General features: G+C 45.2%; 231 protein-coding genes, 1 other RNA gene, 20 pseudogenes and 2 other annotated features (2 of these 254 cut by a window edge). Of the genes and pseudogenes, 191 read left to right on the top strand and 61 right to left on the bottom strand.

What is annotated here, in order from left to right; all coding sequences use genetic code 11:
• The 8 genes from AB447_RS05775 to pheA all read left to right on the top strand — a co-directional run.
• Positions 1–842: the 3' portion of a M50 family metallopeptidase gene (locus tag AB447_RS05775; protein WP_048353524.1), read on the top strand. It extends 25 nt beyond the left edge of the window; 842 of the gene's 867 nt are visible here — the last part of the coding sequence; its start codon lies beyond the left edge, outside the window; it ends in the stop codon at positions 840–842.
• Positions 843–901: 59 nt separating this feature from the next.
• Positions 902–978 (top strand) — a sequence feature (ribosomal protein L21 leader region).
• A gap of 12 nt (positions 979–990) precedes the next feature.
• Positions 991–1,299 carry a 50S ribosomal protein L21 gene (rplU, locus tag AB447_RS05770; RefSeq protein ID WP_006637846.1) on the top strand — a complete coding sequence of 103 codons (309 nt, stop codon included), beginning with the start codon at positions 991–993 and terminating at the stop codon, positions 1,297–1,299.
• A 12-nt stretch (positions 1,300–1,311) separates the two neighbouring features.
• The gene (locus tag AB447_RS05765) at positions 1,312–1,653 is read left to right on the top strand and encodes a ribosomal-processing cysteine protease Prp (protein ID WP_048353525.1); all 342 of its coding nucleotides are present in this window, start codon (positions 1,312–1,314) and stop codon (positions 1,651–1,653) included.
• A 12-nt stretch (positions 1,654–1,665) separates the two neighbouring features.
• Positions 1,666–1,947 (top strand): 50S ribosomal protein L27, encoded by a 282-nt coding sequence (gene rpmA / locus AB447_RS05760; RefSeq protein ID WP_006637844.1) that lies wholly within the window; start codon positions 1,666–1,668, stop codon positions 1,945–1,947.
• Positions 1,948–2,148: 201 nt separating this feature from the next.
• The gene (locus tag AB447_RS05755; RefSeq protein WP_048353526.1) at positions 2,149–2,727 is read left to right on the top strand and encodes a sporulation initiation phosphotransferase B; all 579 of its coding nucleotides are present in this window, start codon (positions 2,149–2,151) and stop codon (positions 2,725–2,727) included.
• A gap of 33 nt (positions 2,728–2,760) precedes the next feature.
• Positions 2,761–4,047, top strand: coding sequence for a GTPase ObgE (obgE, locus tag AB447_RS05750; protein WP_048353527.1), 1,287 nt, complete (start codon positions 2,761–2,763; stop codon positions 4,045–4,047).
• 78 nt (positions 4,048–4,125) lie between these two features.
• Complete coding sequence (locus AB447_RS05745) at positions 4,126–4,569, top strand: ACT domain-containing protein (protein ID WP_048353528.1); 444 nt, start codon at positions 4,126–4,128, stop codon at positions 4,567–4,569.
• Between the two features lie 26 nt (positions 4,570–4,595).
• Positions 4,596–5,447: a prephenate dehydratase gene (pheA, locus tag AB447_RS05740; protein WP_048353596.1), complete on the top strand. Its 852-nt coding sequence runs from the start codon at positions 4,596–4,598 to the stop codon at positions 5,445–5,447.
• A gap of 41 nt (positions 5,448–5,488) precedes the next feature.
• Here the strand turns inward: pheA and AB447_RS05735 are convergent, their stop codons facing one another.
• Together AB447_RS05735 and AB447_RS05730 are read right to left on the bottom strand one after the other, a co-directional pair.
• Complete coding sequence (locus AB447_RS05735; RefSeq protein WP_048353597.1) at positions 5,489–6,031, bottom strand: transcription repressor NadR; 543 nt, start codon at positions 6,029–6,031, stop codon at positions 5,489–5,491.
• Positions 6,000–7,179: pseudogene (locus AB447_RS05730) on the bottom strand (IscS subfamily cysteine desulfurase). The gene AB447_RS05735 and the pseudogene AB447_RS05730 overlap by 32 nt, the downstream one beginning before the upstream one ends.
• Positions 7,180–7,274: 95 nt before the next feature.
• Here AB447_RS05730 and nadB point away from each other — a divergent pair.
• The 7 genes from nadB to AB447_RS05695 all read left to right on the top strand — a co-directional run bounded on the left by nadB (position 7,275) and on the right by AB447_RS05695 (position 14,157).
• Positions 7,275–8,849, top strand: a complete 1,575-nt coding sequence (gene nadB, locus AB447_RS05725; protein WP_048353529.1) for an L-aspartate oxidase — start codon at positions 7,275–7,277, stop codon at positions 8,847–8,849.
• The gene (gene nadC, locus AB447_RS05720; protein WP_048353530.1) at positions 8,830–9,696 is read left to right on the top strand and encodes a carboxylating nicotinate-nucleotide diphosphorylase; all 867 of its coding nucleotides are present in this window, start codon (positions 8,830–8,832) and stop codon (positions 9,694–9,696) included. The genes nadB and nadC overlap by 20 nt, the downstream gene beginning before the upstream one ends.
• Positions 9,684–10,787: a quinolinate synthase NadA gene (nadA, locus tag AB447_RS05715; RefSeq protein WP_057957466.1), complete on the top strand. Its 1,104-nt coding sequence runs from the start codon at positions 9,684–9,686 to the stop codon at positions 10,785–10,787. The genes nadC and nadA overlap by 13 nt, the downstream gene beginning before the upstream one ends.
• Before the next feature lie 113 nt (positions 10,788–10,900).
• On the top strand, positions 10,901–12,055 hold the full coding sequence (gene safA / locus AB447_RS05710) for a SafA/ExsA family spore coat assembly protein (protein ID WP_048353531.1): 1,155 nt from the start codon (positions 10,901–10,903) through the stop codon (positions 12,053–12,055).
• A gap of 176 nt (positions 12,056–12,231) precedes the next feature.
• Positions 12,232–12,855, top strand: a complete 624-nt coding sequence (locus AB447_RS05705; RefSeq protein ID WP_048353532.1) for a YhcN/YlaJ family sporulation lipoprotein — start codon at positions 12,232–12,234, stop codon at positions 12,853–12,855.
• 115 nt (positions 12,856–12,970) lie between these two features.
• Positions 12,971–13,693 carry a YebC/PmpR family DNA-binding transcriptional regulator gene (locus AB447_RS05700; RefSeq protein ID WP_048353533.1) on the top strand — a complete coding sequence of 241 codons (723 nt, stop codon included), beginning with the start codon at positions 12,971–12,973 and terminating at the stop codon, positions 13,691–13,693.
• A 146-nt stretch (positions 13,694–13,839) separates the two neighbouring features.
• Entirely contained in the window at positions 13,840–14,157 is a 318-nt protein-coding gene (locus AB447_RS05695; protein ID WP_048353534.1) for a hypothetical protein, read from the top strand.
• A 96-nt stretch (positions 14,158–14,253) separates the two neighbouring features.
• On the opposite strand, the gene AB447_RS25060 is transcribed toward AB447_RS05695, so the two are convergent.
• Positions 14,254–14,433 (bottom strand): DUF8096 family protein, encoded by a 180-nt coding sequence (locus AB447_RS25060; RefSeq protein WP_096892173.1) that lies wholly within the window; start codon positions 14,431–14,433, stop codon positions 14,254–14,256.
• 417 nt (positions 14,434–14,850) lie between these two features.
• Between AB447_RS25060 and AB447_RS05690 the strand changes: the two genes are divergently transcribed.
• The 3 genes from AB447_RS05690 (at position 14,851) to AB447_RS05680 (ending at position 16,369) form a co-directional block, all read left to right on the top strand.
• Positions 14,851–15,561 carry a poly-gamma-glutamate hydrolase family protein gene (locus AB447_RS05690; RefSeq protein ID WP_048353535.1) on the top strand — a complete coding sequence of 237 codons (711 nt, stop codon included), beginning with the start codon at positions 14,851–14,853 and terminating at the stop codon, positions 15,559–15,561.
• An 80-nt stretch (positions 15,562–15,641) separates the two neighbouring features.
• Positions 15,642–16,106: a DinB family protein gene (locus tag AB447_RS05685; protein WP_048353536.1), complete on the top strand. Its 465-nt coding sequence runs from the start codon at positions 15,642–15,644 to the stop codon at positions 16,104–16,106.
• Positions 16,107–16,189: 83 nt separating this feature from the next.
• Positions 16,190–16,369: a small acid-soluble spore protein H gene (locus tag AB447_RS05680; protein ID WP_046132089.1), complete on the top strand. Its 180-nt coding sequence runs from the start codon at positions 16,190–16,192 to the stop codon at positions 16,367–16,369.
• 177 nt (positions 16,370–16,546) lie between these two features.
• On the opposite strand, the gene AB447_RS27205 is transcribed toward AB447_RS05680, so the two are convergent.
• Together AB447_RS27205 and AB447_RS05675 are read right to left on the bottom strand one after the other, a co-directional pair.
• The gene (locus AB447_RS27205; protein WP_269769341.1) at positions 16,547–16,675 is read right to left on the bottom strand and encodes a hypothetical protein; all 129 of its coding nucleotides are present in this window, start codon (positions 16,673–16,675) and stop codon (positions 16,547–16,549) included.
• Positions 16,676–16,740: 65 nt separating this feature from the next.
• On the bottom strand, positions 16,741–17,388 hold the full coding sequence (locus AB447_RS05675; protein WP_048353537.1) for a phosphotransferase: 648 nt from the start codon (positions 17,386–17,388) through the stop codon (positions 16,741–16,743).
• Positions 17,389–17,645: 257 nt separating this feature from the next.
• On the opposite strand from AB447_RS05675, the gene AB447_RS05670 reads away from it, so the two are divergent.
• The 7 genes from AB447_RS05670 to yajC all read left to right on the top strand — a co-directional run bounded on the left by AB447_RS05670 (position 17,646) and on the right by yajC (position 22,674).
• On the top strand, positions 17,646–18,182 hold the full coding sequence (locus tag AB447_RS05670; RefSeq protein ID WP_048353538.1) for a BofC C-terminal domain-containing protein: 537 nt from the start codon (positions 17,646–17,648) through the stop codon (positions 18,180–18,182).
• Between the two features lie 133 nt (positions 18,183–18,315).
• Entirely contained in the window at positions 18,316–18,921 is a 606-nt protein-coding gene (ruvA, locus tag AB447_RS05665) for a Holliday junction branch migration protein RuvA (protein ID WP_048353539.1), read from the top strand.
• Between the two features lie 10 nt (positions 18,922–18,931).
• Positions 18,932–19,936, top strand: coding sequence for a Holliday junction branch migration DNA helicase RuvB (gene ruvB / locus AB447_RS05660; protein WP_048353540.1), 1,005 nt, complete (start codon positions 18,932–18,934; stop codon positions 19,934–19,936).
• Positions 19,929–20,129 carry a DUF2905 domain-containing protein gene (locus tag AB447_RS05655; protein ID WP_048353541.1) on the top strand — a complete coding sequence of 67 codons (201 nt, stop codon included), beginning with the start codon at positions 19,929–19,931 and terminating at the stop codon, positions 20,127–20,129. Before ruvB ends, AB447_RS05655 begins: the two co-directional genes overlap by 8 nt.
• 32 nt (positions 20,130–20,161) lie before the next feature.
• Positions 20,162–21,190: a tRNA preQ1(34) S-adenosylmethionine ribosyltransferase-isomerase QueA gene (queA, locus tag AB447_RS05650; protein ID WP_048353542.1), complete on the top strand. Its 1,029-nt coding sequence runs from the start codon at positions 20,162–20,164 to the stop codon at positions 21,188–21,190.
• A 27-nt stretch (positions 21,191–21,217) separates the two neighbouring features.
• Positions 21,218–22,363: a tRNA guanosine(34) transglycosylase Tgt gene (tgt, locus tag AB447_RS05645; protein ID WP_046132096.1), complete on the top strand. Its 1,146-nt coding sequence runs from the start codon at positions 21,218–21,220 to the stop codon at positions 22,361–22,363.
• A 50-nt stretch (positions 22,364–22,413) separates the two neighbouring features.
• Complete coding sequence (gene yajC / locus AB447_RS05640; RefSeq protein ID WP_048353543.1) at positions 22,414–22,674, top strand: preprotein translocase subunit YajC; 261 nt, start codon at positions 22,414–22,416, stop codon at positions 22,672–22,674.
• Between the two features lie 78 nt (positions 22,675–22,752).
• Here the strand turns inward: yajC and AB447_RS05635 are convergent, their stop codons facing one another.
• Positions 22,753–23,136 (bottom strand): TIGR04086 family membrane protein, encoded by a 384-nt coding sequence (locus AB447_RS05635; RefSeq protein ID WP_046132098.1) that lies wholly within the window; start codon positions 23,134–23,136, stop codon positions 22,753–22,755.
• Between the two features lie 155 nt (positions 23,137–23,291).
• Between AB447_RS05635 and AB447_RS05630 the strand changes: the two genes are divergently transcribed.
• On the top strand, positions 23,292–23,942 hold the full coding sequence (locus AB447_RS05630) for a DUF421 domain-containing protein (protein WP_048353544.1): 651 nt from the start codon (positions 23,292–23,294) through the stop codon (positions 23,940–23,942).
• A 4-nt stretch (positions 23,943–23,946) separates the two neighbouring features.
• On the opposite strand, the gene spoVB is transcribed toward AB447_RS05630, so the two are convergent.
• On the bottom strand, positions 23,947–25,500 hold the full coding sequence (spoVB, locus tag AB447_RS05625; RefSeq protein ID WP_048353545.1) for a stage V sporulation protein B: 1,554 nt from the start codon (positions 25,498–25,500) through the stop codon (positions 23,947–23,949).
• A gap of 115 nt (positions 25,501–25,615) precedes the next feature.
• On the opposite strand from spoVB, the gene AB447_RS05620 reads away from it, so the two are divergent.
• The 8 genes from AB447_RS05620 to dtd all read left to right on the top strand — a co-directional run bounded on the left by AB447_RS05620 (position 25,616) and on the right by dtd (position 34,967).
• Entirely contained in the window at positions 25,616–25,912 is a 297-nt protein-coding gene (locus AB447_RS05620) for a post-transcriptional regulator (RefSeq protein ID WP_048353546.1), read from the top strand.
• A gap of 39 nt (positions 25,913–25,951) precedes the next feature.
• Positions 25,952–28,177 carry a protein translocase subunit SecDF gene (secDF, locus tag AB447_RS05615; RefSeq protein WP_048353547.1) on the top strand — a complete coding sequence of 742 codons (2,226 nt, stop codon included), beginning with the start codon at positions 25,952–25,954 and terminating at the stop codon, positions 28,175–28,177.
• A gap of 142 nt (positions 28,178–28,319) precedes the next feature.
• A complete protein-coding gene (locus AB447_RS05610; protein WP_048353548.1) occupies positions 28,320–28,814 on the top strand; it encodes a cation:proton antiporter regulatory subunit in 495 nt (164 codons plus the stop codon).
• 86 nt (positions 28,815–28,900) lie between these two features.
• Positions 28,901–29,194: a LapA family protein gene (locus AB447_RS05605; protein WP_048353599.1), complete on the top strand. Its 294-nt coding sequence runs from the start codon at positions 28,901–28,903 to the stop codon at positions 29,192–29,194.
• A 69-nt stretch (positions 29,195–29,263) separates the two neighbouring features.
• The gene (recJ, locus tag AB447_RS05600; protein ID WP_057957465.1) at positions 29,264–31,612 is read left to right on the top strand and encodes a single-stranded-DNA-specific exonuclease RecJ; all 2,349 of its coding nucleotides are present in this window, start codon (positions 29,264–29,266) and stop codon (positions 31,610–31,612) included.
• Between the two features lie 17 nt (positions 31,613–31,629).
• Positions 31,630–32,142: an adenine phosphoribosyltransferase gene (locus AB447_RS05595; protein ID WP_046132106.1), complete on the top strand. Its 513-nt coding sequence runs from the start codon at positions 31,630–31,632 to the stop codon at positions 32,140–32,142.
• A gap of 167 nt (positions 32,143–32,309) precedes the next feature.
• On the top strand, positions 32,310–34,511 hold the full coding sequence (locus AB447_RS05590; RefSeq protein WP_048353549.1) for a RelA/SpoT family protein: 2,202 nt from the start codon (positions 32,310–32,312) through the stop codon (positions 34,509–34,511).
• A gap of 12 nt (positions 34,512–34,523) precedes the next feature.
• Positions 34,524–34,967 (top strand): D-aminoacyl-tRNA deacylase, encoded by a 444-nt coding sequence (dtd, locus tag AB447_RS05585; protein ID WP_048353550.1) that lies wholly within the window; start codon positions 34,524–34,526, stop codon positions 34,965–34,967.
• A 187-nt stretch (positions 34,968–35,154) separates the two neighbouring features.
• Here dtd and AB447_RS05580 read toward each other — a convergent pair whose 3' ends face one another.
• On the bottom strand, positions 35,155–36,726 hold the full coding sequence (locus AB447_RS05580; RefSeq protein ID WP_048353551.1) for an N-acetylmuramoyl-L-alanine amidase family protein: 1,572 nt from the start codon (positions 36,724–36,726) through the stop codon (positions 35,155–35,157).
• A gap of 143 nt (positions 36,727–36,869) precedes the next feature.
• Here AB447_RS05580 and AB447_RS26150 point away from each other — a divergent pair, with 143 nt between their 5' ends.
• From AB447_RS26150 to AB447_RS05560, 6 genes are all read left to right on the top strand, one after another.
• Positions 36,870–37,034 carry a YrzK family protein gene (locus AB447_RS26150; protein WP_096891867.1) on the top strand — a complete coding sequence of 55 codons (165 nt, stop codon included), beginning with the start codon at positions 36,870–36,872 and terminating at the stop codon, positions 37,032–37,034.
• 55 nt (positions 37,035–37,089) lie between these two features.
• Positions 37,090–37,326 (top strand) — a binding site (T-box leader).
• Positions 37,327–37,405: 79 nt separating this feature from the next.
• A complete protein-coding gene (gene hisS, locus AB447_RS05575) occupies positions 37,406–38,680 on the top strand; it encodes a histidine--tRNA ligase (RefSeq protein WP_048353552.1) in 1,275 nt (424 codons plus the stop codon).
• A gap of 15 nt (positions 38,681–38,695) precedes the next feature.
• Positions 38,696–40,474, top strand: a complete 1,779-nt coding sequence (gene aspS / locus AB447_RS05570; RefSeq protein WP_048353553.1) for an aspartate--tRNA ligase — start codon at positions 38,696–38,698, stop codon at positions 40,472–40,474.
• A 68-nt stretch (positions 40,475–40,542) separates the two neighbouring features.
• Positions 40,543–40,737, top strand: a non-coding RNA gene (gene ssrS / locus AB447_RS25055) — 6S RNA.
• 147 nt (positions 40,738–40,884) lie between these two features.
• On the top strand, positions 40,885–41,649 hold the full coding sequence (locus AB447_RS05565; protein ID WP_048353554.1) for a tRNA threonylcarbamoyladenosine dehydratase: 765 nt from the start codon (positions 40,885–40,887) through the stop codon (positions 41,647–41,649).
• Between the two features lie 60 nt (positions 41,650–41,709).
• Positions 41,710–42,231, top strand: coding sequence for an SF0329 family protein (locus AB447_RS05560; protein WP_048353555.1), 522 nt, complete (start codon positions 41,710–41,712; stop codon positions 42,229–42,231).
• A gap of 20 nt (positions 42,232–42,251) precedes the next feature.
• On the opposite strand, the gene AB447_RS05555 is transcribed toward AB447_RS05560, so the two are convergent.
• Positions 42,252–43,517, bottom strand: a complete 1,266-nt coding sequence (locus AB447_RS05555) for a replication-associated recombination protein A (RefSeq protein WP_048353556.1) — start codon at positions 43,515–43,517, stop codon at positions 42,252–42,254.
• A 332-nt stretch (positions 43,518–43,849) separates the two neighbouring features.
• On the opposite strand from AB447_RS05555, the gene cymR reads away from it, so the two are divergent.
• The 8 genes from cymR to AB447_RS25050 all read left to right on the top strand — a co-directional run bounded on the left by cymR (position 43,850) and on the right by AB447_RS25050 (position 50,704).
• Positions 43,850–44,266 carry a cysteine metabolism transcriptional regulator CymR gene (cymR, locus tag AB447_RS05550; protein ID WP_046132114.1) on the top strand — a complete coding sequence of 139 codons (417 nt, stop codon included), beginning with the start codon at positions 43,850–43,852 and terminating at the stop codon, positions 44,264–44,266.
• Positions 44,267–44,285: 19 nt separating this feature from the next.
• Positions 44,286–45,425 (top strand): cysteine desulfurase family protein, encoded by a 1,140-nt coding sequence (locus AB447_RS05545; protein ID WP_048353557.1) that lies wholly within the window; start codon positions 44,286–44,288, stop codon positions 45,423–45,425.
• A gap of 84 nt (positions 45,426–45,509) precedes the next feature.
• Entirely contained in the window at positions 45,510–46,628 is a 1,119-nt protein-coding gene (gene mnmA, locus AB447_RS05540; RefSeq protein ID WP_048406389.1) for a tRNA 2-thiouridine(34) synthase MnmA, read from the top strand.
• Between the two features lie 87 nt (positions 46,629–46,715).
• Positions 46,716–47,366 (top strand): tetratricopeptide repeat protein, encoded by a 651-nt coding sequence (locus AB447_RS05535; RefSeq protein WP_048353558.1) that lies wholly within the window; start codon positions 46,716–46,718, stop codon positions 47,364–47,366.
• A 57-nt stretch (positions 47,367–47,423) separates the two neighbouring features.
• Entirely contained in the window at positions 47,424–49,796 is a 2,373-nt protein-coding gene (gene recD2 / locus AB447_RS05530; protein WP_048406433.1) for an SF1B family DNA helicase RecD2, read from the top strand.
• A gap of 88 nt (positions 49,797–49,884) precedes the next feature.
• On the top strand, positions 49,885–50,346 hold the full coding sequence (locus AB447_RS05525) for a PRC-barrel domain-containing protein (RefSeq protein ID WP_048353559.1): 462 nt from the start codon (positions 49,885–49,887) through the stop codon (positions 50,344–50,346).
• Between the two features lie 19 nt (positions 50,347–50,365).
• The gene (locus AB447_RS05520) at positions 50,366–50,557 is read left to right on the top strand and encodes a hypothetical protein (RefSeq protein ID WP_046132119.1); all 192 of its coding nucleotides are present in this window, start codon (positions 50,366–50,368) and stop codon (positions 50,555–50,557) included.
• Between the two features lie 15 nt (positions 50,558–50,572).
• Positions 50,573–50,704 carry a YrzQ family protein gene (locus AB447_RS25050; protein ID WP_082142468.1) on the top strand — a complete coding sequence of 44 codons (132 nt, stop codon included), beginning with the start codon at positions 50,573–50,575 and terminating at the stop codon, positions 50,702–50,704.
• 35 nt (positions 50,705–50,739) lie between these two features.
• Here AB447_RS25050 and AB447_RS05515 read toward each other — a convergent pair whose 3' ends face one another.
• Genes AB447_RS05515 through AB447_RS05500 form a run of 4 tightly spaced genes read right to left on the bottom strand, consistent with a single transcriptional unit; the run spans position 50,740 to position 53,660 of the window.
• On the bottom strand, positions 50,740–51,390 hold the full coding sequence (locus AB447_RS05515; protein ID WP_048353560.1) for an amino acid ABC transporter permease: 651 nt from the start codon (positions 51,388–51,390) through the stop codon (positions 50,740–50,742).
• A gap of 21 nt (positions 51,391–51,411) precedes the next feature.
• The gene (locus tag AB447_RS05510; protein ID WP_048353561.1) at positions 51,412–52,062 is read right to left on the bottom strand and encodes an amino acid ABC transporter permease; all 651 of its coding nucleotides are present in this window, start codon (positions 52,060–52,062) and stop codon (positions 51,412–51,414) included.
• Positions 52,063–52,101: 39 nt separating this feature from the next.
• Complete coding sequence (locus tag AB447_RS05505) at positions 52,102–52,911, bottom strand: ABC transporter substrate-binding protein (protein ID WP_048353562.1); 810 nt, start codon at positions 52,909–52,911, stop codon at positions 52,102–52,104.
• Positions 52,912–52,931: 20 nt separating this feature from the next.
• Positions 52,932–53,660, bottom strand: a complete 729-nt coding sequence (locus AB447_RS05500) for an amino acid ABC transporter ATP-binding protein (protein WP_048353563.1) — start codon at positions 53,658–53,660, stop codon at positions 52,932–52,934.
• Between the two features lie 236 nt (positions 53,661–53,896).
• Here AB447_RS05500 and AB447_RS05495 point away from each other — a divergent pair, with 236 nt between their 5' ends.
• From AB447_RS05495 to AB447_RS05435, 13 genes are all read left to right on the top strand, one after another.
• Positions 53,897–54,955 carry an AI-2E family transporter gene (locus tag AB447_RS05495; RefSeq protein ID WP_048353565.1) on the top strand — a complete coding sequence of 353 codons (1,059 nt, stop codon included), beginning with the start codon at positions 53,897–53,899 and terminating at the stop codon, positions 54,953–54,955.
• A gap of 341 nt (positions 54,956–55,296) precedes the next feature.
• The gene (alaS, locus tag AB447_RS05490; RefSeq protein ID WP_048353566.1) at positions 55,297–57,933 is read left to right on the top strand and encodes an alanine--tRNA ligase; all 2,637 of its coding nucleotides are present in this window, start codon (positions 55,297–55,299) and stop codon (positions 57,931–57,933) included.
• 85 nt (positions 57,934–58,018) lie between these two features.
• Positions 58,019–58,285: an IreB family regulatory phosphoprotein gene (locus AB447_RS05485; protein ID WP_046132126.1), complete on the top strand. Its 267-nt coding sequence runs from the start codon at positions 58,019–58,021 to the stop codon at positions 58,283–58,285.
• A gap of 6 nt (positions 58,286–58,291) precedes the next feature.
• On the top strand, positions 58,292–58,711 hold the full coding sequence (gene ruvX / locus AB447_RS05480; protein WP_048353567.1) for a Holliday junction resolvase RuvX: 420 nt from the start codon (positions 58,292–58,294) through the stop codon (positions 58,709–58,711).
• A gap of 9 nt (positions 58,712–58,720) precedes the next feature.
• On the top strand, positions 58,721–59,005 hold the full coding sequence (locus tag AB447_RS05475) for a DUF1292 domain-containing protein (RefSeq protein WP_048353568.1): 285 nt from the start codon (positions 58,721–58,723) through the stop codon (positions 59,003–59,005).
• A gap of 108 nt (positions 59,006–59,113) precedes the next feature.
• The gene (gene mltG / locus AB447_RS05470; protein WP_048353569.1) at positions 59,114–60,211 is read left to right on the top strand and encodes an endolytic transglycosylase MltG; all 1,098 of its coding nucleotides are present in this window, start codon (positions 59,114–59,116) and stop codon (positions 60,209–60,211) included.
• 160 nt (positions 60,212–60,371) lie between these two features.
• Complete coding sequence (locus AB447_RS05465) at positions 60,372–61,034, top strand: O-methyltransferase (RefSeq protein ID WP_048406393.1); 663 nt, start codon at positions 60,372–60,374, stop codon at positions 61,032–61,034.
• Positions 61,031–61,960: a peptidase U32 family protein gene (locus tag AB447_RS05460; protein ID WP_048353570.1), complete on the top strand. Its 930-nt coding sequence runs from the start codon at positions 61,031–61,033 to the stop codon at positions 61,958–61,960. The genes AB447_RS05465 and AB447_RS05460 overlap by 4 nt, the downstream gene beginning before the upstream one ends.
• A gap of 11 nt (positions 61,961–61,971) precedes the next feature.
• Positions 61,972–63,240, top strand: coding sequence for a peptidase U32 family protein (locus AB447_RS05455; protein ID WP_048353571.1), 1,269 nt, complete (start codon positions 61,972–61,974; stop codon positions 63,238–63,240).
• 5 nt (positions 63,241–63,245) lie between these two features.
• On the top strand, positions 63,246–63,881 hold the full coding sequence (gene udk, locus AB447_RS05450) for a uridine kinase (protein WP_048353572.1): 636 nt from the start codon (positions 63,246–63,248) through the stop codon (positions 63,879–63,881).
• A gap of 244 nt (positions 63,882–64,125) precedes the next feature.
• Positions 64,126–64,602: a transcription elongation factor GreA gene (gene greA, locus AB447_RS05445; RefSeq protein WP_046131490.1), complete on the top strand. Its 477-nt coding sequence runs from the start codon at positions 64,126–64,128 to the stop codon at positions 64,600–64,602.
• A 54-nt stretch (positions 64,603–64,656) separates the two neighbouring features.
• A complete protein-coding gene (locus AB447_RS05440) occupies positions 64,657–66,411 on the top strand; it encodes a peptidoglycan D,D-transpeptidase FtsI family protein (RefSeq protein WP_057957464.1) in 1,755 nt (584 codons plus the stop codon).
• A gap of 58 nt (positions 66,412–66,469) precedes the next feature.
• The gene (locus AB447_RS05435; protein ID WP_048353573.1) at positions 66,470–67,147 is read left to right on the top strand and encodes a YrrS family protein; all 678 of its coding nucleotides are present in this window, start codon (positions 66,470–66,472) and stop codon (positions 67,145–67,147) included.
• Positions 67,148–67,193: 46 nt separating this feature from the next.
• Here AB447_RS05435 and AB447_RS05430 read toward each other — a convergent pair whose 3' ends face one another.
• A complete protein-coding gene (locus AB447_RS05430) occupies positions 67,194–67,397 on the bottom strand; it encodes a YrzA family protein (protein ID WP_048353574.1) in 204 nt (67 codons plus the stop codon).
• A 188-nt stretch (positions 67,398–67,585) separates the two neighbouring features.
• Here AB447_RS05430 and AB447_RS05425 point away from each other — a divergent pair, with 188 nt between their 5' ends.
• The 7 genes from AB447_RS05425 to AB447_RS26145 all read left to right on the top strand — a co-directional run bounded on the left by AB447_RS05425 (position 67,586) and on the right by AB447_RS26145 (position 72,248).
• Positions 67,586–68,227 carry a class I SAM-dependent methyltransferase gene (locus AB447_RS05425; protein WP_048406395.1) on the top strand — a complete coding sequence of 214 codons (642 nt, stop codon included), beginning with the start codon at positions 67,586–67,588 and terminating at the stop codon, positions 68,225–68,227.
• Between the two features lie 20 nt (positions 68,228–68,247).
• Positions 68,248–68,943: a 5'-methylthioadenosine/S-adenosylhomocysteine nucleosidase gene (gene mtnN / locus AB447_RS05420; RefSeq protein WP_048353575.1), complete on the top strand. Its 696-nt coding sequence runs from the start codon at positions 68,248–68,250 to the stop codon at positions 68,941–68,943.
• A 54-nt stretch (positions 68,944–68,997) separates the two neighbouring features.
• Positions 68,998–69,921 carry a PLP-dependent cysteine synthase family protein gene (locus AB447_RS05415; protein ID WP_048353576.1) on the top strand — a complete coding sequence of 308 codons (924 nt, stop codon included), beginning with the start codon at positions 68,998–69,000 and terminating at the stop codon, positions 69,919–69,921.
• 1 nt (position 69,922) lies between these two features.
• Positions 69,923–71,065: a bifunctional cystathionine gamma-lyase/homocysteine desulfhydrase gene (locus tag AB447_RS05410; protein ID WP_048353577.1), complete on the top strand. Its 1,143-nt coding sequence runs from the start codon at positions 69,923–69,925 to the stop codon at positions 71,063–71,065.
• An 87-nt stretch (positions 71,066–71,152) separates the two neighbouring features.
• Entirely contained in the window at positions 71,153–71,386 is a 234-nt protein-coding gene (locus AB447_RS05405; protein WP_048353578.1) for a YrhC family protein, read from the top strand.
• Positions 71,387–71,781: 395 nt separating this feature from the next.
• The gene (locus AB447_RS25040; protein WP_082142462.1) at positions 71,782–71,931 is read left to right on the top strand and encodes a YrzI family small protein; all 150 of its coding nucleotides are present in this window, start codon (positions 71,782–71,784) and stop codon (positions 71,929–71,931) included.
• 164 nt (positions 71,932–72,095) lie between these two features.
• The gene (locus AB447_RS26145) at positions 72,096–72,248 is read left to right on the top strand and encodes a hypothetical protein (RefSeq protein WP_164918165.1); all 153 of its coding nucleotides are present in this window, start codon (positions 72,096–72,098) and stop codon (positions 72,246–72,248) included.
• A 91-nt stretch (positions 72,249–72,339) separates the two neighbouring features.
• Here the strand turns inward: AB447_RS26145 and AB447_RS25035 are convergent, their stop codons facing one another.
• Positions 72,340–72,504 carry a YjcZ family sporulation protein gene (locus tag AB447_RS25035; protein WP_082142463.1) on the bottom strand — a complete coding sequence of 55 codons (165 nt, stop codon included), beginning with the start codon at positions 72,502–72,504 and terminating at the stop codon, positions 72,340–72,342.
• Between the two features lie 317 nt (positions 72,505–72,821).
• Here AB447_RS25035 and AB447_RS05395 point away from each other — a divergent pair, with 317 nt between their 5' ends.
• The 5 genes from AB447_RS05395 (at position 72,822) to AB447_RS05375 (ending at position 80,989) form a co-directional block, all read left to right on the top strand.
• Entirely contained in the window at positions 72,822–73,424 is a 603-nt protein-coding gene (locus AB447_RS05395; protein ID WP_048353600.1) for a class I SAM-dependent methyltransferase, read from the top strand.
• A 171-nt stretch (positions 73,425–73,595) separates the two neighbouring features.
• Positions 73,596–76,484, top strand: a complete 2,889-nt coding sequence (locus AB447_RS05390) for a S8 family peptidase (protein ID WP_048353580.1) — start codon at positions 73,596–73,598, stop codon at positions 76,482–76,484.
• Positions 76,485–76,578: 94 nt separating this feature from the next.
• Positions 76,579–76,944 carry a hypothetical protein gene (locus tag AB447_RS05385; RefSeq protein WP_053071235.1) on the top strand — a complete coding sequence of 122 codons (366 nt, stop codon included), beginning with the start codon at positions 76,579–76,581 and terminating at the stop codon, positions 76,942–76,944.
• A 223-nt stretch (positions 76,945–77,167) separates the two neighbouring features.
• Positions 77,168–77,740 (top strand): TetR/AcrR family transcriptional regulator, encoded by a 573-nt coding sequence (locus AB447_RS05380; RefSeq protein ID WP_048353581.1) that lies wholly within the window; start codon positions 77,168–77,170, stop codon positions 77,738–77,740.
• Between the two features lie 33 nt (positions 77,741–77,773).
• A complete protein-coding gene (locus AB447_RS05375) occupies positions 77,774–80,989 on the top strand; it encodes a bifunctional cytochrome P450/NADPH--P450 reductase (protein WP_057957462.1) in 3,216 nt (1,071 codons plus the stop codon).
• 35 nt (positions 80,990–81,024) lie between these two features.
• On the opposite strand, the gene AB447_RS05370 is transcribed toward AB447_RS05375, so the two are convergent.
• Together AB447_RS05370 and AB447_RS05365 are read right to left on the bottom strand one after the other, a co-directional pair.
• Entirely contained in the window at positions 81,025–81,390 is a 366-nt protein-coding gene (locus AB447_RS05370; protein WP_048353582.1) for a YoqO family protein, read from the bottom strand.
• Positions 81,391–81,507: 117 nt separating this feature from the next.
• Positions 81,508–82,740: pseudogene (locus AB447_RS05365) on the bottom strand (MFS transporter).
• A 119-nt stretch (positions 82,741–82,859) separates the two neighbouring features.
• On the opposite strand from AB447_RS05365, the gene AB447_RS05360 reads away from it, so the two are divergent.
• Positions 82,860–83,750: a LysR family transcriptional regulator gene (locus tag AB447_RS05360; protein ID WP_048353583.1), complete on the top strand. Its 891-nt coding sequence runs from the start codon at positions 82,860–82,862 to the stop codon at positions 83,748–83,750.
• A 49-nt stretch (positions 83,751–83,799) separates the two neighbouring features.
• Here AB447_RS05360 and AB447_RS05355 read toward each other — a convergent pair whose 3' ends face one another.
• Positions 83,800–84,744, bottom strand: coding sequence for a cupin domain-containing protein (locus AB447_RS05355; protein WP_048353584.1), 945 nt, complete (start codon positions 84,742–84,744; stop codon positions 83,800–83,802).
• A gap of 94 nt (positions 84,745–84,838) precedes the next feature.
• Here AB447_RS05355 and AB447_RS05350 point away from each other — a divergent pair, with 94 nt between their 5' ends.
• A complete protein-coding gene (locus tag AB447_RS05350; RefSeq protein WP_048353585.1) occupies positions 84,839–85,642 on the top strand; it encodes a uroporphyrinogen-III synthase in 804 nt (267 codons plus the stop codon).
• A 46-nt stretch (positions 85,643–85,688) separates the two neighbouring features.
• On the opposite strand, the gene AB447_RS05345 is transcribed toward AB447_RS05350, so the two are convergent.
• Positions 85,689–86,060: a winged helix-turn-helix transcriptional regulator gene (locus AB447_RS05345; RefSeq protein WP_048353586.1), complete on the bottom strand. Its 372-nt coding sequence runs from the start codon at positions 86,058–86,060 to the stop codon at positions 85,689–85,691.
• Between the two features lie 154 nt (positions 86,061–86,214).
• On the opposite strand from AB447_RS05345, the pseudogene AB447_RS05340 reads away from it, so the two are divergent.
• Positions 86,215–87,396: pseudogene (locus AB447_RS05340) on the top strand (MFS transporter); the annotation flags it as partial.
• A gap of 69 nt (positions 87,397–87,465) precedes the next feature.
• Positions 87,466–88,315 (top strand): annotated as a pseudogene (locus AB447_RS05335) (aldo/keto reductase).
• A 42-nt stretch (positions 88,316–88,357) separates the two neighbouring features.
• On the opposite strand, the gene AB447_RS05330 reads toward AB447_RS05335, so the two are convergent.
• Together AB447_RS05330 and AB447_RS05325 are read right to left on the bottom strand one after the other, a co-directional pair.
• Positions 88,358–88,864 (bottom strand): methylated-DNA--[protein]-cysteine S-methyltransferase, encoded by a 507-nt coding sequence (locus tag AB447_RS05330; protein ID WP_048406397.1) that lies wholly within the window; start codon positions 88,862–88,864, stop codon positions 88,358–88,360.
• Complete coding sequence (locus AB447_RS05325; protein WP_048353587.1) at positions 88,861–89,430, bottom strand: bifunctional transcriptional activator/DNA repair enzyme AdaA; 570 nt, start codon at positions 89,428–89,430, stop codon at positions 88,861–88,863. The genes AB447_RS05330 and AB447_RS05325 overlap by 4 nt, the downstream gene beginning before the upstream one ends.
• 208 nt (positions 89,431–89,638) lie before the next feature.
• Between AB447_RS05325 and AB447_RS05320 the strand changes: the two are divergent.
• Positions 89,639–90,278: pseudogene (locus tag AB447_RS05320) on the top strand (CatA-like O-acetyltransferase).
• A gap of 47 nt (positions 90,279–90,325) precedes the next feature.
• Here the strand turns inward: AB447_RS05320 and AB447_RS05315 are convergent.
• A complete protein-coding gene (locus tag AB447_RS05315; protein ID WP_048353603.1) occupies positions 90,326–90,565 on the bottom strand; it encodes a YciI family protein in 240 nt (79 codons plus the stop codon).
• 438 nt (positions 90,566–91,003) lie between these two features.
• Between AB447_RS05315 and AB447_RS05305 the strand changes: the two genes are divergently transcribed.
• The 3 genes from AB447_RS05305 (at position 91,004) to AB447_RS05295 (ending at position 93,560) form a co-directional block, all read left to right on the top strand.
• A complete protein-coding gene (locus tag AB447_RS05305; RefSeq protein WP_048353589.1) occupies positions 91,004–92,206 on the top strand; it encodes an MFS transporter in 1,203 nt (400 codons plus the stop codon).
• Positions 92,207–92,212: 6 nt separating this feature from the next.
• A complete protein-coding gene (locus tag AB447_RS05300; protein ID WP_411801449.1) occupies positions 92,213–92,623 on the top strand; it encodes a carboxymuconolactone decarboxylase family protein in 411 nt (136 codons plus the stop codon).
• An 82-nt stretch (positions 92,624–92,705) separates the two neighbouring features.
• Positions 92,706–93,560 (top strand): helix-turn-helix transcriptional regulator, encoded by an 855-nt coding sequence (locus AB447_RS05295; RefSeq protein WP_048353591.1) that lies wholly within the window; start codon positions 92,706–92,708, stop codon positions 93,558–93,560.
• Positions 93,561–93,689: 129 nt separating this feature from the next.
• Here AB447_RS05295 and AB447_RS05290 read toward each other — a convergent pair whose 3' ends face one another.
• Together AB447_RS05290 and AB447_RS26140 are read right to left on the bottom strand one after the other, a co-directional pair.
• Complete coding sequence (locus AB447_RS05290) at positions 93,690–94,472, bottom strand: thermonuclease family protein (protein ID WP_048353592.1); 783 nt, start codon at positions 94,470–94,472, stop codon at positions 93,690–93,692.
• A 98-nt stretch (positions 94,473–94,570) separates the two neighbouring features.
• Positions 94,571–94,747: a hypothetical protein gene (locus AB447_RS26140; protein WP_172796316.1), complete on the bottom strand. Its 177-nt coding sequence runs from the start codon at positions 94,745–94,747 to the stop codon at positions 94,571–94,573.
• 499 nt (positions 94,748–95,246) lie between these two features.
• Between AB447_RS26140 and AB447_RS05280 the strand changes: the two genes are divergently transcribed.
• Positions 95,247–95,660, top strand: a complete 414-nt coding sequence (locus AB447_RS05280; RefSeq protein ID WP_048353594.1) for a YjdF family protein — start codon at positions 95,247–95,249, stop codon at positions 95,658–95,660.
• 122 nt (positions 95,661–95,782) lie between these two features.
• On the opposite strand, the gene AB447_RS05275 is transcribed toward AB447_RS05280, so the two are convergent.
• Together AB447_RS05275 and AB447_RS05270 are read right to left on the bottom strand one after the other, a co-directional pair.
• Positions 95,783–97,165 (bottom strand): amino acid permease, encoded by a 1,383-nt coding sequence (locus tag AB447_RS05275; RefSeq protein WP_156415967.1) that lies wholly within the window; start codon positions 97,163–97,165, stop codon positions 95,783–95,785.
• A 684-nt stretch (positions 97,166–97,849) separates the two neighbouring features.
• Positions 97,850–99,145: an aminotransferase class I/II-fold pyridoxal phosphate-dependent enzyme gene (locus tag AB447_RS05270; protein ID WP_048352954.1), complete on the bottom strand. Its 1,296-nt coding sequence runs from the start codon at positions 99,143–99,145 to the stop codon at positions 97,850–97,852.
• A 127-nt stretch (positions 99,146–99,272) separates the two neighbouring features.
• Between AB447_RS05270 and AB447_RS05265 the strand changes: the two genes are divergently transcribed.
• From AB447_RS05265 to AB447_RS05220, 10 genes are all read left to right on the top strand, one after another.
• Positions 99,273–101,018 (top strand): hypothetical protein, encoded by a 1,746-nt coding sequence (locus AB447_RS05265; protein ID WP_057957461.1) that lies wholly within the window; start codon positions 99,273–99,275, stop codon positions 101,016–101,018.
• Between the two features lie 19 nt (positions 101,019–101,037).
• Positions 101,038–102,294, top strand: a complete 1,257-nt coding sequence (locus tag AB447_RS05260; RefSeq protein WP_048352957.1) for an ATP-grasp domain-containing protein — start codon at positions 101,038–101,040, stop codon at positions 102,292–102,294.
• Between the two features lie 4 nt (positions 102,295–102,298).
• A complete protein-coding gene (locus AB447_RS05255; protein ID WP_048352958.1) occupies positions 102,299–103,489 on the top strand; it encodes an ATP-grasp domain-containing protein in 1,191 nt (396 codons plus the stop codon).
• A 1-nt stretch (position 103,490) separates the two neighbouring features.
• Positions 103,491–104,750, top strand: coding sequence for an MFS transporter (locus AB447_RS05250; RefSeq protein ID WP_057957460.1), 1,260 nt, complete (start codon positions 103,491–103,493; stop codon positions 104,748–104,750).
• 1,102 nt (positions 104,751–105,852) lie between these two features.
• Positions 105,853–108,660: a sigma-54-dependent transcriptional regulator gene (locus AB447_RS05245; protein WP_057957474.1), complete on the top strand. Its 2,808-nt coding sequence runs from the start codon at positions 105,853–105,855 to the stop codon at positions 108,658–108,660.
• A 180-nt stretch (positions 108,661–108,840) separates the two neighbouring features.
• Positions 108,841–109,272: a PTS fructose transporter subunit IIA gene (gene levD / locus AB447_RS05240; RefSeq protein WP_048352961.1), complete on the top strand. Its 432-nt coding sequence runs from the start codon at positions 108,841–108,843 to the stop codon at positions 109,270–109,272.
• A complete protein-coding gene (locus tag AB447_RS05235) occupies positions 109,272–109,760 on the top strand; it encodes a PTS sugar transporter subunit IIB (RefSeq protein WP_048352962.1) in 489 nt (162 codons plus the stop codon). Before levD ends, AB447_RS05235 begins: the two co-directional genes overlap by 1 nt.
• A gap of 19 nt (positions 109,761–109,779) precedes the next feature.
• Complete coding sequence (locus tag AB447_RS05230; protein WP_057957459.1) at positions 109,780–110,580, top strand: PTS mannose/fructose/sorbose transporter subunit IIC; 801 nt, start codon at positions 109,780–109,782, stop codon at positions 110,578–110,580.
• A gap of 23 nt (positions 110,581–110,603) precedes the next feature.
• Complete coding sequence (gene levG / locus AB447_RS05225; RefSeq protein ID WP_046131522.1) at positions 110,604–111,431, top strand: PTS fructose transporter subunit IID; 828 nt, start codon at positions 110,604–110,606, stop codon at positions 111,429–111,431.
• A gap of 129 nt (positions 111,432–111,560) precedes the next feature.
• Positions 111,561–113,591 carry a glycoside hydrolase family 32 protein gene (locus tag AB447_RS05220; RefSeq protein ID WP_048353009.1) on the top strand — a complete coding sequence of 677 codons (2,031 nt, stop codon included), beginning with the start codon at positions 111,561–111,563 and terminating at the stop codon, positions 113,589–113,591.
• A gap of 114 nt (positions 113,592–113,705) precedes the next feature.
• Here the strand turns inward: AB447_RS05220 and AB447_RS05215 are convergent.
• Positions 113,706–114,556, bottom strand: a pseudogene (locus AB447_RS05215) (Gfo/Idh/MocA family oxidoreductase).
• The gene (locus tag AB447_RS05210; RefSeq protein ID WP_231592147.1) at positions 114,519–114,920 is read right to left on the bottom strand and encodes an AraC family ligand binding domain-containing protein; all 402 of its coding nucleotides are present in this window, start codon (positions 114,918–114,920) and stop codon (positions 114,519–114,521) included. The pseudogene AB447_RS05215 and the gene AB447_RS05210 overlap by 38 nt, the downstream one beginning before the upstream one ends.
• A 561-nt stretch (positions 114,921–115,481) precedes the next feature.
• Here AB447_RS05210 and AB447_RS05205 point away from each other — a divergent pair.
• The 9 genes and pseudogenes from AB447_RS05205 to AB447_RS05165 all read left to right on the top strand — a co-directional run.
• Positions 115,482–116,866 (top strand): annotated as a pseudogene (locus AB447_RS05205) (MFS transporter); the annotation flags it as partial.
• Positions 116,867–116,918: 52 nt separating this feature from the next.
• Positions 116,919–118,520 carry a xylan 1,4-beta-xylosidase gene (gene xynB, locus AB447_RS05200; RefSeq protein WP_048352964.1) on the top strand — a complete coding sequence of 534 codons (1,602 nt, stop codon included), beginning with the start codon at positions 116,919–116,921 and terminating at the stop codon, positions 118,518–118,520.
• A 214-nt stretch (positions 118,521–118,734) separates the two neighbouring features.
• Positions 118,735–118,908 (top strand): annotated as a pseudogene (locus AB447_RS25710) (amidohydrolase); the annotation flags it as partial.
• 252 nt (positions 118,909–119,160) lie between these two features.
• On the top strand, positions 119,161–119,346 hold the full coding sequence (locus tag AB447_RS05190) for a YezD family protein (RefSeq protein WP_048352966.1): 186 nt from the start codon (positions 119,161–119,163) through the stop codon (positions 119,344–119,346).
• A gap of 123 nt (positions 119,347–119,469) precedes the next feature.
• Positions 119,470–119,703 (top strand): annotated as a pseudogene (locus AB447_RS26680) (thioredoxin); the annotation flags it as partial.
• A gap of 48 nt (positions 119,704–119,751) precedes the next feature.
• On the top strand, positions 119,752–120,639 hold the full coding sequence (locus tag AB447_RS05185) for a TauD/TfdA dioxygenase family protein (protein WP_231592149.1): 888 nt from the start codon (positions 119,752–119,754) through the stop codon (positions 120,637–120,639).
• A 300-nt stretch (positions 120,640–120,939) separates the two neighbouring features.
• Positions 120,940–122,199 carry a Glu/Leu/Phe/Val family dehydrogenase gene (locus AB447_RS05180; protein ID WP_082634622.1) on the top strand — a complete coding sequence of 420 codons (1,260 nt, stop codon included), beginning with the start codon at positions 120,940–120,942 and terminating at the stop codon, positions 122,197–122,199.
• Between the two features lie 265 nt (positions 122,200–122,464).
• Positions 122,465–124,153, top strand: a complete 1,689-nt coding sequence (locus AB447_RS05170) for a M20/M25/M40 family metallo-hydrolase (protein ID WP_057957457.1) — start codon at positions 122,465–122,467, stop codon at positions 124,151–124,153.
• On the top strand, positions 124,150–125,517 hold the full coding sequence (locus AB447_RS05165) for an amino acid permease (protein ID WP_048352969.1): 1,368 nt from the start codon (positions 124,150–124,152) through the stop codon (positions 125,515–125,517). Before AB447_RS05170 ends, AB447_RS05165 begins: the two co-directional genes overlap by 4 nt.
• Positions 125,518–125,626: 109 nt before the next feature.
• Here the strand turns inward: AB447_RS05165 and AB447_RS05160 are convergent, their stop codons facing one another.
• Entirely contained in the window at positions 125,627–125,968 is a 342-nt protein-coding gene (locus AB447_RS05160; protein WP_048352970.1) for a DUF4064 domain-containing protein, read from the bottom strand.
• Between the two features lie 701 nt (positions 125,969–126,669).
• Entirely contained in the window at positions 126,670–128,127 is a 1,458-nt protein-coding gene (gene hpaB / locus AB447_RS05155; RefSeq protein WP_048352971.1) for a 4-hydroxyphenylacetate 3-monooxygenase, oxygenase component, read from the bottom strand.
• A 214-nt stretch (positions 128,128–128,341) separates the two neighbouring features.
• Between hpaB and AB447_RS05150 the strand changes: the two genes are divergently transcribed.
• From AB447_RS05150 to AB447_RS05140, 4 genes are all read left to right on the top strand, one after another.
• Entirely contained in the window at positions 128,342–129,559 is a 1,218-nt protein-coding gene (locus AB447_RS05150; RefSeq protein WP_048352972.1) for a cytochrome P450 family protein, read from the top strand.
• 202 nt (positions 129,560–129,761) lie between these two features.
• Positions 129,762–129,896: a rhodanese-like domain-containing protein gene (locus AB447_RS27200; protein WP_269769340.1), complete on the top strand. Its 135-nt coding sequence runs from the start codon at positions 129,762–129,764 to the stop codon at positions 129,894–129,896.
• Positions 129,897–130,493: 597 nt separating this feature from the next.
• Positions 130,494–131,252, top strand: a complete 759-nt coding sequence (locus tag AB447_RS05145; RefSeq protein ID WP_048352973.1) for a metal-binding protein ZinT — start codon at positions 130,494–130,496, stop codon at positions 131,250–131,252.
• A 24-nt stretch (positions 131,253–131,276) separates the two neighbouring features.
• Positions 131,277–131,552: a YrpD family protein gene (locus AB447_RS05140; RefSeq protein WP_269769339.1), complete on the top strand. Its 276-nt coding sequence runs from the start codon at positions 131,277–131,279 to the stop codon at positions 131,550–131,552.
• A gap of 108 nt (positions 131,553–131,660) precedes the next feature.
• Here AB447_RS05140 and AB447_RS05135 read toward each other — a convergent pair whose 3' ends face one another.
• On the bottom strand, positions 131,661–132,284 hold the full coding sequence (locus AB447_RS05135) for a hypothetical protein (protein ID WP_048352975.1): 624 nt from the start codon (positions 132,282–132,284) through the stop codon (positions 131,661–131,663).
• A 541-nt stretch (positions 132,285–132,825) separates the two neighbouring features.
• On the opposite strand from AB447_RS05135, the gene AB447_RS05130 reads away from it, so the two are divergent.
• Positions 132,826–133,215, top strand: a complete 390-nt coding sequence (locus AB447_RS05130) for a tautomerase family protein (RefSeq protein WP_048352976.1) — start codon at positions 132,826–132,828, stop codon at positions 133,213–133,215.
• 331 nt (positions 133,216–133,546) lie between these two features.
• Positions 133,547–133,711, top strand: a complete 165-nt coding sequence (locus tag AB447_RS25705; protein ID WP_156415966.1) for a hypothetical protein — start codon at positions 133,547–133,549, stop codon at positions 133,709–133,711.
• Here the strand turns inward: AB447_RS25705 and AB447_RS05120 are convergent.
• Together AB447_RS05120 and AB447_RS05115 are read right to left on the bottom strand one after the other, a co-directional pair.
• Complete coding sequence (locus tag AB447_RS05120) at positions 133,701–134,495, bottom strand: SDR family NAD(P)-dependent oxidoreductase (protein WP_048352978.1); 795 nt, start codon at positions 134,493–134,495, stop codon at positions 133,701–133,703. The genes AB447_RS25705 and AB447_RS05120 overlap by 11 nt on opposite strands.
• 37 nt (positions 134,496–134,532) lie before the next feature.
• Positions 134,533–135,558: a helix-turn-helix transcriptional regulator gene (locus AB447_RS05115; protein WP_048352979.1), complete on the bottom strand. Its 1,026-nt coding sequence runs from the start codon at positions 135,556–135,558 to the stop codon at positions 134,533–134,535.
• 737 nt (positions 135,559–136,295) lie between these two features.
• Here AB447_RS05115 and AB447_RS05110 point away from each other — a divergent pair.
• Positions 136,296–137,345 (top strand): NAD(P)/FAD-dependent oxidoreductase, encoded by a 1,050-nt coding sequence (locus tag AB447_RS05110; protein WP_048352980.1) that lies wholly within the window; start codon positions 136,296–136,298, stop codon positions 137,343–137,345.
• A gap of 218 nt (positions 137,346–137,563) precedes the next feature.
• Here the strand turns inward: AB447_RS05110 and AB447_RS27465 are convergent.
• Positions 137,564–137,802, bottom strand: a pseudogene (locus AB447_RS27465) (hypothetical protein); the annotation flags it as partial.
• A 162-nt stretch (positions 137,803–137,964) separates the two neighbouring features.
• On the opposite strand from AB447_RS27465, the gene csn reads away from it, so the two are divergent.
• Positions 137,965–138,801, top strand: a complete 837-nt coding sequence (gene csn / locus AB447_RS05105; RefSeq protein ID WP_048352981.1) for a chitosanase — start codon at positions 137,965–137,967, stop codon at positions 138,799–138,801.
• A 290-nt stretch (positions 138,802–139,091) separates the two neighbouring features.
• On the opposite strand, the pseudogene AB447_RS27460 reads toward csn, so the two are convergent.
• Positions 139,092–139,483: pseudogene (locus AB447_RS27460) on the bottom strand (CDI toxin immunity protein).
• A gap of 105 nt (positions 139,484–139,588) precedes the next feature.
• Positions 139,589–139,684, bottom strand: a pseudogene (locus AB447_RS26675) (RNA polymerase subunit sigma-70); the annotation flags it as partial.
• A 205-nt stretch (positions 139,685–139,889) separates the two neighbouring features.
• Between AB447_RS26675 and AB447_RS05095 the strand changes: the two are divergent.
• Positions 139,890–140,543, top strand: coding sequence for a hypothetical protein (locus tag AB447_RS05095; RefSeq protein WP_048352982.1), 654 nt, complete (start codon positions 139,890–139,892; stop codon positions 140,541–140,543).
• Positions 140,544–141,034: 491 nt separating this feature from the next.
• Here the strand turns inward: AB447_RS05095 and AB447_RS05085 are convergent, their stop codons facing one another.
• Positions 141,035–141,850 (bottom strand): Cof-type HAD-IIB family hydrolase, encoded by an 816-nt coding sequence (locus AB447_RS05085; protein ID WP_048352984.1) that lies wholly within the window; start codon positions 141,848–141,850, stop codon positions 141,035–141,037.
• 252 nt (positions 141,851–142,102) lie between these two features.
• The gene (locus AB447_RS05080; protein WP_048352985.1) at positions 142,103–143,431 is read right to left on the bottom strand and encodes a 6-phospho-beta-glucosidase; all 1,329 of its coding nucleotides are present in this window, start codon (positions 143,429–143,431) and stop codon (positions 142,103–142,105) included.
• 210 nt (positions 143,432–143,641) lie between these two features.
• On the opposite strand from AB447_RS05080, the gene AB447_RS05075 reads away from it, so the two are divergent.
• Positions 143,642–144,373 carry a MurR/RpiR family transcriptional regulator gene (locus tag AB447_RS05075; RefSeq protein WP_048352986.1) on the top strand — a complete coding sequence of 244 codons (732 nt, stop codon included), beginning with the start codon at positions 143,642–143,644 and terminating at the stop codon, positions 144,371–144,373.
• A gap of 56 nt (positions 144,374–144,429) precedes the next feature.
• A complete protein-coding gene (locus AB447_RS05070; RefSeq protein WP_057957456.1) occupies positions 144,430–144,942 on the top strand; it encodes an SPL family radical SAM protein in 513 nt (170 codons plus the stop codon).
• A 229-nt stretch (positions 144,943–145,171) separates the two neighbouring features.
• Here the strand turns inward: AB447_RS05070 and AB447_RS05065 are convergent.
• A pseudogene (locus AB447_RS05065) lies at positions 145,172–145,992 on the bottom strand (alpha/beta fold hydrolase).
• A gap of 64 nt (positions 145,993–146,056) precedes the next feature.
• Positions 146,057–146,470, bottom strand: coding sequence for an Lrp/AsnC family transcriptional regulator (locus tag AB447_RS05060; RefSeq protein ID WP_048352987.1), 414 nt, complete (start codon positions 146,468–146,470; stop codon positions 146,057–146,059).
• A 241-nt stretch (positions 146,471–146,711) separates the two neighbouring features.
• On the opposite strand from AB447_RS05060, the gene AB447_RS05055 reads away from it, so the two are divergent.
• The 18 genes and pseudogenes from AB447_RS05055 (at position 146,712) to hxlB (ending at position 158,479) form a co-directional block, all read left to right on the top strand.
• A complete protein-coding gene (locus tag AB447_RS05055; protein ID WP_048352988.1) occupies positions 146,712–147,473 on the top strand; it encodes an MBL fold metallo-hydrolase in 762 nt (253 codons plus the stop codon).
• A gap of 21 nt (positions 147,474–147,494) precedes the next feature.
• Positions 147,495–147,647, top strand: a complete 153-nt coding sequence (locus tag AB447_RS25695; protein WP_156415965.1) for a nuclear transport factor 2-like protein — start codon at positions 147,495–147,497, stop codon at positions 147,645–147,647.
• 40 nt (positions 147,648–147,687) lie between these two features.
• Positions 147,688–147,804, top strand: a complete 117-nt coding sequence (locus tag AB447_RS26670; RefSeq protein ID WP_326076453.1) for a nuclear transport factor 2 family protein — start codon at positions 147,688–147,690, stop codon at positions 147,802–147,804.
• 10 nt (positions 147,805–147,814) lie between these two features.
• Complete coding sequence (locus tag AB447_RS26665; protein WP_232517699.1) at positions 147,815–147,904, top strand: ester cyclase; 90 nt, start codon at positions 147,815–147,817, stop codon at positions 147,902–147,904.
• Positions 147,905–148,010: 106 nt separating this feature from the next.
• Positions 148,011–148,355 carry an OsmC family protein gene (locus AB447_RS05045; protein WP_157769093.1) on the top strand — a complete coding sequence of 115 codons (345 nt, stop codon included), beginning with the start codon at positions 148,011–148,013 and terminating at the stop codon, positions 148,353–148,355.
• A 259-nt stretch (positions 148,356–148,614) separates the two neighbouring features.
• Positions 148,615–148,884, top strand: a pseudogene (locus tag AB447_RS27385) (rhodanese-like domain-containing protein).
• Positions 148,884–149,144 carry a metal-sensitive transcriptional regulator gene (locus AB447_RS05035; RefSeq protein WP_048352990.1) on the top strand — a complete coding sequence of 87 codons (261 nt, stop codon included), beginning with the start codon at positions 148,884–148,886 and terminating at the stop codon, positions 149,142–149,144. Before AB447_RS27385 ends, AB447_RS05035 begins: the two are co-directional and overlap by 1 nt.
• Positions 149,145–149,308: 164 nt before the next feature.
• A complete protein-coding gene (locus AB447_RS05030; protein ID WP_048352991.1) occupies positions 149,309–149,791 on the top strand; it encodes a DsrE/DsrF/DrsH-like family protein in 483 nt (160 codons plus the stop codon).
• Positions 149,792–149,885: 94 nt separating this feature from the next.
• Positions 149,886–150,458: a sulfurtransferase TusA family protein gene (locus AB447_RS05025; RefSeq protein ID WP_057957455.1), complete on the top strand. Its 573-nt coding sequence runs from the start codon at positions 149,886–149,888 to the stop codon at positions 150,456–150,458.
• Between the two features lie 136 nt (positions 150,459–150,594).
• A complete protein-coding gene (locus tag AB447_RS05020) occupies positions 150,595–151,374 on the top strand; it encodes a sulfite exporter TauE/SafE family protein (RefSeq protein WP_048352992.1) in 780 nt (259 codons plus the stop codon).
• Between the two features lie 43 nt (positions 151,375–151,417).
• A complete protein-coding gene (locus AB447_RS05015) occupies positions 151,418–151,753 on the top strand; it encodes a thioredoxin family protein (protein ID WP_048352993.1) in 336 nt (111 codons plus the stop codon).
• 18 nt (positions 151,754–151,771) lie between these two features.
• Complete coding sequence (locus AB447_RS05010) at positions 151,772–152,863, top strand: PAS domain-containing sensor histidine kinase (protein ID WP_048352994.1); 1,092 nt, start codon at positions 151,772–151,774, stop codon at positions 152,861–152,863.
• On the top strand, positions 152,838–153,482 hold the full coding sequence (locus tag AB447_RS05005) for a response regulator (RefSeq protein ID WP_048352995.1): 645 nt from the start codon (positions 152,838–152,840) through the stop codon (positions 153,480–153,482). Before AB447_RS05010 ends, AB447_RS05005 begins: the two co-directional genes overlap by 26 nt.
• A 153-nt stretch (positions 153,483–153,635) precedes the next feature.
• Complete coding sequence (locus AB447_RS05000) at positions 153,636–154,835, top strand: FAD/NAD(P)-binding oxidoreductase (protein ID WP_048352996.1); 1,200 nt, start codon at positions 153,636–153,638, stop codon at positions 154,833–154,835.
• A 107-nt stretch (positions 154,836–154,942) separates the two neighbouring features.
• The gene (locus tag AB447_RS04995; RefSeq protein ID WP_048352997.1) at positions 154,943–156,355 is read left to right on the top strand and encodes an MBL fold metallo-hydrolase; all 1,413 of its coding nucleotides are present in this window, start codon (positions 154,943–154,945) and stop codon (positions 156,353–156,355) included.
• A gap of 410 nt (positions 156,356–156,765) precedes the next feature.
• Positions 156,766–157,111 (top strand): annotated as a pseudogene (locus AB447_RS04990) (winged helix-turn-helix transcriptional regulator).
• A gap of 194 nt (positions 157,112–157,305) precedes the next feature.
• Positions 157,306–157,925 (top strand): annotated as a pseudogene (hxlA, locus tag AB447_RS04985) (3-hexulose-6-phosphate synthase).
• On the top strand, positions 157,922–158,479 hold the full coding sequence (gene hxlB / locus AB447_RS04980; protein ID WP_048352998.1) for a 6-phospho-3-hexuloisomerase: 558 nt from the start codon (positions 157,922–157,924) through the stop codon (positions 158,477–158,479). Before hxlA ends, hxlB begins: the two are co-directional and overlap by 4 nt.
• 473 nt (positions 158,480–158,952) lie before the next feature.
• On the opposite strand, the gene AB447_RS04975 is transcribed toward hxlB, so the two are convergent.
• Positions 158,953–159,978: a YdcF family protein gene (locus AB447_RS04975; protein ID WP_048352999.1), complete on the bottom strand. Its 1,026-nt coding sequence runs from the start codon at positions 159,976–159,978 to the stop codon at positions 158,953–158,955.
• Between the two features lie 677 nt (positions 159,979–160,655).
• Between AB447_RS04975 and AB447_RS25690 the strand changes: the two genes are divergently transcribed.
• The 5 genes from AB447_RS25690 to AB447_RS04955 all read left to right on the top strand — a co-directional run bounded on the left by AB447_RS25690 (position 160,656) and on the right by AB447_RS04955 (position 165,883).
• A complete protein-coding gene (locus tag AB447_RS25690; protein WP_156415963.1) occupies positions 160,656–160,808 on the top strand; it encodes a hypothetical protein in 153 nt (50 codons plus the stop codon).
• A gap of 107 nt (positions 160,809–160,915) precedes the next feature.
• The gene (locus AB447_RS04970; protein ID WP_053071225.1) at positions 160,916–161,167 is read left to right on the top strand and encodes a hypothetical protein; all 252 of its coding nucleotides are present in this window, start codon (positions 160,916–160,918) and stop codon (positions 161,165–161,167) included.
• Between the two features lie 484 nt (positions 161,168–161,651).
• On the top strand, positions 161,652–162,863 hold the full coding sequence (locus AB447_RS04965) for a sensor histidine kinase (RefSeq protein ID WP_053075366.1): 1,212 nt from the start codon (positions 161,652–161,654) through the stop codon (positions 162,861–162,863).
• A 2-nt stretch (positions 162,864–162,865) separates the two neighbouring features.
• Complete coding sequence (locus AB447_RS04960; protein ID WP_048353001.1) at positions 162,866–163,513, top strand: response regulator; 648 nt, start codon at positions 162,866–162,868, stop codon at positions 163,511–163,513.
• Positions 163,514–163,681: 168 nt separating this feature from the next.
• The gene (locus AB447_RS04955) at positions 163,682–165,883 is read left to right on the top strand and encodes an MMPL family transporter (protein WP_048353002.1); all 2,202 of its coding nucleotides are present in this window, start codon (positions 163,682–163,684) and stop codon (positions 165,881–165,883) included.
• Between the two features lie 1,073 nt (positions 165,884–166,956).
• Here the strand turns inward: AB447_RS04955 and AB447_RS04950 are convergent.
• The 3 genes from AB447_RS04950 to AB447_RS04940 are packed head-to-tail and all read right to left on the bottom strand — an operon-like array spanning position 166,957 to position 167,929.
• Positions 166,957–167,385: an Hsp20/alpha crystallin family protein gene (locus AB447_RS04950; RefSeq protein ID WP_048353003.1), complete on the bottom strand. Its 429-nt coding sequence runs from the start codon at positions 167,383–167,385 to the stop codon at positions 166,957–166,959.
• Positions 167,386–167,397: 12 nt separating this feature from the next.
• Positions 167,398–167,640, bottom strand: a complete 243-nt coding sequence (locus tag AB447_RS04945) for a spore germination protein (protein ID WP_048353004.1) — start codon at positions 167,638–167,640, stop codon at positions 167,398–167,400.
• A 13-nt stretch (positions 167,641–167,653) separates the two neighbouring features.
• Complete coding sequence (locus tag AB447_RS04940) at positions 167,654–167,929, bottom strand: spore germination protein (RefSeq protein ID WP_048353012.1); 276 nt, start codon at positions 167,927–167,929, stop codon at positions 167,654–167,656.
• A 324-nt stretch (positions 167,930–168,253) separates the two neighbouring features.
• Between AB447_RS04940 and AB447_RS27455 the strand changes: the two are divergent.
• Positions 168,254–168,341: pseudogene (locus tag AB447_RS27455) on the top strand (hypothetical protein); the annotation flags it as partial.
• Positions 168,342–168,839 carry an SMI1/KNR4 family protein gene (locus AB447_RS04935; RefSeq protein ID WP_048353005.1) on the top strand — a complete coding sequence of 166 codons (498 nt, stop codon included), beginning with the start codon at positions 168,342–168,344 and terminating at the stop codon, positions 168,837–168,839.
• Between the two features lie 395 nt (positions 168,840–169,234).
• Here AB447_RS04935 and AB447_RS04930 read toward each other — a convergent pair whose 3' ends face one another.
• Both AB447_RS04930 and AB447_RS04925 read right to left on the bottom strand, forming a co-directional pair.
• Positions 169,235–169,522, bottom strand: coding sequence for a hypothetical protein (locus AB447_RS04930; RefSeq protein WP_048353013.1), 288 nt, complete (start codon positions 169,520–169,522; stop codon positions 169,235–169,237).
• Positions 169,523–169,783: 261 nt separating this feature from the next.
• Complete coding sequence (locus AB447_RS04925; RefSeq protein WP_048353006.1) at positions 169,784–170,116, bottom strand: hypothetical protein; 333 nt, start codon at positions 170,114–170,116, stop codon at positions 169,784–169,786.
• 480 nt (positions 170,117–170,596) lie between these two features.
• On the opposite strand from AB447_RS04925, the gene AB447_RS04920 reads away from it, so the two are divergent.
• Entirely contained in the window at positions 170,597–170,947 is a 351-nt protein-coding gene (locus tag AB447_RS04920) for a DUF2200 domain-containing protein (protein WP_048353007.1), read from the top strand.
• Between the two features lie 646 nt (positions 170,948–171,593).
• On the opposite strand, the pseudogene AB447_RS25005 reads toward AB447_RS04920, so the two are convergent.
• Positions 171,594–171,868, bottom strand: a pseudogene (locus AB447_RS25005) (hypothetical protein); the annotation flags it as partial.
• A gap of 803 nt (positions 171,869–172,671) precedes the next feature.
• On the opposite strand from AB447_RS25005, the gene AB447_RS04915 reads away from it, so the two are divergent.
• From AB447_RS04915 to AB447_RS04910, 3 genes are all read left to right on the top strand, one after another.
• Entirely contained in the window at positions 172,672–173,517 is an 846-nt protein-coding gene (locus AB447_RS04915; protein WP_048355449.1) for a MerR family transcriptional regulator, read from the top strand.
• A gap of 79 nt (positions 173,518–173,596) precedes the next feature.
• A complete protein-coding gene (locus AB447_RS25685; protein WP_096891862.1) occupies positions 173,597–173,767 on the top strand; it encodes an arginase in 171 nt (56 codons plus the stop codon).
• Positions 173,768–173,792: 25 nt separating this feature from the next.
• On the top strand, positions 173,793–174,362 hold the full coding sequence (locus AB447_RS04910; RefSeq protein ID WP_048355450.1) for a flavin reductase family protein: 570 nt from the start codon (positions 173,793–173,795) through the stop codon (positions 174,360–174,362).
• A gap of 285 nt (positions 174,363–174,647) precedes the next feature.
• Here the strand turns inward: AB447_RS04910 and AB447_RS25000 are convergent.
• The 3 genes and pseudogenes from AB447_RS25000 to murI all read right to left on the bottom strand — a co-directional run.
• A pseudogene (locus tag AB447_RS25000) lies at positions 174,648–174,880 on the bottom strand (hypothetical protein); the annotation flags it as partial.
• A gap of 354 nt (positions 174,881–175,234) precedes the next feature.
• Positions 175,235–176,239 (bottom strand): NADPH:quinone oxidoreductase family protein, encoded by a 1,005-nt coding sequence (locus AB447_RS04905; protein ID WP_096891861.1) that lies wholly within the window; start codon positions 176,237–176,239, stop codon positions 175,235–175,237.
• The gene (gene murI / locus AB447_RS04900) at positions 176,236–177,024 is read right to left on the bottom strand and encodes a glutamate racemase (RefSeq protein WP_048355452.1); all 789 of its coding nucleotides are present in this window, start codon (positions 177,022–177,024) and stop codon (positions 176,236–176,238) included. The genes AB447_RS04905 and murI overlap by 4 nt, the downstream gene beginning before the upstream one ends.
• A 216-nt stretch (positions 177,025–177,240) precedes the next feature.
• On the opposite strand from murI, the pseudogene AB447_RS27450 reads away from it, so the two are divergent.
• A pseudogene (locus AB447_RS27450) lies at positions 177,241–177,843 on the top strand (molybdopterin-dependent oxidoreductase); the annotation flags it as partial.
• Positions 177,826–178,284: a molybdopterin-binding protein gene (locus AB447_RS27445; protein ID WP_411801418.1), complete on the top strand. Its 459-nt coding sequence runs from the start codon at positions 177,826–177,828 to the stop codon at positions 178,282–178,284. The pseudogene AB447_RS27450 and the gene AB447_RS27445, both read left to right, overlap by 18 nt.
• Positions 178,285–178,387: 103 nt before the next feature.
• Here the strand turns inward: AB447_RS27445 and AB447_RS04890 are convergent, their stop codons facing one another.
• Complete coding sequence (locus AB447_RS04890) at positions 178,388–179,431, bottom strand: nitronate monooxygenase (RefSeq protein ID WP_048355453.1); 1,044 nt, start codon at positions 179,429–179,431, stop codon at positions 178,388–178,390.
• An 83-nt stretch (positions 179,432–179,514) separates the two neighbouring features.
• Complete coding sequence (locus tag AB447_RS04885; RefSeq protein ID WP_048355454.1) at positions 179,515–180,414, bottom strand: LysR family transcriptional regulator; 900 nt, start codon at positions 180,412–180,414, stop codon at positions 179,515–179,517.
• A gap of 151 nt (positions 180,415–180,565) precedes the next feature.
• Here AB447_RS04885 and AB447_RS04880 point away from each other — a divergent pair, with 151 nt between their 5' ends.
• Both AB447_RS04880 and AB447_RS04875 read left to right on the top strand, forming a co-directional pair.
• Positions 180,566–181,420, top strand: a complete 855-nt coding sequence (locus AB447_RS04880) for an alpha/beta fold hydrolase (RefSeq protein ID WP_057957454.1) — start codon at positions 180,566–180,568, stop codon at positions 181,418–181,420.
• 58 nt (positions 181,421–181,478) lie between these two features.
• The gene (locus AB447_RS04875) at positions 181,479–182,387 is read left to right on the top strand and encodes a DMT family transporter (RefSeq protein ID WP_048355456.1); all 909 of its coding nucleotides are present in this window, start codon (positions 181,479–181,481) and stop codon (positions 182,385–182,387) included.
• A gap of 187 nt (positions 182,388–182,574) precedes the next feature.
• Here the strand turns inward: AB447_RS04875 and sigK are convergent, their stop codons facing one another.
• Entirely contained in the window at positions 182,575–183,300 is a 726-nt protein-coding gene (gene sigK, locus AB447_RS04870) for an RNA polymerase sporulation sigma factor SigK (RefSeq protein WP_048355457.1), read from the bottom strand.
• Between the two features lie 153 nt (positions 183,301–183,453).
• Here sigK and AB447_RS04865 point away from each other — a divergent pair, with 153 nt between their 5' ends.
• Positions 183,454–183,735: a hypothetical protein gene (locus tag AB447_RS04865; RefSeq protein ID WP_232517698.1), complete on the top strand. Its 282-nt coding sequence runs from the start codon at positions 183,454–183,456 to the stop codon at positions 183,733–183,735.
• Positions 183,736–183,771: 36 nt separating this feature from the next.
• Here the strand turns inward: AB447_RS04865 and AB447_RS04860 are convergent, their stop codons facing one another.
• Together AB447_RS04860 and fdhF are read right to left on the bottom strand one after the other, a co-directional pair.
• A complete protein-coding gene (locus tag AB447_RS04860; RefSeq protein ID WP_048406313.1) occupies positions 183,772–184,251 on the bottom strand; it encodes a helical membrane plugin domain-containing protein in 480 nt (159 codons plus the stop codon).
• A gap of 19 nt (positions 184,252–184,270) precedes the next feature.
• Positions 184,271–187,210 carry a formate dehydrogenase subunit alpha gene (fdhF, locus tag AB447_RS04855; protein ID WP_057957473.1) on the bottom strand — a complete coding sequence of 980 codons (2,940 nt, stop codon included), beginning with the start codon at positions 187,208–187,210 and terminating at the stop codon, positions 184,271–184,273.
• Positions 187,211–187,520: 310 nt separating this feature from the next.
• Between fdhF and AB447_RS04850 the strand changes: the two genes are divergently transcribed.
• The 4 genes from AB447_RS04850 to AB447_RS26135 all read left to right on the top strand — a co-directional run bounded on the left by AB447_RS04850 (position 187,521) and on the right by AB447_RS26135 (position 189,805).
• Positions 187,521–187,889 (top strand): Na-translocating system protein MpsC family protein, encoded by a 369-nt coding sequence (locus tag AB447_RS04850; protein ID WP_048355458.1) that lies wholly within the window; start codon positions 187,521–187,523, stop codon positions 187,887–187,889.
• A gap of 45 nt (positions 187,890–187,934) precedes the next feature.
• Positions 187,935–188,702: a GNAT family N-acetyltransferase gene (locus tag AB447_RS04845; protein ID WP_048355459.1), complete on the top strand. Its 768-nt coding sequence runs from the start codon at positions 187,935–187,937 to the stop codon at positions 188,700–188,702.
• A gap of 127 nt (positions 188,703–188,829) precedes the next feature.
• Positions 188,830–189,561: an SGNH/GDSL hydrolase family protein gene (locus AB447_RS04840; RefSeq protein ID WP_048355460.1), complete on the top strand. Its 732-nt coding sequence runs from the start codon at positions 188,830–188,832 to the stop codon at positions 189,559–189,561.
• An 82-nt stretch (positions 189,562–189,643) separates the two neighbouring features.
• Positions 189,644–189,805, top strand: a complete 162-nt coding sequence (locus tag AB447_RS26135; RefSeq protein WP_172796314.1) for a hypothetical protein — start codon at positions 189,644–189,646, stop codon at positions 189,803–189,805.
• Between the two features lie 110 nt (positions 189,806–189,915).
• Here AB447_RS26135 and AB447_RS04835 read toward each other — a convergent pair whose 3' ends face one another.
• Positions 189,916–190,056: a sporulation histidine kinase inhibitor Sda gene (locus tag AB447_RS04835; RefSeq protein WP_046131754.1), complete on the bottom strand. Its 141-nt coding sequence runs from the start codon at positions 190,054–190,056 to the stop codon at positions 189,916–189,918.
• Positions 190,057–190,422: 366 nt separating this feature from the next.
• On the opposite strand from AB447_RS04835, the gene AB447_RS04830 reads away from it, so the two are divergent.
• The 8 genes from AB447_RS04830 to AB447_RS04795 are packed head-to-tail and all read left to right on the top strand — an operon-like array spanning position 190,423 to position 195,442.
• Entirely contained in the window at positions 190,423–190,941 is a 519-nt protein-coding gene (locus tag AB447_RS04830; protein WP_046131755.1) for a YqeG family HAD IIIA-type phosphatase, read from the top strand.
• A gap of 3 nt (positions 190,942–190,944) precedes the next feature.
• On the top strand, positions 190,945–192,045 hold the full coding sequence (yqeH, locus tag AB447_RS04825; protein WP_048355461.1) for a ribosome biogenesis GTPase YqeH: 1,101 nt from the start codon (positions 190,945–190,947) through the stop codon (positions 192,043–192,045).
• Positions 192,046–192,061: 16 nt separating this feature from the next.
• Positions 192,062–192,895, top strand: a complete 834-nt coding sequence (gene aroE, locus AB447_RS04820; protein ID WP_048355462.1) for a shikimate dehydrogenase — start codon at positions 192,062–192,064, stop codon at positions 192,893–192,895.
• On the top strand, positions 192,889–193,179 hold the full coding sequence (gene yhbY / locus AB447_RS04815) for a ribosome assembly RNA-binding protein YhbY (RefSeq protein ID WP_048355463.1): 291 nt from the start codon (positions 192,889–192,891) through the stop codon (positions 193,177–193,179). Before aroE ends, yhbY begins: the two co-directional genes overlap by 7 nt.
• An 18-nt stretch (positions 193,180–193,197) precedes the next feature.
• Positions 193,198–193,767, top strand: coding sequence for a nicotinate-nucleotide adenylyltransferase (locus tag AB447_RS04810; protein WP_048355464.1), 570 nt, complete (start codon positions 193,198–193,200; stop codon positions 193,765–193,767).
• Positions 193,757–194,320 carry a bis(5'-nucleosyl)-tetraphosphatase (symmetrical) YqeK gene (gene yqeK / locus AB447_RS04805; protein WP_048355465.1) on the top strand — a complete coding sequence of 188 codons (564 nt, stop codon included), beginning with the start codon at positions 193,757–193,759 and terminating at the stop codon, positions 194,318–194,320. The genes AB447_RS04810 and yqeK overlap by 11 nt, the downstream gene beginning before the upstream one ends.
• A 13-nt stretch (positions 194,321–194,333) precedes the next feature.
• Positions 194,334–194,687: a ribosome silencing factor gene (gene rsfS, locus AB447_RS04800; RefSeq protein WP_048355466.1), complete on the top strand. Its 354-nt coding sequence runs from the start codon at positions 194,334–194,336 to the stop codon at positions 194,685–194,687.
• Positions 194,687–195,442 carry a class I SAM-dependent DNA methyltransferase gene (locus AB447_RS04795; protein ID WP_048355467.1) on the top strand — a complete coding sequence of 252 codons (756 nt, stop codon included), beginning with the start codon at positions 194,687–194,689 and terminating at the stop codon, positions 195,440–195,442. The genes rsfS and AB447_RS04795 overlap by 1 nt, the downstream gene beginning before the upstream one ends.
• Positions 195,443–195,509: 67 nt before the next feature.
• On the opposite strand, the gene comER is transcribed toward AB447_RS04795, so the two are convergent.
• On the bottom strand, positions 195,510–196,331 hold the full coding sequence (comER, locus tag AB447_RS04790) for a late competence protein ComER (protein WP_048355468.1): 822 nt from the start codon (positions 196,329–196,331) through the stop codon (positions 195,510–195,512).
• An 84-nt stretch (positions 196,332–196,415) separates the two neighbouring features.
• Between comER and AB447_RS04785 the strand changes: the two genes are divergently transcribed.
• The 3 genes from AB447_RS04785 (at position 196,416) to AB447_RS04775 (ending at position 199,984) form a co-directional block, all read left to right on the top strand.
• Positions 196,416–197,012 (top strand): helix-hairpin-helix domain-containing protein, encoded by a 597-nt coding sequence (locus tag AB447_RS04785; protein WP_048355469.1) that lies wholly within the window; start codon positions 196,416–196,418, stop codon positions 197,010–197,012.
• Positions 197,013–197,080: 68 nt separating this feature from the next.
• Entirely contained in the window at positions 197,081–197,650 is a 570-nt protein-coding gene (locus AB447_RS04780) for a ComE operon protein 2 (protein WP_048355470.1), read from the top strand.
• A 6-nt stretch (positions 197,651–197,656) separates the two neighbouring features.
• On the top strand, positions 197,657–199,984 hold the full coding sequence (locus tag AB447_RS04775; protein WP_048355471.1) for a DNA internalization-related competence protein ComEC/Rec2: 2,328 nt from the start codon (positions 197,657–197,659) through the stop codon (positions 199,982–199,984).
• 88 nt (positions 199,985–200,072) lie between these two features.
• Here the strand turns inward: AB447_RS04775 and AB447_RS24995 are convergent, their stop codons facing one another.
• The gene (locus AB447_RS24995; protein WP_048355472.1) at positions 200,073–200,204 is read right to left on the bottom strand and encodes a YqzM family protein; all 132 of its coding nucleotides are present in this window, start codon (positions 200,202–200,204) and stop codon (positions 200,073–200,075) included.
• Positions 200,205–200,436: 232 nt separating this feature from the next.
• On the opposite strand from AB447_RS24995, the gene holA reads away from it, so the two are divergent.
• Entirely contained in the window at positions 200,437–201,477 is a 1,041-nt protein-coding gene (holA, locus tag AB447_RS04770; protein ID WP_048355500.1) for a DNA polymerase III subunit delta, read from the top strand.
• Between the two features lie 55 nt (positions 201,478–201,532).
• Here the strand turns inward: holA and rpsT are convergent, their stop codons facing one another.
• Entirely contained in the window at positions 201,533–201,799 is a 267-nt protein-coding gene (rpsT, locus tag AB447_RS04765; protein WP_048355473.1) for a 30S ribosomal protein S20, read from the bottom strand.
• Positions 201,800–202,003: 204 nt separating this feature from the next.
• On the opposite strand from rpsT, the gene gpr reads away from it, so the two are divergent.
• From gpr to mtaB, 12 genes are all read left to right on the top strand, one after another.
• Positions 202,004–203,110: a GPR endopeptidase gene (gpr, locus tag AB447_RS04760; protein ID WP_048355474.1), complete on the top strand. Its 1,107-nt coding sequence runs from the start codon at positions 202,004–202,006 to the stop codon at positions 203,108–203,110.
• A 101-nt stretch (positions 203,111–203,211) separates the two neighbouring features.
• Positions 203,212–204,414 carry a stage II sporulation protein P gene (spoIIP, locus tag AB447_RS04755; RefSeq protein ID WP_048355475.1) on the top strand — a complete coding sequence of 401 codons (1,203 nt, stop codon included), beginning with the start codon at positions 203,212–203,214 and terminating at the stop codon, positions 204,412–204,414.
• A gap of 15 nt (positions 204,415–204,429) precedes the next feature.
• On the top strand, positions 204,430–204,753 hold the full coding sequence (locus tag AB447_RS04750; protein ID WP_048406543.1) for a YqxA family protein: 324 nt from the start codon (positions 204,430–204,432) through the stop codon (positions 204,751–204,753).
• Between the two features lie 141 nt (positions 204,754–204,894).
• Positions 204,895–206,733: a translation elongation factor 4 gene (lepA, locus tag AB447_RS04745; RefSeq protein WP_048355476.1), complete on the top strand. Its 1,839-nt coding sequence runs from the start codon at positions 204,895–204,897 to the stop codon at positions 206,731–206,733.
• A gap of 60 nt (positions 206,734–206,793) precedes the next feature.
• Complete coding sequence (hemW, locus tag AB447_RS04740; protein ID WP_048355477.1) at positions 206,794–207,933, top strand: radical SAM family heme chaperone HemW; 1,140 nt, start codon at positions 206,794–206,796, stop codon at positions 207,931–207,933.
• 80 nt (positions 207,934–208,013) lie between these two features.
• On the top strand, positions 208,014–209,045 hold the full coding sequence (hrcA, locus tag AB447_RS04735; RefSeq protein ID WP_046131775.1) for a heat-inducible transcriptional repressor HrcA: 1,032 nt from the start codon (positions 208,014–208,016) through the stop codon (positions 209,043–209,045).
• A gap of 77 nt (positions 209,046–209,122) precedes the next feature.
• Positions 209,123–209,713 (top strand): nucleotide exchange factor GrpE, encoded by a 591-nt coding sequence (gene grpE / locus AB447_RS04730; protein ID WP_046131776.1) that lies wholly within the window; start codon positions 209,123–209,125, stop codon positions 209,711–209,713.
• 23 nt (positions 209,714–209,736) lie between these two features.
• Positions 209,737–211,569, top strand: coding sequence for a molecular chaperone DnaK (gene dnaK / locus AB447_RS04725; RefSeq protein ID WP_046131777.1), 1,833 nt, complete (start codon positions 209,737–209,739; stop codon positions 211,567–211,569).
• 174 nt (positions 211,570–211,743) lie between these two features.
• Positions 211,744–212,871 (top strand): molecular chaperone DnaJ, encoded by a 1,128-nt coding sequence (gene dnaJ, locus AB447_RS04720; protein WP_046131778.1) that lies wholly within the window; start codon positions 211,744–211,746, stop codon positions 212,869–212,871.
• Positions 212,872–212,894: 23 nt separating this feature from the next.
• Positions 212,895–213,830 carry a 50S ribosomal protein L11 methyltransferase gene (gene prmA, locus AB447_RS04715; protein ID WP_046131779.1) on the top strand — a complete coding sequence of 312 codons (936 nt, stop codon included), beginning with the start codon at positions 212,895–212,897 and terminating at the stop codon, positions 213,828–213,830.
• Between the two features lie 24 nt (positions 213,831–213,854).
• Complete coding sequence (locus AB447_RS04710; RefSeq protein ID WP_046131780.1) at positions 213,855–214,622, top strand: 16S rRNA (uracil(1498)-N(3))-methyltransferase; 768 nt, start codon at positions 213,855–213,857, stop codon at positions 214,620–214,622.
• Between the two features lie 2 nt (positions 214,623–214,624).
• Positions 214,625–215,980: a tRNA (N(6)-L-threonylcarbamoyladenosine(37)-C(2))-methylthiotransferase MtaB gene (mtaB, locus tag AB447_RS04705; RefSeq protein ID WP_046131781.1), complete on the top strand. Its 1,356-nt coding sequence runs from the start codon at positions 214,625–214,627 to the stop codon at positions 215,978–215,980.
• Between the two features lie 55 nt (positions 215,981–216,035).
• Here mtaB and AB447_RS04700 read toward each other — a convergent pair whose 3' ends face one another.
• Complete coding sequence (locus AB447_RS04700; RefSeq protein ID WP_048355478.1) at positions 216,036–216,575, bottom strand: GNAT family N-acetyltransferase; 540 nt, start codon at positions 216,573–216,575, stop codon at positions 216,036–216,038.
• 36 nt (positions 216,576–216,611) lie between these two features.
• Complete coding sequence (locus AB447_RS04695) at positions 216,612–217,541, bottom strand: Na/Pi symporter (protein ID WP_057957453.1); 930 nt, start codon at positions 217,539–217,541, stop codon at positions 216,612–216,614.
• 184 nt (positions 217,542–217,725) lie between these two features.
• Here AB447_RS04695 and rpsU point away from each other — a divergent pair, with 184 nt between their 5' ends.
• The 17 genes from rpsU to glyS form a co-directional block, all read left to right on the top strand.
• Positions 217,726–217,899 (top strand): 30S ribosomal protein S21, encoded by a 174-nt coding sequence (gene rpsU / locus AB447_RS04690; protein WP_003183654.1) that lies wholly within the window; start codon positions 217,726–217,728, stop codon positions 217,897–217,899.
• A gap of 14 nt (positions 217,900–217,913) precedes the next feature.
• Positions 217,914–218,360 (top strand): GatB/YqeY domain-containing protein, encoded by a 447-nt coding sequence (locus AB447_RS04685; protein WP_048355479.1) that lies wholly within the window; start codon positions 217,914–217,916, stop codon positions 218,358–218,360.
• 139 nt (positions 218,361–218,499) lie between these two features.
• A complete protein-coding gene (locus AB447_RS04680) occupies positions 218,500–219,819 on the top strand; it encodes an NfeD family protein (protein ID WP_048406551.1) in 1,320 nt (439 codons plus the stop codon).
• A 25-nt stretch (positions 219,820–219,844) separates the two neighbouring features.
• Positions 219,845–220,837 (top strand): flotillin-like protein FloA, encoded by a 993-nt coding sequence (floA, locus tag AB447_RS04675; protein WP_048355480.1) that lies wholly within the window; start codon positions 219,845–219,847, stop codon positions 220,835–220,837.
• Positions 220,838–220,878: 41 nt separating this feature from the next.
• Positions 220,879–221,316, top strand: coding sequence for a hypothetical protein (locus AB447_RS04670; RefSeq protein WP_057957472.1), 438 nt, complete (start codon positions 220,879–220,881; stop codon positions 221,314–221,316).
• 63 nt (positions 221,317–221,379) lie between these two features.
• Complete coding sequence (yqfC, locus tag AB447_RS04665) at positions 221,380–221,661, top strand: sporulation protein YqfC (RefSeq protein ID WP_046130036.1); 282 nt, start codon at positions 221,380–221,382, stop codon at positions 221,659–221,661.
• 16 nt (positions 221,662–221,677) lie between these two features.
• The gene (gene yqfD, locus AB447_RS04660) at positions 221,678–222,874 is read left to right on the top strand and encodes a sporulation protein YqfD (RefSeq protein WP_048355481.1); all 1,197 of its coding nucleotides are present in this window, start codon (positions 221,678–221,680) and stop codon (positions 222,872–222,874) included.
• On the top strand, positions 222,871–223,830 hold the full coding sequence (locus AB447_RS04655; protein WP_046130034.1) for a PhoH family protein: 960 nt from the start codon (positions 222,871–222,873) through the stop codon (positions 223,828–223,830). Before yqfD ends, AB447_RS04655 begins: the two co-directional genes overlap by 4 nt.
• 163 nt (positions 223,831–223,993) lie before the next feature.
• A complete protein-coding gene (locus AB447_RS04650) occupies positions 223,994–226,045 on the top strand; it encodes an HD family phosphohydrolase (RefSeq protein ID WP_232517720.1) in 2,052 nt (683 codons plus the stop codon).
• The gene (ybeY, locus tag AB447_RS04645; RefSeq protein WP_048355483.1) at positions 226,045–226,521 is read left to right on the top strand and encodes an rRNA maturation RNase YbeY; all 477 of its coding nucleotides are present in this window, start codon (positions 226,045–226,047) and stop codon (positions 226,519–226,521) included. The genes AB447_RS04650 and ybeY overlap by 1 nt, the downstream gene beginning before the upstream one ends.
• A complete protein-coding gene (locus AB447_RS04640) occupies positions 226,499–226,879 on the top strand; it encodes a diacylglycerol kinase family protein (protein ID WP_048355484.1) in 381 nt (126 codons plus the stop codon). Before ybeY ends, AB447_RS04640 begins: the two co-directional genes overlap by 23 nt.
• A 137-nt stretch (positions 226,880–227,016) precedes the next feature.
• Entirely contained in the window at positions 227,017–227,427 is a 411-nt protein-coding gene (locus AB447_RS04635; RefSeq protein WP_046130030.1) for a cytidine deaminase, read from the top strand.
• Complete coding sequence (gene era, locus AB447_RS04630) at positions 227,408–228,313, top strand: GTPase Era (protein ID WP_048355485.1); 906 nt, start codon at positions 227,408–227,410, stop codon at positions 228,311–228,313. The genes AB447_RS04635 and era overlap by 20 nt, the downstream gene beginning before the upstream one ends.
• A gap of 161 nt (positions 228,314–228,474) precedes the next feature.
• Positions 228,475–228,618 carry a YqzL family protein gene (locus AB447_RS04625; protein WP_065894752.1) on the top strand — a complete coding sequence of 48 codons (144 nt, stop codon included), beginning with the start codon at positions 228,475–228,477 and terminating at the stop codon, positions 228,616–228,618.
• Between the two features lie 40 nt (positions 228,619–228,658).
• Positions 228,659–229,429, top strand: coding sequence for a DNA repair protein RecO (gene recO / locus AB447_RS04620; RefSeq protein ID WP_048355486.1), 771 nt, complete (start codon positions 228,659–228,661; stop codon positions 229,427–229,429).
• A gap of 355 nt (positions 229,430–229,784) precedes the next feature.
• Positions 229,785–230,672 carry a glycine--tRNA ligase subunit alpha gene (gene glyQ, locus AB447_RS04615; protein ID WP_006637598.1) on the top strand — a complete coding sequence of 296 codons (888 nt, stop codon included), beginning with the start codon at positions 229,785–229,787 and terminating at the stop codon, positions 230,670–230,672.
• Positions 230,665–230,686, top strand: the beginning of a protein-coding gene (glyS, locus tag AB447_RS04610) for a glycine--tRNA ligase subunit beta (RefSeq protein ID WP_048355487.1). The gene runs 2,018 nt beyond the window's last position; the window shows 22 of its 2,040 coding nt (coding positions 1–22); the start codon lies at positions 230,665–230,667; its stop codon lies off the right edge, out of view. The genes glyQ and glyS overlap by 8 nt, the downstream gene beginning before the upstream one ends.

The raw sequence follows: 230,686 nt of genomic DNA, 5'->3' as shown, positions 1-230,686 counted from the left end.
CAAAGCTTCATATCCATCCCCTGCTCTGGCTTGTGATGGCGCTCGCTTTAATGACCGGGCATATTAAAGCGTTATTTTGCTTAATGATCGTCATTTTGATTCATGAACTTGGCCATGCCGCCGCCGCTGTCTATTTTTCCTGGAGGATCAAACGGATTTTTCTGCTTCCTTTCGGGGGAGCCCTTGAGGTTGACGAGCATGGAAACAGGCCGTTAAAAGAAGAACTTGCCGTCGTTTGCGCGGGTCCGGTACAGCACATATGGCTTCAGTCAGCCGCTTGGCTGATGTCTGTCAATTCGCTTCTCGAACCGAAAATGTTTGATATGTTTACATTTTACAACTTGACGATCCTGCTGATGAATCTGTTTCCCGTTTGGCCGCTGGACGGGGGTAAGCTGTTGTTTCTGCTTTTTTCGAAATATTTGCCGTATCAAAAGGCGCAGCAAATGATCCTGTCCGTATCGTGTGTTGGCTGTGCGCTGTTCATGATAGCGGTTTTGGCGGTTTCTCCAATGCAGCTGAGCGCCTGGGTGCTGCTCGTATTTCTGTCCGTCTCCCTTTACAGGGAATACAGAAGCAGGCATTACGCCCATATCCGTTTTCTGCTTGAACGCTATTACGGAAAAGAGCGGGAAGTCCGCCGGCTTGCACCGCTCACCGTTTGCGCGGATGAGCGCATATACAACGTCATGCTGATGTTCAGGAGAGGCTGCAAGCATCCGATTATCATTGAAAAAGACGGAGAAAAGCTGAGCCAGCTCGATGAAAATGAGGTTCTTCACGCCTATTTTGCCGATAAACGAACGACGTCCTCAATGGAAGAGCTTCTGTTGGTTTATTGAAAACTGTATTGACAATCGTCTGTGATTCTGGTATATTTTTTAATGTTATGGATGTAGCACCCGTGCTACAACCGCTCAGCGCAGGTGTTAAGTGCTTGATAAAGCCCCCTGCTGACTGGCGAGTCTTAGTTTATTAGGAGGTGCAGAGATGTACGCAATTATTCAAACAGGCGGAAAACAAATCAAAGTTGAAGAAGGTCAAACTGTATACGTTGAAAAGCTTGCTGCTGAAGCTGGCGAAACGGTTACTTTTGACAACGTATTGTTTGTCGGCGGTGAAAACGTTAAAGTTGGAAACCCTACGGTTGAAGGTGCTACGGTAACAGGCAAGGTTGAGAAACAAGGCCGCGCTAAAAAAATTACCGTATTTAAGTACAAGCCGAAGAAAAACCAACATAAAAAACAAGGTCATCGTCAGCCTTACACAAAAGTCGTAATTGAAAAAATTAACGCTTAAGGCGTGTAGGATATGATTCAGGCAACAATTACAAGATCCCGGCTGGACGGGGACATTTTGTCCTTTGAAATGACGGGGCATGCGAATTTTGCTGAACATGGACACGATCTCGTTTGTGCGGGGGCATCTGCCGTTGCTTTCGGAGCCGTCAATGCTGTCATCGCACTGACCGGCATTGATCCGATTCTCGATCTTGGGGAAGACGGGGGATATTTGTCTTTCCGGTTCCCTGATGAGACAGATCAGGAAGCGCGGAGCAAAGCTGAGCTGCTTCTTGAAGGCATGATCGTTTCCCTGCAAACGATCGAACGGGATTACAAAGGTTACTTACGAGTAACAGAGAACAAAATATAGGAGGTGAGCTACATGCTAAGACTAGATCTTCAGTTTTTCGCTTCTAAAAAAGGAGTAGGTTCAACGAAAAACGGACGTGACTCTGAGGCTAAACGTTTAGGTGCTAAACGTGCTGACGGTCAATTCGTAACAGGCGGTTCCATCCTTTACCGTCAACGCGGAACAAAAATTTACCCAGGTGAAAACGTGGGCCGCGGCGGAGATGACACTCTATTTGCGAAAATCGACGGAACTGTTAAATTCGAACGTTTCGGCCGTGACCGCAAAAAAGTGAGCGTATATCCTGTAGCCTAACCTTTAAACGAAACTCCGGTCGTTCTGACCGGAGTTTTTTACATATCAATTTCAATCCCGGGCACGCTATCCGGCAAATGCCGGGATTCCGCTGGAGATTCCGCATAAACGTGTTTCATTTATACTGTCTTCTCTGTTATAATTCAAAGTACAAACCGGATCAGACTCCTAAAAAGAGACCGAACGATTGGGAGTGCCAAAATGGAAGAAATATCGAAAAAACGAGAAAAGAATATCGATGATACGGCTTTGACTCATGAGCTTATCCATCTGCTCAGCCACTCAAGGCACGACTGGATGAATAAACTTCAATTGATTAAAGGAAACCTAACATTAAAGAAATATGACCGCGTGTTTGAAATCATTGATGAAGTGGTCATTGAGGCTCAGCATGAATCAAAGCTTTCAAACCTGAAAATACCGCGGTTTGCTTACGATTTGCTCACGTTTAACTGGACGGCTCATTCGCTGACGCTTGAATATGAGGTGATCGGAGAAGTCAGGGATCTCTCGGCTTATGACGAAAAGCTGGTGATTCTCATCAGAAAGCTGTTTCGGATTTTTGACGACTGCGTATCAAAAGAGAGCGAAAACCATTTGACCGTCACGCTGCAAACGGACGGACCCGAAGGCAGCCTCGTCATTTATCTCGACTTTCACGGCGTCTTGACAGAGCTTATCGGCTTTGAAGAATTTCATAAATCACCTGAAGATTTTTATGAAATCAGGCGGCTCGATGTTTCAGAACGTGAATGTCTTGCTGAAATCCACGTCAAGTAAACGCGGTTTTAAAGGAATAGAACGGAGGACATTATGTTTGTTGATCAGGTAAAAGTATATGTTAAAGGCGGGGACGGAGGCAACGGAATGGTTGCGTTCCGCCGCGAAAAATATGTGCCGAAAGGTGGCCCTGCGGGGGGAGACGGCGGAAAAGGCGGAGACGTCGTGTTTAAAGTCGACGAAGGCCTCAGCACGCTGATGGATTTTCGCTATCAGAGGCATTTCAAGGCTGCCCGCGGAGAGCATGGCATGTCCAAAAACCAGCACGGCAGAAATGCGGAGGATATGGTTATCAAAGTTCCGCCGGGCACCGTTGTCATTGATGATGATACGAAACAGGTGATCGCCGATTTGACGGAACACGGACAGGAGGCCGTCATTGCCAAAGGCGGACGCGGAGGCCGCGGCAACACCCGGTTTGCGACACCCGCAAATCCGGCGCCGCAGCTTTCGGAAAACGGCGAACCGGGCAAAGAGCGCTACATCGTTCTTGAATTAAAGGTGTTGGCCGATGTCGGGCTTGTCGGCTTTCCGAGCGTCGGAAAGTCAACGCTTTTGTCTGTCGTTTCTTCAGCCAAGCCGAAAATCGCCGATTATCACTTTACCACGCTTGCTCCGAACCTCGGCATGGTGGAAACCGATGACGGCCGCAGCTTTGTGATGGCTGACCTTCCGGGGCTGATTGAAGGCGCTCATGAAGGAGTCGGCCTTGGCCATCAGTTCTTGAGACATATCGAGAGAACGCGTGTTATCGTTCATGTGATTGACATGTCAGGTCTTGAAGGACGCGATCCTTACGAGGATTATGTGACAATCAACAAGGAGCTTGAGCAGTACAATCTCAGGCTGACAGAACGGCCGCAGATTATCGTCGCCAATAAGATGGATATGCCTGAGGCAGAAGAAAACCTGAAGGCGTTTAAAGAAAAACTCACAGACGATCATCCCGTTTTCCCGATCAGCGCCGTCACAAGACAGGGGTTGAGAGATCTGCTGTTTGAGATCGCCAATCGTTTGGAAACGACGACTGAATTCCCGCTGTATGACGAGGAAGAACTGACAGAAAACAGGGTCATGTACAAATTGGAAGACGAAGAGGCGCCGTTTGAAATTACCCGTGACTCTGACGGAACCTTCGTCCTGAGCGGAGCCAAGCTCGAACGCTTATTTAAAATGACGGATTTTTCAAGGGACGAGTCCGTCAAGCGGTTTGCGAGACAGCTTCGCGGCATGGGCGTTGATGATGCATTGCGCGCGCGAGGGGCAAAAGACGGGGATACGATACGTTTGCTTGAATTTGAATTTGAATTCATTGATTGATCGTGCCGGAGAGTTTGCGATGCAAACTCTCCGACATTCATTAGGGATACAGGGTTTTTTAAAAGGAGAGAAGAACCATTGAAAGAGAAGACCTTTTATCTTGTCAGGGAAGACGTGCTGCCCGAAGCCATGCGGAAAACGCTTGAGGTCAAAAAGCTGATCGAACGGAAGAAAGCCGAATCTGTAGCAGAAGCCGTCCAAAAAGTCGATTTAAGCAGGAGCGCTTTTTACAAGTACAGAGATGCGGTGTTTCCTTTTTATACAATGGTCAAAGAACAAATCATCACGCTTTTTTTCCATTTGGAAGACCGTTCGGGAACATTATCGCACCTGCTGCAGGTTGTGGCTGATTCAGGGTGCAACGTGCTGTCGATTCACCAGACGATCCCCCTTCAAGGAAGAGCCAATGTCACATTATCACTCAGCACGAGGGGAATGGCTGAAAATGTTGATATGCTTATGAACAAATTAAGAAAGCTGGAATTCGTAGAAAAGGTCGAAATACTAGGTTCGGGCGCTTAAGGGAGAGAAGTGTATATACCATGAACATGAAAGTCGGTTATTTAGGTCCAGAAGCAACATTTACCCATTTGGCCGTGTGCTCTTGTTTTGCAGAGGCCAAACAGCAAGCATATAATACGATACCTGCCTGTATGGACGCAGCCATGAGCGGTGAAATCGATCTTGCCGTTGTTCCGCTGGAAAACGCGATCGAAGGATCGGTGAACATGACGATCGATTATTTAATCCATGAACAGCCTCTTTATATTGTCGGGGAAATCACAGCGCCGATCCGCCAGCATTTGCTGGTGCACCCTTCAAGAAAAGAAGAATGGACGAACATTGAGAAAATCTATTCCCACTCACACGCGATTGCGCAATGCCACAAGTTTTTGCACCGCCAGTTTGATTCGGTTCCGTTTGAATACGCGACTTCGACGGGAGCGGCGGCAAAATACGTGAGCGAGAACCCGGACAAAAACATCGCGGTGATCGCCAATGAAATGGCGGCGAAAACGTACCGATTAGACATTGTAAAGCGGGACATTCACGACTACGAATATAATCATACGAGATTTGTCATGCTCCATCCGGATCAGCATGCTTCCGTTCAAGTGAATCCGGAATTATCATCAAGGCCGAAGACGACTTTGATGGTGACCCTTCCTTCGGATAGATCCGGGGCGCTTCATCAAGTGCTGTCCGCTTTCGCCTGGAGAAATTTGAATCTTTCTAAAATTGAATCCAGGCCGACAAAAACGGGGTTGGGAAATTACTTTTTTATCATTGATATCGAAATGGCGTTAGACGACGTCCTTATCCCAGGTGCTGCGGCAGAGCTTGAAGCATTGGGCTGCAAAGTGAAGGTGCTCGGGACGTACAATGCCTATGTCTTATAACGAAAAGGTCCTTATGCCATTAGGCAAAAGGACCTTTTCGTTTATTCTTGAATTAAGATGCCGGCTTTCTTCAGCGCATCGCAAGCCTGTTCGATTTTCTCTTCATCGTCTGCCTCCAGCGTGTGAAGGTGTATGCCGTTTGTCAGCTGTGACAAGTATGCGGCGTTTGTCGAAGAAATTTTTTTCACGAAATCTGCGACTTCCTTTCTCGTGCTGACTCTGATGGATGCTGTCAGATCGCCGTACACGGGATGCTCGATCGTAACATCCTTTACCGTCACCCCAAAATCGACGATCATGTTCAGTTCTTCTTCCGTTTTGCCGGGATCGTGGTCGCAGGCGATGATACGTTTGACCGGCTGTTTGTCAGAGGCTTGCGTCCGCAAATACATATATCCCTGACTCGTTGCAATAATCGGTTCATTTTTTGCTTTTAATAAGGATATATCCTGTACGATCACCTGTCTTGAAACAGAAGCTTTTTTCGCCAGCTCGCTGCCCGTCAGAGGTTTCTCAGATTCTTTAAGCCATGCGAGCAGGTGTTTTCGCCGCTCAGCTCCCGTAAGTTTTAATCCGTCTGTCAATCCGATGGTCTCCTTTCTCATGTTTTCATCTTTTCAAATACGTCCAGCAGTTTATCTACGTGCTCTTTTGTCGTCTTATATCCGAACGAAATTCGGATGAAGCGAAGAGCCTGCTCCATTGGAACGCGGAGAGCTTTCATCGTGTTTGACGGCTCTTGATGGCCCGCGGAACACGCGCTTCCCGTTGAAATGCAAATACCGCGCCTGTTACATTCCAGCATAACATATTGTCCTTCAAAGGAATGAAAAAAACAACCCAAAATATGCGGAAGCACTTTGTGACCGGCCGAATCGGAGACGGCGAGGGAGACGGGAAGGCTCCGTTCCTGCAAGCGCCGCAAAAAATAGCCGCGAAGCTTTTGGTGTTTTTCAAAAACGGCGTCCATCCTGCCGGCCGTCTTGTCAGCCGCCGTAATAAATGCGCCGATTCCGGGCACATTGACGGTGCCGCTGCGAAAACCGTTCTCATGCAGAGTTCCGGGATAAACCGGCTTCCAGTCTACGCCCGGCCGAATATAAACAGCGCCTATGCCTTTCGGACCGTATACTTTATGGCTTGAAACGGATAAAGCGTCGACGCCGAGTTCTTCAACGTTTACCGGGATTTTGGCAAACGTTTGAACGGCATCGCTGTGCAGGAGAACGCCCCGTTCATGCAAAAAGGAGGACAATTCAGCGAGCGGCTGGATGATTCCTGTTTCTGAATTGGCATGCTGGATCGAGACAAGCCCTGTGTCAGGACGGAGGTGCCGTTCTAATATATCGGCCGTGATCACCCCGTTTGCGTCAGGCTTCATCGTGCTGACTTCGGATCCGAGCGCGATCAGTTGCCGCTTTAAAATATGCATGGACTGATGCTCCATTTCCGTCATGATAAAATGGCGCTTTCCTGAAGGCAGACCGTTCAATATCGAATGGACGGCCAACATATTCGATTCGGTCCCGCCGCTCGTAAAATAAATGCCTTCAGCCTCGCCTGAGATGATCTCTGCCAGCTTAGCACGGCAGTAATGCAAAACGCTCTCCGCTTTTCCGCCGGCGTCATGAAGGCTGCTTGAATTTCCGTAAACCTCTTTGCTCAATTGTTCAAACGCTTGCAGGGCATCGCTTAAGACAGGGGTTGTCGCTGCATAGTCAAGATATATCACGATCATCGTCTCCATTATAAAAAATGCTTGAGTTTATTTTATCTATATGTAAATATATGTGTCAAGACACATGTAAATTTACAGGAGGAATCATCATGTCTTCTCAGACCATTGTTGTGGTCGGCGCCGGAGCGGCTGCGCTGTCTTTTGCTGCCGCGATGCCCCCTTCATATGAAGTCATCGTCATCACCAAAAGCTCGGTGCATGACAGCAATTCGATGCTCGCGCAAGGCGGTATTGCCGCCTCTGTACAGCCGCAGGATTCAAGTGCGGCGCACGCTGAGGACACATTATACGCCGGAGGCGGCCACAATCATATCGAAACAGTCAATGATGCTGTTGTAGACGGACGCAGAATCGTGATGGAGCTGATCAGCCAATCCTTCCCTTTTGACAAGGACCGAAATGGACGGCTTCAGCTCGGAAAGGAGGGGGCCCACTCGGCCAACCGGATTTTGCATGCCGGCGGAGACGCGACGGGCCGGATGCTTGTCAGGCATCTCATCAGCCGGCTTCATTCGAATGTCATCCTGAGGGAATACGAAGCCGCTTGTGAGCTATGGATCGATAACGGCCGCTGTGCAGGCGTCTGGACAAAAGATCAGGCGGGCTCGGTGCGTCTCAGGAAGGCGGATTATGTGGTGTTGGCGGCCGGAGGGTGCGGAAACCTTTTTCAAATGCACACGAACAACCGCTCAGTGACAAGCGACGGCCTTTCATTGGCATACCGGGCCGGAGCCTGCCTGACCGATTTGGAATTCGTTCAATTTCACCCTACGCTGCTCGCGAAAAACGGGCGGGCGTGCGGACTGGTTTCAGAGGCCGTCCGCGGAGAGGGAGCCGTCCTGATTGATGAAAACGGGCGCAGGATCATGGAAGGAGTTCATCCGTTAAAGGATTTGGCGCCCCGCGACATCGTAGCACGGGCGATTCATGATCATCAGAAGCAGGGAAGCCGCGTATTTTTGGATATCAGCGAGATTCCGGACTTTTATCAGCGGTTTCCGACAGTCTCTACTCTTTGTGAACAAGCGGGAATCTCAATTGAAAAAGGGAGGCTTCCCGTATCGCCCGGCATGCACTTTTTAATGGGCGGCATATCTGTGAACAGGTGGGGGGAAACGTCAGTGCCGCACCTTTATGCCATCGGAGAAGCGGCGTGTACCGGTTTTCACGGTGCCAACCGGCTGGCGAGCAATTCTCTTCTGGAATGTCTCGTTTACGGAAAAAGAGCGGCAAAACGGATCCAAACCGCCACGAACAGGATGTCTCTCAGCGCAAAACGGCCAAGCTTGGAAGAGATTACATTTGCCGTGCCTGAATGCAGCCTCGAAGACATCCGCAAAAACATGACCGATCATGTTTCGATCATCAGAACGGCGGACGAACTGAAGAAGGTGAAAAAATGGTTTGAACAGATGCCGGTTCAGATTATAAATGTGAAAGAAATCACAAATGAAGCGCTTGAATTGGCTCATTTGTGGCAGACGGCCACATTGATGACAGATTCCGCCTTGCTGCGGAAGGAAAGCAGAGGTGGGCATTTTCGCTCTGATTTTCCTTTTCGGGATGATGCGGGATGGAAAGGCAAACAGATTGTTCATTCAAAAGGAAGCATAACGATTAGACAAAACGAAGGGATTGTAAACAATGCAGCAGCTCACGCTTAAGCGCATGCTCGAACAATTTTTCAAAGAAGACATCGGCTGGGGAGATCTCACGTCCCAAGCCATTTTTGCCGAAGAGCAGGAATGCGAGGCTTTCATTTCTGCGAAGGAAAACGGCTTGTTTGCAGGTGCGATGGTTGTAAAGGAAGGATTTGGGCTGATCGATAGCAAAATCGCCGTCGACATCGATAAAAATGACGGTGAGCCCGTTGAAAAAGGGGAAGTAATCGCCAGGCTCAAAGGACCGGCAGCCTCGCTTTTGACAGGTGAGCGGGTCGTTTTAAACCTCATTCAGCGAATGTCAGGCATCGCCACGCTGACAAAGCAGTCGGTCTTGCGTTTAAATGACCCTGAGATCAGAATATGTGACACGAGAAAGACGACTCCCGGGCTCCGCATGCTTGAAAAACACGCCGTCAAAACGGGCGGCGGCGCAAATCACCGCTTTGGACTCGACGGAGGGGTCATGATCAAAGACAACCATATTGCCGCCTGCGGCTCGATCCGAAAAGCTGTTGAAAAAGCGCGGGCAGCCTGCGGGCACATGATCAAGATCGAAGTGGAGATCGAATCAGAGACAGAGCTCGCCGAGGCGATCGAAGCTGAAGCGGACATCATTATGTTTGACAACTGTTCTCCGGAGACGGTTCGGAAATTTGCGGACATGACGCCCCCGGGCATTATAACGGAAGCATCGGGCGGCATTACGTTCGAAAATTTGCCGTTATACAGGGGGACAGGTGTTGACTACATTTCACTGGGTTATTTGACGCATTCGGCGAAAGCCCTCGATATCAGCATGAATGTCAATTTGAAGAAAATGGGAGAGATAACAAAATGTCGATTTTAAACATGATGAACAAAAAGATGATGATGCCCGACTCTTATAAAGAGCTGCCTGATGAAGAAATGAAGAAGAGAATTTTGCATATCAAAAAGAAATACGGAGAAAAGCTGTTTATCCCAGGCCATCACTATCAAAAAGATGAAGTCATCCAATTTGCGGACGCCACAGGGGATTCATTGCAGCTCGCCCAAGTGGCGCAGCAAAACAACAAAGCGGAATATATTGCGTTTTGCGGGGTGCATTTTATGGCAGAAACCGCAGATATGCTGACGGAAAACGATCAGGTCGTCGTTTTGCCTGATATGAGAGCCGGCTGCTCAATGGCTGATATGGCCAACATGCAGCAAACAAACAAGGCGTGGGAAAAGCTGACGGACATATTCGGAGAGACGATCATTCCGCTCACATATGTGAATTCGACGGCTGAAATTAAAGCTTTTACCGGAAGAAACGGAGGAGCTGCAGTCACATCATCGAACGCGAAACATATACTGAGATGGGCGCTTACACAAAAGAAGCGGATTTTATTTCTTCCGGATCAGCATCTGGGACGCAATACGGCATATGATCTCGGCATTCCCCTCAACCGGATGGCAGTTTGGGATCCTATTGAAGAAAAGCTGCTGTACGATGGGGATGTGCAGGAGATAAAGGTCATTTTGTGGAGGGGGCATTGTTCAGTTCACGAAAAATTTACCGTGAACAATATCAAAAGCATAAAAGAACGCGATCCCGCCATCAATGTCATTGTTCATCCCGAATGTACACACGAAGTCGTGATGCAGAGCGATTTCAGCGGTTCTACGAAATACATCATCGACACCATCAACAAGGCTGAACCGGGGAGCAAATGGGCGATTGGAACAGAGATGAACCTTGTACAGAGAATCATCAACGAGCATCCTGACAAACAAATCGAATCTCTCAATCCGGACATGTGCCCGTGCCTGACGATGAACAGAATCGACATGCCTCATTTGCTGTGGTCATTAGAGCAAATCGATAAAGGCGAACCGGCCGGCGTCATAAAGGTTGAAGAATACATCACAAAAGATGCCATCAGCGCTCTCAATAGGATGTTAAGCATCAGCTGACGCCGAAGAACAAGTTTTTATCATAACCCCGTCTATTTCCGCATAAATTTGTGAGGAAACATATTTGTTATTCTAATGCGTTCGTTCACGTTTTTGCATAGGAGGGGAAAACGTTGAAAATTCATATTGTCCAAAAGGGCGACTCTCTGGAAAAAATTGCAGAAAGATACGAAGTAGACTTTCAGGAATTGAAGAAATTAAATTCTCAGCTGAGCAACCCGGATCTGATCATGCCCGGAATGAAAATAAAAGTACCGTCTGGAGGAGTGCCGGTCAAAAAAGAAGAAGAACAGCTCAATATGCGGAAGGAATTACCTAAAAAGAAGGGATTGCCTAAAAAGGAACTTCCCAAAAAGGAACTTCCAAAAATGGAGCACCCATTTGCACAAGAAAAGCCTAAAGAAAAAGTGGAAATCGAAGACGTAAAGATGAAAGAAAAGCCTTCGATCCCGTATGTTCCGCCTGTTCCAAATCTGGGGCAGCCAGGTTTGCCGGAAGGCGATATTTCCAATCTTTATCAAAATGTAAATCAGCTTCATCAGCCGTTTGTACCTCCAAAACCTTATGAACATCAAGAGAAAGAGTCAAACATGTATTTTCCATGGACAAATGAGGAGGAGAGTAAAATGGAAAACGTCAACTATCCAAACGTTCCGAACCCTCAGCATGCAGGCGCAGCAGCTGAGGAACCCCCTGCCTACCACGGGATGCCGAACGTAGCAGCAGCCGGATATTATCATCATCCGCACTACTTTCATCACTATCCGTATTATCCGGGTTGCTTGATTCCGGTTTCGCCGGTATTGCCGGGTTCTGGTTTGTGCCATCCGTGGCACCACTATCCTGCCCACATGCATTATATGCCTTATGCGCATCATGGCTATGTATCTCCGGCAGAATATGAAGGCGGGGAAAACGCCGGACACGACAATGCCGGCCATCATCACACCCACCATCATCAGCCCATGACGGCTCCGGCCTACATGCTGTCTTTCGGAGCTTATCCGAGTCAAACGTACCCTTCATTTGCGCCGCCGAATGTCGGACACACGGGTGACCCGAACATCGCGCACGCCGGTGAAGAAGACTGCGGATGCGGACCGGCGCAATATTCGGGAGGCTATCCGACAGGCTACCCCGGCGGCATGCCATACGGACAAATGCCCGGACAAATGCCGCAAATGGGTGCACCTTACGAGACAGGCGCATACGGACAGCAGCCGGCTGCAGGGCAAATGTTTAGCAGACCGGAAGAGGATGAAGACTGATTTCATTCGGGACGATGATATATCGTTCCTTTTTTAATGTCATCTTTCCTTAAGCGCTTCATACCAAAGAGAGCGTATTGTCTATAACTGTCAAGGGTAACTCCCGGCATCCCGCACATCCTAAAAATGAGCGTCATGCTCAAACATTAAAGCGGTTTTCACGGGGGGTTCAACCATTGGATAAGAAGCTGAAAGTGTTCTCTAGTGTCTTGCTTTTAACGGCGGGTCTTTCAGCATGCGGTTATAACAATGCCATGGATACGAGAAACAATACGCGTCCGGTCGGATATTATTCAAACGATCCGGAGCGTGATGCCGGTTTCGATCAAGACGGTCCTGTAACCGACATGATGGAAAATATGAACGGCCGAAACGGCACAACGAACGTATCGAATGACAATCGCATTCCGACCGGGGATGGAACGTACAGCAGGGGAGACATGAATTATCACAACCATTTGGTAAATGCGGCCAACACCGGATATAACACGCCGCAAAACCGCAACATCTCACGGAACATCACCGAACGAGTCAATAAAATGGACGATATTAACGAAAGCCAGGCGGTTGTAACAGACCAAACGGTCATCATCGCCGTGCGTGCCGACAAAAGGCTGACGAATGATGATAAAAATCAAATCAGAAAAACGGCCAAAGACTTTGCCGGCAATCGTACCGTTCAAATCACAGCCGACAATGGCGCATTCACCAGACTTCGGGAAATGAATAACAATTTCCAAAACGTATGGGATCGCGGGGACACCACGAACGAGCATTTGAACCGCCTGCGGAACCAGTGACAAGCAAAGTGCCGGGCCCGAACGCCCGGCATTTTCCCGTTTTCTTTACAAAACCGGGCAAAAACGTTTAAAGTGATACATAGAGACGACTCAATTTGTTTGGAGGTAGAAAGTCATGGCTGGCCATTCTAAATGGAAAAACATTCAGAAACGAAAAAATGCCCAAGATGCAAAGCGGGGCAAAATTTTCATGAAGCTTGCCAAAGAAATCTATGTTGCGGCAAGAGGGGGCGGACCTGATCCGGAAACCAACGCAAGCCTGCGTCTCGCAATCGATAAAGCCAAAGGGGCAAACATGCCGAATGATAACATTGACCGTGCGATCAAAAAGGCGGCCGGAAATCAGGACGGCAGCCACTATGAGGAAATTACCTATGAAGGGTACGGCCCTTCCGGTGTCGCTGTAATGGTCAAATGTTTAACAGATAACAAAAACCGGACGGCGACAAACGTCAGAACCGCTTTCAGCAAAAACGGCGGCAGCCTCGGAGAGACAGGCTGCGTTTCTTACATGTTCAACCGGAAGGGATATATTGCCATCGAACGTGAGGAACTTGAGACAGATGAAGATGAATTCATGCTCGAAGTCATTGATATAGGCGCTGATGAGCTTGAAACGAGCGATGAACTGTTTGAATTATATACAGAACCGGAGCAATTTGAGGAGATCAAAAAGGAATTGGAGAACCGCGGGTATCAGCCTGCGACCGCTGAAATCACAATGGTCCCTGAGACGTATGCCGAAATTGATGAACCGGTTCAGGAAAAAATCGAAAAACTCGTTGATGCGCTTGAAGATGATGATGATGTCCAGGAAGTGTATACCAACGTTCATTAAATAAAAAGGACGCTTTAACGAAAGGGCGTCCTTTTCCTATGTCTTTAACCATTTCAAAACCGCTCCCGAACAGCAGCGGAGACAAGATTGGTTTTGGATCATATATTATGAGGGAGATTGGCATAAAGGGAAAGGAGGGTGTATAAATGGCTGAAAATTTCCAAAATGACATCCCGGCTGTTAATGCAGAGGAATTAAATGCACAAACGGCCCAAATCCTTGAGCAGGTCAACAATATGATCTCTGGCTTTGGCCAGTCCATTTCTGACTTGGTTCAGCAGAACGGCAATGTCGATTTAAGCAATGCCGACTGGACAAACAATCAAAACTTAGAGCTGAACCAATCCATTCAAAACCTTGTCAACGATTATATCCAAAGTATCAACAGTCTGAATTCCCAGCTGAACGGAACGCTCGGTCAGACCGTTGACGGAACGATTGTGCAGAAAAATAACGACGAATAGGATATCGTTGGCTTGGTTTGTCGGCAAAGCTGATTTTAGCATTGCCGGCATTTTTTATAGATACACGGCTGCGGAGGCTTCCGCAGCTTTTTTGTATCAAATGCTTTTTTTCATGCCGCATTGCCGGCATTCCCGCAAGAATTGCCCGTTTTTTACAGAGCTTTTGAAGAGCGTGTAATCACAATTGTCACAGCGGCCGTGACGGACATCAGGATACTGATTATAGTCGTAAACTATTGTCAAATCATACCCTTTTGTTTCATATTCTGATTCTATCATATTTTTCACCTGCGCTTTTATCATCAGCTAATAGGATAACAGAAGGAGATGAAAAATGAAATATACTTTGCAGTTATACATGAACACGATTCGTTTCTTTTTTATCAAACCGTATACCCCGTTTGCATAAATCGCGCTCAGGTTCACAGAGAATGCGGCCTCAGAAAAAACGGCTTTGGCCGGGATACTTTCTTATCAGATTTTCCTCATAACAATTATCAATCTTTCAAACTACTGAAAAAGTATTGTTTTAATAAAAATATTTATTTTTTATCGAACTTATTCATAATTGAATGCGCAATATGTAAAGCGTAAAATAACTGTGTCACAAAAAAGTCGAAAAAACATATAACAGGCAGGCATGGAGGACATGCCCTTATACTTGTAAGATAAGCTGTAAAAGGGGAAGAAAACATGAAGAAGAAAGTGTTCATCTATTTGGCGATCGCTGCTGTGATGATAAATGGTGTCTGCAGATGGGCGGAGAAAACGTCCAGAGAGGAATTTCAGCGCCAGGCAGGCGACAGATATGCCAATTTCGAGGAACTAAAAGCGCATGAAAAAAACAATTATAGCATCGACTATCATGAAGAAGCCGGAAGCGACTGTCTCATTTTTTCTCCCCACGGAGGAAGAATTGAAGGCGGGGTCAGCGAGCTTGTCCGCGCGTTTAACGACGATTTCTCAACATATTTATTTGAAGGAAAAAAAGATGAGAACAATTCAAATTTGCACCTGACGAGCACAAATTTTGATGAGCCGCTGGCCATGCAAAAAATAAAAGAATATCACTACACGATCGCGTTTCACGGATATTCGGGAGACCAGCCGCATACTTTGGTCGGGGGCACGGACAGAAGGCTGGCGAAAGCCATCGTCAGATCGCTCGAAAAATCAGATTTTTCTGCCGAACTGGTGAAAAAGGACGGGAAATTCGCCGGAACGAATCCTGAGAACATCAACAACGAAAGCCAAAGCGGGTTAAGCGTACAGCTGGAAATCAGCACCGCGCAACGAAAAGAATTTTTTGAGGATTTTTCCTATAAAAAAAGAGCCGAAACAAAAACGCGGACGTTTTATCGGTATGTCCGTGCGGTTCGAAAAGTATTGGAAGACAAATGTTAAGGCGCAAGCTTAATTTTATCATTCTTGAGGAAAAACATGTTATTCTATGATCTGCCACATCAAAAAGGGGGAATTCGAAAATGGCGCGCAAAAACAGCATCATTCAGGAATTTTTATCACACCGCACAGTGACGGAAGAATTGATTCAAAAAATCGACGAAAAACATCTGGACTACAAACCGACTGAAACATCAATGTCTGCGAAAGAATTGGCTGTTCATATTCTCGACTCTTTTTATAAGTTTGCTTTGACGGCTAAGGAAGGGAACCCGGCCGCATTTAAACAGAAGGCGGAAGAGACGGACGGAAGCCTTGCTGAGCTTGCGAAAACGTATACCGAGAAAACGAACAAGCTGCTCGAATCTTTTACTGATGAGGACTTGGACCGCGAAATCGATCTGACGACGACATTCGGCATGAAAGTGACAGCTGAACAGCTTATTCAATTTGCGATCGGCCATGAGATTCACCACAAAGGCAGCCTGTTCGTCTATGTCCGTGAAATGGGACATACCGATCTGCCGTTATACGTCAAAATCCGCTGATCTCTCAAAAAAACGCAGTCATAAAGAATACGATAGCGGCGCGGTGAGCACATTATGGATAAAACCTAAAGGAGGATGCCATGATGAATACACAGCGCGCCCAGGAAATCGTCGAATCGCCGGTGATGGTCGACGTCACCTACAACGGCCGGCCGATTTATATTCAGCATGTCGATCAGCAGAATGAAACCGCGAGAATTTATCCGCTCGGCCAGCCTGAAAATGAACAGGAAGTGCCGCTGGCCAGCCTAAAAGAGCAGTAAAAGAAATCCACTTTTTTCCGAAGGGGATTTCTTTGCCGTTTGGGAAACCTGGACGGAGATGAAGGAAATGCCTGGTCCGTGTGCATTACCTGAGATTCTCAATAAGGAAATTCAGTCTGTTTTAGCTTTAGACTGAGCCAAACGAAAAAACACTCGAATAGCGCGAGTGTTTTTTCGTTAATTGATGATTTTGATGATCCCTTTGAAAGCCCACCTCAGCAAATAAAACAAAGGCTCGACCAGGTCTGCGAAAGGGGAAAAATCCCACTTATTATGCTTTCGTCTGCTTTCTTTCATATTCTCCAATCTCGCCTCTCCTTTCATAAAAGGCATACGGCTGGAGCGCCGGCCGGGTTTCATTTTCTTTTGCTTTATGAAAGAAATTTATTTTTTCTGGCGGCCCATTGTTTTTGCAGCCAGCTTCGTTTGTAAAGAAAAGAGATCAATTCCATCCAACATTTTGGGAGCTTTTGCGGGAATCCGTTTTTTTTATAAAAGATTTGATAAGCTGTTTTTAAGTCATCCCACTGTGTGCATTGTTTCGTTTGCGTAAATCTGGCGACATCGATGACTTTTACTCGTCCTGACGGTGTCAAGATCAGATTGCGGAGGTGAATGTCAGACGGATTTAATCCGGCCAGCCGCGCATCGTGTAGAGCCCGGTCGACTTCCATCACCATTTCATCATCGATAGGAATGCCTTGATGTAAACACTCATAAAACGTATGGCCCTTAATATACTCCATTAAAATATATGAGCGACCCGTTTCATAAATATCCGGATAATAGGAAGACCCTGACAGCCTTTTGTATATCTCCGCTTCTTTTTCGGCGGTTTTTTGAAATTCGGGGAAAAAGACCTTCAGCGCCATCTCTTTTCCCTGATCGTTCAGTTTGAAAACATAAGCGCTTCTTCCTTTCCCGATTAATTTTATTTCATCAGGTTTTTGGACAAGCTTGTTAAATTTTTTTTTCGTGTCATATACGACGGCTTCTGCAAAGGTTTGCGCTTTCGTCACGTTACGTTCACCTTCTTTTTTAGGGGCTCAAAAAAGAAAACTCTATATTGTTGTTTATACATGAGAATGGGCGACTTTGCATCCTAAATGCTTGGAATCAAGATGATTCACTGGAAAAGTAACAATTGTAAACAGCCTGTAAAATAATTCTCCGCTCCCTCATGCGCATTTTCTTATAAACAGCAGGAAGCGGTTAAATTCCAAACGCGTTGGTCAAACTATGGGTAAAATCGTGAAGGCAAAAAGAAGGTGATGTAATGAACAGCCGGAAAACGCGGAAGAAAATCGGTTTTATGCTAGGAGGTTTGTCTCTTGCTATCGTTTTTATCTTTCAGCAAAAGGCTTCGGCAAACGATCCGGCCGCAGATCAAAAAGTTCACATCCAGTTTGAAAAAGTGTATTTGGACGGCGATGTAGGCATCGAAAATCGAGAAGAAACCATCGGCAAAGCGGAGGATGTGAAAGCTGCATACAAAGGATGGCGGCTTGTTGATCAAAAAAAGGGCTTTATCCTGCTTCGCAAGCAAGTCGATGACATCTCACCGCTCAGCAAAACGAACGGTTATATCGGCGTGACAGAAGAAGGCGTCATTTCAACGTTTCACGGACGTCCTGACGTTTTATCAGAGCCGATACAATCCTTTTTTCAGATTGATATAAAACGGCTTGAAAGCCGCATGGCCGAGGATCTTCAAAAAGGCATTCCATATCGGACGAAAAAGGAATTTGAACACGTCATTGAGGCTGTGAAATCGTCCGGAAGCAAGCATCATGTAAAGGATATGAAGACATGACACCGTTATGTCTTTTTTTAAGTGATTAGCGTAACCGTACTTCTTCCGTCTCGGCGAACATATGTTAACTTTTTCATTCTAGCTTTGCCTGTTTTATGTTACAATGAAGAGCAGTCAAAGAGGTGAATGAACGTTGATCGAATTTGTCAAGGGGACCATTGCATATGTATCGCCCCAATATATCGTTATTGAAAACGGCGGAATCGGATACCAGATCTTTACGCCGAATCCGTTTATTTATAAAGAAAACAACGAAGAAACGATTTATACATATCATTACATCAGGGAAGACGCGTCTTCTCTGTACGGGTTTTCAACAAGGGAAGAAAGAATGCTGTTTGCAAAGCTGCTTGATGTAACGGGAATCGGCCCTAAAGGAGCGCTTGCTATCCTTGCTTCCGGCGATCCCGGGGCCGTCATTGAAGCGATTGAAAATGAGGACGAAGCGTTTCTCGTCAAATTCCCCGGTGTTGGAAAGAAAACAGCGAGACAGATCATTCTCGATCTAAAAGGGAAATTGGCGGACGTCGCCCCGGCGATGGCGGCAAGCCTGTTCAATCATGAGGAGCGTGAACAGGCGCATGAAGCGGCAACCGCCCTTGAAGAAGCGCTCGAAGCGTTAAGCGCGCTCGGCTACTCCGAGCGCGAGATTAAAAAAGTGCAGCCTCACCTGAAAAAAGAAGAGGCGCTTTCGACAGATCAATATGTCAAAAAAGCACTGCAAAAACTATTAAAGTAAGGTGATGTTCATGGATGAGCGGCTCGTATCAAGTGAACTAGACAACCATGAATCAGCGATTGAGCTAAGTTTGAGGCCGCAAAAACTGGCTCAGTACATCGGCCAGGAAAAGGTCAAAGATAATCTCAGAATCTTCATCGAAGCTGCGAAAATGAGGGAGGAGACGCTGGACCATGTCCTGCTGTACGGACCTCCAGGACTGGGAAAAACGACGCTTGCCGCAATCATCGCAAACGAAATGGGAGTGAACATCCGCACGACATCAGGACCTGCGATCGAACGCCCCGGCGATTTGGCGGCGATCCTGACGGCGCTTGAACCTGGCGATGTTTTATTCATTGACGAAATCCACCGGCTGCATCGTTCGATAGAAGAGGTACTGTATCCGGCAATGGAAGATTTCTGTCTTGATATCGTCATCGGAAAAGGGCCGTCCGCCCGTTCCGTCAGGCTCGACCTTCCGCCTTTTACGCTCGTCGGCGCGACCACAAGGGTAGGGCTATTGACAGCGCCACTCAGAGACAGGTTCGGCGTTTTGTCAAGGCTTGAGTACTATACGCAAGACGAGCTGTCAGACATCGTCGAGAGAACGGCGGAACTGTTCGGAGTCGACATCGACCCCCTCTCCGCCCGGGAGATTGCAAGGCGGTCAAGGGGGACGCCGCGGATTGCCAACAGGCTCTTAAGAAGGGTCAGAGATTTTGCCCAGGTTCTCGGCAACAGCTCCATAACGGAAGAGGTGGCGGTTGACGCGCTTGAGCGCCTTCAAGTTGACAGGCTCGGGCTCGACCACATCGACCGCAAGCTTTTAATGGGCATGATCGAAAAATTTGGCGGCGGCCCTGTAGGCATCGATACGATCTCAGCCACGATCGGAGAGGAATCCCATACGATTGAAGATGTGTATGAGCCGTATCTTCTTCAAATCGGATTCATCCAAAGGACTCCGCGGGGACGCATCGTGACGCCTGATGTTTACACCCATTTTAAAATGGAGGTTCCAAGACATGACTGACTTTCCAAAAATGCTGATGCTGCTTGGCGCTGTCATTTTTGCCGTCGGTTTATTCATGCAAATCATCGGCAAGCTGCCGGGGGATATTTTTGTAAAAAAAGGGAATGTGACATTTTTCTTTCCCGTTGTCACGTGTATTGTCATCAGCATCATCCTGTCCGTGTTGTTCTCGATCTTCGGACGGATGAAGTGAGGCATAAGTACAGATAGAATAAGGTGAAAAAAATGAAAGTGGATTTGTTTGATTTTGATCTGCCGGAGCGTCTCATCGCCCAGGTTCCATTAAAAGAGCGGGACGCTTCGCGGCTGATGGTGCTTGACAAAAAAACGGGGGACATTACCCACAGTTCTTTTAAGCACATCATCGATTTTTTGAACCCGGGCGATTTACTCGTGCTGAACGATACGAGGGTTCTGCCTGCGCGCCTGTTCGGCATCAAAGAAGAAACGGGTGCCAAGGTTGAAGTCCTGCTGTTAAAGCAGGAGGAAGGCGACGTGTGGGAGACGCTTGTCAAACCCGCCAAGCGGGTCAAAAAGGGCACAGTCCTGACGTTCGGCGACGGCCGCCTGACGGCGGTCTGCAAGGAAGAGCTCGATCACGGAGGAAGAAAAATCGAGTTCCGCTATGAAGGGATTTTTTACGAAGTGCTTGATTCGCTCGGCGAAATGCCGCTTCCTCCTTACATTAAAGAACAGCTCGATGATAAGGAGCGCTACCAAACGGTGTACTCCAAGAAACAAGGTTCTGCTGCTGCGCCGACGGCCGGGCTGCATTTTACGGAAGAGATTTTAAAAGAGCTCGAGGAAAAAGGCGTGCAGATTGCATTTATCACGCTTCACGTAGGACTCGGAACGTTCAGGCCCGTCAGTGCGGACAATGTCGAAGAGCATGACATGCATGCTGAGTTTTATGAAATGACGGAAGAAACAGCCGCGATCTTAAACCGTGTCAAAGAGGACGGGGGACGGATTATTTCCGTCGGTACGACATCGACGAGAACCCTTGAAACGATCGCATCTGAGAATGACGGGCGCTTCAAGGAAGCAAGAGGCTGGACGTCTATCTTTATTTATCCGGGATATACGTTTAAGGCTATAGACGGGATGATTACGAACTTCCATCTCCCAAAATCGTCACTTATCATGCTTGTCAGCGCGCTTGCGGGCAGGGAGCACATCCTTTCCGCATACAGAACAGCCGTTGAACACGAATACCGCTTCTTCAGCTTTGGAGATGCCATGTTGATTCAATAAATTTCAAAAGATTGGAGGGCTCATATTTTGTCGCAGCAACCGATACGCTATGAGTTCATAAAAGCATGCAAACAAACAGGAGCCAGGCTGGGGAAAGTGCATACCCCCCACGGCTCATTCGAAACGCCGGCATTCATGCCGGTAGGAACGCTTGCCACCGTGAAAACGATGTCGCCCGAAGAACTGAAAGAAATGGGCGCCGGCATCATTTTAAGCAACACGTACCACCTGTGGCTGAGACCGGGACATGAGATCGTCAAAGAAGCGGGCGGCCTTCACAAGTTTATGAATTGGGACCGCGCCATTCTGACCGATTCCGGGGGCTTTCAGGTGTTTTCATTGAGCGAATTCCGCAAAATTGAAGAGGAAGGCGTTCATTTCCGCAATCATTTAAACGGGGATAAGCTGTTTTTATCTCCTGAGAAAGCGATGGAGATTCAGAACGCCCTCGGCTCCGATATCATGATGGCTTTTGACGAATGCCCGCCTTATCCGGCAGAATACGATTATATGAAAAAGTCGGTTGAACGGACGAGCCGCTGGGCGGAGCGGTGCCTTGCCGCTCATAAACGGCCTGGCGACCAAGGGCTGTTCGGAATCGTTCAGGGCGGCGAATATGAAAATTTAAGAAAACAAAGTGCAAAAGACTTGATTTCCCTTGATTTCCCGGGCTATGCTATAGGGGGACTATCCGTCGGCGAACCAAAGGATGTCATGAACCGTGTATTGGAGTTTACGACGCCTTTGCTTCCTGCGGACAAACCGCGGTATTTAATGGGAGTAGGCTCGCCTGATTCTCTTATTGACGGCGCCATACGCGGCGTTGATATGTTTGACTGCGTGCTGCCGACCAGAATCGCGCGCAACGGAACGCTCATGACGAGCGAAGGGCGGCTCGTCGTCAAAAATGCCAAGTATGAAAGGGATTTCAGACCGATTGACGAACATTGCGACTGCTATACGTGCCGCAATTATTCGCGGGCGTACATCAGGCATTTAATCCGCTGCAATGAAACGTTTGGAATTCGTTTAACTTCTTATCATAATCTTTATTTTCTGTTAAAATTAATGGGGCAAGTGAGAGATGCCATTCGTGAAGATCGTTTAGGTGATTTCCGGGAAGAGTTCTTTGAGCGGTACGGATTTAATAAACCGAATGCTAAAAGTTTCTAGCCGCATAAACGAGGTAAGCGATAAAACCAATTGAAAGGGGTGAAAAAATAATGGAGATGCTTGGAACATTACTTCCGATTATTTTAATGTTTGCGGTTCTTTATTTCCTGTTGATCCGCCCTCAGCAAAAGCAGCAGAAAGCTGTCCGTCAAATGCAGGAGGAGCTGAAAAAAGGGGATAAGGTCGTAACGATCGGCGGCCTGCACGGTATCGTCGATTCGATTGACGAAGAGAAAGTTGTGATCAAAACCGGCGATGGTACACGTCTGACATTCGACCGCCGCGCAATCAGAGAGGCGGCAGCCGAATAGGGAACGATAAGCATGCTTATACATAAGCAAATGTGAGGGAGCGGAGTTCATCCGCTCCCTCGCTTTTTCTCGGTCTCCCTAGGCGCGGCTCCCGTGAAGATTGACCCCGAATATCCCGCCCAGCGCGCTGACGCCCATGAACCCTGCATGGTACAGCACCTGCTTGACATTGAAAGCCTCGCCGAAGCCCAGATATTGAAACAAGAGCACCGTAAGCGAGAAGCAAAGGGCTGTCAAGGCCCCGATCAGCCATCCTTTTTCCTTTGCTTTCCCTCCCGAAATAAAGCCGCCGATGAACAACGTAATAAAAGATATGGCGGTAATGAACCAGCTGAATGAGCTTTCCGTTAATGATGTTAATGTTAGTAAAAGAGACACCACAAGGCTTCCCGCAAACATGAGCGCAAACATCACGACCAAGCTGTACAGGATCCCTTTGCCTACTTGTTTTGGCTCGTTCATCACATACCTCCTTTCTGGAAATGGATGGGCTCGTCTTTTTAAATGTATTCGGGCCGGTCCCGAAATAGACTAAGCCCTTCCCTGCTTTTTGTACATAAAAGCACGTTTTTAACAAACGCTATGACAAAAAGGTTCAGAAAAAGGAGGCGGCCGTTTTGGAAGAGGTCCTCACTCTTGTATTTCGGACGATCTTTTTGTATGTCCTCATTCTCGTCCTGTTCCGTTTAATGGGAAAACGAGAAATAGGAGAGCTGAGCATACTGGATCTCGTCGTATTCATTATGATGGCCGAAATTGCTGTTCTGGCCATTGAAAAAATCGACGACAACATTTTTCATACGATCGTGCCGATCCTTGTATTGACATTGATCCAAGTATTTTTTGCATACTTGTCGCTGAAAAGCCAAAAAATCCGCCATCTTCTCGATGGAAAACCGACGATTATCATCGACCGCGGAAAGATTGACGAACGGGCGATGAGAAGCCAGCGCTATAACTTCGACGACCTCTTAACACAGCTGAGAGAAAAGAACATCGAGCGGATTGCGGATGTATCATATGCGATACTGGAGCCGACCGGCGAGCTTTCGGTGTTTACAAAAGACCGTACAGACAGCCGGATTGAACTGCCGCTTATTGTTGACGGAATCATTCAACATGAACATTTAGAACAGATTGGAAAAGATCGTAAATGGCTTGAGCGAATGCTCGAAAAAAAGGGGTACCTCAGCCTTTCCGGCATTTCTTTCTGCACGTATCACAACGGCTCTTTTTTTATTGACCTTAAAGATGAACACAAACCGTAACAAGCTACGAAATCCAGCGGCCGAACGGAGGAAACCGCTGGATTTCCTCTTTTTTGATAAGCCTGAACGCGATCAATAGGAACATATACAGAAAGCTCGAAAGCATGACGCAAAAGAGGAGGCGCACCGGTTCGGACTGCTCAAGGAAAAGGTGCTGTTTCATCCACAAGCTCATCCAGCCGGATATGAAAATGACGGCAAACGACAGCATGTATTCCTTCAGATTGATGCTGATGGGGAGGACTTTGCTGACCGTCGCCGCATGCAGAAGCGTAACAAGGATCATGCCGGTGACGATTGCCAGTGCAGCCCCCATGATGCCGAGCGAAGGCCGTGAAGCGAGCACGAAAATCAGCCCCGTTTTGACGACCGCTCCGACCAGGCTGTTCATCATCGCCGCACCGGCCAAATTTAATGCCTGCAAAACGGCCTGAAGTGGCCCCTGGAAGTAATAAAATAAAAAGAGCGGAGCCATGACTTTGACATAGATGGAAGCGTTTGTCGATCCGTACATCACGCTGACAAGCTCATCCGCATATGAAAACAGGATCACAACCGAAATTCCCCCGCTTAACAGGCAAAGCCTCATCGCCTGTTCGAGCCGGTATTCGACGATGTGCATTTTTTTCTGTTCAATCCCTTCGCTGATGGCGGGAACGAGCGCCGTTGACAACGAATACGTAATAAAGCTCGGAAGGGTGAGCAGCGTCAAGGCGAATCCCGTCAGCTCCCCGTACTGGCTGGTTGCCGCTGAAGCGGCGATGCCTGCAATTGCGAGGCTCTGAGCGACAACGATCGGTTCAAAGAACCAGGACAAGTTCCCGATAAACCGGCTGCCGGTCGTCGGAAGCGAGACGCTCATCAGCTCAAAAAACGTGCTCCGCCCCGATTTCAATGACTGGAAAAACCGTTTTCGAATTCTGATTTTCTTTTTATATTTAAAAGCGATAAACAAATAAAGCAGGGAAGCGAGTTCGCCGAAGACGGAAGACAGCATCGCCCCGGCTGCCGCAAATTCGATGCCGAACGGCAGAAATGCCGTTGTGCAGACGGCCACAAGCGAGATGCGGACGATCTGTTCAAGGACTTGGGAAACGGCAAGCGGCCTCATATTCTGCTTTCCTTGAAAATAGCCTCTCAGCACGCTGGAAACTGCGATAATGGGGACGACCGGCGTGACAGCCAAAAGCGGATAAAGCGTTCTTTCATCCGTAAAAAGCGTTTCGGCCATCAGCGGCGCATAAATAAGGAACACCGGGGTAATGAGCGCGCTGAGCACGCCCGTAATCGCCAGCGACATGACTAAAATCTGTTTCGTCTTCCTGTGGTCGCCCCTGGCTTCAGCTTCCGCCACGAGCTTGCTGATGGCGACGGGGAGGCCGAATTGGGTAAGGGTCACCGCAAGGAAAAACGTCGGTGCCGCCATCATGTAAAGGCCTACGCCTTCCTCGCCGATGAATCTTGCGATCACGATCCGGTTGATAAAGCCGAGCATTCTCGTAATCAAACCTGCTGCTATTAAAATGAGCGTGCCTTTTAAAAACGTTTGCTTGGTCATTTCTTAGTCCCCTGCCTTCTCAAACAACCTTTAATCATATACAATAAGATATGCGCATACATCGTCCAAGCATGACAAGTCTCTCTGAAAAAATATGAAAGGAGCGTGGCTTTGCATGGACAAACATCCGGCTGATATGTATAAAGACCACTTAAAGCCTTTTCTTCTCAGCAAGCTGGAAGAATTTATGATCCTGGGTTATGATGATATTGAAATAAAGGAATTGTGGTCATACTTATTGAATAAGAAATGGAAGAATCATAAGGATGTCCAAATTCATCAGCTGGCTGGCGATATTTTATCAGTGAAAATTGGCGAATTTATGAACTATGCAACCGTAGAATCGTTTAAAACGTCTAATTTACTCGACAGCAAAGAAGGGCAGGACATGCTCGACGAGCTGCTGAAATGACCGTCGATTTTTTGGGTTGATTTAAGGAGGAAATACATAATGAAAAAAGGACGCTTGATTGCGTTTTTCCTTACCGTTCTATTGATCGGTACTGGACTTGGAATTTTGACGAAGCCGGCTGCCGAAAACATAAGTCTCGGCCTTGACCTTCAAGGCGGCTTTGAAGTTTTGTATGAAGTTCACCCTGCCAAAAAAGGCGATAAGATCAACAGGGACGTCCTCGTCAGCACGGTTGAGGCGCTGAACAGAAGGGCGAACGTGCTGGGCGTAAGCGAACCGAACATCCAAATTGAAGGAAACAACCGGATCAGGGTTCAGCTTGCGGGCGTCCACAATCAGAACAGGGCGCGGGAAATTTTATCAACACAGGCCGAGCTTACCTTCAGGGATACGAATGACAAGGAGCTTCTGAACGGTTCGGATCTCGTCGAAAACGGCGCAAAGCAGTCGTTTAAGCCGGATACGAATGAACCGATCGTTACGATCAAGCTGAAGGATGCGGACAAGTTCGGCGAAGTGACGAAGAAAGTCCTCGCCATGCAGCCGAATAACCAGCTTGTCATCTGGCTTGACTACAAAAAAGGCGATTCATTTAAGAAAGAATCGCAAAAGGCGGATCACAAATATATTTCTGCGCCAAACGTAAGCCAGGTGCTGAATACCTCAGACGTTATGATCGAAGGGAAGTTCACGATTCAGGAAGCTAAAGACATGGCGAGCATTTTGAACGCCGGAGCCCTTCCCGTCAAATTGACGGAGAAGTACTCGACATCAGTCGGTGCGCAGTTTGGGGAACAGGCTTTACACGATACTGTGTTTGCCGGAGCTGTAGGTATCGCTATTATTTTCTTATTCATGCTTTTTTATTACCGTCTGCCTGGATTGATTGCAGTCATTACGCTGTCCGTCTACATCTACATCACCCTGCAGATCTTTGACTGGATGAACGCCGTTCTCACGCTTCCGGGGATCGCGGCGCTTATCCTCGGGGTCGGTATGGCTGTTGACGCCAACATTATTACCTATGAGCGGATCAAAGAGGAGATCAAGCTCGGAAAATCGGTTCGCTCCGCTTTCAGGGCAGGAAACAGACGGTCGTTCGCGACGATTTTTGACGCAAACATTACGACGATACTGGCCGGAGCCGTTTTGTTCGCCTTCGGGACAAGCTCTGTCAAAGGGTTTGCGACGATGCTCGTTCTGTCGATTTTGACAAGCTTTGTCACGGCCGTTTTCCTATCGAGATTTTTGCTCGGCCTGCTCGTTGAAAGCCGCTGGCTCGACAGGAAAAAAGGCTGGTTCGGCGTCCGGAAAAAGGATATTCTGGATATCGCGAAAACAGATGAAAATACAGAGCCGCCGACACCGTTTGACAAATGGGATTTTGTCAGCAAACGCAAATGGTTCTTCGCGTTTTCCGGCGTACTCCTTGCCGCGGGAATCGTCGTTCTGCTTATATTCAGGCTGAACCTCGGCATCGATTTCTCCAGCGGTGCGAGAATCGAAGTTCAAAGCGGCCATAAGCTGTCAACCGAACAGCTTGAAAGCGATTTTGAACATCTCGGGCTTAAACCCGATTCGATCGTCCTTTCAGGAGAAAAAGAGAATCATGGTGTCGCAAGATTTGTAGGCGTACCGAATCAAAAGAAAATTGCCGAAGTGAAAAACTATTTTAAAGACAAATACGGCAGCGAGCCGAACGTAAGCACCGTATCGCCGACCGTCGGCAAGGAGCTGGCGAGAAACGCGCTTTATGCGGTGATCATCGCCTCGATCGGGATCATTTTGTACGTATCGATCCGCTTCGAATACAAGATGGCGATCGCGGCCATTGCTTCATTGCTGTATGACGCATTTTTCATCATCGCCGTCTTCAGCCTCACGAGGCTCGAGGTTGATGTTACGTTCATTGCGGCGGTGCTGACCATTATCGGTTATTCGATCAACGATACGATCGTTACATTTGACAGAATCAGGGAGCATGTGAAGAAACGCAAGCCGAAAACGTTCAGCGATCTGTCGCATATCGTGAACTTAAGCTTGCAGCAAACATTCACGCGTTCGGTGAATACGGTGCTGACCGTCGTCATCGTTGTCATTACGCTTCTCATTTTTGGCGCTCCGTCGATTCGAAACTTCTCGATCGCGCTCTTGATCGGTCTTTTAAGCGGCGTGTATTCATCGCTGTACATCGCAGCCCAAATCTGGCTTGTCTGGAAAGGCCGGGAATTAAAGAAACCGAAACAAAAAACGAAGGAAGACTAAACATCGGGACTGTCCATGCTCTGGACAGTCCTTTTTAACTGTTTATTGGCCTGATTGATCTTAAAAATGACTTTTGCTATAATGACTAGACTCCGAATATGCACGTGTTTAAGGACATATGAACACAGAAGAGGTGGACGTTATGAGAATGCGCGAATCTGATCTGCCGGGCATCGGCAGAAAAGTAGAAATATTTACGCGCGACGCGGAAAAGATAACGATTATTCTTCATGAAAACGGAATGAGAGAGCTGTATCACTTTCATGAACATGATGATGAAGAATGCGTGTCATCCATGTGCTTTGATGATGATGAAGCAAGGCAAATATCGGCGATCCTCGGGGGAGTCGCGTACAAGCCAAAGGCAATCGAAACGGTCGAAGCTGCCATTGATGAGCTGACAATCGAATGGTTTAAAATAGAAGCGGGATCAGCGGCCGCACAGCAAACGATCAGTTGCCTCGGCATCGGTGAACACTACGGCGTCACCGTGATAGGCGTCGTCAAAAAAGACGGTGACAAAATTCTAAACCCGGTTTCAGAAACGATGATGAATGAAGGTGATACGCTGGTGATTTCCGGAGAAAGAAAAGAATTAAGACGCCTCATTCAGGAAAAGCTGACCGCGTCAGAGTAATTTGTATGTAAGCGTGTTCTTATAAGGGTGCGCCTTGTTTTCTTGTTTACAAATGAAGCATTGCTACGTGAATGGGGTGATATATGATGAACAAACAATGGACATTAATTGCTGCACTTATATTTACACTGGTCGTCGCGATTTTTGCGGTTATCAATGTAGAGCCTGTAAAGGTCGATTTTCTGTTTGCCACAGCCGAATGGCCTTTGATTCTCGTTATTTTGGTTTCGGTGCTGATGGGTGCCCTCATCATCGGCTCTGCCGGCGCTTTTCAGTTGATGAGGCTGAAGAGGGAGCTCAGGGCGCTCAGAAAAGAAGAACGGGCAAAAAAACCGGAAGCTGAGGCAGAGCCGCACGCATCCGCTGATTCGAACGATTGAAGAATGTACGAAAAAAATTGAATCCCCTCAGCCGACTCTAGTATAATAGGGTGGTTGAGGGGTGAATTTATGTTAGCGTCAAAAATGCGTTGGGACGTGCAAACGCCCGACAAAGAAAAGGTGGAGTCGCTCTCCGGAGAATTGGGCATCACTCCCCTTGCCGCCTCATTGCTTGTCATGAGAGGCTATGATACAGCCGATAAAGCAGCTTCGTTTTTATATGGCAAGGATGCTGTCTTTCATGATCCCTATCTGCTAAAAGATATGGAAAAAGCTGTACGGCGAATCAAGCAGGCAATTTCGGAACACGAACAGATCATGATTTATGGAGATTACGATGCGGACGGTGTGACAAGCACGACCGTCCTTTTGCAGGCTTTGAAAACATTTGGAGCAAACGTCGATTTTTATATACCGGACCGTTTTAAAGAAGGCTACGGTCCCAATGAAGCCGCTTTCCGCCAGATCAAAGAACAGGGCTGTTCTTTAATCATCACGGTGGACACAGGGATTGCCGGCGTTCATGAAGCGGATGTCGCCAAAGAACTCGGCATCGATCTGATTATCACCGACCACCACGAACCGGGACCGGTTTTACCTGATGCATATGCGATCGTCCATCCGAAGCAGCCCGGCTGCAGCTATCCGTTTAAAGAGCTTGCCGGCGTTGGGGTGGCATTCAAGCTTGCCCACGCGCTTCTCGGAGAGGTTCCCGAAGAGCTGCTCGACCTGTGTGCCATCGGGACGATTGCCGACCTCGTGCCGCTTCATGATGAGAACAGGCACATCGCCAAGCTTGGCATCTCACAGTTTAAGAAAACGAAGCGGCCCGGTTTAAAAGCGCTGACGAAGATCGCGGGAGCGGAGATTCAGCAGGCGAATGAAGAAACGATCGGTTTTCAAATCGCGCCCCGCATCAACGCCGTCGGCAGAATTGAGCAGGCTGATCCGGCCGTTCACCTTTTGAACACAGAGGATGAAACAGAAGCGGAAGAGCTCGCCGCAGAAATTGACAGCTTGAATAAAGAGCGGCAAAAAATCGTCAATCAGATCACCGATGAAGCGGTTCACATGATAGAGGAGCAAGGTCTTGACCAATCAGTTATCGTCGCGGCGCGGCCCGGCTGGAATCCCGGTGTGGTCGGGATCGTCGCTTCAAAGCTTGTCGAACGGTTTTACCGGCCGGCCATCGTGCTCGGAATCGATGAAGAAAAAGGCATCGCCAAAGGATCTGCGCGCAGCATCAAAGGCTTTGATCTGTTTCAAAACCTCTCGGAATGCCGGGACATCCTTCCGCATTTCGGCGGCCATCCGATGGCGGCAGGGATGACGCTCGATCAAGAAGACGTCGAGGTACTGAGGGAAAGGATCAATCGCCAGGCCGAAGCCGTCTTGACGGAGGAAGATTTCATTCCTGTGCAGGAAGTCGATCTTTGCTGCCGCTTGGAGGATATCACGGTTGACAGCATCGCTGAAATGAACATGCTCGCTCCATTCGGCACGGGAAACCCGAAGCCTTTCGTACTCGTTGAAGAGGCCGAAATCGAAGAAGCGAGAAAAATCGGCGCCAATCAAAATCACTTGAAGCTCCTGCTCGCCGATGGACAGGCAAAGCTGGACTGCGTCGGTTTTTATAAAGGGGAAATCGAGGAAAACGTCGTTCCCGGAGCGAAGATTTCTCTCGTCGGCGAACTGTCGATCAACGAATGGAACAACAGAAAAAAACCGCAATTAATGATAAAAGATGCAGCCATAAAAGAATGGCAGCTTTTTGATTTAAGAGGAAAGCGGTCATGGGAAGAAAAAATTCTGAAATTGGACCCCGAAAAGCGTACATTCATTTGTTTTCGGGAGGAAACAAAAACAAAACTGGCGGAAACCGGCCTGCGTGATGAGCTGATTGTGATCAGAGGCGAAGAAGAGGCAATGGAGCTCGATCTACATAATCGCTATGCCGTTTTCATCGATACGCCGCAATCGATTGATATATTTGACCATGCTGTAAAAGAAAAACGGCTGGAGCGGATGTATTTAATTTTCAACCAATCTGATGATCACTTTTTTTCCACATTTCCGACAAGGGATTATTTTAAATGGTATTATGCTTTTCTTCTGAAAAGAGGCTCTTTTGACCTGGCGAAATACGGCGGAGAGCTGGCCAGGCATAAAGGCTGGACAAAAGATACAATCGATTTTATGACAAAGGTGTTTTTTGAGCTCGGTTTTGTTACAATAGAGAATGGTGTTTTATCTGTTGTATATGGTGCGGCAAAACGGGATTTAACAGATTCTGAAACGTACCGGAAAAAACAGCGCCTGATTGAATTGGAGCAAAAGCTCGTCTATTCTTCGGCGGATGAGCTTAAACAGTGGCTGAATAAGCGGATGAATGAGAATTCTGAAGCTTTGAAAGTATGAGGAGGACATGAAAACAGATGGATTTGAAGAAATATGTAACAATTGTACCGGATTACCCGAAGGAAGGCGTACAATTTAAAGATATTACAACATTGATGGATAAAGGAGAAGTCTATCGCTACGCGACTGATCAAATTGTCACCTATGCGAAAGAAAAACAAATTGATCTTGTCGTCGGTCCTGAGGCGAGGGGCTTTATCATCGGCTGCCCGGTCGCGTACGCTCTCGGAGTAGGTTTTGCGCCCGTCCGCAAAGAAGGAAAACTGCCCCGTGAAGTGATCAAAGTCGACTACGGCTTGGAATATGGAAAAGATGTACTGACCATCCATAAAGATGCCATTAAACCGGGACAGCGCGTTTTAATCACGGACGACCTTCTCGCAACAGGGGGAACGATCGATGCAACGATCAAGCTTGTCGAAGAGCTCGGCGGCATTGTGGCAGGAATCGCATTTTTGATCGAGCTGACGTATCTGGAAGGAAGAAGCAAACTTGACGGATACGATATTTTAACCTTGATGCAATACTAAACAAATTTTATACTATAAAAAGCACTCATAAAAAGCGGGTGCTTTTTTCCTATTCCAAAAAATGTTGCATGCCGGTGTGTTCTTTTTTATTTCTTCTCTTTACATCTGTGACATTTTTCTTGATAATAATTACAATACAGTTTTTCAATTATAAAAAAGGTGATTCCATGGCGAACGAACAAGTATTAACTGCTGAGCAAGTCATCGAAAAGGCGAAATCTTACCTTTCCGATGAACATGTTGCTTTTATAAAAAAGGCTTATCAGTATGCGGAAGACGCACATCGCGAACAGTACCGCAAATCGGGTGAGCCGTACATTATCCATCCGATCCAGGTGGCGGGCATTCTGGTCGATTTGGAAATGGACCCTGCAACGATAGCGGGCGGATTTCTCCACGATGTTGTTGAAGATACGAGCGTCACGCTCGAAGATTTAAAAGAAGCATTTAACGAAGAAGTCGCAATGCTCGTCGACGGCGTCACAAAGCTGGGGAAAATTAAATATAAATCACAGGAAGAACAGCAGGCGGAAAATCACCGGAAAATGTTTGTGGCTATGGCTCAGGATATCCGCGTCATTTTGATTAAGCTGGCTGACCGCCTTCACAACATGAGAACGCTGAAGCACCTGCCGCAGGAAAAACAGCGGAGAATCTCGAATGAGACGCTGGAAATTTTTGCTCCGCTGGCGCATCGCCTTGGGATTTCAAAAATAAAATGGGAACTTGAGGACACAGCTTTGCGGTATTTAAACCCGCAGCAGTATTATCGAATTGTCAATTTAATGAAGAAAAAGCGGGCCGAGAGGGAATTGTACGTCGAAGAAGTCGTAAACGAAGTGAAAAAGCGCGTCGAAGAAGTCAACATTAAAGCGGAGTTCTCAGGTCGTCCAAAGCATATATACAGCATCTACAGAAAGATGGCCATGCAAAATAAGCAATTCAACGAAATCTATGACTTGCTCGCAGTGCGCATTTTAGTCAACAGCATCAAAGACTGCTACGCTGTTCTAGGCATTATTCATACGTGCTGGAAGCCGATGCCGGGACGGTTCAAGGATTACATCGCAATGCCGAAGCCGAACATGTACCAGTCACTGCATACGACCGTCATCGGTCCGAAGGGCGATCCGCTCGAAGTGCAGATCAGGACATTCGAAATGCACGATATCGCCGAGTACGGGATTGCCGCGCACTGGGCGTATAAAGAAGGCAAGAGCGTCAATGATGATGCAAGCTTTGAGAAAAAATTGTCCTGGTTCCGCGAGATTTTGGAATTTCAAAACGAGTCAAGCGATGCCGAAGAGTTTATGGAATCACTTAAAATCGATTTGTTTTCCGATATGGTGTTCGTATTTACGCCGAAAGGCGACGTCATCGAGCTTCCGTCAGGCTCCGTGCCGATCGATTTTTCATACAGAATTCATTCGGAAATCGGAAATAAAACGATCGGGGCCAAGGTGAACGGCAAAATGGTCACGCTGGATTACAAGCTGCGTACCGGGGACATCGTTGAAATTTTGACGTCCAAGCATTCCTACGGTCCGAGCCAGGACTGGATCAACCTTGCCCAGACGTCCCAGGCGAAGCATAAGATCCGCCAGTTCTTTAAGAAACAGCGCAGGGAAGAAAACGTTGAAAAAGGGCGGGAGCTCGTTGAAAAAGAGATTAAAAACCTCGATTTTGATGTGAAAGACGTGCTGACTCCCGAGAACCTGCAAAAAGTGGCCGATAAGTTTAACTTCTCTAATGAAGAGGATATGTATGCGGCTGTCGGCTATAACGGCATTACGGCAGCTCAGGTCGCCAACCGCCTGACGGAAAAAGAACGGAAAATGCGCGACCAGGAAGAGCAGGTGAAAACCGTTCAGGAAGTGACGGTTGAAACGAAGCCTTATCAAGGGAAAAAACGCGAAGCCGGTGTTCGCGTAAAAGGCGTTGACAACCTTCTCATCCGCCTTTCTAAATGCTGCAATCCCGTTCCGGGCGATCCGATCGTCGGATTCATTACGAAGGGACGGGGCGTGTCCGTGCATCGTGAAGACTGCCCGAATGTTTTGACAAATGAAGCGCTTGACCGGCTTATTCAGGTCGAGTGGGAGCATGAGCCGCAAACGCAGCGAAGAAAAGAATACAATGTCGAAATTGAAATTTTGGGATATGATCGCCGCGGCTTGCTGAACGAAGTACTTCAAGCCGTCAATGAAACGAAAACGAATATTTCATCCGTCTCCGGCAAATCGGACCGCAACAAAGTGGCCACGATCCATATGGCCATTTTCATCCAAAATATAAACCATTTGCACAAAGTGGTCGAACGGATTAAGCAAATTAAGGATATTTATTCAGTGCGCCGGGTGATGAATTAGGGGGAAATCGTCATGAAATTAGTTGTTCAGCGCGTCACAGATGCGAGCGTCACAGTCGGCGGCGAGATTGTCGGCAAGATCGGACTCGGATTGCTCGTGCTTGTCGGCGTGACTCACGATGATACGAGGGAGGATGCCGAATATTTAGCTGAAAAGCTCGTTAACCTCAGAATTTTTGAAGACGAAGCCGAAAAAATGAACCTTTCCCTGTTGGATACAGGAGGTTCTATTCTGTCAGTATCTCAATTTACATTGTACGGAGATACGAAAAAGGGGCGCCGGCCGAATTTCACAAAAGCGGCCAGACCGGATGCAGCGCGTAAGCTTTACGAGGAATGGAACACCCTTCTCCGGGAAAAAGGGGTGCCTGTCGAAACGGGCAGGTTCGGCGAGATGATGGATGTCAAATTGACAAATTCCGGACCCGTTACTTTTATCATGGATTCAAAAGCGTAAAAAAGCCGCCTTATGGCGGCTTTTTTATGTCGAATTTTGCAGGAAAGAAGCTGTCCGTGCGCGAATTTCCCGCGGAAGGCTATGATGCTTCCTGTTGGAACAGATTAGTAAATCTGTTCCAACAGGTTTTTGATATAGGGAATTGCATAGACTATAACGATAAAAGCAGGCGGAGCCGCCTGCTTTTTTAATTAAAATAATTTTCAAGACCGTTTCTGATTCCGTCTGTCACTCTTTCGCGATAACCGTTTGTGCTCACGATCGCTTCATCCTGGGGATGGCTTAAGTAGCCGAGCTCAAACAGAGCGGCAGGGCGGTTGTTTTCCCTTAATACGAAATAATCCCCGAATAAGACGCCGCGGCTTGGCAGAGGCGACTGTTTTTCGATTTCGGACTGAACGTCCGCGGCCAGCCCCTTGTCTTTAGACGGGCTGTAATAATAGGCCGTGTTTCCTCTTACAGAGGCATTTGCAAAACTGTCGAAGTGAATGCTGATAAAAGCGTCGGCATTGCGGTAATGAGAGGTCGCAACACGCGACTGCAGACTGACGAAAGAATCGTCATTGCGTGTCATATAGACGTTGACTCCGTCTGCTTTGAGCTTTGCTGCAAGAAGCTTCGCCGTTTTGATGGTCAGCCTTTTCTCGAGCGTTCCCCGCGTACCGATTGTCCCGCTGTCATGTCCGCCATGACCCGCATCAATGACAATCGTTTTGTTTTTGATCGATCCGCTTGAGCCGGACGGCTTTGATAAAGCAGGCTCTGAATCGCCTGAATCTCCGGAAGGTCCTGATTGATCAGACGTCTGAACGACCCAGTTTGCAATGTACGCCGAATTTCCGTTCGGCAGGGCAATTTCATACCAGTCGCTCTTCTTCCCGGTAATCGGGTAAGATTCGCCTTTTCCGGCGCGTTTAACGACAGATGATGAAGTCGACGGCTCGCTTCTGATATTCGTACCGTCGTACACGATGGTCGCATTCTCGCCTGAGCTGGATGCGCTGCCGGCGCTTTCGGAACCGGAATCCTTTTCATCGTCCGTCAAAATATAGTGGCTTGCGACCCAGCCTTTTTGTCCGTTGAACTCGATTTCATACCACCCGTGCTGTTCATTCAAAATCGTCACAGCCGTATTTCGTTTCAGCGAGGCGATGATTCCAGCCTGATGGGAGGCCGAGCTTCTGACATTCAGGGACGAGACGCCGACAGTTCCTGATTTTTGAGAAGCGCCGCTTGAGGACGATTCCTTCGCAGAAGCACCGCCGGAGACATAGTCGGAGTGAACCCAGCCCGTTACATTTTGATAGGAGATCTTGACCCAGCTTCCGTCCGTTTTTAGGAGTGCGGCCTTTTCCCCTTTAGGGAACGTGCCGCCCACTTCGTATGAAGTGCCGGGCCCTTTTCTGATTCTTAAATCAGTAGCGGTGGATGTTACTTGTCCGCTTTTTGCTTCAGAGGATACAGATCCGCCTGATGCCTGTCCTTTTTTCTTAATGAGCCAAGAGACGACCCAGCCCTTTTGTCCGCCGGAAAGCCGGATTTGAACCCAGTCTCCTTTTTCCTCCACAATCGGATACGTTTCATCCCGCTTGACGACGCTGACGATGTCATGGCTCAGTCCGGGTCCACTTCTGACGTTGATTTTATCAGTGACGACCACGGCTTCCCCTATGGCCGCAGAAGCTGTATTGGGTGATGTATACAAGGCCGCTTGAGCGATCAGGATTATCGAGAGGATCAAGATTGCACTCTTTCGCATAATAATTCTTCATCTCCTCCTTTCTTAGAAAACTTGAAAACAGTACTTCTTCCTTTATATCGTATAATCCTTGCTGTTTTTTTAATAAAATGAAAATGATTTGTTTATACTATAGAAAAAAGCGATCTAAAGGATGTTGCGAGATGAGGTATGATCATCGTATGGGAAAAGCGATTCATGAACAAGAGGCGAATTTGCATCTTAAGGATCATGTGGATCCTGAGCATATCGGCTATCTGGAAGAAACGGCGACAGAGCTCGGTCTGACGTCAAAAGAATCGATCAAGAATAAAAAGAACCGCATTTAGGGTTGACACACAAACGTAACACCCGTATTATAATATAAATTAGTGTACATATAAGTTAGAACTGAAGATGGAGAATAGTAGGTAAGAGTACGTGAAAAGAGAGGAACCGCCTTGGGCTGAAAGCGGTCTGCACGGTATCTTATCCGAATGAACACTCCGAAGGTTTCCCGCTGAAAGCTTATTTTCGGAGCAATTAGGCGGCGGACGTGAACCTGCGTTAAAGGAATGAAAGCGGGAACTGCCAGGCAGTTCCAACTAGGGTGGCACCACGGGTATAACTCTCGTCCCTACTATTGGTTTTATAGTAGGCTCGGGGGTTTTTTCTATTTTTCAGAAGAGAAAACAGGTATGAAAAAGAGGAGGCTTTACAAATGGCATTTAACATTCCAAGGGGAACACAGGACATCCTCCCCGGAGAATCAGAGCGCTGGCAATATGTCGAGAACATTGCGAGAGAGACGTGTCATGCATATCACTATAAAGAAATCAGGACGCCGATTTTTGAACATACGGAATTATTCTCACGGGGTGTAGGAGAATCGACGGATATCGTTCAAAAAGAGATGTATACATTCGCAGATAAAAAAGGGAGAAGCCTCACGCTTCGTCCTGAAGGTACGGCTTCTGCGGTACGCTCGTTTGTTGAAAATAAACTATTTGCGAATCCGACGCAGCCGACAAAGCTGTATTATATCGGACCGATGTTCCGCTATGAACGGCCTCAAACCGGGCGCTACCGCCAATTCTATCAATTCGGCGTCGAAGCGATCGGTTCGAGCGATCCGGCGATTGATGCGGAAGTCATTGCTCTGGCGATGAGCGTATACCGAAAAGCCGGGCTGCAAAATGTGAAGCTCGTCATTAACAGCCTTGGCGATAAAACGAGCCGCATTGCGCACAGGGAAGCGCTGATCCGCCACTTTGAGCCGCGCATTGAGGAGTTTTGCGGAGACTGTCAAAAGCGCCTCAAACAAAACCCGCTCAGGATTTTGGATTGCAAAAAGGACAGAGAGCATGAGCTTTTGAAAACGGCTCCTTCGATTCTTGATTATTTAAATGACGAATCGAAAGCATACTTTGAAAAGGTTCAGCAATATTTAACAGACATCGGCATTTCGTTTGAAGTGGATCCGAACCTTGTCAGGGGGCTGGACTACTACAACCATACGGCTTTTGAAATCATGAGTGATGCAGAAGGCTTCGGCGCCATCACAACTCTCGCAGGAGGGGGCCGCTATGACGGCCTTACCGAGGAAATCGGCGGACCGAAAGCGCCGGGCATCGGCTTTGCGATGAGCATCGAGCGCCTGCTTGCCGCAATTGACGCCGAAAATGTGAAGCTTGCTGTCGATGAAGGGCTCGACTGCTATATCGTGACGCTGGGGGAAAAAGCGAAGGACTATTCCGTATCCCTTCTCTACAAGCTGAGGGAGGAAGGAATCTCCGGCGACATCGATTACGAATTTAAAAAAATGAAAGGCCAGTTTAAAGCAGCCGACCGCCTCAACGCAAAATATATCGCGATTTTAGGCGAAGATGAACTCAAGGACAACAAAATCAATGTCAAAGATGCAAAAACGGGAGAACAACAGGAAATCAAGCTGGACGAATTCATCCGTTTTATGAAAGCAAACACTGAAAGGTAAAAGGAGAGGAACGCTTTGTTTGGACGAACGTATTATTGTGGCGAAATCACGGAGAAGGCGATTGGAGAAACCGTTGTACTAAAAGGGTGGGTTCAAAAAAGACGCGACCTCGGAGGTCTGATTTTCATCGATTTAAGAGATCGCTCCGGCATCGTTCAGGTTGTCTTTAATCCCGATCTTTCCGCAGATGCGCTCAAAACGGCGGAAACGATCCGCAGCGAATACGTGCTTGACATCACGGGCAAAGTCGTCGCGCGCGAAGAAGCCACGGTCAATCCCAACCTGAAAACCGGAAAAATTGAAATCCAGGCTGAATCGGTCACCGTGCTGAGCGCGGCAAAAACGCCTCCTTTCGCGATCAGTGACCAGGCCTCCGAAGTGTCTGAAGACGTCAGATTGAAGCACAGGTATCTCGACTTGCGCCGGCCGGAGATGTACAGCACGTTGAAAATGCGGCATAACGTCACGAAAGCCGTCCGCAGCTTCCTTGACGACAACGGCTTTATCGATATTGAAACGCCGGTATTGACAAGAAAAACGCCTGAAGGAGCGCGCGACTATCTCGTACCGAGCCGCGTCCATGAAGGCGAATTTTACGCGCTGCCGCAGTCCCCGCAGCTTTTCAAGCAGCTATTGATGGTGTCCGGCTTTGACCGCTACTATCAAATCGCCCGCTGCTTCAGGGATGAAGATTTGCGCGCCGACCGCCAGCCGGAATTTACGCAGATCGATATCGAAATGTCATTTATGAGCCAGGAAGACATCATGAAGCTTGCTGAAGAGATGATGGCGAAAGTCATGCTTGAAACGCACGGCATAGACATCTCCCTGCCGCTGCCGAGAATGTCTTATCAAGATGCGATGAACCTTTACGGATCCGACAAACCGGATACTCGCTTCGAGATGCTGTTAACCGATGTATCAGAAACCGTAAAGGACTCTGATTTTAAAGTATTTGCGTCAGCCGTGGCAAATGGAGGCGCGGTCAAAGCGATAAACGTAAAAGGGGCCGCATCCAAATATTCGCGGAAAGACATCGATGCGCTCGGCGAATTCGCCGCAAACTACGGGGCGAAAGGGCTGGCATGGCTGAAAGCCGAAGCGGACGGTTTAAAAGGGCCGATTGCAAAGTTCTTCCAGAATGAAAAAGGAAAGGCGCTCGCTGAAGCGCTGGACGCGGCGGAAGGGGACCTTATCCTCTTTGTCGCAGACCGGCTGGAAGTCGCCAATGACGCTCTCGGCGCACTGCGCTTAAAGCTCGGAAAAGAACTGAACCTGATCGATGAAAGCTTGTTCAACTTTTTATGGGTTGTGGATTGGCCGCTTCTTGAGTACGACTCAGAAGAAGGACGCTTCTATGCGGCGCACCACCCGTTCACGATGCCTGTCCGGGAAGACCTTGAACTGGTTGACACGAATCCGGAGGACATGAAAGCTCAAGCCTATGACCTCGTCTTAAACGGCTATGAGCTGGGCGGCGGATCGATCCGTATTTTTGAAAAAGACGTTCAGGAGAAAATGTTTGCGCTTCTCGGTTTATCTGAGGAAGAGGCGAAAGAACAGTTCGGCTTCCTGCTTGAGGCGTTTGAATACGGGGCTCCACCGCACGGCGGAATCGCGCTCGGCCTTGACCGGCTTGTGATGCTGCTTGGCGGCCGCACCAATTTGAGAGATACGATCGCTTTCCCGAAAACAGCAAGCGCAAGCTGTCTGTTGATGGAAGCTCCTAGTGAAGTTGACAGCGCCCAGCTCGATGAGCTGCACCTGTCAATCAACCGCAAAGTTCGACAGTAAATTGTAAAATATACGGCTGTTCATCCCATTGAAAATCAAGGGGACGTATGATATCATTTTTAACAAATAAAGTCCTGATGTGTTTGTTGTACACCTAGTTTTGACCGAACATTTCTTTATTTGGGAGTTCGTTGTTTTCAAACGGAGTAAATGCCTCTTTTCATTCGAAGCTTGGAGGACTTGCAAAGTTTGGAACAGAACACCCACCTGCCGAGAGCGGGATCAAAACGAAGGAATGCGGCAACGGCACAATCGGGACTTTTTTGTGATTTAAAAATTTTGGCCATACTTGGAAAAGTGTATGAGACAAAACTAAAAATATGAATAAAAAATTGCACAGACAGCTTGTTTAATGACCCGATTATGATAAGATACTATCGGTAACTGTATATAAAGATGGAGTGAGATTCTTGTTACATCAGTTTTCACGCAATGAATTAGCGATTGGCAAAGAAGGATTGAATATTCTAAAAAACAGCACGGTTGCCGTTCTGGGAATCGGCGGCGTCGGTTCGTTCGCGGCAGAAGCGCTCGCCCGCTCCGGAGTCGGCAGAATCGTGATGGTCGATAAAGACGACGTTGACATCACGAACGTCAACCGTCAGCTTCCCGCGCTGCTTTCGACGGTCGGCCAGCCCAAGGTTGACCTGATGAAGGCAAGGATCGCCGATATCAACCCGGAATGCGATTGCATCGCCTTAAAGATGTTTTATACGGAAGAAACGTATGGGCAGTTTTTTGACTATGAACCTGATTATGTGATCGACGCCTCGGATACGATTCATTATAAGATCCATTTAATGAAGGAGTGCCTTAAGCGGAACATCAAGATCATTTCAAGCATGGGCGCGGCCAATAAGACGGACCCGACAAGGTTTAAAGTCGCCGATATTTCAAAAACGCACACAGATCCGATTGCAAAAGTGGTTCGGGCGAAACTGCGCAAAGAAGGCATTACAAAAGGCATTAAAGTCGTCTTTTCCGACGAAAGCCCGATCGTGATCCGCGAAGACGTCCGCAAAGTCGTCGGAAATGATGAGGCGAAAATCCGCAAGGCGCAGATGCCGCCGTCATCAAACGCCTTTGTTCCGTCAGTCGCCGGCTTAATCATGGGCGGCCATGTGGTCATGGAGCTATTGAAAGATATTCCGATCAAAAGGGTGAAAGATAAATAATGCAAAAGGATAGCAAGGGAATGCCGACTGCTATCCTTTTTGCCGTTTTGGAGGGTGTTCATGAGAAGATGGAGCAAAGATAAACAGCAATTGGAAGGTTTGATGTGCGAAAGTCTCAAACAGCGGGTGAACTTTCACGTTACAGCATATCGAAAAGCTCATGATCAAATGGGAAGGGCTTTCATTACTGTGGACGGGAAAGATATATTCAGCATGTGTACGCTTACAGCGATAAACAAAGCGGCCGAAATCGAGTCCCGGTCCGAAAGAGTAAGAAATGTTGATGATGTGACGGAAAACGTGCGGATTTACGATGAAGCCCTGCATCAGGCAAATGCGGACGGATATTTTTATCAATACCAATTTTTTGATGCGCTTGACGAGTATTTCACAAACAGTATTGATCAAACGTTGTCGTCTGAACAAGTTCTCGTCAGAATGCTCGGGATGATCGACAGAAGGACGGGCAGGCGCCGGCTGTTAAACTTGGAACCGGTCATTGATCGCGAACACGAAATCGTCAAGTATTTTTACAAGCTCAGAATGGAAGCGGAACGAAAAACGGCCCGTCTCCCCGGATAAAAGAGGGGACAGGCCGTTTCTCATTTTGTCTTCATCAGCTTGTCATATACCTGTTTGAGCGCCAGTTCAAATTTTCCCGTCTGCTTCGGTTCGTAATACACTTTGTTTTTCAACGGATCAGGCAGGTATTGCTGCTTGACCCAGCCGTTTTCGTAGTCGTGCGGGTATTTGTAATCAACGCCTCTGCCGAGCTCGGCCGCCCCTTTATAATGGGCGTCTTTTAAGTGTTTCGGCACATCGCCGATTTTTCCCGAACGGACGTCTGCCAAAGCCTTGTCAACCGCGAGTATGGCCGAGTTTGATTTAGGCGACAGGCAAAGCTCGATTACAGCGTTTGCCAGAGGAATGCGCGCTTCGGGGAATCCGATCCGTTCCGCCGTTTGAATCGCTTGGAGCGTTCTCCCGCCGGCCTGCGGGTTTGCAAGTCCGATATCCTCATAAGCGATGACGAGAAGCCTTCGTGCAAGGCTTTCCAAATCCCCGCCTTCCATCAGCCGCGCCAAATAATGGAGGGCCGCATTCACGTCAGATCCCCTGATCGATTTTTGAAAGGCGGAGATCACGTCATAATGAGCGTCACCGTCTTTGTCATGTGCGAAGCTTTTTTTCTGGAGGCATTCTTCCGCCGTTTCCGGCGTAATATGAATGATTCCTTCTTCATTTTCTTTTGTCGACAGGACGGCAAGCTCCACTGCATTCAGTGCCGAACGGACGTCTCCGCCGCAGCCTGCCGCGAAATGGTCGAGCGCCTCCTCATCAATTTCAACCTGATATGAGCCTAAACCTCTGTGCTCGTCATGCAGAGCCCGTTCGATGGCCGCTTTGATTTGATCCGGGCTTAAAGGGTGAAGCTCGAAAATTTGCGTTCTGCTTCTGATCGCCGGATTAATCGCGTGATAAGGATTGGCCGTCGTCGCACCGATCATGATGATCATTCCGTTTTCCAAATACGGCAGAAGGAAGTCCTGTTTGCCTTTATCCAGCCGGTGCACCTCGTCCAATATTAATATCACCTGACCGGACATTTTCGCTTCAGCGGCAACTGCTTCCATGTCCTTTTTGTTGTTGATTACCGCGTTCAGCTTCCGGAAGGCGATGCTTGTGCTCCCGGCAATGGCCGTTGCGATCGATGTTTTTCCGATGCCGGGCGGCCCGTACAGGATCATGGACGAAAGGTGCTTTGCCTGCACCATCCGCTGAATGATCTTGCCTTCTCCTACGAGATGATCCTGGCCGAGAACCTCTTCAATTTTTGTCGGACGCATTCGAAATGCTAATGGTTTCATGATCAATCTCTCCTGAATGTATTCTTTTTATAGAGTAACGGAAAAAAGACGATTAGAAAAGAAATCAATATGGCAACACTGATTATATAGCGGAAAATGAAAGTTTATATAAAGTGTGCTATAATTACCTGTAATCTATCAGACGGACAAGCAAAATGCTTGCCGGCATATAGCGGCTTGTACACGCAGACGAAATACCCGGACGGCCAACAGCAGGGCGGGGATATTTATCTCCGTAATGAAATGCAGCTTACGGCTTTTGCATCCTGTGAAACGGCCTGAGTACCTTCGTCCTGAAGGCATGATTTTGTTATAGGTTAGAGGTGTTTATTTTGAAAATATCAACTAAAGGCAGATACGGGCTGACGATTATGATTGAGCTTGCCAAGAAGCATGGCGAAGGCCCGACTTCTTTGAAAAGCATTGCCCAGACAAACGATTTATCTGAACATTATTTGGAACAGCTTGTATCCCCGTTGCGGAATGCCGGGCTTGTCAAAAGCATCCGCGGCGCATACGGCGGCTATATTCTTGGTGATGACCCCGCGTCCATTACGGCGGGCGACATTATCCGCGTGCTGGAAGGCCCGATCAGCCCCGTTGAAGTGCTTGAAAATGAGGAGCCTGCCAAACGCGAGCTGTGGATCAAGATCCGCGACGCCGTCAAGGAAGTGCTTGACTCCACGACGCTCGAAGACTTGGCAAGCTATACGGAAGGCGATCAGGAAGCCTATATGTTTTACATTTAAGACTTGAGGTGTAATGAGGATGGAACGGATTTATTTAGATCATGCAGCAACTTCTCCGACCGATCCGCGCGTAGTAGAAAAAATGATGCCTTATTTTACGGAAAACTTCGGCAATCCTTCAAGCATTCATTCCTTCGGCAGAGAGGGCCGGAAATGGATTGATGATGCAAGGGCGATGATCGCCGGGGAAATCGGAGCGCGTGAGAATGAAATCGTTTTTACGAGCGGCGGCACGGAAGCCGACAATATGGCGATTTTGGGAAGCGCGCAGGCGAATAAGGATAAAGGAAGGCACATCATCACGACCAAGATCGAGCATCACGCAGTGCTGCATACATGCAACAGGCTGGAGGAAATGGGTTTTGATGTAACATACCTTGACGTTGACAAAAGCGGCCGGATTTCCGCCCGGCAAGTCGAGGATGCGCTGCGCGATGATACCATCCTTGTCACGGTGATGTACGGAAATAATGAAGTGGGGACGCTTCAGCCGATTGACGAAATCGGAGCGCTTGTAAAAGACCATCAGGCACTGTTCCACACGGATGCCGTTCAGGCGTTCGGTTTCTTGCCGATTGATGTAAAAGACAGCCATATCGACATGATGTCTGTTTCCGGGCATAAACTGAATGGACCGAAGGGGACAGGCTTTTTGTATGTCAATGAAAAAGCGAAGCTCACGCAGATTCTTTTCGGAGGCGAACAGGAACGCAAACGCCGGGCCGGAACGGAAAACGTGCCAGGGATCGTGGGGCTGAGCGAAGCCGTTATACTCACAAAACAGGAAAGAGAAGAAAAAACGGCTCTTTACCGCCGCTTCAAAGACATCATCACCAAAACGCTTGAACGTGAAGGTGTCCGATTTGAAGTGAACGGAAGTCTTGAAGACAGTCTTCCCCATATTTTGAACTTGTACTTCCCGGAGGTTTCGGTCGAGGCGCTGCTCGTTAACTTGGATATGGCCGGCATTGCGGTATCGAGCGGATCGGCCTGCACCGCCGGATCGGTTCTGCCTTCCCATGTTCTCTCCGCGATGTTCGGCGAACATGCAGATCAGCTCACTTCATCAATACGGATCAGCTTCGGCTTTGGCAATACCGAAGAGCAAATAAAGCGCGCAGCAGAAGAGCTCGCAAAGGTCGTTGATCGTCTGGCGTGAGCTAAAGATTCGCATCGCGCTTGATAATGATGATATGATCTGTGAAGGATAAGTTAATGAATTGATTTATTGGAGTTGATGAAAATGACGAAGCGGCCTGAAGATACACGGGTAGTCGTCGGAATGTCCGGTGGCGTTGATTCTTCTGTCGCAGCCCTGCTTTTGAAAGAGCAAGGCTACGATGTCATCGGGATTTTTATGAAAAACTGGGATGACACCGATGAAAACGGGTTTTGCACCGCTACTGAAGATTATGAAGATGTCATTAAAGTGTGTAACCAAATCGGCATCCCGTATTATGCGGTTAATTTTGAAAAGCAATACTGGGAAAAGGTGTTCCAATATTTTCTCGATGAATATAAAGCGGGCAGAACGCCGAATCCCGATGTCATGTGCAATAAAGAAATTAAATTTAAAGCCTTTTTGGAACATGCTTTGTCGCTTGGCGCAGACTACCTTGCCACAGGCCATTATGCGAGGGTCGACCGTACGGAAGGCCGGGTTAAAATGCTGAGGGGACTTGACGAAAATAAAGACCAGACGTATTTCCTGAACCAGCTGACAGAAGAACAGCTTGATAAAGTGCTGTTCCCGATCGGCGAGCTGCAAAAAAGCCGCGTCCGCGAAATCGCAAAAGAAGCGGGCCTTGCGACGGCTGCGAAAAAAGACAGCACGGGAATCTGCTTTATCGGTGAACGGAATTTCAAAACCTTCCTCAGCCAATATCTGCCGGCGCAGCCGGGAGAGATGCGGACGATGGAAGGCGAAGTCAAAGGCAGCCACGACGGTTTGATGTATTACACGATCGGGCAAAGGCACGGCCTTGGCATCGGCGGAAGCGGAGAGCCGTGGTTTGTCGTCGGAAAAGACCTCGAAAAAAATATTTTGTATGTTGATCAAGGCTTTGACAACCCGCTCTTGTATTCAGACAAGATCACGGCGACAAACGTGAGCTTTGTGCACAGCGGCATCTTCAGCGATGGGTCTGAGCTTTCCTGCACGGCTAAGTTCCGCTATCGCCAAGCTGATCATGAGGTCACCGTCAAAATGACCGGAACCGATGAAGCGGAAGTCATCTTTAATGAGCCTGTCCGCGCCGTAACGCCTGGACAAGCTGTCGTCTTTTACAGAGGCGAAGAATGCCTTGGCGGCGGAACGATCGATGATGTATATAAAGACGGGCAAAAGCTCTGGTACGTATAATAAACAAAGCCCCGGAAGCCTGGGGCTTGACGGCTGTCGACTTCGTCGACGGCCTTTTTAAAATCGAGCACGAAAGGGAGAAGGCTTTTGGACTACAACCAAATCGGAATTGATGCTATGCAAAAGGGAGATTTCGAAAAAGCGGCCGAAGCATTTACAAAAGCAATCGATAAAAACAGCGGCGATGCCGTTCCATACATCAACTTTGCAAACCTGCTGTCGGCACTCGGCGAATTGGACAGGGCGCTCGCCTTTTATGAAAGGGCGGTAAGCCTTGATGAAAAAGCCGGAGCGGCTTACTATGGAGCCGGAAATGTCTATGTCATGAAAGAGCGCTACCAAGAGGCAAAGGACATGTTTGAAAAAGCATACCGGACGGGCATGGAAAACAGCGACTTGTTTTATATGCTCGGAACCGTGCTCGTAAAACTTGAGCAGCCGAAGCTCGCTTTGCCGTATTTGCAGAGGGCGGCCGAACTGAATGATGCGGATCACGAAGCCCGCTTTCAATACGGGCTGTGCCTCGCCAACGAAGGCCTGCTGGACGAAGCGATCGCCCAGTTTTCCATAGTGACGGATCTCGATCCTGCACATGCCGATGCTTATTATAATTTAGGCGTTGCATACGCCTTTCAGGAAAACCGGGAAAAAGCGCTTGCCATGCTGAACAAAGCGATCGACATACAGCCTGACCATTTCTTGAGCATTCAGGCCAAGCAATTGCTCGAAGAAGCATGATGCCGAGAGAGCTGTAAAGGAGGGAGGAGCACAGTGAAACACCAAAATCCGGACCAAATGCAAATGGATGAAGCGTCCTTTCTAAAGGGAACGGTAACAACCGTCATCTATCACAACGAAACAAATCTTTATACCGTACTGAAAGTAAAAGTCCAGGAAACATCTGAATCGTTTGATGAGAAAACCGTTTCTGTCACTGGTTACTTTCCGGCGATCTTTGAAGATGAAACGTATACGTTTTACGGAAAAAAAGCCTCCCATCCGAAATTCGGCCTCCAATTTCAGACGGATCATTTTAAAAAAGAAGTCCCCACGACAAAAGAGGGCGTCATTCAATATTTGTCGAGCGATTTGTTTGAAGGCATCGGCAAAAAAACGGCCGAAGAAATCGTCAATAAGCTCGGGGAAGGCGCGATTAACAGAATTCTGGGAGACGCTTCAGTGCTTTACGACGTCCCGAAGCTGTCAAAGAAAAAAGCGGATAAACTTGCCGCCGCGCTTCAGCAGCATCAGGGGCTCGAGCAGATCATGATTTCGTTAAGCGAGTTCGGCTTTGGACCCCAGCTTTCGATGAAAATTTATCAGGCATATGAATCGGAAACGCTTGATAAAATCCGCGAAAATCCGTACCAGCTCGTGAAGGACGTCGAAGGGATCGGCTTCGTGAAAGCGGATGAACTGGGCGGCAGAATGGGGATTTCGGGCAGGCATCCAGAACGGGTCAAAGCGGCGATTTTATTTACGATTGAAGCGGCATGCCTGCAGGAAGGGCATACTTACATCGAAACAAAACAGCTCATCATCGAGACGCAAAAGCTGCTGAACCAGTCGTCAGGAGAAGAAAAGGTGACCGAAATGGACGTGGCAGATTCGATCATTTCGCTCGGCGAACAGAAGGAATTGTTCATAGAAGATGACAGGTGCTACTATCCTTCGCTGTACTATGCTGAACAAAGCTTTGCCAAAAGGGTGCTGACGATCGCGGAACAAACCGAATATGACGATCAGTTCCCCGAATCGGAATTTTTGCTTGCTTTAGGGGAGCTTGAGGAACGGATGCAGGTTCAGTACGCGCCAAGCCAAAAAGAAGCGATTCAAAAAGCGCTGATGTCTCCGATGCTCCTTTTAACCGGAGGACCGGGCACTGGGAAAACGACGGTCATCAGGGGAATTGTCGAATTGTACAGCGAGCTTCACGGTTTGAGCTTGAATCCGGCTGATTATAAAAAAGACGAGGCGTTTCCGTTTGTCCTGGCTGCACCGACAGGCAGAGCGGCCAAACGGATGAGCGAGTCTACGGGACTTCCGGCCGTGACGATCCACAGGCTCCTCGGCTGGAACGGTTCCGAAGGGTTTACACATGACGAGGACAACCCGATCGAAGGCCGTCTGGTGATTATCGACGAGACGAGCATGCTCGATATATGGCTTGCCAATCAATTGTTCAAAGCGATACCCAACCGGATACAGGTCATCATGGTCGGAGACGAAGATCAGCTTCCGTCCGTCGGACCGGGACAGGTGCTCAGGGATCTTTTAGCCTCGAATGTCATTGCTTCTGTCAGATTAACCGATATTTACCGGCAGGCTGAAGGCTCGTCAATCGTGGAACTTGCGCATGATATGAAAAAGGGCCGGCTGCCGCAAAATTTGACAGCACCGACAAAGGACCGTTCATTTATCAGGTGCCGTCAGCAGCAAATGAAAGAGGTCGTGGAAAAAGTCGTCCAAAACGCATTACAAAAAGGGTATTCCGCTCGGGACATCCAAGTACTCGCTCCGATGTACAGAGGACCGGCGGGAATCAATGAATTAAACGCGCTTTTGCAAAACATCCTCAATCCGCCGAAGCAAAAAGGCAGGGAATTAAAGTACGGGGATGTCGTCTACAGGACGGGAGATAAAGTTCTCCAGCTCGTCAACCAGCCGGAGCACAATGTGTTTAACGGAGATATGGGCGAAATCGTCTCCATCTTTTATGCAAAGGAAAATACGGAAAAAGAAGACATGGCCGTCGTCTCCTTCGACGGCAATGAAATCACATTCACAAAAAAGGATTTTAATCAGTTTACGCATGCTTACTGCTGTTCGATTCATAAATCGCAGGGCAGCGAATTTCCGATCGTCATCCTTCCTGTCGTCAAAAGCTATTACCGGATGCTGAGAAGAAATTTGCTTTATACGGCAATTACAAGAAGCAAAAAATTTCTCATTTTGTGCGGCGAAGAGGAAGCGCTCCAATGGGGCATCAAAAACAAAGATTCCTCTGAAAGGCAGACTTCGCTCAAGAGAAGGCTTCAGCAGGCAGCGCACGAAGAAGACGAAGAGCTCGCCGCGCTCCAAAAAGAGCTGCCGTTTAGCGTATATGACGCCAATATCGGCATGGAGGGCATCACACCGTTTGACTTTATGGAAAAAGAGGCGGAATAAAGCTTTTTCATGGAATCCATTTCATCGTATGAGTCCCGTTCAAACGGCAGAACCTAAGACTGTTCTGAAAAAGGTGGTTGATCACACTTTGAGAACATGCAATGAGCTGGAAGGGCTCAATGTCTACGACAGGCAGTCGTCTCTTTTGCTTGGAGTGGTGACAGATATTTGTTTTTCCCAGGAAGGGACATGCCTCGGATTTGTCATGGAAGAGAAGCGGCGTATTTACAACCATCGCTCGCTCCTTCCGCTTCCCTCCGTCACCGAGATTAATCATGACGGGATATTCGTTGATTTCACCGTATTTAAGCCGATGCAAATCCCAAAGCAGAGCTTTTCCTATGACCAGCTTAAACAAAAAATGGTCAAAAACGGGAGCGGCGATACGCTGGGAATACTGGAAGATGTATACTTTTCTTCCGACTCGGGCATAATCGTATCATACGAACTTTCAGACGGTTTTTTTGCCGACTTGTCAGGCGACAAAAAGCACATCCAGCCATCAGGCGAACCGCTTCAAGTAGGCAGAAGCACAATCGTCCTGAATTAAATAAGAGGTGTGTATACGAATGCTGATCTGCCCGAATTGCAAAGGCAAAGACATCGGAAAAATCGGTGTGAATCAATACTATTGCTGGGGATGCTTCATAGAGCTGACCCTTTCGAAAGGAAAAATTTCAACCCATCAGGTGGAAGAAGACGGAACATTGAGCAGTCTTGACGATCTGTTTACGGATGACGAACGTACGATTAACCTTTGAATGGAGGTTAGAATGTTGAATCGGACAATGACTTCTCTCATTTCGTTAGGTGCCGGGGCGTTGATGTATTACATGGCGTCGCAAAGCGACATGATGAATAAACGGAACATGAGAAAGCTTAGAAGGCGCGTTATGAAAATGTTTTAAGGGGAGGGGATACCCGTTTCTTCGGGTATCCTCTCTTACGTTTCCCTTGCTTCCAAACGTCTTGCCGCAAGCGAAAGACAGTAATTCACCGTAAAATACATCAGGGCAACCAACAGGAAGATAGGGATGAGATAGCTGCCTTTTTGTCCGTTGATCACCTGTGCATTATGGGTCAGTTCCGGCAGGGCGATCACTACGGCCAGCGATGTATCCTTCAAAAGCGAGATGAATTGGCTGACGATCGGCGGGACCATTCTTCTGAGCGCCTGGGGCATAATGATCGTCATTAATGTCTGAATGTACGTCAAGCCGGAAGAACGGGCCGCTTCAATCTGGCCTTTATCGATCGACTGTAATCCGCTTCTGATGATTTCTGAAAGCATCGCCGACTCAAACACGGTTAATGCTGCAATCGCTGAAGCCGTGATGCCCAGTTTAATGCCGACTTCAGGCAAAGCAAAATAAGTAAAGAAGATAATTAACAGAAGCGGCAGATTTCGAATCGTCTCCACGACAACGGCCAGTATCGTTGAGACGACGGTAATATTTGCAAAACGCAGCGTCCCGATAACACCGCCGATGATAAAGCTGAGAATAATGGAAATAAACGCAACCTTCAACGTGACATAAAAACCGTTTAACAAAAATAGAAGATGGTCTGGTGTATAAGCGCCGGAAAAATCCATAACATGTAATCCTCCTGCCTGTTAATTGCTTTTGGCCAGCTTTTTTTCCAATTGTCCGACTCCAATGCTGAGCGGTATCGTTAACAGCAGATAGAACAGCCCCACAAAAATATAGACGTCAAAGGTGACCAGGGTGCTGGAAGAAATCAGATCCCCTTGATACATTAAATCCATTCCTGCGACAACGCCGAGAATAGAAGAATTTTTGACTAAATTAATAAACTGATTTCCCAGCGGAGGAATCACGATTTTAATCGCCTGCGGCAATATAATGTATCTCATCGTTTGGTTGTAGGTTAAACCGGACGATCTTGCCGCTTCCATTTGTCCTTTTGGAACCGATTGGATTCCCGCGCGTATCGCTTCTGCGATAAATGCCGCCGTATATATCGTTAACGCGATTGTTCCGGCGGTAAAGCCGTCTATGACCATTCCGGCAGACGGAAGGCCATAGAAGAAAACGAACGTAATCAATAAAAGCGGGATATTGCGGACGAACTCAACATAGGCGGTACCCAGCCAATGTAAAGGTTGCAGCGGCGCAATTCTCATGACAGCAATGATTGTCCCCAGCAAAAAGCTGCAGATTAAAGCGATGACGCTTGCTAAAATGGTCGTTTTAAAACCTTCCAAATACATTTCCCAATTTTCGGTGAGTATCGAGAAGTTCAATACGCTTCACACTCCTTTAACGAAAGCCGGTTGCTGTCGTCATCCTTCCTTGATCCATTTTTTGTAGACCTTGTCGTATTCGCCGCTTGATTTCAGCTCTTTTAACGCTTTGTTGATTTCCTTTACCAGCTCTTTTTGTCCTTTTTTCACGGCAATTCCGTACGGCTCTTCGGTAAACGTACCGCCGACTAAGTGGAAGGAAGAATCCTCATCGGCCATTCCGTACAGGATTGCATTATCTGTCGTTAAAGCGTCGCCCTGTCCTGATTTTAAAGCGGTAAAGGCTTCTGCATAATTTTCGAATTCAAGAACGGAGGCTTCAGGAACTTCTTTACGGATATTTTGTGATGATGTCGATCCTTTTACCGCCAAAACTTTTGTTCCTTTGCCAAGGTCGGACGTGCTTTTGATCGCGCTGTCTTTTTTGACGAGGAGCGATTGGCCTGCTTCAAAGTACACATCTGAGAAATCGACTTCTTTTTTGCGTTCTTCCGTAATGGTCATGGTAGCGATAATGGCGTCAATCTCGTTATTTTGCAGCATAGGAATCCTTGTTTTGGATGTGACTTCTTTAAACTCGGCTTTGTTTTCGTCGCCGAGGATTTGTTTGGCAAGCTGTTTGGCGATATCGATATCAAAGCCTTCGATTTCGCCTGACTTCGGATCTTTCAGACCGAACAGCCGCGTGTCATTTTTCACGCCGAATACGATTTTGTCCCGCTTTTTAATTGTTTCAAGCGTATTTCCGCTGTCAGATCCTCCGGTTTCCTTTCCTCCGCAGGCGGCAAGCAGCATGATCGCTAAGAGAGCAGTAAATCCGAATGCCAGGCTTTTTTTTATAAGAGACATACATATTCCTCCAATTCTGATTAATGGTTTAAGATACGGCTTAAGAACAGGCGCGCCCTTTCTTCGCGGGGATTCGCATAGAACTCAGCCGGTATTGCTTCCTCTAAAATATTTCCTTGGTCGATAAATACGATGCGGTCGGCTACTTCTTTGGCAAACCCCATTTCATGGGTGACGACGACCATTGTCATGCCTTCATTGGCCAGGGTTTTCATTACGTCCAATACCTCTCCGATCATTTCGGGATCAAGAGCGGACGTTGGTTCGTCAAACAGCATGATGTCCGGCTTCATAGCCAGGCCTCTCGCGATTGCGACCCTTTGCTGCTGACCGCCGGAAAGCTGGGACGGGTAGGAATTGGCTTTGTCGGGAATACCGACTTTTTGCAGATAATATTCGGCTGTTTCCTGTGCTTCTTTTGCGGATTGTTTTAATACTTTTACAGGGGCTAGCATGATGTTTTGCAGAACTGTTTTGTGCGGGTAGAGATGAAAGTGCTGGAATACCATTCCGATATTTTGGCGAACTTTATTGATGTCCGTTTTTTTATCGTTCATCACCGTGCCGTTTACCGTTAATGTTCCTTGGTCAATCGTTTCCAGCCGGTTGATGCAGCGGAGCAGGGTGCTTTTTCCCGAACCGGAGGGGCCGATGATGACGACGACTTCACCTTTTTTGATATGTAAGTTGATGTCTTTCAAAACATGAAAGTTTCCATAGTGCTTATTTACCTGGTCAAATACAATCATTTTATTCCCCCTTATGTGTGTTACATAATATAACAAATAATTCTATCGGCAGGGATATTATACATTTTTACCATTAAAATAGTCAAATAGTTTTGTTAATTCTGAAAAATGAAACCGATTTATCCGGCTGTCTGGTTTTCCGGGTATAGTCCATTTTATTCTTATGTTTCAGAAAAAATCCGTTTATAGAATAATTTTTAAATATCATCGAAAGGATAACAGAAGAGGTGAAAAACATGCTGAAAAAACCGCTGCAGCTTTTAATGTGGATCTCGATTTTCATGCTCTTTTTCCTGACCGTTTATATCTTTTTGCAGCTCCGAACGATATGGGAGCCGGTTTCTCTCCTCTTGAAGTCGATTCTGATCCCTTTAGCGATTGCGGTTTTTATCACTTATCTGCTTCTGCCCATCGTTGAAAAGATACATCAGGCGGGCGTGCCGAGAACCTTGAGCATTCTGATCATTTATCTCCTCTTCTTTGGAGGGCTCGGCTACGGATTTTACAAAGGCGTTCCGATCTTTATCAAGCAGTTGACAGAGCTGTCTGAGGGTATTCCGGTTCTGGCTGAGTCATACGAAAGCATGCTCGATAAGCTGCATGATCATACAGACGCCTGGCCCGACGGGATGCATGACAGAATCGACAAGTTTGTCAATCAGGCTGAAGCGTTTGCAGGAAGCTGGGCGGAACGGACGATTACGAGCATCCGTTTTGTTTTTGACTACATGCTGGTTGCAGCGATTATTCCTTTCCTTGTATTTTATATGGTGAAAGATATCGACACGATGAAAAAAGCGGTTTGGTACGTAACGCCGGCTTCATGGAGAAAAAGAGGCAGCGCGTTCATCCGGGATGTCGACGATTCGCTCGGCGATTACATCAGGGGACAATTGTTCGTATGTCTTGTCGTCGGGCTGGGAGCCGGCCTGTCATTTTGGTTTTTCGGCCTGCCGTATCCGCTGATACTCGGCCTCATGGTCGGGGCGACAAACGTCATTCCCTATTTCGGACCCATCATCGGGGCGGTCCCGGCTCTTATGATTGCAGCGGCTTTGTCGACTAAACTTATCATCGTCGTGATCGCGACGATTTTGACTCTGCAGTTTATTGAAAGCAATATTCTCGGGCCGCTCGTTGTCGGAAAAAGCCTGCACATGCATCCCGTCGTCATCATGCTCGGCCTCCTTGCCGGCGGCGAATTGGCCGGCATCATCGGGATGATTCTCGCGGTTCCGGTGATGGCCGTGTTAAAGGTCATGTTCGCCCATTTTTTGGCGGCGAGGAAAGCCTGACCCCAGGGAGAATTGACATTCACTGCATCGTTGTCTATAATTTCGAGATAGACATACATACGAATCTCGACTGACGGATCCGAGTATACTGAAGCCCTGTTTACAGAGAAAAGCTCCTTTAGGCTGAAAGAGCTTTAGCAGAAGATCAGTAGAAGCTAATCCTGAGTGCAGGCAAAAACCTGCCGTCTTTATCCGGCGTTATACGGATATCAAGGTGATGGACGAATCTGTCCATAATCAGGGTGGTACCGCGAGAGGAGCTCTCGTCCCTGTGCAGCTGCAAAGTTTGCATGGGACGGGGGCTTTTTATATTGCATGTATCAATTAAAGGAGGAATCACAGTGAAGACTTTAACATCCGCAGAAGTGCGTCAAATGTTTTTAGATTTTTTTAAAGAAAAAGGCCATTCCGTTGAACCAAGTGCCTCTCTCATTCCGCACGAGGATCCATCCTTGCTCTGGATCAACAGCGGAGTCGCGACGCTGAAAAAGTACTTTGACGGACGGGTGGTACCTGAAAATCCGCGCATTTGCAACGCCCAAAAATCGATCCGGACGAACGACATTGAAAACGTCGGAAAAACGGCCCGGCATCACACGTTCTTTGAAATGCTCGGAAACTTTTCGATCGGCGATTATTTTAAAGAAGAAGCGATCGAATGGGCATGGGAATTTTTAACCGACAAAAAATGGATCGGCTTTGATCCTGAACGCTTATCTGTTACCGTTCACCCGGAAGATGAAGATGCGTACGAATTGTGGGCAAAAAAAATCGGCATTCCGGAAGAGCGGATCATCAGACTGGAAGGGAACTTTTGGGACATCGGCGAAGGACCGAGCGGACCGAATACAGAAATTTTCTACGACCGCGGCGAAGCATACGGAAACGATCCTGAAGATCCGGAACTGTATCCCGGCGGAGAAAACGAGCGCTATCTTGAAATCTGGAATCTCGTGTTTTCCGAATTCAACCACAATCCGGACGGAACGTACACGCCGCTTCCGAAGAAAAACATTGATACGGGAATGGGGCTTGAGCGGATGGTATCCGTTATTCAAGACGCCAAAACAAACTATGATACAGACCTGTTTATGCCAATCATCAAAGCAACTGAAGCCATTTCAGGCGAAGCATACGGAACATCGAAAGAAAAGGATACCGCCTTTAAGGTGATCGCCGACCATATCCGGACGGTTGCATTTGCGGTAGGCGACGGAGCTCTTCCGTCAAACGAAGGCCGCGGCTATGTCATCAGAAGGCTGCTTCGCCGCGCCGTGCGCTATGCAAAGGCGATCAATATCAACCGGCCGTTTATGTATGAGCTTGTGCCTGTCGTAGCTGACATCATGGCCGCTTTCTACTCAGAGGTAAAAGAGAAAGCCGAATTTATCGCCAAAGTGATCAAAACGGAGGAAGAACGCTTCCATGAAACGCTGAACGAGGGGCTCGCGATCCTCTCAGAAGTCATCGGAAAAGAGAAGAAAAAAGGAAACGGCGTTATTTCAGGCGAAGATGTCTTCAAGCTTTACGATACGTACGGATTCCCTGTGGAACTGACCGAAGAGTACGCTGAAGACGAAGGCATGAAGGTCGATCATGAAGGCTTTGAACGCGAAATGAACAAGCAGCGCGAACGCGCGCGCCAGGCCCGACAGGATGTCGGAAGCATGCAGGTTCAAGGAGGTGCACTCCGCGATATCATGACAGAAAGCAAGTTCGTCGGCTATTCTGTGCTGAAAAACGACACGAAAATCACAGAGCTTCTTCAGGAAGGCGAGCTTGCCGATCTTGTGCACGAAGGAAGCAAAGTTCAAATCATGCTGGAAGAAACGCCGTTCTATGCCGAAAGCGGCGGTCAAATCGGCGACAAAGGCTGGCTGAGAAGCGAAGAAGCGGCAGTCCGCATCACAGATGTCAAAAAAGCGCCGAACGGTCAGCACCTGCACGAGGGAATCGTTGAAAGCGGAACGGTTCAAAAAGGCATGAGCGTCTCCGCTGAAGTCACAGAGCGCCTCAGAAAAGACATCGTCAAAAACCACACGGCGACACACCTGCTTCATCAGGCGTTAAAAGACGTGCTCGGAAAACATGTCAACCAGGCCGGATCGCTTGTGAACGGCAGCCGTCTGCGCTTTGACTTCTCCCACTTCGGACAGGTCACAAAAGAAGAACTCGCGCAAATCGAGGCAAAAGTGAACGAGAAAATTTGGGATTCGATTCCTGTTGAAATCGATCTGAAACCGATTGATGAAGCAAAGGCAATGGGTGCCATGGCATTGTTTGGGGAAAAATACGGTGACATCGTCCGCGTCGTCAAAGTCGGCGATTACAGCATCGAGCTGTGCGGAGGCTGCCACGTGAAAAACACCGCTGAAATCGGCCTCTTTAAAATCGTTTCCGAATCCGGAATCGGCGCCGGAACGCGCCGGATCGAAGCGGTAACAGGCAAGGGCGCATATCAGGAGATGAATGCTAAGCTTGAATTGCTTGAGCTTGCGGCAGATGCGCTCAAAACAAACGTAAAAGAAGTGCCGAAACGGATCGAATCGCTTCAAGCCGATTTAAAAGCGGTTCAGAGGGAAAACGAATCCCTGCTCGCCAAGATCGGCAACAAAGAAGCGGGAGAGATTTTGGAAAAAGTGAAAGAAATCGGCGGAATCAAACTGCTCGCCGAGAAAGTAAACGCGAAAGACATGAATCACCTCAGGACGATGGTCGACGAACTGAAAGCGAAATTAGGCTCAGGTGTCATCGTACTTGGTGCAATACAAAACGAAAAAGTGAATATTTCTGCCGGAGTTACAAAAGATTTAATAGAGCGTGGTTTTCACGCCGGCAAACTCGTCAAACAAGTCGCTGAAGCGTGCGGAGGCGGCGGAGGCGGCCGTCCTGACATGGCCCAGGCCGGGGGAAAACAACCCGAAAAATTGGAAGAAGCTTTATCTTCTGCAGAAGAATGGGTGAAATCCGTTTTATAAAAAGCCGATGTAGTGTAGAATGGTGATAGAAGGTATTCAGGCTAAACACTTTGGCCTTTCGAATTTGGGAAAGAGGTGCAAAACGGTGAGCTCATTTGATAAGACGATGAAATTTAACTTTTCCGACGATTCAATGGAAACCAATGTGAATGAAGTGCTGATAACCGTCCATGATGCGCTTCAGGAAAAAGGCTACAACCCGATCAACCAAATTGTCGGATATTTGCTATCAGGTGATCCCGCTTATATTCCAAGGCATCGCGATGCGCGCAATTTGATTCGGAAAATCGAAAGAGACGAGATAATCGAGGAATTGGTTAAATCGTATATAGAAAAGCATAAAGAGGCGTAAAAAAGAATGCGAATATTAGGTCTTGATTTAGGTTCAAAAACGCTTGGCGTCGCGCTGAGCGATGAAATGGGCTGGACGGCTCAAGGAATAGAAACGATCAAAATCGACGAAGCGGGCGGCGATTTTGGGCTTGACCGCTTGGCTGAGTTAACGAAAGACTATACACTGGATAAAATTGTCCTCGGATTTCCCAAAAATATGAACGGTACCGTCGGGCCAAGGGGAGAAGCCAGCCAGAAATTTGCGGAAGTCCTTGAAGACGCGTTCCATGTCCCCGTCGTGCTCTGGGACGAGCGGCTCTCGACGATGGCGGCTGAAAAGATGCTGATTTCAGCGGATGTCAGCAGGCAAAAACGAAAAAAAGTAATCGATAAAATGGCGGCGGTGATGATCCTTCAAGGGTATCTCGACAGCCTAAATACATGAGGTGATCAAATGGAACACGGAGAAAAAAACATTACGATCGTAGACGATAAAGGAAATGAACAGCTTTGTGAAGTGTTATTCACATTTGACAGCGATAAATTTGATAAATCGTATGTCCTGTATTATCCGATTGAAGCTCAGGATGATGAGGAAATCGAAATCCATGCATCAAGCTTCATTCCGAACGAAAACGGTGAAGACGGCGAGCTGATGCCGATCGAAACAGATGAAGAATGGGATATGATCGAAGAGACGCTGAACACGTTTTTAGCCGACGAAGAGGAAGAAGAATAAAAAAAGCTGCCGCACGGCGGCTTTTTTTTTATGACAAAAGTTTTGTAATAAATTGCCGAATATCAACGAATCATGTAGTATATACCATGGGAGGAGAGGAGGACATAAATGTTTGAAGACCAGACTAAGAAATCGTTCATAAAAAAACTCCTTGATCATAAAATTAAATTTTGGCTGACCGTGGCGGCAGTGCTGATTATTCTCATTGCAGGCGGTGTATCGCTCTACGTGAAATCCGCTCTTGAGCCGGTCGATAAAAACAACGAAAAAGCGGTCAATGTATACATCCCGAAAGGCTCGACCGTTTCAACGATCGCCGCAAAGCTGAAAAAACAAGAGTTAATTAAAAATGAAAAAGTGTTTATCACCTATGTCAAATTCAAGCATGCATCAGGATTTCAAGCCGGAAACTTTCAGCTCAGCCAATCGATGAGCCCTGCTGAATTGATCGATAAGCTGACAAGTGCATCGCATGTTCCAGCCTTTAAGATCGTCGTTCCGGAGGGCCGGCAGCTCACTGAAATCGCCGGCATGATCGCGGACCAAACCAATTATTCCGAAAAAGACATTATGAACAAGCTTGATGACAAAAGCTTTATTAACAAATTGAAAAAGAAGTACCCGAATTTAATCAAAGATGATGTCTTGGACAAAAACATCAAGCATCCGCTGGAGGGGTATCTCTACCCTGCGACATACCCGTTTTACGATCCGGAAACAAAGCTGGAAGCCATTATCGAAGCTATGATCAAACAAACTGATAAAACGGCCGGAAAATACCGGACGCAGATGAAAGACAAAAAAATGTCCGTTCACAAAACGCTCACAATGGCATCATTAATAGAAGAAGAAGCGACTGAAAAAGCAGACCGCCATAAAATATCGAGCGTATTCTATAATCGCCTGGACAAAAAGATGCCGCTGCAGACGGATCCGACCGTGCTCTATGCGCTCGGAAAGCATAAAAACCGGGTCGTTTATAAGGATCTTGGAGTCAAATCCCCTTATAATACGTACAATCATACCGGACTTCCGCCAGGGCCGATTGCAAATGCAGGGGAATCATCCTGGGAAGCGGCATTAAACCCGGATAAAACAGATTATGTCTATTTCCTTGCCAAGAAAAACGGAGAAGTCGTTTTTACAAAAACGCTAAAAGAGCATAATAAAGCAAAATCGAAATATATCACAAATCAAAGCGAGTAAACCTTAAAGGAGAGTAAAAAATGACTCTCCTTTTATTCGCAAAAGAAAAGGTTTTATGGTAAAATATATCGGGTTGTTTATTAGAGAAAAGACATTCATTGCTTTAGGAGAGTTCTTACATCTGACCTAAAGCTCTTTTTATGAAAGGGAGGCTCTTCCCGTGAAGATCGGACACCAGGAACTGACCGGCTATCTGGAAAGGCTGCAAAAGCCTCGGCCGGCAGACATTATGAAGCTTGAGGCTTATGCCGAAGAGCACGGCGTACCCATTATGGAACCGACCGGAATCGACGCGCTGCTTCGGCTTTTGTCGCTCAAAAATCCGAAAAAAATTCTTGAAATCGGCACGGCCATCGGATACTCGGCGATTCGGATGGCGCTTGAACTTCCTGAAGCCGAAATTTTTACGATCGAGCGCGACGAACAAAGGTATCACGAAGCCATTCGAAACATTCAATCCTTCCAGCTGGAAAACAGAATTCACGTGTTCTTCGGCGATGCGCTCAGCGAGTCGGCCGCCGTTCAGTCGATGGCGCCTTATGACGCGCTGTTTATCGATGCCGCAAAAGGACAATATCAAAAATTTTTCAGCTTGTACGAACAGATGCTGGCAGACGACGGCATCATTTTTACGGACAACGTCCTGTTCAAAGGGCTTGTCGCGGGAGATTACGATCAAATCGAAAACAAACGGATCAAAAAGCTTGTATCAAAAATAGATCATTTTAATCATTGGCTAATGGAGCACCCGGAATATCGTACAACGATTTTGCCGGTCGGAGACGGCTTGGCCGTTAGCCAAAAAGAGGTGAAACGGATATGAAAAAACCTGAACTGCTAGTGACACCGATATCGGTTGGCGATATTAAGCCTTTGGCCAGTGCCGGGGCTGACGCGTTTATCATCGGTGAACAAAGGTACGGACTGCGCCTGGCCGGGGAATTTTCAAGAGCTGATATTCGAGAGGCGGTTATTCAGGCTCATGAAGCCGGCGCAAAAGTGTATGTCGCGATGAATGCGATTTTTCATAACGATAAAGTGCCCGAATTGAACGATTATCTTTCCTTTTTGGAAGAGGCCGGGGCTGATGCCGTCGTATTCGGCGACCCGGCGGTGTTGATGGCTGCGAGAGAATCCGCGCCGAACATGCCGCTTCACTGGAGTACGGAAACAACCGCAACCAATCACCATTCGTGCAATTATTGGGGGCGCAAGGGAGCGAAGCGCGCGGTATTGGCGAGAGAGCTGAACATGGACAGCATCATCGAGATTAAAGAAAAAGCTGAAGTCGAGATCGAAATTCAGGTTCACGGGATGACATGCATGTTCCAGTCCAAGCGATCATTGATCGGCAACTATTTTGAATACCAGGGCAAAGTCATGGATATCGAAGGCAAGAAAAAAGAAAAAGGCATGTATCTTCATGACAAAGAGCGCGGCAATAAATATCCGATTTTCGAAGACGAAAACGGCACGCACATCATGAGCCCGAACGATGTATGCATCATTGACGAGCTCGAGGATTTAATAGACGCCGGAGTCGATTCATTCAAAATTGACGGGATCTTAAAATCGGCGGACTATCTTGCACAGGTGACGGCGATGTACCGCGAGGCCATCGATCTTTGCATGACGGACAGAGAAGCATACGAAAATAAAAAAGAACAATGGATTGAGCGGATCGAAGACCTGCAGCCTGTAAACCGCAGCATCGATACCGGATTCTTCTTCAAAGAAACAGTATATTAAGGAGGGAAACCATGTCTGCAGTTCAAGATAAAATTTCCAAAATCGTCAATGGAAAACGCGTCATTACGAAAAAACCGGAACTTCTCGCCCCGGCGGGAAATCTGGAAAAACTGAAAATCGCCGTCCACTACGGGGCAGACGCTGTATTTATCGGCGGGCGCGAATATGGACTCCGCTCCAATGCGGATAATTTTTCAATCGAAGAAATGGCCGAAGGCGTTGAATTTGCCAAACGATACGGAGCGAAAATCTACGTCACAACCAATATTTTCGCACACGAAGAAAATATCGACGGCCTTGATGAATACTTAACGGATCTGCAGGGGGCGGGCGTATCCGGAATCATCGTCGCCGACCCGCTGATCATTGAAACGTGCCGGAGGGTTGCTCCAAAGCTGGAAGTGCACTTGAGTACCCAGCAATCATTGTCAAACTGGAAAGCCGTTCAATTCTGGAAGGAAGAAGGTTTGGAACGGGTCGTGCTTGCGCGCGAAACGAGCGCCCTTGAAATCAGGGAAATGAAAGAAAAAGTGGATATCGAAATCGAAACCTTCATTCACGGCGCGATGTGCATCGCATACTCCGGACGCTGCGTGCTGAGCAATCACATGACGGCAAGGGATTCAAACCGCGGCGGCTGCTGCCAGTCATGCCGCTGGGATTATGACTTGTATCAGACAGACGGTGCGAACGCGCTGCCGCTTTATGAAGAAAGCGACGCTCCGTTTGCGATGAGCCCTAAAGACCTGAAACTGATCGAATCGATTCCGCAAATGATTGAAATGGGAATCGACAGCTTGAAAATCGAAGGACGGATGAAATCGATCCACTATATCGCAACGGTCGTCAGCGTTTACCGAAAAGTGATTGACGCCTATTGTGCAGATCCCGACGGATTTACCATTAAGGAAGAATGGCTGAAGGAGCTTGACAAATGTGCAAACAGGGATACGGCTCCTGCATTCTTTGAAGGAACGCCGGGATACGAAGAGCAAATGTTCGGCGAGCACGGGAAAAAGACGACATACGATTTTGTCGGGCTTGTGCTCGATTATGATGAAGAGACGCAAATCGTTACGCTCCAGCAGCGCAACTTTTTCAAAACAGGAGACGAAGTCGAATTTTTCGGCCCGGAAATTGATAATTTCACATACAAGATTGATACGATTTGGGACGAAAAAGGCAATGTGCTTGATGCAGCCCGCCATCCCCTGCAAATCGTCAAATTTAAAGTGGACAAGAAGATTTATCCTAGCAACATGATGAGAAAGGGGCAGTAAACGGCATGGGAAAGAAACCGGTAGTCATTGGAATAGCGGGGGGCTCCGGGTCAGGCAAGACAAGCGTGACCAGGTCGATTTATGAGCAGTTCAAGGGTCACTCTATTTTAATGCTTGAGCAGGATTTGTATTACAAAGATCAAAGCCATCTGCCCTTTGAAGAAAGGCTGAACACGAACTACGACCATCCGCTTGCATTTGACAATGACTATTTGATTGAGCATCTACAAGAATTGCTGGAATACAGGCCGATTAAAAAACCGATTTACGATTACAAGATGCATACGCGTTCGGAAGAAGTCGTGCATGTCGAGCCGAAAGATGTTATTATTTTGGAAGGAATCCTTGTTCTCGAGGATGAAAGGCTCCGCGATTTGATGGACATCAAACTGTATGTCGATACGGATGCAGATCTTCGCATCATCAGAAGGATGCTCCGTGACATTAAGGAGAGAGGCCGCTCGATCGAATCCGTTATCGAGCAGTACATTTCCGTCGTCAGACCGATGCACAATCAATTTGTCGAACCGACAAAACGCTATGCTGATATCATTATTCCGGAAGGCGGCCAAAATCGCGTTGCAATTGATTTGATGGTTACCAAAATACAAACTATTCTTGAACAAAACGCGATTTTATAATAACATAGCATAGACAAAGACGACTCTGACCATATTATGTATAGAAATTGAAGGGACCTCTTTAGATATGAGCCCTTCTTTAACTGTATAAGCACGATTTACCGGAGCCTTCCATCCGGTTTACATCATACTTTACAAATATGGGAGAGAAGAAGGGGACAAGGGTTGTCCTCATTCTTGTATATTCAAGTCTATACTCTCACATACAAGTGATGAGGGACCAACTAGAAGGAGTGAAGGAACAATGGCACAAGAGAAAGTTTTTCCTATGACAGAGACAGGAAAGAAAAAATTAGAAGAAGAACTTGAGTATTTGAAAACGGTTAAACGCAAAGAGGTTGTTGAGCGCATCAAAGTCGCCAGAAGCTTCGGCGATCTCTCGGAAAACTCTGAGTATGATTCAGCCAAAGAAGAGCAGGCCTTTGTAGAGGGGCGCATCACAACGCTTGACAATATGATTCGAAACGCGAAAATCATCGAGGATGATGGTGAAAACTCAAACATCGTCAGCCTGGGAAAAACGGTCACATTCACAGAGCTTCCGGACGGAGAAGAAGAATCTTATACGATCGTGGGAAGCGCTGAAGCAGATCCGTTTGAAGGGAAAATCTCCAACGATTCTCCAATCGCCAAAAGCCTTCTCGGCAAGCAGGTCGGAGATGAAGTGACCGTGCAGACGCCGGGCGGAGAAATGCTTGTAAAAATTGTGAAAATTTCATAAAGTTTGTTTAGCAGACGAACGCCTCGTCCACAATGTGGATGAGGTGTTTTTATTATGAAATTACGCAAGCGCATGAAATGGATTGCGATGTTGATGTCGGCGGCACTTTTGTTTTTGCTGATGAGACTGGCGGAAATCCAGCTGTTTTTCACCGAATCCTTTTCCAAATGGAATGTGAACTTAATTCAGGAAAGCGTGAAACAGCGCACGGAAGAGGTTCAGATTTCAGACGGAAGAGGATCTTTTTTAGATCGCAGCGGTAAGCCGCTCACCGTCAGCCGAAAGCCGGCAATTGTGCTGTTTCCGTTTTTGAAGTCACAATCATGGCCGATTGACGAAGCGGCCGCCATTTTAAACATATCGGAAGAAGAGCTGGACGAGAAGCTTGATAACGCAAAAAAACCCGTCATTCTCACCAAAAACGGAGAGGGCTCAATTTCAAAAACAGCACTCGAAAAAATCAACAAACTGAAATATCCGGGAATATACGGCGTATACATAGAAGAAACAGAAAAAAACAGGCTGGCCTCACACACCATCGGCATGACAAATCAGGACCCGGAGCTGCTTCGCAAAAAATACCCGCACAAAGACGGCCTGTCGATCAGCACGAAAATCGGCACCTTCGGCCTGGAGCGGACATTTGACGAATTCCTGCTTCCCGAACAAGATACAAAATTGTTATACCATGTGGACGGATTGGGAAACCCTTTGTTCGGCATTGACGTCAAATATACGGCAGATGCGAATCCGTTCTATCCGCTGCAGATCAAAACAACGATCGATAAGACGATGCAGCAGGAGCTTGAAGACATTTTGGATGACCATCGTGTGAAAAAAGGCGGGGCGGTTCTCCTCGACATCGAAAACAGCAGCGTGCTTGCGATTTCCAGCAAGCCTGACGTAAACATGGCTTCCCAAAAAACGAGGCAAAACTATATGCTCACCCCCATGTATCCGGGATCTGTTTTTAAAACGGTGATCGCGGCGGCGGCGATAGAAAACGGCTTGGATCATCCGTCGAAAACGTTCAACTGCAACTTGAATCTTTACGGAGAACCGGGCGATGACAAGGGGAAGCTGAACATGGAAGAAGGCTTTGCCGAAAGCTGCAATTATACATTTACGAGCCTCGCGGATGAGCTGATCAAAAAAAACGGCTCGGTCATCGAAGATACTGCTAAAAAGCTCGGGCTTACCGGACGGGTCGGCTGGGAAGGCCGCCTATACCGCGAGCGGGATTTCAAGCAGTTTTACCATGAGGGATCGGGTTCGGTCTGGGGGGACGAACGGGATAAAAAAGTGAAAAAAGCGGTTGCGCAAACCGCGATCGGCCAAAAAAACGTCAAGCTGACTCCGCTTGAAATCGCCAATATGATGGCGACCATAGCGCGGGGCGGCGAGAAAAAGCAAGTCCAAATCGCAAGCGGGATCGAATACAAAAACGGCACATTGATGGCTTCGTTTAAAGACCATGAGCTGCCGGGGGATACGATCGATCATTATACCGCGCAAAAGCTGCAAAAACTGCTCAGAAACGTCGTCACATCTGAAAAAGGGACAGGCAGGCGCTTCCGCGACCTTCCGTATGACGTATCGGGGAAATCGGGAACGGCGCAGACGGGCCGGCTGACAAAAGACAAAAAAACCCTCTATCATAAATGGTTTGCCGGCTATTTTCCGGCAGACAAGCCAAAATACGCGCTCGCCGTCGTTCATATGGACACACCGGAAGATCAGGCTGCGACAAATGCCGCATTTTATGATATTGTTAAAAAAGTATATGAAATTGAAAAGAACCAGACATAGAAGAATGCCTTACGTGATGATAAAATAGGATGCGAGGCAAGAGGGAAAAAGGAGTGCAATGAATTTGAGCAAAACAAGGGAATCTCGATTTGAAAACCGTGATAAGCGCAGGAAAGCGAATCTTGTGCTTAACATTTTAATAGGTATTGTATTGGTTTTAATCGTTGTGGTTGCCAGCAGTCTGATGATGAACAGTCCGAAGGAGCAAACGCAGCAGGACGTCTCCAAAAACGATAAAACGACAGAAGCCCCTGCTTCCGACAATAAAAAACAGACTTCTGACGAAGATGTAAAGGACAAAGAAAAAGCAGATTCAGACAAAAAAGATAAGAGCGATTCAGATTCGGACAAAGACAAAGATACAGCTTCTGACGAGGAGAAATCGACAGACGATCCGTTTAAGGGAGCAAAAGTTACAGAAGGAGGCTCCAGCGCAAACGTTGAAAAAACGATCGTCAATCCGAACTGGAAGCCTGTCGGTACAAAGCAAAGCGGAGAGCATACAGCAACGTACGATTCTTCATCCCAAGACTGGGCGGAAATGCTTGAAGCCCTCTCTTACGCAACAGGCGTCTCCGAAGACAACATGACGGTCGTCTGGCTCGGAAACAACGGCAGCCCTCAAGATGCAAAAGGAACGATTCGGGCGAAGGACAGCGGCGATAAATATTCGGTCGCCATTACGTGGGTGGACGGAAAAGGCTGGAAACCGACAAAAGTTGAAAAGCTAAAATAAAAAGAAAAAGCGGAAAGCGGCGGTGAATAAAACCGGCCGCTTTTTTTTATGATTCGGCTTTAAAATGAATGACGGCGCTGTACATGATCCGCCCGTCGATAACCGCAGTCTGATGGGACACCGATCCGACCCTGAGCAGAAGAGCCTGATTGTTTTCGATCTGCTGATTGATTTTCTTTTCAAGCTCCTCCAAGGTCGGGGCTTCAAAAAACTCGATTTTATCCTTGATAAGATCAAGCTCGAATTTCATAGACAAATCCTCCATTCGTTCAGAGTCAATCATTATTAAAGCAGAGAAGCCGCATCATGACAAGGGAAATATCACCAAGCTGTTTTTGTACCCAAACTTGCGAAATTATGTTAGGATAAGAACTAATCACGAATTAAAAACATACTATACTGATAGGGATTGTAAAAATAAATGGAGTGTGACGATAAATGGGGAGAGAGTTCATTTCGATATTTGAGAATTGGGCGAATTCTTATGATGATACAGTAGTCGGGCATGACCTTCAATATAAAGAAGTGTTTCGAAACTATGACGGCATTTTGGACGATGTTGTGAAGCGGTCGGGCAGCAAGGTGGTCGAGTTCGGCGTCGGCACGGGCAACCTGACCGCAAAACTAATCGCTGCCGGAAAAAACGTGTACGGCATTGAGCCTTCAAAATCGATGAGAGACATCGCCGTAAGCAAGCTGCCTAAAGGGACTTTGGTGTCTGACGGGGATTTTCTCGATTTTCCGGCTCCGCCGTTTTCGCCAGATACAATCGTCAGCTCATATGCCTTTCACCATTTGACGAACGATGAAAAACGCGAGGCGGTAAGGCGATATGGAAAAATGCTTGCAAAGCATGGTAAAATAGTGTTTGCTGACACCGTATTCAAGGATCGCGATTCGTACATTTCCGCCATTCAAGACGCAAAAAACAGAGGGTATTACCAGTTGGCGGAAGATCTTGAAACGGAACATTATCCGACGATTTCCGAGATGGAAACGATCTTTACCTCAGAACAGTTCAGTATCGCCTTTCAAAAGCATAATGATTTTGTCTGGGTAATGGAAGCGGCAAAATTGTAAATGTGAAGGGAAGTTATCATATGAAGATAGCAGTTATCGGAGCAATGGAAGAAGAAGTCACAATCCTGCGCAGCAAATTGGAACAGACGAAACAGGAAATCATCGCAAACTGTGAATTTACAAGCGGAATCTATGAAGGCAAAGATGTCGTGCTTTTAAGATCCGGCATCGGTAAAGTGAATGCAGCCATGAGCACGACGATCCTGCTCGACCGCTTTAAACCTGATGTTGTAATCAACACCGGTTCAGCCGGGGGCTTCCATCATTCTCTCAATGTCGGCGACATTGTTATCTCCACCGAAGTCCGCCACCATGATGTCGATGTCACGGCTTTCGATTATGAGTATGGACAGGTTCCAAACCTTCCGGCGGCTTTTCCTGCCGACAGCGCATTGGTGAAGACGGCGGAAGATGAAGCGTCTGAACTCGGGTCTTTTCAGGTAGTCAAAGGAACGATTGCGACCGGAGATTCCTTTATGAGCGACCCTGAACGGGTGGCATTCATCCGCGGCAAATTTAAAGATCTCTATGCGGTTGAAATGGAAGCGGCGGCCGTCGCCCAGGTTTGCTATCAGTTTGATGTACCTTTCGTTGTCATCAGAGCGCTTTCCGATATCGCGGGAAAAGAATCTGAAGTGTCTTTTGACAAGTTTTTGGAGCAGGCTGCGAAACATTCGACAGAGCTTGTCCTCCGCATGATCAAACAAATCGAATAAAACAGGGGGGATGCCCCCTCTGTTTTATACCTCTTAAAGGAGGAAGGAAAAAACGTGAATGTGATTACGGATATCACGCAGTTAATCGGAAAAACGCCTCTTTTGAAGCTGCAGAAGTTTCAAACGCCTAGAGGGGTTAACATATACGCAAAGCTTGAAATGATGAATCCGGGCGGGAGCATTAAAGACCGGCTTGGAGAAATGCTGATTGACGAAGCGCTCAGCTCGGGAAAGCTGAAACCCGGAGGTACGGTGATTGAAGCGACGGCCGGCAATACGGGAATCGGCCTGGCGCTTAGTGCGAGAAAGTACGGCATTACAGCTGTTTTTTGTGTACCGGAGCACTTCAGCATGGAAAAACAGGCGATTATGAAGGCGCTTGGCGCAAAAATTGTCCAGACACCGAGAAGTAAAGGAATGAAAGGTGCGATCCAAAAAGCGCGTGAACTGGAGAAGGAGATCGACGGCTCTTATTGCGTTTTGCAGTTTGAAAACCGAGTAAATCCATTGGTTTACTACAAAACACTCGGTCCGGAAATTTGGAGCGATCTTGACGGACAGGTTGACGTGTTTATCGCCGGGGCCGGATCAGGAGGCACCTTTGCAGGGACTGCCCGATTTTTGAAGGAAAAAAATCCGTCTATCAAAACGGTCATTGTCGAACCGGAAGGCTCCATTTTAAACGGGGGAGAAGCGCACGCCCATAAAACCGAGGGAATCGGAATGGAATTCATCCCCGAATACATGGACCAAAGCCATTTCGATGAGATCTACACCGTGCTGGACGATGATGCATTCCGGCTCGTAAAGGAAGCCGCGGAGAAGGAAGGCCTTTTGATCGGAAGCTCATCCGGGGCCGCTTTGTTTGCCGCATTGAAAGAAGCTGAGAAAGCTGAGGAAGGCGCAAACATTGTGACCGTTTTTCCTGACGGGAGCGACCGTTATGTCAGCAAAAACATATACGAAGGAGGAATATAATATGAAGCAAAAAACGAAAATGATCCACGGCGGCATTACAGGTGACGAAAAAACAGGCGCAGTCTCAGTTCCGATTTACCAGGTGAGCACATACAAGCAGCCGCGGGCCGGACAGCATACGGGATACGAATATTCACGAACGGCCAACCCGACGAGAACGGCTCTTGAAGCCTTGATCGCAGATCTTGAAGGAGGAGCGGCAGGCTATGCCTTCGGTTCAGGAATGGCGGCCATCACCGCGGTTATGATGCTGTTTAAAAGCGGCGACCATATCATTTTGACGGATGATGTATACGGCGGCACGTACCGCGTGATGACAAAGGTGCTGAACCGCATCGGCATTGAGGCTACTTTCAGCGACACAAGCAGCACGAGCAATATCGAAAAAGCCATCAAGCCGAACACGAAAGCGATTTACGTCGAAACCCCGACAAATCCGCTGTTAAAAATCACCGATTTGCAAAAGGTTGCTGAAACGGCGAAAAAGCACGGCCTGTTACTGATCGTGGATAACACATTTTATACGCCGTATTTTCAAAATCCGCTTTCATTCGGAGCTGATATTGTGCTCCACAGCGCGACAAAGTATTTGGGAGGACACAGCGATGTCGTCGGCGGACTTGTCGTGACTGCGACGAAAGAACTCGGTGAGGAGATTCACTTCATTCAAAATTCCACAGGAGGTATCCTCGGTCCTCAGGACTCCTGGCTATTGATGAGAGGCATGAAAACGCTCGGCCTGAGAATGGAAGCCCATGAGCAAAACGCCAGAAAAATAGCTCAGTTTTTGGAAAACCATGATGCCGTTAAAAAAGTGTATTATCCGGGTTCTGCCTCCCACCCCGGCTATGAGCTTGCCAAGCGGCAAAGCACGGGATTCGGCGGGATGATCTCCTTTGATATCGGAGACGAGGAAAATGTCGACCTTGTGTTGGGAAGGCTGAAGCTGTTTACCATCGCTGAAAGCCTGGGGGCTGTCGAAAGCCTCATTTCAGTGCCTGCCCGGATGACCCACGCATCGATTCCGCGCGACCGCAGACTCGAGCTGGGCATTACAGATGGATTGATCCGGATTTCCGTCGGAATCGAGGATATTGACGATCTATTGGATGATTTGAAACAAGCGCTTGAACCGCTCGCTTAAATTGGCTGAATTTACATGTCTGGTCAACTGTCAATCTATGTTACTCTAATTCATATTGATTATGAATCAAGGCAGGTGACCAAAGACATGCATAAGAAAAAAGTCAAATCTTTAATGGATGACTATAAACAATTTGCTTTTACACTGCTCAGTGTCAGCACATTTATATATATCGGCTCCGTCATCCCGAACCAGGGTCTCGGAACGGGCCAAAAAACGGTGATGATGCTCGCGACATGCGCACTTTTAGCAGGAGCCTTCTTTTGTGTGAAATGCTCGCTCAAATATAAAAAACAACTGGATGAAATGGAAGAATCGTAAACAGAGAACCGGGACGCGCGGTTCTCTGTTTTTTTTCATGGTGGAAAAAGGGCGTCCATTTTTCCGAAAAACAGTTTACAAACAGGAATTTGATGGATATACTTACAAAGTAAACAAAAAGCAAAGGAGGTTGATGAACATGAAAAACGCGATGACTACATACACTAGACTCTGTGAATACCATGATTCATTCAGCCTGTGGGAGAAATTGTGCTCTTCCTTAACCGATGCTTTTCCAGCACACTGACGTTAGGAAGGAAAAACAATACGCTGCTCCTCCCGCAAGATAAAGACGCGTCCGTTTTTGTCTGGCGGTTTTTGTTTGCGCCCGCAGGTTTGTCAAATGATCTGCGGGCTTATTTTTGTAAAAGCGAACTTGAAAGGAGGTGAGCGACATGACGATTAATTTATTCTTCTTAACATTGACCATTCAAAAAAGATTTAAGAGTCCTGAAGAATACGAACGAGAATACGAGATCGAACAGTTGTACAACGAAATGAAAGACCGTCAGCTAAAGTATCTCTATACGAACAGCCAGCGCTAATCAAAGCGGACAATCAAATAAAAGGAGGAGATGATGATGATGTACAGAAGGGAATTGTTGGCACATTATACAATGGAGAAGGACCAGGTTTAGCCGGGCCTTTTTGGGTCCGAATCGCAGACTGCCTGCATAGAATAAAGCAAATGTAAATGCAGGTGATGAATATGCACAAAGATGGCAGAATGCCTTTTATCGGTCATGGCTATACATCAATGCCTCATTCTTTTAAGCACGGCTACGGGAATCCGTACCGCCGCCGAAGAATGGAAGAAAGAGCGCGCCGGTTCGGCTATTGGCCGCCTTACTGGTATTATTAGAAGCAGAAAACGGCTCGTTTTCTGCTTTTTTTAAATAGATGGATACCTTAAATAGGACAGGAGGGCTTAAAAAGCCCTCCATCCAGCTGTTCTAGCAAATGAAGCTAGTGCCTACGATAATCAACAGAATGAAAAGCACGACAATAAGCGCAAAGCCGGCACCGTATCCGTAACCGCCGTATCCGTAACCACCGTAGCAAGAGCCACAAGAGCCGCAACAACGGCCGTAACCGCCAAAACCGTATCCAAAGCCCATAATTTAGCACCACCTTTTAGTGAAAGTTCCATACATCCTATGCATTTATATGAGGAATTGAAAGGGCGGATAGATCATTTATTTCATCAAGAGCTTTTTAGACATAATGCCTCTTTGATTCGAATTGTTCCTGCGTTTTTGGAGAAACATTTTCAAAGATGAATCCGTCTAGTTATGGAATGCAGGAAAAGATTCAAGTATTTTCGCGGGTTTTCTTTTCATTTCTGGGCGGCCGATATGATTTGGGAAAGAGCCCGTTTTGTCCTTTGATGCAGGATAAAAAATGGCCTAATAAGAATCAAAGCAGGTGTTTTGACGTGTTTGAACAATGGCTTGGAAAACAATTGCGGAGTCCGAGAGGCATTTTATCAAAATGGATTGCTTCTTATATGGAAACCGGAAATCATGATATAAACGAATGGTCGATTCAGTTATTGGATGTTCAGCCCTATGACCGCATCCTTGAAATCGGAACGGGAGGCGGAGCTGCTCTCAGCCGGATCGCGGAAAAGCTTGAAACCGGAAAGGCTTGCGGAATCGATTCATCCAAAAGCATGGTAAAGCGAAGTCTGCGCCGGACCAGGTATCTAAGAGAAGAGGGAAAAGCGGAGATCAAGCACGGATATGCCGAAAACATTCCGTTTGAAGACCGTGTCTTTCATAAAGTATTTTCAGTGCATACGCTGTATTTTTGGACGGATCCCGATCAGGCGCTAAAAGAAATTTACCGCGTGCTGCAAATCGACGGCACGGTGTTTCTCGCCGTCCATCTCAAAGAACAAATGAAAAAATCAAAAAAAACGGATGATTTTACGTTGTATTCGGAAGAGCAGATCAGGCATCTGCTTGAAAAACATCATTTTAGGGAAATCAACGTACATATGTACAAAAATTATTGCTGCGTGACGGCGGCAAAATGACGATCATCCCCTAAAAGCCGGCCCTCTTACCACCGAGAGGGCTTTTCATATGCCGTGAATTTGGTTCCATAATATCATATTTTTGTTTTTGAAAGAAATGTATTCCAATAAATTGATAAACATGGTTTAATAGCGAGGTGAACGACTTTACTATATTCTGCGGAGGTACTTATGGAAAAAAGGAAAATTAGCGGTTCGATTGTTTTCATTCTTATGTTTGCCCTGATTTTTGGCCAGCTTCCGATTGGAAAGGCGGCGGCCGATGGACCTGTTGATGAGACGGTGCTTGCGATCGCAGACCCCGTAAAAGCGGGATTTAAAGAAAGCGATCAAGCACACTGGTATAAAATCGACCCTTCCGAAAAAGATGTCGCGGATTTCACGCATTTTCGAATCAAGCTTCAATCCGATCAGGAACTGAATATCTCCGTTTATTCCAGCCTGGAAAATGCTACGGATGGTCAGACTTTTGATCGATACAACGGCTTTTCGTATGCAAAAAACCCGGCCGCAATCGACTTTCCGATCGCCTGGAAAGGCCCGTACTACGTAAAAGTCGAAAACCATAATGAAGAAACCGAAGCCGATTCAAATACAGACATTTCTTACACCATCAGCTATGAGGGCGTCACCCTTCCTCCGTCAGATCAGATTGCCGAAGAAGAGTGCCCGGCAGAATTAAGCACATCAGAAAGGGAACACGGCAAAAGCATTCTGCAAGATTTAAGAACGATCAGAGATGGCGTGCTGCAAAAAACGGAAAAAGGGAAAGACCTGTCATCTCTATACTATAAAACCGCTCCTTTCATTAGCGCAAAAATGATGTTTGACAAATCGCTGCGGGACGGTGTATACCGCGATCTTGTCCAATTGAAAAAACTGTTCGGCGATGTCGCCGAAAACGGAGCGTCAAGCACATATACGGTCACGAAAGAAGATCAAAAAGCCATCCTCAGCCTTTATTCGGCGGCACGCGATGCGGTGCCTGAGTCTTTAAAAAAGCAGCTCGATCAAATAGCTGAAGACATCGACATCGCAAATCTGACAGGCAGCAAAGTATCAACGATTTTGGCAAAAGCCGGGCTTGCGGATTCAGCTGCAGCGAGTACACCTGAAAACCGCTACATCGTGAAATTAAAAGACGGCAAAAATGCGAGCTCATTTTCATCCAAAGCAAAAGCATACGGAGCGGACTCCGTTGATTCCTTCAAAAAAAGCAAAACGGCCTTTAAAAACATGTACGTCGTCGAACTGGAGCAAAACGATTCAGACGGATACAAAGCAGCCGCGAAGAAATATCAGACAGCAGCGGCCAAGCTGTCAAAACTGCCTGAAGTGGAATTCGTCGAGCAGGTTCACGAGTATCACGCTTTATCGGCTGACACCCAGTACTCCTACCAATGGTCGCTCAAAAATAACGGCAAAGACCGCGCTGCGAACGCTGACATTCAATTCGAAAAGCTTCAAAAACTGCTGAATGGAAAAGCGTTAAACGAAACGGTCATTGCCGTCGTCGATACAGGTGTCGATCATACGCTCGCAGACTTAAGCGGCGCTGTCAAAAACGACGAAGGGTACAACTACATCGGCCGCAATACGAATGCGTTGGACGATAACGGACACGGCACTCACGTTTCAGGCATTATCGCAGCAGCGGCTGATAATTACTACTCAATGGCAGGGATCAACGCACACGCGAAAATACTCCCTGTAAAGGTCTTGGATTCATCAGGAAGCGGGGACACGGAGCAGATCGCATACGGGATCATATACGCTGTTGACCACGGGGCAAAAGTGATCAATCTGAGCCTTGGCGGACCGTACAGCCGTGTGCTGGAATACGCCCTGCAATATGCGGCCGAAAAGAATGTGACGGTGGTGGCGGCAAGCGGCAATGACGGCTCTTCAGACATTTCGTATCCGGCGTCATCGAGATACGCGATATCCGTCGGCGCGACCAATCACCTCGATCTTGTCTCCGACTATTCCAATTATGGAAAAGGGCTGGATATGGTAGCTCCGGGAACAGACATCCCGAGCCTCGTTCCCGACGGTAATGTAACGTATATGAGCGGAACATCGATGGCTTCGCCGCACGTTGCGGCTGTTGCCGGACTCCTTTTGTCAGAGAAACCGTCTTTGCAACCGAAGCAAGTCGAAAAGCTTCTGACGGAAACCGCAGCTGACGTCGCATTTGCCGAACAGGACAATCCGGGTTCGGATTTTGATGACGGATTTGAGGAGCCTGAACTTCCGGCTCCGGGATATGACTTTGTTTCCGGATGGGGAAGGCTGAATGCCTACCATGCCGTGAGCGTTTTGGAACTGAACATGAAGGTGAATCCGGTATTGGACCATTACAAATCCGTAACAGGGACAGCGAAAAGCGGATCAGCGGTCAAAGTGCTGAGCGGAGGCAAGGTGCTCGGAACGGGAACGGCAGGGAAATCAGGAACCTTTACGGTGAAAATTCCGGCTCAGGCCGCCGATCAAGTTCTCCGTGTCGTAGCAACGGGCCATCAGGCTGAGGCAAGCTTAAGGACCGTCGTAGAAAAAGCGCCGAAAAAACCGTCTGTCAAGCGCGTCACCAACAATGACGCATATGTGACCGGGAAAGCGCCGTCGGGCTATACAGTCAACATTAAAAATGCGTCAAAGAAGATCATCGGATCAGCGAAGGCAGATGCTTCCGGAACATTCAAAGCCAAAATCGGCAAACAAAAAGAATATTCCGTTTTATATGTCTCCGCATCGAAGGATGCCTACAGGGAAAGCGCCGAAGTCAAAGTGACGGTAGCTGACGTCATTCCGCCGAACCCGCCAAAAATCAATCCGGTCTCTGACAAAAGTACAGAAATAAAAGGCAAAACCGAAGCAAATGCCGCAATCACCGTCAAAGCCGGCAAAAAAACGATCGGTACCGGCAATGCAAATAAAAAGGGCGAGTTCTCCATTAAAATAAAAAAACAAAAAGCGAATACCGTATTAGCAGTTACAGCGAAAGACAAAGCAGGAAACACGAGCAAAGCGAGAAAAACAACCGTGAAGAAAGCAAAATAGTTGTGTACACCGGGAGCTGATGTTCAATCAGCTCCTTTTTCGGGTTTATGTCCCGTCTGAAATGGTTCAAACTGCAAATAAGGAGGGATTGACGATGAAATGGCTGCTTATGCCGGTTTTATTATGTTCACTTGCATCATCCGCTTTTTTAGAAACAAAAGAACTGCCGACAAAGCAAAAGCTCGACGATGATTTGAAAAAGCATGCTGTTCAGGCGGACTTTTTCAAAATGAAGAAAGGCGAAGTCGAAAAAGAAACGAAAGTATACGCAGAAGGCGCCGCGGCATCTGTGGATCAGGAAGGAATATTTGCTTTATCCGTCAAAGAGGGAACCATATATGTTGAAAATCTCACCGGCCTCCGTATGCAGCCGGGGGACAATGTGAGGGTATACGGAATGTACCAAGGATTGCGAAACGGACATCCGCTTATTGCCGCAGTTCTGATAGAAAAGTTATAAAAATAATATATAAGAATACTAATCGATCGTATTGCCAAACTGGCGGGATCTTTTGTGGATTTGTGTATTTAGAACCGGTGAGCAAAATGGGTAGATTTTACCCATTTTGTTTTTTATTTAAAATTTTTTATATTAAAAAAGGAATTTTACGAATACCTGTCTAATTTGAACAAATGACGGTTGCGGAATGAACGTTCATTCCGCGATGTGGAGGTGAATACAGGTGGAACAAGAAAGCAAATACGAGAAGATCATCAAGGCTTCCCACGTTCTTTTCGCAGACCGGGGATTCGATGCCACAACGATTCCGATGATCGCAGAGAAGGCAAACGTCGGAGCAGGGACGATTTACCGGTACTTTGACAGCAAGGAGGCGCTTGTCAATGTTCTGTTTCAAAACAGTGTAAGGCGCTTTACAGAAAAGATTAAAGACGGCTACCCCGAACATTTGAGCGTGCGCAGTCAATTTCACCACATCTTTCGCTGCCTCTACGAGTTTGCGCGTGAAAACGTCTATGCGCTTTACTTTTTGGAAATTGACAAAACTTCGCATTACTTAACCGAAACAAGCCGGAGCGTCCTGAACGACCTTTTGGATTTCGTCTATTTGTTTTTTGAAAAAGGCAAAGAGGCAAACATGATTCATCCGCTGCCTCCGCATATTTTAACCGCGATGGTATTCGGAGCGTTTGTCCACATTCAAAAACTGGTGAAAGCCGGAGAAATAGAAGATCCTTCAGGCTTAATCGAAGAAATTGAACAATGTTCCTGGCATGCGATTAAACGTCACGATTGATAAGGCTTTTCTCAAAAAGAAAGGATGATCCTGATGAACAAGCTAAGCACGATTCCAATCCCGAAAACATACGGCCCGCTCGGCAACCTTCCGTTGCTGGACAAAACCAAGGTGTCCCAATCTCTGTGGAAAATCGCGGATGAACTGGGCCCTATTTTTCAATTTCAGTTTGCGGATAGGGTCGGCATCTTTGTTTCAAACCATGAGCTCGTTTCAGAGGTCTGTGACGAGTCAAGGTTTGATAAAAACATGGGGAAGGGGCTTTTGAAGGTCCGCGAATTCAGCGGAGACGGATTGTTTACAAGTTGGACGCATGAACCGAATTGGCGGAAAGCACACAACATTCTCCTGCCGAGCTTCAGTCAGAAAGCGATGAAGGGCTACCACTCCATGATGCAAGATATCGCACTGCAGCTTATTCAAAAATGGTCCCGTCTGAATCAGAATGAGAGCATCGATGTTCCGGATGATATGACGCGTCTGACGTTGGATACGATCGGCTTATGCGGCTTTAATTACCGTTTTAACAGTTTCTACCGCGAAGGACAGCACCCGTTTATCGAAAGCTTGAGTCGCGGTTTGAATGAAGCGATGAGTCAGACGAAGCGTCTCGAATGGCAGGATAAGCTGATGGTGAAGACAAGGCGGCAGTTTAACCGTGACGTTGAATCGATGTTTTCGCTCGTCGACCGGATCATCGCTGAACGAAGACAGACCGGGGGCGGGAGCGGAAACGACCTGCTGTCTCTCATGCTTCATGCGAAGGATCCTGAAACAGGCGAAAGGCTCGATGATGAAAACATCCGCTATCAAATCATCACCTTTTTGATTGCGGGGCACGAGACGACGAGCGGCTTATTGTCATTCGCGCTTTATCTGCTCCTTCAGCATCCCGAGCAGCTTAAAAAGGCATACGAAGAAGCGGACCGGGTGCTCACAGATCCGGTGCCTTCTTACAAACAAGTTCAGCAGCTGAAGTATATTCGTATGATATTGAACGAGTCGTTGCGGCTTTATCCGACTGCTCCTGCGTTTGCATTATACGCCAAGGAAGAAACGGTGATCGGCGGCAAATATTTGATTCCGAAGGGTCAGAGCGTAACCGTGTTAATTCCGAAACTGCACAGGGATCAAAGCGTCTGGGGAAAAGACGCCGAAGAATTCCGGCCTGAGCGGTTTGAACGGATGAACAGCATTCCGAAAAACGCGTACAAACCGTTCGGAAACGGCCAGCGCGCCTGCATCGGCATGCAGTTCGCACTTCATGAAGCCACGCTGGTACTGGGGATGATTCTTCAGTATTTTGAACTGGAAGACCACACGAATTATCGCTTAACAATAAAAGAGTCGCTTACTATTAAACCGGACGGCTTTACGATGCGGGTCAAGCCGAGAAGAGAGATAGCACTGATGACAACAGCGGCCCATCAGGAAAAGCAAGCCGCTTTTCGAACAGACATTCACTCACAGACGGCGGCAGATGCCCACGGTACTCCGCTGCTTGTACTGTACGGCTCAAATCTCGGATCAGCCGAAGACGCCGCAAGAGAACTCGCAGACGAGGCGCGTTTGCAAGGCTGGGAAAGCAGAACAGCCGAGCTTGATCAATATAAGGGCACGATCCCGAAGGAGGGAGCGGTGCTTGTCGTAACCGCTTCGTACAACGGACACCCGCCCGATAATGCGAAGGAATTCGTTAATTGGCTTGAACAAGATCCCGAAAAAGACTTACAAGGTGTCAAATATGCCGTGTTCGGATGCGGAAACACCAGCTGGGCCAACACGTATCAGAGGATTCCCCGCCTGATCGACGGCGCATTTGAAAAAAAAGGAGCGACCAGGCTGCATACGCGTGGAGAAGGGGATGCCAACGATGATTTTGAAGGAAGCTTTGAAGCTTGGAAAAACGGTCTTTGGCCTAATTTGAGAAAAGCATTTTCCATAACGGAGCATAAGCAGCAGGCAGACAGACAAGAGCTGTCCGTCGAATTCATCAGCGCACCGGCCGGCTCGCCTCTTGTGAAAACGTATCAGGCGTTTACGGCACAAGTGTTAACGAACCGCGAACTTCAGAGCCCAGACAGCGGAAGAAGTACGCGACATATCGAAATCTCTCTGCCGGAAGGAACTGCATATGTGGAGGGGGATCAACTCGGGGTGCTGCCGCAAAACAGCAATGCGCTCGTCGACAGGGTGCTTCAGCGGTTTGGATTAAGCGGAGATGAACACGTTTTGATCAGCGGAGAGCGCCGCGTCTCCCATTTGCCTTTCGATCGCCCGGTTAATGTCACAGCACTGTTTCAAAACAGCGTTGAACTGCAGGAGCCGGCCACAAGAGCCCAGATCCGCGAGCTGGCTGCGCATACCGTTTGTCCGCCGCATCAACGGGAGCTTGCCGCGCTTTTGGAGGATGAGGCCTACAAAGCGCAGGTCTTGCAGAAGCGTTTGACGATGCTTGATCTTCTTGAACAGTATCCGGCATGCGAGTTGCCGCTCGCCCGCTTTTTGGCGCTTCTGCCTTCATTAAAACCGAGGTACTATTCCATTTCCAGCTCGCCCCGGGAACATGCCCGGAACACGAGCATCACCGTCGCCGTTGTAAGCGGACCGGCGCTGAGCGGCCGGGGGCAGTACCGCGGTGTAGCATCAAACTATCTGGCAGAACTCGCCCCGGGGGACAGCATATCGTGTTTTGTCCGGGAGCCTTCGTCCGGCTTCAGGCTGCCTGATGATCCCGAAACGCCGCTCATCATGGTCGGACCGGGAACGGGAATCGCGCCTTTCCGCGGCTTTCTTCAGGCGCGCCGCATTGCAAAAGAAGCGGGAGCAGCACTCGGCGAAGCCCATTTGTATTTCGGCTGCCGCCATCCGGAACACGATTATCTGTACCGCGACGAATTGGAAAGAGCAGAACAGGACGGGCTCGTACACCTGCATACTGCTTTTTCGCGGCTTGAAGACAGCCCGAAAACGTATGTGCAGGATCTGATTAAAGAGGACGCGGAAAGGCTGATTCATCTGCTGAACAGCGGCTGCCGGCTGTACGTTTGCGGAGACGGCGCAAAAATGGCCCCGGCCGTTGAAGATGCTTTATGCGAAGCGTACGAACACATAATGCAGGCAAGCAAGGAAGAAGCGCAAAGCTGGATCTCTAAACTGCAGGAAGAAGGACGCTACGCAAAAGACGTCTGGTCCGGCGCAGGAATTGCCGGAGGAACTGCGCCAGTGCCCGCACAGCCGCAAGTCTAAAAAAAGAGGCATCCGGATGTCCGGATGCCTCTTTATTACGGCCTGGAGCTGATGTTATGTATGAATGTCATGAGGACTGATGCTACAAGCAATACCAATAAGATACACCCGACTTTAGCAGCTGTTTCCCAGCCGTTGAAAAAAGCCAGGCTGTTGATTGATTCCTGGCCCTTGAAGATCATATACACCGATAAAGGCGTTAAGATGACCACGCCTGTCCCCTTTAATAAAAGGGCTTTACGGCTTTCCTTTTTCGATTCATCCCACGAGTACATCAGGATGAACACAAAGCCGCACAAAGCGATGATATCTATCAACACCCCGCTGTCATTCATGATCCATCTCAAATAGCTTCCAAAAACAACGGATGCAATCAATCCGTAAAACCCTATTTTCTTCATGCCAAAACCCCCTCATCCAATTATAGCGGATATAAGGTAAGGAGAAAGCCTGACGGGATGCATTTACCTTTCTAAAAACGGCTGATCTTCAAAAGGAATTGCCATGCCGGCTTTTCCTTATATATCGGCATTCTTTGAAAAAGGCTTAAGCTGTTTCTTTGCTTCGGCTTCCCTTGCACCTTTTCCGGCAAAGAAGATAACCGGATAGGCAATTAAAAGCAGTCCTGCAATAAAAGAGATGATTCCCGGCCACTCAAAGTGAGTCCAGAAAAAACCGCCGAATGAACCGGCTAAGCTTGAACCGAGATAATAGCTCAGCAAATAAAGAGATGAAGCTTGAACACGCTGTTCACCCGCCTGCTGGCCGACCCAGGAGCTGGCGATCGAATGCGCTCCGAAAAATCCGAACGTAAAAACGGCGATACCGGCAATTTTCAGCGGCAGCCAGGTGAAAAGCGTGATCAAGGCGCCTGAAGCCATGATGGCGATTGCGATCTTGATCATGAATGAAGTGCCGTAGCTGTCGGCTTTCTTTCCCATGTAAACCGAGCTGAGCGTTCCTGCCAATTAGACGATAAAGATCAAACCGATAATCGTTTGCGACAGCCGGTAAGGAGGGCCCATCAATTGAAATCCGATATAGTTGAACATCGTGACAAAGCTGCCCATTAAGATGAAGCCGAGGGAAATGAGCAGCATGAGCCGTCCGTTCACAAAGACAGTCCGGTAGGCCAGGCGTGTTTTTTTAAGATTGGTTTGTTTTCTTGCAGAGTGCCGCGGCTGCGGCAGGAAAACCCAAAACAGATAGCTTAGTACGAAACAAATGATGCCGATGATGGCGAGCGCATCCCTCCAGCCGAAAAGGTCTGTCAAAAGGCCGGTCAACAGCCTGCCGCTCATGCCGCCAAGGCTCGTGCCGCTTATGTAGAGTCCCATCATTTTGCCGAGCCCCTTCGGATCGAATTCTTCGCCGACATACGTCATAGCGATGGCTGGAACGCCTGCAAGGAAAAAACCAAGAAGCCCCCTCATTACAAGCAGGGTGGCAAAATTCGGACTGAACGCTGTTAAAAGCCCGAGGACAGATGTTGCAAAAAGCGAAATCGTCATGATGTTCCTGAGGCCAAACCCGTCCGCCAATGCGGCCGCAGCTAGCAAAGCAAACGCCAGTATGCCGGTTGAGATGGATAATGTTAGGCTTGCCGACGCGGCTGATATGCCGAATTCCTTCGCAAATACCGGCATTAGCGGCTGTGTGGTGTACAATGTCGCAAATATGACAAAACCGCTGATAAATAATGCAATGCTTGCTTTTTGATAAACCTTTGTATGCGGCTGAATGTAATTCATGCTGGTCCCTCATTTCGAAAATCTGCTCTATGATCCATCCTACGCTTTCGTTTGCAATGTGTCTAATTTATAATAACTATGATTATGATGCATCTTGATTATGATGAGGAGGTGAGACAGTGGAACTCCATCAAATTGACAACTTTATTGCCGTCAGCAAGCATCGCCACTTTACGAAAGCTGCTATGGAGCAGTGCATTTCCCAGCCGGCTTTGAGCCGGTCCGTCAAAAAGCTTGAAGAAGAATTGGGCGTTCCTTTGTTTATTCGCGGATCAAAGTCCGTCCGGCTCACAAAGTACGGCAAACAGTTTCTCGTCAATGCAAAAAAAGCCCGCCATGCGCTCGATGAAGGCGTCCGGCAGGTCATAAAAAGCGCAGATCCCGACTATGGAGAAATATCGGTGTCTTTTTTGCATACGCTCGGCTCCCGGCTTATGCCGCAGCTGATCGCCGGTTTTAAAAAACGGCACCCGCATGTGGAGTTCAGGCTTTATCAAGGGGCGAATGAAGTACTTCAGCACATGGTCGAAACAGGAGAGGCTGATATTTGCCTGAGCTCTCCTCCCCTGCCGAACGACCTGCTTGAGTGGACCATCCTTGATAAAGAACCGCTTTATTTGGTGCTGCCCGCCGATCATCCGCTGGCAGGCCAAAACGAAATTGAGATGAAAGCCATTGCGGGGGAAGATTTTGTCGGCTTTAAACAGGGGTATGGACTTCGCTATGTGTTTGATCAAATGTGCCGGGATTTAGAGATCAGCCCGAAGCTTGCGTTTGAAGGAGAAGAGGTTTCGACCATTTTGGGGCTCGTGTCAGCCGGGCTTGGTGCGGCGATTTTGCCGAAAACGGCTGAACATGTCCATTTTCCCGTCGTATTCTGCCGTGTTGCAGATTACCGCTCAGAACGGAAGATCGGTCTTGCCGTCTTAAAAGACCATTATTTATCGCCTGCAGCCTTCAACTTTAAGCAGTTTGTTATTGAATACTATCAAAGGAACGACCGCCCGTAGGCCCGTCTGCCAAAAGAGGGGCGGCAAAAGCCGCACCCCTTAAAAAATGTTATTTTTCATAATGCTGAAACTGAATATCCAATGTGCGAAGATACGTTTGCAATCCTGCGTCTTGTATCGGAATGATGTAGGCTGCCTCATTTGATTCATTATGGTGGGAATGCCATAGCCCCGGCGGTGTGATGAAAGATTTTCCGGTGACCCATTCCACTTTGACCGGATCAATGATTTCCTTTGTCTCGGGATCGATTTTGTTCCCGACTAATGTATACGTCCCCGGCGCCGCATAGGCAACAAAGTCGAGGGCGACCGATTTATGGCTGTGAGGCGCTTGGCTTGAACCCGGAGGGACGATGCCGAACATGGCCCACAGCACATGCGTGATGGTTAACGTCTGATCGAATATGTCATTGTTTAAGAGAATGGAAATGCGGTTGCGAAAACGGGCGTCAGGGGCATTGGCGGCTTCGGCTAATTTTGCTTTTGCCTGTTCAGCGGTGTACAGGGTCGGTTTGAAGCGCGCTTCAGCGGCATTCACGCCTAAATAGCGAAGAAGCGGCGAATCTGTAATATAATAGATGGATGCGTCTTCAAAAGCCGTATGGCGGCTGATTGAACCGGCAGGCAGCGTGAAAAAATCGCCTTTATGCCACTCAATCGTTTCTCCGCAGGAAACGGTTGTACCGGCGCCTTCAATCACGTAATATAATTCGCTTGTTGCATTCGGTTTGGTATTGATCGTATCACCCGTGCGAATCTTGATAAAATGCGCGAGAAGGGATGGGCTTGATGCAGGATAATCCGTTTTAAGCTCGTTTGAAATGTCCAAAGGAATGATCTGCGTTTCTCCGGAACGGTACAGTTCCGGACCGAACTCTTTAATCGGGACCGGGCTGATGATTTCGCTTCCAATCGGATCGGAAGCAGTGGTATACTCAAAAAAACGGGCATGCTTCGTCAACTGTTCGGCATGGGTTTCAGAATGGGTAGACATAAGAAAACCTCCTGTTATTTTTTGATAATTCTATCATATTTGACATGGAAGATGTTAGTAAACGAATAAAAAGATAAAGAAAGAGGGATTGGTTGTGGCAAAAGGATTGAACGGCAAACGAATTGCCATCGGAGGCTCGCGAAAAATAGACGAAATCAGCACGCTCATCGAAAAACAAGGCGGAATTCCCGTCGTCCGCTCTCTTCAGGGAACCGTTTTTTTGGCGGAAAAAGAGGTCGAGCCTGATTTGAAAGCATTTGTTGAAACTGGTGCCGATTGGGTGATATTTACGACCGGGATCGGCACTGAAACGCTTGTCAATGTAGCTGAAAAACTTGGAATCTGCGGACGCTTTTTGCAGGCGATCCGCAGGGCAAAAGCGGCATCAAGGGGCTACAAAACGATCGCTGCCTTGAAAAAGCTCGGCATTACCCCTGAAGCTTCCGATGAAGACGGAACGACGGGAGGACTGATTCGCGCGCTGGAGCCTTACGATTTGACCGGACAACGGGTCATGGTGCAGCTTCATGGAGAAAATGCGCCGTCACTCATGAAGTTTCTGGAGGAGAAAGGGGCGTCCGTATGTCCAATTCTGCCTTACCGGCATATCGCTCCGAAAGAGGAAACCGTTGCTTTGTTGTGCCGGGAAATCGCAAGCCGCGAGGTCGATGCGGTTTGTTTCACGACGGCCGTTCAAGTCCGTTCGCTATTTAATTATGCGAGAGAAAAGGGTGTCGCCGAAGACATCGTCAAAGCTTTTGGGGAATCCGTTTTAGCGGCAGCCGTCGGGAAGGTGACGGCGGAAGCGCTGAAGGAGGAAGGCGTAGAGCGGCTGCTTGCCCCTGAGCTGGAACGGATGGGGGCGATGATCGTTGAGCTGTCCCGTCATTATTCATAGCGCAAAACAAAAACGACATTCCAAAACAAAGGAATGTCGTTTTCTGCTACTTCAATTTATCATTCAGCACGCTGTCCTCCAAGACCGCGAATTTGTCTCCGTAAACTTTCGTAATGTGCTTTGCTCCCCAATCGCACAGGGAATCCAATATGTCTTTTAACGTCCAGCCGTATTCGCTGAGCTCATATTCGACTTTCGGCGGAACCTGCTGGTACACGATCCGGTTAATGACGCCGTCATCTTCTAATTCGCGCAATTGCTGGGTCAGCATTTTTTGCGTAATGTTCGGCATGAGGCGTTTCAATTCGCTCGTCCGCTTTTTGCCGTGCGTTAAATGGCAAAGAATGACGCACTTCCACTTTCCGCCGATGACTTCAAGGGTTGCTTCGACCGAGATATTGTATTTTTTCTGCTTCATCTTCATCCTCCGATCGATAGGTACTTAAAAGTACCTATCATACTTTTTGGTTCCTATGATACTTAAAAGTACGTACTTTTTTTCATCACTGATATGTACCATAATATCATTTGCCGGCGATCATTTGCTATACAAAAAATCAAGGAGGAATGATATGTCTTCTTTTCATAAAAAACGAAGCATACCGGCGCTTTTGGCTTTAGCCGTCAGCGCATTTGCGATCGGTACGACGGAATTTATCAGCGTCGGCCTGCTGCCGCTTATTGCGGACGATCTGCATATTTCGGTCACGACAGCAGGGCTGACTGTTTCTTTATATGCCTTGGGCGTAACATTCGGGGCACCCGTTTTAACATCGGTAACGTCCCTTATGTCGAGGAAAACATTGCTGCTTTTGATTATGCTTGTTTTCATGATCGGAAACAGCATCGCCGCGTGTGCCGGGAGCATCGGCATCCTCTTAGCAGCGCGCGTTCTTTCGGCATTTTCGCACGGGGTATTTATGTCAATCGGCTCAACGATTGCTGCAAGCCTTGTGCCGGAAAATAAAAGGGCGGGCGCGATTTCCATCATGTTTACGGGACTCACCGTGGCGACGATTACTGGTGTTCCGATCGGAACCTTTATCGGGCAGCAATTCGGCTGGAGGCTTGCTTTTACGGCCATCGTTGCCGTCGGTGCGGTTGCTTTTATCGCAAACAGCATCCTTGTGCCGTCCAATTTGCCAAAAGGCGCCCGGACGACGATCCGAAGTCAGTTTAAGCTTGTGACCAATGTCCGCTTATTGCTTTTATTTATCATTACGGCTTTGGGGTACGGCGGCACGTTTGTCGTCTTCACTTATTTAACCCCGCTCCTTCAGCATGTCACAGGTTTTAAACAAGAGGCCGTCGCACTTATTTTGCTCGTGTACGGAATTGCGATCGCAATCGGCAACATCATCGGCGGAAAAGCTGCAAACAAAAAGCCGCTTGCTGCATTGTTTTATATGTTCATCGCCCAGGCGGCCGTGCTTTTCGCCTTGACGTTTACAGCGCCTTTTAAGGTTGCGGGCTTAATTACGATCATGTTAATGGGCTTGCTGGCTTTTATGAATGTTCCGGGGCTGCAAGTCTATGTCGTCATGCTTGCCGAACGGTTCGTACCGGGTGCGGTGGATGTTGCATCCGCCGTCAATATCGCAGCATTTAACGCAGGCATTGCCATCGGCTCTTATTTAGGGGGCATCATAACGGAGTCGATCGGGATCATTCACGCCCCATGGACCGGGGGAGTCATGGTGCTCGGTGCTGTTCTGCTTACAGGCGTGAGCCTCATGCTCGAACGAAAAGAAAAAAACAGGGACCGGTACTGCAAGGGTCTCTGCGGGACTGCATGTAAAAAAATTAACGAACACAGGAGGTCAATGATGACTGCAAAACATTTACAGGATCGAACAGAATTGCATAATGGAGTGAAAATGCCCTGGTTTGGCATCGGCGTATTTAAAGTAGAAGAAGGTCCGGAGCTGGTAAATGCCGTGAAGACGGCGATAAATCACGGCTACCCGGAGCATTGACACAGCGGCGATATACGGAAATGAAGAGGGAGTCGGAGAAGGCATCCGCCAAGGTTTGCAGGAGGCGGGCATTTCGCGTGAGGACCTGTTTGTAACATCAAAGGTCTGGAATGAGGATTTGGGCTATGAAGAGACAATCGCAGCCTATGAGAAGAGCCTCAGCAAGCTCGGGCTTGATGATTTGGATTTATATTTGATCCACTGGCCTGTTGAAGGCCGCTATAAAGAAGCGTGGAGAGCGCTGGAGGCCCTTTACAAAGCGGGACGCGTCAAAGCGATCGGGGTCAGCAATTTTCAAATCCATCATCTTGAAGACTTGATGAAAGACGCTGAAATCAAGCCGATGGTCAACCAGGTGGAGTATCATCCGCGCCTGACCCAAAAAGAGCTGCATTCATTTTGCACGGAGCACGGCATTCAGCTTGAGGCATGGTCTCCATTAATGCAGGGGCAACTGCTCGGTCATCCTCTTCTTAAAGAAATCGCGGAAACGCACGGCAAAACCGCAGCCCAGGTCATTTTGCGCTGGGACCTGCAAAACGGCGTCATTACGATTCCAAAATCGACTAAAGCGCATCGCATTGCCGAAAACGCGGATATTTTCGATTTTGAGCTGACCAAGGAAGAGATGGCGAGAATCGATGCTTTAAACGAGAACACCCGGGTCGGTCCTGATCCGGATAACTTCGATTTTTAAATGAAGACAACACCGTTCGATATGCGAACGGTGTTTGTTTTATCATCTGAGTTCATATCCTTTTTCCAGCGCGAGCAGTCGTTTTTTCATTTCCAAGCCGCCCCTGTACCCTGTCAGTTTCCCGTTCTTTCCGATGACCCGGTGACAGGGAACCGCGATTAACAGCGGATTGGCGCCGATCGCCGCTCCCACGGCACGGACGGCCTCCGGCTTTTCGATCCTTTCGGCGATGTCCGAATATGAGCAAGTTTCTCCATAAGGAATGTCTTGCAATGCTCGCCAGACGGACAATTGAAAGGGGGTTCCGCAAAGGTCGACAGGGAAGCCGAAAACTTTCCGTCCGCCGTTCACATACGCGGCCAGTTGATCCGCATAAGGCCGCAATGCTTCATCATCGCGCACTGCACAATCGGCAAGGCCCCGCTTGGCAAACCAGGCAGCCAGTTCATCATATGAGCCTGTAAAACAGAGGCCCGCAGCTGTCGCCGCCATATACAGATTCCATTCGCCAGCTTTCAGCTTGCTCCAATATACGATTTGACCGGTCATTGCTCCACCTCCCGCTTCATTTGCCGAAACGACGTCGGCGTTTGCCCTGTTTTCTTTTTAAAGAGGGCGGAAAAGTAATCCGCATTCGCGATGCCGACTTTGGCGGCGATTTGTGCGATCGTTTCGTCTGAAGCGGCAAGAAGCTTGCCCGCTTCACATATTCTTTTTTGGCTGATGTATTCAAGCGGAGAAACGCCTTTGATCCGTTTGAACGTCCGCTGAAGTTGAAAAGGGCTGGCATGGCACATCTCAGCCAATACAGAGAGCGTCAGCGGCTCGTGATAGCGTTCGCCGATGATCAGAGCGGTCCGCTCGCACAGCTCCTCATCTGGCAAAAGCGGTCCGTCCGGATTGCATCGCTTGCAGGGGCGGTACCCTTCTGATAAAGCTTTTTGCGCATTCGGGAAAGTGCGTACATTGTCAATATGAGGGACCCTCGATTTGCAGGAAGGACGGCAAAATACACCTGTCGTGTTGACCGCATAATAAAACACTCCGTCGTATGATGAATCGTTTTCAACAATAGCCCGCCACTTTTCAGGCGTGAGGCCGGATTTGTCATTCATGTGATCACCCCCGATGTATGTCAGTATAACCTGAAAGCGGGCCGATGCGGTAACTTTGGGAATGGAAGAGCAAGATGACAAAGGTCATCTTCTCCGAAGCCCTGTATAGTGTTACAGTGAAAGAAGACTTGAAGAGGTGAGGGTATTGGTAAAAGCAGTGGATCACGCCTCCTGAAATAAAAAAACATTCTATTTTAGGAGGCTAACCATGAATTTTCAAAGAATTGATCTTGAACATTGGCACAGAAAACCTTATTTTGAGCATTACATGAACGCCGGAAAATGCTCATTCAGCATTACGGCAAATATTCGCATCACCGAATTGCTCGACAGGCTGCGTGACAAAAATATGAAGCTTTATCCCGCATTTATTTACATGGTGTCAAAAGTTGTCAACGCCTACCCTGAATTTAGAACGGCATTCAATGACAAAGGGGAATTGGGATATTGGGAACGGCTGAACCCGTGCTATACGATCTTTCATCAAGAGGATAAGACCTTTTCCGCCGTATGGTCGGAATACTCGGAAGACTTCCCGCGTTTTTATCAGACGTATCTTGGAGATACCCGAGCGGTGTGGAGACAAAAATGGCTGTGGGCAAAAAAAGATGTGCCTGCCAATTCATTTTCGGTCTCTTCGATTCCGTGGACCAGTTTTACAAGCTTTGATCTTCATCTTGCAAATACAGAGCACCTGCTCCCGATTATTACGAACGGAAAATACTTTTCTCAAGGGAATGATACCTATTTACCAAGTCCACCATGCCGTGTGTGACGGCTATCATGCCGGCGTTTTTATGAATGATGTAGAGCGTCTGGCCGATTGCTGCGGGGAATGGCTCCTTTAGATGCTAAAAAAAGTCCTTCTCAACCTGAGAGGGACTTTTTTTAGAAGCTATTCTTTCGTCAGCCATTCTTTCACGACTAAAGCGGAAGAGCCGCTTTCAATGAGCGGATCGGACTGTCCGATTTGTTTTGCTTCTTCAAGTGAATGGGCGCGGATGAGGTATGCACCGCCTGTTTCATCGCTGAAAGGGCCGTACATTTCTAAACGGTTTTCCGCTTTCAGCCGATCTAAAAAGTCGTAATGATCAGGTACATATGCAGTGTTAAAGTTTTCTGTCCGGGTTGTCATCAATAAATATCTTTTCACGATAAGTTCCTCCCTCAAAAGAGTGCTTCTATTTTAGCACATAACCAATCACCCGAGGTTTCTGTTTCAGATGCTTTCGGTAATGAGCATCATGAAGCAAACGGATCACCGGCCTGATGAAAAGCTGAAATCCGATTGCAAAAAGCCAAGCCCCCGCTTCCTTTCATTGATCAGAAAAAAAGAAAGAGCTTCCGGCAAAAATCGTTCAATGTGTAAAGCACTTATACCTTTTCTTGCTCGTATCGATCGCTTTTTTCCTTTATCTCATGTGCCGCGGCGATTTCCCTTCACCTACCCTCCAGGAAAGCTTCTGATAAACGAGGATGACTGGTATTCCTAATACTATGATAAATAGACTGCTGTTTTCCGGTGTTTCCGGTGCATTATAATTCGAATATCGCTTAGGGGAGGTGAGACAAGATGGAAAAAGACAACCGAACAAAGGCATCCGGCATCTCCCGCGGTCTCGTGTTTCTCATGGCGATCGCTTCAGGGATCACCGTTGCCAATATTTATTTGAATCAAACGCTATTGGTCAGCATGGGGCAAACGTTTCACGTTACTGCTGCACAAGCGGGGATGATCGCTACAATCACCCAGGCGGGCTATGCACTGGGGAATTTCATGCTGGTTCCTCTTGGCGACATTTTTGAAAGACGGCGTCTGATTGTTGCTTTGCTGGTCCTCGTATGTCTATGTTCTGTAGCTTCAGCGTTTGCCCAAAATTTTCTCTGGCTCGCGGCCGCACAGCTCTTGTTGGGGGTTTTTACTATTATTCCGCAAATTATCGTTCCCTTTGCAGCCGATCTGGCAGATGAAAACGAGAGAGGAAAAGTGCTCGGAAATGTTGCGATTGGCTTGGTATGCGGAATATTGGGGGCCAGGCTGATCAGCGGAATCATCGATTCGCATGCCGGCTGGAGGACGGTGTACTGGATAACGTGCGGGTCAACGCTTATCATCATGTTGCTGATTCGCTTGTTTATGCCGAAAAGTAAGGCTTCACACACGATTAATTACGGAAAACTCCTTGCGTCTCTGGGACCTTTGCTCCTCAGGGAAAACACGTTAAGGAAAGCATGTCTGAGCCAGGGGCTTATGTTCGGCGCCTTTAGTTTATTTTGGACGACTCTCGTCTTCCTGCTGAATGACCCGCCTTATTCTTACGGAAGCCAGGCTACCGGCATGATCGGACTCGTCGGAATCGGCGGGGCCTTTGCCGCGCCTGTGATCGGACGGGTTATTGACAAGAGGGGCGCGATTTTTGCCAATGTGCTTTGCATGTCAATCTCGCTGCTTGCTTTTATGCTGCTTTTTTCAGGAAAACAATCTTTAATCGCCATTATTATTGGAGCATTATTCGTAACAATGGGGACACAAGCCAATCAGGTTGTATGCCAGGTCATGATTTTTCAATTGGCGGCTGATATGAGAAGCCGCCTTAACGGCATGCTGATGGTCATGATTTTTCTGGGCGGCGCGTTGGGCTCATATGCGGGTGTTTTGGCCTGGACCGGATTTCATTGGACCGGCGTCTGCCTGCTCGGAATGTTCATGATCGGCATTGCCTTCACTTCGCTTTTGATTCCCGACCGGTCAATCCAAGAAATAGGGGAGGAATAATGAATGATGCAAACGAACGAACAATATCATAAAGGGCTCAAAGTTTTAGAACAAATCGATAAAGATCACTATAAGGCGATCGTAGAAAGCTTCAAAGAATCGGTTGCCCCCGATCTTGGAAGGCTGGCCGTGGAGTTTAATTACGGACGGATTTTTTCGAGACCGGGCCTTGACTTGAAATCCCGCTTGTTGGCTTCGGTAGCCGGGCTGACGGCGCTCGGAAACACAGAACAGCTGCCGTTCTATATCAACGGTGCATTAAATACCGGGTGGACACAGGAAGAAATCGTCGAAGTCATGATGCAGATGATCATATATTCGGGCTTTCCTAACGGGCTGAATACGATATTAACGGCTGCTTCTGAAGTGTTTGCAGAAAGAAACCGGCATGCGAAAAGTTCCAGCCAATCAGAATAAGCGCGTTTCATATTCTTTTGCTCCCGATTCATGTAGAATCATATATTAAGATGATTCCCGCATGCAGGAGGAGTGAGTGTCTTTGAGTGGGATAAAAGGAAAAAGGAAAGAGCTCGGCGATTTTTTGAAGTTAAAAAGGTCGACAGTATCACCTGAAGAATACGGGTTGCCGATAGGTCCCAGAAGAAAAACGAAAGGGCTCAGAAGAGAGGAGCTGGCACAACTCTCCGGAATAGGAGTGACATGGTATACGTGGCTCGAGCAGGGGAGGGATATCCAAGTATCGACACAGGTGTTGGAAAGCATCTCAAGAGTGCTCAAATTAAACTATGAGGAAAAAAAGCATGTCTTTCTTTTGGCCGGACAGCAAATCCCGATGTATGACCAGCAAAGCTCCAGCCGGCATTTGAGCCCGGTCGTCCAGAACCTTATCCAGCACAATTTAAAGGGTTGCCCCGTTTACATCACAGACGAAAAATGGGACGTGATTGCCTGGAATGAAGCTGCTTGCGCGGTGTTCGGCGATTTTAACCGCATGAGCAAAAAAGAAAAGAACGCGATCTGGCGCTGTTTTTGTTCCGAGGAATATCAAAGCCTTCTCGCAGATTGGGAAAGCCATGCAAAAAGACTGCTGGCGCAGTTTCGGGCCACGGCGTCAAGATTTATCGGAGAGGAATGGATCAAGGAGCTGACAGATGAACTGTCTGAAAAAAGCCCCGAATTTCATAGGTGGTGGAATCATCACGAAGTGCTCGGAACGCCCCCCGGTGAAAAAGAGATACGCCACCCCCTTGCCGGCGTCATGTTTATGGAGCATGTCACCCTGCAAATATACGATTCCCCCGATTTGAAGCTGACGGTCTACAGACCCCTGGAAAAGGAGGACACGACCGCAAAGCTCAATCGTTTGCTATCTGCCCGATCCGCCAGCTCATAAAAGAGGCCGTGTTTTCTTGCGGCCTCTTTTTTAAGGGAGGATTTCTCAGTTATTTAGATGGCGCGCATGATCCAGGCTGAAGACGGAAATAACAAAAATAGCCCGGACATCGGGCTATTTTGCATTGTGCTACCGCTCGCAGGCATAATGGTCATGATCGCGGTCCATTTTAGCCTGATACGCGGGATGGGAGCTTGGCACACCGTTTGGATATTTCTTTCTCAACTCGGTGCAATTGGCAAACGTTTCTTTGCCGCCTGATGCCGGAGCGGAAGAATTTGAGTCTTTGCTTGCTGCAGCAGATTTTGGCACGGAGTCTGACTTTAGCGCTGTCTTTGTTTTTCCAACGACACATCCGTTGAACCCTTTGTCTGTCGCATAGCCGGACTTGCTCCAAATCGCAATGTGCTTTTTCTTAGCGGCGTTTTCAACCTTTTGATATTCATCTACGTACTTTGTATTTGGCGGATATATGTAGGCTACCCTGGCAAGGCCGTCCTTTAAAAGCTGTTCCTGAACCGACTTTCCGTCAGCGTATACATAGGCCAGCAATCTTCCATACTTGTCGGTGCGGCCGCCTTTGTCAAATTCCAATTCCAGCTTGCCGCTCTCAACGAGTTTTTTGTTTTCTTCAGAAGCGTCTTTTCCGTATGGCTGAACGCATGAATTCGGTTTTTTTGTTTCAGGCGTATCGACGAGCAAATAGCGGACTGTTTTTACTTCCCCATTATATTTAACTTTAATCGTGTCGCCGTCGACAGCACGGACAAGGGTGACAGCCGTGCGATCTGTGCGACCGTCATCTGCTGCACCGGATCGTTCTGATTTTGAGCCGGAAACGGCATTGGAGTTGCAAGCTGTCAAAGAAAAACTGAACACGAGTGCAGCGATTGCCAAAAAACATTTTTTCAAAGCAAAATCCCCCTAAGCTGTAAGTTGAACAAACTATATCATCAGCCAAAAAAGTAAAATTTTCAAGGGGGAATTTATTTTCAGAGCCGTTTTTCTTATCATTCCTTTGCTTTATCTGCTCCTCCCAAAATATCAGGATTGCTCATTGACAAATTCGTGCCAATCAAATTGCTGACGGTAATATAAATAAAAAATCCAAACATCATGACATCAACAAGCAAACTAATTCTGCGATGTTGTTTAAAATATGCTCTTACGTTCCTAATCTTGTTCATTATGCACCTCTGGATGAAATATTATATGGAAAATAATACCATTTTAATAGAGTAACACGCAAATTACATTCGGTGGCCGGACCTATGAACTCAATGCAGAAAAATGGCTGATGACATATTGCCTGAACGTTTCAGCCACCGGTGATAAATACCTTCCTTGCTGTTTTATTAAACATGTTCGAACATTTGCGGAACAGCCGGCAGCTTGTTTTGGTCTGATTTTGGCTGGCTGGGCGTTGCCGACATGATTACGGTCATGCATTTCTGTCTGCATTGCTGGCAAAAAAGGTTGAAGCGAGCTTAACAAAAAAGAGCTGTCATCAGACGGCTCTTTTTCATTTAGTCTTTTGGAATCGCATAAAGTCTGGTACATTAATAGTGAAGAATGAAAAAACACGATCCGGTTGGTAGTCCGGATGCATGTTCATCATGTCAGTAACCTTCCCCTCCTCGGGATGTCCGTCGTTCTTCTGTCACATTAATAGAGGAGGGAATCGTTATGAAATTAACGATTTACTATGACGGCCAGTTTTGGGTTGGAATCGTTGAGATTGTACAAGAGGGGAAATTAAAAGCATTCCGCCATTTGTTCGGCAAAGAGCCGAAGGATTCGGAAGTGCTGCATTTTGTTTACCATCAGCTTACCGGTTTGATTTCTCAAGCCGAAAAGGAAGGACTCAGCGTAAAAGCTGAAGCGAACAAGAGGATCAACCCGAAAAGATTGCAGCGGCTCGTTTCCAAAGAAATGAAGACAGCCGGTATGTCAACGAAAGCCCAGCAAGCGATCAAACAGGAGCTTGACGCAAAAAAAGCGATGAAAAAGCGCTTGAATAAACAGCAGCGCGACATCGAAAAGGAGCAAAAGTACCTGCTGAGAAAGCAAAAAGCGAAAGAAAAGCACAGGGGAAAGTAGCGGATCCAGCTCATGTTTAACATTTCCGTTTTTCCATCCATGAACATAGCTGTCTATTAGAACTGAGAAAGCCCTCTAATATTAGAGGGCTTTCGAATGTTTAATACGGCACGCTTTTTCCTTTATTCAGCCTGATGAGCCTTCGCTTTTCGCATTTTATAAATCGCAATCAGCAAGATAAACCAGGCAGGAGTTACAAACAAGGAAACGCGGGTATCTTCCGCAAGTGCGAGAACGACGAGAATAAACGCCAGGAAGGCGAGAATCAAGTAATTGGAAAGCGGATAAAGCGGCATTTTAAATTTGTTTTCTTTAGCCAAATCCGGTTTAGTTTTTCGGTATTTCATATGGCAGATGACGGTGATTCCCCAAATAAAGATAAAACATACGGTGGAAATGCTTGTAATCAGCGTAAATACGCCTTCGGGCATGATATAGTTCAGCGTAACACCGATTAAAATAACGATCGTTGAAAAGAACAGCGCATTGTTCGGTACTTTACGGGAAGTCAATTTTGCCAATGAAGAAGGTGCATTGTTTTCTTTGGCAAGCGAGTATACCATCCGGCTTGTGCTGAATACCGCGCTGTTGCATGCAGAAGCCGCGGATGTGAGCACAACAAAATTGATAATGCTCGCCGCCGCCACGATTCCGATCGCTGCGAAGACTTGAACGAACGGGCTTTCGCTCGGATTAATGGCCTTCCAAGGATAGATGCTCATAATAACTAGCAGAGCGCCGATATAGAAAAGGAGAACCCTGATCGGAATATTGTTGATCGCTTTTGGAATGACTTTTTCCGGGTCTTTTGTTTCGCCCGCCGTAAGCCCCACAAGCTCAATCCCTACAAACGCAAAGACAACCATCTGGAACGAGAGGATAAAGCCGTTAAACCCATTCGGGAACATGCCGCCGTGGCTCCAAAGATTCGTAAAGCTTGCTGCGCCGGAATGCGTGGTAAAGCCTGTGAAAATCATAAAGAGACCGATGACGATCAGCGCCAGGATGGCAATGACTTTAATCAATGCAAACCAGAATTCCATTTCTCCAAAAAGCTTGACTGTTGCAAGGTTCATAATGAGCAAGATAATAAGCGCGATTAACCCTGGCACCCACTGCGGAACACCGGGCAGCCAATACTGAGTGTAGAGGCCGACTGCCGTTAAATCGGCCATCGCGATTGAAATCCAGCAAAACCAGTAGGTCCAGCCGGTGATAAACGCTGCCATGTTTCCTAAATAGTCTTGTACGAAATCAACGAACGAGTGATACTCCAAATTCGATAAGAGCAGCTCTCCCAAGGAGCGCATAATCAAAAAGCAGATGATCCCTGTGATCAAGTAAGCAAATAAAATCGAAGGTCCTGCAAAATGGATCGATTTACCCGACCCGAGAAACAAGCCTGTTCCAATGGCCCCGCCGATCGCGATTAATTGGACGTGCCTGTTTTTTAAACCCCTCTCTAATTTTTGTTTATGTATTTCCTTATTTATATTGTCTGTCACTTTTTTTATCCCCCACTTGAAAATTTGTTTTGTTGTATCAACCCTCGTTATTTATTAGTATTGATTATACACCAAAATTGCATATTTATAATAGATGAATCTTTATCCTCTTGTAAAACAATTCGGACCTCCAATCGTCAGATTAGAATGAACAGTCTAACAATATATTAGACGGTTTGGAATACCAGATCAACATTTAAAAAATGAGAGATGGATTCAAAAGGGGTGGGGGGCTTTTATATCCGCGGCAGTACCGGGGCACTCAGTTAGCTCAAGAGCTTTGCAAGAAGAGCAGGGGAATGTAAAAAGATGTAAGACGAAATGATGCGTTAAGCAATCCTGTTTATAAGGAACAATAAAATCAAGAGTTGAAGAGAAAGTCCGCAAGCCCGCGGGATCGTATTCTTCGGATTGCAGATGACCGGGAAGCGAGGTTGCAGTTTGGCTGCTTGAGGGGGAAAGTTATGTTTTAGCGTATGGAGCTTATTCACGGTCAACACTGCCCAATGAACGGCTAAAATAAAAAATAGGGCGGGACCGGGGGAAGTAAGTTCCCCGTATCTCCACCCAGCAAACTATCATGATCCATAGCTCTATACCAGCACACCATTTTATTTAGAGGAAAGCTTACTGATGGGCTTTGGCGTTTACTAGTGAGATCGTGCATAAATGTGAAGTTGTATTTCACTTATTAGATAGTTCGGCAGCTGCTTTATAAATTGTCTCAAATAAGACTTCAATGTCCGCTTCTTCAATACAAGAAAAAGCAATTCTTAAGTCGGTGTCATTAATAGAAATCGTCCCTATACCATATTCATCCAGCAAGTAGTTTCGCAACTTTTCTGCGTTGATGTTATTTAATTTTAAACACATAAAATAACCTGAATTAAAAGGGTAGTAACTCCAATATTCATTATATTTTTTATTGTTGTCGAGCACTTCTTTTACTTTCTTTGCTCTATTAAGCAGTATATTGAATTTTTCTTGTTTTTCTTTTTGGAAAAACTCATTTCTTAGAGCGTTTAAAACCAAGGTTTGAGAAGGGTGTGATCCGCTTGAAATTGTAGATCTGATGGATCCCCATACCTTTTTCTCAAGCGCTTCATTAACATCTTTACCCAAGTTGGGAAATGTTAAAAAGCCTACGCGCAATCCCCAAACAAATTCTTCTTTAGTAGCTCCGTCCAATTTAATTGCCAAGATATTTGGATGAATGTTAATGAGTTTAGAAAAAATCGATTCTTGAATAGAATCTTCATAGAACAGCCCAAAATAGGCATCGTCAGTAATTACAAGGAATTTTTTTCTTGAATCGGCCTGTGCTTTTAAAACTTTCACAATATTGTCGACTTCTGCCTCCGTTGGAGTGTAGCCGGTCGGATTGTTAGGGAAATTCAGCAGGACAATCAATTTTTCTTCACTGGCTTGTTCAATGCATTCAGCGAAGCCATCTATATTAAACTGATTATTTTCGTCGAAAAATGGAAAGTGAGAAAACTTCGCTTTTCTTCTTGTCTCGAATGTTAATTTATAATTTCCCCATAGTTTATCAGGGAGAATGATTCTGTCATTGCGATCGCAAAATAGGTCGGCGACGATGCTCAATCCATGAGTAATCGCATTCGTAACGATCGGAAGGTGAATATCTTGTTCTTGCAGAGAATCGTTATCTTCGATTAATTTCTTTTTCCATTCTTGTCTCAAGCTTACTTTTCCGCCGGGCGGTGCATACGGAAAAACATCTTCGGGATTTAATCCGTTAAGCTGTTCACTTACGGATTTAAGGTGCATAGGTTCGTCATGCTCCGTAGCAATCCCGATCGTGGCATTGATTCTGAAGGCCTTCTTTTTTGCTTCTGCGGCTTGCGTGAGGATTCCTTTAGGGTAAAAAAGTTCTTTTCCCAGGTCTGAAAGTAAGTCGAATACCAGCGGATTCTGCTCTTGAATGGATTTGTTTAATTCTTCGGCGAATTTGTTCATCACAAACCTCCTCAAAAATTTCCTTTTTAAAATATTTACATTAATGGAATGTAATGGTATATTCTTGTTACGTCAGAATTGTACAGACGATTTTCAAACATCTTAACATGGAAAGGATGATTTTTCTATGCCAACTTTGACTCAAAAAAGCAATGGGTTTAAAGACTTGTTAAAAGATGTTGTTCTTAAGATCGCCAATGATAGCAACAGCGAATTGCTTAATAAGCTGATCACCTTTGACAATAAACTTGAAAAAGATTTGGCTTTGCGATCGCTGACGTTTACACAGCAAGTCATATTTCAGGAGGTATGCGAAGGGGCCTTACCGGTTCAGCTGGCTCAAGACATACCCCAAAATTCCGATTATGTAGCGGTAGGCTATAAAAGCATCGGCAAGCCGATCATTGATATCAATTATCAAAAAGCAGAACTTGATTTTATAGCCGGTTATTCCCCTCTTAGATTGTCCTCGATTGAACGAATCCAAACCAAGGCAGCTGAATTAAAAAAACGCGAAGCTTTATATGAAATGGAGATTTCCGAGTTTTTTAATGAAGCAAGTGAACAAGAAATAAGAGAAATGGTCGATACCGTTTATTTTAATATATACCACATGGCTCCGGGATTTATTTATATTGAAAATGACATTTTTTCAAATTTTTATGAATTCAATAATACAATAAAGGCGTTAAGAGGAAAATCGGACATATTCATTTTAGATGAGCTAAAAACAAAAGCTTTAAATGAATGGACTTTTGTTGAAAAAAAATATATTTATAACCTGTATTGGCTGATCAGGTCCGGGGGTCCTACCAGAGTTGAAGAATTCAATGCATTCCAGCTGTATTGCACAACTTTGCATCAATATCTAAATGAAAAAATATCAGAGTATCTTAAAGAGTTGGATGAAGATGCTGAAGCTGTTCCAATGAGCATATCTGAAAAAGCTCTTTACACTGCGAAATTAAGAAAAAAAATGCAGGCCGATTTTCTTTTCATAAGAGAAATTAATGGACTTACCGTCCACAAAAAAGAACGATTTTTCAGCTTTTCTGAAGTGCCTGTTTTGACGATCCATAACTTTCCTACCAGTTTAGAAGAATATATCTCCAAAAAATACAACCTTACCTTTTCAGATAATTCCGGGCCTTATGATTTATTTTACAAAATAGTGAAAGCTGGATTTGAAAATGAAATTTTTGTCGATAATGAAGGGAAATTTGACTTTATTGAAGAATTGATTAATGAAACGATTTCTTTGGCTGTTGAAGCAACCGAAGCAGATATGGGGATGAGCAGAAGTTTTAGAAATTTCAAAGAGTTTATCGAAGCAATTGATCATGGCGATGCGGCCCGTGCTTGCAATTGGAAACAGCCTGATTATTTTTGCTGTGTAACACCGAGCGATCAGTTCATGAACAGATTGATTCATAAAGGACCGCTGCTGGCAAACATTTTGCTGGCGATCAGTACAAGAATGCAGTACAACAGCTGGCATTACATGCCCGGCCATTTTCCTTTTGAAGAAGTGCCTGATAACAGACATTTTTACTTCCCTCCCGTGATGGCTGATACCGCAGTATGGAGCAACCAACACCACAAAGGCCACTTAAATGCTCAAGTAAAATACAGTATACGTTCACCGCAGGCCATTATTTACAACAAGAAAACATTCAATGCTTTTTTTGATCTGAGACTGATGAAGCAAGAGGGTGATCCGTTCTCTCAACATGATTTAAAGACAGCGCTTTATTATACATCCGTACTGCAAAATTTATACCAGGCTTTGATGGATTATATTGCGGAAACCAGAATTGATTATTGCATTAACTCTTTTACTAAGAGCTGGTTCAAAAAACATTACACAATTTGATCAAAGGGGTTAAAATTTTATGAATAATAAAAATAAAACAATATTATACATCAATCTAAGATCACATCCAGTTGAAAGAGTTGAACCGCTTAAACAAGCCAGAAAAATGGGACTGAGAGTCGCGTTATTGACTGATAAAAAACCTGATATAGATCTTTCATTGGTCGATGACATCTTAATGTCGAACACTTACTGCAAGGAAACAGCGCTGAAAGATGTTTTGAAGTATCAGGAAAAACACCCGATTTCGGGTGTGCTGACATGGTCTGACAAGGATGTAGAGCTCGTTTCTTATATAGCAAATAAACTGGGGCTGCCTGGCCCCAGTGCGGCTGCAGCTAAAAACGCGAGAAGCAAATATCTCATGAGAAAATCGTGGGAATCTGTACCCGGTCTCTCCCCGAAATTTAATCGGGTTACATCTCTTGAAGATTTGAAAAGCGCTGCAGAGAAGCTGACATTTCCGCTGATATTCAAGCCGGTCGGGGCTTCGGGCAGCAAATCAATCTTGCTGATTGAATCTGAGGATGATCTGGAGGATGCATATCAGCGTATGACCGATTATACATCCCCGGATAAAGATAAAATATATTCATATTTTCCGAATGAATACATAGCGGAGGAGTATTTGGACGGACCGGAGGTGACCGTAGACGGTCTGGTTCAGGACGGAAAAGTTTACATTGCGGGAGTCATTGATAAACATATCACTCCACAATACTCTATGGAGTATTTTGCAGAGTTTCCTTCTTCCAAATCAGAGGAGACGATTAAAGAAATCGAGGAGAAGGCTGAACAAGCCGTAAAGTCATTGGGGCTGAACAATAGCGCCTTCCATCTGGAGTGCAGAGTAACATCGTACGGAGTAAGAATGATAGAATGTGCTGCCCGTCCCGGAGGCGGCTTTATTGCATCGCATTTGATTAAGATGGCCACAGACCACGCTTTTATGGAAGAAGTGATCAAAATGGCCATCGGCGAACAGGTGAATTTTGAAAAATTAAGAGATTATAAAAGATATGCAGGGATGATCATTCTTCTGCCTGAAGAAAAAGGCTATATCAAGAGGATTGAGGGCGTCGTACAGGCTCTTGAAATCGACTGTATTAAAAAGTTTATCCCCGCCAAACAAGTGGGGGATAAAGTAAATATCCCGCCGGAAGATTTTTCAGCTTATTACGGCGTATTCATCGGCCAATCCGATGATTATAAAGAGTTGGAGGATGCTTTATTTAAAGCTAAAGATACAATCCGTTTTACAGTGAAAGAGGGGTGATAACATGAGAATCCTGCTTATTGCGGCGAGGCACAATATCGTTGAGGCTGCGAAAAAATTAGATTATGAAGTCGTTTTGTTTGAAAATAAACACAGATTATTAAAAGAAACTTTGGAAATAGCAGACGAGACTCATGTTGTGGATTGGGAAAACCATGACGAAGTCGTGCATCTGGCAGCTTCCATTCATAAAATGAAACCCTTTCAAGCTGTGTTTGCATTTGGAGAAAAGGGAGTTCTCCCTGCCGCTTTAATAAAAGAAAAGCTGAATATTTTAGGAAACCCTCTGAAACCTGTAGAGCTCTCCAAAGACAAGGGGAAGATGAGAAAGCTGCTTAATGAGAGGGGGATATCGCTCGTTCGGTACGCCGTATCCCACAGCACAGCAGATCTTAAGGAAGCCGTTGGCAGGATCGGTTTGCCATGTATCATAAAGCCGGTTGCCGGCACTGCAAGTTCAGGTGTTTTCAAGATCAATACTTCTTCAGAACTTGATCGATTATTCAAGCAAGAATATTTGCAAGATGAAGAAAAAATGGAAGTCATCGTTGAGGAATACTTAAACGGTGCGGAGTACAGTGTTGAATCGATTTCTTTTAACGGCACTCATCATATCATAGGGATCACTGAAAAATTCACGACAGGAGAGCCTTCATTTATAGAAACCGGTCATTTCTTTCCGGCTGTTTCACTTCAACAGAACACAGCAAACGATGTGAAAGATTTAACACTGAAGGTGTTACATGCGATCGAACATGAAATAGGTCCTGCTCATACAGAAATTAAAATAACAGCAGACGGCCCTAAAGTAATAGAGACTCATACAAGGCCAGGCGGGGATAAAATAACTGAGCTGATGAAGCTGAGCTTCGGTGTCGATGTTTTCTATGAAACGTTAAAAAGTTTAAAAGGAATGGAAACTCAATTCAATCCTGCTTTACTGCAATATTCAGGCATTCATTTCAACCTCTTTCAAGAAGGGATTGTCACCGGAATTAGCGGGCTGAAGGATTTGCAAAAACATCCTAACATTGTGGAAGCAGAGCTTTATTTAGAGCCGGGAAACGAAATTAAACCGGTAAAAGATTCTTTAACCAGACATGGATATACTGTTTTTACAGCTTATTCGCCAGACAAATTAACGGCAATGAAGCAATATATTGAAAATACATTAAAGGTATATGTAAAGAGCTAAGATGAATAAAGAGTTTTTGATTAGTAGATTTACACTGTTTGTTTTAGGGACGTTTATACCTAAAATAGCTGATAAAGTATATCTTGTCGCAATGCCGTGGTTGATTTACGAGCTTACCCATTCCTCATTTTATATGGGGGTCATGTTTCTCATTGAAACAATCCCCTTTATCCTTATATCGCCGATTTCAGGAGTTATAGCAGATAAATTTAGTTACTATAAAATTTTAATGATTACTTTGGCGATTCAATTTACAGGGTTGCTTACTATTGCAGCATTCCTTATCACATCGGTTCCACCAATATGGGTGCTGTTTTTGTTGGGTTTTACGATCTGCGGAGCCGGAGCTTGTTATTGGGTCGTTTATAATACTGCCATTCCTGTTATTTTTAAAAAGGAAGAACTGGTAAAAGCAAACTCATTGTTCCAGTTTTCAGATACATTGACGGTGATTATCGGCGCCTCAATAGCCGCTTTTTTAATAAAGTCTATTGGAATCAATTATCTATTTTTAGTAATCGCTTTTAGCTTTTTCATTACTTTGTTTATTATCATTCCGTTTAAATCTTCGTTAAGCCATCTTAATAAAAATTTATTAAAGAAGAAAGAAGGCTTAAAGTCAGAGTTTTATCAAGGCTTAATCTATGTTTATTATCATAAGCCGCTTTTTTATATTACCATTATTGCTTTAATTGGAAACATCGGCAATGGAGTATTAGTTTCCATGCTGGTTTATTTAATTAGAAACGATCTCGGGCTCGGTGCTTTAGAGTTAAACTACATATATGTTGCCGGAGGTTTGGCTGAATTTATTGCGTTGATTATCGTTTCTAGATTATTGAATAAATTTACATCTGTCAGATTAATGCTGATTAGCCAAGTGTTTTGCGGAATAGGCATCTTAATCATGGGGCTTTTCACTAATCTCATGATCCTCATGATCGGTTTTGCCATCCAAAATGCAGCGGTTGTAGCATATAACATTACCAATAGAACTTTTAGACAGAAGATAGTTCCTCAAGAATTGCTTGGAAGGGTCAATGGATTTAATCAAATGTTAGTAAGATCAGCCTTTCCATTTTCGGGATTTGTGGCGGGGATTTTAGTATCAATGATCACGGTCGGGAATTTATACACCATCACTGCGATATTAAGCATTATAGCCGTAATCCCCTTTTACCTTTCAAGTTTTAAAAACATTAGTGATGAAGAGGCCCAAACGATCAGCAATAAAATTATTGAGGATAAAGTTACAATGTAACCCGTATGGCAAATCTCTTCATCATAAACGAATAGGCAAGACGATGAAGGGGCCGAATTTTATCATTCGGCCTCTTTTGTTATCAGGAACGAGCAGCTGTTAAAAGAATAGTTATGCATATTCCTGATAAACAGGAAGTGGCTTCGGAATTTTGATGAGCCATTTACTTTGCTGTCAGGTGTTTTTTTGAATGGTGCGTGCTGTTTCCCGGTTATCTATGTTATTAGAATGCTGAACTCTGTTGATGGGGATCTAAAAGAGATTGAGCTTTCACGGTGAAATGTGTGAAATTGACAAAATCGAAGAAAATGCGCCCGTGTAGGGCCTAGAGACGCGAATACCGCCCATGAGGATGGTATTTAATCAGCAGTGGGCGGGGGAAGAAAGGCTCACCTTCAAAACATGCACATCATCCGCCCGGCAATTAAATCAGCTATGTTTTTTCTTTACCAGCAAGGCCAAAGCGGCCGACGGTAACCGCTTGTTTTCTGACGGCGGCTGACGCCTTCGAAGGACATCGAGGAAGCTGATTTTGTTGCTAAGCAACGTCTGTTATCTTCTGATGCAGTCAGGAATTGTGAACGGCATCATGTGTTATCCTAATCTATTTTTCATTGATATCAGGATTTTTCACCAATATATTAGCGAAGGTGGTACACTATTTACAGGTTGTTACTTTAGAAGGGGTATATAAATGAATATATATGAAACAAAAAACACTAATATTGGAAAATGAGGACTTTCAAATGAATACAAAAGCATGAGTGAACAGTTTGTCAATCTGCAAAAGACCTTTTTGCGTGAAGCAGACTTGGATGAGGAGAGATGTCGCTGGGCATTTTAGTCTGATAAAAGCTGTGATCCGGAGTGTTTTTTTAGATAGGGTTCAGTCGGTTGAAGTGCAATCAGCATAGACTGTTGGAAACAATTCTGAGCGTTTTCATACAATTTTAAGAGCATTTTTCGCTTTCTGTTGCTAAGCAAGAAGGTTTTAAAATGAAACGCAGCGAGCAGGAGAAAATGAGAATGAAGACGGATGTGGCTATTGATGACTAGTTTGAATCGTGATCGGTTTATCTAAAGGGGACAAAGGATGACAGCCATGAAAAGAATTGATAAAATTTACCGCCGATTGTTACATAATTTTCGTGAAGTTACCTTAAATCAGCTTTTAAAAATCCAAGGAAATTCGGCGAAGGAAATCGCTGAACAATTGAAAATGGAGCGTTCCAACGTCAGCTTTGAATTAAACAACCTCGTCCGCTCTAAAAAAGCGATAAAGGTGAAGACGTTCCCCGTCCGTTACGTTCCGGTGGAAGTCGTTGAAAGAACATTCAACATGAAATGGAATACAGAAAAGATGGAAGTAGACGAACTTCATCAGTGTTCCGGCAATCAAAAAAGGGTACCCCGGAAAATTTCCACCAATCCTTTGGAATTGATGATCGGAGCAAAAGGCAGCTTAAAGAAAGCGATCTCCCAGGCGAAAGCAGCCGTCTTTTATCCTCCGCACGGTCTGCATATGCTGCTTTTAGGGCCGACAGGTTCCGGCAAATCCCTTTTTGCGAACCGGATTTATCAATTTGCGATTTACTCTGACATTCTCAAACCCGGTTCTCCTTTTATTACATTTAACTGTGCGGATTACTATAACAATCCTCAATTATTGCTCTCTCAATTATTCGGGCATAAAAAAGGATCGTTTACAGGCGCTGACGAAGACAAAGCCGGTTTAGTCGAACAGGCCGACGGAGGCATTCTGTTTATGGATGAAATTCACCGCCTTCCTCCCGAGGGTCAGGAAATGCTGTTTTATTTTATTGACAGCGGCGCTTATAACAGGCTTGGCGAAACGGAGCACAGGCGTACATCGAAAGTATTGTTTATTTGCGCTACGACAGAAAACCCGGGTTCTGCATTGTTGAAAACATTTTTGCGAAGAATTCCGATGACCATACATATCCCTTCGCTTGAAGAACGGTCTCTTAAAGAAAGAGTTGAGCTGACAACGTTTTTATTGGGAAAAGAAGCGGAACGGATCAAGAAAAATCTGAATGTGCACATCGATGTATATAATGCCCTTATTCATTCCGCCACATTCGGGAATGTCGGGCAGCTGAAATCAAATGTGCAGCTCGTTTGTGCTCACGGTTTTTTGCATCATCTTGACAGGGATGATGTTGTCGAACTGACCGTACGGGATCTGCCTGATGACATCAAACAGGACTGGATTTCAAGCAGCAAAAATATCGAGAGAAGCAAAATGATTTCCGAATATGTAAATATCACCACCATCATATCGCCGATTGTGGAAGACGAAACAACCAAAATCGATGATGATCTTTCATTTAATTTGTATGATTTGATTGAGGAAAAGGTCAACATTTTAAACAAAGAAGGCTTATCAAAAAAAGAAATTAATCAATATATTTTGACTGACCTTCATTTGCATGTCAGAAGTTTTTTTCATCAGCGAACGTTTCAAAACTACAACTTACTGAAATTTGCCGACGATGAAGTGATTCGCCTTACGAAAGAGCTGAAAGAAGTTGCCGAACATGAGCTGAATTGCAAATTTGACCGCAAATTCATCTATTTTTTGAGCATGCATATTGATGCATTTTTAAAGCGGGGCAAGCAAACTGATGTCTTAAATGCACAGGAGACTGACGAAATCCGCGATACCTATGTGAAGGAATATCAAGTTGCACTGATATTTAAAGATAAAATTCAAGAGTATTGTAGAGTCGTCGTTCCGGAAATAGAAGTGATCTATTTAACGATGCTGATTCAGTCGATCAAATCGTTGGAGGCGAACAAAAGAGTGGGGATTGTCGTCGCCGCGCACGGAAACAGCATGGCAAGCTCCATGGTGGACGTAGCGATTGAACTTTTAGGCAGCACTCCGATTGCGGCGGTCGACATGCCTCTTTCAGTTTCCCCGTCGCAAATCATGGAGCGCCTGGAAGCGAAAATTAAACAAGTGGATGAAGGAGAAGGAGTATTGATGCTTGTCGACATGGGATCGCTTGCGATGCTGGGAACGAAGCTCGAAGAAAAAACGGGCATCAATATTAAAACGATCAGCAATGTCACGACATCAATGGTGCTCGATGCCGTCAGAAAGGTTAATTATCTGAATTTAAATTTGCATGCCATATATGAATCGGTTACAAAGGATTTTACCGAGCTGTGGGGCCGCACACCTCAGTCGCCCGGCAAACAGAAGGCGTTGGTCTCCATTTGTACGACCGGGAGCGGAACGGCAAAAAAACTCGAAGAGATCTTAACAACAATCGTCAATCAGGCCGCTGACGACCCGATCAAAATCCTGACCGTTTCGTCTATTAAATTAGCAAACAGCATAAAAGAAATCGAAAAAGAGTATGAGATCCTTGCCACAGTGGGAACGAAAAATCCGAAGATCAATGCTCCCCATGTATCTCTGGAAGTGTTAATAGAAGGGGAGGGCGAGCGGATGATCCACCAGGCGATTACAAAAGGCACCGTCCCTCCGGGTGATGGACTGGCCGGTACAAACATCATGGTACGGGAGCTTTGCGAGGATAGTTTGAAAAAATATCTCGTTTTCTTAAATCCCTATCATATTATTGACATTTTATTAGAGTGGCTGCAAACGATTCAAGATGAATTAGGCATCATGCTAAACAATGCGGTGATGATCAAAGTCATTATGCACACCGCTTTTGCTTTCGAAAGGGTGATTAAAGATCATCCGATTGCTTTTTCAGAAGAGGATGCAATTGACGATCAGCTGAAAAAGGTCTACCACATAACAGAGCGGACGTTAAAGCCTTATGAACAGAAGCTTGGGCTTGCAATCAGCGAAGATGAAAAATTATTTATAGCCGCCATCTTTGCCGAAGAGCTGCATGGCCAGATGTTTTAAAAGCTGTTTTTTTACTTGAACCTGTATTAAATGGACCTGCATTTTAATACAGGTTTATTTTTTGTTTTGAATGTGTTTCAAAAACAAAAAAGAGATTCATTGAAAACGCTTAATAAATTTGTGTTGGCACGATACTTGCATCATTAAAGAGCGAACGCCAAAAGAAAGGAGCAAACATCAATGATTTCAGTTATTATCAGCGGTCATGGAGATTTTCCCATAGCACTGAAAGAGTCGTCAAACATGATTTTCGGCGAAGAAGACCATCTGACGGCGGTGCCGTTTTTGAAAGGAGAAGGCATCCAAACATTGCAGAAAAAATATCAGCAGACGCTAAAGCGCATTCCAAAGGAACATGAGGTGCTGTTTTTAGTGGATATATTTGGCGGAACGCCATACAACGCGGCTGCTCCTTACATCGTGAAGGATCAAAGAATGGATATGGCGGCCGGAGTGAACCTGCCGATACTTCTGGAGGTATTGAGCCTAAGGGGGCATATACCGCTTAAAGAACTGCTGAACAGGCTGAAAACAATGAGTCAGGAAAGCTTCCAGGTGTGCAGCGAACATTTAGAAAATGCGAAAAGAATCGAAAGAGAGGATGAATTGTGATGAACATTGTATTAGCAAGGATTGATGACCGCTTTATTCACGGCCAGGTGCTGACCAGATGGATTAAAATCCATGCGGCTGACCGCATCATCGTTGTCTCAGATGATGTGGCGGCAGATGACATGAGAAAAACGCTGATTCTTTCTGTTGCCCCTTCAAATGTTAAAGCGAGCGCCGTTTCTATTTCAAAAATGGCAAAAGCGTTTCACAGTCCGCGGTATGAGGAGACAACAGCGATGCTGCTATTTGAAAAACCGGGCGATATTGTATCCCTGATTGAAGCAGGGGTCCCTATTACAACGGTAAATGTCGGCGGCATGCGTTTCGAGCATAACCGCAGGCAGATCACAAAATCAGTCAGCGTGACAGAACAAGATATAGAGGCGTTTGAACAACTGAACGAATTGGGGGTGAAGCTGGAATTGAGGCAGCTCCCTTCAGATCCCAGCGAAGACTTTATGCAGATTTTGAGAAACGTCGCAAAATAGAAAAGGGGGATATGAGAAGATGTCTTCAATACAAATTATATTGCTGTTGATCATTGCAGGTATTACCGGTATCGCAAGCGTATTGGACGAGGGACAGACGCACCGTCCGCTGATTGCCTGTACATTGGTCGGGTTGGTGCTCGGAGACCTGAAAACCGGCATCATTTTGGGCGGAACCCTTGAACTGATGGCCTTGGGCTGGATGAATGTCGGGCTCGCCATGGCGCCGGATACGGCCATCGCTTCTGTGATCTCAACCATTTTGGTGATTACCGCCGATCAGGGAATCGGCGAAGGAATTGCCGTCGCAGTAGCATTGGCAGCGGCAGGGCAGGCGCTGACGATTTTTGTCCGTACGATTACCGTCTTTTTAATCCACCGCGCTGACAAATACGCCAAGGACGGGAATATGAAAGGAATCGAAATCATGCATATTACCGCCATGGTGTTCCAGGCGCTCAGGGTCATGATCCCGACGTTGATTGTGGCGCTGATCAGCGTCAGCGCTGTTCAGGCTTTCTTAGGGAATATTCCCGAAGTTATTACAAAAGGTCTCCAGGTAGGCGGAGGAATAATCGTTGTCGTCGGGTATGCGATGGTCATCAATATGATGAACATTCCTTACTTGAAGCCATTTTTCTACATCGGCTTTTTGTTGGCAGCGTTTACCGACTTCAATCTGGTCGGGTTCGGCGCTCTCGGGCTGTGCCTTGCCCTTCTGTATCAGCAGGTCATGCAAAAAAACAGCACACAGGGTGCGGTCGCCGCAGCCGCAAACAGCAGCCCGGCTGCTTACGATGATGATGATCTTGATGCCTAATCAATGAGGAGGGGACTGAAAAGATGGAGACAGAAAAAAGGTTAACAAAGAGAGAAATTTTCAGCATGTTTATTCGTTCGAATTTTTTGCTCGGATCTTTTAACTTTGAGCGTGTGCAGGCGATGGGCTATTGCTATGTGATGATTCCGGCGATTAAAAAACTGTACGGTCCAGGAGCAAAAAGAAACGAAGCATTGCAGCGCCACCTCGAATGGTTCAATACACATCCGTGGCTGACAGCGCCGATATTCGGCGTGACGGCCGCCATGGAAGAAGAGATGGCCAATCAAAAAGGGATTGATGCAAAAGCGATCAGCGGCATGAAAATCGGGTTAATGGGGCCGCTCGCGGGTGTGGGCGATCCGATTTTCTGGGGAACGCTGCGCCCGGTGCTAGCCGCTTTAGGGGCATCGCTAGCTTTAGGTGGAAATATTGCCGGGCCGCTGCTGTTCTTTTTCTTCATTAATGCCATAAGATTAAGTACAAAATATTACGGTTTAAAGTACGGCTATGTGAAAGGTATGGAAATTCTGCAGGACTTGGTCGGGAACCGGATTCAAAAGCTGACCGAAGGCGCTTCGATACTCGGATTGTTTGTCATGGGGGCTCTTGTCTCAAAGTGGACCACCATCAATATCCCAATCGTCGTTTCCAGAATTAAGAACGAATCAGGCAAAGTGGAGGTCCAAACCGTACAGAGTATTTTGGACAGCATTATGCCGGGGGTGCTGCCTTTAGGCTTGACATTGCTCGTCGCGTGGATGCTGCGAAAAGGCGTGAATCCGCTTCTTATTATATTCGGCATTTTTATCATAGGTATTCTCGGTTATTGGGCTGGATTTTTGGCGTAAGGTTTTGGAATTCATCCCGAATTCTTAAAATCTGCCGCCCCCGGCATTCCCGCCGGGGGCGGCTGTTTGGAGCAAAATCGGGATGTGCTTGAATATCCGATAAAGATAGGAAGGGAGAGGGTGAAAAAGATGAATAAGAGGCTGCTTCAAATCGGAGCAATGCTGACCATGATGCTGCCGGCCGGACCTGTTTACGCAGCCGATCCAAGCTACTATGAGGAGAAGCATCGGCCAAAGTACCATTTCACTCCTGAAGCGAACTGGATGAATGATCCAAACGGAATGGTGTATTATGCGGGGGAATACCATTTGTTTTATCAATATCATCCATATGGTTTGCAGTGGGGGCCGATGCACTGGGGCCATGCGGTCAGCAAGGACTTAGTCAGGTGGGAGCACCTTCCTGCCGCGCTGTCTCCGGATGATAATGGCACAATTTTTTCTGGAAGCGCCGTAGTGGATTGGAACAATACAGGCGGTTTTCAGACCGGAAAAGAAAAGCCGCTCATTGCTATTTATACGCAGGACCGTGAAGGGGAACAGGTACAAAGCATCGCTTACAGCAATGACAAAGGAAGAACATGGACGAAATACCCCGGCAATCCTGTCATTCCGAACCCGGGAAAAAAGGATTTCCGCGATCCGAAAGTATTTTGGCATGAAGAAACAAAAAGGTGGGTGATGGTGCTGGCGGCCGGTGACCGAATCATGATATACACATCTCCCAACCTGAAGCAATGGACCTTTGCAAGCGAATTTGGCGAAGGGCAAGGAAGCCATGGAGGCGTATGGGAATGTCCTGATTTGTTTCAACTTTCCGTAGACGGCAATCCGCATAAAAAGAAATGGGTAATGCAAGTCAGTGTTGGAAACGGAGCCGTCTCGGGAGGATCAGGCATGCAATATTTCGTAGGAAGCTTTGACGGAACGTCTTTTAAGAATGAAAATCCGCCGGACAAAACCCTATGGACGGACTACGGCAAAGACTTCTATGCGGCCGTCTCCTGGTCCGATATCCCGTCTTCAGACGGACGCAGGCTTTGGCTGGGATGGATGAGCAATTGGCAGTATGCAAACGATGTTCCTACATCACCGTGGAGAGGCGCCACGACGATTCCAAGAGAGGTAAAATTGAAAGCGTTTTCTAACGGGGTCGGAATCGTGCAAACCCCGGTAAAGGAGCTGCGCTCGACCAGAGGAGCCTCTCAAGGATGGCGACATCAGATTATATCCTCCGCAGGCTGCAGCCTGCCGGCTAATTTATCGGGAGACTCCTACGAAATCAATGCAGAATTTCAAGTGAGCGCCGGTTCGGCTTCTGAATTCGGTTTTAAGGTTCGACAAGGAGAAAATCAATATACAAAAATCGGCTATCATCGGGGAAACGGCACTCTGTTTGTTGACCGCAGCCAATCCGGAAACGTCTCCTTCCATCCAAGCTTTAACACCGGAAAGCAGGTTGCTCCGTTGAAGCCGGTAAATGGCAAGGTGAAGATGCGCATTTTTGTCGACCGCTCTTCTGTCGAAGTATTTGGAAACGATGGACAGCGGGTGCTCACCGACCTCATCTTCCCGGATCAATCAAGCAACGGGCTGGAGGTGTATGCTTCAAACGGCTTTGTAAAGCTAAACTCCCTGACGATTCATCCTCTGAAAAAAATATGGGGGCAGTCCCCTTTCAAGTCGAACCTCGCGGGCTGGACGACCGTAAACGGGTTGTGGGCCGACACCATTGATGGAAAACAAGGACGCTCTGACGGCGATTCTTTTATTACATCTTCAGCCTCCGGAACAGACTTCACTTACGAATCCGACATTACGATTAAAGATGGCAATGGAAGAGGGGCGGGAGCTCTTGTCTTTCGGGCTGATCAAGATGTGAAAAACGGCTATCTGGCCAATGTGGATGCCAAGCATGACGTCGTGAAATTTTTTAAATTTGAAAACGGATCAGCCGCTGTCATAGCCGAGCACAAAACACCGATAGATGTCAATAAAACGTATCATCTGAAAACCGTCGCCCGCGGCGCAAACTTTAAAATCTACTTGGATGACCATTTGGTGATTGATGCGCATGACTCAACATTCAAACACGGAACATTCGGTTTGAACGTATGGGAGGCGACGGCAGTCTTTCAGGATGTTTACGTCGATCAATGACAAAAGGCCGGGATATTGGATCCCGGCCTTAATGCCTTCATAGAACGGCTGGGCATGTGCAATTTTTCCAGGGTGGCGTTGGCTAGCACGGGCCAAAAACGCGCTTCACAGCTATTATTTAAAATCGACCCACACCGAGCCTTTCTCTGCTGAACGCACGCAATTTTCGACCCAGCGTATGCCCTCAATGCCGGCATCGACATCAGGATAAATCAGGTTTTGTAACATTTGTTTATCTCCGCGGTTTTTGGCGTCAATCGCGACGGCGAATTTCAAATAAATATTGGCCCACGCTTCAGACAGTCCTTCGGTATGCAGGGCGCCAAGCCGCTCATCTGCATTGCATCGGCTGTCCAAATAAGGCATGCCGCGAACGAGCATCTGGATCGGCTCTCCCTGCACTTCATACCTCAGTTCGTTCGGTTTGCTGTCCCACCATTCCAAACTCGCTTTAGAGGCGACGATCCTGATTCTGTGACCATCCATACACCCGGCGTTGATTGACCGCTCCGTTTTCATAATGCATTAAGACGTAGGCATTATCCTCGAGCGGGGCGCGGCTCTTGACGAAGCTCTGACGGTCGCACAGCAGCTCTTTTATTTTCATATGCGGCATAATCCGGCAAGGGCTTTGATTTCATAGCCTTCTTCTAAGGTGAAAAACAGCGGTTTTTCACAGATGACATGCAAATCCGCTTCAAGCGCAGCCTTGCAGATTTCATAATGGGTTAGGTTCGGAGTGGCAAGCGAGACAACCTCTATGCCGTCGTCCCGCTTGGCTTCTTCCGCAAACATCGTTTGATAATCGGGATAACAGCGCTCCGCACTCACTCCGAGGTTCATCCCGAAATCTTTTCCCCTTTCAGCATCGATATCAAATGCGCCGGCTGTAAGGCTGTATTGTCCCTCAGCGCGCCTGTGCGATGTTTATATCCAACCTGGCTGAGCCTTACTCCGCCTACCATTGCCCAGCGCAAAGGCCTTGAAATGAGCTTTTCTCCATTCAGCGCTTGATCTATCTTCGTTTAACTCAAAAGCGACATAAAGAATGGACAGCCCGGTCTCGCTTTTGATTTGGTGTAATATTTCCGGCCTTGACATAAAAATTGTATTTTCCTTAAGCGGATATTGACAACCGCACTCGAGATAATAGCCGTTTCCTTTTATCACATAACAAATTTCAAAAAAAGAATGCTTGTGAACGAGTGTATGATAGTGATTTGGCATAGCTCCCCAACAGTGGACGTAAAATGAAGCGCCGTCAGGCTCTAAGTGATGCACATATTGGTTTAAAACCGTTCTGGCGGAAACAAGGTGATTCGCATTCATGTAAACGCCTCCTGATCCCTTTATGTTGTCGTTTTTTCTCATCATACCAAGGCGGGTAAAAATAAAACATCCCTAAAGGGATATACGCTGCAACAAAAGGGGAGACGTAAGGGGACGGAGCCTTTAAAACTGTTGTTTGTGCAATCAGGCATTTTTCCGTCTCTATTAAAACACAAATTGTGATATATAACTAATAATTGACAACGTTTTCATACTGGCTTACACTTAGTTTAATGAGTAAACAAAGTGTAAGCATTAGAAGAAAATAAAGACTGACCTGCTATGATTCGTGCAGAGCCAAAATCGAATTGTATGCTCCGCATAAAAAAGGTTTGGTACCTATCGAACATGATTCGGCATGCAGCAAATATGGTTTCCCATCCTCCCTGGTTCGCATGCAGTTCTTATTTTCTGAAAATTTAAAAGAATGGAAAGGAACAGGGGGTGGTGCAGAAGCTGTCTATTTCAAAAGTAAAGCCGGCTTGTCCCATGGCATTCAACTGTTAGTTGCATTTGCAGGTTTGTTCGTGTGACCAAAAGCTTTTTAAGGAGGAAAGAATCATGGCTAGTGAAAACCTTGAAAAAATTAGTATGTTTGAAAAATCCGGCTATGCTTCTGGAGATTTAGCATGTAATTTAATTTATGCGACGGTTTCAACGTATCTTTTATTTTTCTATACCGATGTTTACGGATTGTCAGCAGCCGCTGCCGGGACGATGTTTTTAGTCGTTCGGATTATTGATGCGCTTGCCGATCCTTTTATCGGAACAATAGTAGACCGGACAAACAGCAAGTTTGGGCGTTTTCGGCCGTATCTGCTGTTTGGTGCGTTTCCGCTTTCAGTACTTGCCATCCTCTGTTTCACAACCCCGGATTTCTCAGATACAGGAAAATTAATCTACGCTTATATCACGTATGTCGGCTTATCGCTCACATATACGACGATAAATGTTCCGTATGGTGCACTAACTTCCGCGATGACTAGAAATAATCAAGAGGTCGTCAGCATTACCTCTGTCCGGATGGTCTTTGCCAATCTTGGCGGACTCATCGTATCTTTCTTTGTTCCTTTACTTTCAGCTTATTTAGGTGATACGACCGGAAACAAAGCACTGGGATGGCAGCTGACAATGAGCATGTTAGGCATCATTGGCGCATGTCTATTAATCTTTTGTTTTAAAAGTACAAAAGAACGAGTAACTCTGCAAAAGCCTGAAGAAAAGATTAAATTTTCTGATATATTTGAACAATTTAGGGTTAATCGTCCATTAGTTGTTCTTAGCATATTCTTTATCATTATCTTCGGCGTCAACTCTATCAGCAATTCTGTCGGAATATACTACATGACGTACAACGCAGGCAGAGAAGACCTTGTCAAATGGTATGGCTTGCTCGGAAGCCTGCCTGCATTGGCCGTCCTGCCGTTTATACCCCGAATCAATAAATGGCTCGGAAAGAGGAAGTTATTAAATACCGCTTTATTATTAAATATCATTGGACTTTTAGCCATTCTCATCGTACCGCCGAGCAATGTGTTTCTGGTGCTCTTCTTTCGCGTTATCGCCGCAGTAGGAAGTGTGACTGCCGGGGGGTATATGTGGGCGCTTATTCCCGAAACAATTGAATACGGGGAATATAAGACCGGAAAACGTTTGAGCGGATTGATTTATGCGATTATCGGCTTCTTTTTTAAGTTTGGCATGGCTCTCGGCGGAATCGTTCCGGGACTGATATTGGACAAGTTCGGCTATGTTGCAGGACAGGTCCAAACTCCTGAAGCATTGACTGGAATATTAATAACGACAACCGTTGTCCCTGTTATTTTTCTTATCTTAGCTATGATCGATATTAATTTCTACAATTTAAGCGAGGAAAAATATGCAAAAGTCGTACGCGAATTAGAGAATAAAGATAAAGTTACATGGACAATATGAATGAATTTAGGCCAGATAATCGTGAAACCGCCCTTTCAAAACGATATTTTAGGAGGAAGGAAGATGAAAATTATCAATCCGGTGCTTAAAGGTTTCAATCCCGATCCGAGCATATGCAGAGTCGGCGAGGATTATTATATTGCTGTATCTACCTTTGAATGGTTTCCAGGCGTGCAAATCCATCATTCAAAAGATTTAGTCAACTGGCATTTGATTGCACATCCATTACAGAGGGTTTCGCAATTGGATATGAAAGGGAATCCCGACTCAGGCGGAGTATGGGCGCCCTGTTTAAGCTATGCCGACGGAAAGTTTTGGCTCATCTATACGGACGTAAAGGTTGTCGATGGGGCCTGGAAAGATTGTCATAATTATTTAGTCACTTGCGAAACCGTTGATGGAGATTGGGGGGAGCCGATTAAATTAAATAGTTCCGGTTTTGATGCTTCGTTGTTCCATGATACGGATGGAAGAAAATATTTATTAAATATGATGTGGGATCATCGAATAGGCCGCCATTCATTTGGAGGCATTGTGATGCAGGAATATTCCGCAGAGGAAAAAAGGTTAATCAATCATCCGAAAATCATTTTTAAAGGTTCGGATATCAAACTAACCGAAGCGCCTCACCTTTATCATATCGGAGATTATTATTATTTATTAACAGCAGAAGGAGGAACAAGGTACGAACACGCCGCTACGATTGCCCGATCAAAACATATCGGAGGGCCGTATGAAATCCATCCCGATAATCCCATTTTAACGTCTTGGCATGATCCGCGAAATCCGTTGCAAAAGTGCGGTCATGCATCAATTGTCCAAACACATACCGATGAGTGGTATTTAGCTCATTTAACCGGGCGTCCGATCCGCCCTGATGATGATTCGATTATTCACCAAAGAGGATATTGTCCGCTGGGAAGGGAAACAGCGATACAAAAATTGAATTGGAAAGACGGATGGCCTTATGTAGTTGGGGGAAAAGAGGGGAGTCTTGAGGTCGATGCGCCTCGGATATCCGAAACTGTGTTTCCTGCGACATATCCAGAAGTTGATCAATTTGAAGGTTCGACATTAAATATTAACTTTCAGACCTTGCGGATCCCGTTTACGAAAGAATTAGGCTCAATAACCGAAAGGCCGGACCATTTGCGCTTATTTGGCCATGAATCGCTGACATCGAAATATACCCAGGCGTTTGTCGCAAGGCGCTGGCAAAGTCTCCGTTTTATAGCGGAAACTGCTGTTGAATTCCGTCCGGAGAGCTTTCAGCAAGCGGCAGGATTGGTGAATTACTACAATACCGAGAACTGGACGGCTCTTCAAATCACTTATGATGAGGACCTTGGACGATTTCTGGACCTCACGATATGTGATAACTTTTCATTTTCACAGCCGATAACAGATAAAATCGTTATTCCCCGCGACATCCAATATGTTTATTTAAGAGTAAATGTTGAACAGGAAACATATTATTACTCCTATTCCTTTAACAAAAAAGACTGGCATATCATTGAAATCGTCCTAGAATCGAAAAAGTTATCAGATGATTATGTTCGCGGAGGAGGATTCTTCACAGGAGCTTTTGTAGGAATGCAGTGCCAAGATACAAGCGGAGCGAATAAGCACGCCGATTTTGCCTATTTTATGTATAAAGAGCTGTGAATGAAAGGTTTAATGACCGTTTGTAAAGTCCAGTGAGATTTCGGGCTAAAATGTCCTGCTATAAATTCATTATTTTGGGAAACGTGTTGTAGGCAGTGAAATCCGATCGATACAATCAGGATCTGTAAATCAGGGGGCTGTCCAAAAAGTTCATAAGAACATGGCCTTTTGGACAGCCTTTTTCCTTAAAAAGGAACGAAAAAAGCGCCCGATCAGCGAAGATGCAAGCTTAATGATCAAAAGAGTTCAGAAGCGGGGCGGAAAAGGCACCTGCATGATCATCAGAACACACATTGCCGCACCGCATTATCATGAGAAATTTGATATTCAGGAAGAAATTCTTCCGCAAAGCGTCCGGCTGCTCGAGCGGGCGGTGTGCAAGCTGTTGAAGCAGAGGGGAGGCCCTCTTTTTTTATTGTTTTGCATGCCATTGATAAAGAGGTCTTCTAAAGCAAAACCTGCGATTTTCTTCTGAATTTAAGACGTCCGAATTCAAGGGGAAAAAGGAATTTTTTTGATCATTATTAAAATTCGCACTTTACAGGTAGGTATTATGTGAATTATATTAGATATTAAAATGTAAGTTATTTTCATCAAGTCTTAAGAAAGAACCGATTAATTAAAAAGGGGATGATCTGGGTTGCCTTCAAAAGCAGGAATTGATCAGTATGTGTTGGATAAGGTAAAGCTTTTACTGGAGAGTCTGGAATATGGAACGGTTCAAATCACCGTTCATGATTCACAAGTGACACAAATCGAAAAACTGGAAAAACACCGTTTGCCATTACAAGCAAAAACAAAAATACATCAGAAAAATGCCAGGTGATAAAAAATGAATATTGCTCCGATCGGACCACCGAAGGGCTCCTGTTAGTTTACCGTTCACTTAGAAGAAGAACAGTAACTAAGAGGACCTTTTTATTTTTAAAAAGGGAACGAGGAGAAAGAAATGGGGCATCCAACGATTTATCCGACAGGAGGGACTGTGTTTCATCCTGAAAAAACAAGCAGCGCTGAGAGACCCCGGAGCACTATTGATTGATATAAACGGTAAAGAAGTCCGACTGTGGAAAGGGCTTCGGGGGGTCCGAATAGGTGCAGGAGGTTATGTACTGGGGAATCTCAAAGAGGTCAGAACTGCGGATTTCAAGATGGGGCTGATCTCGTCCATGACAACTGGGACTTAAAAAGGCTTTGCCTGAAACGCTCATTCATGAAGGGGGAAAACACAATGACGGTTCAAACAGGTGAAATTACGATTAAGCCGGTATCAGGAAGAATCGGGGCCGAAATCAAAGGGGTAACATTAAGCGGGAATTTAGACTCGGGTTCACTTCACACGCTAAAACAGGCATTGGCCGAATATAAAGTCATCTTTTTGAAAGGACAGCATCATTTAGATGATAAAGGTCAGGAGGAATTTGCGACGTTGCTTGGAGAACCGTACGTCCATCCAACGGTGCCTGTAAAAGAAAAATCCAACTATATTTTCGAGCTTGATTCTGACAGCGGCGCAAGAGCAAACCATTGGCATACCGATGTCACATTCGCGCCGGAAGTCCCGAAATATTCGATCTTAAGAGCGGTGATCATTCCAAAGGTTGGCGGAGATACCGTTTGGGCCAATACAAATACTGCTTATGAAGAACTTCCGGAGAATCTAAAGAGACTGGCAGATCAATTATGGGCGATTCACACGAATGAATTCGATTATGCATATACCAGATCAGAAGACTTGCCTGATGATGAAGCGAGAAAAAGGCGCCGGGCGATATTCGAATCCACCATTTTTAAAACGAGGCATCCGGTTGTTCATGTACATGCCGAAACAGGTAAAAAACACCTTCTGCTGGGCGGCTTTGCAGGAAGAATCGAAGGCTTTACAACGAGCGCCTCAGAAAGGCTGTTAAGCATCTTCGATGATTATGTTACGCGGCTGGAAAACACGGTTCGCTGGCAATGGACCGAAGGCGATGTAGCGATTTGGGATAATCTCGCCACTCAACACTACGCGGTGGCCGACTATGATGAACATCGTGTCGTACGACGGGTGACAGTGGGAAAAAGTGTACCGGTGAATGTAGAAAATGAAGCAAGCTCACTGATCGGTAAAAAATAAAGATTTTGAGGCCGTTTCCCGGCCTCTTTTTTGTGAAAAATCAAGCTGGACCGAGGCTTCCAAAAAGCTTTCATCGCGTTATTAAAAAACACTCCATATTTTTCATCAACCAACACGGCATGGAATTGTAAGCATCACATCGGATTTGGCTGGCACGGATCTTGCATCATATTCTTGTAGAGTGATATATGAGGGAGGATGCAATGATGTGTTGAATACTTCGTAAAATGAAAGCGCTTTTTTAAGTCATGCCGTTCCAGCTGTTTATGACCATCAATTTTTCATAAGGGGAGTATGAAGATGTCACCAACTAAGGAGAAGGGATCCTTAAATCTGTTTCATTCCACACAAACGATTATAAAAAGAGCCTTGCGCAAATTGGGCTATTCCGAAGAAGTATACGAACTGATGAAAGAACCGATCCGCACATTGACAGTCCGGATTCCGGTCAAAATGGACAATGGGTCTGTCAAGGTGTTTACCGGCTACCGCTCTCAGCATAATGATGCGATCGGACCGACGAAGGGGGGAGTCAGGTTTCATCCTGAGGTGAACGAAGACGAGGTGAAAGCGCTGTCCATTTGGATGACATTAAAGTGCGGGATTACCAATCTTCCGTACGGCGGGGGAAAAGGCGGCATTGTGTGCGATCCGAGAAGCATGTCTTTCGGTGAATTAGAGAGGCTCAGCCGCGGATACGTCCGCGCCATCAGTCAGATTGTAGGACCGACAAAAGATATCCCGGCTCCTGATGTTTATACCAATTCGCAAATTATGGCCTGGATGATGGATGAATACAGCCGTCTCAGAGAATTTGATTCCCCCGGCTTTATTACGGGGAAACCGCTCGTTTTGGGAGGTTCGCACGGGCGCGAAACCGCTACAGCCAGCGGAGTGACCATATGCATTGAGGAAGCGGTGAAAAGAAAAGGCATTTCTTTAAAAGGGGCCCGCATCATCATTCAAGGCTTCGGCAACGCAGGCAGTTTTATTGCAAAGTTTATGCATGATGCCGGAGCAAAAGTAATCGGCATTTCGGATGCATATGGAGCGCTTTATGATCCGGCAGGCCTTGATATCGAATATTTGCTTGACAGACGCGACAGTTTCGGCACCATTACGAAGCTGTTTACAGATGTCATCACAAATGAAGAATTGCTGGAAAAAGAATGTGATATCCTTGTACCGGCCGCCATTTCGAACCAAATTACAATGGACAATGCGCATCATATTAAAGCGAAAATCGTCGTTGAAGCAGCTAACGGACCGACAACGCTTGACGCCACAAAAGTGCTGAATGAAAGAGGCATTCTGCTTGTCCCGGACATTTTGGCAAGCGCAGGCGGTGTCACGGTTTCATACTTTGAATGGGTGCAAAATAATCAGGGGTACTATTGGTCGGCCGAAGAAGTCGACAAGAAACTGCGCGAAGTTATGGTCAATTCATTTCAAAATATATATCAAACCACTCTTACCCATCAAGTGGATATGCGTTTAGCGGCATATATGGAGGGGGTTAGAAAAATCAGCGAGGCTTCGCGCTTTAGAGGATGGGTATAACGATTCGTCGGCCGCAGCAATCATGCGGCCGAATTTTTACGCAATGGGTGCAAAAAAATTTTTCGTTATTTCTGCAAAAAATAAGGCGATTCGCAATTTATTTTGCATCTATTTGCTGCGTGCATCACGCCATTTTTATGTTTTTTCCGGGGAAAATGTCACGAAAATAACAATTTTTCAGGTAGGCACAAATATTGCATCATGATGATGTATAAGGCACGAATACTTACAAAATCACAATGTTGAAAAAATGGAGGAGCATGTTATGTATGCACAAATCAACAACATGACATTGGAAGAAAAAACTGAAACACTCACAAGCTTTTTGGTCAGCATCAAAAGTATGAACGGAACATCCGGTGAGAGGGACATAGCTGATCATATATCACAGATACTGAAAAGCTTTCCTTATTTCCGAAAGCACCCGGAACAGGTATGGGAGCAGCCGATTCCAGGTGACCCGCTTGGCAGGAAAAATGTATTTGCGCTAGTAACGGGCAATCATCGAAGTGAAAAAACCGTCATATATCATGCACATTTAGACACGGTCGGCATTGAAGATTTTGGGATTCTGAAGGATCATGCGCTCAATCCACATTATCTCGTTAACTATTTTTCCAGATATGAATTTAATGAAGACGTCAGGCAAGACGCTTTGTCGGGTGACTGGCTGTTCGGCAGAGGCTCTGTTGATATGAAAAGCGGGATTGCTGTTCATTTGGTCAATATTTTATATTTTACCGAGCATCTTGACGAGCTGCCGGGACAAATTTTATTTATGGCGAATCCTGATGAAGAAAGTCAGCACGCCGGGATTATATCAGCCGTTTCCGAATTGAAGCGGTTGAGAAACGAAAGACAATTCAACTATCTGGCCGCCATCAACACAGATTTTATCACACCGCTATACGATGGGGATGACACGCGCTACATATATACAGGCGCTGCCGGAAAGCTTCTGCCGTGCTTTTATATTTACGGCCGCGAGGTTCATGTGGGGGATACATTGTCAGGCATTGACCCGAATTTCATCGCATCTGAACTGACACACAGAATTCACAATAACATGAATCTGGCCGAAAATATTGAAGGAGAACTGACCCTGCCGCCGTCCTGTCTGTATCAGCGGGATAATAAAGAGACGTACAATGTTCAGACTGCCCTAAGCAGCTATTTATATTTTAATTACTTCATCTATGAAAAAACCGCGAAAGAAGTCATGGATCAACTGTATGAAGTGGCGCTGGAAGCGTGTGCTTGCGCAGAGAAAAAATTATCGGACTATTATGACGATTTTCTTGTGCGAACCCATCTGCCGGGAAAGGACATATCGTGGAACATTCAAGTTATTACGCTGGAAGATTATATTAAGGAATTGAAACAAAAGGGGGGGGACCCCGATTCCTGTATAAAGAAAACGCATCAGAAATTTGAGCATCTGGAGCTGCGAATGAGGTGCTTTAAAGTTGTCGAAGCCCTGCAAAAGCTCGATCCGGAACAATGTGCAAAGGTCATACTATTTTATGCTCCGCCATATTTACCCCATAACTATTTAAGAGAGGAAGACGCCCGTGACCGGCAATTGCTGAGGGTTGTAAAGGAAGCTTGCGAAGAGATGGCCGCAAAAACAGGAGAAACATTTGCATATCAAAAATTCTTTCCTTATTTAGCGGATGGAAGCTTTCTCTCATTGCATGAAACAGATGAGGAAATTGCTTCATTTACACGAAACTTTCCCGGATGGGACACGATCGGGACGATTCCTTTCAAAGATATTCGTCAATTAAATATTCCGTCAATTAATATGGGAGTTTACGGAAAAGACGGGCATAAATGGACGGAGAGAGTGTACAAGCCTTATACATTTAAGGTGCTTCCGGAGCTGATCAGGAAAACATCGGTCCATTTGCTTCAGGGGTTATGCAAAGTGAATACTGATGGAGGGATATCATGACAGAACACAACGAATTGCAGCGCACGATGAAAAGCCGCCACCTTTTTATGATCGCTTTAGGCGGCGTAATTGGCACAGGACTGTTTTTGGGCTCCGGGTTCACCATTAGTCAGGCAGGTCCGGGCGGAGCGATTTTGGCTTATATGTTGGGCGGCTTTTTAATGTATGTAGTCATGCTGTGCCTTGGAGAACTGGCAGTGGCACAGCCGGTGTCAGGATCGTTTCAGTCGTATGCCGCGACATACATAGGGCCTTCCACGGGCTTCATGATCGGGTGGCTGTATTGGTTCAGCTGGGCCAATACAGTAGGACTGGAATTCACGTCAGCAGGAATTCTTATGCAGCGCTGGTTTCCGGAGGTACCTGTTTGGGTTTGGTGTTTAACCTTTGGGGTTGTGATTTTTTTCATTAATGCATTGTCAGCAAAAAGCTATGCCGAAACCGAATTTTGGTTTTCAAGCATTAAGGTTGCAGCCATTGTATTATTTATTGTAATCGGGTGCGGAGCGATTTTTGGCTTGATCGGATTAAAGGGGGGAGAGCCGGCTCCTTTTTTCTCTCGTTTTACAACTGACGGAGGGCTGTTTCCCAACGGCTTGTCTGCGGTTCTTTTTACGCTTGTGATGGTGAATTTTTCATTTCAGGGGACTGAGCTTGTCGGCATTGCAGCCGGAGAAAGCGAAAATCCCGAAAAAACATTGCCGCGTTCCATTCGAAACGTCGTGTGGCGCACGTTATTTTTCTTTGTTTTGGCCATGTTTGTACTGGTTGCGATGCTTCCGTATCAGACGGCGGGTGTTGTAGAAAGTCCGTTTGTCGCCGTACTCGATAAAGTCGGGATTCCCTATGCTGCTGATATCATGAATTTTGTCATTTTAACAGCAGTTTTATCCGTCGCAAATTCAGGACTGTATGCCGCATCCAGAATGCTGTGGTCGCTTTCTAAAAGCGGGATGGGGCCAAAGCGGTTAACGCCGTTATCTAAAAAAGGAGTGCCGGTTCACACATTGCTGGTGACCATTACAATTTCAGGTTTTTCATTGCTGACAAGCGTTGCAGCTGCGGAGACGGTATACTTGTGGCTCATCTCGATTTCAGGAATGGTCACCGTCGTCGTCTGGATGTCGATCTGCGCTTCGCAATTTTTCTTTAGGAGGCGCTTTATCGCCGGGGGCGGTGATGTAAAATCCCTTACATTTAGGACGCCTTTGTATCCGGTTGTTCCCATTCTCGGATTTGTTTTATACGGAGCCATATTGATCAGCCTCATTTTCATACCTGATCAGCGAATCGGGCTCTATTGCGGGGTACCGTTAATCATCTTCTGTTATGCGTATTATCACCTCGGTATAAAAAACGGGTAAGAAGCGGGACCGGACATAGAGAAATAGATCAAGTCCAATAGAAATCTATCGATAAAGGGAATGTTCTGTATGAAGTATAAAAGAAAAACCCCTCTTTGAGGGGGTCTCATTATGCCGCTGTCGTATTTGTTTTGTCTTTTCTAACAAGTCCCATGATGCCGGGGATAATCAAAAGAACGGCAGGCAATATATAGAACATAGAAATAGAAATCACTCCGCCAACACCGGAAATGATAAGTAAAACTCCGCCTACTTTAGGCTTGCTTTTCACAACGATAGAGGCTACAATTCCAAGGATTGAAAAGAAAATGGCTCCCCAGCCCAATCCGATAATTTCGCTGCTTCCGTTAAAAGCGGCATCAACACCGCCGATAAACAAAGCGAAGATCGCTCCAAAAAATCCAAAAATACCGCCGATTAAACCTAAAACAAATTCAGTTGTTCTTTTCATTCTATTAATCTCCTTACTTAACTGGTACAGTAAATGCTGCAGTTTTATTTTTCATACGGCTTCAGTTGCTCCGTCACCAAGGTTTTTCGCTATCCATGTTGTTCATGCTTAACGCAGCTCTGATCTTCTCCGCAAACATTTAAAAACGAATTGGCTATTATTGCGTATCTCCGCTGCCGCAGTGCTTGATCAGGATAGAAGTTCCCAACCTTGACGATCGTATCTTTCAATGAAGATAAATCAGTTGACCGAGCGAAAAGATGTATTACATTTGATACCTCCCGATTCATTATTCGTATGTACGTCTTTTATCATAGGATAAAAATCATGACATTTCAACAGGGTATTACCAATTTTAAGATAAGTTTTATCGGTGATTGGACACGATTGGCACACGAGAAGTTGCAAAATCCATTGATATAACTGACTTTTAAGGCCTGTCGGCAAACGATAAGACGCATTAAGCCGTCTTACTGATAAAACAAGAGGAGAGGTCTAAAGCTTTATATTGAAAAGTATAAGATCAGGAAGTATGGCTCATTGAATAGAATTTGAAGTTTGTGGAAAATCCTCCCGCATCAGCAAAAACTCAACAGACTTTCGCTCCGGGAGCATTCACGGACAAAAAGAGGCCGGTGTTATGAGTCATTCCAGCCTCGTTTTAATAGCGCAGCGGGATCAGGCTCTTTCCCGCTGTTTTTTTATATCGATGAATCATTTTTTACATGTAAAAATTCCTGTACCGCCTTCACATATTTTTCTTTTGGGTAGCATTGGTATAACCGGCTTGCCAAACGAACAGGGTCCCCGTAAAAAAAACGTTCATATTGAGTTTGTCTTGTGCCGAAAGGGCTCATCGTGAGATCCCATGCCAAGCGGAAAAGTTTGACCCGATCCTTTCCGTTTATACCGGTTCCTTGCAGATAATGGTCAAGGTCCTCTTTAATTTCAGAATCAAAAGCGCTTTCGGTCGGGATTGTCATGATTCCGCTGGCGCCGATTAATTGAATGATCTCTGTAAAACGGGGATATATTTTAGGAAAGACGGTGCTGGCGATTTGAAGAGGAATCAAACTCGGCCGCATATATCCGCATCCATCTAACATTGCATCATGTTCAGACTTCTCTAAAAGCGCCTTTAATGTTTCAAGGCCGGTGACAATTTCCGACAACTTCTCCTGTATGTGCTGATACTCAGAGACATTGATCGTATCCACGAGAAGCTGGGAAACGCCTAAAAGAAATTCCGTTTTTACGATTTGTCTGGTTATGACCTGATGATATGAAAAAGCATTAAAAGAACTTGCGGCTAAAAAGCCATTGGCTGTTTCCGCATCACCATAAAAAAATACCCTGTCCCATGGAACTAAAACATCGTCAAAGACAACGACAGAATCCATTTCTTCATACCTTGAACCAAGGGGGTGATCAAATGCAGACTCTCCTAAAACGAACGATTCCCGGCAAATGAATTTTACGCCTTGCGTATTAGAGGGGATGGAAAAAGCAAAAGCTTCATCCTCTTCAAAATAAAATCTTGGCGCTGATAAAACTAAAATTTCATCTGTTAAGCCGCCTTGAGTCGCAAGAAGGCGGGCGCCTTTAATCACGATTCCCTTGTCATTCCGGTCAACGATTTTTGCGGATATGGGATTCTCTGATGTTGTGATATTCATTTGAGAGCGATTGACCTGGGGCGTAATGAATGTATGGGTAAACGAAAGGTCGTGTTTCATCGCCTGATCGTAAAGTGACTGAATATGTTCAGGGAAACAGTTTTCTCTATCATGTAAAAGCGGGGCGGATGACGCAAAGCTCATGATGACAGTGTTCATGTAATCAGGGCTTCTTCCCATCATTCCATGTGTGTGTCTTGCCCAGTGTTCAATCATTCTCCTTCTTCTTTTTAAATCTTCTTTTGTTTTCGGCTGTAAGTATGACAATCCAATGCGCTCTTTTTTTTCCGGAAGAAAACACGTCATTTCATCGATTAAGCCGTCGCTCGTTTGCAAATCATAAAGTGAGCTCTTGGTTTCCAGAATGCCTTTAAATGCAGGATGTTCAGAAATGTTTCCCTCTATTTTCTTGCCATCAAACCAAAGTTCATTTTTTAGTTGGTCTAATCGGTCTAAAAACTCCTTCCCGCTGATAATTCCCATTGATATCGCTCCTTTTGCAGTAACGGTAGACACTGTCAATATATTAATGATGATAGAGACATGTTCCAACATTTTGTTTTTGAAAAAGCCTGTTTAAGAGGATTGATCTCGGTAAAATACGGATGGGAGAATTAGTGGCATAATAAATGAAAGCGGTTTATAATCCTAGTAAAGGGTTATATTAACAATTTTCGAAGAGATGGAGGTTGGGTTGATGGCTTCAAAACATGAGAAGAGCTCCGCCGTGTTATCAGAAATCGATTTATCTTCAGCGGCATTTAAACATGAGGCGTATGATTTTTATAAAGAATTGCGCGCGTCTCGTCCTCTTTATCCAGTATCTTTAGGAGAACTCGGTCAAGGCTGGCTTATTACGAGATACGATGATGCTATGCATTTATTAAAGGATGCCAGGTTAAAGAAGGATGTTGAAAATGTGTTTGCTGAAAATGAAGAACCTGTTATATCAAAAACTAAAGAGCCTTTGACAGAGCACATGCTCAACTCAGATCCCCCTGATCACACCCGTTTGCGGTCCCTTGTTCAAAAAGCGTTTACTCCCCGGATGATTTTACAGCTCGAAGACAGAATCCAGCATATCGCTGATTCTCTATTGGATAATGTACAGCACAATCATTCCATGGATCTTGTAGAGGACTTCTCTTTTCCCTTACCCATTATCGTCATCAGTGAAATGCTCGGTATTCCCCTTGAAGATCGCCAAAAATTCAAGAATTGGTCACAAGCCATCATCGATTTCACTGACACCCCCGAAAGCTTGGATAAAATAAAGCAATTTGCCGAATACCTGCAATATTTAGTTCATAAAAAAAGAAACGAACCTGCAGACGATTTAATCAGCGCCTTAATCCAGGCTGAAAGCGAAGGGACGAAATTAAGCACAAAAGAGCTCTACTCAACGATTATGCTGCTTATCGTTGCCGGGCATGAAACAACAGTGAACTTAATCACCAACATGATCTTTGCATTGCTCGATCATCCCGATCAATTGGACAAGCTTCGGCAAAAACCGGATTTGATAGATTCAGCGATTGAAGAGGCATTGCGGTTTTACAGTCCCGTTGAATTGACCACCCTGCGCTGGGCGGCTGAACCGTTTACATTGCAAGGGCAAGAAGTGAAAAGAAAAGATGTCATCGTCATTTCGTTAGCATCTGCCAATCGCGACGAAAAGGTATTCCCGGATGCCGATGTGTTCGATATTGCCAGAAAGAACAACCGTCATATTGCCTTTGGCCACGGCAGCCACTTTTGTCTTGGCGCACCTCTGGCCCGTCTCGAAGCAAAGATTGCCGTTCCTGCATTATTGCGCCGCTATCCCGATATACAGATACAAGGCAGAAGGGAAGATATCAAATGGAAAGGGAACTTTTTAATGAGGTCTTTGGAAGAATTGCCGCTATGTTTCTAGAGGGCTTCTGAACCGTGCGGCCGGTCTGTCTTTATCACGGCGATCGACCTGACGCAACAATGGATCGCGGGGAAGCCATTTTGCACATCTGGCTCTTCGTTTGGGAGGTTTTAAGATAAAGGGGCATTATCGGTGATCATCGCTCGCGGAGGTACGGCGGAATTTACGGTAGTGTCGAGGCTTCTCAGGAAAAAAGGGTCCATTGAAGGAGCAAAGCCATATCATGCTTGGAACGATTCCGGACCGCATTCATGACATACCCGCCAACCGTCCGACCATTGTTCAATGCGGATCCGGCGTCCGCTCAGCCATCGGCGCAAAAAGTTATATAACATGACAGGCGGATATGGATGATGTCCGCCTCTTTTGTTGTTTCTCTATCATCTGCAAATAACTTGGGATACGCGGAACCGAAAGTTTAGAATCACTCTTGCCATTTTCCGTTCTGATTTTTTCTTAACATCAATGTTTGATAGCGGCAGAGGATGACGCCTTTGGTTTTCGATTTTCATTGATAAGGCTGATTTCGTTCATGCTCTGAGGTTCCGTTTTGTTGCGTTAAAATGATGAAGAGAAATGACTGGTTTTGTTCTGGAGTTAACAGAATAGCACTTCAAGGCAGGGAAACGTTGCATACTTCTGTCACTATAACCAGTCTCCTGCTCAACATGACGAGAGCTGAAAAACATGAGGGGGAGTTCGGGCAATTGATGCGGAAATGATAGGCGATCACAGTCACCGATACATGCGGGGCTAATAGATGACTAATAAAACCTTTCTGCACGATTTTTATAACAACAAACGGAATTGAAGCTGGCCATTCCGCTGCCGGATACCATTCAGCGATATTAGAGCATTTTCCCTTTGATGTTTGCATAAGATATATGTATAATATAAATCGTAATATTTACGATTTATTAAAAGGGGTGTTGCAATGGAAATTTCATTTGTAAAGAGGTTTGGTATAGTAGCTATTAGTTCATTAGTAATATTGTCAGGATGTCAGACTTCAGGTTCATCCGAAGGGGAGTCTAATAAAACAACAACATCCTCATCAGTTGCAGAAGACTCTTCGAAAACGAGAAAAACATCTGAAAGTCACACACATGTGCATGAACATGCTCACGATCATGATCATGCACATGATGAAAAAACAGAAAAAATTTATGAAGGTTATTTTAAAGACAGTCAAGTAAAGGATCGTTCACTTTCTGATTGGGAAGGAGACTGGCAATCTGTATACCCATTCCTGCAAGACGGTACTCTTGACGAAGTATTTTCTTATAAAGCAGATCATGAAGGTGACATGACAGCTAAAGAATATAAAGAGTATTATAAAAAAGGGTATAAAACAGATGTTGACCGTATCTTAATTCAACAAGATACTGTAACGTTCTTCAAAAATGGAAAAGAATATTCCGGCGGATATGCTTATGACGGATACGAAATTCTAACATATGATGCGGGCAATAGAGGGGTAAGATACATTTTTAAGCTGGCTAAAGAAGCTGAAGGACTTCCTCAGTATATTCAGTTTAGTGATCATAGTATCTTTCCGAACAAAGCTGGTCACTACCATCTGTATTGGGGTGACGACCGTGAAGCTTTACTTGATGAGGTCAAAAACTGGCCTACATATTACCCGTCAGAAATGGATGGACACGATATTGCCCATGAGATGATGGCGCATTAAATTAGGAATAACATGATTGTTACCATGAAGTATGGTATTTTTTACAATAAAGTTGTTCTGCAAACGGTCCATTTTCTGAATACCAAGATCGGAACTCTCAAAAGGTGGAAAACGCTTGCTGCCGCTGCTGTAAAAACTGACAGTAAGCGAGACCCCGATGCCATTGTTGCGAATTTTTCTGCAACATTTTCCGAAATTAAAATCGACAATAAAGCAGCCAAACCTGTTGCCGATATAGCGGATAAAGCAAAAGTTTCCCCTTCCGGCAACAATGTCACAATTGCCGTCAAAAAGAAATAGCGAAAGCAGAAAAAGGCCGGAATTCAAGTCCCGGCCTCTTACAATCGCTTTTTTTGCCTTTGCGTTGCGGTTTATTCAGGTTGAAAATCCTGAAATGAGCAATCTTCTTTAATTATTAACTTTAATCGTTTGCTTCACATCTTTTCCAAGAGGCTCAAAATCGTTGTTTGTCGGAGCATCTACCCGTATTTCAATCGATTTCAAATCCTTAATAGACGATTTTTTGAGAATGTAAACATTGGCGCCTTCATTTTTAACTTTACCTAAATATTCTCCTTCAATATGTTTAGAAATCAGCATTTCAGGTTCAAGCTGTTCTTTCGTATCAGTGACAATTGTGGCCTGCCCTAAATAAAAGTTCACATCGTCATCTGACGTATTTTCGCCTGACATTCCAATTGTTACGGCATTAACCGTGTCGCCAACTTTAACACCGAGCAGTTTAGCTGTGGCTTCATTTTTCGGTTGCATTTCTTGTAATTGAACACTGCTGATCGTATACTTCATAGGTCCGACATTGCCTTTTATATTCAATTTATTATTCGTATAGACATTTTTCCCTTTGAGATTTTCATCTTCCTGTGTATTTTCATCTTTACTATCAGTATTTTTGTTTTCGTTTGCTTCAGTCTTTTTAGAATCCCCGTTGTTTTTTGCGGTTTCTGAAGAACCGCAAGCCCCCAATACAATTGCTAAACAAATCGTTAGAAATAAAACTGATACTTTCTTCATCTTGAACCCCCAGATCATAATTTTTATGTACGTCTTTAAGCATAGGACGAAATTACTAAAATATCAATGGGTTATTTCCATCTTTGTAAAAAGTTTCACTTTTGTTTACCAGGAGATATAAAGGTAATTTTACTTTGATGATTAAAAATAACAGGATAAGAACGCCTATCGCAACGACGAAAATCGGCATGGCATAACCTCCGGAATATGAAAATGTTCAAACCCTGAAAAGAAAACGTTTTTAAAAAATACTTTGTGATTACATTGTTGTCATCTTCTGATCAACTATTATTGATATACCAGTGTCCCAAACAATTAGTGTCAATCGATTTTAGAATTTGCATATTTCGCACTGGTTCTAACGGAATGACTAACTGTTGATTATATTTTGGTTATATGTTATGTTTTTATCAAGTCAGCAGACATCATTTTTGATCTATCTGTTGTGATGCAAAATCGAAACAATGGATCAGGGGCGGATAAAACCTGACCTTTGATTTTGTTAACAAGATCAAAAACTATGAAGGAGAGAGTAAACAGCATGCCATTATTACGTTTCGATCTAATAGAAGGCCGTGATGAAAAAACATTAAAAACATTGCTAGATGCCGCTCACAATGCGATGGTGGAAGCGTTTAACGTTCCGGAGAGAGACCGCTATCAAATTGTTCATCAGCACCCGGCGAATGAGCTTATTATCCAAGATACAGGCTTGGGATTTAATAGATCCAAGGATTTGGTTGTGATCAGTATCACCAGTAAAACAAGAACGAAGAGCCAAAAAGAGAAATTGTATGCCCTGCTGGCTGAAAAGCTTGAAGCGGAATGCGGTATTTCCCCGGAAGATGTCATGGTGTCCATTACCGAAAATGGTGATGCCGATTGGAGTTTCGGGCTTGGCGAGGCGCAGTTTTTAACTGGAAAGCTGTAAGGTTTCAACACACCGGTAATGTCAAAGATGCGTCTTGCAGCGGATTCGGCTCCCGAGTATCCGCACACTGCTTCATATATGAACAGCCGCCAGTAGAACCCTCTGCTTTTCAGGGTTCTATATTTATGTTCACTTGCTTGGCGATTTTTTTACTGCGGAAAATCTATAGACTGGGAGCGGGGAGGGGAATACGCCAAGTTCTTAATGAGATTGGACTCAGTGAATCCAAAAAACATATGATGGGAGCAGGCGCAGTTCTAAAGAAAGTGAAGATGATCTATAAGTCCAACAGCATCCAATTAAAAGTCACTGAAAATCAGGTTGCGTCTTCTTGATTAAAAAAGCAGAAGCCGAAAGTGGCAGGGGGTGTTGCCGGGGGATTCGCTCCATAAAGAGTATTTTTCAAGCTGGTGCTTATTGGCGCCAGCTTGATATTCGTAACGATACCGGGCTAACCTTGGAACATAATGGTAAACAGAAAAATATTAAAAAATAGTCGGCACCATCCCTCCGTCCATACGAATTGGAGAACCTTTAAATGCGGATGCATAAGGACTGCATACAAATGCAGCAAGCCTGCCGATTTCAAACGGCTTGATAAATCGCTGTATTTCAGATTGAGGCAGGTTTGCCGTCATAAATTCTTTCTCTTTTTCTGAAAAAGCCATCTCTTCATTAGGGTACATACCTTCAATGATTTGCTGCACATTTTCAGAGAGCGTTGGCCCTGGCATGATCGTATTGACTGTCACTTCTGTTCCTATTGTTAATTTAGATAAGCTTTTGGATAATGATAAAAGCATTGATTTTGTCATACAATACTGTGGCATTTGTCCTGAAGGCATAATCGCTTCTTCACTCGCAATAAAGATAATGCGGCCATAATCATTTTTCAGCATTTTAGGCAAATAAAATTTAGATAAACCATTTGCAGCAAGAACATTCGTGCGGAAGTATTTTTCCCAGACGTCATCATCCACGTCCTCATACTGCATGATTTCATAGATACCCATATTGTTAACTAAAATATCAATATTGGGGTATTTTTTAAATAAAGCTTCCCTTTGCCCGATATCTACAATATCAGCTGCAGCATTTTGGGGAGAGGTAGCCGGGAAATCTGATTTTATTTCATTTACAGTTTGTTCTACCTCATCTTCATGTCGCCCGTTAATGAGAACATTCACACCTTCTTTGGCAAGTTCAATGGCAATTGCTTTACCTATACCTTTCGTTGACCCTGTAACTAAAGCTGTTTTATTGTTTAATCCCATATCCATCATACATTTCTCCTTTTATCGTGTTAAAAAGTGCTTCCTAAGACAAAGTCAATTTACCCGGGTGTGTACCTGAGTGTTCAGTCCGCCAATTTGAAGGAGTATCCCCTTCCCAAAGGCGGAAGGCACGGTAGAATGAGTTCTGGTCTTCATACCCGATCATGAAGGCCACTTCTTTAATATCGAGCGAGGGGTCTGCCAAATACTTCAGTGCCTGCTCATGCCTGACTTGTGTCAACAAATGTTTGAAACTTGTGCCTTCGTCAGTAAGCCGGCGCTGTAAGGTGCGTTCGCTCATCCCCAGCTCGCTTGCGACAGTCTGAATGTCAGGGCGTCCTCCCGTAAGGCTGCCTTTCATGATCCACTTGACCATCTCGGTGATTGAGAGGCTGCGCTGCTGCTCATCCAATGATTGATCCAGTGCAGGTGTCAGAATCTCCAGCAGCTCTTCGTTGTACGAGACAAAGGGGCGGTCCAGGTCTCCCCGAAACAGCGTCAACCGGTTGCAATTCGTACCGATCCGGATACGGCAGCCGAAGTAAGCTTCAAGCGCCTCTACATCGCCCATTGGGTGCGAAAATTCGACGAGCCTGGCCGTTAAAGGTTGACCTGTGCCGCGGCGTCCAAGCTCGAGAAGAAATGCCAGCGTGATGCCGACGAGCATCGGCGGACCGGACTGCCCGCTATCCAACCATTTCAGTTCGATTGTACAGTGCTCGCCTTCCTCGGTCATACGCAAGCTTTCGGGAGGGCACAGTTGTTTGTACCGGGCCATCCGCTTTAGAGCGTCGCGGTAGTCGCGAGCATGGTAAGTCGCTAAGACGGGAGGAGGGTAATGTGCTGTATCAAAGGCGGTCGTAAGCTTGATGATTCCTTTTGCAGTGTCATCAATGAGATCGGAATACGCCTGCCAAATCGCGAAATATTGGGCGGCGGTGACAACTGGTTCAGTCACAATGGTGAGCGGCAGTTGTGCTTTTCGAACCACGTCATGTGCGGCAATCCCTAATTGACGCAATCCTGCCCAAAATCCTGCCGGGATTTTAATACGAGTATGTGACGTCATATATATGAGCCCTCCTTTGGCTTTCTACAATTCGTTAGTTGTGACCTGCGTCTTGCTGCTTAGCGGGGCAATTATTACTTTATCTATCCAATACCGCTTTTGTAACTAGCAAAGCGCGACATTTTACTTGCCGATTACGCCGGGTAAGTCCGTGAGGAATCGGATCACTCTATTATAATACGAGGGGGTAGATCAGGCTGAAGGAATCGCAGGCAAACCCTGGACAAAATGGCAGAGGAGCTAGAAAAACGCGGATATTGTAAGGAAGCTTCCTTGATAAAAAGTATCATAAAATATCGAAAAACAAGAAGTCAGATATGCTGCGGGTAGATGAAGTATCAAAAGCGTGTCCATATGTTGCCAAACACGCAGAGTCGCTCAGGATTACAATGGAAGTCCTGATAAAGTGAAAAGGCCTGTTTTGATGAACAACAATATGAAGAGTTTAACGACGTTTTATCTGTAAAGCTAGGGAAGAGAGAGGCTGGAGCGGTAGAATACTTGCAGACCGCAGCCGCGCTGTTGATGCTCTGAAAGCCTTCGGATGTTTGTTGTGCAGACGGCGTTCGCTTTGCGGATCCTGTAATTGGAAAATGAGCGAAAGTGACTTTTTATTAATAATTGATTGTAAAAATGAAGATGTCTAAAGTATACTTAATGATAATGATAATCATTTACAACATGGAGATAAGAACTTTAAATAAGCCATGCATGACATATACCGGGAGTGAATAGCCATGAGCAGGAATGAAGTATTTGATGTGACCGTTATCGGCGGAGGACCGGCCGGGTTATATTCCGCCTTTTACAGCGGACTGCGGGGAATGAAAACAAAGATTATCGAATATCAGCCGATGCTGGGCGGAAAGATTCACGTTTATCCTGAAAAAATGATCTGGGATGTCGGGGGGCTAACGCCGATTTCCGGAGCCAGGCTGATAGAACAGATCGTGCAGCAGGGGCTAACGTTTCACCCTGAAGTGCTGCTGAATGAGAAAGTCGAATCGATTGCCCGCAATGAAGAAGGGTTGTTTGAATTACATACGGCTGCCTCGGGGGTGCATCTGTCCAAGACGGTCATCGTTGCCGTGGGCGGCGGCATCCTCAATCCGCAAAAGCTTCAGATTGAAGGAGCAGAGCGTTTTGAAGTGTCCAATCTGAATTATACGGTCAAATCGCTGCAGCATTTTAAAGATAAAACGGTCATAGTATCAGGCGGGGGCAATTCGGCTGTCGATTGGGCCAACGAGCTCGAGCCTGTAGCGAAGAAGGTTTACCTCGCTTACCGCAAAGAAGCGCTCAGCGGGCATGAGGCCCAGGTGGATCAGCTGCTGAACAGCTCGGTGAGCTGCTTCTTCCATACACAGATTACCAAGCTGATCGCTTCGGAAGATCATGAGGTGATCGAACGGGTCGAGCTCACGAACGCTCAAACCGGTGAGGTGATGGAGCTGCCTGTCGACGAAGTGGTCATCAATCACGGCTATGAACGCGACACCTCACTGCTGGAGAACAGCCGGCTTCATATTACCCGGGTTGATGACTATTATATTAAAGGTACCGCCAACTGCCAGTCTTCCGTGCCCGGGCTGTATGCGGCGGGGGATATCCTGCATTACGAAGGCAAGCTGCACCTGATTGCCGGAGCGTTTCAGGATGCGGCAAACGCGGTCAACAGCGCCAAGCGCTTTATCGATCCCGAAGCACACAAGAGTGCGATGGTGTCGTCGCATAATGAGGTTTTCAAAGAGCGCAACCGCGAGCTTGTGAAGAAGATGTTCGTGTAGTGAAATAAAACCACTCACATAAAAAAGCGCAAATGAAAAGGGCGTTCGCCGGCTCTGACATTTCAGACCGCGGTACGCTCTTTGTTTATGAAGTGGTTGAATCCTCATCGTAGAACGTAAAAGCAGGTGGAGAATTATTACCGTGCGAACTCGATTCCGTATCCTCTAGAATGGGATGTGAAGTGGAAAGAAACAAGGCTTTTAAAAAATGATTCAGTTTCATTTCTGTATAGACTAAATGCATAAACTGCCCCAATTAAAAATACTATCCTTGAAATAGAAGAAAGAACTGACGGAAGTATTCGATATTACGGTCAACCCGTGAAATAAAAAGGGCATTCATCATGAGCTGGGCTGCAAACATACAAGAAATAATTTTAAGGAAAATAGCATTTGTTCTTTCATCTGGCCGCCTGGAAAGCTCCAGAACCTCCTTGGGACAAGAACGATGCAGGATCTATCGTTTAAAAAAGGCTGAGATTAAAGGCGCAAACGTTTTATCATGGAGAGAAAGGACTTCAGATGCATAATATTGACAAAACAATGTATGTTCAACAATAGGGCAGCACCTTCATGTATACTGAGTCCGTAATTACAATATTTTGAAAGGGGTAATAGAATGAAAATCAGGTTGAAGAAAACATCAGGTTTCTGGAAAAAAGCCGCGATTTCATCACTTATCTTCACCATGTTTTTTACCCTGATGATGAGCGAAACGGTATTTGCAGCGGGGCTGAATAAGGATCAAAAGCGCCGGGCGGAACAGCTGACCAGCATCTTTGAAAACGGTAAGACGGAAATCCAATACGGATATGTGGAAGCATTGGATGATGGAAGAGGCTATACATGCGGACGGGCAGGCTTTACAACGGCTACCGGGGATGCATTGGAAGTTGTGGAAGTCTACACAAAGGCCGTACCGAATAACAAACTGAAAAAGTACCTGCCGGAATTGCGCCGCCTGGCCAAAGAAGAAAGCGATGACATAAGCAACCTTAAGGGATTTGATTCTGCCTGGAGCTCGCTTGGAAATGATAAGGACTTCCGCGCTGCTCAAGACGCGGTAAATGACAGGTTGTATTATCAGCCTGCCATGAAACGATCAGATAATGCCGGACTGAAAACGGGGCTGGCAAGAGCTGTGATGTATGATACAGTTATTCAGCATGGCGATGGCGATGATCCTGATTCCTTTTATTCCTTGATCAAACGCACGAACAAAAAAGCGGGCGGTTCACCTAAAGACGGAATAGATGAGAAGAAATGGTTAAATAAATTCCTGGACGTGCGCTATGATGACCTGATGAATCCGGCAGATCCCGACACCCGAGATGTGTGGAGAGAATCGGTTGCCCGTGTGGATGTGTTTCGCTCTATCGCCAAGTCAAACAACTACAATCTAAACGGACCGATCCACGTTCATTCGAAAGAATACGGTAATTTCGTCATCAAATAAGCACCGGGTGAAAAGAAACCGGCTGTATCTTTGGCCAGAATACCCGCTGTCCTTATGGTGTAACCCGTTAAAAATTCCGCATAAAAAAACCCCCGCCACAATAACATGGCGGGGTATTCAGTTTATGAACCGCTGGAGCCTTCCATTTCGAATTTGTTCAGTTAAAGGAGATGTAATCAGTTGGTTGTTTTTAAATCCTCTGTCATTTTATGATTGTCGCTATTTCTATAGGCCTTTGCATATAGTTGACAGGAGTGCATTCTTCCTTGTCCCTTTTCAAAGAGAAGGGCTTAATCTGCTTTTCCAATTGTCACATCGCCATCATGGAAAATTTAATAACATAACCGGATTCGCTGAACAAAAAAGTATCGGAACCCACGGCTGCCACATCATCAATTGCGTTCAACGCATTATCCAGACTGGTTCTTAATGCCGGCTGATCCCCATAACCCCAAAGAATGATAATGTTTCTATCTTTAAAATGATTGACATGTAACCACTCGTCAATCTCTTCCTCGTAATCTATAGATTGATGACAACTAACTTCTTCCCACTTGATTCGTCCCCAAAATGTAAAAGGAAAACTGTTAGAAAGCATTTCATAATATGTTGCCGTTAATTCTTCAGATAAGATTTCTTTTTGTTCTCCTAAAGCCTCTAAGCATTCATCAAATAAGTCCAACATGTCCCCTCCAGTAAAGCTTGTAAAATAAATGAGATCATAGGGTGATGAGTTGAGAAAATGATGTTCATAAAAATTATCTGCTTCGTCTCTCATTCATATATTCTATCTCTTTTGGCATCGAAAATGAAACATCTTCAGCAGCGCCCGCTTCTTAATCCAGGATACATAGCTCAGCGACAGCCCGAGCTCTTTCGCAATTTACCGCCGTCAATTAAGGCCGAAACGGCCATCGATGGTGTAGCCGAATTTCACTGCCACTCATAGCTGATCTGTTTGGATGTCAGGTATAAAAAGTTGTGAGGAATGTTGACTTAAGGGAATTTATGTTGACAAAAGTATTGTGTGAAATAACCCCTTTTAATAAAATAAAAGGAAATTAAAGGGTTGAAAGGGGAGAAGTGGAATGAAGAAAATGAGTTTACTAATAGTACTATTCCTTGCAGGCGCTTGTTTTGCGGCTCCGTACGGCTCTGTTTCGGCTAAAGGGTTTGTTGAAGATAAATTTGCCATTGACGATCTATATTACTCAGGGAAAAAGACAAGGGAAATTGTAAAGGATGGGCAGATGCAATTTACGCTGGATACAACATATCATAAAAATGGAATCGTTGAAGCCGTGGTTACGGAAAATAAGCATACGACTCATATTCAATATGACCCTAAAACGGGCATAACCTTATTAAACGGTGTAACCTTACAATCAAAGAAAGAATTTGAAATGGGCTTGTCAGCATACAAAGAAGTATACATGGGGACTGTAACAAATAACGTTCCGGCAGGCACTTTGGTTGGAGCGGCAATTTCTTTGACAAGTATATGGACCAGGGTTCCAGCGAGTAGAGTAAAACAAACAGTTTTAACCCTAACTTCATTAGCTGTAGGGGAGACGCTTGATCAATTAATAAAGGTAAAAATCAAGCAATATAGAACGTCCAAGCCTGTCAAAGATGGAAGTATGTGTTATAAACAATATAAACATAAGTCCACCTGGTATTATAAGAAAAAACAAAGTAAACAACAAAGCTCAAGCTGGTTTTTACAAAGTAAGCCCTGTTAAGGAGAGGGAAAATGAGCAAATGTCCGATATGCCGGAAACCATTTACTTTTAGAGAAAAATATCAGCTTACTAAAACAAAGACGCCAACTTGCCCAAAATGTAAAAATACACTTAAGGAAACAACAGTTTCAAAATTGCTTTTCGGTTTAATTTTTATTTTGCCAATCGTGTATTTTATGTCTATTTTTGGTGAATGGGATTCAATATTAAAGTGGTTCTATCTTTTTATTTGGATTGTGTTTTGCTTATTTATTTTGCAACCTGTACTTTATCGCTATGATAAGACAAAATCTTAACCTAATTCCAGCCCTTTGTCCGCTTCTCAATCCGGGGCATGATAGCTCCGCGAGTTTCCAAGCTCTTCCTCAATTACACGCTGCAATGACTTCTGATTTGGATGTATATGCAGCCGTTACGGGAAAAAACGGACTTAAGCGAATAGGTTATTCAAGAAAACAAGCTTATGATAGATTCATAAGCTTGTTTGTTAATCATTCAATAAAAGGCCACTCATGTTTAAGAATTGAGTCAATTGTATGTAAGACACCCTCCTCATTATTTGATTGTGTGCTATATGAGGCAGCATCTTTAACCATTTTTTGCGCGTTAGCCATTGCAAATCCATACTTAACAGCGGAAATCATCTCTAAGTCGTTTCCGCTGTCTCCAAAAGCAATCGACTCAGCATCATTAATGCCCCATCGTTCTTGAAGAAGTTTAATTCCGCTTGCTTTATGAAGTCCGGGTATAATGAAATCGATGTCGCCATGTCCGCTTGACACAGGAGTAACGAGAGATCCGATTGCCTTTTTCAAGTTGCGTAAAAGTTCTGAAACATGGTCTGCGGAGAAACTCGTTGAGAACTTGAATATTTTATCATTGAGATTTTCGAAATGAGGCACTTTTTGCAGCATATGATAATATTTACGGGCCTGCTTATATTCTTCTTCTCCAACATCTTCATGTATATAAGCACTTTTTCTTCCGCAAACAATTAAATTTTTGTATTCGTATTGTTCTAAAATATCAGTAACTTTTTTTATTGTTTCTTTAGACATTTCGCCTGAGAATAATTCTTTTCCCGAATCTACTACGTAAGCACCGTTCTCAGCAACGAAAGCAATTTCATTTTCAATTGATGGAAAAAAGGATTTAAGCTGGTAATATTGATTCCCGCTTGCAACAACAAATTTAATCCCCCGTGCGTTTAATTCACGAAATTGTTTCATAAAACGCTCTTTGTTATATTTCATTTCATCGTTCAAAAACGTTCCGTCCATATCAACTGCAATTAGTTTAATACTCATTTTTTTCCACCTTTTAGACGAAATGACTTCGCAAATGATGAGACAGTGCCTAAATCACCGTAGACTGCATTCATGCTCAAGTTCATTTAGAGCCTCTTTTCAAACCTGAACATAACAGCCTCACAAACTTATTTTTATTTCCTTTAACATCGGGTAAAAAAATGTTTTATTTGTCATCGCAGCAAGTTCTTTGGTTTTACTGTATTAGCTGTATGTGCTGCTGAAAATGCCGTCTATATCAGATAGCGCCCCTTATACATTTATTTTTTTGAAAAACCTTGGCAAATGCTCTTTATGCGCTTCCAGCATTTCGTCTAATATCGCTTTACCGATCTTATCAGAAGGGACAAGCGGATTAATCGTCATCGCGAGCAAAGCCGTATCATAGTTGCCTGTTACGGCGGCTTCTGCACCTACTCGTTCAAATGATTTGATTTGCTGGACGAGTCCCCGGACGGCAACTGGCAGATCGCCATGAACGATTGGCCTTGGACCTTCTTTTGTAATCACACAGCTTACTTCAACAGCAGAGTCATCCGGAATACTCGCAATTGCCCCATTGTTGATTGTGTTAACGGGCTGAATATCACGCTTATCGTTATAAATAGACGAAATAAGACGAACGGCCGCATCGCTGTAATACGCTCCGCCGCGCTGCTCTAATTGAGGTGGCTTAACGGCAAGATCAGGATCTTTGTACAGCTCAAATAATTCCTCTTCAAGTTGCTGCACGACTTCAGCTCTCGTTGTGCCGTTTCTGAAGTTTTCCAATTCTTTTTGCAGCATCTCATCTGTTTTGTAATAGTACATATGATATGGGCAAGTTAACACATTTAAGGCCCGGATAAATTCCGGCTCCCAGCCTTGCCCTTCGATGTTTTTCACAAAACTGCTGTTCTCCGGATCTGATAACAGTTCCATGACTTTCTCTTTTACGCTGACTCCGTCAACATATACATCCAATCCATATACCATATGATTAAGGCCGGCGAAATCAATGCGAATACGGGAATGGTCAATATCCAAGAGCTTGGCGATTCCCATCTCAATTCCGATTGGAACATTGCATAAACCGACGATTTTTTTATGATCAGTGTAACGAAGGACAGCTTCTGTCACCATGCCGGCAGGATTTGTAAAGTTGATCAACCAAGCATCCGGACACAGTTCTTTCATGTCTTGAACAATCTCCAATATAACCGGAATGGTCCGCAGCCCCTTAAACAATCCCCCCGGCCCGTTCGTTTCTTGGCCTAAAACACCATAGCTTAATGGTATTCTTTCATCTTTGGCGCGGGCATCAAGCAGCCCTACGCGAAACTGAGTCGTAACAAAATCGGCATTCTGTAAAGCAGCTCTCCTGTCAAGCGTTAAATGGACCTCGATTGGAAGACCTGCTTTTTCAATCATTCTCCTTGCAAGGTTTCCGACGATTTCCAATTTTTCTTTTCCTTCTTCAATATCTACCAGCCATAACTCTCTAACCGGTAATTCATCATATCGTTTGATAAACCCTTCTACTAATTCTGGGGTATAACTGGATCCCCCGCCAATCGTTACAATTTTAATGCCTTGTGCCATCCTCTTGCACCTCCGGGTTTTTAAAAAGCAAAAGTACCTTATGAATGAATTGTATCTGCAGATGAGTAAGCCGGTAAATAAGTCAGTAACATCTTGTTTTTAATCACACAAGAAGTCATTTGTTACACAGATATAACACTATGTTTCTTGTGAAGCAGGTATGCTAAGATTGAATGATATAAAGGGTTAGGGAAGGAGAGTCCCACAAACATGTTTACGCACGAGATCATCGCTTCGTTTAATGAACTGGAAACTTCTTTATACAATTACATCTGTCAAAATGGCGAGAAAGTCATCTACATGCGAATCCGTGAATTGGCAGATGAAGCCCATGTATCAACAGCCTCGATTCTTCGTTTTTGCAAAAAAATAAATTGTGAGGGTTTTTCGGAATTTAAAGTAAAGCTAAAAATGCATTTAGGAGAAAATAAAAAGACTGTGTTAAAGAGTCCCCAACATTCAGTAACCGAATTTTTTGAGAGAACATTAAAAGGAGACATAGAGGAAAAAATTAAGGAGGCTGCGCTTCTGGTTGCCAAAGCAGAGAGTGTTATTTTTATAGGCGTAGGGAGCTCTGGTATTCTTGCCGAATATGGAGCAAGGTACTTCTCATGCATAGGAAAACTTTCAATGTATATTAAAGATCCATATTTTCCGACACACTCGCAATTCCGACATAACAGTATAACAATTGCTTTATCCGTCTCAGGTGAAGGTCATTCTACAGTCACTCATCTTCATCAGCTAAAACAAGAAGGAAGTAAAGTGATCAGCATTACAAATCACAAGCATTCAACCATTGCCAAAATATCTGATATCAATATTCCGTATTACGTGACGGAAGAGTGGTTTGAAAATGCTAATATTACTACACAAATTCCCGTTATGTATATTCTGGAATCCATGGCTCGTGAAATATATAAACTAAGTGAATTAAATTAATATTTTCAAAAAAATAACAATCCATTACATATAAGGACATTCCCTAGGGAGAATGGATGAACATCAAAAAAAACGCAGCAGAAATCTACCGAAATGAAATAACAAAACTTCGCAGTAAAAACAAGTCAGTGTATATTTTTATGTCTACAGCAACAGACCCTTATCAGCCAATTGAACGTAGAGTAAAAATGACAAGGATGCTGTTGGAAGAAATGATGAAAAACCCCCCTGATATCCTTCAAATTCAAACCCGGGGGCCGCTTATCACGAGAGATATCGATTTACTAACGGAATTGAGAAAAAAATGTGAAGTCCTGATCTCTATGACCATTAAAACAGATCGGGAAGATATAAAGCGAATTTTTGCTCCATATGCACCTGGAATCAAGTTGCGCATCAAAGCATTAAAGGAAATACATGAAGCAGGCATACCTACTCAAGCTTCCATTTCTCCTGTATTGCCTTTCACCCCTGACTTTCCAAAAGCATTAAGCGGAATCGCGCAGCATATTTGGATTGATACGCTAAGTATAGGGGATGGGGCATGGGGAAGCGTTCAGAGAGATTAGGGATGCCACATTTGTTTAAGGAGCATAGTTTAGAAAAATGGTATCTCAAAGATTTACACGTAAGAGTGCAGAAATATTTTAGTAAATATTTTCATCATCAATTGATTAGGGTGTCTAAGAACGAAGGATTTCCACGGTTTTTGAAAAATATGAAGTAAGTTTTAAATGTGCTGGAAAATGGAATGTGGACAAATATTCATAAAAAGGCCCCTGATCCATTCAGAGGCCCTTAGCATTTGTCTCCTGCAACCCTATCCAGCCATTCATTGATCAAAGTGTTAAACAGTTCCGGTTGTTCGATTTGCAAATTGTGACCCGCTGTATCCATTACAGCGAATGTACCTCGCGGAAACTTGTCTATCACGCTGAGAGCATCTTGAAAACCAACAACAGAATCCTGTCTTCCTAAAAGAAATACACTTGGTCTATCAAAAGAACCATGATCAAATTCAAATGAAAATCCGTAATTATTTTTAATCTTGCATAAAAACTTTTCATCAGCCATTTGACAACCGCTTACGATTTCTTTGTTATACCTTAACCAATTATATTCATCCAACTTCACTGAAATACTTTGGAATTCTTCTAATTCCGCCTTCTTTAAACCTTCAATAAATTCGGCATCTCTTTTCAAGATTCTATGTTCCCCAACTGTTCTGCCTTCTGCATCAGGGACAATAACAGGACATATAAATGCTGCACCCAGTATTTGTTCTTTTTCCTTTTCGATCATTCCCCTGGCGATATATCCGCCGTAGGATTCACCGGCTATCAGGTATCTTTCATTGGGAATCACTTCCCGAATAAATTCAGCAACCGCATGTAACATATCATCAGAACTGCTGATTTCATGATAATTTTTAGTCAGCCCCATACCGGGAAGGTCGATATATATATACGTCTCCATCCATCCCTCTTACGAAATACAGGTTCCATGCAGCCGCTCATTAATCTATGGTCAGGTGTAAAACCATGAATCATCAATATCGGCGTGCCTTCACCTATATCTTCATAATAAATTTCTGCCTGGCCGACTTTGCAATAAGCCATTCAAATACCCTCTTTCAAATTTAGTTATCATCGTTTGGCCTGACAAAACACTTTTAAAAATGAACTACAGCTTATTAATAATGACGGTTAATTTATAGTTGACATGCCTGTTTAAGTCGATCAGAAACTGGTCTAACGTTTCATTGGACGGAAATTTGCATTCCAGGAGGTAACAACCGTCTCCACTAATTTTATAGTTATTGATAACGTATTCATCTTGTGTTTTGATAAAGGATAAATAGGGTTGATGATGCGTATTTTTGGTATAGATATTGAGCATCACGTGAACGGGATAACCTAGCTTTTCTTCATTTACTTTAATTGTATACCCCTCAATCACTCCGTTATCTTCTAATTTAACGACCCTGGAGGCAGCTGCTTGCCCTGTCAAATGGACTTTTCCGCCCAGCTCTTTCATCGTAATACGACTGTTTTGAGATAACTCTTCTAATATTCGCCTGTCCGTATGATCCAACATACAACCAAATCCTTTCAAACCGAATGTTACATCATATGTATAGTGAATTACTTTTCATTAAATGCATGTAAAAATTGTCTCCAATTAAGATATATTTTAGCCCACTTTGAGCATTTACACAAAATAAATACATTCTTTCAAAAATCAAGTCAAACGGCCAAAAGACTTGATTTTAGCCATGTATTTGTGAATGGCTCATCATATAAACTATACGTAAATTAAAAGAAAAGGAGCTTAAAACATGAACATTCAACAAATTCGTAATGCCACGCTTGTAGTCGATTATGCAGGCAAAAAGTTTTTAATAGATCCAATGTTGGCTGAAAAAGGCGCCTACCCTCCATTTCCAAATGCGCCAAGACAAGATCAAAATAATCCTTTAGTTGAATTGCCAACATCTGTCGATAATATTATTAAAGATATTGATGCTGTCATTGTTACTCATTTACATTTAGATCACTGGGATGAGGCTGCTAAGGAGATATTGCCAAAAGATATCAAGTTGTTCTCCCAAAATGAAGAAGATGCAACAGAAATCCGAAATGCCGGATTCAAAAATGTCGAAGTGTTAACAAAAGATACAGTCTTTGAAGGCATACAATTAATCAAAACGAAAGGCGAACACGGAAGAGGAGAAATTTTGAAAATGGCAGGTCTTGTATGCGGCGTTGTGTTCAAACATCAAAGCGAGAAAACATTATATGTAGCCGGAGATACAGTATGGTATGATGCCGTTCAAAAAGAGATTGATACACATCAACCAGACATTATTGTCGTCAATGGCGGGGATAATCAATTTTACGAAGGCGGTTCTCTCATCATGGGTAAAGAAGATGTCTATGAAACGCATAAGGCTGCTCCAAACGCAAAAATCATCGTGAGCCACATGGAAGCTGTCAACCATTGGGGATTATCAAAGGAAGAATTAAAATCCTTTATTCATGAAAAAGGCATCTCCGCTCATGTTTTAGTTCCTGAAGATGGCGAATCATATTCATTTTAGCTAAGAAGAGGAGCGTTCATGATGTCCCTTGAAAACAATAAAGAATTAGTCCGCCGTTTCTTTGAAACCATTGAACAAGAAAAGTACGATGACTTAAAAGACTTTTGCCATAAAGACTTTGTATTCTATCCGCAATTAGATACACCGTTTCCGGGTGTAGAGGAGGTTAATTGAATCTGAAAAGAAAAACTTTGATGCTTTTCCGGGCTTTAAAATGCCAATTAAAGCGATGATTGCTGAAGGCGATCTTGTATCAGTTTATTTTATTTTTGAAGGTAAGCACACAGGGACTCCATTTGCCGGTGTCCTTGGGAACGGGGAAAGCCGTTAAGTTTTCTCTTATGATTCTTTTACGTATTGCTGACGGCAAAATTGTTGAGCAGAGATCTCATGTGGATGTACATGAGATTCTCCGTCAGCTTCATGCTTAATTACTTAAATGAAAACGAACAGTACTTTTCTTAGCTTGTCTATTTATCTGGTTAGAAGACTCCTTTTTTAAGGGGCTTCTTTTATATACTAAAAGGAGTGTTTATTGTGAAAACAAATGTGAAGATTGATTGGAACAATGGTATCAAAGGGAACGGATCTCTGAAAACAGAATCCCTAAATACAAAGATTGCGATTCCTGCTGAATTCGGTGGAAGTGGAGATGGAGCTTCTCCAAAAGAAATTCTGATAGCGTCTGCAACAGCTTGTTATACATCTGTTCTTGTATCTATGATCGAATCAAGGGATCTTCCTGTAATCGGTGTGGCGGTTGATTCTGAAGGGCTTAACTCTGATGATGAATTTAAAATTCCACCGGCCTCGTATCGTTTTATCAGAGAAGGCGACAGAAAAGCAAATTCAATCAGCAAACCGAATATTTGCAGCAGCTGATAGAGGGTGCACGATAGGAAACTTGTTAAAAAAAGCAGATGTCAAAATTGAGGTTCAAGGAGAAATCTTTACTAAATAAATCATGGTTTTGTTAGATAACAAGTTTTAAAATTTGATTAACCTTTTGTCGTTCAGTATTATACGTATAGAGGTATAAGTATGGGGGAGGTGATTGAATTATTTAGTACTGTTAATTGCGATAGGCTGGTCTGTATACAAAAGGTTATCACCAGTTGAAAACTTAGGGCATCTGACAGAAGTGCAATTACGGGCAAAAACGGAAAACAAACTGGAAAATGTGAGAGAAGCGCATGAATTTCGTTCCGGCCACATTCCTGGTGCAGTGAATATCCCGTAAGCTGTGGTTCATCAACGTTGTAAAAAGATTCCTATATATTGCCAAAGCGGCATGCGCAGTAAACGGTTTGCAAAGATAATGCAGAAAAAGAATGATAAAGATATTTATCATTTGTCTGGCGGCATCTCTTCATGGTTGGGAAAGATAAAAGAAAACAGGGAGGTTAACTGATGGAATACGATGATCAATTAAAAAACAGGATAAAACGAATTGAGGGTCAAGTGCGAGGAATATTAAAAATGATGGATGAAGGCAAAGAGTGCAAAGAGCTCGTAAGCCAAATGTCAGCGGTGCGTTCTGCATTAGATCGGGCCATTGGAGTAATTGTAAGCAGTAATTTAGAAAAATGCGTGCGCCTTCAAATCGAAAGGGGAGAAGATACCGAAGATCTTATTCAAGAAGCGGTTAATTTATTGGTGAAAAGCAGATAATGAATAGCTGGCTGTATATGATACAGCCCCTGTACCGTATAAGCGAAAAATTTTTTACCAATTATTATACCCCGGTAGGTATAGCGGGTTGAAACTCATATTTTTTTGCATCGCATTATACCCATACAGGTATATGTATATTAGATGGAGGAGAGATGATATACATGTCAGACCAAAAAGAGAAAACGACCATTGTTTTATTCAGTGGTGACTTAGATAAAGCTATTGCCGCTTTTATTATTGCTAATGGAGCCGCTGCTTATGATCATGAGGTAACAATTTTTCATACATTTTGGGGTCTTAACGCTTTAAGAAAAGATGAACCGGTGCCGGTAAAGAAAGGGCCGCTTGAAAAAGCATTCGGCTTTATGATGCCCCGGGGTTCAAAGAAATTCGGATTATCTAAAATGAATTTTGCCGGTATCGGGCCTAAAATGATCAAACATGTCATGAAAAAGCACGGCGTGCTGTCTCTGCCTCAGCTGATTGAAATGGCGCAAGAACAAGGAGTTAAGCTTGTTGCCTGTACAATGACAATGAACTTGTTAGGCTTGCAAAAAGAAGAACTTATCGACGGTATTGATTATGCAGGAGTTGCCGCATATCTCGGGGATGCCAACGAAGCAAAAGTGAATTTATTTATATAACGGTCTTCAAATTAAACGGTGCTTTAAGGAATAGGGTTGCCGGAGCGATCAAATGGAACCGGTGATACAGAAAATGAGTATGGAGGGATGATTGATGAACATCAAATCTGACCGCGTGTTAGATGCGAAGGGGCTTGCTTGTCCAATGCCCATTGTAAAAACAAAAAAGGCCATGAATGAGTTAGAACCGGGGCAGGTAATGGAAGTGCATGCTACTGATAAAGGGTCTCTTGCTGATATACAGGCATGGGCAAAGGGAAGCGGTCACCAGTATCTCGGTACAACAGAAGACGGAGATATATTAAATCATTATCTTCGCAAAGCCAGTAACTCTGATATAAAGGTAGAAAAAAAGTTTCCTCATACAATCCAAAATGAAGAGCTTCAAAAAAAGGTAGAAGCGAAAGAGCAAATAACAGTTGTAGATGTCCGGGAACCCGCAGAATACAGTTCCGGCCATATTCCCGGAGCCGTTTCAATTCCGTTGGGTGAACTCGAAAAAAGAGCAAACGAACTGAATAGAGACGGGAAAATTTATGTTGTTTGCCGAACAGGTAATCGAAGTGATCTAGCTGCCAAAAAACTTGCCAATAATGGTTTTGAAAATGTAGAAAATGTTTTGCAAGGTATGGCGGAGTGGTCAGGACCTGTTGAAAAAGATCAATAAAAATGGGCTAAGGCAGGCGGTCACGAGTTGCTTAAAGATACAGAAGAAGATGGTGTATTAAAGTTTTGGATTAAAAAGGTTAAATGTGATAAAAGGGGGCTATTCCCCTTTTTATTGATGGAAAGGAGGAAAGTTAGTGGACATATCTTTTATTCTTCTACTATTTTTAATCGGATTAGTTGGTTCTTTTATGTCTGGGATGCTTGGCGTTGGGGGAGCCATTATTAATTATCCTTTGTTATTATACATGCCTGTGTTATTTGGGTTTACAGGCTTTAATGCTTACCAGGTTTCAGGTATTGTGGCAGTCCAGGTTTTTGTTGCAACATTTTCCGGTGTATGGGCTTACCGGAAAGGCGGTTACTTAAATAAAGAACTTATCACCGTTATGGGATTAAGTATTCTGATCGGAAGTCTAGTCGGTGGTTATGGGTCACATTTTTTCTCCGAAGATTTCATAAACTTGGTTTACGGAATATTGGCGATAATCGCCGCAGTCATGATGTTTATTCCAAAGACAGGAACAGAAGGTCATCACAGTGATCACGTTCGCTTTCCGAAGATATTAACCTCAGTAATCACTTTTGCAGTCGGCTTGGCTTCAGGCATTGTCGGTGCCGGCGGCGCTTTTCTGCTTGTTCCGCTCATGTTAGTCGTTTTAAAAATACCTACACGAATCACAATCGCAACATCACTCGCAGTTACATTTATTTCATCGATTGGAACAACAGCCACAAAGCTCATCATTGGACATGTTCCTATTATGCCGGCTTTGGTTATAATAGCTGCCAGCCTAATGGCATCCCCGATAGGTGTTTTAATTGGCAAGAAGATGAAGGCTAAAGTTCTTCAAGGTATTCTGATATTCGTTATTTTGATTACAACCGTGAAAATCTGGTTTGATATCTTACATTAATGTTTAAAGTTTTCTATATTATCTGTTTTGAAGGAGGAATTGGATGAAAGAGGTTACAGAGCTGACTGCACTGGTGTCAATTGAGAAATTCATAAACGATCATAAATTAAGTTTTATATATATATCAAGGCCTCAATGCACAGTATGCCACTCTGTTCTGCCGCAGCTTAGAGTACTGCTCGCTCGATTTCCGAGGGTCAAATTGGGACATATCAATGCTGACATAGTGGAGGAGGTTGCCGGCAGGTTTTCAGTCTTCACAATTCCTGTGCTTCTTTTGTTTATTGAGGGAACCGAATGTCTAAGAGAAGCGCGTTTTGTTCATTTTGACCAGTTTGAACAGAAGTTAAAGAGAGTCTATCGATTGTACGAGGAATAGATAGCTGAGGGAGGGTCCATGATGTGTCAAAACCCGACTTTTTTTGAACGGTATAAAGAAGAAGGAAAGTCAATGGAAAGCGGCTATTTAAGGCAGATCTTCGACCATTTGCAGGATGGAATCATCATGATGGATCAGGAACGCAGAATACTGGTGATGAATCCGGCCGCAGAGAAGATGACGGGATGGAAAGTAGGGGACAAGGTTCCGTACTGTTCCTACTGCCAAACGAGAAAACTGGAAGAGGGAGAAGAGCGTTGTTATTTGCTGGCCAAACGGGAAATTCCTTATTTTCTTTCCTCAATGCCCACCTATGAGGGGCGATTCGTCGACATGGAGATGAGTACGGCTGTCATTTATGAAAACGGCGATCAAAAGGAAGTCCTTTTGGTCCTGAAAGATTTAACGATGAAGAAAAAGGAAGAGGAAGCCAGGATCTCCAAGCTCGTTCTGCAAAAAACGTTAGAAGCCCAGGAAAACGAACACAAGCGGTTGGCCCAGGAACTGCACGACGGCGTAGGGCAATCGCTTTATTCGGTTTCAGTAGGCATTCAAGCGATTCGATCGCGCATGAAGCAGGAAGATCCATTTAAAGAATACATGCAGGAAATCATCGATGAACTGGAAAAGGCGATACAAGACATCAAGCTCTACTCTCTTCAGCTGCGTCCGCATAGTCTTGATCAACTGGGGTTGATCCCTACTGTCGAGCACCTTGTTTCCGGTTTAAACAAGACGCATAAAGATGTTTCTATTACATTTGCCTCAAGCAATGTCAGCAATCGCTTGTTGCCGAGTGTGGAAATCAATTTGTACCGCGTGATCCAGGAAGCGCTGCATAACGCCCTGAAATATTCGCAGGCGACACTTATTGAAGTCATACTGTATAAAGAAGGCGGTGAACTCGTTTTAATGATTCAGGACAATGGCATCGGTTTTGAGCGCGGGCTGACAGAGGAAGGTCTGGGATTCAAACATATGAAAGAGAGAGTCGATCAGATGGAAGGAAGTCTTCGGATTCATTCCGCACTTCAGAGAGGTACGTCTATTAAAGTGAAAGTACAGTATAAGGAGGGGAAGGAGAGTGATCAGGGTATTGCTGGTCGATGACCACATGATGATCCGCAAGGGAATTCGTGTGCTTTTGGAAGGTTTTTCTGAAATTGAAATTGTTGGAGAAAGCCACAATGGCAACGAAGCCGTCCTCAAAACCGGTCAGTTGAAACCGGATGTCGTGCTGATGGATTTGTCAATGCCAAATGGATTGGATGGATTCACAGCAAGCAGCGAGATCCGAAAGCTGAATCCATCTGTTAAAATCGTGATTTTGACAATACATGATGAGGAAATTTTTGTTCATAAAGCGGTCGAGGTGGGGGCCCATGGGTACGTTTTGAAAAACAGCGATTATCAGTTGCTTTATCAGGCGATTGTCGAGGTGCACAGAGGAAAACTCTTTTACAAGACATCTGTATCGCAAGACATCATTAAACAATGGCTGAATTCAGAGTCCAAAAAGCCGACTTCTGTTTTAACTGTTCGCGAAAAGGAGATTGTCAGACTCATTGTGCTGGGTTATGCCAATAAAGAGATTGCCGATAAACTCTCGATCAGCGTCAAAACCGTGGAAAACCACAAAACGAATATCATGCAAAAGTTAGAGCTGGACTCGAAACACGAATTGATCCAATATGCGATTAAAAACAAATATCTGGATCTGGCGTTGTAACAGACTGCCTTTTGTCAGCTCGGGAAGACGGGCCTCACATAAAAGTAGGGGAGTTCCCCTATATAGAAAAAGGGAGATCAGTGTTACCTTAAAAACAGAGATACGCATCTTTACGAAAAACATCAACTTTCTAAAAGCATAAGGGGGTTGACTATGGCAAGACAAGTTCGTTATTCCGTTGTCATTGTTGGAGCAGGGACTGCCGGCATCTGTGTAGCAGCCCGCCTCGTCCGGGCTTCTAAAAAACTCAAAGGACACATTGCCATCATTGACCCGCAAACAAAGCACTACTACCAGCCTTTGTGGACATTAGTCGGAGGCGGAGCAGCGAAGAAGGAAGAGTCGGAGCGCGATCTGGCTTCCCTGATTCCTGCCGGGGTCGACTTGATCGGCGATGCTGTAACGGAGTTTCGGCCGGAACAGAACACACTCCTTACAAAACAAGGAACGATCGTTTCCTATGATTATCTTGTTGCAGCAGCCGGTTTGCACATCGATTGGAACGGGGTCAAAGGTTTGAAAGATGCGGTCGGAAAAAACGGGGTTTGCAGCAACTACTCGTACGATACGGTAGACAGCACTTGGGAAAACATCCGCAACTTTAAAGGCGGAACCGCCATTTTCACTCATCCGGATTCTCCCGTGAAATGCGGGGGAGCTCCACAGAAAATTATGTACTTGGCAGACGACTATTTCCGCAAGTCAAATGTTCGCAATCAGTCGGACATTATTTTTGCATCTGCTAAATCAATCATTTTCGATGTCCCCAAATATGCAAATGCGCTCGAAAAAGTCGTCCGGCGCAAGGACATCCAAACGATGTACAAACGAAACCTGGTCGAAATTCGGCCTGATTCAAAAGAAGCCTTGTTCGAGAATCTGGAGACGGGGGAACAGGAAGTACTAACATACGATCTTCTTCATGTGACACCGCCGATGAAAGCGCCTCTATTTATAAAAGAAAGCGCATTGGCGGATGCCGGCGGATGGGTCGATGTTGATCCGTACACTCTGCAGCACAAAAAGTTTGCCAATGTTTTCGGAATTGGAGACTGTGCCAACCTCCCGACGTCCAAAACAGGGGCGGCGATTCGCAAACAGGCTCCGGTTGCGGTGCAAAATCTGCTGTCCTTGATAAAAGGATCTTCATTAGATGCAAAGTACGATGGATACACCTCATGCCCCTTGGTTACAGGATACAACAAACTCGTGCTGGCCGAGTTTGACTATCACAAGGTGCCGCAAGAAACGTTTCCATTTGATCAGTCCAAAGAACGATTCAGCATGTACCTGTTAAAAAGAAGATTGCTTCCCATCATTTATTGGAATGGCATGTTAAAAGGACTGATGTAAGGGAGGACAAAGTTAACGTCCGTGTATTTAGATGATGTGCATGATGCAGGATTCCAAAACAGTTTTCTCAGAAAAAATAAATGATGATTCAAGGGGAGGAATACAACATGTTGTTGCGCTACTTTTACGATGAAAAGCTGGCCCATGCATCCTATCTGGTCGGCTGCCAAAAAACAGGGGAAGCGATTGTGATTGACCCCGGCCGCAATCTAAAACCGTATTTACAAGCAGCCAAAGAAGAAGGACTAAGCATCACAGCGGCCGCAGAAACCCATATTCACGCCGATTTTGTTTCCGGTGCCCGCGAACTCGGCGTTATACACCAAGCGAAGCTGTATCTTTCCGATGAAGGCGATGCAGATTGGAAATATCAATATATTGATGGATTGAAACATCAACTTGTGAAAGACGGTGATCGCTTTTCCATCGGAAACCTGATGTTTGAGGTGATGCATACCCCAGGCCATACCCCGGAAAGCATATCTTTCCTGTTGACGGACAGCGGAGGAAATGCGGACCGTCCAATCGGAATCTTTACGGGAGATTTCGTCTTTGTAGGCGACATCGGCAGACCCGATTTGCTCGAAAAAGCGGCGGGGATCAAGGGAACGTCAGAAACGGGGGCGAGAGAGATGTTCAAGTCACTCATGAAGTTTAAACAACTCCCGGATTACCTGCAGGTCTGGCCGGCACATGGCGCAGGCAGCTCTTGCGGCAAGGCATTGGGAGCGATTCCGACCTCGACTGTCGGCTATGAAAAGCTGTTTAACTGGGCAATGGCTTACACCGATGAAGAGGAATTCGTAAAAGCCTTGCTTGATGGACAGCCGGAACCGCCAAAATATTTTGCCGTGATGAAACGCGTGAATAAAGAAGGCCCAGCATTGCTTACAGATCTGTCTGCTGTTCCAGAGATCACTTCGATTGAACAAGTGAAAGATTTGCAGAAAAAAGCGCAAATTGTGGATACCCGACCTTCCCGGGAATTTGCTGAAGGGCATGTCAAAGGCACAATCAACATTCCATTTAACAAGGCGTTTACGAACTGGGCAGGCTGGCTCATTGACTACAATCGTCCTGTGTACTTCATAACGAATCCGGATAAAATGAGCGAACTTCTAAAAGCGCTGCGCTCTGTAGGCATTGACAATGTGGCAGGGGTTATGGACAGCGGCAAAATCCTGGCAAGCGGCGCTTTTACACTTGAATCGTACACGGAGATACCACCATTGGATATTGCTAAATTGGTGGAGGACGGATTCGTGCACGTCCTTGATGTCCGCAATCTGACTGAATGGCAGGAAGGCCACATTCCGAATGCGCAGCACATCATGCTGGGGACGCTCCAGGAACGGCTGGATGAAATTAAAAGAGACTGTCCGATCCTTGTGCAATGCCATTCCGGAGCCCGGTCCGCCATCGGGGCCAGCATCCTGCAAGCAAACGGCGGGTTCAAACAAGTATTGAGTTTGAGCGGCGGCATTGTCCAATGGCAGAAAGACGGTCTCACAATCGTGTGACAAGGGTCAGCCATTTGAGCTTTAATCAAGCGCATGGAATTCTATTAAACCGTTATTCTAGAAAAAGATGAAAGAGGCCGAGATTCTCTTGCTCCCGGCCTCTTTACTGATATTATTTTCCCTTCTACTCCGCCTGATAAAACGCATGAAACATTTTCATCAGCGCACGCTTCTCACTCCGGGATAATAACTCCGCCCTGATGTTTCTCTTTGATTTCAAACCAAGCCCGAAGCGGCCGCCTGAGGATGGGTATTTCAAATCTTTTGCCGCAACTTTACATCATTTTTTAGTCATGCCAATTAAAAAGCACCATGATTGATTAATTAGATAAAATCTTTTTACAATGATGTCATGGTTTATCATGAAAATTATATTTTAATTTACTGCAAATTAGATAAGGAGTGAGCATATGTCACGGATGGAAAATAAAACATTTAATTGCGAGAAAGAGTTAACGCTCAACATCATCGGAGGAAAATGGAAAATGCTGATTTTGTGGTTTCTGGGAAAAGAAGGTACGAAAAGGTTTGGGGAATTGAAAGCTCTGATGCCCGGCATTACTCAAAGAATGCTGGTGAATCAGCTGCGTGAATTAGAAGAAGAATATTGTACATAGGGAAGTATATCCTGTTGTTCCCCCGAAAGTTGAATATTCCCTAACAAAACAAGGAGAAAGTTTAATGCCTATATTAGAAGCTATGTATGAGTGGGGTAAAAATTATATAGATACCAATTTTTTCAAATATGATAAATAGGAAGATTGATTGGAGATACTGTTTTGGAGACAGTATCTTTTTCTATACCATATGAGTAAAAGTATAGTATGTAAAAAAAAAGTGCGTACTATAAAGGGGTTATCCTTCTTGCTATACTCTTCTTGTAAGTGAAATATCAAGAGAATCATCCGCGGAATTCATATTGATAATTTAAAAACTGGGGTGACTTATAAGTGGAATTACAGTTAGCATTAGACTTAGTCAATATACCGGAAGCCATCAAAGTAGTAAAAGAAGTAGAAGAATACATTGACATTGTCGAAATCGGTACGCCGGTTGTGATTAACGAAGGACTTCGTGCAGTAAAAGAGGTAAAAGCCGCTTTCCCGAATTTGAAAGTACTGGCAGACCTTAAAATAATGGACGCAGCCGGGTATGAAGTTATGAAAGCCTCAGAAGCAGGAGCTGATATTATCACTATTCTAGGTGCTGCTGAAGACATGTCCATTAGAGGCGCTGTAGAAGAGGCAAAGAAATCTTGGTGGATATGATTGGGGTTAAAGATATAAAAGCGCGAGCCAAAGAATTAGATGAATTTGGCGTTGATTATATTTGCGTGCATACGGGTTATGATCTTCAGGCCATTGGCCAAAATTCATTTGAAGACTTAATGACAATTAAGAATGTAGTAAAAAACTCAAAAACGGCTATTGCAGGCGGAATTAAGCTGGACACATTGCCTGAAGTTGTTAAATTAAACCCTGATTTGATTATCGTTGGCGGCGGTATAGCAATCCAGGATCATAAAGCGGCAGCAGCCGCAGAAATGAAGCAGATGATCCAACAATCATGAAGGCTTATGATTATTTAAAAACGATCATCGCAGAACTGAATGATGCAACTTCTCGTATTCAAGAGGAAGGAATAGAGGATTTAATATCCAGTATTATATCTTCAGAAAAAGTGTTTGTTTCCGGTGCAGGTCGTTCTGGATTAATGGGGAAGTCATTTGCTATGAGATTAATGCACATGGGTATTTATGCGTATGTTACTGGAGAAACAGTAACACCTTCATTTACAGAGAAAGACTTGCTTATCGTAGGCACAGGATCAGGAAAAACAGAAAGTTTACTTCACATGGCGGAAAAGGCAAAAGATATCGGAGGTACCGTAGCAGCAGTTACAGTCTCTCCGGATTCACCGATAGCTGAAGTATCTGATCATATCGTGCAGCTGCCCGGTTCACCGAAGGATAAAGCGGCAAGTGATAAACAGACCATTCAACCGATGGGGTCGCTTTTTGAACAGACTCTTTTACTGTTTTATGATGCCGCCATATTGCGAATGATGGAGATGAAAGGGCTGAATACTCAGCACATGTATGGGAATCATGCAAATCTTGAATAGATATGTATTAGTAAAGTAAAGGCGCAATTTTCATAAGGGATGTTGCGCCTTTTTTCTGTGAAGGTGTAATTCATTTACATTACATTTGAGAACAGTAATAGCATTCGAAAAAAGGTTTGAAACGATAATTAGCATTAGATTTTAATCTGATGAGCTATTTAATTTTCCTGGTCTCCAAAATTTCATTTAAGGTAATGTTTTTAACATTTTTGCAGGCTTATCCTGTCAGACATTTCTTCGGGGAAGAACAAAAAAAGAATCGATTATTGTTTCCTTTTAGCTTCGAGTCATGTCTTATCGTAAGAATCGAAACCCATCGCTTATTCTGCAGCAGCTGAGACACATTGAGAAGCCGTATCAAATTCTTTTCTCATCTTTCTCGAACTTCAAAATTCAACAATCGATGTTCTGCCAGCAGTGATTTGGGTAACAAGTAATCCTTCGTCCTTATAATTTCCATTAATAAGCGTTTTTTAAATCGGCAAATAGCTTATGACAATTACGAATAGCGAGAACAGGACAATCCCTATGCTAAACCATTTATAAAGAACCAAAAGTGCGATATATTCACGAATCAATGCTGTAGGTAAAAAATATAGAGCTGTCGGAGCGCCGACACCCTGCGCTTTTAATCCAGCTTTTCTAGCATACAATCCCCCGCGAAGTACATGGTAATTATTTGTGGAAAAAATAATCGACGGTTCATGATTTTTCTTTTGCCAATCTTGTAAAATTACGTTTTTCGAAAATGTCATATTTTCGAAGGTTGTGGTGGATTGATCCTCTAACAGAATTTTTTCATCAGGAATGTTTTGACTTAGGAGATATTTTCTCATCGCAAATGCTTCTGAGACAGGCTCATCTGCTCCTTGACCTCCGCTTACGACAATTTTTGCTTCTGGATTCTTATGATAATACTCAATCGCTTTGTCTAATCGACTTCTTAAAAGTGGCGGAACGTCTTCGCTGCGAATTCCTGAACCTAAAACAATGATATAGTCTATTTTTTTGGTAAATGGAATCATTTGATACATCCACGAATAGAAGAGATAACAAACAAAGAAAAAAGAAAATAACAGGTCACAAAGTAAAATAAATATTAATATTGCCCCTAGCCAATAAGGAATCTTGTTTCCACCCATGACTACTAAATAAATAAATGCAGGTACAGAGATTGTTAAATTGATTCCTAATAAAGCAGAAAGTTTTGCAGTTGCGCTGCGTCCTTCTTTTGTGTTCATCATGCGAGTATTATAAATAAAATAGCCGCAAATACCAAAAAAGAGCAAAGGGAAAAAGCCATAAACAATCAAAAGTACAACCAAAGAAACAGAATCTGACAACTCGCTGATTTTTTCCATACCCAATAGAACCAAGGTGATTGATAAACTTAAACCGCCAAAAGTCAAAATCATTCCTCCGAGAAAACTGCGTCTCTCTTTCAGAAGAATAACTGCTCCTGTGAAAAGAAACACACACGAAATGAGTATAAGTGGCATAAATTGTCCTCCTTCAATTTAAAAATTTATTTTCTAAAGAGCATCTACGTATTCTTAATATTTCACCAACACTTAATATACTGGTACCGTTTTGGTTATTCATTGTATCACTTTGCATAGGCTTTTTTTTATGTTTGAATCCCTGAAATCCGACAGTTTGATCTCGAAAGAAGTTTTTATAAGCTCTATAAAGGTTTAGTAGAGCGTCAGCCAATGCCAAGCTAGCCCCTAATTATATTGTGCAGGTGCTGGAGCTTGATCTTACCTTGCTTCCTTGAAAAGGCGTGATTCATTCAAAGAGGATTAGATTATAAACCCTACGAATGATTTAGGAAAGAATTTTTCTTATTTTCCTGTCTAATTCGGATACTTTCAACCGTTCCGTAAGATTCATCTGCTTTTGTCATTGTTTTTCCTTGTCAGATAAGGCCGAAATATAATGTTAATGCCTGCCGGTTCATATTATTTGATGGGTTTCACCTTGTTTAGAGCCTTAAAAACATAATCGGGAAACTTCAGATTCTTTAAATCAATAGCTTTTTTGGGTAGTGTCGCGGCTTTATCTATGTCTAGTACATTCCTGAGTCCTTATTGCCCGAAAGTACATCACATATGCCCGTACGGACGATATTTTTTTCCTTTTTTTAAAATAAAATAAAAGGGATCAAATTTTTCCGTTGCCGATTAACGTGATTTGTGAAATGCTGGGTGTTCCTTTTGAAGCTCAAGATCAATTCCGCAAATGGTCCAACCCGATCACTGAAAGCGTGAATAATCCTCCATTAATGCAAGATAGCGAAGAAGCGATGATGCATTTGTCGAGTATCTAAAGAAATTGATTGCTTTAAAGCGAAACGACTTGCAGGAGGATTTGATAAGCGACCTCATCAGTGTCGAGGATGATGGAGACGTTTTGACCGAGCATGAATGATATGCAATGGTATTTGTCCTCATTCTCGCAGGTCATGAAACAACGGTCAACCTCTTTGGCAATGGAGTGCTTGCCTTGCCGGAACATCCTGAACAGAAGGAAATGCTAAAAACTCACCTTGAGCTTATTCATTCAACGGTAGAAGAAAAGCTGCGCTATAACGGACCTGTTCACCTCATTAACGTGAGATGGGCTTCCGGGGATGTTGAGCTGGAAATAAACGCATTCAAAAAGGCGAAATGGTGTTTATTTCGTTAACTTCTGCAAATCGGGATTCCGAACAATTTACCGATCACGATACCTTTGATATTACAAGAGTAGCTAATAACCATATTGCTTTTGGAAAAGAGTTCATTATTGCTTTGGTGCGCCGCTCGCCAGACTAGAAGGAGAAATTGCCGTTCGTATACTTTTGGAGCGAATGCCTGAACTAAGATTGAAAACAAGGAGCGATTTGCTGGTGGATGCAAGGGACGCTGATCCGCAGTTTGAAAGAAATACCTCTTCTGTTTTAAAAATATCGACAGCAGAAAAAATATAGTGAATCGTGACATCATGATCTACGGATAATCCGTGAAGTTTCTGTCCTTTTCATACCAATGGTTTCCAAATCCTTGGTCATTTTATGGGTGCGCATGCTAAGTCGGGAAGAAAGGAAAATGGAAGTATTGAATCTATCTTCTCAATTCACGTTATAATGATCTTTGAACTCCTAATTCGTGCAAAGGAAGTCGATCTTAAAATGACTGATATATATTCTATGAAGATGCCTGATGAGAGAAGGGATGACACCAGTCAACTGTTCGCCGCCCGGGTGCCTGTTGTGATTTGGGTAGCTGTCATTTATATGGCCACGGTTGTCTTGCAATTTATTAATCGTCCATTATTTCTGCATACCCTTCTGTATACATGTCTTATTTTCTTGCATATCGTATTCTATTGGCGGGTAAGCGGTCAGCCGCTGCAAAAACCATGGATATATGTTGCTGTACAGGGCATTTTAGTCTATTTCTCAGGCCGCATCATGCCTGATGGCTATCCGGCGACATATATTGGCTTATATGTTCTTTTAATCGGTCAGAGTGTCGGCCTCTACTATCGTACAGGTAAAGTCCTTCTATGCTCGCTTTTCTGTTTATGCTTGTTCTGCCTTGGTGTCGTTTGGATGGAAGATTTTCAGCTATTACCGTTATATTTTTTCATTATGATACCTTTAATCGTGAGCGTTGCGGGGTATGCTGTTTTGTTTTTCAGGCAGGTGCAGGCAAGAATCCGCACACAGGCTTTTCTTAAAGATCTGGAAACAGCCCATCAAAAGGTGGAGCAATTAACTGTCGCAAATGAGCGCCAGCGTATGGCGCGAGACTTGCACGACACGCTCGCACAAGGATTAGCGGGACTCATCATGCAGCTCGAAGCCGTAAATGCACACATGGACAAAGGGAATTACAAGAAATCACAGGAAATTGTGCGACAGGCGATGGACCGGGTAAGGGAAACGTTGACCGATGCTCGTCTGGCGATTGATGATTTGCGGCAAAAGACGGTTCATAATGTGGATTTTAACGAGGCTGTTCAGCATGAGGTGCACCGTTTTCAATCAGCTACCGGCATTCCATGTTCTCTTAAAATAAAATTGACGGCCTCTTTGCCCAGTCTTATAGTTGAACATGGTCACCGGATCATTAGCGAATGTTTAACAAATATTGCTCGTCATGCAAAAGCCGGACAGGCTTGGATCATAATTAAAGAACGAAGCAGCAAGCTTTATATTGAAATAATAGACGACGGAATCGGTTTTGATTCTCGAATGACAGAAAAGCAAACAGGCCATTATGGATTGCTGGGGATCCGTGAACGGGTCCGGTTATTAAGAGGGAAATTAGATGTGAAAAGCCGATTGCAAGAAGGAACAACAGTACAGATAGAAATACCGATCGATAAAGGAGAATAGCTGTGAGATACAAAGTATTGGTTGTCGATGACCATTTGGTTGTAAGAGAAGGGCTAAAGCTTATATTAGAAACAAGCGATGATTATGAAGTATGCGGTGAAGCAGATGGGGGGGAGGCAGCGCTTCGATTAGCTGAAGAATTGCAGCCTGATGTGATTTTAATGGACCTTAACATGCCGAATATGAGCGGGCTTGAAGCGATAGAACGTTTGCAAGAAAGGCATTCTGATATCCCTATCATTATTCTTACGACGTATAATGAGGACGAGCTGATGGTACAGGGGCTTGCTTTAGGGGCAAAAGGATACTTGCTTAAAGACACCAGCCGCGAAAATCTTTTCCGGACAATCGATTCGGCTATCAGAGGGGAAACGCTTCTACAGCCTGAAATCACACAGAGGATATTCGCATACAAAGAAAATAAGTCTTCATCTGAAGTTTCATCCGCCAACACAACGCTGACAGAAAAAGAGCTGTTCGTTCTACGCTCAGTGGCAAAGGGTGCAAAAAGCAAGGAAATAGGATTTGATTTAGGGATTTCTGAACGCACAGTTAAAGCGCATTTAACGAATATCTATAATAAGCTGGGTGTGTCTTCAAGGTCTGAAGCCGTTGCCGTGGCTATTGAGCGGGGAATCCTTCATTTATAAATGGTACATATGAATCTTGCCCTTTCGTACATTAGGCATTTGCCCTTATGTACGATTTTTTTTGTTTTGTTTTTGTTTAATATAAAGGACATGCTTCAACATGATATTCATTTGAAATTACAGGCCTGCCCCCTGTTAAAAACATGAAGCAAAAGAAAGGAGAGAAGTATGGCAAAAAATTTGTACAAACTCGGAGAGTGGGCGTTTTGCAGACCGAAAAGAGTGATGTTCGGATGGCTGTGCATCCTGGCCATTGCGGGAGCCGCTGTATGGGGTCTTGGGACTTCCTTTGATGGAGAAATTACAATTCCCGGGACGAAGTCTGAGAAGGCGGGTGATCTGCTGAAGAAGGAGTTTCCTGCCGATGATGACAACGGCACCATTCAACTGATTTTTAAAGCCCCGAAAGGGAAAACACTGGAGTCTGAATCTGTCAGGAAAGATATACAAAAAACATTGAAAGAAACTGCTGAAGATAAGGCTGTTAAATCAGTAGCCGACCCTTATCAAAGCAGAACAATAAATAAAGACAAAAAAATCGGATATGCAACTGTCACTTATAAAACAGAGGCTGATCAAGTTACTGAAGCGTCGAAAGAGAAAATACAGGAGGCTGCCAAGATAGCGGGAGACAAAGGAATTCAGACTGAACTCGGAGGATCAGTCACATTTTCAGAACTGGAAATCGGCGGAGCTTCTGAGGCTATAGGAGTTATCATAGCCTACCTCATTTTAGCATTCACGTTCGCTTCCTTCCTTGCTGCGGGGCTTCCGATTATTACGGCTCTAATCGGGCTAGGGAATGGGATTATCCTCGTAATGATCGGTTCGAATTTTGCCACGATGACATCAGTAAGCTTGTCACTTGCTGTCATGATCGGACTTGCAGTCGGTATTGACTATGCACTATTTATGATTTCGAGAGCCCGCAGTCTTATGGCCGAAGGATTGAGTTTGAAAGAATCAGTTGCCCGCGCTACGGGAACGGCCGGAAGCGCCGTTGTTTTTGCGGGAGGCACCGTGATTATCGCCCTCTGCGGTTTGTCTGTCGTAGGCATCCCTTTCTTGGCAAATATGGGGCTGGCGGCTGCGGCGGTTGTATTTTTGGTTGTATTGGTTTCGATTACCGCTGTACCTGCTATTCTCAGCTTTGCAGGTGATCGCATTACACCCGGGAAGAAAAATAAATGGTTTGCTAACATATTGAAGAGCAGGGAGAAAAAGAACTCTGAATCAAACATATGGGGACGATTCGTCACCCGTTATCCGCTATTCATCGTATTAGCCGGTGTCATCTTGACCACAGTCTTAAGTTTGCCTGCTCTGCACCTTGATCTGGGCATGCCTGACAATGGAATGAAATCGAAAGATACGATTGAACGGCGGGCGTATGATTTAATGGCTGAAGGATTTGGAGAAGGAGTGAACGGACCGCTCATCTTAATCGCTGATGCGTCTAAGGATAAAAATCCTCAAACCGCCATTCAAAAGGCTGCTAAAAGGTTGGAGGATATATCCAATATAGACAGCATGTCCCCGCCTATTCCAAATCAATCCGGAAAATATGCAATGATAAATATAACGCCGAAAACGGGTCCGGAGAATCCAAAAACAAAAGAGCTTGTGGAAGACATCCGGGACAAGGCAGAGCAAATTGCAAAAAAAGATAATGTTAAATTTGAGGTGACAGGGCCAACAGCAGTCAATATTGATATATCAAATAAATTGACTGATGCGCTTTCCAAATTCACAATTATTGTTGTCGGTTTTGCATTTATTCTTCTGGTGGTCGTTTTCCGTTCGATTCTTGTCCCGGTAAAGGCGGTGCTCGGTTTTATGATGACGCTGACAGCCACGCTGGGTTTTACAGTCAGTGTCCTGCAGGACGGCCATCTGAACAATCTGTTCGGCATACCAGCAGCAGGGCCTGTTCTGAACTTTCTTCCTATTCTGGTGCTCGGCATTTTATTTGGACTTGCGATGGATTATGAAGTGTTTCTTGTCAGCAGCATACGAGAGGCGTATGTGCAATCAGGCGATGCAAGAAAATCAATACTCGCAGGATTGAAACACAGCGGATCAGTTGTTACTGCAGCCGGGTTAATTATGATTTTTGTTTTCGCCAGCTTTATTTTCGGAGATGATATCACCATTAAGTCGATGGGGCTTGCCCTCGCATTTGGGGTCTTGTTCGATGCTTTCGTCGTTCGATTGACTCTGGTCCCCGCCATCATGTCGCTATTAGGACGAACAGCCTGGTATTTGCCCAAGTGGCTGGATCGTATATTGCCGAAAGTAGATATTGAAGGGGTGTCTCTTATTAACGAACTAGAAGACAAGGAAGCTCAAAAGATAGATAAAGCAATATAAAGAAGGAGACGCTCTTAACTTTTGGTTATAGTGATCAACTTCGTTTGTGGGTCAATGATCAAGAAGTATACAAGGGAAAGGGTTGGACATTTAATCCCCCGGAAACTGATGGATTCGTGCAGAAATTACGAATACCGAGATCTTCAATACTGAGAATTTCGGGTGGGGTTTGAGTATGAAAACAGGGCTGTCTGATATGTCATTTGTGACAGAAGAAAAATAATGCGTAACAATAGTATAGGAGCTTCCAGGCGGAAGCTCCTTTTTTACTCTAAAGCTATCGCAGTTGTATGGCTGTGAATCTTCTTGCCTTTTCTAAAATAAGCCAGCTTGCACCTTCTCACCCGGCTCATGAAACATCTTCATCAACGCCCATTCTCAGGTCCGGTCATATAACTCTGCGAGATCCCGAACTATTTCGCGCTGCGTTTTTCTCTTTCTTCAAATCAAGGCCGAATCTGCCGGATTCCCGTCCGTCCAAAATTCGATGTATTTTTTCGCTTTTTCCAACTCCATATTGAACTGGATGATGTCGATAACGCCTGTTTTCCGATCCCGAGGACATCGATCGGCTGATTTCGGTGCCGCTCACAGGTTAAAAAGTGATAAAGAATGAACTGTTTTTGTTCAGGAGCACAGCGTCACAAGGCAGGTTATAAGCGAATATATATTTTATAAGTTTGAGGAACTCGAACTAATTAAAAAAGATACGGGCCACGACAAAATTTGCGTGAAGAATTTAGATAAAGGCTGATAAGTATTACAGAAGTCTTTGTAATTTGATTTTTCCTAAAATTATTGAATCATTCATTACGAAGTTACTTTTTCATCTTACATAAAAAACCTATGTATCAAGTTGCAAATTCTTCATTACTGCTTTTCAAAAGAATGGTTGGTAAAACTAAAACAAAAGAAAGATCCTCCTGTAATGAACGGTTGCTCCCTTCGGTTTATTGTTATTTGCAGAACAACTTTCAGGTATACATCGTATGACAGAATTGTTGGCTAATGGACAAGTGTATAAAGAATATATACAAGTACCAATTGATAAGGAGTGATTAGGGGTGGTTCTGTTATAACCCTTTATTGAAAGAAATAGTTTCAACTTGTCTTGGATAGGAAACATGAAGCAGCCCGTTCAAAAGCTGTAGTTTTAATAAATGTGATTCGGTTGGTTCAGGTAGTTGAATAATCCGTTCAAATTCTCCGTAATACCGTTCTCGCGAGATCTCCATTTGGGACGGAAAAACAGGCGTGATTGTTCCTTTAATTAACAGCAACGTTCTGGAGATTAATTGAATTATTAATTCCTCCTCGTATACGCCGGGCACTTCCACAATGATAAAATTATATTCTTCATCTTGATATAGATCATATATGATCTTATTTTCTGATTCAAAGAATTGTTCAGGACCTTTATGCTTAAATACGTTTGACCAAAAGTCATTTTGCTTGTATTCGTTAGTAATCTCAAGCCACTTTCGAATTTTTTCGATATTCATATGAGGTTCTCCTTATATTTGATTTGAAATTGGTGCAGAAGGGTTTCCGATTTGATCTTGGTCACTGACGTCTGTATCAAGATTTCCAGTGTTTAAAAGTGAAGATGAAGGCGAAAAATCCCCTAAAGAAAAATTTGCTCCAAAATATTTGCTGTTCGCCGTATGACTGTTATGCACAGTTGGGCCGATGTCCATATTTCCATTTTGCGTGATTCCATTAACCTTAATATTCGCAATATTAATTTGATACGGCATAAATGAAACTCCTTTAATAATCTATGATTGGCGGTGGTGTAATCGGAGGAGAATTTATGTTGGCTGTATCAGAGTTTCCGATTTCTGTCTGATCATTTACATCAGGATCATTTAAGAAGTTTTCCATTATTGATTCTGTAGGTGATGTATCACCGAAAGAAGAAGTGATCCCTTGAGATTTATTATTGCTGGTAGGGCTGTTATGGGCTGCCTCGCCTATTGTAATTGAACCATTGCCCGAAATGCTGTTGATTTTTAAATAATAAAGGTTGATTACTGTAGACGGCATTTTATCAACCCCTTCCATCCTTCTGTACACTACAGTATGCTTTACTGTACCCAATTGTTCCTTAGGTTCGTGCATGTTACTCGCTTTTAACCCTTTGTAAACGAACGCGACATCACTGACACATTGGCTACACCAATTTTATTTATTAGTGAAAGACGAATGGTCAATCTCTTGTATAAAAAATTTGTACAATGGAATCAAGAATTGAAGCACTCAAGATGAATGCAGAGAAATGAAAGTTAGCTGTTTAGGATTTGAAAATCCAAGTGATGAATTTATTAAAAGTATTATATTTGAAAAGGGAGAGGATGATTGGGAAGTGGGGAGATACAGGAATTAACTGAAAAAATGTTTGATGCAGCAAAAGTATTACAGAGCATTCAATCAATATAATGTTAGGGAGGGAAAATAGATGTCAAAAATTAATCAATTAATTACTAAAATAAAATCTTTACCTAACTGTCGGATTCATGAACCTGTAGGGTTACCGGAAATTGATCAGACGAAGCAGATTCTACCCGAAGATGTAAAAGAGTTCTATCGACTTTGTGGCGGAGTATCTCTATATGAGAATGAAGAATATCCTATTCACATTGTTTCCCCGGAAGAATTTGTCTTGGCTAACCCGGTAATTGTCGGAGAACTATGTGAAGAAGACATTTCTTCAAATTGGTATATTATATGTAATGACGGTAAGGATGAATATTTGACAATTGACCTTCATGAAAAGAGACTAGGAAGATGCTATGATAGCTTCTTTAATCGGCATGCTCTCATTGGAGAGTCACAAATTGTAGCTGCCTCGTTTACAGATTTGTTCGAAAGACTCATCAGGAACAGGGGGCATTATTGGTATTGGTTGGAGAGTGATTTTAAATCACTTGGGGATGCATATGATGAGGAAGAATAACACTGTTAAATTCTTTTGAGTAAGATCCAATGGCTGTAGAAATTAAGGATAAACATTATTGTTATCAGGTCGGCCATAGACACCTTTGACAGTCATTTTTATTATTTAGAGGAAAATGTTGGATTTTTCCTTTCGGAGTTTCTTTATTTGAATCCGATATCGCTTTGTAATATGATTAGAGACAAGAAAAACGAACGTGAATATTTAGCCCAAGATGGATAGCCTGCAGGGTTGCTGATCTTTTACACATGGCTTGTTGTACAGCTGATTGTCGGCCGTTTTGAATTTGCGGAAGAAAGAGAGCATGAAGGATGTCATTGAATCCAGAACAGCCCGTCAAACAAGAGGCAGGCCAAGAGATATCGAGATTGATCGAAGCATGCCACGGGGCCTGCTTAATCTGTTTTAGCTTTCCCCAGTCTACTCCTAACAATTACCATGAATATTATGTATGCAACCGCAATAATAACAGTTAAAATCTCAATTTTTATAACAGTATTATTTAAAATTATTAGCAGAAATACGAGTAATGTTGCAGTCCACCATATAGACTCATACTTTTTGTCACTCTGATCTTGATTCCTCTTGCTTTTAATTCGGTCAAGTATCAGACAAGCGGCCCCAAAACCGAATAAAACAATTGTTGTCACAGTAGGCGGGAAATTTTCTTTCATCGTGTTCATTAGTACTCCAATCACAGCACAACTCAAAAAAATCCAAAGACCTTTCATAAAAGAATCATACCCTTCTTAAATTTCACATCCTCTTTTCACCCATGAAAGCAGACGACCGGCTTTTTATAACGTCAATATCAGTGATAATCGCGCTTTGAAGCACCAGAATTAAATACAAGTATAAAACGAAAGATAAAATAAATTCTATTCGTCGGATCCTTTTCATATGGTACATCAAGTAAGAGAGCAGGATAAGGGGGTTGCTCTGTTTTATGTTCCCGTCATTTCTTTCATTTTTGCATTTAAAGCATCATAATCCTTATTTTTAAAGGATACATCTATTCTGTCCACCCTTTTTGAATCTGGAAAGAGCCATAAATGTTGAGTGAATTTTATTCCAAAAGGTCCGACTATTCGGTAAATCAGGTTTAAAATATGAAAACAATCTAAGTCTACCTCATCTTTTAGATGGTTCTTAACCCTAATAATGACAAAGTTGTCGATGGTTTCAAATCCAGGTTTTCGTGGAGAAATATTGTTAATTTTACAAAGCAGCTTCACAGATTGTTTGAATATATCTGTAATATCATTATTTTTCGCCAAAAAGACCACACCATTATTTTGTTTTTATGGTACCATTATCCACGAAAAAATTAAAGTAATTCAATCCTGTTGATTGGCTTAGTTTGAAATATGAATAAGCGTTTTGATCGAATGGACGAGTGGTTTGACAGGAGGAAATAGGTGACCGAATTAGCGGAGAAGATCGGAGCGGATATGAGGCGTACGTCATTAGACTCGCGTCCCTTTCAGTTCATAATGTCCAATTGAGTTTAGTAAAGATCTTCATTTACCAAACTGTCCCTAAGGTCTTAGTCTGTAAAGACATTGTCTTTTTGTAGAGAAAGGGTAGCGCTTATTTGTGTCAAACTTTGAATTCAAAAACATATGTGGCTTTGAAATAAAGTTGATCATGTTAAATAAAATTCGATAACTCGTAAAAAAGTTTGATACAATTACGTTAATAGCTGAATTGTGACAATTTCGCAAACGGGCCATTTAACGTTAAAGGAAGGATGTACCATGACCAAACATCAGATTTATACAATGAGTGTCGCAAGAGTCTATCCCTATTATATTTCGAAAGCAGAGAAAAAAGGACGAACAAAATCTGAAGTCGATGAAATCATTCGTTGGCTGACGGGATATAGCCAGGAAGAGTTAGAAGTACAATTGGAAAAACAGACAGACTTTGAGACCTTCTTTGCGGAAGCACCCCAATTGAATCCTTCACGTGCTTTGATCAAAGGTGTAGTCTGCGGCATCCGGGTGGAAGATATTGAAGAATCAACGATGCGGGAAATTCGCTATTTGGATAAGCTAATCGATGAGCTAGCAAAGGGAAAAGCGATGGAGAAGATTTTACGTAAATAATTATTAATAACAAAGACACATACTGATTCGAATTATATAGCTTTATTTTTAAGCAATTTTAAATAATCGGCCTGATTGAGCCCAAACATGATCAAACTTTTTGTAAAAAATGTATACTAATTCACAAAAGAAGAAATCCATTTTGATCAAACATTTTTCGAAATGGATTCTTTTTAGTTGTTCTAAAATGGGTTTCTGCGAGATGTTTTATTTCAAAGCCTTAAATCAAGGGTTTCAGAGGGATAACCTGCGAACGGGAAATCAAAGTATATTCTTGTGAGAAGGGGCTGAAAATCCAAGTGGCAGAATTCTGTCACTATACAGTAGTAAGAGAAGATTGTGTGATTCTGAAACTATAAATCCTAAAAAGATTTGTTCACATAATGCTAATTCTTTGAACAAATGTTGTTAGAGGGTTGTGGCTTTAATAAATGGGTTATCCATGTGTTGATAGAACACTGGAAATCGATAAGGTAATATGTAGAAATTGTATAAAAAAATAAAAAGCTGGTTAGAGACTCACATGTGTATTTACAGTCGTGATAAAGGGTTGCAGAAGATGCACCTCTTCTAGCCAAGATTAGCCCGCTTCAATGTAATAAATAAAAGAGCCAGGTTGATATAGTCCTGAACCTCTTAATTGATATCACTTCCGATTTTCCTTCTCCGCCCGTTAAACTCATGAAATATCTTCATCAGCGCGCGTTTCTCAGGTCCGGACACCTAGCTCCTTCGCGATTTCGTGCTGCGGCTTCTCTTTCTTCAAATCAAGGCCGAAGCGGCCGACGATGACTTCTTTTTCTCTGCTGTGATGTCGATGTATTTTTTGACTTTTTCAAGCTCTGTGCCTGAGCTGGATGGTGTCGATGAACGTCTTCGTTTTCCGATCCTGAGGACATCGGTGAGGCTGATTTCGTTGCCACTCGCAGGTTTCCGTTTTTGTTACATGAAAGTGATAAAGAATTGACTAGTTTTGCTCAGGTAGAGCTTACGGTAGATCATCTGTAGACAAGATTTGAGGTAGGATTAAACACGAACTGGGCGATGACGCTTTAACGTTAAGTAATGCTTCGCCTTGGTATAAATTGTCCAAGATTACATCAATGATACTAATACGGCGGTAAGCGATGGCATACACCAGTTACTTGAAGCAAGTCATTACCATACCTAGATTTATCGCCTTTTCGATAGAAAAAAGAGCCTTCCTCCATTGGCTAAGAATTAACGTCTGAAGGAAGTGCTCATACCCCGACTCACAAATTCCATATCTTCCGCTAAAAATGCAGCTATTCATGCCATTATATACACTTATTGACTGTGAAATTGCTATAATGTGGTTAATTCTCATTCGCGTTTTGATGATCAGAAGAACCATGATCCCATCGTGAATTACTACATAAAGAAACAGAAGATGGAGTCAAAGCAATGAGATGATATAGAATGTTAATTTAATGCGCACGAGTACACCATACCTTGGAGAGTTGGTGGATTCTTTAATCATCTTCTGGCAGATACTCACCCCTTTCATAACCATTTTTAAAGCTGTGTAACAACCCTATAGTTTATGCCTGCTTAACTAGAAATCGTTATGAGACAGGAAAATTTCTTCGTGGATATGTTAAACAAAGAACAAAAAAGAAGATCGTCTTAATAGGTTTTTTCTCAAGATCGATCAGTTAGGATTTTATAGGTAATCGTATATAGTCGAAGAAAGGATGAGATTGATGAAGGAATATTTTTCAATTGGAGAAACAGCCCGTCTAAATAACATTTCCATTCAAACATTGCGCTATTATGATAAGATCGGAATTTTCAAGCCTCAATGTAAAGATCAGGATAATGGTTATCGATATTACCATGTTAAACAGTTCTTTTATTTAGATATTATTAAATATCTCAAATATATTAAAACGCCTTTGGAAGAAATTAAGCGCATTATCTCACATACATGTACCCCTGAACTTATGCAAACTTTTCTTGAGGAGCAAGAAAGCGTGATTGAGCGTGAAATGGAAAGACTCGAACGGGCCAGACAATTGCTTCAAAGAAGAAAGAATCAGCTTCATGAACAATTGGAGATACGCACTAAAAAAGAAGAAGGTCTGGTTTATGTTCGACATATAGAAGGTCAAACCATTTTAAAAGTAGCGACACCTCAAGTGAATCCTCATGACCAATCAGATTTGTATTACCGAAAACTGGCTGAAGTCCTTGAAGAAAGAGGAGATATAGTTGATAACTATTACGGACTTATTTATGATTTAAAGCCTTATAAAGATTCCGGTGATATTTATTGCAACAGTGTTTATACGACGATTTATGATGGAGTAAAGATAGATACAGGAGAACAAAACATTAGGATAGATACAATCCCATCCGGTGAATATGTGTGCATTGCATTTGATTGCTCTTCAACTAATTATTTTTCGTATTATCAAAAACTGTACCATTTTATTGAATCTTACGGCATCCAAACGGATGGAAAAGTATATCAGGTTTCTCTTCCAAACAGCTATAACTCATTAAGAGATGAAGACTTCCTCACAGAATTTAGAGTGCGGAAAAAATAACGAACCCCTTGACCCTATAGTTGCTATAGGGTTTATGATTTATGCATCGTTCTGATGAATATTTGAAAGGAAGGATGAGATGACAAATAAAGAAGATGGGATGCTTCGGTTGCGCATGCCGCAATGGCACGGTGTAAGCAGCCTGCTGGGAGCCCATTTATTAAACTGGCTTGCATCTAAATCGATTAGTCCATTTAACGAAGAACATGTCGATTTAGATGCGAGCCTCTCAAATTTTAATAAAAAATGAATCTAAAACAAAAGGAGCGATGAAGATGAGAACACCGATAGATGAACCAATTTGGTACGCCTACCCTGGAATGGTAGCTGTCGTTACGGCTCAATATGAAGGTGAAAAAAACGCAATGGCTTCCGGGTGGCATACGTATATTGGATCTTCTCCCGGAATGTACGGGATATCATTAAACAAAGAGACATATACTTACAAATTGATTGAGAAAAGTGGCGTTTTCGGTGTCAATTTTCTTCCGGGGAGATGTTCGGAACTCATTCAAGCACTAGGCACCCGTAGCGGTAGAGATATAAATAAGTTTGAAGCATTTCATATTCAATACGAAGCAGGACTAAAAGCCGAGGTACCGATTTTAACTGATGCGTATTTTGCTTATGAGTGTAAAGTACACAGTGTTTCCACTTTGGGCGATCAAGAGTGGATTGTGGGAGAAGTTTTACAGAGATATCAAGATAAAGAGCTTTTCTTAAAAAATGGAATGCCGAATTTAGAAAAACTGGATATTCCGCTTCATATTGGAGGGTCCAGCTATCGAATATTAAATAGCAAAGCAGAGGAACATCAACACGATTTTTATCCCAATACTGATTGAAACATTCAGGTTCCTCCATATTTATTGTTACATGGCATACATGCTCATAAAACCACTGTGTCCTGGGTTCCATCCAAATGAATCTATCTTCTCAGACAAATAATTTGTAAGAGTAGAGAAATCCTTTATCAAAATAAATGTGCAGTGGATTCCGCTAAAAATCCATTAACTTATCTCAAACAAAAATGAGACCCAAAGACTGCAAAGATTCTTTAAGAAAGCTTTGCGGTCTTTTGATATTTCTAAGACTCAATTCATTTTACCAGATCACTTCCCCTTTACCTTCTACGTCCGGCAAACCCCTTGAAACATCTTCATCATCCGTTTCTCAGGTCCGGCAACATAGCTCCTCGAAATCCCGAGCTCCTTCGCGGCTGCGCGCTGCTTTTTCTCTTTCTTCAAATCATGGCCGAAGCGGCCGACGATGACTTCTTTTTCTCTGCGGCCTGAGGATGTCGGTGTATTTTTTGACTTTTTGAAGCAGAGTGCCCTGAGCTGGTGGTGTCGATGACGTCTTCAAGGAGCTTACCGTTACCGGTTAGGTTTATCAGGTAATATACTTTTACTTGGTCGGGGAACTCAAACTAATTAAAAAAATACCGAACTATATTGGCAGCTTTTTTGCTATTACTTTGAAGTACCCTGACATGCCATCTTTGACATGTACTAGGTATTATCAGCCCTGAAAATAGTGCGCATTTTGGAGTATGAAATAATGCAACTGCTTGTAATGAATGACTTCAAATGCTTGAATACCGGGTTTTTATAAATGAATGATGAGCATTTATTTTATTGAGTGTATAACTTAATACAATGATTGTGTGTTCGAAAGAAAAAGAAGCAGACTTTCCGGGTCCGCTTCTTAGTTCATATTAATTGCGTTCTCCTATATTTACAACAATTCTTCCTCTTGCTTCGCCTCTTAATAAGGTAGGAAGAACATCCGGTAATTGATCAAGCGTTACTTCTTTCTGAACAAAGCTTTCTAAATTGGATGGCTTAAGTTCACCGGCTAGGCGCTGCCACGTTTTTTGTCTAGTTTCCATTGGACAATAAACGGAATCAATTCCCAACAAATTCACTCCTCTTAGTATGAACGGAAATACTGTGGATGGAAGCTTTGTACCGGCTGTTAACCCGCTAACGGCCACCGACCCTCCGTATTGAATTCGGCTAAGTATTGATGCCAGAGGTTCACCGCCTACAGGATCGACAGCAGCTGCCCATTTTTGTTTTTGCAACGGTTTTAAGGTGCCGTTATATACTTCATTCCGATGAATAACAGTTTTAGCGCCCAGTTCTTTCAGGTAGCTGATTTCTTTTTCTTTTCCTGTACTTGCTTCAACATGATAGCCGCCTGCTGAGAGAATAGACACAGCAAAACTGCCGACTCCGCCTGTCGCTCCTGTGACAAGTACCCTGCCTTTTTCAGGTGTAACATCATTTTCTTCAAGGCGCTGTACGGATAATGCAGCAGTAAAGCCGGCAGTACCAATAATCATCGCTTCTTTTAACGTAAGCCCATCTGGAAGGGGAACAATCCAATCAGCAGGAATCCGAGCGTATTCACTGTAGCCGCCAAAATGGGAAACACCTATTTCATAGCTGGTAGCAATGACTCTGTCTCCTGCTTGAAAACGGTCATCCTCTGAGGAGACGACCACTCCAGATAAATCAATACCAGGAACAAATGGATAGGTTGATACAATGTTCCCTTGAGGAATGGCTGCAAGACTGTCTTTATAGTTTACACTGGAATAACAAACCCGAATAAGCACTTCTCCCTTTTGCAAATCTGAAGAAGTTAACTTTTGGACGTTTACTGAAAAATTATGATTTGCATTGTTTATTACCAGAGCGTTGAATTCCATGTTCAAAAATACTCCTTTTGATTTTCATCTAATATTTCAAACAATTTTTTGTACTTTGATATCATTTCTTGGTCCTCAATTTTATGACCGGAATTGTAAAAGGTGATTGAGCCCGATCCTTTACCAAGTTGGTTATGATCAAGAATTTTCTTCAACTGTTTTGCAGTACCGATACTGCCTGAAATGATATCAACGTGTACTCCAAACAGTTTTTCAAAACTGTTTTTGAAAAACGGAAAGTGAGTGCATCCCAGCACAATGGTTCCGTATTCTTTCAAATCAAAGGAAGACAGTTCATTCATTAAATACTTTGTAACTTTTCCCTCGCTAAAATCAAAGTTCTCAGCAAATTCAACCAGCCCTGGAAGAGCTAAGCAATCAACAAGTTCATGGTGATCAATTTCTTTGACTAGATTATGAAATTTCTCTTCTTTAAGCGTCAAGTTAGTAGCAACTACGAGAACTCTTTTTCTTTCGTCTTCACAGTTTTTTATAGCGGGCTTAACAGCAGGTTCGATTCCGATTATCGGAAAATCGAAATTTTTCCGAAGATCCTCTATCGCAATGCTAGTAGCTGTATTACATGCAATAACGAGAGCTTTGATATTTTGACTGGCCATAAATTCAACTGCATTAAAAATATATTCTCTAACTTCTATCTTTGATTTTTCACCGTATGGAACGTTTAAAGTGTCTGCATAAAAAATGTAATCTTCATAAGGAAGAACTTTTATGGCCTCATATAATACAGACATTCCACCTATTCCGGAATCAAAAAATCCTATTTTCATAACTTTTCACGCTTTCTATCTAATTCTTTTTTTATCATATGACTTCATATCATCTTAATCAAACGAAAAAGAACCATTTTAATATTCGAATTTAATATGGGAGATATCTATTTTTCGAATAGGATAGTTTTAATTCAATATGTTACCTTAGAGCAAAACTTGAGAAGGGAGAGATAGGGTGGAAATGTTTAATAGTAAAAATGTTGGTGGTGTAATATGTTGAAGTCATCAAAATCAAATCAACCAATGAAGTTTTCGGGCTTTGGGCTCATTCAGAATCAAGATAAAGACAGCCTTTCGAGAAAAATTACTAGGGAAGCGGATTTATTCAAAGTATGGCATCTTGGTATCCCTGGTATTAATAATCGTGAATGGATGCTAAGTATCAACGGAATGGTTGATAAACCGAATCAATTCAGTTTGGAGGATTTAAAAGCATTTCCACAAACATCTGTAATGGCGTTTCATGAGTGTGCAGGAAATCCCCTTTATCCAAAAGTGCCGCAACGGCGAGTTGGAAACGTTGTCTGGAAAGGCGTCAGGCTCGCGGATTTATTCAGTATGGTTGGTGTTAAAGAAGAGGCATGCTTTGTTATTTCAAAGGGTTTTGATCAAGGGATTTATAATCAAAAATACTATGCCGAATACGAGAAAGATCTTCCTCTGACAAAGGCGTTAAATCCAAACGTATTAATAGCTTTGGAAATTAACGACGAGCCGTTAACTGTAGATAGAGGAGGTCCTGTTCGACTTGTTGTTCCCGGCTATTATGGAACTAACTCTACAAAATGGCTGACTCATTTGATCGTTTCCGATACAAGAAGCAAAAGTGATTTCACAACCAAATATTATGTTGACCGGGAAGTAGTAGACGGACAACCAAAAGAGTCACCGGTATGGGCTGTAAGTCCGAACAGTATGATTGTACATCCTCAAAATGGACAATTGGTTAAACAAGAAGTGCTTGATATTTTCGGTTGGACATGGGCAGAAAATCCAATTGTATCAGTTGAAGTATCAACTGATGGGGGAGAGAATTGGCAAGAAGCTATAGTTGAGGCCCGTAAGAATGTTGAGTGGCAAAAATTTTCTTTCCGTTGGCTCCCAAAATCTGCAGGTGAATATTTAATCATTGCCCGAGCGTTCGACTCATTAGGAAATTGTCAGCCTTTAACTTCAAGACGCAATCAAGTATCAAGGGCAATGATCTTCGTTCAAAATTCTTTGGACGAGAAAGATATACATCCCAATATTGACTAGGTTTCAGCATCCAGGGCGCGAAATCAAGAAGAAAAAGCAAACTATCTATCGTAGTTTGCTTTTTTGCTATACTTTATTATTTTATATAAACAATGAGATACACCTATATTTTTACATCCTCCTGGCAAAGTTTATTTAAAAGCTGCTTAACCGAAATTTCCTCAGTCAGTGATCGTATTCCTTGACCTGCCCACAAAGACATCTGATCATGGTTATTTTGAAGTGATGCCTGCTGTCTCATTGGCTTGGTCAGTGTATTTTGATAAGGATATGGAAGGGTTTGTGTTTCATATCCTTCTTTTTCTTCCATCCATTTATTCACGATTCCTCTTGCCTCTTTGCCTGAAAACAGTTTCGTAAGCTTTGTATCTGCTTCGTTTGCTTCGAGTACTTTCTGTTTATGTACTGCATGTGCGTTACTCTCGTGGCAAATTAAAAAAGCAGACCCGATTTGTACGCCTTGTGCTCCAAGCGTTAAAGCTGCTTTTACCCCTCTGTGGTCTGTCATTCCGCCTGCAGCTATGACTGGAACACCCAGTGCATCTGCTGCTTGTGGAACCAGAGCCATCAAACCTACGGCAGATTCACCTTTGGAAGGCAGGAATGCTCCGCGATGTCCACCGGCTTCGCTGCCTTGAAGGACGACGATGTCCATTCCCCGTTCTTCCATTAACATTGCTTCTTCTACAGTTGAAGCGGTTCCAATTAAACAGCATCCAGAGGCTTTTAGTTCTTTTACTGCATCTTCAGGCGGCAGATCAAAAGTGAATGAGCAAGCCTTCACTTTGTATCTTAAGATAATATCAATTTTTTGATAGAAATCATCCCACTCTTCTTGTACAGATTTGAATTGATTTACTTGATCAGCTAACGGGATGTTTTTTTTCCACTTTTCCACTTGATCTTCTGAAGGCATTTCAAGGTCTGACGGAACAAACACATTAATTTGAAAAGGAGCGTCTGTCAGCTCAAACATTTCTTTTGTTTGTTGTTCCAGTATTTCTGGCGTAAGGTATCCCGATGCTAAACTTCCGAGAGCGCCTTGATTCGAAACTGCTGATGCAAGTCGTGGCTTTGTAATACCGCCAGCCATTGGAGCCTGAATAATAGGCTTCGTTAAGGAAAACATCTTCATAAATTCATTCATACCGAATCCCCCCGTTAAGACATGACTTTTTGAAAAAAGTGTCATTTTCAATTTTGCTCAAAGATCCGTATTCGCTTAAACATTTAGTTTTCCTTCTTTGTCAACTCAAGTTTTTTCTGAAAATGCGTCCTCATATGAGTTAAAAAAGCAGATAAAGCAGGTGTTATTAAAGTGTCTTTTCGCCTAATAAACATAGTTGTTACTGAAGAATATTTGTCAGAGATGGTATGGCTGCGGATGCGTCCTTGTTTTTCATGTGCAGCAATAATTGAACGGGGCAGGAGTGAAATACCCAAGCCGGCACTAACACAACCAATGATCGCTTCAAGTATTCCGAATTCCATCAATTTTACAGGCAATAAACCTTCTTCTTGCAGGATATGATTGAGTTTTGCTCTGTAAGAGCACCCCTCGCGGAATACCAGCATTGTTTGTGTTTGAACATCATGAAAGGAAGAAACAGCTGTGTGTGAAGCACTCGTAACCAGAACCAACTCTTCTTCCAATACCTTTTCTTGAACTAAATCAGGATGTTCAATAGGTCCTGAAATAAAAGCGCCGTTTAACTCATAGTGCAACACTGCTTGTATTTGTTGTTCGGTAGGACCGGTTTCCAAAGTTAAATCAACGTTCGGATAATGGTTACTATAATCTGCAAGGAGTTCAGGCAGCCAAACTGCAGCCGTTGTTTCCATGGACCCAATACGCAGAGGTCCGGAAGGCGCGGATGATTCACCCATGGCTGCTCTAGCTTCTTCAATGGTATTTAGAATTTTTTCTGAATATGAAACAAGAATTTGCCCTGTGGGGGTAAGTGTGATCCCTCGTCTATGGCGATAGAATAATTTTGTCTGTAAATCGGCTTCCAGTTGCTGTATCTTATTCGTTACGTTCGATTGTGCATAATTTAAAGCTTGAGCTGCCTTAGAAATACTGCCTTCTCGAGCAGTAGTGAGAAAAACGTTCAACAGCTGAATATTCATAATGATCCTCCTGAAAATTGATATCTAATTTTGAGATATCTAACATCTTAATTTTGAATTATATATGATAGGAGAACTTCATGTAAACTAAGCTTTGAAAAATAAGCTATTTCTTGAATGAGCCGGAGTAAAAAACACTGGAGGGATATAAATGACAACATATCATTTTATAGAAATAAAGGGCATAAATGTATTTTATCGCAAAGCTGGGGATCCAAAAAGACCGGTTATTTTATTGCTTCATGGCTTTCCAACATCAAGTCACATGTTCCGGGAACTAATACCTATTCTAGCAAATGACTATTATGTAATTGCACCCGATTACCCGGGTTTCGGTAATACGACGTCGCCTGATAGAGAAAAGTTTGAATATACATTTGATCACATTACTGAAATTGTTGCAGCTTTCGTAGATCGACTTAGTCTAAAGAAATATGCACTTTATGTCTTTGATTATGGCGCCCCCATCGGCTTTCGTTTAGCTATGAAACATCCGGAACGCGTTGCAGCAATAATCAGTCAAAATGGGAACATCTATCGTGAAGGTTTGGGGGAAAAATGGGCTAAGCGGGAAGACGATTGGAAAAATCCAACACAAGAAAAAAGAGACAGCTACCGTACAGCATTTGCACCAGAAACGATTAAGAATCAGTATCTTGATGGGACACAAAATAATCAAGTATCGCCAGATGGCTATACTCTTGATATTGCATATATGTCCCGGCCGGGAAATGATGAAAAACAATTAGATTTAATCTTCGATTATCAAAATAATGTAAAACTTTACCCGGCGTTTCAACAATATCTGCGTGAACAACAACCGCCTTTATTGGCAGTATGGGGTAAAAATGACGTTTCGTTTATTCCGCAAGGTGCTCTGGCCTTTAAAAAAGATTTGCCTGATTCCGAGATTCATTTATTAGATTCTGGACATTTTGCATTGGAAACACATGCGAATGAAATCGGGAGATTGATTTTAAATTTCTTAAAAAATAATGGTATATAAACCCGGGGTCACGATTAGGGGATAAAAAGACAATTAATTTTTATAAGGAGAGATTTGGTTGAAGGAGATATCACCTAAACAAGGGATGATTCTTATTACTTCGCTTGTTATGATTTGGAGTTTGAATTGGCCTGTTACAAAGATTGCGTTGGAATATACACCTCCTTTTCTGTTCTCGGGCATGAGAACTTTTCTTGGTGGGATCATTCTTTTCATTGTTTTTTTGCCCAAAATCAGGAATTTGAATCTCAGAGAAAATTGGGGCATATATTCAATATCCACTATATTTAATGTCATTCTTTATTATGGACTCCAAACAATTGGACTAAATTATTTACCTTCTGGATTATTTTCAGTTATTGTTTTCCTTCAGCCAGTATTAGTCGGAATGATGGCCTGGATATGGCTTCAAGAGAAAATGACAAAATCTAAGTTCATTGGTTTGATTTTGGGCATTATAGGAGAAGCGGTGATCAGCGAAGGGAGCTTTTCAGGAGAAATTTCAATTGTTGGTGTTTTACTTGCCGTGGGTACCGCAGTAAGTTGGGCGATTGGCACAGTCTACGCCAAAAAAATAGAACAGAGGGTAGACGTACTAAGCATGATCATCGTTCAGTTTATGATTGGCGGTATTATATTAACAGCCATTGGTGCCTCTATTGAGAATTGGCGAGATATTCAACTGAATTTTTCGTATATGTTTGGTTTATTATTTGGAGCTATTCTAGTCATTGCCTTGGGATGGTTAATTTACTTCACGTTAGTTAGACTTGGAGAGGCGAGTAAAGTAGCTTCTTACATGTTTGTTATACCAATCGTTGCATTAATGATTGGCGCACTTTTCTTAAATGAACCAATTACTTTAAATATATTAGTAGGCATAATTTTGGTTACTATGAGTATTTATTTTGTGAATAGAAAGCCGAAGAAATTAGATGTTGCAAGAATTGAGAGTGAACAACTGTGAACCTAATAACATGCCGTAGCTACACATTTATTCAGTGTTCGTTTACAGTCTAAAACAGTGTCCATTTTGTGACCAAAATGAATGACTTCAAAATGCTTGAAATAACAGGATTTTGGAACTGATAATCCACTTATTGGGGCCTGGTGAAATAAAAGAAGCCGGAACTTTAGACCGGCTTTCTACAACATCACTTCCCCTTCGCCTTCTTCCGCTTCTCCTTCTCCGCCCGGTAAAACTCATGAAACATCTTCATCAGCGCCCGTTTCTCAATCCGCGACACATAGCTCCGCGAAATCCCAAGCTCTTTCGCAATTTCGCGCTGCGTTTTTTCTTTCTTCAAATCAAGGCCGAAGCGGCCGACGATGACTTCTTTTTCTCTGCCGTCCAGGATATCGATGTATTTTTTCACTTTTTCAAGCTCCATGTTGAGCTGGATGGTGTCGATGACGTCTTCGTTTTCTGATTTGAGGACATCAATGAGGCTGATTTCGTTCCCTTCTTTGTCCTGTCCGATCGGGTCATGGAGGGAGACGTCTTTTTTCGTTTTCTTCAGGGCGCGAAGATGCATGAGGATTTCGTTTTCTATACACCGCGCCGCGTATGTGGCGAGCTTTGTTCCTTTGCCCGCCGAGTAGCTCTCGATCGCTTTGATCAGCCCGATGGTTCCGATGGAAATCAGGTCTTCCGAATCCTCGCCTGTGTTTTCGAATTTTTTGACGATGTGGGCGACCAAGCGAAGGTTGTGCTCAATCAGCATGTTTCTTGCGTGTTCGTCTCCCTGGGCCATTAATTCCAAGTATTTTTTTTCTTCATTGCTTGAGAGCGGTTGTGGAAAGGCATTGTTTTTCACATATGATACTAAAAACACAAGTTCCTTGATGACATACCCGAGCGCTGCAAAAACACCTGTCATTATCGGCACCTCCACAAAATGTATGTAGGCAGAAGCCTATATGTAAATGTATGTGGGAGCGGGGATGTCTGTGTCTGTACGATAAAATTACGAAGTTTTTCAGCGTCCAGCCGATCACGCCGACCGCAGAGATCATGGGGGAGACTTCATTTTATGCAAGCGCTTCTAACATTTGATCCGTTTACAAAAGTTAACATGGACGCGATAATAAAAGCAGGGGGTGAGAGTGCCGGACTTAAAAGGGGTAAACGTTATAACAGCAGTCTGGTGCATCATATGAAAAACAAACGTCTGTTCATTCTTTCACTGATCGTGTTGAGCGTCATCTCCATAGGAATCCAGGAAACGCATCCGACTCCAATTGCGACCGGTTTCATGATCATTGTTCTTGTCACGACGGTTTTTCATATTTTTAAAGAAGCACTCGGAAAATAAAATGAACCGGCTCATGCTCTGAGCCGGTTTTTTCGTTTATTCCTTGAGCGCTTTGCCCATTCCTTTTAAAACCTGAAGGCCGAAGCCGACAGCGCGGTTGATGTCAGGGTCGTTGATGGCTTTCAGCAGGGCAAAGACGCTGACTTTTTGATCTTCCTTTAAAAAGTGTTGTCCTTGTTCTATACCTGCTACCAGGCTTTCGATAAGCTTTCCCGTCAATTCGGGGTCGGCTTTTGACAGGGCTCCGCCGGCCGCCATTGCGGTGTTAATCAAGTTTACAACCGGTTCGCGGGACAGCTGGCCGAGCGCGATTTTAGCGATGTCTTCTTTCGCCTGCAGCATGCTGTCCGCGGCGTCAAAGACGCCGAGTCCGTTCAGTTCGCCGATGAGCTTCATCGTTTTCGAGAGGGCGTCTTCGTTTTCCGCCACTAGCGATTTTAACTCTTCCAGTTTTTCAAGCTTGATTTGCTCTTCTGATTTACGCTCCTTTTGAATTGCGGTAATGGGAGTGGCCATGTATGATTTCCTCCTTGCATTAGTCTGTCAGATGGACGTATCCCGGACGCTTCCATTTGCGCTCTACTTCGACCCCGTTTTGCGGGTTGCGTTTTTTGTTGCGCGGGTTCGTTTTCGGGAGCGGCGGCGCCGCGCAGCCTCCAAGGACTTCCATGCGCACTTTCGTCTGCTTATAGGCAGGCGTGTTTGTGCGAAGATCGACTGCCGGACCGGTTAAAAAGTTAATCGCCGATTCTTTGTTTGTCGAGTTCATCGGCAGGTACAGTTCATTCGCCCGCACGCGGTCGGTAATGAGAGCGGTCAATTTCACAGCGCCGTAAGGGGAGACGAGCCTTACGAGAGATCCGTCACAGATTCCCCGTTCTTTTGCCAGCTCTGGCGAAATCTCAACAAAGACGTCCGGCACTTTCGCTTGAATTCCTGCCGATTTATTGGTCAGGTTTCCTTCATGGAAGTGCTCAAGCATCCGCCCGTTGTTGATATGAAGGTCGTACTCCTCAGGGAATTCGGCCGGCTCTGTCCAATCGGCCGGCGCAAAGCGCGCTTTTTTGTCAGGAAAGTTAAAGCCGTCTACATAAAGGAGCGGCGTACTTTCTCCGGTTAAGCTGCCCCAGAGAAAACTGTTCCAGCCTTCAAGCGTTTCGTACCCCGCTTTGCCGAATAGGGGGGAGAGGCTCGCCATTTCTGAGAAGATGTCTCCCGGATGGTTGTAATTCCAGTCTGCCCCGAGACGGTTTGCGATGGCCTGGATGATCTGCCAGTCGGGCTTTGAGTCCCCGAGTGCAGGGAGCGCCTGATACAGCCTTTGAACCCGGCGCTCTGTATTTGTAAAGGTTCCTTCTTTTTCGAGAGAAGGAGCCGCAGGCAAGACAACATCGGCGTACTGAGCCGTTTTCGAAAGGAATATATCTTGAACGACGAGAAAATCGAGCCCTGACAAAATGTCATGGACGCGGTTGGCGTTTGAATCGACAAGGGCCATATCTTCGCCGACGATATACATCGCTTTCATGTCGCCTTTTTCGATCGAATGAAGCATTTCGATATTATCAAGGCCAGGCGTACTGTCGATTGTTACGCCGTAAGCCTCTTCGAATTTGTTTCGCGCTTTGTCATCGGAAATATGCTGGTATCCCGGAAGCCAGCCCGGAAGCGTCCCCATGTCACAGGCGCCCTGGACATTGTTGTGCCCGCGCAGCGGATAGGCACCGGCACCGGGCCGGCGGTAGTTCCCGGTCGCAAGCAAGAGATTCGAAATCGCCGCCGACGTATCAGAGCCTCCGGTATTTTGGGTCACGCCCATTCCCCACAAGATGCAGGTGCCGTCAGCGTCGCGAACCATTTCCGCGATTTCGATCAGCGTCTGTTGTTGAATGCCTGTGACGCTTTCTGCATATTCAAGGGTATATGCTTCAAGGGATTTTTTATAATCCTCGAAGAAATTCACGTTTTCTTCAATGAACGCCTGATCATGCCAGCCCTGGTCGATCATATATTTTGTAACGGCCATCAGCCATACTTGATCCGTTCCCTGGCGCGGTCTGATGAACAGGTCTGATCGTTCGGCCATTTCGTTTTTGCGAAGGTCGGCGACGATCAGCTTTTGACCGCGAAGCTTATGGGCCCGCTTGATGCGGGTTGCGAGTACCGGGTGGCCTTCGGCCGGATTTGCGCCGACGATGATGACGAGGCCGGCTTTTGCGATATCTTTGATCGTACCTGCATCACCGCCCATTCCGACCGTGCGGAAGAGACCGTCCGTTGCCGGCGATTGGCAGTAGCGGGAGCAGTTGTCAACGTTATTCGTTTCAAAGACTTGCCGCGCCAGCTTTTGCATCAAGTAGTTTTCTTCGTTCGTAATTTTGGAAGAAGAAATAAAGCCGACAGCCCCTTTCCCGTATTGCCGGCGGATCGAGCCTAAGCGGCTGGCAACGAGATCAAGCGCTTCCTCCCAGGTGGATTCGACGAATGCACCGTTTTTGCGGATTAAAGGTTTTGTAAGCCGCTCTTTGGAATTGACGAAATCCCAGCCGAATTTGCCTTTTACGCAGGTGGAAATGGCATTGACGGGAGCGTCTGAGACCGGCTGGACCTTCAATATTTTCCGGCCTTTCGTCCAAACCTCAAAAGAGCAGCCGACACCGCAAAATGTGCAGACGGTTTTTGTCTTTTTCGTCCGTGTTTCCCGCATCGCCGCTTCTACTTCGGAAATGGCGAAAATGCTGCTGTAACCCGGCTCTACGTTTTTTACGAGGTCGATCATCGGCTCCATGACATCCTGTTTGATACCTGTCATAAATCCGGCTTCTCCGAGCATCGATTTTTCCATCAGCGCGTTGCACGGGCAGACGGTGACGCACTGTCCGCAGCTCACGCATGAAGAATCATTGATCGAAACGCCGTTATCCCAAATGACCCGCGGGCGTTCCCGCTCCCAGTCGATCGACAGCGTTTCATTGACCTGGAGATTTTGGCACACTTCCACACACTGCCCGCACGCGATGCACTGATTCGGATCATAGCGGTAAAAAGGATGGGACATATCGACGGCAGTCGACGGGTCCTCCTTCGGCACATAAGGGTATGTCTGCTCTTCGATGCCCATCATTTCCGCCGTATTATGCAGCTTGCAGTTGCCATTGTTATTATCGCAAACCGTACAATAAAGCAGATGGTTTTCGAGGATCCGGTCCATCGCTTCCTTCTGCGCTTTTTTCACCCGCTCAGTCGAAAGGCTGACTGACATATCGTTTTCCGCTTTGAGTGAACAGGCCCGCTTCAATTTTCCGTCCGCTTCGATGAGGCAAGTGTCGCACGTTTGAATGGGATCAACTTCGGGTACGTGGCAAATTTGCGGATGCTCGATCCCGCGTTCATTCAAAATGTCTAAAACCGTCGCACCTTCCTGTGCTTCGTATTCAATGCCGTCTATTATGATTCTGATCGGCTTTCCGTCCATCATTTTTGTCCCTCCATCGTTGTCAAGAAATCAAAAAAGCCATGTACACATATACCGGTTCCCGTCCTGGCAAGCGGCATAAACATACATGGCGGAGTAGTTTACTAGCAATCCTTACTAACAGACCAATCCCAATATGTAAGAAACAGATAGATTTATAACACGTCTCCTATTATAAATCCATCAACATAACTTTTATTATAAAATGATATTTATTATAATTCAATAGAACAGGAAAATTTTAACCAAGTTAAATGTCTAAGGGAACATCACGATATTTTGTATGGTTTAAAGGGGAAGGGGTTTGACAATGTCTAAAAAAATCCATCAGTTTAATGATATCATTCGGAAACTGAGGAAAGAGCTGTTTGGAAAGGGGCCTGAACGGATTCATACTGTATTCGTCGACAATATGGCGGTTTCGACGCTTTACGGCAATTTGACCGCAAGCGAGCAATTTATCGCAAGTACGCCTGAAGGAAAAGAAATGGTGCATGCAGCAAGGACGAGCCTGATTCAGGATCATTATTCAAACCGGACGCCGGAGGGCTTGGAAGAACTGATCGGCGCAAAACTGGAGCATCTGTTTTCAGACATCAAGATTCAGGAGGATATCGCCGTTTCCGTGTTTATTTTTGACCGGAACATCGATGAAGGCGACGGGGCAGCCAACGGATAAAAGGAACGGCGGATTCCGGGGATGGAAATTTAGGGAGGAAAAAAGATGATACAGCTGAAAGCAGCCGATATGAGGCAGGCGGGAAAACCGCTGCTGAACGAAGGCAGCCCGACATTTGCCCACGCAATCGCAGATGGAATAATAGACGGGAAAATGTATGCTGATCATTCGGTTTCCCCGCGCTGCGCGCTTTTTCAAACACCTTCGGGAATTTATCATCTTGCCGGCAGCCCGCCTGAAAGTAAGCGGGACGAATGGCATCATTACCTGAAAGAGCAAAGGAACGGCAGGCGTTTTACCGTATTTTCAGATTCGGCGGAATGGGACGCATTTTTGACAGACGGTCTGGATAATACGATAAAACAGATGAAGCGCATCGTATTTTCCTTTGTGAAAGAACCTGAACATTTCGTGAAAGACGCCGGCGCGGCATGCGTTATGTTTTCTGAAGAAGATCTGAACGAGAGCGTCCTTTTCAATGAACAGTATGCTGACGAATATTGGGGAGGATCAGACAATTTTTTGAGGAAAGGCTTCGGTTTCAAAGTAGTCTGCGGCAATCGGACGGTTAGCGAGTGCGTTTCTATTTTTCGTTCCGACCGCTTTGCCGAGATTGACATCGCCACCGGTCCGGATTTTAGAGGGCGGGGATATGCAGCCCTTTGCGCCCGGGCGTTTATTTCTTACTGTAAAGAACACAGGATGAAGCCCCGCTGGGACTGCGATCAGCAAAACACGGCATCGATCCGCCTTGCAGAGAAACTCGGTTTTCGGCCGCTGAAAAACTATTCATTGTATGTCCAAAACCGGTAAGGCCCATGCGAATGTTTTTAAGCGGAGAGGACAGGTTAAAAGCAGCAGGTGAATAGACAGTTTTCCCATTGAAACGGCAGAGCCTCTCCTTTATGATCGTATTATTGGGCTTTTGGAGGTGGAAACGATGAAAAAGTGCTTTGTGATCGCCCTCGCTTTTTTGCTCCTTCTGTCAGGATGCGGGGAAAAGCACACCAAAAAAATCGTCGCATTTGGAGACAGCAATACACGCGGTTCGAATTGGCAGTTTCGTGATTATCCAAAAGCGGAAAAATGGGTCAATTTACTCCAAACGTCAGTGCGCGGAAAATATGACATAGAAAATGCGGGCATCGGCGGAGAAACGACGGAAAATGCAAGGCTGCGGTTTCAGCGCGACGTACTCGACAAGCGGCCGTCATACCTCTTGATTATGTTTGGAACGAATGATGCGGCAATACTCGGAAAGGGAGTTCCGCGCGTTTCCAAAAAAAGATTTAAAGAAAATCTCTATTATTTTGTCAAAAAAAGCAGGCAGAGCGGCATAGAACCGGTTTTAATGACGTGCCTACCGCTCGTTGAAGGCAGCGGAAACAACATATTTTATTATGCGAGGTATCGTGCTGCTTCGTTTGATCAATACGGAGGCGCGAGAAAGTGGCATGATTCCTATAATGATGTGACAAGAGAAACGGCCCGAAAGCTGCATGTACCATTGATTGACAATTGGGAAAACATCGTGAACAAAGCGGGCGGAGCCACTGATGAGAACTTGATTAAATCGGGGTTCATCGACCCATCGGGAAATCACTTAACCCCAAAAGGCGCGAGAATTATTTTTGAAGGCATTGACAAAAGCCGGGTCATAAAAACTTCCTGATATACGGTCAAAGGCCTAGCCATTTCTCTTTTTTAGTTCATAGGCTGTTACTGTAACTGTCCTAAGGGAGGGATGACATCCTATGACCACTGGATTCCCGTTTCCGGCCGGTCCGTTTCCTTTTCCGGGCTACGCCGGATATGCCGGTGCCGCATACGGCTATGCTTTTGTAGTCGTTCTTTTGGTGGTTCTGCTGGTGATCGGCGGTTTTTATTGGCTGAGTCCTTACGGCTGCTTCAAGTAGCACCTCTTTTAAAGAGGTGTTTTTTCGTTAAAACAGTAGTAAGCATATTATTCAAGTGATATAATAGCAACCTAAGTGAAAAAAGCCCAAGAACGCCCGGGAGTGCTTAACTACGAGGAGACAGAAAGCAGATGACCGAGCGACCTTCTCTTCATTTCAGTTTCAATCAGCTCGATGAATTCGCGGTTTAAATTCATCTCATTTGCTTTAATGTATGATTCTATTAAAAGTTCATCAGACAGCTTTCTCATACTCGGTACCCATTTAATGGGGAAGACACCTCCTTATATAATTGGAATAACGCGTTTGAGGTCAGCATATCATGTTATGTTATGCGATCTTTGGTTGAAGTACCTATAATCTACCATGAATATTTGGCAAGAACAATCGTTCTGTTATCCACACCAAAAAGTGGATAACTTGTGGGTATCATGTTTATAATTTAATAAAAGGTCGATGAAATAAGAGTGGATACTGTGTGTAATTTTATCCACACCTGTTGAAGAATCCTATTATATGTCGAAAACTTTTCGGGGAGCCGATGTTTTAAGACACTTTTAGATTTGATTCGACACTTTCAGAAAGCAGCAGTATATAGAAAGGAAAGGGTGCGGCTTGTGTTAAAAAAGTTTTTTTTGCCGGATGAATTTGTAAAAAATATTTTTCATATTACCCCTGAAAAACTAAAAGAGCGGAATGTAAAAGGAATTATTACAGATCTTGATAATACCCTTGTGGAATGGGACAGGCCAAGCGCCACGCCGCGTCTGATCGAATGGTTTGAGGAAATGAAGGAGAATGGCATTAAAGTAACAATCGTTTCCAATAATAATGAAAAGCGCGTCAAATTATTTTCTGAACCGCTCAATATTCCGTTTATATATAAAGCGAAAAAGCCGATGGGCAGAGCTTTTCGAAAAGCCGTTAAAAACATGGGGCTCAAAAAGGAAGACGTTGTCGTCATAGGAGATCAGCTGATGACCGACGTGCTCGGAGGCAACCGCAACGGTTTTCACACGATTTTGGTTGTTCCTGTAGCCGCTTCAGACGGCTTTTTTACGCGTTTTAACCGGCAGATAGAACGCAGAATCCTGAGCTCATTAAAACGGAAAGGCCATATTCAGTGGGAGGAGTAATCAATGGAAAAGGTAGTTTGCATCGGATGCGGAGTCACCATCCAAACCGAAAACAAAAATGAACTCGGCTATGCGCCTGAAGCTTCATTATTAAAGGATGACGTCATCTGCCAGCGCTGTTTCAGGCTGAAAAACTATAACGAAATCCAGGATGTTTCCCTGACGGATGATGACTTTCTAAAAATTTTGCACGGCATCGGGGAAACCGATTCGCTCATTGTGAAAATCGTCGATATTTTTGATTTTAACGGGAGCTGGATTAACGGATTAAACCGGTTTGTCGGAGGCAACCCGATCCTGTTGATCGGAAACAAGGCAGATATTCTTCCTAAATCGGTCAAACGCGAGCGTCTCGTTCACTGGATGAAGCGCGAAGCGAAAGAGCTCGGTTTGCAGCCTGTTGACGTATTGCTTGTCAGCGCAGGACGCGGGCATGGAATAAAGGAAGCGATCGAAGCGATCGAGCATTACAGGCACGGCAAAGACGTTTATGTCGTCGGCTGTACGAATGTCGGAAAATCGACGTTTATCAACCGGATCATTAAAGAAGTGTCAGGAGAAGGGGATATCATTACGACGTCCCAGTATCCGGGTACTACGCTTGATACGATTGAAATCCCTCTTGACGACGGATCATCGATGTACGATACACCGGGGATCATCAACCACCATCAGATGGCACACTATGTCGCAAAGCAAGACCTGAAAATATTGACGCCGAAAAAAGAATTAAAGCCGCGCACTTTTCAGCTGAACGAAGAGCAGACGCTGTTTTTCGGCGGGTTGTCCCGGTTTGACTATATAGCGGGCGGCAGGTCTTCGTTTGTATGCTATATGCCCAATCAAATAAACATCCATCGAACAAAGCTTGAAAATGCGGATCAGCTTTATGAAAAACACGCGGGTGACATGCTGGCGCCTCCAGCTAAAGAAGACCTTGACTCATTTCCTGAGCTTGTGAAACACACCTTTACGATCAAGGAGCCAAAAACCGACGTAGTGTTCTCCGGGCTGGGCTGGGTGACGGTTCAGGGGGCGAATCAACGGATTGTCGCCCACGCACCTAAAGGCGTTCATGTGTTTGTGCGAAGATCTTTAATATAAGCTGGGGGAGAGAGCAATGAAACCGATATACGGACTGATTGGAAATCCGGTGGCCCATTCCATGTCGCCCGACATCCATAATGCGGCCTTGAAAGACCTTTCATTAGACGGGTATTACCACGCTTTCCGGGTTGAAACCGATGATCTGGAAGATGCGGTGAAAGGAATGCGGGCACTCGGCATTCAAGGATTTAACGTGACGGTTCCCCATAAGGTGGAGATCATGAAATATCTTGACCGCATCGATGAAAGCGCCAAAGTGCTAGGGGCGGTAAACACTGTCAGAAGAGAAAAAGAACAGCTGGTCGGATATAATACGGATGGAGAAGGGTTTTTAAAATCGCTGAAGCAGTCCCTTGATCAGCCTGTCAGCGAGCTTTCGATTTTGATCATCGGAGCAGGGGGAGCGGCCCGCGCGATCTTTACGACCCTCGCAGCAGGGAAGCCGAAGCGGCTTGATGTGGCGAATCGCACGCCCGAAAAAGCAGAAGCTTTCATTCACCTTTATGATGGAACGAAAGCGATGGCCTTATCAGAAGCAGAGGATGATCTGTCTGTGTACGACGTGCTGATCCAGACCACCTCAGTCGGCATGCACCCGCACGTCGATGATGTTCCGCTTTCATTAGCCCGTGCGAAAGAAACGTGCCTTGTATGTGACATTATTTATAACCCGTTGAAGACCGCTTTATTAAAAGAAGCTGAGGCAAAGGGCTTAAAAACCTTGAACGGCGTCGGCATGTTCATCGGCCAGGCCGCACTCTCTTTCGAACTGTGGACAGGCCGCGAGCCTGATATGGAAAAAATGAAATCAATCGTTTTACGAAAACTAGGAGGAAAAGAATGTTAACTGGAAAACAAAAACGCCATTTGCGCCGGGAAGCGCATCATCTGACACCGATCTTTCAAGTCGGAAAAGGCGGAGTCAATGAAAATATGATCAAACAAATCAGTGACGCGCTCGAAGCGAGAGAACTGATCAAAGTAAGCGTGCTTCAAAACTGCGAGCAGCCAAAGAATGAGGTGGCGGAGGCTTTGGCAAGCGGCGCCCGCGCCGAACTCGTGCAGACGATCGGAAATATCATCGTGCTGTACAAGGAGTCCAAAGAAAACAAAAAAATCGAGCTTCCTTAAGGTTTAAAGGTGGTAAACATGAAGAAAATCGGGGTTTTCGGAGGGACGTTCGATCCTCCGCACAACGGGCATCTGTTAATGGCGAATGAAGTGCTTTACAAAATGGATCTCGACGAAATCTGGTTTATGCCCAATCAAATTCCGCCGCATAAACAGGAAAACTCTTTTTCAGAAAGCCATCACCGCGTTGAAATGCTGAAGATCGCCATTTCGGGAAAAGAGCGTTTTAAATTGGAGACGATTGAGCTCGAAAGGAATGGGCCTTCGTATACGTTTGATACGATCCGGCTCTTAAAAGAACGGTATCCGGATAATCAGTTTTATTTTATTATCGGCGCGGACATGGTGGAGTACTTGCCGAAGTGGTCGAATATTGACAAGCTGGTGGGAGAGATCCAATTTGTCGGAGTGAAGCGTCCCGGCTTTCAAATTGATACGCCTTATCCGCTCGTTTTCGTGGATGTTCCGGAATTTGAGGTTTCATCCTCTTTACTCAGGGAGCGCATCAAAAACCGTCAGCCGACTGATTACTTGCTTCCTGACGAAGTGAAGGTCTATGTAAAGGAGAATCGTTTATATGAAACGTGATCAAGCCCTTGCCTGTGTAAAAGAACAGCTGACAGAGCAGAGGTATACGCATACGATCGGCGTAATGGATACGGCGGTAAAGCTTGCGGAACGGTTTGGCGCAGATGTGAAAAAGGCCGAAACCGCCGCGATTTTTCATGACTATGCCAAGTTTCGTCCAAAAGAGGAAATGAAACAAATCATTTTAAACGACAACAAATCGCTTGATGTGCTCGATTTTCATCATGAGCTTTGGCACGCGCCGGCCGGAGCAGTACTTGTCAAAACGGAGGCCGGCATTACGGACGAAGACATTTTGTCGGCGATCAGATACCATACGTCGGGAAGGCCCGGCATGACGCTTTTGGAAAAAGTCATTTATGTCGCGGACTATATTGAACCGGGCCGCCGCTTTCCGGGTGTTGACGAGGTTCGCGTGCTTGCCGAAGAAGACTTGGATCTTGCGCTCATCCAAGCGCTGAAAAATACGATCACCTTTTTGATGACGAAAAACCAAGCCGTTTTTCCGGACACGCTGGCGACATATAATGCGTTAGTAAAAGAAAGACAATAGGAGGAATTAGTGAATGGATCAAGCTTCAATTTTAAAAATTGCCGCTGAAGCCTGCGATGATAAACGAGCGGAAGATATTATCGCAATGAATATGCAGGGGATTTCCCTTGTGGCCGATTATTTCCTGATCTGCCACGGGAACTCAGATAAGCAGGTACAGGCAATTGCCCGGGAAATTAAGGATCGGGCTGAAGAAAATGGAATCGATGTAAAGAAAATGGAAGGGTTTGACGAAGCCAGATGGATCTTAATCGATTTGGGAGATGTCATTGCCCACGTTTTCCATAAAGAAGAAAGAGGCTATTACAACCTTGAAAAACTGTGGGGAGATGCTCCTCTTGAAGATCTCTCATTCGGGGTCAATTAATGATTTATCAAGGATTTTCAGGCGTTTACGACAGACTGATGGCCCACGCCCCGTATGATCAGTGGGTCGAATGGATTGAGAAGTCGCTCGCGGCGATGAAAAAGGAGCACATTCGGATTCTTGATCTCGCGTGCGGAACCGGGGAAATTTCCGTTCGCCTTGCTGAGAAAGGATATGATGTGACAGGTGTTGACATCAGCGGGGACATGCTGGCGCAGGCGCAGCAAAAAGCGGCCGGCCGGCAGCTTCCGATCCGTTTTTTTCAGCAGGATATGCGCGATTTATCAGGGCATGACCAAGAATTTGACGCGGTTGTCATTTGCTGTGATTCCTTAAATTACTTAAAAGATGAAAAAGACGTTTTAGACACATTTAAAAACGTTTTTTCTTTATTGAAGGATGACGGACTTCTTTTATTTGACGTCCATTCCGTCTACAAAATTGACGACGTTTTTCCCGGGAGCACGTACGCAGATCAGGATGAAGATGTCAGCGTGATCTGGCAAAGCTATGAGGGAGAATCCGTTCACTCGGTCATTCACGATTTGACATTTTTCGTGGAAAATGGAGGCGTGTATGACCGTTTTGATGAGACCCATGAACAGCGGACATTTGAAACCGAAGAATACACCCGCTTGTTAAAAACGGCAGGATTTTCCGTACAGCAGATAACCGCCGATTTTTCAGACCGAAAGCCTGATACGGATACAGAGCGTCATTTTTATACGGCAAAAAAAGCTAAAACCATCGTTTAACATGACGATGGTTTTAAAAATGCCATTTTCCATAGTTGAGAATCTGCGCCACATATGAAACAATGAATCAGACCTGAAATTGCTTTTTGACCAAAGCGATATCCTCTTCATACTTCAAGTGTGTGTTGCGGAACATCTGGCGGAACATGTCTTGAACACCGTTTTCCAGCGCCTTGATCCCCTCGCCGGTTACTCCGCCTTTTACACAAACCTTTTTCTGCAGTGTCGGCAGCGTGTACAGCTCTGTTTCGAGAAGTCTCCCCAAGCCGACAAGCATTTCCTTGGACATTAAAATAGCGTCCTCTTTTGACACCGATGTTTCTTCAACTGCTGCCTGGATAAATTCCTGAATTAAGTAGCTCATAAAGGCGGGTCCACAGCTGACGATATCCGAAGCAACACGGGTGATGCCGTTTTCGATTTCCAAAGGAATCGAAATCTTCTCCATCAGTCCTGTGATTTTTTCCTTTGTTGCTGCATTGCAGCTCTTACCGAATGTTAAAAGCGAAACGCCCGATAAAGCTCTGTTGGTGATGCTCGGGATCACCCTTGCGGCCTGACAGGAAACAACCGTTTCCAGCTGTTCGACCTGGACGGGGCTCGTTATCGTGATCACAATCTGATCCGGTGTGAAAACAGGCGCTAAACGCTTTAACAGAGGGTATATATCGTGCGGCTTTACACAAATAAATACGGCCTCGCTTTCGGTAACGACTTCTTCCGGCCGCTCTCTGACCCGGATGTCTGGAAATCGCTTTTTTATGTTTAACGCTTTGCCGATCGTTCTGTTTGTAATGGTTAAAGATGAGGGAATGACAGCTTCGGATTCAATTAACGCCTCAATAAGTATAGTCCCCATGTTTCCCGTCCCGATAAAGCCGATATTCAATCGTTCTCCCCTCCTTTAAACGTGTATCTTTTAAACGATATGACCGCTGCAGTTAAAATATGTATGGAAGCAGGTGAGTTGTTGATGAACATGCTGAAGCGCTACAAATGGCCCGCGGCTGGAGGAATGCTTGCAGCACTTTTTATCATCGCGGTCGCTGTGATGTCAAACATACGCGGCGAACCAGCCGGGAGCAATGCTGTGCCGGCAGAGGCCGCCGCTTCTTCATCCGGCCGTGCTGCCAAAAAGGAAACGAAAGAAAACGACGAAATTGTGATCGATCTGAAGGGCGCCGTCAAAAAGCCCGGCGTTTATGAGATGAGGGCGGGCGAAAGGGTGCATCATTTGCTGAAAAAGGCGGGAGGTACCGTGAAAAATGCAGAAGAGAAACAAGTCAACCTGGCCGCTGTCCTTCAGGATGGGATGGTGATTTATATTCCGTATGAAGGCGAGGAAGGCGTTCAAACCGGTGCGGGAGGCGAAGCAGAAACGGTTAACATTAATACCGCTTCAACAGAAGAGCTTCAGGCGATCCCGGGCGTCGGACCTTCAAAAGCGGAAGCGATCACAGCATACCGTGAGGAGAACGGTCCGTTTCAAACGGTGGAAGACATTACAAACGTTTCGGGCATCGGAGAAAAAACATTTGAAAAAATAAAATCGTCAATATCGGTGAAGTAAATTGACGTCAAAGGACAATCATATGTAAACTTAGGGAAGTCTTACATCGTATTTGGAGGGAATTCAACGTGGAACGCATTTCTTGGGATCAATACTTCATGGCGCAAAGCCATTTGCTTGCGCTTCGCAGCACTTGTACAAGGCTCGCTGTCGGGGCGACGATTGTCAGGGATAAACGAATCATAGCAGGGGGTTACAACGGGTCAATCGCCGGAGGGGTCCACTGTGCAGACGAAGGATGTTATGTTATCGACGGGCATTGTGTCAGGACCATTCATGCGGAAATGAATGCGATCCTTCAATGCGCAAAATTCGGAGTGCCGACAGAAGGCGCTGAAATATATGTAACTCACTTTCCGTGCATCCAATGCTGTAAATCAATTATTCAATCAGGCATCAAAACGATATATTATGCAAAGGATTATAAGAATCATCCGTATGCCGTTGAGCTTTTTGAACAGGCTTCAGTCAGGGTGGAACAGGTAGAACTTGACGAAATGATTATCGATTTGAAAAATCAGGAGAAATTATCGTTTGTAGCAGATCTGATACAGAAGCTGTCAGAGGCGGGGCTTGAAGAAACGGAGATCAAAAAAATACATGAACAGGCGAATAAGCTGTTTACGAGCTACGTGTAATGTAACATGGGCACCTACCGCATCCTTCCTTGCGGAGCAATTTCGGCGGCGGCCGGAATTGCTTCCGCTCAAAGCTCCTCTCTTCTCCCTTTAGCCGCCTTTTTATGTCTGTTTTTCATCCTCTGTCTGATTAAAAAACAATTTCTCCTCTTTATCATTTGTACACTTGTTTGCAGTTTTTATTTTAGTTATTTTCTCATCATTGACAGATCGAATACGTCGAGTTACCGGGAAGGCGCATACCATGCGGCCGTATCGATTCGCGATATTCCCAGAATCGACGGGGACCGCCTCGCTTTCACAGCCGAAACGGCTGAAGGAGAGGCGGTGAAAGCGGGCTACATCATAAAGTCCCCACAGGAAAAAGCGGCGCTGTCAGCGCTCGATCCGGGGAGTACGTGTTTTATGAAAGGCGAATTAAAAACGCCTAAAAAAGAGACTGTGCCCGGGACGTTTGACTATAAAGAATATTTACGCCAGCAGGGGATCCACTGGAATTTTACGGTTCAGTCGATCGAAAGCTGCAAGTCCGGAGGCGGCCTGATGCCGTTTTTGCTGAAAATCCGCAAGGCCGGACTTGCTTTTATAGAAAAAAATGTACCCGAATCATCCGCTGGTATTGTGCAGGCGCTGACGTTCGGCGACAGGTTTCTGATCGAGCAAGAAGTGCTTGACGGATATCAAACGCTCGGGATCATCCACCTTTTGGCGATTTCCGGTCTTCACATTGGGATTATTTCAGCAGCTTTTTTCTACATTTTGCTGCGGATCGGCATGACGAGAGAATGTGCAAAATGGTCGTTGATCATCATGCTTCCCGTTGCCGCCGTGTTAACAGGAGGGTCACCCTCAGTGCTGAGGGCGGCATTCATGACTGACATTTACCTCGTCTCTTCATTGTGCAAGAATCGTCTAAGGAGCGCCCAGGTGATCAGCATCGCCTTTCTCGTCCTTTTGTTATACAGCCCTTACATGCTGTTTCAGGCCGGTTTTCAGCTTTCCTTTGCAGCGTCATTCGTCTTTATTCTCTCGAAGAAAATACTAGTAAAGTCTAAACGTCAAGCCGCCCGACTATTGCTTTCCTCCTTTGCGGCCCAGCTCGGTTCTCTTCCGATTCTTCTCTTTCACTTTCAAGAGTTTTCATTTCTCAGCGTGCTGATGAATCTATTTTTTATACCGTTTTATGTGTTGGCTGTTATGCCGCTGTCATTTGCCGGTTTATCGGCATTATGGATTGCGCCCCCGCTTGGGGAACTTGCAATTGGTGTACTCGATGCGCTGCTCCGGTGGAGCCATGTTGTGGTTAAAACTGTTTCTTCCGTTGATTTCTTCACATTTTCGGCAGTCCAGCCGGATGTCCTCCAGTTGCTTTTTTACCTTGCTGCAATATGTTTCCTTTTCATCTCTATGGAAAAAGAGGCAACTTTTCAAAGGCTCATCATCCCGGTTTGTCTGCTTGCCTGCGCTTTTTTGTTTCACGCCGCCGCGCCGTATCTCACCAGTGAAGGGGAAGTTACGATGCTGGATGTCGGGCAGGGTGACAGCATATATGTCAGCGCGCCCGGACAAAACGGGCATGTTTTGATCGATACAGGGGGAATCGTTTCTTTCAACACGGAGAAATGGCGAAAAAGGAAAAATGAGTTTTCCTTGGGAGATCGAGTGTTAATGCCATTCCTCGCTTCAAAAGGGGTTAAAAAACTCGATGCATTAATTCTGACTCATGCTGATCAGGATCATATTGGAGAAGCTGAAGTTTTGATCAGGAAGCATAAAGTGAAACAACTGATTGTGCCGATCGGTTATGCTGCTGAGCCGGCGGATGAAAAGCTCCTCCGCTTCGCTGCAGAAAGGGGCGTGAATGTGAGAACAGCCAAAAGGGGAGACCGCTTGAAGATCGGTGATCTGGTGTTTGACGTTCTTTCGCCGGAGACAGCGGACGGCAGCAGCAAAAATAACGGTTCCCTCGTTTTATGGATGGAGGCGGGCGGCTTCAGCTGGCTGTTAACCGGCGACTTGGAAAAGCAGGGCGAGCGGGAGATCATCGAAGCCTATCCGGATCTGAAAGCCGATATCCTGAAAGTCGGCCATCATGGCAGCAAAGGGTCGACAGGGGAGGAATTGATCAAACAAATCGGGCCGGAAATCGCGCTTATCTCCGCTGGGGAAAATAATCGCTACGGCCATCCGCATGAGGAGGTGCTGGAGGTTTTAAAGCGTCATCAGGTCAAGGTTTTCAGGACAGACAGGGACGGGGCGGTTCAATACCTATTTAAAAGAGGGGACGGAACATTTTTGCTTCATCCTCCATATGATACAGTATATTCCCCGTAACAGAAAAAAAGACTGCGTCAGAGCAGTCGGCAGCTGGCGGAAAGAATTCATTTTTCAACATATGCGACCGGAGTCAATCCGGTTTTGATCATCCGGCCAGATGTATGACAGTAGCGATGATAAACATCACAGCAAAGAATCCAAAACTCACGACAAAACCGACACCCGAGTCTACAAGATCGTTACGTTTGCTTTGTACGTCTTTTTCAAATTCATTCACAATTTACCCCTCCTATTTGTATCCAGTATAATTCAATTCTTTAGAAAAATCTAGAAGCTTCCTGCAACCGTTTTCTACATTTTATGAACATCGTCTTTTATAAACTGACCCGGGGGTTTATAGAAGGCGTTTATTATAAATGAGAGAGCGGATGACTCCGTTTCTCTCTTTACTATTTGCAAAACACGCTTTAGGATAGAAGAGAAGGATGAAAGAGAGGAAAGTACAGATGATGGTATTTGATGTTTGGAAAAGCTTAAAAAAAGGCGATATTCATCCTGTTTATTGTTTGTACGGAAAAGAGACATATCTGCTGCAGGAGACGGTTCAAAGGATTAGACAAGCCGTCGTTGACGAAGAAACGAAAGACTTTAATCTTTCCGTATTTGACCTGGAAGAAGATGCTCTCGATCTTGCCGTTGAGGATGCCGAAACCTTTCCTTTTATGGGGGAGAGGCGTCTCGTCGTTGCCAAAAATCCGACTTTTTTAACGGCTGAAAAAAAGAAAGACAAGCCTGAGCACAACCTTGAGGCTCTGGAAGCTTATATTGCGCAGCCTGCGCCGTATTCCGTATTCGTTTTGCTGGCTCCGTACGAAAAGCTTGATGAACGAAAAAAGCTGACAAAGCTGCTGAAAAAACACGCGGATATGGTCGAGGCAAAGGAGCTGAACGGGCCTGAAACGGCCGACTTTATTAAAGGCCTCGCCAAATCAGAGGGGAAGCAAATCGATTCAGACGCGGCGGAAGAGCTCGTCATTCTGTGCAATGCGAGCCTGTCGGCCATTGCTCAAGAGGTCAAAAAGCTCAGTACATATATCGGAGACCGTGATGAAATCTTGCTGGAAGACGTCAGAAAGCTCGTCGCAAGGGGGCTTGAGCAGAATATTTTTGAATTGATCAACAAGGTCGTCAATCGAAGGCGGACGGAGGCGCTTCAGATTTTTTACGACCTTTTGAAGCAGAATGAAGAACCGATTAAAATGATGGCGTTGATCGCCAATCAGTTCCGCCTCATATTGCAAACGAAATATTTTTCGCAGCAAGGATACGGACAGAAGCAAATTGCCTCAAACCTGAAAGTCCATCCTTTCAGAATCAAGCTGGCGATCGATCAGGCGAGGCTCTTTTCCGAAACAGAGCTCAAAAGCATTATGGAGCAGCTCGCCGTGATGGATTATGAAATGAAGACCGGAAAAAAGGACAAGCAGCTGCTGCTTGAGCTGTTTTTGCTGAAGCTTTTGCAGCCGAGTGAAAAAAGCGGCTCTCTCTAGGAGGCCGCTTTTTTTAAATAGCAAGCAAAAAAGCTTGGCAGGGCCAAGCTTTCTTTTATGCAGAAAGTCCGTTCACTTTTTTCGCTAGGTTTGATTTGTAACGAGCCGCAGTATTTTTGTGGACAAGACCTTTTTTCGCTGCTTTGTCGATTTTCTTCGCTGCAACGGATAAAGCTGCTTTTGCTTTGTCTGCTTCGTTGTTGGTTACAAGTGTTTCAACTTGTTTGATCGCAGTACGCATTGCAGATTTGATCGTCGCATTGTGTGCGCGGCGCTCATTGTTTGTTTTTGTGCGTTTGATCGCTGATTTAATGTTTGGCAATGTGTTTCACCTCCTAAGAAATAACCTCTGTTCCTTTTTCTATAGGTTAGATCTCCACAATAGAACAAATTGTATTCTATCAAACACACCTTTAGATTGCAATATAAATGTAAAGTATTTTTATTTGAAAGGACGCTTCCGGGAATGTTTGCACTTACGGCAGGGAACACTATTTACAGTTATGTTTTTGGAGGGAATGCAAATATGGAGAAGAAAAAGCTTGACTTGAGCAAATATACCGTTAGAACCGATTTAGCCGTTGAAGCAAAGGATCTGGCGCAAGAAAGAGAAGCGTCTTCCCGGCAACAACTAAAAGGGTTTAAGGTCAAAGAATATGAGCAGGACGGAATCAAAGTCCAGACGATGGATATTGACGAAGAAGGGGCAAAGCTGTCCGGCAAAAAAGCAGGGCGCTATTTAACCTTGGAAACGCAGGGAATCAGGCAGCAGGATTCGGCTCTTCAAGAAAAGGTCATCAATTTGTTTGCAAAGGAGTTTTCCGCTTTTCTTGACTATTTGGGCATTCAGCAGGATGCGAGCTGTCTAATCGTCGGGCTGGGCAACTGGAATGTAACCCCTGATTCGCTCGGACCGCTTGTCACGGAAAGTCTCCTTGTGACAAGGCATCTATTCAAGCTTCAGCCGGAAAATGTGGAGGAAGGCTACCGCCCGGTCAGCGCGCTTTCACCGGGCGTGATGGGGCTGACGGGAATCGAGACGAGCGATATTATCCAAGGCGTGATCGACCGTTCTAAGCCCGATTTCGTGATTGCGGTCGATGCTCTTGCCTCAAGGGCGATCGACCGCGTCAATTCAACCATTCAAATTTCTGACAGCGGGATTCATCCCGGATCAGGGGTCGGGAATAAACGAAAAGAATTGAGCAAAGAGACGCTCGGGATCCCGGTCATCGCCATCGGCGTTCCGACCGTTGTCGATGCGGTTACGATTACAAGCGATACGATCGATTATATTTTGAAGCATTTCGGAAGAGAGATGAGAGATGACAGCCCGTCCCGATCGCTTGTGCCTGCAGGAATGACTTTCGGAAAACGTAAGGTTTTGACAGAGGAAGACCTCCCGGATGAACAGCAGCGCAAATCGTTTCTCGGAATCGTCGGAGGTCTTGGAGAAGATGAAAAAAGGCAGCTCATTTACGAAGTGCTCGCACCGCTCGGCCATAATTTGATGGTAACGCCGAAAGAAGTCGATTCGTTCATCGATGACATGGCAAACGTCATTGCAAACGGGCTGAACACCGCGCTGCATGAAAAAGTCTCACAGGACAACAAAGGCATGTACAACCACTAGGCGGCTGAATAAGCCGCCTGATTTTTTTCGCCCAATGGCTTGTTCTACTTCCTCTATCTTGCTCATAGTCTATTTACTAGACAAGCTCTGGAGGGATTGCGATGAAAAAAAGAGGCAGAAATCGTCAGTTTGTGCTGGCCGTAAACGCTGGAACCGCGGTGAAAACAGTCTTCTTGTTTATTGCCGGCCTGCTCTTAGTGTTCATTTTGTCAGGGGTGCTCACATCTCTCCGGCCTGAACTGAGACCATCTTCGTCATTATATCGGGTGACGGATGAACTGGCGGGTGAAGCGTTTGGACACATTTTAGGGATGGAAAACCGGTATTTTGCATCAGAGCTGCCTGAACCGAATAAAAGGATTGAGCTTTCGCCGCTTGTTCTAAAACTGGCGACGAGCATTAATTTGAAAGACCCGCGAAGCTTTCTCGGCCGCGAGCTTCCAGGTTTTTCGCATTTTGATTCAGACATTCTCGTAGCTGGACAAGGGACCGATTATACGAACATGCCTTCTGAATCTGCGCCGCCGACCGAAGTCTTAAAAGAAGAAAGAGAAGCAAATCTTGCAGAGATTGAAGGAAAGAAAGAAGACGCTGAAAACAAACAACCTCCCGAGCAGTCAACCGGCGACCGAAAAGTGGTATTTATTTATAACACGCATAATACCGAATCGTATCTGCCATTTTTAAAGGGGGAAACCAATCCCAACATGGCCATTCATTCAAAAGCGAATGTCACGCTTGTCAGCGATATGCTCGCTGATGCTTTGGAATCTCAAGGCGTCGGGGCAAAGGTGGATAAAACGGACATTCAAGCGAATCTGAAAAAGAAAGGCTGGAGCTATCCGCGCTCCTATGATGAAGCAAGGCCTGTCGTTAAAGAAGCGATGGCCCGAAACAAGGATCTGCAGTATTTTATCGATATTCACCGGGATGCGCAGCGCAGAAAAGCGACCACCACGACGATAAAAGGAAAAAGCTATGCGCGGATCGCATTTGTCATCGGCAAAAAAAGCTCTAATTTTGAGGCGAATTTAAAGCTGGCAAAAGATCTGCATGAACGCCTTGAAAAAAAATATCCGGGCTTAAGCCGCGGCGTTATATCAAAAGGCGATCCTGGGGATAATGGCGTATATAACCAGGACTTAAACGAGCATTCGATCTTAATTGAATTCGGGGGCGTCGATAATAATCGGGCGGAGCTTGAACGGGCTGCAGACGCAACGGCCGACGTGTTCAGCGAGATGTTCTGGGAGGCGGAAAAAGTCGATGCAGGCTCAGGTGAAGACGATAAGAAAAAACAATAGAAACAGGTGATAACGGTGGCTTCTTTTATAGGAAAATGCATATTGGCATCCGCTGTCATGTTTTTCGGCGTTCTCGTCGGCATGCAGCAGGCGAATAACGGGATGCTGGAAATGAAGGGCTATAAAGACCCTGATTTAAAAGGAGCGCTCAGCATTTCTGAAGGAGAAGCGAAGGAGGCTTCCGTTCTCGGGCACAAAATCGATTTGGAAGAAAAACAGAAGGAGCTTGAACGATTGGAAGCTTTCAACTTTTTTTCCCAGGCCGGCCGCGCGCTGGCAGACTCGGTCACGAACTCAGCCAGGTCTTTGTATGACTGGATCAAGGACAAAACGGAATAAGTCAAAGAGAACGGGTTCCAGGGGAACTCGTTTTTTCTTTTTTGCGACTTGACCTGAGGATTTCTAAACATTGAATCTTTACACCCCTATTGATATAATCTAAGCTAGCGCATGTTGCGTTTCATAGTAGGAGTGATTAGTGTGACAGACAAAGAAAAACGATTACAAAGACAGTCGAGAATTCGCAATTTCTCTATTATCGCCCATATTGACCACGGGAAATCAACGCTGGCAGACCGTATACTGGAAAAAACGGCGGCAATCACTCAAAGGGAAATGAAAGAGCAGTTGCTCGACTCGATGGATTTGGAACGAGAAAGAGGAATCACCATTAAACTCAACTCCGTTCAGCTGAAATATAAAGCAAAAGACGGAGAGGAATATATTTTTCACCTCATAGACACCCCGGGGCACGTGGACTTTACCTATGAAGTGTCAAGAAGCTTGGCCGCGTGTGAAGGCGCGATTCTCGTCGTTGACGCAGCCCAGGGAATCGAGGCGCAGACGCTCGCAAACGTTTACCTTGCGCTTGACAATGACCTTGAAATCCTGCCGGTCATTAACAAAATCGACTTGCCGAGCGCAGAGCCGGAGCGCGTCCGCCAAGAGGTGGAAGATGTCATCGGCCTCGATGCTTCAGAAGCGGTCCTTGCTTCCGCCAAAGCGGGCATCGGGATCGAAGAGATACTGGAGCAGATCGTTGAAAAAGTTCCGGCTCCAGACGGAGATCCCGACGCTCCTTTACAGGCTTTGATCTTCGATTCCCTCTATGATGCCTACAGAGGAGTCGTCGCTTATATCAGGGTTGTCCAGGGAACTGTAAAGGCCGGACAGAAAATTAAGATGATGGCGACCGGGAAGGAATTTGAAGTCACGGAAGTCGGTGTATTTACGCCGAAAGCCGTTCCTGCCGATGAATTGACGGTCGGCGATGTCGGATTCCTGACAGCGGCGATCAAAAACGTGGGAGACACCCGCGTAGGGGATACGATCACGAGCGCGGAAAACCCGGCCGAGGAAGCCCTGCCCGGCTACAGAAAGCTGAATCCGATGGTATATTGCGGACTGTATCCGATCGACACCGCGAAATACAACGATTTGCGGGAAGCGCTTGAGAAGCTTGAGCTGAACGACTCTTCACTTCAATATGAAGCGGAAACCTCTCAGGCTTTAGGATTCGGCTTCCGCTGCGGATTCTTGGGCATGCTTCACATGGAGATCATCCAGGAGCGGATTGAACGCGAATTTAAGATTGATTTGATTACGACGGCGCCGAGCGTTATTTACGACGTTTACATGACTGACGGCGAAAAGATCATCGTCGACAATCCGTCAAACATGCCTGATCCGCAGAAGATTGAGCGTATTGAGGAGCCGTACGTGAAAGCAACGATGATGGTGCCGAACGACTTTGTCGGTGCGGTCATGGAATTGTGCCAAAATAAGCGCGGCCAGTTCATCGACATGCAGTACCTCGATGCCAACCGGGTCAGCATCATTTACGAAATTCCGCTGGCTGAGATCGTCTATGAATTTTTCGATCAGCTGAAATCGAGCACAAAAGGCTATGCGTCATTTGATTATGAACTGATCGGCTATAAGCCGTCTAAGCTCGTCAAGATGGACATCATGCTGAACGGCGAAAAAATTGATGCACTTTCCTTTATCGTTCACCGCGATTATGCGTATGAGCGCGGAAAGGTAATCGTCGAAAAGCTGAAAGAACTCATTCCGCGCCAGCAATTCGAAGTGCCGGTTCAGGCTGCCATCGGCCAAAAGATCATCGCCCGTTCGACGATCAAGGCGATGCGCAAAAACGTTCTGGCGAAATGTTACGGCGGAGATATTTCCAGAAAGCGCAAACTGCTTGAAAAGCAAAAGGAAGGAAAGCGAAGAATGAAACAGGTCGGCTCTGTCGAAGTTCCGCAGGAAGCCTTTATGGCTGTGCTGAAAATGGACGACAGCAGCCAGAAATCATAGGCCTTTTTCCGCCGCAGCTTAACACACTGCGGCTTCTTTCCGTAAAAGAAGGTGAACATAATGAAATCCGCTTATATCCACATTCCGTTTTGCGAACACATCTGCCATTATTGCGATTTTAATAAATTTTTTATTCAGAGCCAGCCTGTTGACGACTACTTGCGCTATTTGGAAAAGGAAATGTCCAATACAATGGAAGCCATCGAGGCCCCCGAGCTGAAAACGATTTTTATTGGCGGAGGCACTCCGACCTCATTATCGGCCGTTCAGCTTGAACGGTTGCTTGATACAGTCAACTCGGTTTTAAAACCGGGCGAAAACCTCGTTGAATTTGCAGTGGAAGCCAATCCGGACGATCTGTCGTCAGAAAAGCTGAACGTATTGAAGCAAGCCGGTGTAAACAGGCTGAGCTTCGGCGTTCAAACGTTTGAAGATGAGCTGCTGAAGAAAATCGGCAGGGTTCACGAGAAAAAAGATGTGTTCGTTTCCTTTGAAAGGGCGAGGGAGGCCGGATTTGAAAACATCAGCCTTGACCTCATGTTCGGGCTGCCGGGACAGACGATTGACGATCTGGCTGCATCGCTTGAGACCGCACTGTCTCTCGACGCTGAGCATTATTCGGTTTATTCGCTTATTGTGGAGCCGAAAACCGTTTTTTACAATCTGATGAAAAAAGGCCGCCTTCACCTGCCGCAGCAAGAGCAGGAGGCGGAGATGTATGAGCTCGTCATGAAAACGATGGCCGAAGCCGGCATACACCAGTACGAAATCAGCAACTTCGCGAAAAAAGGGTTTGAAAGCAGGCATAACCTCACATATTGGAGCAATGAAGAGTACTTTGGCTTCGGAGCGGGCGCCCACGGCTATATCAATGGCAAACGAACCGTAAACGCGGGCCCTGTCAAGCATTATATCGAGCTTATCGACAAAACCGGTTTTCCTTATAAGGAGAGCCATCCCGTGACAAGAAATGAACAGATTGAAGAAGAGATGTTTCTCGGCCTGCGGAAAACAGCCGGCGTAAGCAAAGAGCGGTTTTTCGAAAAATACGGAACGCCTCTTGACGGCCTTTTCCCGGACGTTTTGCGTTCACTTGAAGAAAAAGGACTGATTTTGAATACGGAAAAAAGCGTTCGTTTGACACACGGCGGAAAGCTGCTGGGAAATGAAGTGTTTCAGGCATTCTTGGGTGAGTTATAATTGACATTTTGATTGGGGTTTGGTAATTTTGATATACAATTAGCACTCGGGTGTCGTGAGTGCTAACAGGGGTGATATGGATGTTAACAAATCGTCAGCTGTTAATCTTGCAGGTTATCATCAACGATTTTATTCGTTCAGCTCAGCCGGTGGGATCAAGAACGCTTTCTAAAAAGGAAGACATCACATTCAGCTCGGCTACGATCAGAAACGAAATGGCTGACTTGGAAGAGCTTGGATTTATCGAAAAAACCCATTCATCTTCAGGCAGGATTCCTTCTGAAAAAGGCTATCGCTATTATGTTGATCATTTGCTTTCTCCTGGAAAGCTGTCAAAGACGGATTTGAAATTAATACATTCCATCTTCAAGGAAAAGATCTTTGAGCTTGAAAAAGCCGTGCAAAAGTCAGCTCAAGTCTTATCAGACCTGACCAATTATACATCGATTGTCCTCGGGCCAAGGCTGAGCGAGAATCATTTGAAACAGATTCAGATCGTGCCGATCCAGCCGAATAAGGCTGTCGCCATTCTCGTGACAAACACGGGACACGTCGAGAATAAAACGATTAATTTTCCGGCGGAGGTCGACCTTTCAGACCTCGAAAAGCTGGTTAACATATTAAACGAACGCCTTGCAGGCGTCCCGATATCAGAGCTTAAAGACAGAATTTTTAAGGAAGTGGTCATCTTCCTGCGTGCGCATATCCGTAACTATGACGATATTTTGCATGCGCTCGCGGCTACGCTTGATTCTTCGGCCCAAACCGACCGCTTGTTTTTCGGCGGCAAGATTAATATGCTGAATCAGCCCGAATTTCACGATATCGACAGGGTGAAATCGCTGTTGTCGCTTATTGAGAAAGAACAGGAAGTTCTGCGGCTTTTCCAATCGACGGAAGCCGGAATCACCATTAAAATCGGCAAAGAAAATGATTACGAAGAAATGGAAAACTGCAGTCTGATTACCGCCACTTATACGCTCGGTTCAAAGCAGATCGGCTCGATCGCGGTCATCGGACCGACGCGCATGGATTATGCCCGTGTCGTCGGATTGCTCCAGCATGTATCATCTGACTTGTCAAAAGCGCTGACGAGTTTGTATGATGGGTAAGGCAGTACTGAAAGCAGGCAGGAGGGAGCTCTCCCTTCTCTACATATGCAAGGTACCTTTAAGGGAGGTGAACACAGATGGCAGAAGAAAAACAAAACCAGGAACAAGAGGAACTGGAAGAATTGAATCAGACGGAAGCAGAAGAAGCTGAAGTTGAAGCAGAACAAGCCGCTTCTGAAGCCGATGAACAGGCTGAAGAAAACCAAACTGAACTGCTTGAAAAACAACTGAAAGAACTTCAAGAACGTCTTGATGAAAAAGAAAATAAACTTTTACGTGTTCAGGCGGATTTCGAAAATTACAAAAGACGTGCCCGCCTTGACCTTGAAGCCGCGGAAAAATACCGTTCACAGCGCATCATCAGCGATTTGCTCCCGGCGCTCGACAACTTTGAACGCGCCCTCGGGATCGATCCTGACAACGAACAGACGAAAAGCCTGCTGCAAGGAATGGAAATGGTGCACCGTCAAATTTTGGATGCACTTCAAAACGAAGGCGTTGAAATCATTCCTTCTGTGGGCGAACAATTCGACCCGAATCTGCATCAGGCCGTGATGCAGGTTGAGGATGAAGCATATGAATCGAATGCAGTCGTTGAGGAGCTGCAAAAAGGCTATAAACTTAAGGACCGGGTGATCCGTCCTTCTATGGTAAAAGTAAATCAATAACTACATAGCAGGAGGTTATTTTCATGAGCAAAGTTATCGGAATTGACTTAGGGACAACGAACTCATGCGTTGCAGTGCTTGAAGGCGGAGAGCCGAAAGTCATCCCTAACCCAGAAGGAGCCCGCACGACTCCGTCAGTTGTAGCATTTAAAAACGGAGAGCGGCAAGTGGGTGAAGTGGCAAAACGCCAGTCCATCACGAACGTGAATACGATCATGTCGATCAAACGCCATATGGGCACAGATTATACAGTTGAAATCGAAGGCAAAAAATACACGCCACAGGAAGTATCTGCGATCATCCTTCAGCATTTAAAATCTTATGCTGAAAGCTATCTTGGTGAAACAGTCTCTAAAGCCGTAATTACCGTTCCTGCATACTTCAACGATGCGGAGCGCCAAGCGACAAAAGACGCCGGTAAAATCGCCGGACTTGAAGTCGAGCGGATCATCAACGAGCCGACTGCGGCTGCGCTTGCTTACGGCTTAGACAAAACGGATGAAGATCAAACGATTCTTGTATACGACCTTGGCGGCGGTACATTCGACGTTTCGATTCTTGAGCTTGGCGACGGCGTATTTGAAGTTCGCGCTACAGCGGGCGACAACCGTCTCGGCGGAGACGACTTCGACCAAGTCATCATCGACCATCTCGTATCAGAATTCAAAAAAGAAAACGGCATCGATCTGTCCAAAGACAAAATGGCGCTTCAGCGCTTGAAAGATGCTGCTGAAAAAGCGAAAAAAGACCTTTCCGGCGTATCTTCAACACAAATTTCCCTGCCGTTTATCACAGCAGGGGATGCAGGTCCGCTTCATCTTGAACTGACCTTGACACGCGCTAAATTTGATGAGCTTTCTTCACACTTGGTAGAACGCACGATGGGCCCTGTCCGTCAGGCGCTTCAAGATGCAGATCTTTCTGCAAGCGAAATTGACAAAGTCATCCTTGTCGGCGGATCTACGCGTATTCCTGCCGTACAGGAAGCAATCAAAAAAGAAACGGGCAAAGAGCCGCATAAAGGCGTAAACCCTGATGAAGTTGTTGCGCTTGGTGCAGCGATCCAAGGCGGCGTCATCACTGGCGATGTAAAAGACGTTGTTCTTCTTGACGTAACGCCATTATCTCTTGGTATCGAAACAATGGGCGGCGTGTTTACCAAACTGATCGACCGCAACACAACAATTCCGACAAGCAAATCACAAGTGTTCTCAACAGCGGCCGACAATCAAACAGCGGTTGACATTCACGTGCTACAAGGTGAGCGCCCAATGGCTGCCGACAACAAAACGCTCGGACGCTTCCAGCTTACAGATATCCCGCCGGCACCGCGCGGTGTTCCGCAAATCGAAGTATCGTTTGATATCGACAAAAACGGTATCGTCAACGTAAGTGCGAAAGATTTAGGAACAGGCAAAGAGCAGAACATCACGATCAAATCTTCCTCAGGTCTTTCTGATGAAGAGATCGAACGCATGGTCAAAGAAGCTGAGGAAAACGCCGAAGCCGATGCGAAGAAAAAAGAGGAAATCGAGATTCGCAACGAAGCAGACCAGCTTGTCTTCACAACCGAAAAAACGCTGAAAGACCTTGAAGGCAAAGCGGATGAAGCACAAGTGAAAAAAGCGAATGAAGCAAAAGACGCGCTAAAAAGCGCAATCGAGAAAAATGACCTTGACGAAATCAAGGCGAAAAAAGAAGAGCTGCAAACGATCGTTCAAGAGCTTTCAGTGAAGCTTTACGAAGAAGCCGCTAAACAAGCGCAATCTCAGGAAGGCGGAGAAGCGAAAAAAGCGGATGACAATGTCGTAGACGCTGAATTTGAAGAAGTGAACGACGACCAGGACAAAAAGTAAGAACAATAGAATCGGCTGTGCGGGTATTGCCTAAGCATGGCACATGACGATAAAAGTCAAAGTCAGGATCTCTTGACTTTGACTTTTTTCTTCCTTAAGGACAAAAGGAATTGAAAAAACATAATTTGAAATGATACAATCTAATTTATGTGAGAAAATCGGGAGTGTGAAGAGATGAGTAAGCGTGATTACTATGAGGTGCTTGGGGTAAGTAAGAGCGCTTCAAAAGATGAGATAAAAAAAGCTTACCGCAAGCTTTCCAAAAAATATCACCCGGATATTAACAAAGAAGCAGGAGCGGCTGATAAATTCAAAGAAGTCAAGGAAGCATACGAAACGCTTTCCGATGATCAAAAACGTTCGCACTACGACCAATTCGGCCATACCGATCCAAATCAGGGATTCGGCGGCGGAGGTTTCGGCGGAGGCGACTTCGGCGGCTTCGGTTTTGACGATATTTTCTCAAGCATATTCGGAGGCGGCACACGGAGAAGAGACCCGAATGCCCCGCGGCAGGGAGCAGACCTGCAATATACGATGACATTGTCCTTTGAAGAAGCTGCTTTCGGAAAAGAGACGACGATCGAAATCCCGCGCGAGGAAACGTGTGAAACATGCCACGGCTCAGGTGCAAAACCGGGAACAAAACCGGAAACTTGCTCACACTGCGGAGGGTCTGGCCAGCTGAACATGGAGCAGTCGACACCTTTCGGCAAAGTCGTCAACCGAAGAGTTTGTCATTATTGCAACGGTACCGGAAAGCAAATTAAGCATAAGTGTTCAACGTGCGGCGGCACAGGAAAAGTGAAAAAACGCAAAAAAATCAATGTCACCATTCCGGCAGGCGTGGATGACGGCCAGCAGCTTCGGGTCGCCGGACAGGGTGAACCAGGCATAAACGGCGGACCGTCTGGTGACTTATTCGTCGTTTTCCGCGTTCGCGAGCACGAATTTTTCGAGCGCGACGGAGATGACATTTACTGCGAGATGCCTTTGACCTTCGCACAGGCTGCGCTCGGGGACGAAATCGAAGTGCCCACTCTTTACGGAAAAGTGAAATTAAAGGTTCCCGCAGGAACGCAAACGGGTACAAAGTTCCGCTTAAAAGGAAAAGGCGTGCAAAATGTCCGCGGATATGGTCAAGGCGATCAGCACATTGTCGTCCGTGTGGTCACGCCGACCAATTTAACGGAAGCCCAGAAAAACATTCTCCGCGAGTTCGCAGAAGTGAGCGGAAATGTGCCGGATGAACAGGAAATGAGTTTTTTTGACAAAGTAAAACGCGCCTTTAAAGGTGATTAATGATTGGATGAGGAGTTGGTAGTATGAAATGGTCCGAAATTTGCATTCACACGACAAATGAAGCGGTGGAGCCCATCTCAAATATTTTGCATGAAGCCGGTGCGAGTGGAGTGGTAATTGAAGATCCGCTTGATTTAACAAAAGAACGTGAGAATGTGTACGGAGAAATCTACCAGCTCGACCCCAATGATTACCCTGATGAAGGGGTCATTATCAAAGCGTATCTCCCGATCAACAGCTTTTTGGGAGAAACCGTAGAAGGAATCAAGGAAACGATTAACAACCTTCTGCTCTATGATATTGACCTTGGAAGAAATAAAATTACCATCAGTGAAGTGAATGAAGAAGAATGGGCGACAGCCTGGAAAAAATATTATCATCCCGTTAAGATTTCCGAGAAATTTACGATTGTTCCGACATGGGAAGAGTATACGCCGGTTCATACGGATGAGCTGATCATCGAGATGGATCCGGGCATGGCATTCGGAACAGGCACGCATCCGACGACGGTCCTTTGCATACAGGCGCTTGAGAGGTATGTAAAAGAAGGAGATTCGGTCGTGGACGTCGGTACGGGAACGGGCATTTTGAGCATCGCTTCCGCCATGCTCCGCGCTGACCGGGTAGAGGCGTACGACCTTGATCCGGTGGCCGTCGAAAGCGCCCGTCTGAATTCCAAGCTCAATAAAGTCAGCGATCGCATCGAGATCAAGCAAAACAACCTGCTCGACGGAGTCGCGGGAGAAAAAGACGTCATCGTCGCCAATATTTTAGCCGAGGTCATACTTCGTTTCACAAAGCAAGCCTACAGCCTGCTGAAACAAGATGGCTACTTTATCACGTCGGGAATCATCCAGCAGAAAAAGCAGGAAGTCAAAGACGCTCTTCTAAAAGAAGGATTCACGATCATTGAAGTGCTGTCAATGGAGGACTGGGTCAGCATCATCGCCAAAAAATAATCGTTAGTAGGTGTCTAAAAGCGTATGCAACGATATTTTATCGAACAAACAAAACAAGAGATCGCAGCATCTTCCGCCATCGTCATCAAAGGAGAGGACGTCCACCATATCGCAAATGTGATGAGAATGTCGCCCGGCGACCATGTCGTGTGCTGTGCAAAGGACGGCCATGAAGCCGAATGCCGAATCGAATCTTTGTCAAAAGAAGAGGTTAATTTAAGCGTTGTGGACTGGACAGGGAAAAATCGCGAGCTCCCGATTCGCGTCCACATCGCAAACGGCCTCCCGAAAGGCGATAAGCTCGAATGGATCATTCAAAAAGGCACAGAGCTCGGCGCCAGCTCGTTTTTGCCTTTTGCAGCGTCGCGGTCAGTCGTCAAGCTCGACGAAAAAAAGGCGAAGAAAAAACGGGAAAGGTGGGCGAAAATCGCCAAGGAAGCTGCGGAACAGTCCCACAGAAACAAAATTCCCGAAGTGGAGCGCGTCCATACGTTTCAAGGCTTGCTTGAAAGCCTTCCAAGCTTCGATAAATGTGTCGTTGCATACGAAGAGTCATCGAAACAAGGAGAAAACAGCGGGTTTCAGTCTGTGATTAAAGATCTGCCGGAAGGTTCTTCCCTGCTAATGGTGTTTGGTCCGGAAGGCGGCTTTTCAGAAGGCGAAATCGAAGCGCTCAAGGAAAAAGGCGCTCTCGCCTGCGGGCTCGGTCCCCGCATTTTAAGGGCGGAAACCGCGCCGCTTTACGCTTTAGCGGCAGTTTCCTATCATACAGAGTTACTAAGAGGTGAATAACAATGGCAACCGTTGCATTTCATACCCTAGGCTGCAAGGTCAACCATTATGAAACTGAAGCGATCTGGCAGCTTTTTAAAGAAGCCGGCTATGAAAGAAAAGAATTTGAAACGAGAGCTGACGTATACGTCATTAATACATGCACTGTCACAAATACAGGCGATAAAAAAAGCCGCCAGGTGATCAGACGGGCGATCCGTCACAATCCCGACGCCGTTATTTGCGTAACCGGCTGCTATGCTCAGACTTCACCTGCGGAAGTCATGGCGATCCCCGGAGTAGACATCGTCGTCGGTACACAGGACCGCGAAAAAATGCTTGGATATATCGAGCAATACAAAGAAGAAAGGCAGCCGATCAACGGCGTCGGCAACATCATGAAAGCCAGGGTGTTTGAAGAGCTTGACGTTCCGGCGTTTACCGACCGGACGCGTGCTTCTTTGAAGATTCAGGAAGGCTGCAACAATTTCTGCACGTTCTGCATCATTCCGTGGGCGCGCGGCCTTCTCCGCTCCCGTGATCCGGAAGAAGTCATCCGCCAGGCGCAGCAGCTTGTCGATGCAGGCTATAAAGAAATCGTCCTGACCGGAATTCATACCGGCGGGTACGGAGAAGATATGAAAGATTACAACTTTGCACAGCTTTTAAGAGAATTGGACAGCCGTGTAAAAGGCCTGAAAAGAATCCGCATCTCATCCATTGAAGCAAGCCAGATTACCGATGAAGTCATCGAAGTGCTCGACAGCTCCGACAAAATCGTCAGACACTTGCACATTCCGCTTCAGTCGGGTTCCAACAGCGTGCTGAAACGAATGAGAAGAAAATATACGATGGAATTTTTCGCAGACCGTTTAACAAAACTTAAAAAAGCACTCCCTGGACTTGCGGTCACATCTGACGTCATCGTCGGTTTTCCGGGGGAAACGGAAGAAGAGTTCATGGAGACGTATAACTTCATTAAAGAACACAAATTTTCAGAGCTCCACGTCTTCCCGTACAGCAAGCGGACGGGTACCCCTGCCGCGCGCATGGACAATCAGGTTGACGAAAACGTGAAAAACGAACGGGTTCACAAATTGATTGCCCTGTCAGACCAGCTTGCAAAAGAATATGCGTCAGACTACGAAGGAGAGGTTCTCGAGATCATTCCTGAGGAGCGGTTTACGGAAACGGGTGAAGACAACTTATATGTCGGCTATACCGACAATTATATGAAAGTTGTATTCGAAGGATCTGAAGACTTGATCGGACAGCTTGTGAAAGTGAAAATCGCAGAAGCGGGCTATCCGTATAATAAAGGACAGTTCGTCCGTATCGTGGACGAAGACGTTCCTGAAAGCATGCGTCTTTCATCTTAAATGTTTGAAAAGCCGGTTCGCCAAAAAGGTGTACCGGCTTTTTTATAAAGCGCATTTATTGGAGGAGAGAACCCTGGATTTTTCGAATATCTTCCCAGCCATACACAAGTTCAGAAAGTTTCCTTTCCCCGATCTCGACTTCGACAGCATCGATTTTTTGACCGCCGAGCGCTTCATAAAATTGACGGGATGCATTTTCTTCCAAGACAAGAACAATCATAGAGCTGATACGCATTCTTTTTAGTTCATCAATGACCGGTTTAAAAAGAGCTCTTCCAATACCCTGTCCTTGATGATCTTTTAAAATATAAATGGAATATAACTCCCCGTCATACCCGCTGTATTTGCCGCTTCTTTCTGCACCGCCGGATGAAAACCCGACGTTTTCCCCGTCGCCGTTTTCTGCGACGTACACACCGCCCTGAGGGATGTTGTTGACCCATAACTGTTCCTGATTTTCATATGCTAGATTCTGCAAGTATTCGTCCGGAACGATATCGGCATACGTCGTTTTCCAGCTGTCGACATGTACCCGGGCGATTCCTTTAGCATCGGCTGAAACAGCTTTTCTTATTTTCACACGCCTGCTGGACATTTTTTCTCACCGCCTTTTTACTAAACTATATCATCATTAGCGGTTTCGGTTTGGGATCAGAAACATAATAAACGAATGAAAAACATTGGTCAGGGGCAAAAAAAGAACGGCTGTGACAACGTTAAATAACAGGCTGAAATGGGCGATCTGCTGAGCCGGGCTCTCGGACAGGCCTGAAATCAAACCGGTTATGGATGAAAGCGCAGGATAAACGGCCGCCGCCCCGATCAGGTTAAACACAACATGGGCATAAGCCGTTTGCCTGGCGGCAGTGCCGCCTTTAACAGAAGCCATGACGGCCGTGATGCATGTCCCGATGTTAGAGCCGAGCACAACGCTCATCGCCTCGGTCAGTCCGATAACCCCCTGATCCATGAAGCTCATCAGGATGCCGATACAGGCGGAGCTCGAATGGATGATGGCGGTGAGCACCGTCCCGATCATAAAAGCATTGATTGTGGAATGTTCGACAAGATGTACGATATATGCGCCCGAGTCGAGGCGCGACAACGGCACGGCAAGGCGGCTGAATCCGTTGATGCAGAAAAAAATCACGCCTAAACCGATCATGCTCACCCCCGCATTTTGAAAAGGGGATTTTCTTGTGATCAAAAGGAGCGCTCCCAGAGCAAAAAGAAAAACAACCAAAAATTCCAGCTTCACAGCTAAAAATTCCGTCGTGAATGTAGAGCCGATGTTCGTCCCTAAAATGAGCGGAATCGAACGTTTAAACGAGAGGGCGCCCACGCTGACAAATCCGATGACAATCACCATGAACGCGGAGCTGCTTTGCAAAATCCCCGTAAATACGATGCTGACGAAAAAAGCTTTTAGAGGGTGATCCGTAAAAAAAAGCAGCCGTTTTTCAATTTCTTCAAATGCCAGCGAAATCAGACCCCGTCTCAGCATGCTCATGCCGGCGAGAAAAAGAACGATCAAAAACACAAACAAGATAAACATCATCATCAGATTTTCGCATTAGCCTCCTTTGTAAATGTATACAGACAAGCCGCCTGAATGATGACTAACAATAAAACAATCCCGTTTGGTTGACCTTACCGAAGGCTTATATTATAATGTCAAAGTACATGTTTCAATGTATGTCTTTTTACAAGCAGTCGATTGGTGTATTCGGAGGGAGGGAAAGAGAATGTCAAAAACGGTCGTTAGAAAAAACGAATCGCTTGAAGATGCTCTTCGTCGCTTCAAACGCAGTGTATCAAAGACAGGTACTTTGCAAGAAGCAAGAAAGCGTGAATTTTATGAAAAACCTAGCGTAAGACGCAAGAAAAAGTCTGAAGCTGCCAGAAAGCGCAAATACTAAAAGAGGGTGGATTTATGAGTCTTCTTGAGCGACTGAATCAAGATATGAAGCTCTATATGAAAAACCGTGAGAAAGACAAACTGACTGTCGTTCGAATGGTGAAGGCTTCGCTTCAAAACGAAGCAATCAAGCTTAAGAAAGACAGGCTGACCGAAGATGAAGAACTGACTGTTCTTTCTCGTGAATTAAAACAGCGTAAAGACTCCCTCCATGAATTTTCAAACGCTAATCGTTCAGATTTAGTAGATAAAGTTCAAAAAGAGTTAGACATTTTAGAAGCTTATATGCCCGAACAGCTCTCAGAAGACGAGCTGCTCGGCATCGTCAATGAAACGATTGCCGAAGTCAGCGCTTCTTCAAAAGCGGACATGGGCAAAGTGATGAGCGCGATCATGCCGAAGGTTAAAGGAAAAGCCGACGGCAGCCTTGTCAATAAGCTTGTCAGCAAACAACTGTCTTAAAAGAAAGCAAAGACACCTTTCATCATCTGAAAGGTGTCTTTTTTGCTGTACGGTCATAAAATAGAAAAGAAATTGAAACCTTTGATACATTTGTACCGTATGTAAATTATGATCATCGGGGAAGGAGGGATCGAAGTCCTTGCTGCTGAATAAATTGAGAATTTTAGTTGCCCTTGCCTGCGGCTTTGTTTTATCCTTATTAATAGGGGTTCATTCGACCGCAAAAGCATCTGGGGACACGGTATACGTGATCCCGATCGAAGAAACGGTGGAAAAGGGACTTTCTAAATTTCTTGAGCGGTCCTTTCAGGAAGCAGAAGATATGAATGCCAAGCATATTATACTCGATATCAATACCCCGGGCGGAGCCGTTGATGCTGCTCTTGAAATGGCCGATACGATACATAACTCCGCCATTCCGGTGACCGCTTATGTCAACAGAAGGGCTCTTTCGGCGGGCGCGTACCTTGCCTTAAATGCTGATGATATCTACATGGCGCCCGGCGGAAAAATGGGGGCTGCCGCGATCATCGATACAAACGGAAATGCAGCGGATAAAAAATCCGAATCTTTGTGGCTGGCGGAAATGGAGGATGCGGCGAAAAAAAACGGCCGTGATCCGAAATACGCACTCGCGATGGCCGATGCAGACGTCGACGCCAAAGAAGCCGGAGCGCCGAAGGGGAAGCTTTTGACTTTGAGTCCTGACAAGGCGCTCGATGTCGGGTATTCGGAAGGAACCGCCCAAAACCTTGATGACCTTTTGAAAAAACTGAACCTGGAAGATGCCAAGGTTCAGTACGGTGAAGTCAGCTTCGCTGAAAAAGTGGCGCGGTTCCTCACTCATCCGATCGTTGTTCCGATTCTTTTGTCGATTGGAAGTCTCGGACTGATGGTCGAGCTGTATTCTCCGGGCTTTGGTATTCCGGGGTTCATGGGTCTTTCGGCGCTCATGCTCTTTTTCTACGGCCATCTAGTGGCAGGTCTTGCGGGAATGGAAACACTTCTTCTCTTTATCGCCGGAATTGTGTTCATTATCTTAGAACTTTTTCTGCCGGGCGGAATAGCAGGGATTATCGGCGTTATCGCCGTCGTCGCCAGCCTCTTTTTAGCCTCTGGAAGCTTTAAGGTCATGGCCGTCTCCATCTTGATTGCAACTGCTGTTTCGATAGCGGCATCCATTTTATTGACGAAAGTGTTGGGAAAGCGTATGAAATTTTTTAAGAAATTCATCTTAACCGATTCAACGAGTACGGAAAGCGGATATGTCTCAAATGTGACCCGGCACGATTTAATCGGAAAAATCGGCGTCACACAAACAGCGCTCAGGCCGGCCGGAACGGTCATCATTGACGATGAACGGCTTGACGTCGTATCGGATGGTTCGTTTACCGAAAAAGACAAAAAAGTCAAAGTGATTAAAGTGGAAGGCTCACGGATCGTCGTGAGAGAAATATAAACCTATATTTTGAAGGAGGAACATTATGGATCCGTCAACTTTATTACTTTTAGCATTAATCGCAGCAGGGGTCATCCTACTGGCCGTCTTCTTTACATTCGTCCCTGTAATGCTGTGGATCTCGGCTTTGGCCGCAGGAGTGAAAATCAGCATCTTCACGCTGATCGGAATGAGGCTTCGCCGCGTTATTCCGAGCCGTGTCGTCAATCCGTTGATCAAGGCGCACAAAGCCGGATTGGATGTTTCCAATAATCAGCTTGAAAGCCACTACCTTGCCGGAGGAAATGTTGACAGGGTTGTCAACGCGCTGATTGCGGCTCACCGGGCAAACATCGAATTGACGTTTGCCAGATGTGCGGCGATTGATTTGGCAGGCCGCGACGTTCTTGAAGCGGTTCAGATGAGCGTTAACCCGAAAGTGATCGAAACGCCGTTTATCGCGGGTGTGGCGATGGACGGAATCGAGGTAAAAGCAAAAGCGAGAATTACGGTGCGCGCGAACATCGACCGTCTTGTCGGGGGAGCCGGCGAGGAAACGATCATCGCCCGCGTAGGCGAAGGGATCGTATCAACGATCGGTTCGTCAGATAACCATAAAAAAGTGCTCGAAAATCCGGATATGATTTCCCAAACCGTACTGAGCAAAGGCCTGGACTCGGGTACCGCATTTGAAATCCTTTCGATCGACATCGCTGACGTGGACATCGGCAAAAACATCGGAGCCATCCTTCAGACCGACCAGGCTGAAGCCGATAAAAACATCGCGCAGGCAAAAGCGGAAGAGCGCCGTGCGATGGCCGTCGCCCAGGAACAGGAAATGCGCGCCAAAGTCGAAGAGATGCGCGCCAAAGTGGTTGAGGCCGAAGCGGAAGTGCCGCTTGCCATGTCTGAAGCCCTCCGCAGCGGCAAGATCGGCGTCATGGACTACCTCAATATGAAGAACATCGATGCGGACACGGAGATGCGCGATTCCTTCGGGAAGCTGACGAAAGACCAGTCTGACGAGGATCATAAATAAACAAAGCCCCGAATGAACAGGAGGGAGCTAAATTGCAGGATATACTGGATATCATTGTAGATAATCCGATCATCATGGCCGTTATCCTCGGGATCATATCTTTCATTTTCAACAAATTGGGGAAAAACGATGACAACGAAGAGGCTAGACGCAAAAAAACGTCTGAACGGCCAAAAACAGAAGCGCCGAAGAATGCGGAAAAACGCCAGAAGACAACCGGGAAAGCCGCGGCACAGCCGGCGGCAGCGCAAAAGAGCACCGACATGGCGCGCGAGCTTGAGCGAATCAAAACCGATGTCGAGCGGTCGATGCCCGCCGTTGAACGGGCATTGAAAAAGCAGAGCGGCCGTCAGACGAAACCCGCACAACACGTGATCGAGCTGAATCAAAACACGGTTGTTCAAGGGATCGTGCTCAGCGAGGTACTGGGCCCTCCCCGTTCCCGAAAACCCCATCACACAACGAGGCGCCGACCTTAAAATTAAAAGTATTAGAACCCCTTTCTCATTCATACATATGAGATGAAAGGGGGTTCTTTTTTTATGGCGCAAAGAAAAAACCGCATTAGAGCGTGGCTGACGAAAACATTGGAAATCCCCCCCGACGTCATGATGGATCTTCCGCGGATTACGATGATCGGAAGACTTCACATATATATCGAGAATCACAGAGGACTCCTGCTTTTCAGCGACCGAGAAGTTCGGCTGATGCTAAAGCAGGGGCAGTGCATCATTCAGGGCAAAGACTTCGTCATTAAAACGATTTTGCCTGAGGAGATATTGCTGGAAGGCACGATTGAGCTCGTACGCTATATTGATTCATAAGTCAGGGGGAAGAGGCGTGAAGAATAAATGGCTTTCTTTTTTTTCAGGTAAGATACAGCTTGAAGTCACCGGAATGGGGATCGAACGTTTATTAAACGAATGTACAAGGCAGGGCATTCCGCTGTTCGATGTGAAAAAAAAGAAAGACTCTGTCTTTCTTTATATTCTGCTTTCTGATGTACATGCCTTTCGGAGGATCATCAGGCGTTTTGACTGCAAATGCCGATTTACAAAGCGGAATGGCTTTCCCTTTGTGATTCAGAAATCGAAGCATAACAGCGGGTTTACGCTCGGTATTGCCGCCTTTTTCGTCGTGATGTTCGTCTTCTCCAATATGCTTTGGAAGATAGACATTTCAGGCGCCAAACCGGAAACCGAGCATCTCATCAGGCAGCAGCTTGATGAAATCGGCGTGAAAAAAGGACGTTTGCAATTTTTGATGCCGACACGGGAAAAAATCCAGCAGTCGCTCACAAAGGGCGTTGAGAACATTACATGGGTCGGAATCGAACTAAACGGGACAGCCCTCCATATGAAAGTGGTTGAAAAAAATGAACCGGAAAAAGAAAAGTTAAGCGGCCCGCACCATTTCGTTGCCAAAAAAAGGGCGACCATCGCCAAAATGTTCGTAGAAAAAGGCGAGCCGCTCGTCACAGTCAATGAGCATGTCGACAAGGGGCAAATGCTTGTTTCCGGTTTGATCGGCAGCGAGGATGAACGGCTAAAAGTCGGGGCAAAGGGGAAAATCTACGGCGAAACGTGGTACAAATCAACGGTGACCGTCCCCCTTGAGACATCATTTGACGTTTTTACGGGTAAAGTAAGGACAAGGCACAAGCTTACCATCGGCTCCATGTCCATACCGTTTTGGGGCTTTTCCATTAAAGAAGAAGAGCTCGCGCGCCCGAAAACCGAGGTCGAAAAACATCCGCTTCATTTATTGACATTCAAGCTTCCCCTGTCATATGAAAAGGAAATGACGCGGGAAACAGAACAGGTCAAACGGGTATATACGAAAAAAGAAGCGGTCCGGGAAGGGATCGAAATGGGCAAAAAAGACGTCCGGAAAAAAATCGGCGAAGATGGAGACGTAATCGGTGAAAAAGTTTTGCACGAAACGAGTGAGAATGGTAAAGTTAAATTGATCATCCTTTACCAGGTTATTGAAGACATTGTTCAAACAACACCAATTGTTCAGGAGACTAAAGAATGACAGAACACTTACTTGCGATTAATCAGCAATTGGAAAGTCCGAATGAAGCTCAGGCGCTGTTTGGAAATCAGGATTCGCATCTGAAGATCATGGAGGAAGAGCTGAACATTTCGATTGTGACGCGGGGTGAAACGGTGTATGTCACAGGTGATGAAGAAACCTTTCACATCGTGGACAGTCTGCTCGCTTCGCTCTTGAATCTGATCCGCAAAGGAATTGAAATATCCGAACGTGATGTCTCATATGCGATCAAGATGGCGAAAAAGCACAAGCTTGAGTTTTTTGAAAACATGTATGAAGAAGAAATTACGAAAAATGCCAAAGGTAAGCCGATCAGGGCCAAAACGATCGGCCAAAGGGAATATATCGCCGCCATGAAGCGGCATGATCTCATCTTTGGCATCGGGCCTGCCGGAACGGGCAAAACCTACCTGGCCGTCGTAAAAGCAGTCCATGAATTGAAAAACGGACACATCCAAAAAATCATTCTGACTAGGCCGGCTGTTGAAGCAGGAGAGAGCCTCGGCTTTTTGCCGGGCGACTTGAAAGAAAAAGTCGATCCTTATTTAAGACCCTTGTATGACGCCCTTCACGATGTACTCGGCACGGATCATACGGCAAGGCTCCTTGAAAGGGGAACCATTGAAGTTGCGCCGCTCGCCTACATGAGGGGAAGGACGCTTGATGACGCTTTTGTTATTTTGGATGAAGCGCAAAACACGACGCCTGCACAAATGAAAATGTTTTTGACGAGATTGGGTTTTGGCTCTAAAATGGTCATTACAGGCGACATCACGCAAATCGACTTGCCGAAGGGAGTCACATCGGGTCTTGCCGTCGCAAAAAGCATGCTTTATGATATCGACGGGATTTCCTTCGTTGAGCTGGATCAGACAGATGTGGTCAGACATCCGCTGGTCGCCAAAATTATTGAAGCATACGAAAAGACAAAATAATCGAAATGGCCCGATCGCCCGCTATCGGGTCATTTTTTAGTTCCCTGCCGGAAAAGAGGTGCTTTTTTTGAAGAAGAAAAAAAGGAACGAAAAAGACCGGCTCATCCGCGTGAAAAACGGACGATCCCTTCCCGTCTTGCTCTATGCGGCAATTTCTGCGCTCATGTTTGTGTTGCTCTTTTTCCATGTCAGGCCCCAATCGCTTGATTTGGATCTATTCTCGATAAGCGACAATACGATTTACGCCCCGGCTACGGTAGAAGACCAAAAAGCAACAGCCGTCAAAAAACAAGAAGCCAGGGAAGAAGTTCACGATCAATACACCTTGAAAAAGGAGTATTCCGACAACAGGGTGGATCTCGTTTCATCGATATTTGACACCATCAAGGAAGTAAAAAAGGAGAGCGCCGAAAAGGAGAAAAAAGACAAAGGAGCGCCGTCTGAAGAAGAACAGATTAAATCGGCCGAAGACAAACTGACCTCAGATGTAACTGATTTTTTGTCGAGGGATTCGGTTAAAAGCCTTTTGAAGGCAAGCGACGGAGAGCTTTCGATGACCCGGGATTCCGTCATCACCGCTGTCAATGATGTGATGAGCGAAGAAATTTCGGCCGGGAAGCTTGACGAAGCAAAGGAAAAAGTCACGAAAGAATTGAAAGGCAACTCGGTTCCTTCGAAATTAAGAAGTGCCGCCAATGAAATCGGCCGCTTCGCGATTATCCCCAATTATGTCTATGACCCTGAAAAAACGGAGCAGAAGCGTCAGGAGGCGGCGGACAGCATCCAGCCGGTTCAGATTAAACAGGGACAGATCCTCGTTGAGGAAAATCAGCTGATCGACAGGGAAGTGTACCGGAAGCTCCAATTGACCGGATTGTTAAGCGGGGCCAACGTATACAAACCGATCGGCGGACTGCTGCTTTTGATCGGGCTGTTTATCGCCGCTCTCAGTTACTATTTTGAAAAACAGCACGGCAACCGGCAGCCGAAAAATAAATCGCTGCTGCTGTTTACATTGATTACGGCGGTCGTGTTGATCGTCATGGAGGTCATCAGCCTCTTTCAGGAGCTTGAGTTCAGCCATATCGGATACTTGGTTCCGGTCGCGATGGGCGTCATGCTGATCAAGCTTTTAATTAACGAACGGCTGGCGATCCTTGCAAGCATGATCCTTTCGATCTGCGGAAGCATTATGTTTAATCAGGGCGTCACAGGCACATTCAATTACGGAATCGGAACTTACTTTTTGATTAGTGCGATCGCGGGTATACTGTTTTTAGGAAAGCATCATGCAAGATCGAAGATCCTTCAGGCGGGGCTGTTTGTGTCATTTGTGAACATTGTCGTCATGTTTGCCCTGCAATTGATCCAAAATACGGCGCAATCCGGCTGGGAAGTAGGCACATATCTCGTGATGGGATTGGTTTCCGGTATCGGGTCTTCCGTTCTTGTTCTCGGCTTTATGCCGTTTTTCGAAAGCGGCTTCGGCATATTATCGACGATGAAGCTGATCGAGCTTTCAAACCCGAACCACCCGCTGCTCCGCAAAATTTTGACGGAAACGCCTGGAACGTATCACCACAGCGTCATGGTCGCAAATCTGTCAGAGGCAGCCTGTGAAGCAGTCGGGGCAAACGGCCTCTTGGCAAGGGTCGGCGCTTACTATCATGACATCGGAAAGACGAAGCGGCCCCAATATTTTATAGAAAATCAAATGAATATCGACAATCCGCATGACAAGCTGTCTCCGCAGCTGAGCAAAAACATCATTATTTCGCATGCGACAGACGGAGCGGAGATGCTGAAAAAACACAAGATGCCGAAGGAATTGGTCGATATTGCAGAGCAGCATCACGGCACGTCCCTGCTGAAATTTTTCTACTATAAGGCAAAAGAAAAAGGGGACCAGACGACAGAGGAAGAATTCCGCTACCCTGGTCCAAAACCGCAATCGAGAGAAGCGGCGATCATTTCGGTGGCCGACAGCGTGGAAGCTGCCGTGCGGTCGATGCACAATCCGAACCCGGAGCGGATCGAAAAGCTCGTGCGCGGCATCATTTCGGATAAGCTGCAGGACGGGCAGTTCGATGAATGCGATCTGACGCTTAAGGAACTTAACACGATAGCGAAGACGCTTTGTGAAACGTTAAAAGGCATTTTCCATTCCCGGATCGAATATCCGGAGGCTAATCCAAAACAGAAGGTGAAACACTAATGAGTTTAATTCTCGATATCTCAGACGAAACAGGCCGTCTCACAGAGGGACAGCTTGAGGAAATTGAAAAGCTTCTTCAATTTGCGGCGAAAGAAGAAGGCGTCGCCGATCAGGCGGAAGTATCCGTAACGATCGTGACAAACGAGGAAATACAGAAGATTAATAAAGAATACCGCGGAAAAGATTACCCGACCGACGTCATCTCGTTCGCTCTTGAAGAAGACGGAGAGGGAGAGGTCGAGATTATCGGAGCCGAAATGCCGCCGGTCCTCGGCGATATTATCATCAGTATCGATAAAGCGGAGGAGCAGGCCGGAGAATACGGCCATTCGCTGATGAGGGAGCTCGGATTCTTAAGCGTACACGGCTTTCTTCATCTGCTCGGATATGACCATATGACAGATGAAGAAGAAAAAGAGATGTTCACGAAACAGAAGGAACTCTTGAACAAATATGGGCTCACAAGATCCTCTTAAACCGAACGAATGGATCCGGCTGAAAAAAAGCTTTTCACACGCCTTCGCCGGAATTATCAAGACGTTCATGTCCGAGCGCAATTTTAAAATACACACGGGAGCCGCAGTCATCGTGATCGTCTGCGGCTTCGTCTTCAGGCTGTCCGTATTGGAATGGGCCGTTATGTTCATCCTTATCGGCGGAATGCTCGCTTTGGAGCTTATGAACACCGCCGTTGAGCATGTTGTCGATTTGATCACGAAGAAGAGCCATCCGCTGGCGAAAGCCGCAAAAGATGCGGCGGCAGGGGCGGTTTGCGTCTTTGCTGCTGTTTCGTGTATCATTGGATTACTCATCTTTTTGTCAAAGCTGTTTTAACAATCTCTTTTTCCGCCTGACCAAAGAGATTCTTACAAAAAATTTACATTTTGATTTTGGGCGTGAAAAAGGAGCCATTTTTATGTAAAATAAAAGTGTTAGCGGTACCATAACCGCTATGGGAAGGAATTCATACATTGACTAAACAAGAGCTGATTAGAGAGGCACTAAAAGCAAGGGAATTGGCATACGTTCCGTATTCAAAGTTCAAAGTCGGCGCCGCCCTTCTGACAGAGGACGGCAAGGTGTATAAAGGCTGCAATATCGAAAATGCCGCGTACAGCCTGTGCAACTGTGCCGAGCGGACGGCATTGTTCAAGGCTTATTCTGAAGGGGACAAAGCCTTCAAAATGCTTGCGGTTGCAGCAGACACGCCGCGCCCGGTGTCGCCGTGCGGAGCGTGCAGGCAGGTTATAGCCGAACTGTGCTCAAAAAACATGCCCGTCATTTTGACCAATCTTAAAGGCCAAGTTGAAGAAACGACTGTTCAAGAATTACTGCCAGGAGCATTTTCATCGGAGGATTTACATGACAAAGGAAAGCTTTAAATCAGGATTCGTGTCCATAATCGGACGCCCAAACGTAGGAAAATCTACTTTTTTGAATCGCGTGATCGGCCAAAAAATTGCGATCATGAGCGATAAGCCGCAGACGACGAGAAACAAAGTGCAAGGGGTCTTGACGACTGACACCTCGCAAACCATTTTTATCGATACGCCGGGCATTCACAAGCCGAAGCACAAACTGGGTGACTTCATGATGAAGGTTGCACAGAATACCTTGAAAGAAGTCGACATGATTTTGTTCATGATTAATGCGGCGGAAGGCTACGGCAAAGGCGACGAATTTATCATCGAACGCCTGAAAGGGTTAACGACTCCGGTGTTTTTGGTCGTCAATAAAATCGATCAGCTTCATCCGGATGACCTGCTTCTGCTCATTGATGAATACAGGGCCAGATACCCGTTTAAAGAGATCATTCCGATTTCCGCCCTTGAGGGAAATAATATTGACACTCTTCTAAAGCAAATCGAACATTATTTGCCGGAAGGTCCGCAGTTTTACCCGAGTGACCAGGTGACGGATCATCCAGAGCGTTTTATCATTTCTGAGCTGATTCGGGAAAAAGTGCTGCATCTGACAAGGGAAGAGATCCCTCACAGCATTGCGGTAACGATCGATTCCATTAAAGAAAGGGAAAAAGGTTCTGTATACGTGAGCGCGACGATCGTCGTTGAACGCGATTCGCAAAAAGGAATTGTCATCGGGAAAAGGGGCAGCCTGCTGAAGGAAGTCGGCAAACGGGCAAGGGCCGACATCGAAGCTTTGCTCGGCTCCTCGGTTTATTTGGAGCTTTGGGTCAAAGTCCAGAAGGATTGGCGCAACAAGATGTCTCAGCTTCGTGATTTTGGATTTAAGGAAGACGAGTATTAACGGACCGAACTTGACCGGGGTATAGTCGTTACAAAATCTCTCGAAATCAAAGCGATATTAGTAAAAATTGTTTAACATGAAATGGAGGATGCGAGGTCAAGATAAGCTTAAGAATTTGGATGTTGAAAAAGCTAGTTATAAACAGAAAGGTGGGGCTTTTTATGCTGAATTTTACTTGGAATGTATTTTCACAAACAGGAAACGTTGATACGTACCTCCTTTTTAAAGAACTGGAAAAGGAGAACCTGGAAAGACCCGATGTACTTGAAGAAGAGCTAGCGCAACCTGACTTTCCAATTTTGTAATCTTGATTGTATCCCTCCAAATGTTTTGGATGGTGCTCATATGCTGACGAAATGTGAAGGTATCGTCCTTCGTACCAACGATTACGGTGAAACCAATAAAATTTTGACAATCATGACAAGGGAACACGGGAAAATCGGCGTGCTGGCCAGGGGGGCTAAAAAGCCGAACAGCCGCTTGTCCGCCATTTCCCAGCCCTTTCTTTATGCTTCGTTTTTGTTTCGGAAATCATCCGGGCTCGGTACGCTTGAGCAGGGCGAGATGCTCGAAAGCATGCGGAATATCCGGGAGGACCTTTTCTTAACGGCGCATGCCGCTTATATCGCCGAATTGATGGACAAAGGAACGGATGAAAAGAAATCGAACCCGTTTTTATTCGAACTGCTTCTTCAGTCGATGAGGAGGCTGAATGAAGGTACGGATCCGGACATCATCACCAACCTGATCGAAGTCAAAATGCTCGGCGTGATGGGCCTTTATCCGGAGCTTGATGAATGTGTCCACTGCAAAAGCAAAGACGGCACATTCCATTTCTCAATCCGTGACAACGGCTTTATCTGCCACCGATGTTTCGCAAAAGACCCTTACAGGATCCCGCTGTCACCCGCTTCCGCCAGGCTCTTGAGGCTGCTTTTTTATTTTGATTTGTCAAGGCTCGGGAATGTATCGGTCAAACGGGAAACGAAGGAAGAGCTGAAGAGGGTCATTCAGCTTTACTATGACGAGTATTCGGGAATTTTTCTCAAATCGCGACGCTTTATGGAGCAGATGGACAATATGAAAAAAATGCTCGGCAACGAAAACAAAAGTTGACATCCTCTTCATCTTTTTATAAGATCATGTCATATAGAGTACGGGCTGTGTGCCCAAATCAGTTTCAATAATGACGCTGCGTTGACGGAAAGAAGTAGTTGCGCCCCCTCATGAGAGCGACTCCGGGACGGTGAAAGCCGGGGATGAGAGCGTAAATGAAAGGCATTCCTTGAGCAGCTTTTTAAAAAAGAGGCTTGCAGGCGATCAGGCTTGCAGCAAATAGGGTGGAACCGCGGGAGAACTCTCGTCCCTATGTTTGTCAAAAAACAAGCATAGGGACGGGAGTTTTTTTCTGCCCAGTTTTCCCTATGCCGCATGGAGAATTTGAAAAACACGTTTTGTGGAGGTGCTTTATTTGAATATTCAAGAAATGATTTTGACGCTGCAAAAGCATTGGTCTAACGAAGGCTGTGTTCTTTTGCAGTCGTATGATGTGGAAAAAGGCGCGGGGACGATGAGCCCTTATACATTTTTACGGAGCCTCGGGCCGGAACCGTGGAAGGTCGCGTACGTAGAACCGTCAAGACGTCCTGCTGACGGCAGATACGGCGAGAACCCAAACAGGCTGTATCAGCACCATCAGTTCCAGGTCATCATCAAACCGTCGCCGGACAACATTCAGGAGCTGTATTTGGATTCCTTAAAGGCGCTCGGGATTGATCCGTTGGAACATGACATCAGATTTGTCGAGGACAACTGGGAAAACCCGTCGCTCGGCTGTGCCGGTCTTGGCTGGGAAGTATGGCTGGATGGCATGGAAATCACCCAGTTCACCTATTTTCAGCAAGTCGGAGGGCTCGAATGCAAACCGGTTTCCGTTGAAATCACATACGGTATTGAACGGCTTGCCTCGTATATTCAAGACAAAGAGAACGTATTCGACTTGGAATGGACCAAAGGCTACACGATAAGAGACTTATTCATGATGGCTGAATACGAACATTCCGTATATACGTTTGAAACGTCTGACGTAGATATGCTGTTTGACTTGTTTGCCACATATGAAAAAGAAGCAAACCGCCAAATGGATCAAGGGCTCGTCCATCCTGCATATGACTATGTCCTGAAATGCTCGCACACCTTTAACTTGCTCGATGCAAAAGGAGCTATTTCCGTAACCGAACGGACCGGGTATATTGCGCGGGTCAGAAACCTTGCCAGAAAAGTGGCGAAAACGTATTACAACGAACGCGAAAAGCTGGGCTTTCCAATGCTGAAGGAGGAAGAGGCATCCCATGAGTAATAAAGATTTGCTGT

The sequence above is a fragment of the Bacillus glycinifermentans genome (genome assembly GCF_001042475.2).
In the GTDB taxonomy this organism is placed as follows: Bacteria; Bacillota; Bacilli; order Bacillales; family Bacillaceae; genus Bacillus; species Bacillus glycinifermentans.
This window is presented reverse-complemented; position numbering and strand designations above follow the sequence as displayed.

What these genes read in the sequence shown, in the direction of transcription:
- nadA (WP_057957466.1), top strand. Translation starts at nt 9,684, where the DNA reads ATGTCGATTTTAAACATGATGAACAAAAAGATGATGATGCCCGACTCT.
- AB447_RS05270 (WP_048352954.1), bottom strand. Translation starts at nt 99,145, where the DNA reads ATGAACAAATTCGCCGAAGAATTAAACAAATCCATTCAAGAGCAGAAT.
- AB447_RS26150 (WP_096891867.1), top strand. Translation starts at nt 36,870, where the DNA reads ATGAGGTATGATCATCGTATGGGAAAAGCGATTCATGAACAAGAGGCG.
- yqfC (WP_046130036.1), top strand. Translation starts at nt 221,380, where the DNA reads ATGGCGCAAAGAAAAAACCGCATTAGAGCGTGGCTGACGAAAACATTG.
- AB447_RS05385 (WP_053071235.1), top strand. Translation starts at nt 76,579, where the DNA reads ATGAAATGGCTGCTTATGCCGGTTTTATTATGTTCACTTGCATCATCC.
- AB447_RS04835 (WP_046131754.1), bottom strand. Translation starts at nt 190,056, where the DNA reads ATGAGAAAGCTGTCTGATGAACTTTTAATAGAATCATACATTAAAGCA.
- AB447_RS05230 (WP_057957459.1), top strand. Translation starts at nt 109,780, where the DNA reads ATGTCTTCAATACAAATTATATTGCTGTTGATCATTGCAGGTATTACC.
- yajC (WP_048353543.1), top strand. Translation starts at nt 22,414, where the DNA reads ATGGAGATGCTTGGAACATTACTTCCGATTATTTTAATGTTTGCGGTT.
- AB447_RS05455 (WP_048353571.1), top strand. Translation starts at nt 61,972, where the DNA reads ATGTCTGCAGTTCAAGATAAAATTTCCAAAATCGTCAATGGAAAACGC.
- yqeK (WP_048355465.1), top strand. Translation starts at nt 193,757, where the DNA reads ATGAAACGTGATCAAGCCCTTGCCTGTGTAAAAGAACAGCTGACAGAG.
- AB447_RS05000 (WP_048352996.1), top strand. Translation starts at nt 153,636, where the DNA reads ATGGCAAGACAAGTTCGTTATTCCGTTGTCATTGTTGGAGCAGGGACT.
- AB447_RS04650 (WP_232517720.1), top strand. Translation starts at nt 223,994, where the DNA reads ATGTTTGTGTTGCTCTTTTTCCATGTCAGGCCCCAATCGCTTGATTTG.
- AB447_RS05315 (WP_048353603.1), bottom strand. Translation starts at nt 90,565, where the DNA reads ATGACAACCCGGACAGAAAACTTTAACACTGCATATGTACCTGATCAT.
- AB447_RS05345 (WP_048353586.1), bottom strand. Translation starts at nt 86,060, where the DNA reads ATGAAGCAGAAAAAATACAATATCTCGGTCGAAGCAACCCTTGAAGTC.
- mtaB (WP_046131781.1), top strand. Translation starts at nt 214,625, where the DNA reads ATGGCAACCGTTGCATTTCATACCCTAGGCTGCAAGGTCAACCATTAT.
- AB447_RS05605 (WP_048353599.1), top strand. Translation starts at nt 28,901, where the DNA reads ATGAACAAACAATGGACATTAATTGCTGCACTTATATTTACACTGGTC.
- AB447_RS26670 (WP_326076453.1), top strand. Translation starts at nt 147,688, where the DNA reads ATGCCAATTAAAGCGATGATTGCTGAAGGCGATCTTGTATCAGTTTAT.
- AB447_RS26140 (WP_172796316.1), bottom strand. Translation starts at nt 94,747, where the DNA reads ATGAACAAGATTAGGAACGTAAGAGCATATTTTAAACAACATCGCAGA.
- spoVB (WP_048353545.1), bottom strand. Translation starts at nt 25,500, where the DNA reads ATGACCAAGCAAACGTTTTTAAAAGGCACGCTCATTTTAATAGCAGCA.
- recD2 (WP_048406433.1), top strand. Translation starts at nt 47,424, where the DNA reads ATGCAAATGGATGAAGCGTCCTTTCTAAAGGGAACGGTAACAACCGTC.
- AB447_RS05555 (WP_048353556.1), bottom strand. Translation starts at nt 43,517, where the DNA reads ATGAAACCATTAGCATTTCGAATGCGTCCGACAAAAATTGAAGAGGTT.
- greA (WP_046131490.1), top strand. Translation starts at nt 64,126, where the DNA reads ATGGCACAAGAGAAAGTTTTTCCTATGACAGAGACAGGAAAGAAAAAA.
- AB447_RS04695 (WP_057957453.1), bottom strand. Translation starts at nt 217,541, where the DNA reads ATGATGATGTTTATCTTGTTTGTGTTTTTGATCGTTCTTTTTCTCGCC.
- AB447_RS05265 (WP_057957461.1), top strand. Translation starts at nt 99,273, where the DNA reads ATGCCAACTTTGACTCAAAAAAGCAATGGGTTTAAAGACTTGTTAAAA.
- AB447_RS05025 (WP_057957455.1), top strand. Translation starts at nt 149,886, where the DNA reads ATGAACATCAAATCTGACCGCGTGTTAGATGCGAAGGGGCTTGCTTGT.
- AB447_RS04940 (WP_048353012.1), bottom strand. Translation starts at nt 167,929, where the DNA reads ATGCCGTCTACAGTAATCAACCTTTATTATTTAAAAATCAACAGCATT.
- AB447_RS05130 (WP_048352976.1), top strand. Translation starts at nt 132,826, where the DNA reads ATGCCATTATTACGTTTCGATCTAATAGAAGGCCGTGATGAAAAAACA.
- recO (WP_048355486.1), top strand. Translation starts at nt 228,659, where the DNA reads ATGCTGACGAAATGTGAAGGTATCGTCCTTCGTACCAACGATTACGGT.
- AB447_RS04955 (WP_048353002.1), top strand. Translation starts at nt 163,682, where the DNA reads ATGGCAAAAAATTTGTACAAACTCGGAGAGTGGGCGTTTTGCAGACCG.
- AB447_RS05135 (WP_048352975.1), bottom strand. Translation starts at nt 132,284, where the DNA reads ATGAAGAAAGTATCAGTTTTATTTCTAACGATTTGTTTAGCAATTGTA.
- AB447_RS05075 (WP_048352986.1), top strand. Translation starts at nt 143,642, where the DNA reads ATGTTTACGCACGAGATCATCGCTTCGTTTAATGAACTGGAAACTTCT.
- rpmA (WP_006637844.1), top strand. Translation starts at nt 1,666, where the DNA reads ATGCTAAGACTAGATCTTCAGTTTTTCGCTTCTAAAAAAGGAGTAGGT.
- AB447_RS05255 (WP_048352958.1), top strand. Translation starts at nt 102,299, where the DNA reads ATGAGAATCCTGCTTATTGCGGCGAGGCACAATATCGTTGAGGCTGCG.
- obgE (WP_048353527.1), top strand. Translation starts at nt 2,761, where the DNA reads ATGTTTGTTGATCAGGTAAAAGTATATGTTAAAGGCGGGGACGGAGGC.
- AB447_RS05375 (WP_057957462.1), top strand. Translation starts at nt 77,774, where the DNA reads ATGAACAAGCTAAGCACGATTCCAATCCCGAAAACATACGGCCCGCTC.
- AB447_RS05405 (WP_048353578.1), top strand. Translation starts at nt 71,153, where the DNA reads ATGCATAAGAAAAAAGTCAAATCTTTAATGGATGACTATAAACAATTT.
- AB447_RS05460 (WP_048353570.1), top strand. Translation starts at nt 61,031, where the DNA reads ATGAAAAAACCTGAACTGCTAGTGACACCGATATCGGTTGGCGATATT.
- AB447_RS05035 (WP_048352990.1), top strand. Translation starts at nt 148,884, where the DNA reads ATGGAATACGATGATCAATTAAAAAACAGGATAAAACGAATTGAGGGT.
- AB447_RS04850 (WP_048355458.1), top strand. Translation starts at nt 187,521, where the DNA reads ATGTCTAAAAAAATCCATCAGTTTAATGATATCATTCGGAAACTGAGG.
- AB447_RS05620 (WP_048353546.1), top strand. Translation starts at nt 25,616, where the DNA reads ATGGACAAACATCCGGCTGATATGTATAAAGACCACTTAAAGCCTTTT.
- spoIIP (WP_048355475.1), top strand. Translation starts at nt 203,212, where the DNA reads ATGAAAAAAAGAGGCAGAAATCGTCAGTTTGTGCTGGCCGTAAACGCT.
- AB447_RS05635 (WP_046132098.1), bottom strand. Translation starts at nt 23,136, where the DNA reads ATGAACGAGCCAAAACAAGTAGGCAAAGGGATCCTGTACAGCTTGGTC.
- AB447_RS26135 (WP_172796314.1), top strand. Translation starts at nt 189,644, where the DNA reads ATGACCACTGGATTCCCGTTTCCGGCCGGTCCGTTTCCTTTTCCGGGC.
- hisS (WP_048353552.1), top strand. Translation starts at nt 37,406, where the DNA reads ATGGCATTTAACATTCCAAGGGGAACACAGGACATCCTCCCCGGAGAA.
- AB447_RS05210 (WP_231592147.1), bottom strand. Translation starts at nt 114,920, where the DNA reads ATGAATGCGAATCACCTTGTTTCCGCCAGAACGGTTTTAAACCAATAT.
- yhbY (WP_048355463.1), top strand. Translation starts at nt 192,889, where the DNA reads ATGTTAACTGGAAAACAAAAACGCCATTTGCGCCGGGAAGCGCATCAT.
- levG (WP_046131522.1), top strand. Translation starts at nt 110,604, where the DNA reads ATGGAGACAGAAAAAAGGTTAACAAAGAGAGAAATTTTCAGCATGTTT.
- AB447_RS05055 (WP_048352988.1), top strand. Translation starts at nt 146,712, where the DNA reads ATGAACATTCAACAAATTCGTAATGCCACGCTTGTAGTCGATTATGCA.
- AB447_RS05085 (WP_048352984.1), bottom strand. Translation starts at nt 141,850, where the DNA reads ATGAGTATTAAACTAATTGCAGTTGATATGGACGGAACGTTTTTGAAC.
- rplU (WP_006637846.1), top strand. Translation starts at nt 991, where the DNA reads ATGTACGCAATTATTCAAACAGGCGGAAAACAAATCAAAGTTGAAGAA.
- AB447_RS04810 (WP_048355464.1), top strand. Translation starts at nt 193,198, where the DNA reads ATGAAGAAAATCGGGGTTTTCGGAGGGACGTTCGATCCTCCGCACAAC.
- nadC (WP_048353530.1), top strand. Translation starts at nt 8,830, where the DNA reads ATGCAGCAGCTCACGCTTAAGCGCATGCTCGAACAATTTTTCAAAGAA.
- AB447_RS05765 (WP_048353525.1), top strand. Translation starts at nt 1,312, where the DNA reads ATGATTCAGGCAACAATTACAAGATCCCGGCTGGACGGGGACATTTTG.
- AB447_RS04930 (WP_048353013.1), bottom strand. Translation starts at nt 169,522, where the DNA reads ATGAACACGATGAAAGAAAATTTCCCGCCTACTGTGACAACAATTGTT.
- era (WP_048355485.1), top strand. Translation starts at nt 227,408, where the DNA reads ATGACAAAGGAAAGCTTTAAATCAGGATTCGTGTCCATAATCGGACGC.
- AB447_RS04655 (WP_046130034.1), top strand. Translation starts at nt 222,871, where the DNA reads ATGACAGAACACTTACTTGCGATTAATCAGCAATTGGAAAGTCCGAAT.
- AB447_RS04935 (WP_048353005.1), top strand. Translation starts at nt 168,342, where the DNA reads ATGTCAAAAATTAATCAATTAATTACTAAAATAAAATCTTTACCTAAC.
- AB447_RS05590 (WP_048353549.1), top strand. Translation starts at nt 32,310, where the DNA reads ATGGCGAACGAACAAGTATTAACTGCTGAGCAAGTCATCGAAAAGGCG.
- AB447_RS05505 (WP_048353562.1), bottom strand. Translation starts at nt 52,911, where the DNA reads ATGTCTCTTATAAAAAAAAGCCTGGCATTCGGATTTACTGCTCTCTTA.
- udk (WP_048353572.1), top strand. Translation starts at nt 63,246, where the DNA reads ATGGGAAAGAAACCGGTAGTCATTGGAATAGCGGGGGGCTCCGGGTCA.
- AB447_RS05435 (WP_048353573.1), top strand. Translation starts at nt 66,470, where the DNA reads ATGAATTTGAGCAAAACAAGGGAATCTCGATTTGAAAACCGTGATAAG.
- AB447_RS05145 (WP_048352973.1), top strand. Translation starts at nt 130,494, where the DNA reads ATGGAAATTTCATTTGTAAAGAGGTTTGGTATAGTAGCTATTAGTTCA.
- AB447_RS05495 (WP_048353565.1), top strand. Translation starts at nt 53,897, where the DNA reads ATGCTGAAAAAACCGCTGCAGCTTTTAATGTGGATCTCGATTTTCATG.
- AB447_RS05245 (WP_057957474.1), top strand. Translation starts at nt 105,853, where the DNA reads ATGAAAAGAATTGATAAAATTTACCGCCGATTGTTACATAATTTTCGT.
- AB447_RS05260 (WP_048352957.1), top strand. Translation starts at nt 101,038, where the DNA reads ATGAATAATAAAAATAAAACAATATTATACATCAATCTAAGATCACAT.
- fdhF (WP_057957473.1), bottom strand. Translation starts at nt 187,210, where the DNA reads ATGGACGGAAAGCCGATCAGAATCATAATAGACGGCATTGAATACGAA.
- AB447_RS26665 (WP_232517699.1), top strand. Translation starts at nt 147,815, where the DNA reads ATGATTCTTTTACGTATTGCTGACGGCAAAATTGTTGAGCAGAGATCT.
- AB447_RS04995 (WP_048352997.1), top strand. Translation starts at nt 154,943, where the DNA reads ATGTTGTTGCGCTACTTTTACGATGAAAAGCTGGCCCATGCATCCTAT.
- AB447_RS05690 (WP_048353535.1), top strand. Translation starts at nt 14,851, where the DNA reads ATGAAGAAGAAAGTGTTCATCTATTTGGCGATCGCTGCTGTGATGATA.
- AB447_RS05250 (WP_057957460.1), top strand. Translation starts at nt 103,491, where the DNA reads ATGAATAAAGAGTTTTTGATTAGTAGATTTACACTGTTTGTTTTAGGG.
- AB447_RS04965 (WP_053075366.1), top strand. Translation starts at nt 161,652, where the DNA reads ATGACTGATATATATTCTATGAAGATGCCTGATGAGAGAAGGGATGAC.
- AB447_RS04710 (WP_046131780.1), top strand. Translation starts at nt 213,855, where the DNA reads ATGCAACGATATTTTATCGAACAAACAAAACAAGAGATCGCAGCATCT.
- AB447_RS05220 (WP_048353009.1), top strand. Translation starts at nt 111,561, where the DNA reads ATGAATAAGAGGCTGCTTCAAATCGGAGCAATGCTGACCATGATGCTG.
- AB447_RS05685 (WP_048353536.1), top strand. Translation starts at nt 15,642, where the DNA reads ATGGCGCGCAAAAACAGCATCATTCAGGAATTTTTATCACACCGCACA.
- AB447_RS04865 (WP_232517698.1), top strand. Translation starts at nt 183,454, where the DNA reads ATGCAAGCGCTTCTAACATTTGATCCGTTTACAAAAGTTAACATGGAC.
- AB447_RS04845 (WP_048355459.1), top strand. Translation starts at nt 187,935, where the DNA reads ATGATACAGCTGAAAGCAGCCGATATGAGGCAGGCGGGAAAACCGCTG.
- AB447_RS04945 (WP_048353004.1), bottom strand. Translation starts at nt 167,640, where the DNA reads ATGCCGTATCAAATTAATATTGCGAATATTAAGGTTAATGGAATCACG.
- AB447_RS04795 (WP_048355467.1), top strand. Translation starts at nt 194,687, where the DNA reads ATGATTTATCAAGGATTTTCAGGCGTTTACGACAGACTGATGGCCCAC.
- AB447_RS05580 (WP_048353551.1), bottom strand. Translation starts at nt 36,726, where the DNA reads ATGCGAAAGAGTGCAATCTTGATCCTCTCGATAATCCTGATCGCTCAA.
- AB447_RS05670 (WP_048353538.1), top strand. Translation starts at nt 17,646, where the DNA reads ATGAACAGCCGGAAAACGCGGAAGAAAATCGGTTTTATGCTAGGAGGT.
- AB447_RS05755 (WP_048353526.1), top strand. Translation starts at nt 2,149, where the DNA reads ATGGAAGAAATATCGAAAAAACGAGAAAAGAATATCGATGATACGGCT.
- AB447_RS05115 (WP_048352979.1), bottom strand. Translation starts at nt 135,558, where the DNA reads ATGACGTCACATACTCGTATTAAAATCCCGGCAGGATTTTGGGCAGGA.
- AB447_RS04950 (WP_048353003.1), bottom strand. Translation starts at nt 167,385, where the DNA reads ATGAATATCGAAAAAATTCGAAAGTGGCTTGAGATTACTAACGAATAC.
- AB447_RS05060 (WP_048352987.1), bottom strand. Translation starts at nt 146,470, where the DNA reads ATGTTGGATCATACGGACAGGCGAATATTAGAAGAGTTATCTCAAAAC.
- dnaK (WP_046131777.1), top strand. Translation starts at nt 209,737, where the DNA reads ATGAGCAAAGTTATCGGAATTGACTTAGGGACAACGAACTCATGCGTT.
- AB447_RS05560 (WP_048353555.1), top strand. Translation starts at nt 41,710, where the DNA reads ATGAGAAGATGGAGCAAAGATAAACAGCAATTGGAAGGTTTGATGTGC.
- AB447_RS05500 (WP_048353563.1), bottom strand. Translation starts at nt 53,660, where the DNA reads ATGATTGTATTTGACCAGGTAAATAAGCACTATGGAAACTTTCATGTT.
- AB447_RS04890 (WP_048355453.1), bottom strand. Translation starts at nt 179,431, where the DNA reads ATGAATGAATTTATGAAGATGTTTTCCTTAACGAAGCCTATTATTCAG.
- AB447_RS05185 (WP_231592149.1), top strand. Translation starts at nt 119,752, where the DNA reads ATGACGGTTCAAACAGGTGAAATTACGATTAAGCCGGTATCAGGAAGA.
- holA (WP_048355500.1), top strand. Translation starts at nt 200,437, where the DNA reads ATGGTATTTGATGTTTGGAAAAGCTTAAAAAAAGGCGATATTCATCCT.
- AB447_RS05515 (WP_048353560.1), bottom strand. Translation starts at nt 51,390, where the DNA reads ATGGATTTTTCCGGCGCTTATACACCAGACCATCTTCTATTTTTGTTA.
- AB447_RS05440 (WP_057957464.1), top strand. Translation starts at nt 64,657, where the DNA reads ATGAAATTACGCAAGCGCATGAAATGGATTGCGATGTTGATGTCGGCG.
- AB447_RS05095 (WP_048352982.1), top strand. Translation starts at nt 139,890, where the DNA reads ATGAAGAAAATGAGTTTACTAATAGTACTATTCCTTGCAGGCGCTTGT.
- mnmA (WP_048406389.1), top strand. Translation starts at nt 45,510, where the DNA reads ATGACGAAGCGGCCTGAAGATACACGGGTAGTCGTCGGAATGTCCGGT.
- AB447_RS04685 (WP_048355479.1), top strand. Translation starts at nt 217,914, where the DNA reads ATGAGTCTTCTTGAGCGACTGAATCAAGATATGAAGCTCTATATGAAA.
- hrcA (WP_046131775.1), top strand. Translation starts at nt 208,014, where the DNA reads ATGTTAACAAATCGTCAGCTGTTAATCTTGCAGGTTATCATCAACGAT.
- ybeY (WP_048355483.1), top strand. Translation starts at nt 226,045, where the DNA reads ATGAGTTTAATTCTCGATATCTCAGACGAAACAGGCCGTCTCACAGAG.
- AB447_RS05150 (WP_048352972.1), top strand. Translation starts at nt 128,342, where the DNA reads ATGGCTTCAAAACATGAGAAGAGCTCCGCCGTGTTATCAGAAATCGAT.
- AB447_RS04700 (WP_048355478.1), bottom strand. Translation starts at nt 216,575, where the DNA reads ATGTCCAGCAGGCGTGTGAAAATAAGAAAAGCTGTTTCAGCCGATGCT.
- prmA (WP_046131779.1), top strand. Translation starts at nt 212,895, where the DNA reads ATGAAATGGTCCGAAATTTGCATTCACACGACAAATGAAGCGGTGGAG.
- pheA (WP_048353596.1), top strand. Translation starts at nt 4,596, where the DNA reads ATGAAAGTCGGTTATTTAGGTCCAGAAGCAACATTTACCCATTTGGCC.
- AB447_RS04920 (WP_048353007.1), top strand. Translation starts at nt 170,597, where the DNA reads ATGACCAAACATCAGATTTATACAATGAGTGTCGCAAGAGTCTATCCC.
- secDF (WP_048353547.1), top strand. Translation starts at nt 25,952, where the DNA reads ATGAAAAAAGGACGCTTGATTGCGTTTTTCCTTACCGTTCTATTGATC.
- AB447_RS05235 (WP_048352962.1), top strand. Translation starts at nt 109,272, where the DNA reads ATGAACATTGTATTAGCAAGGATTGATGACCGCTTTATTCACGGCCAG.
- AB447_RS05120 (WP_048352978.1), bottom strand. Translation starts at nt 134,495, where the DNA reads ATGGATATGGGATTAAACAATAAAACAGCTTTAGTTACAGGGTCAACG.
- AB447_RS04625 (WP_065894752.1), top strand. Translation starts at nt 228,475, where the DNA reads ATGCTGAATTTTACTTGGAATGTATTTTCACAAACAGGAAACGTTGAT.
- AB447_RS05330 (WP_048406397.1), bottom strand. Translation starts at nt 88,864, where the DNA reads ATGACCGGTCAAATCGTATATTGGAGCAAGCTGAAAGCTGGCGAATGG.
- AB447_RS05430 (WP_048353574.1), bottom strand. Translation starts at nt 67,397, where the DNA reads ATGAAATTCGAGCTTGATCTTATCAAGGATAAAATCGAGTTTTTTGAA.
- AB447_RS05545 (WP_048353557.1), top strand. Translation starts at nt 44,286, where the DNA reads ATGGAACGGATTTATTTAGATCATGCAGCAACTTCTCCGACCGATCCG.
- AB447_RS04785 (WP_048355469.1), top strand. Translation starts at nt 196,416, where the DNA reads ATGAACATGCTGAAGCGCTACAAATGGCCCGCGGCTGGAGGAATGCTT.
- AB447_RS26145 (WP_164918165.1), top strand. Translation starts at nt 72,096, where the DNA reads ATGCACAAAGATGGCAGAATGCCTTTTATCGGTCATGGCTATACATCA.
- AB447_RS05110 (WP_048352980.1), top strand. Translation starts at nt 136,296, where the DNA reads ATGAGCAGGAATGAAGTATTTGATGTGACCGTTATCGGCGGAGGACCG.
- csn (WP_048352981.1), top strand. Translation starts at nt 137,965, where the DNA reads ATGAAAATCAGGTTGAAGAAAACATCAGGTTTCTGGAAAAAAGCCGCG.
- mltG (WP_048353569.1), top strand. Translation starts at nt 59,114, where the DNA reads ATGTTTGAAGACCAGACTAAGAAATCGTTCATAAAAAAACTCCTTGAT.
- AB447_RS25035 (WP_082142463.1), bottom strand. Translation starts at nt 72,504, where the DNA reads ATGGGCTTTGGATACGGTTTTGGCGGTTACGGCCGTTGTTGCGGCTCT.
- AB447_RS05030 (WP_048352991.1), top strand. Translation starts at nt 149,309, where the DNA reads ATGTCAGACCAAAAAGAGAAAACGACCATTGTTTTATTCAGTGGTGAC.
- AB447_RS05165 (WP_048352969.1), top strand. Translation starts at nt 124,150, where the DNA reads ATGACAGAACACAACGAATTGCAGCGCACGATGAAAAGCCGCCACCTT.
- hxlB (WP_048352998.1), top strand. Translation starts at nt 157,922, where the DNA reads ATGAAGGCTTATGATTATTTAAAAACGATCATCGCAGAACTGAATGAT.
- AB447_RS05410 (WP_048353577.1), top strand. Translation starts at nt 69,923, where the DNA reads ATGAAGCAAAAAACGAAAATGATCCACGGCGGCATTACAGGTGACGAA.
- floA (WP_048355480.1), top strand. Translation starts at nt 219,845, where the DNA reads ATGGATCCGTCAACTTTATTACTTTTAGCATTAATCGCAGCAGGGGTC.
- recJ (WP_057957465.1), top strand. Translation starts at nt 29,264, where the DNA reads ATGTTAGCGTCAAAAATGCGTTGGGACGTGCAAACGCCCGACAAAGAA.
- hpaB (WP_048352971.1), bottom strand. Translation starts at nt 128,127, where the DNA reads ATGGGAATTATCAGCGGGAAGGAGTTTTTAGACCGATTAGACCAACTA.
- rpsU (WP_003183654.1), top strand. Translation starts at nt 217,726, where the DNA reads ATGTCAAAAACGGTCGTTAGAAAAAACGAATCGCTTGAAGATGCTCTT.
- AB447_RS05280 (WP_048353594.1), top strand. Translation starts at nt 95,247, where the DNA reads ATGAAATTAACGATTTACTATGACGGCCAGTTTTGGGTTGGAATCGTT.
- AB447_RS04840 (WP_048355460.1), top strand. Translation starts at nt 188,830, where the DNA reads ATGAAAAAGTGCTTTGTGATCGCCCTCGCTTTTTTGCTCCTTCTGTCA.
- AB447_RS04915 (WP_048355449.1), top strand. Translation starts at nt 172,672, where the DNA reads ATGAAGGAATATTTTTCAATTGGAGAAACAGCCCGTCTAAATAACATT.
- AB447_RS05520 (WP_046132119.1), top strand. Translation starts at nt 50,366, where the DNA reads ATGCTGATCTGCCCGAATTGCAAAGGCAAAGACATCGGAAAAATCGGT.
- nadB (WP_048353529.1), top strand. Translation starts at nt 7,275, where the DNA reads ATGTCTTCTCAGACCATTGTTGTGGTCGGCGCCGGAGCGGCTGCGCTG.
- AB447_RS05425 (WP_048406395.1), top strand. Translation starts at nt 67,586, where the DNA reads ATGGGGAGAGAGTTCATTTCGATATTTGAGAATTGGGCGAATTCTTAT.
- grpE (WP_046131776.1), top strand. Translation starts at nt 209,123, where the DNA reads ATGGCAGAAGAAAAACAAAACCAGGAACAAGAGGAACTGGAAGAATTG.
- AB447_RS04775 (WP_048355471.1), top strand. Translation starts at nt 197,657, where the DNA reads ATGGGCACCTACCGCATCCTTCCTTGCGGAGCAATTTCGGCGGCGGCC.
- AB447_RS25040 (WP_082142462.1), top strand. Translation starts at nt 71,782, where the DNA reads ATGACGATTAATTTATTCTTCTTAACATTGACCATTCAAAAAAGATTT.
- dtd (WP_048353550.1), top strand. Translation starts at nt 34,524, where the DNA reads ATGAAATTAGTTGTTCAGCGCGTCACAGATGCGAGCGTCACAGTCGGC.
- AB447_RS25685 (WP_096891862.1), top strand. Translation starts at nt 173,597, where the DNA reads ATGACAAATAAAGAAGATGGGATGCTTCGGTTGCGCATGCCGCAATGG.
- AB447_RS04880 (WP_057957454.1), top strand. Translation starts at nt 180,566, where the DNA reads ATGACAACATATCATTTTATAGAAATAAAGGGCATAAATGTATTTTAT.
- dnaJ (WP_046131778.1), top strand. Translation starts at nt 211,744, where the DNA reads ATGAGTAAGCGTGATTACTATGAGGTGCTTGGGGTAAGTAAGAGCGCT.
- queA (WP_048353542.1), top strand. Translation starts at nt 20,162, where the DNA reads ATGAAAGTGGATTTGTTTGATTTTGATCTGCCGGAGCGTCTCATCGCC.
- AB447_RS04640 (WP_048355484.1), top strand. Translation starts at nt 226,499, where the DNA reads ATGGGCTCACAAGATCCTCTTAAACCGAACGAATGGATCCGGCTGAAA.
- AB447_RS04885 (WP_048355454.1), bottom strand. Translation starts at nt 180,414, where the DNA reads ATGAATATTCAGCTGTTGAACGTTTTTCTCACTACTGCTCGAGAAGGC.
- AB447_RS04975 (WP_048352999.1), bottom strand. Translation starts at nt 159,978, where the DNA reads ATGCCACTTATACTCATTTCGTGTGTGTTTCTTTTCACAGGAGCAGTT.
- AB447_RS05160 (WP_048352970.1), bottom strand. Translation starts at nt 125,968, where the DNA reads ATGAAAAGAACAACTGAATTTGTTTTAGGTTTAATCGGCGGTATTTTT.
- AB447_RS05390 (WP_048353580.1), top strand. Translation starts at nt 73,596, where the DNA reads ATGGAAAAAAGGAAAATTAGCGGTTCGATTGTTTTCATTCTTATGTTT.
- gpr (WP_048355474.1), top strand. Translation starts at nt 202,004, where the DNA reads ATGGAGAAGAAAAAGCTTGACTTGAGCAAATATACCGTTAGAACCGAT.
- murI (WP_048355452.1), bottom strand. Translation starts at nt 177,024, where the DNA reads ATGAAAATAGGATTTTTTGATTCCGGAATAGGTGGAATGTCTGTATTA.
- sigK (WP_048355457.1), bottom strand. Translation starts at nt 183,300, where the DNA reads ATGACAGGTGTTTTTGCAGCGCTCGGGTATGTCATCAAGGAACTTGTG.
- AB447_RS05370 (WP_048353582.1), bottom strand. Translation starts at nt 81,390, where the DNA reads ATGAAGAAAATAGGGTTTTACGGATTGATTGCATCCGTTGTTTTTGGA.
- AB447_RS05655 (WP_048353541.1), top strand. Translation starts at nt 19,929, where the DNA reads ATGACTGACTTTCCAAAAATGCTGATGCTGCTTGGCGCTGTCATTTTT.
- AB447_RS05610 (WP_048353548.1), top strand. Translation starts at nt 28,320, where the DNA reads ATGAGAATGCGCGAATCTGATCTGCCGGGCATCGGCAGAAAAGTAGAA.
- AB447_RS05680 (WP_046132089.1), top strand. Translation starts at nt 16,190, where the DNA reads ATGAATACACAGCGCGCCCAGGAAATCGTCGAATCGCCGGTGATGGTC.
- rsfS (WP_048355466.1), top strand. Translation starts at nt 194,334, where the DNA reads ATGGATCAAGCTTCAATTTTAAAAATTGCCGCTGAAGCCTGCGATGAT.
- AB447_RS05475 (WP_048353568.1), top strand. Translation starts at nt 58,721, where the DNA reads ATGGAACACGGAGAAAAAAACATTACGATCGTAGACGATAAAGGAAAT.
- AB447_RS05140 (WP_269769339.1), top strand. Translation starts at nt 131,277, where the DNA reads ATGAAGTATGGTATTTTTTACAATAAAGTTGTTCTGCAAACGGTCCAT.
- AB447_RS04910 (WP_048355450.1), top strand. Translation starts at nt 173,793, where the DNA reads ATGAGAACACCGATAGATGAACCAATTTGGTACGCCTACCCTGGAATG.
- AB447_RS05015 (WP_048352993.1), top strand. Translation starts at nt 151,418, where the DNA reads ATGAAAGAGGTTACAGAGCTGACTGCACTGGTGTCAATTGAGAAATTC.
- AB447_RS05300 (WP_411801449.1), top strand. Translation starts at nt 92,213, where the DNA reads ATGCAAACGAACGAACAATATCATAAAGGGCTCAAAGTTTTAGAACAA.
- AB447_RS05695 (WP_048353534.1), top strand. Translation starts at nt 13,840, where the DNA reads ATGGCTGAAAATTTCCAAAATGACATCCCGGCTGTTAATGCAGAGGAA.
- xynB (WP_048352964.1), top strand. Translation starts at nt 116,919, where the DNA reads ATGAAAATTATCAATCCGGTGCTTAAAGGTTTCAATCCCGATCCGAGC.
- AB447_RS05180 (WP_082634622.1), top strand. Translation starts at nt 120,940, where the DNA reads ATGTCACCAACTAAGGAGAAGGGATCCTTAAATCTGTTTCATTCCACA.
- yqeH (WP_048355461.1), top strand. Translation starts at nt 190,945, where the DNA reads ATGGAAAAGGTAGTTTGCATCGGATGCGGAGTCACCATCCAAACCGAA.
- AB447_RS05070 (WP_057957456.1), top strand. Translation starts at nt 144,430, where the DNA reads ATGAACATCAAAAAAAACGCAGCAGAAATCTACCGAAATGAAATAACA.
- ruvX (WP_048353567.1), top strand. Translation starts at nt 58,292, where the DNA reads ATGCGAATATTAGGTCTTGATTTAGGTTCAAAAACGCTTGGCGTCGCG.
- AB447_RS05170 (WP_057957457.1), top strand. Translation starts at nt 122,465, where the DNA reads ATGTATGCACAAATCAACAACATGACATTGGAAGAAAAAACTGAAACA.
- AB447_RS04860 (WP_048406313.1), bottom strand. Translation starts at nt 184,251, where the DNA reads ATGGCCACTCCCATTACCGCAATTCAAAAGGAGCGTAAATCAGAAGAG.
- AB447_RS05595 (WP_046132106.1), top strand. Translation starts at nt 31,630, where the DNA reads ATGGATTTGAAGAAATATGTAACAATTGTACCGGATTACCCGAAGGAA.
- mtnN (WP_048353575.1), top strand. Translation starts at nt 68,248, where the DNA reads ATGAAGATAGCAGTTATCGGAGCAATGGAAGAAGAAGTCACAATCCTG.
- AB447_RS05010 (WP_048352994.1), top strand. Translation starts at nt 151,772, where the DNA reads ATGATGTGTCAAAACCCGACTTTTTTTGAACGGTATAAAGAAGAAGGA.
- hemW (WP_048355477.1), top strand. Translation starts at nt 206,794, where the DNA reads ATGAAATCCGCTTATATCCACATTCCGTTTTGCGAACACATCTGCCAT.
- AB447_RS04970 (WP_053071225.1), top strand. Translation starts at nt 160,916, where the DNA reads ATGGTATTTGTCCTCATTCTCGCAGGTCATGAAACAACGGTCAACCTC.
- AB447_RS25695 (WP_156415965.1), top strand. Translation starts at nt 147,495, where the DNA reads ATGTCCCTTGAAAACAATAAAGAATTAGTCCGCCGTTTCTTTGAAACC.
- AB447_RS05080 (WP_048352985.1), bottom strand. Translation starts at nt 143,431, where the DNA reads ATGGCACAAGGCATTAAAATTGTAACGATTGGCGGGGGATCCAGTTAT.
- AB447_RS05325 (WP_048353587.1), bottom strand. Translation starts at nt 89,430, where the DNA reads ATGAATGACAAATCCGGCCTCACGCCTGAAAAGTGGCGGGCTATTGTT.
- aroE (WP_048355462.1), top strand. Translation starts at nt 192,062, where the DNA reads ATGAAACCGATATACGGACTGATTGGAAATCCGGTGGCCCATTCCATG.
- AB447_RS05355 (WP_048353584.1), bottom strand. Translation starts at nt 84,744, where the DNA reads ATGTCTACCCATTCTGAAACCCATGCCGAACAGTTGACGAAGCATGCC.
- levD (WP_048352961.1), top strand. Translation starts at nt 108,841, where the DNA reads ATGATTTCAGTTATTATCAGCGGTCATGGAGATTTTCCCATAGCACTG.
- AB447_RS05700 (WP_048353533.1), top strand. Translation starts at nt 12,971, where the DNA reads ATGGCTGGCCATTCTAAATGGAAAAACATTCAGAAACGAAAAAATGCC.
- ruvB (WP_048353540.1), top strand. Translation starts at nt 18,932, where the DNA reads ATGGATGAGCGGCTCGTATCAAGTGAACTAGACAACCATGAATCAGCG.
- AB447_RS05305 (WP_048353589.1), top strand. Translation starts at nt 91,004, where the DNA reads ATGGAAAAAGACAACCGAACAAAGGCATCCGGCATCTCCCGCGGTCTC.